The following is a 220,068-nucleotide window of genomic DNA, read 5'->3' on the forward strand; positions in this document are numbered from 1 at the left end:
CTTCAGAGTCGCCGGGGTACTGATAAAAATTCGTCGACTTTTGACACACTGTTGAGTTCTCAAGGATCAGACGCACACCCCGAGTCCATGCCATTCCTGGCACCAACCCGAGGGGCTATCCAAGGTACATCGCCGTTTTCACCGGATCAACCGGGTCGGTCACGATGCTGCGCTACGTTTTCCCGCGGCCAGTTTCCGGACCCCCGTGGGGCTCCTGGCGTTAACCGCTTCGGTCTGCGCTTCGCTGCTCCGCTGTGCGGTGCAACAAGAAGAACATTACACACCCGTCTTCCGAGAATGCAAATCGGGGTCGGGGCGTTCTGGGTCACATCTGGAAACACGGTCGAAACGCGCCCTGGGCCCCCGCGACGGCGCCTGGAGGGGCTGCGAGCGGCCCGTTCCCCGTGGCCCTGGCCGGGGGGTCGTCACGCGGGTGCGTGGCCGCCTCCGGGACGAGCTCGTACGCGCAAGCGTGGCCGGCGTCACCGCTCAGCTGGCGCGTGCACTCCCTGCCGACGACGCGACGGCGACCCGGACATACGAGAAGAGCGGGCCCCCTCGGGGACCCGCTCTTCTGTCATTCGGTGGAGCATAGGAGATTCGAACTCCTGACCTCTTCCATGCCATGGAAGCGCGCTACCAACTGCGCCAATGCCCCGCTAACAACCTCACCAATAGTACAAGGTGCCCCTCGAGGCACCAAACCGGGGGTCCCCCTACTCGGCCTCGTCGTCCGACATGACCGGCTCCGGCAGCGATCCGGAGTTCCATTCGGCCAGTCGCCACTGGGACCAGTCCTCGTAGCGCGACTCCTCCAGCACGGACCAGTGGCAGTTGGACAGGCCGCCGAACTGGCGCCACGACTCCTCGGCGATCCCGAGGAAGGACAGGATCCCCGTGCGGAGGACGGCACCGTGGGCGACCAGCACGAGGGTCTCCCCCAGCGGCAGCGACTCGAGGTGCTCGCGCAGGGCTTCGGCAAGACGCGCGCCGGCCTGGGCGTGGGTCTCGGCTCCCTCGATCTGCGTCTCGTCGCCGTCGGCCCACGCCTGCATCTCGGCCGGGAACCGCTCCCACGACTCGCGCCACGTGAGTCCCTCGCGGGCACCGAACGCCAGCTCGCGCAGGCGGACGTCGATCTCGACCTCGAGGCCCGTCACGGCGCCCAGGGCGCTGGCGGTGTCGAACGCCCGCGACAGGTCGGAGCTGACGATGCGGCTGGGCATCAGCGCGGCCAGCCGCGCCGCGGCGTCGACGGCCTGCTGGCGGCCCACCGCGTCGAGGGGGATGTCCGTCTGGCCCTGCACGCGGCCGGCCAGGTTCCACTCGGTGCGCCCGTGCCGCCACAGGATGACGCGACGGCCGGCGACGGCGCCGGGCTTCACGAGAGCTTCAGGTCGATGGACGGGCAGTCGCTCCAGAGGCGCTCGAGCGCGTAGAAGGCGCGCTCCTCGCTGTGCTGGATGTGCACGACGACGTCGCCGTAGTCCATGAGGATCCAGCGCGCCTCGCGCTCGCCCTCACGGCGCAGCGTCTTGGCGCCGAGCTCGAGCAGGCGCTCCTCGACGGCGTCCTTGACGGCGTTCATCTGCGGCTGGCTGTCGGCCGAGCACAGCACGAACACGTCCGTGATCGCCAGCTGCTCGGAGACGTCGAAGGCGATGATCTCGGCCGCCTTCTTGTCGGCGGCGGCCTGCGCGGCGGCGCGAGCCAGCTCGATCGCGCGGTCGGTCGCGGTCATGAGGCGTCCTCCTTCGGGGATGACTGGGGGTGGTAGAGGCCGTGCTTGCCGATGTACTGCACGACGCCGTCCGGCACGAGGTACCAGACGGGCTCGCCGCTCCTGACGCGCGCGCGGCAGTCGGTGGAGCTGATGGCCAGGGCGGGGATCTCGACGAGCGTCACGCGCTCCTTTGGCAGGCCCTCGAGCGTGGACTCGTCCATCTCGTGCCCGGGCCGGGTACAGCCCACGAAGTGCGCCAGCTCGAAGAGCTCGGCGTGGTCGCGCCACGTGAGGATCGCGGCCATCGCGTCGGCACCGGTGATGAAGTACAGGTCGTCGCCCGGGTACGTGCGCGCGAGCTCGCGCAGGGTGTCGATCGTGAAGGTCAGGCCCTCCCGGTCGATGTCGACCCGGCTCACGCGGAAGCGCGGGTTGGCGGCCGTCGCGATGACGGTCATGAGGTACCGGTCCTCGGCCGGCGAGACGTCCCGGTCGGCCTTCTGCCAGGGCTGGCCCGTGGGGACGAAGACGACCTCGTCGAGGTCGAACCACGACTGCACCTCGCTGGCAGCAACGAGGTGTCCGTGGTGGATGGGATCGAACGTGCCGCCCATCACGCCGATGCGACGGCGACGCTCCGACATGCTCAGGAGTGCTCGCGGCCCAATCCGAACAGGAACGTGACGAGCAGCAGCGCCAGCAGGATGCCGAGCGCGATACCGCCGACGACCCAGGGGTTGATGGCCGGCTCCGCGTGGTGGGCCGCCTCTTCGGCGGCGAGCATCAGATCGAGCATGGCGACAATCTATCAGCGGGTTTTCACCGGGGTGACGCCGATCCGCCCTGCTCGTGTCAGCGCGTCTGGCCCGTGCCCGTGACGACGTAGGTGGTCGTGGTCATCTCGGTCAGCCCCATGGGCCCACGGGCGTGCAGCTTCTGCGTGGAGATGCCGATCTCGGCCCCGAAGCCGAACTCGCCGCCGTCGGTGAACCGCGTGGAGGCGTTGACCATCACGGCGGCCGAGTCGACGCCCATCGTGAAGCGCCGCGCGGCGTCGAGCGATCCCGTGACGATCGCCTCGGTGTGGCCCGAGCTGAAGCGGCGGACGTGGTCGACGGCCTCGTCGAGCGAGTCGACGACCCGGGCCGCGATCTCGGAGGCGAGGTACTCGGTGGCGTAGTCGTCGTCCGTGGCGGCGTCGACGCCGTCGTGGGCCTGGAAGTCCTCGTCGCCGTGGATGCGCACGTCGCGCTCCTGCAGCGCGGCGACGACGCGCGGCAGGAACTTCTCCGCCACGGCACGGTGCACCAGCAGCGACTCGGCGGCGTTGCAGACGCTCGTGCGGTGGGTCTTGGAGTTCACGACGATGTCGAGGGCCATGTCGAGGTCGGCGTCGGCGTCGACGTACACGTGCACGTTGCCCGTGCCGGTCTCGATGACGGGGACGGTCGACTGCTCCACGACGGTGCGGATGAGGCCCGCTCCCCCGCGCGGGATGACCAGGTCGACGAGGCCGCGCGCCGTCATCAGGTCCGTGGAGGTGCTGCGGTCCTCGGCGCTGATCGCCTGGATCGCGTCGGCGGGAAGGCCGGCGGAGGCGACGGCGTCGCGCATGATCTCGACGATCACCGCGTTCGAGCGGCGCGCCGAGCGGGATCCGCGCAGCAGCGAGGCGCTGCCGGCCTTGAGGCAGATCGCGGCCGCGTCGGCGGTCACGTTGGGACGGCCCTCGTAGATCATCCCGATGACGCCCATGGGGACGCGGATCTGCTGCAGCTGCAGGCCGTTGGGCAGCGTGGAGCCGCGGACGACCTCGCCCACGGGGTCGGGCAGCGCCGCGATGTCGCGCACGCCCTGCGCGAACGCGGCCACGCGGCCGGCGTCGAGGGCGAGGCGGTCGATGACGTTCTCGGGCGTGCCCTCGGCCCGTGCCTCGGCGACGTCCTCGGCGTTGGCCGCGACGATGCGGTCGGTGCCCGCGACGAGCGCGTCGGCCATCGCCGTCAGCGCCGCGTCCTTGTCCTTGCGCGTCGCGAGCGCCAGCACGCGCGCGGCCTCGCGGGCACGCAGTGCCGCCTCACGAACCTCGGTTCCCATGCGGGCGAGTCTAGTTCGACGTCCTACGCTCGAGGGGTGCCCTCCGACTCCTCGCCCCTGCGCCGCGGCTGGGAGTCCCTGACCACGTTCGCGCCGCACGGCGACGCCCACTGGGTCGCGCTGCGCGCCGGCGTCTGCATGGGCGTGCCGCTGCTCCTGCTCTGGGCGATCGACCGCCTGGACCTCGCCCTGCCGGCCACGTTCGGCGCCTTCACCGCGCTGTACGGCCGGTCCCACGCGCACCGCTCCCGCGCCGTCATGCAGGCGAGCGCCGCCGTCGTCCTCGTCGGCGCGGTCACGGCGGGCACGCTCCTGGGCGCCGCGGGGGCCGGTTCGGCGGTGGTGGCGGCGGCCCTCGCCCTGACCGCGGCCGTCGCCGTCGTGGTCTCGATCGCGTGGGCCTGGCATCCGCCGGGAGCCCTGTTCCCCGTCTTCGCGCTGGGCGCGACCTCGAGCGCGGCGGTCCCGCCGGGCGACGTCGCGCCGCACGTCGCGGTCGCGGTCGGCACGGCGCTCTTCGCCCTCGTCGTGGGCGCGATCGGAGCGCTCACCCCGGCCCGTCACCGACCGCGGCAGCACTGGGACGCGCCGCTGCACGCCGCGCTGCGCTCGCCGAGGACGCTCGAGGAGGTGCTGCGCGTGGCCGTCGCCGTCGGGCTCGCCGCCGCCGTCGCGTCCGGTGCCGGCCTCGGGCACGCCTACTGGGCATCGGTCGGCGCGGCCGCCGCGACGTCGGGCGCGAGCACGCGCCACCGCGTGGTCCGCGGCGTGCACCGCGCCGTCGGCACGGTCGCGGGCGTGCTCGTGGCCGGCGGGCTGCTGGCGCTCGACCTGGACCCCCTCGCGACGATCGTGCTCGTCATCGCGCTGCAGGTGGCCGCCGAGCTGCTCGTCGGCCGCAACTACGCGGTGGCCCTCGTGACGATCACGCCGCTCGCGCTGCTCATGGTGCACCTCGGCTCCCCCGAGCCGGTGTCGACGCTGCTGGTGGACCGCGTCGCCGACACCGTGCTCGGAGTCCTCGTGGGCCTGGCCGTCGTGCTGGTGGTGGACCGGATCAGCGCACGGCGGCGAGGATCTCGCTGACGTACGCCGCGGAGCGGTCCGAGCCGATGATCCCGGGCGCCATCTTGTTCATGACGTAGGAGATCGTCAGCGCCTGGTCGGGGAACATGGCCGTGAGCGAGCCGCCCCAGCCGCCCCAGAAGCAGATCCGCTCGTCGGGCAGGTACGGCAGCGTCGCCGGCTCGGGCAGCGCGAAGCCGATGCCGAACCGCAGCGGCAGCCCCAGCACGAGGTCGACGTTCCGCGACTGCTCGCGGAAGATCTGGTCGATCGTCCCCTTCGACAGCAGCCGCACTCCGTCGACCTCTCCCCCGCGCGAGACGACCGAGAAGGTGCGCGCCAGCGCACGGGCGTTCGTGTGGGCGTTGAGCGCGCCCAGCTCGGCACGGCGCCACGCGATCGTGTTGGCCGCGTTGGCGTCGGCCGCCGGCCCGGTGAACGTCTTGACCATCGGCGACTCGAAGTCGACCTGCGCGAGGTCGATGTCCAGCGGCGGCGGCGGGACGATCTCGGCCACGCGGTCGTCGTCCTCCTCCCGGGCGCCGATCTGCAGGTCCACGCCGAGCGGACCGGCGATCTCCTCGGCCACGAACTGCGTCAGCGTCCGGCCGCTGACCCGCCGCACGATCTCGCCGAGCAGGTGGCCCTGGTTCTGCGCGTGGTAGCCCGAGGCCGTCCCCGGCTCCCACCACGGCGCCTGCCGCGCGAGCCGCTCGGTCGAGGCCTCGCGGTCGTAGATGTCCTCCAGCACGATCGGCTGGTCCCAGCCCGAGACGCCCGAGGTGTGCGACATGACGTGCCGGACCAGCACGCCCTCCTTGCCGTTCTGGGCGAACTCGGGCCAGTACGTGGCGACCGGCTCGTCCACGTCCACGAGCCCGCGCTCCACGAGGGTCAGGACGGCGAGCGCCGAGACCTCCTTCGTCGTCGACCAGACGTTCACGATCGTGTCGCGCTCCCAAGGGCGGGTGCGGGCCACGTCGGCGTGGCCGCCCCACAGGTCGACGACGGTCTCGCCGTCGAGGTCCACCGCGATGGCGGCGCCGAGCTCCTCCCCGGACTCGAGGTTCGCGTCGAGGACGCCGCGCAGTCGGTCGAAGCGCGGGTCGGCGTGTCCGTGGCTGGTCATGGTCTCTCCTTCGGTTCGGTCACCCGAGCAGGGCGACGAAGACCTCGTACGCCGCGTCGGCGTCGGGGGTGCCGCCCGTGATCAGGTCGGCGTAGATGAACGACTCGGCGACCCGCACGACGACGAACGCCAGCGAGTCGGAGGGCAGGGCGACGGGTCCGGGCGGCTCGGACTCGACGAGGTCGCGGACCAGGGCCACCATGCGTCCCTGGATCGGCGACTCGGTGCTCGTGAGGATCCTCAGGGCACGCGCCGGGTCGCGGTGCAGGAAGTCCCGGAACCACGCCTCGTCGATGAGCATGCGGACATAGGACCGCAGGACCAGCGCCGCCCGGTGCGGCGTGCCCGGTGCGTGCTCGCGCAGGCACGCGGGCCATGCGAGGGTCTCGGTGGTCTCCCACAGCGCCTCGGCGACGAGCCGGTCCCGTCGGCCGACCCGCCGGAAGACGGTGCTGCGGTCGACCCCGGCCTCGGCCGCGACCTTGCCCACGTCCACGGGCTCGCCCGCGATCAGCGCGTGGCGCGCTGCTCGGACGATCGGCGACATGTGACCCACGTCACGAGGATGCACCAGCCGGTGTCATCTGTGCAACGTTTTCCGAATTTGTTGCATCACAGCGGCGGCAGCGCGTCCGCCCGCGCGGGCCCCACCGGCGAGCGGTGCACGGTCTCCCCCGTCCACTCGGCGATCGCCTCGCGGTACTCGGGAGTGTGCTGGTAGCCGCCGTGCGTCATGACGAGGGAGCCCGGATCGCCCGACCCGTCCGGGCGCACCTCGAGCGTCGGCCGGTCGAGCACGGGGTCGTCCCTGTCGGCATGGACGCGGTAGCCCAACGGATCGGACCGGCGGAAGAGGTTGACCCAGTGGTGTGGGGACGCCAGGGCGTACCGCAGGCCGGCCTGCCGGGGCGGCTCGGACTCGTGGTCCTCGTCCGGGACGTCGGGCCATGCGTCGTGCATGAGCGCCGGACCGCGCGTCGGGACGTAGCCCAGGGCGTCCGGTCCGGCCGCCCCCGGGAAGACGCGTCCGTAGAGCGCGCGGATCTGGCTGCCGTACGTGAGCAGTCGCAGCTGGTGCGCCATCCCGTTGAGGCGCGAGGCGACCGCCACGCAGATGAGCGAGCCCTGGCTGTGCCCCGACAGCACGACGACCCGGTCCTTGTCCTGGCCGAGGGCCCAGCGGACGCGCGCGGTGATCTCGGGAACGACGCGCTCGGCGTAGCAGGGCGGCGCGAAGGGATGGGCCGCCCTGGGCCAGAAGGTCGTGATGTCCCACAGCACGCCCACGTTCCGGCGGGCGCTGGGCGAGCGCCGGATGCGCGCTCCGAGCATCATCATCGCCAGGCTCAGCGCGAGCGCCACGTACAGCGAGAGCGTCGCGAACGGCCGCAGCCACTCCGCGATCTCCCACGGCGGGTCGCCCCCGGACGACAGGGCCAGCGTCGTGACGGTGAGCAGCGCCGTGAGGGGCCCGATGCCGTCCAGGATGCGCTCGGCCCGGTGCGCGAGCGCGGCCGTCACCCGCGCCTCCTTGACCGCCGCCCGGTCCTGGACGGGGACGGTGGGCGTGTCGTGGTCGACGAGGTCGCGGATCCGGCCGGCGGCCGTCCGGTGGAACCGCCACACGAGCAGCCCCACGAGCGCCGCCCCCAGCACGAGCAGGGTCGACTGCACCAGTGGGGTCCACACGAGGATCTGCGGCACCACGAGCGGGGTCTGCGGCGGGTCGGCGACCTCGAGCTCGACCCGGCCGTGGGCCGCGTCGACGGTGAGGCAGCGCACTCGCTCGCCGCCGACCGGGCACGTGGCCCGGACGTCGAGCGCGCCGGCGGTCCGGAACCCCCGCGACTCGCCCGTGCAGATCTCGTCCCGGTCCGTCAGCCGCGTGCTGAAGCACGACGAGACGAGGCGCACGGACCTCGTCCCCCGCGGCAGGACCAGCGTCGCCTCGCGCACCATCGACGTGGCGAGCGAATAGGAGGAGTCGCGCTCGTTCGGCGCCTTGCTGCGTCGCGTCAGCGCCTCGGTGCGCACCGTCCCGTCCGTGACGAGCACGCCGCGGTCGTGACGCACGACGCGCGCCCCCTCGAGCACGACGTCCCCGGCCAGGGTCAGCGGGTCCGCCTCCCACTGCGCCGAGAGCGGCGACCGCTCGTTGCGGACCGTGATGAGGTCAGCGACGGACTGCGAGCTGCCGTTGAGGTAGTTCGCGGCACCCACGGACGCGGCGGACGTGAAGAGCAGGGCGACCATCGTGGCGCCGCCGAGCAGCACGGACGCCCCCGCCCCACCCCACGCGAACGCGCGGTACTCCTCCTGCCGGGACCGCCGCCAGTGGAAGACCCCGAGCGCCGCGACGGCCGCCGCGGCCAGCATCGCGAGCACCCACGTCGGCACGACCCAGCGCAGGGCGACGATCACCAGCATCCCCGCGACCACCGCCAGCGTCCCGAGCAGGCGGACCCGCCCGCCGACGAAGACGATGACGTGCACGATCGTGAGGGCCACGAAGAGGCTGATGAACCAGACGTTCTCGCCGTACCAGGACATCTCGTCCGCGGCGACCTGCGCCGACGTCGCCGGCGCCGGCAGCCGGACACCCCACAGGAACGCCAGGTGCAGGGCCACGATGCCGGCGCAGACCCATGCGAGTTCCTTGAGACGGAGCCGCCGCAGCGCCTCGCCCGGGCGGGCGAGCAGGTGCGGCTCGTCGCGCCCGACCTCGCGCACGTCCGTGCCGACGTGCAGGCGCCACACGTCGCGGAACTCCAGGTCCTCGGGATCGACCGTGAGCGTCCGGCCGACGACCGCGACCATCACGACGGCCGCCGCCAGCGTCGTCACCCACAGGATCCCGGTCGCGTCCCTCGCCAGCAGGTGGACGCCGCTGACGAGGACGATCGTGCACAGGGCCGCCGCGACGTGCAGGTACAGCAGGTGGCGGGTGCGCTGCTCGCCCTGCCACATCCGGGGGTGCTCGAGGACGTTGCTCGCGCACCGGTCCCGGTTGGCGTCGCGCAGCACCTGCTCCGGCGCGTCCGGCGTGGCCTCGTACCGGGCCAGGCTCTGGCGGGTGAGCGCCACGAGCAGCGCCACCAGCGCGAGCGGCACGAGCGAGAGCAGGGCGATCCGCTGGCCGGCCCGCAGCGATGCGACGACGTCGAGCCAGTCGGGCAGGACGGGGCACGCGATCGCGTTCGCGCGGTAGCACTGCCACGCGACGAGGTCGATCGACACGAAGCACATCGTCAGCACGGCGATCACCGTCAGCAGCAGTCCGCTGAGCCGGACCGCTCGCAGCCCCCAGCGTGCCTGGCCCGAGTTCTCACCGACCTGGGTCCGCGCCCAGAACGCGAGGTTGACCAGCGCGAACGGCAGCAGCGCGAGCCACAGCACGCGGGTGATCCAGCCCCACAGGCCCCGCACGCCCGAGGTCAGCTCGCCCCACGAGTACGCCTCGAGCGCCATGCCGGGCGGCAGCGTCCGCAGCGGCGGGTCGGCCCCGTCCGCGATCCGGTAGAAGCCGGTCAGCCGGTCCCCGGCGACCTGGTCCACGCGGTCGGGGTCGACGCCGAGCATGGAGGCGGTCGGCGTGCCGCGGACCCCGTGGACCCGCAGCTCCAGGACGACCTGGCCGGTCTCCGGTGCGGACATCGGCCCCACCTCCCGTGACTCGACCGTGTCACTGGCGACGAGCCGCGGCAGGAGCCGCCTGATTCAGGACAGCAGGATCAGGTCGTCGCGGTGGATGACCTCGCGCTCGTGATCCGGACCGAGCGCCTCGACGATCTCGGCCGTGGAGCGGCCCAGCATGGCGGGCAGCTCGGCGCTGTCGAAGTTCACGAGTCCGCGCGCGATGACGTCGCGGTCGGGGCCGAGGACGTCGACCGGGTCCCCGGCCGAGAAGTCGCCCTCGACGGACACGACACCCGCGGCGAGCAGCGAGGCGCCACGCTCGACGACGGCCCGCCGCGCGCCCGCGTCGAGGACCAGCCGGCCCTGCGTGTCGCTGGCGTGCGCGAGCCACATGAGGCGCGCGGCCCGGCGCTTGCCGGTGGCCAGGAACAGCGTGCCGACGGACTCCCCCGCGACGGCCGCGAGGGCGCGCTCGGTCGAGGTGAGGCGGACGGGGATGCCCGCCGCGGTGGCGATGCGTGCCGCATCGATCTTGGTCACCATGCCGCCCGTGCCGACCGCCGACCCGACGCGCGCCACGTCGACGCCGGTGAGGTCGGCGTCCGAGCGCACCGTCCGGATCAGCTGCGAGCCGGGCATGTCCGGGTGACCCGTGTAGAGGCCGTCGACGTCGGAGAGCAGGAAGAGCTGGTCGGCGTGCACGAGATGCGCGACGAGCGCGGCCAGCCGGTCGTTGTCGCCGAACCGGATCTCGGAGGTCGCCACCGTGTCGTTCTCGTTGACGACCGGCACGGCACCGAGCTCGAGCAGCTTCGCGAAGGTCTGCTGCGCGTTGCGGTAGTGGCTGCGCCGGCTGACGTCGTCGACCGTGAGCAGCACCTGCCCGACGACCAGGCCGGCGTCGGCGAACGCCTCGGAGTAGTGCGCGATGAGCGCGCGCTGGCCCACGGCGGCGGCCGCCTGCTGCGTGGGCAGGTCACGCGGGCGGCGGGCCAGGCCCAGCGGGCCGATGCCCGCGGCGATCGCGCCGGAGCTGACCAGGACCGCCTCGTCGCCGCGCGCTCGCACGGACACGACCGCGTCGACGACCGTGCCGATCCGGTCGGGGTCGAGGTGGCCGTCGGGCGTGGTCAGCGAGGACGAGCCGACCTTGATGACGACCCTCATCGCTCGTCCTCGGGCACCTCGTCCGCCACCTCGTCGTCGCCGGGGTACTCCTCGTCGAGGTCCCACACGAACGGCTCGGGCTCGCGGCCCTCGGCGCGCGCGGCGGCGGCCTCCAGCTCCCACGCCCGGCGGGCGGCGAGCAGCGCGCGGCGCTCCTTGTTGGTGCGGCGATCGCTCTGGTCGAGGCGCAGGTCCTCGCCGCGGCGGCCGAGCACCTCGGCACCGGCGGTGATGGTCGGGTCGAAGTCGAACAGGACCGCGTCGCTCTCGGCGCCGATGACGACGTCGTCGCCGGCCTCCGCGCCCAGCTTGAGCAGCTCGTCCTCGACGCCCAGGCGGTTGAGCCGGTCGGCGAGGAAGCCCACGGCCTCGTCGTTGCTGAAGTCGGTCTGGCGGACCCAGCGGGCGACCTTCTCGCCCGTGACGTGCCAGCGGCCCTCGATGTGCTGGACCTCGAACTCGCGGCCGACGCCCGAGGGAGCCGGCGGGCGCAGCACGATGCGCGTCGCCTCCTGCTTGGGCGCCGCGGCGCGCTGGGCGGCGACGATCTCGGCCATCGCGAAGGACAGCTCGCGCAGGCCCGCGTGGCTGGCCGCGGAGACCTCGAAGACGCGCAGGCCGCGCTCGCGCAGCTCGCCGATGACGAACTCGGCGATCTGGGCGGCGTCGGGCACGTCGGTCTTGTTGAGGGCGACGAGGCGGGGCCGGTCGGACAGGTCGACGCCGGCGTACTCGCCGTAGCGGGCCAGCTCGGCCTCGATGATGTCGAGGTCGGTCAGCGGGTCGCGGCCGGGCTCGACCGTGGCGCAGTCGATCACGTGCACCAGCGCGGCGCAGCGCTCGACGTGGCGCAGGAAGTCGTGGCCGAGGCCACGGCCCTCGCTGGCGCCCTCGATGAGGCCCGGCACGTCGGCCACCGTGAACGTGGTGGAGCCGGCCGTGACGACGCCGAGGTTCGGCACGAGCGTCGTGAACGGGTAGTCCGCGATCTTGGGACGGGCGCGCGACAGCGCCGCGATGAGGCTGGACTTGCCCGCCGAGGGGAAGCCGATGAGGCCGATGTCGGCGACGACCTTGAGCTCGAGCGTGACCGTGCGCTCCTCGCCGGGCTCTCCCTTGAGCGCGAAGCCGGGGGCCTTGCGCTTGGACGAGGCCAGCGCCGCGTTGCCCAGCCCGCCGCGGCCGCCGGCCGCGATGACCAGCTCGGTGCCGGCGCCCACGAGGTCGGCGAGGACCTCGCCGCTCTGGTCGCGAACCACCGTGCCGTCGGGCACGCGCAGCACGAGGTCCTGGCCGTTGGCACCGTTGCGGTTCGAGCCGGCGCCGGGCGCGCCGTTGGTGGCCTTGCGGTGCGGCTCGTGGTGGTAGTCGATCAGGGTGGTGACGTCGGTGTCGACGACGAGGATGACGTCGCCGCCGTGACCGCCGTTGCCGCCGTCGGGGCCGCCGAGGGGCTTGAACTTCTCGCGGTGGACCGAGGCCACGCCGTGACCGCCGTTGCCGCCCGAGACGTGCAGGGTCACCTGGTCAACGAAGGAGGGGATCGCCATGGTGTCTCCTGACTACCGGGTGGGGGAATGAGAAAAGGGCAGTCCGCATCAAGCGGACCGCCCCTTTCAGGAAGATCTGCGCGTCACTGCTCCGGAACGATGTTCACGACGCGGCGGCCACGCTTGGTGCCGAACTCGACGGCGCCGGCCGACAGCGCGAACAGCGTGTCGTCGCCGCCGCGGCCCACGTTGGAGCCGGGGTGGAAGTGGGTGCCACGCTGGCGGACGATGATCTCGCCGGCGTTGACCAGCTGGCCGCCGAAACGCTTGACGCCGAGGCGCTGGGCGTTGGAGTCGCGACCGTTCTTGGTGGAGGCTGCGCCCTTCTTGTGTGCCATGTCGTCAGTCCCTTACTTGGAGATTCCGGTGATCTTGACCTGGGTGTACTTCTGGCGGTGACCCTGGCGCTTCTTGTAACCGGTCTTGTTCTTGTACTTCTGGATGATGATCTTGGGGCCCTTGGCGGCTCCCACGACCTCGGCGTCGACCTTGACGTTGGTCGCGTCGGCGCCCGACGTGACCTGGTCGCCGTCGACGAGCATCACGGCGGGGAGCTGGACGGTGTCGCCCTCGGCCGCCTGCAGCTGGTCGATGGAGATGACGTCGCCGACCGCGACCTTGGCCTGGCCGCCGCCATTGCGCACGATTGCGTACACCACGGGATTCCTCACTTCGAACTGAAAAAAGTCATAGCGGCGCGCAGTGCGCACCGACTCTCCATGTTACTCGGGCGCACCATCGTCGGTCAAAACGGGTGCCTGGTCGTCCTGCTTCGCCGGTGCCGGCTCGGCCTGCGGGGCGTCCTGCTCCTTCGGCTGCTCGGCCTGGGACGGCTCGCCCTTCGGCTCCTCGGACCGGCCCTCGTCGGCCTTGCCCTGGCGCTGCTGGCGGTTGCCGTTCGAGCCGCCGTTGCCGTTCGAGCCGCCGTTGCCGCCCTTGTTGCCACGGCCGCCGCGGCGACCGCGACGCTGGCCCTCGTCCTTCTTGGGCTCGACCGGCGCGTCCTCGATGATGACGCCGCGGCCGTGGCACTCGGCGCACTCGTGGCTGAACGACTCCAGCAGGCCCGTGCCGATGCGCTTGCGCGTCATCTGGACCAGGCCGAGCGAGGTGACCTCGGCGACCTGGTGGCGCGTGCGGTCGCGGCCCAGGCACTCGACGAGGCGGCGCAGCACGAGGTCGCGGTTGCTCTCGAGGACCATGTCGATGAAGTCGATGACGATGATGCCGCCGAGGTCGCGCAGCCGCAGCTGGCGCACGATCTCCTCGGCCGCCTCGAGGTTGTTCTTGGTGACGGTCTCCTCGAGGTTGCCGCCCGAGCCGGTGAAGCGGCCCGTGTTGACGTCGACGACGACCATGGCCTCGGTGCGGTCGATGACCAGCGAGCCGCCGGACGGCAGGTGCACCTTGCGGTCGAGCGCCTTGTGGATCTGCTCGTCGAGGCGGCGCTCGGCGAAGATGTCGTTCTCGCCCTCCCAGCGGTGGACGCGCTCCTCGAGGTCCGGCGCCACGTGCGAGATGTAGGCCGAGACCATGTCCCAGACCTCGTCGCCCTGGACCGTCATCTTGGTGAAGTCCTCGTTGAACAGGTCGCGGATGACCTTGATCATGAGGTCGGGCTCGGAGTACAGCAGCTGCGGGGCCTTGCCCGAGGCGACCTTGCGCTCGATGTCCTCCCAGCGGGCGGACAGGGCGGCGATGTCGCGCTGCAGCTGCTCCTCGGTGGCGCCCTCGGCGGCCGTGCGGACGATCACGCCGGCGCTCTCGGGCAGCGCCTCCTTCAGCAGCCCCTTGAGGCGGGCGCGCTCGTTCTCGGGGAGCTTGCGGCTGATGCCGTTGCTGCCGCCGCCGGGGACGTAGACCAGGAAGCGGCCGGGCAGGCTGATCTGGCTGGTCAGGCGCGCGCCCTTCTGGCCGATCGGGTCCTTCGAGACCTGCACGAGCACGGTCTGGCCGGGCTGGAGCGCATCCTCGATCTTGCGCTGCTTGCCGTTCTGGACGTTGGACCAGTCGACCTCGCCGGCGTAGATGACCGCGTTGCGGCCCGCGCCGATGTCGACGAACGCGGCCTCCATGCTCGGCAGCACGTTCTGGACCTTGCCCAGGTAGACGTTGCCGATGAGCGAGGTCTGCGACTCGCGGGCGACGTAGTGCTCGACCAGGACGTTGTCCTCGAGCACGGCGATCTGCGTGTAGTCGTCCTGCTGGCGCACGACCATCTCGCGCTCGACGGCCTCGCGGCGGGCCAGGAACTCGGCCTCGCTGACGATGGGGGCGCGGCGGCGGCCGGCCTCGCGGCCCTCGCGGCGGCGCTGCTTCTTGGCCTCGAGGCGCGTGGAGCCGGTGACGCCGGTGATCTCGTCCTCGGCGGTACGGCCCTCGCGGACCTTGACGACGGTGTTCTCGGGGTCGTCGGGCGAGCCCTCGGCGCCCTCCCCTGCGCGGGCGCGGCGGCGACGGCGGCGGGTGGAGCCGGACGTGGGCTGGTCGTCGTCGCCGGACTCGGCGGACTCGTCCTTGCCCTCGTCGTCGGAGCCGGACTCGTCGTCCTCGGCGGCGGCGTCCTGGTCGCTCTTGCGGCGGCGACGGCCACCGCGGCGGCGGCGACGGCGGCCGCCCTCGTTGCCCTCGTCCTCGGACGAGTCGTCGTCGGTGTCGTCCGCGTCGGCGTCGTCCTCGACGCGCTGGGGGCGGGGCGGCGCCAGCTCGGCGGGCGGTGCCTGGAACATTGCGCCCAGCGAGAACGCGGCCGGGGCGGCCTTGCGCGCCTCTGGCTCGGGCTGGACGTCCTCCTCCTCGTCCTCCTCGGACTCCTCGACCGGCGGTGCGAAGACCGCGGCCGGCGGACCGGCGGGACGTCCCGCGGCGCGGCGGCGCGTGCGGGTGGTGGTGACGGTGGTGGTGGCCTCGGGGGCGGGAGTCTCGGAGGTCGCGTCGGGCGACTCCTCGGCATCCGGCGTCTCGGGCGCGTCGGGCGTGTCGTGCGGATCGAGCATGTGCTCTCCTTCGCCCGGCGACGGCACAGCCATCAACCGGGCTGGTCAACGGTCCCGCAGGACCTCAAGTCTGTCTGCAGGACGCCGCTTCGGCCTGTCACGTGGCGAGCCGCCCGACCCGCCGCGGTCAGCACCCGTCAGGGTGCGTCGCGGTCGGAGGCGAGTGGATCGCCGACCACACCGGTCCGCTCATCCAGCGGCCCTTGGTCCGAGCGGGTCGCCAGGGGCGCCTTCTCGATCGGCAGGCCGCACAGGGTGCGCAGTCCGGAGATCACGTCGTCCGGTCGTACCGACGGGGTGTCATGGCGTACGACCAGGTCCAGTATCGCACACCCGTCCGATCCGGCCTGCTCGTCGACGTCGAGCCGCACCACGGCGGCGCGGCAGTCGAAGGTGCGCAGGCCGCGCTTCGTCATGCGCTCGACCAGCACCTCCTCGCGGGCCAGGAACGTCTCGACCGAGGCCTGCGCGGCCTCACGGGAGACCTCGGGCAGCTCGATCAGCCAGCGGCTCGCCTGCAGCAGGTCGGCCAGCGCGCCGCCGGGCGACACGACCACGTCGACGACGTCGAGGCCGGGCGGGAGCGCCACGTCCAGCGCGGCGCGGACGTCGGCCGGCTCCATCGGGCGGGTCAGGCCGATCTCGAGGAACTCCGCCTCGCTCGCGGCCCCCGTGGGCGAGGCGCCGGCGTACGAGATCTTGGGGTGCGGCGTGTAGCCCGAGGAGTAGCCGATCGGCAGGGCGGCGCGGCGGATCGCCCGCTCGAACGCGCGGCCGAAGTCCCGGTGACTCGTGAACCGCATGCGGCCGCGCTTGGCGTAGCGGATGCGCAGCTTCTGCACGATGGGCAACTGGGGGTTGGGCGCCTCGGGGTTCGGGGTGCCCTCGAGCGTCGTGCTGCCGTCTGTCGTCACCGGTCCAGCCTACGTCGACGCCTGCGAGGCCGCGGTGACCCCTGTTACCGTTGTGATCTGAGTGAAAGGGGGTCTTTCATGACTCACACTCGATCCACCACACTCCGCCCGATGCGCGCCCTGTTCGTCCTGCTCACGGCCGCCGCGGTCGCGGTCGGCTCCGCGCCGGCGCAGGCCGCCTCGAAGACCTCGACCCAGGCCCGGGGATGGAGCACCACCACGCAGAACGCGACCGCCGGGAGCACCGTCCGGTTCGTCGTCAAGGTCACCAGCGGCGGCCGCGCCAGCGCGAAGCGCACCGTCGTGCTGCAGCGCTACGCCGGCGGCCGCTGGATCAACGCCACGCAGGTCCGCTCGTCGAAGTACGGCAACGCCGTCCTGCGCCTGAGCGCGGGCTCCGCCGGCACGACGCACCGGGTGCGCGTCCACGTCAAGGCCACCGGCACGCGCAAGGGCGCGGTCACCAAGGTCAAGCGCGTCGCGGTGAGCGCGCCCGCGACCACGTCGGCCACCGCGAACGAGATCCTCGCCCTGGTGAACCGGGCGCGCTCGACCTCGCGCACCTGCGGCTCGAGCACGTACCGCGCCGTGAGGCCCCTGACCCTGGACTCGCGCCTCAACGCCGCCGCCCAGGGCCACGCCACCGACATGGCCGCCGCCGACTACTTCAGCCACACCGGCCGGGACGACTCCTCCGTCGCCGACCGCGTCACCCGTCAGGGCTACGCGTGGAGCGCCGTGGGCGAGAACATCGCCGCCGGCCAGCGCACGGCCGCCGAGGTCATGGACGGATGGCTCGCCAGCCCCGGGCACTGCCGCAACATCATGAACGGGACCTACACCGAGCTGGGTGTCGGCAAGGCGACCAACACGGCCTCGACCTACCAGGTCTACTGGGTCCAGAACTTCGCGACGCCGCGCTGACCTGCCGACCCCCGGAGGGACGCGCGTGACCGATGTGAGTGGATGGAGCGTGCCCTCCGAGACCGACGCCACCGTCCCCTCGCCGCGCGGGCGGTGGCTCGTCGGCGCCGCGATCGTCCTGCTCGCACTCAACCTGCGCGTCATCGTCGCGAGCCTGGGCGCCGTGCTGCCGGCCGTGCGCAGCGAGCTCGACATGTCGTCCACGACGGCCGGCGTGCTGACCACGCTGCCCGTGCTGTGCTTCGCCGTCGTCGGCTTCGGCTCGGGCGGCATCGTGCGCCGGCTCGGCCTGCACCTCACGACCGTGGCCCTGCTCGGCGTGCTGACGTTCGGGCTGGTCCTGCGCACCTTCGCGCACGGCACGGGCCTGTTCCTCGTGGCCACGGCGATCGGCCTGGCCGGCGCGGCGGTCGGCAACGTCATCCTGCCGCCGCTGGCCAAGCTGCACTTCCCCGACCGCGTGCCGCTGATCAGCGCGCTCTACGGCGCGGCCCTGATGGCCGGCGCCACCCTCTCGTCGGCCACCACGGTGCCGCTCGGCGACGCCCTCGGCGGCTGGCGGCCGGGGCTGGCGGCCTGGGCCGCGCTCGCCGTCGTCACGGCCCTGCCCTGGCTCACGCTGCTGGGGCACGACGTCCACACCGACCCGTCGGGAGGCGACCGCCTCCCGCTCGCGCAGGTCGTCCGGTCGCGGCTGACGTGGGCCATGGTCCTGTGCTTCGGCGCGCAGTCCGCCGCCGCGTACGTGCAGTTCGGCTGGTACACCGAGATCCTCGTCGACGGCGGCGTGAGCCAGGAGCAGGCCGGCGTCCTGCTCGGCCTCGTGGCCGGCGTCGGCATCCCCCTCACGCTCGCCCTGCCGTGGCTCATGACGCGCACGGGCGACCGGCCGATCCTGCCCATCGCCTTCGGCCTCGTGAGCTCGGCCGGCTGGCTGGGACTGCTGCTCGCCCCCGCGGGACAGCCCGTCCTGTGGTCGGTGCTGCTGGGCATCGGCGGCGCCGCGTTCACGTGGACCCTCGCGATGATCGGCCGCCGCACGCGGACGCCCGCCGCGACGACCGCGCTCTCGCTCGTGACACAGGGCGCCGGCTACCTGCTGGCCGGGCTCGGGCCGTTCGGCGTCGGGGCGCTGCACGACGCGACGGGGTCGTGGACCCCGGCCCTCATCGCGCTCATCTGCTCCTCGGCGGTCATCGCGATCGCCGGCGCGGTGATCAGCCGGCCGGCCACGCTCGAGGACACGCTGCGCCGCTAGGCGCCGCGCCGCTCCGCCGCGTCGGCGAGCCAGGACAGGGCCGCCCCGGCGACGCCGAGGACGAGCCGCGGGTGACGGACGCCGCGGCGCACGAGCAGGCGCTCGCCCGACCGGTCGAGGGCGATGCCCGCGACCGTCGCCGCCGCCATCAGGCCGCCCGCCGCGACGGCGACCGCGGCCGCAGGCCGGACGGGCACGGGATCGTGCGAGCCGCCGAAGGCCTCGGGCACGCGGGCGCCCACGAACGTCGCGGCGCCCGCCGCGATCCCGGCGCCGGCGACGACCGCCGCCCGGACCGCGCGGGGCGCGCGCCACAGCGGGACGACCGAGGCCGCGCCGGTCGCGAGCGCGAGGGCGGTGGACCGCTCGATGCGCGCCACGTCAGACCACCGACAGGGGCAGGAGCTTCTTGCCCGTGGGGCCGATCTGGATGTCGAGGTCCATCTGCGGGCACACGCCGCAGTCGAAGCACGGGGTCCAGCGGCAGTCCTCGACCTCGACGGCGCCCTCGGGATCGACGGCGTCCTGCCAGTCCTCCCACAGCCACTCGCGGTCCAGGCCGGAGTCCATGTGGTCCCACGGCAGGACCTCGTCGTGGTCGCGCTCGCGCGTGGTGAACCAGTCGAGGTCGACGCCCTGCGGCTCGAGCACCTCGGCCGACTTCTGCGCCCAGCGGTCGTAGCTGAAGTGCTCGCTCCAGCCGTCGAAGCGGCCGCCGTCGCGCCACACGGCCTCGATGACGCCGCCGACGCGACGGTCGCCTCGCGACAGCAGTCCCTCGACGATGCCGGGCTTGCCGTCGTGGTAGCGGAAGCCGATGGCGCGGCCGTAGCGCTTGTCGGACTGGACCGAGGCGCGCAGCTTGCGCAGGCGCTCGTCGGTGGTCTCGTGGTCGAGCTGCGAGGCCCACTGGAACGGCGTGTGCGGCTTGGGCACGAAGCCGCCGATCGAGACGGTGCAGCGGATGTCACGGCGGCCCGAGACCTCGCGGCCCGTGTCGATGACGCGCTTGGCCAGCTCGCCGATCTGCAGGACGTCCTCGTCGGTCTCGGTGGGCAGGCCGCACATGAAGTAGAGCTTCACCTGGCGCCAGCCGTGCGAGAACGCGGCGGCGACGGTGCGGATGAGGTCGTCCTCGCTGACCATCTTGTTGATGACCTTGCGCATGCGGTCGCTGCCGCCCTCGGGGGCGAACGTCAGGCCCGAGCGGCGGCCGTTGCGGCTGAACTCGTTGGCCAGGGTGATGTTGAAGGCGTCGACGCGCGTCGAGGGCAGCGACAGCGAGGTGTTGGTGCCCTCGTACCGGTCGCCGAGCTGCTTGGCGACCTCGCCGATCTCGGAGTGGTCGGCGCTGGACAGGCTCAGCAGGCCGACCTCCTCGAAGCCGGACTGCTTGAGGCCGTTGTCGACCATCTGGCCGATCGTCTGGATCGAGCGCTCGCGGACGGGGCGCGTGATCATCCCCGCCTGGCAGAAGCGGCAGCCGCGCGTGCAGCCGCGGAAGATCTCGACGCTGAAGCGCTCGTGGACGGTCTCGGCCAGCGGCACGAGCGGCTTCTTCGGGTACGGCCAGCTGTCGAGGTCCATGAGCGTGTGCTTCGCGACGCGCTGCGGGACGCCGGGTCGGTTCGGCGTGACGGCCGCGATCTGGCCGTCGGGGCGGTACGTCACGTCGTAGAACTTGGGGACGTAGACGCCGCCGGACGCGGCCAGCCGCGCGAGCACCTCGTCGCGTCCGCCGGGACGGCCCTCGGCCTTCCACTCGCGCACGACCTCGCTGATCGCGAGCACGACCTCCTCGCCGTCGCCCATCACGGCGGCGTCGACGAAGTCGGCGATCGGCTCGGGGTTGAACGCGCTGTGGCCGCCGGCGAGGACGATCGGGTGCGTGTCGTCGCGGTCGACGGCGTGCAGCGGGATGCCCGCCAGGTCGAGCGCGGTGAGCATGTTCGTGTAGCCGAGCTCGGTCGAGAAGCTCAGGCCGAACAGGTCGAAGGCGCCGACGGGACGGTGCGCGTCGACCGTGAACTGCGGGATGCCGTGCTCACGCAGGACGGCCTCCATGTCGGGCATGACCGCGTACGTGCGCTCGGCGAGGATGCCGTCGCGCTCGTTGAGGACCTCGTAGAGGATCTGGACGCCCTGGTTGGGCAGGCCGACCTCGTACGCGTCGGGGTACATGAGGGCCCACCGGACGTCGGCCTCGTCCCAGTCCTTGACGGTCGAGTTGAGCTCGCCGCCGATGTACTGGATCGGCTTCGAGACGCCCGCCAGCAGGGGCTCGAGGCGGGGATACACGGAGTCCACAGGCATGCCCCCCAGCCTACGTGTCTCGCCGCGTGCCCCGAACCGCCTAGGAGGTGACCTTCAGCGCGCGCACGACGCTGGCGGACGGCTCCAGCACGCCCGCGCCGCCGAACGACGCCGTCAGCTGGTGCGTCCCGGCGGCCAGGCGGGGCAGCTCGATGACGACCTTGCCGTTGTCCGCGGCCGTCAGGGCGCGCGTCGCGACGACCTTCGAGCCGTCGAGGATGCGCACCGATCCGGTCGTGACGGGTGCCTTGCGGCTCGTGAGGACCGAGACGGTGATGCGCGCCCGCGCACTGGACTTCACGGAGGCGGGAACCGCGAGTCCGGTGACCGTCCCCTCCGTGACCGTGACGGTCTGCTCGGGGCCGGTGGACGGCTTCTGCGCCGCGGTGCCGGCGTAGGCGACCGCGATCCGGCGCGTGCCGGGCTCCAGGCCCGTCAGCGGGATCGTCACGGTGCCGCGGTTGGCGGCGGTCAGCGTCGCCGAGGCGGCCTTGACCCCGTCGACCAGCACGTCCACGCGGCCGGCCGTCGGGGCGACGCCACGAGGCGTGCTCACCGTCGCCCTGACGCTGGCCTCCGTCATGCGGACGGTGGGCGCCGGCACGGTCGCGGTGACGCTCGTGGGCTCCACGACGGTGAACCGGGCGGTCTTCGACAGCGAGCGCTTGACGGGCTTGCTGCCCCAGTACGTCGCGCGGATCGTGTGGCTGCCCGGCAGCAGGGCCGGCAGGCGCACGCTCACGCGTCCCTTGTTCCGGGCCGTGACCTTCGGCGCGGCGACGAGCTTCCCGTCGACGTAGACCGAGACCTTGTTCGTCATGGAGCGGCCGTCGGCCGACTTCACGACGACGGGGACGGTGGGGCGCTGGCCGTGGTCGAGCGTGGCCGGCGGCGACACGGTGGTCGTGGACGACACGACCTTGGGTGGCTTGGTGACGGTGACCTTGATCGTGGGGCTCGTCCCGGCGAGGACGGTCGAGCTGCCCTCGAACACGGCCGAGATCCACTGCTTCCCCAGCTTCATCCGCGGGATGGCCACGGTCGCGGTGCCGCGCTTCGCGGCGGTCAGGTACACGGACTTGACGGTCACCCCGCCGCGGCGGATGCGCAGCTGGCCGGACGGCACGGCGCCGTCGGAGGTGGCGACCTTGACCGTCACGGTCGGCGCGATGCGCGTGCTGACCTTCGCGGGGCCGGTCACGGTGACGGTGGCTCGCGCCTTGGCCGGCTGTGCGGGCGGCGGGGTCGGCGCGGCGTCCGGCGACGCGACGTCCTTGAAGTGGATGAAGCGCTCGGGGTACCAGGAGGCGCCCGTGTTGACCTTGTACCGGCGGTACGTCTTGGAGGTGTAGCTGTCCTCGGACAGGACGAGGTAGCCGCTGCCGACCTCCTCGACGTACGCGACGTGACTGGCGGCCTTCGACCACTGCGCGATCGCGCCGACGGCGGGCCGGGAGTCGACGGCGTAGCCGAGCTTCTTGGCGTTCGTGTGCCAGTCGCGGGCGTTGCCCATGAGGATGCGCGGCTCGGGGACTCCGGCCCTCTGCATCCGGTAGGCGGCGTAGTTCGTGCAGTTGTGCCCGCCGTACATGCGCCAGTGCATCTTGTCCATCACGGCGGCGTAGCCGGAGGTGTCGCACTTCGCGACCTGGGTCTTGGTCTTGCCGGTGCAGATCACCGAGAACGCCTGCGCCGGAGCACCCACGGCGGTGAGACCGGCGAGGGTGATCAGGCAGACGAATCCCACCAGTCCCAAACGACGCATGGGTCGCATCGTACGCGAGCGACACGCCGATGTGAACTTAAACCCGAACTTGAAGGTTGGTCTGTGCTAATGACACCGCTGTCGTTTTGCCCTCTCCCCCGTGAGTTGCGACCCCTTTGCGGGGTGGACCATGATCGAGCGGGTGAGGGCCGCACCACGGTCGCCGATCTGCAGAGGAAAGAACATGGCACAGAAACAGTCCATCCTCGGACGCATCGCCCAGCTGACGAAGGCGAACGTCAACGCGCTGCTCGACAAGGCCGAGGACCCGCAGAAGATGCTCGACCAGATGGTGCGCGACTACACGAACTCGATCGCCGAGGCCGAGCAGGCCGTCGCCCAGACGATCGGCAACCTGCGCCTGGCCGAGGCCGACCACGCCGAGGACGTCGCCGCCGCGAAGGAGTGGGGCGCCAAGGCGCTCGCGGCCTCCAGCAGGGCCGACCAGCTGCGCGCCGCGGGCCAGCCCGGCGAGGCCGACCGCTACGACCAGCTCGCCAAGGTCGCCCTCGGCAAGCAGATCCAGGCCGAGAACGAGGCCAAGGCCGCCGCCCCGATGATCGCCCAGCAGAGCGAGGTCGTCGAGAAGCTCAAGACCGGCCTGGTCGGCATGCGCGGCAAGCTCACCGAGCTGCAGTCCAAGCGCGACGAGCTGGTGGCCCGCCACCGCACCGCCGAGGCGCAGTCGCAGGTCAACGACGCGATCAAGTCGATCGACATCCTCGATCCCACGAGCGAGCTCAGCCGCTACGAGGACCGCGTCCGCCGCCTCGAGGCGAACGTCGTGGGTCAGCAGGAGCTCGCCTCCTCCAGCCTCGACGCGCAGTTCGCCGAGCTCGAGGCAGACTCGGGCCAGCTCGAGATCGAGGCCCGGCTCGCCGAGCTCAAGGGCCTCGGCTCGGCCGCCAGCACCCCCACCGAGGAGGAGAACGCGTGAAGCTCTCCGAGCGGTACGAGTACCCCGCCTCCCCCGACCAGGTCTTCGCGCTCGTGAGCGACCCGACGTTCCGCGAGGAGTCGTGCCGCCACCAGGGCGCGCGCGACTACGACGTCTCGGTCACCACCGAGGGCGACACGACCGTCGTGACGATCGAGCGGACCATGGAGTCCGACATGCCCGACTTCATCAAGAAGCTCACCGGCGACGCGGTCACCGTGACGCAGGTCGAGAGGTGGGGCCCGGCGGACGCTTCCGGAGCCCGCACCGCCGACGTGACGGTGGACGTGCACGGACAGCCGGCGCGCATGAAGGGCACCTCGACGATCTCCGCCTCCGGGGCCTCGACCGTCATGACGCTCGACGGCGACGTGAAGGTCTCGCTGCCGCTCATCGGCAAGCGCATCGAGCCCGAGGTGGCCAAGGCGATCTCGGCCTCCCTGCGCGAAGAGGTGCAGTTCGGCACGACGCGCCTCTGACGCCCGGACCACGTGAGGACCGCCCCTCGGGGCGGTCCTCGCTGCGTCTACGCTCCACGGCGTCACGGACGCGGTGGAGCGCGATCCGCGTGTCGCCGGCTGGATCGCCGAGCGCGCCCACACCCCCACGGTCGCCTCGGTCGGCGCTCGCCGAGCGGTTCCCGCGCCTCGACGTCGCGGACGGACCACGACTGGCGGGGCTGACTCAGCCGCGCGCCTCGAGCAGCGCGATGACCTGGTCGAGCTCCTGCGGTGCGTACCAGGCCAGGTCCCCGCTGCCGTCCGCGTCCACGTGGAACGAGCGCACGTCCTGCGGCCGGATCGGCGCGGCCTCGGCGTCGACCTCGGCCGTGACGACGACGGCTCCCTGCTCGGCCGCCGTGAGCAGGGCGTCGTACTCGTCCTCCTCGTCCTCGGACGCCGCGGTGACGACCTCGAGCTCGAGCGGGCGGTCGTCCGCCAGCAAGCGCAGGTGCTCGGCTCCGGCCGGCGCGTAGACCCGGATCATGGACGCTTCCTTCCGCGTGGGGCCCGCGTGCGCCGGGGCCCGATGGTCTCGGTGAGCTCCTCCAACGCCTCCCGGATGCACTGGGCGAGGACGTCGGCGTCGGGCACGGCCTCGCGGTCCGCGACGACGCCGAAGTACACGTGCCCGTCGTAGGACGTGACGCCGATCGAGAGCGCGCGGTGCCCCGTGAGCGGGATCGCCGGGAAGATCTCCTTGAGCTGCTGGCCCGCCATGTAGACGGGGTCCTGCGGGCCGGGGACGTTGGTGATCACCAGGTGGTACGGCCGGCCGGCCTCGTCGGCGGCGACGCGCGCGCCGACGGCGTGGAACGTGGACGTCGCGAAGCCGGGCAGGCTGCTGAGCTTGTTGGCCGCGACGGCCGAGCCCATCTCGCGGTGCCCCTTGAGCGCGTACGAGACCTGGTGCAGCCGCACGACCGCGTTGGCCTCCCCCACCGGCAGCGTCAGCATGAGGCCGCGCACGAGCGGGCCGAGCGAGGTGGGCAGGCCGCTCGCCTCGGACGCGTCACGCGCGATCGACATCGGCACGAGCGCCCGGAAGCTGGTCTTGGCCGTGACGGGCTCGGCGCGGGTCAGCATCCAGCCGCGCAGGCCGCCGGCGATGACGGCGAGGATGACGTCGTTGATCGTGCCGCCGTGCTCGTCGCGCACGCGCCGGAACGCGTCGAGCGGAGCACTGACCGTGGTGAACCGGCGGTGCCGGGACAGCGTGGTGGTGAGCGGACCGTGCGAGGTCGGGTCGGGGCCGAGGGCGGGCAGCTTGGACGCGACCCTGTTCCACTGGTACTCGGCGTTCCACAGCAGCTCGGCCGGGCGGCCCAGCTGGGAGCGCACGGACTCGGACACCAGGTCGACGGCTCCGGGCCTGGCGCGCGGCGTCCACTCCTCGTGCGGGATCTCGCGGTCGCGCTGGGTCTCCTCGAGCAGCACCTGGGCGAGGTCGACCGTGTGCGAGCCGTCGACGAGCGCCTGGTGGGACTTGAACAGCAGCGCGAGCTCGCCGCCCTCGAGGCCCTCGATGAGGTACAGCTCCCACAGCGGCCGCGCGTGGTCGAGCCGTCGCGCGATCAGCCGGCCCACGAGGTCGTGCAACGCGTCGCGGCCACCCGGTCGCGGCAGCGCCGAGCGCCGCACGTGCAGGGACAGGTCGAAGTGGTCGTCGTCGACCCAGACCGGCATGCCGATGCCGCCGGGGATCCGGCGGGGCACCTGGCGGTAGCGGGGCACGAGGTCGATGCGCTCGTTGATGACCTGGATGAGGCGGTCGTAGTCGAGGGGCCGCTCGCCGGACTCGAGGATCGCCAGTGACGCGACCTGCCGCGGCGTCTCGGGATGGTCCTGGTGGAGGAACATCGCGTCGAGGGGGCTCAGTCGTTGCATGCCTCGCCTTGCTGTCGTCGCTGCGGTCCGGTTACGACCGTAGCCCAGAAACGTATCAGCCGACGTCATCGCCGGCTCTCGGTTCGCGCGCGCCAGTCCTCGACGGGCGGGCCTGAGTCATGCCATCCTTCCCCGAACGAGCTGGAGGCCCCCCGATGACCGTTCGTCCCCCCGTCACGCAGCGGAGAGCCGGCTGGCTGCCCGCCGTCCTGCCGGCGGCGCGCCGCCTGGCCGTCGCGTCCTGCGTGGGTGCCGTGCTGGGCCTGTTGGTCGGCGGCGTGGGCGGACGACTCTTCATGGGACTGCTGGCGGACCTCAACCGCGAGGACCACGGCGTCATCACGAGCGACGGCTTCCCGATGGGCGAGGTCACGCTGTCGGGCACGCTGAACCTGTTCCTCATCGGCACGGTGCTGGGCGTGCTGGGCGCCGGCATCCATGTAGGCCTGCGCGGGCTGACCCTGGGACCGCCGTGGTTCCGGTGGCTGAGCACCGTCGTGGGCGGCACCGTCATGGTCGGCGCCACGATGGTCCACGAGGACGGTCCCGACTTCACCCTGCTCGAGCCCACGTGGGCGGCCATCGGGCTCTCGCTCGCGGTCCCGTGCCTGTTCCTCATGGTGATGGCACCGCTGGTCGACGGCGCGACCCGGGAGGGCTCGTGGCTCATGTGCAGCCCGGCCGCCTGGGTGGGGCTGGCGCCCTGGGTGTTCCCGCTGTTCTTCCTCGTTCCGGTGTTCGCGCTGGGCTGGTGGCTGACCCGGCGTGCCGCCGCGCATCCGGACGCGCGGCGCGTCGGCGCGTGGGCGGCGCGCGGAGCCCTGGTGGCGGTCTTCATCGGCGGGGCGATCGAGCTCGGCACGGAGATCGCCGCGATCTACGAGACCATCGGCCGGGGCCGCTACCTGCTGGACTGACCAGCGGCTCATCCGGCCGGCACCAGGTCGGCGGCGAGCCGCTCGACCCGCGACACGTAGCCGGAGGTGGGAGCGACCTCGCGCAGCGGACGCCCCGACATGAGCGCCAGGTCGTGCCCCGCCGCGTCGTGCGGGAGGAACGCCCACGGCGTGTGCCCGGTGAGGTCGCGCACCGTGGCGGCGACCTCGCGCTCGGTCCACCCCAGCGAGGCGCGGAAGCCGTTCAGGACAAGGCGCGGCGGGCGAGGCCAGGGCTCGGCGTCGCTGACCGCCCGCACGAACCGCGCCAGCCCGACCGGGTCGACGCGGCCGACCGCGAGGACCTCGTCGGCGACGTCCAGCAGCCGCCGGGTCACCTGGTCGCGCGACGGCCCGCTGCCGGGACCCGCGTCCACGCCGAAGCCGCAGTCGACCACCACGAGGTCGTGGTCGCGGCGCAGGGTCCGCAGCACGGTCTCGAGCGCGTCGGGCCGCAGGTGGTGCCACATGTCGGCACGCGGGACGCCCGTCAGCACGTGCCAGGCCGGGCCGATCGAGAGCAGGTGCCCGGCGATCCCGTCGGGATGGCCGCGGTTGACGTCGCGGCACGCGGCCATCACTCCGCTGACCTCGTCGAGAACGCCGAGCAGCTGGCTGATCGAGCCGCCGTAGGCGTCGGCGTCCACGAGCGCCGTCCGGTGCCCGCGCGCCGCGGCGGCCGCCGCCACGGACACCGCGAGGCTGCTGCGCCCCGGTGCCCCCGTGGGACCCCACACCGCCACGAGCCGGCCGGGCTCGCCGCCACGCTCGCGCGCGGGAACGGGCGTCGTGCCGACGTCGGACAGTCGCCCGAGGTGCGCGACGTGCTCGATGCCGAGGTGCCGCCCGTCGGCCTCGACCGCACAGGGACGCACCCCGAGGTCGATCAGCCGCTCCACGACGCCCCCGTCGAGGCCGGGTGCGCCGACCGCGAGGAGGGCGGCGTCGAGCCGGTGCGTGGCGGCGGTGGCCAGCAGGTCGGCCACGTCGACGCAGCGGCGCACGAGCCTCAGTCCCGGGTCGCGCTCGATCTCGGCCAGCGCCGCGGCCTCCCAATAGGCTCCGCACGCCGCGACCGCGACGCGCACGACCTCGCTCACGGGACGCGCACCAAGGTCAGCTGGCCGCGCGAGGCGGCCACGACGTCGCCGGGAGGCCCGACGCGGCCGGTGTCCACCACGACCGTGCGCAGCCCCGTGCCGTCGGGACGCGACACCGAGAGCACGTCGACCGACGTCAGCACCCGTCGCGCGGACAGCCCGGCGACGGCCCCGTCGTCCCCGGGCCCGGCCCACACGTCCACCCGCTCGCCGGGCGACAGGTCCGGCGGCGAGGAGCCGGCCTCGACGGGCAGCGGCAGCTCGCGTCCGCGGTCGATCCGGGTCGTCACGGCGTCCCGGGAGGGCAGCATCCCGGCCGCCAGGTCACGCGCCCAGACGCCGTCGGGGCGTCCCTCGGCCACCGCGATGAGGGCGTCCGAGCCGGCGCCGTCCAGGCGTCCCTCGACGACCGACAGGTCCGTGGCCTGCACGGGATCACCGGCGCGGACGTCGGCGCGCACGAGCCAGTAGTCCGTCGTGCCGCGCGCCGTGGCCAGCAGCCAGCCGCCGAGCACGGCGGAGCCGAGCACCAGCGCGACGCCGAGGACGAGTCGAGGATTGCGCCATCTGGACGTCGAGATCCGCCGGGCAGGCGCAGGCGCCGGCGCGTCACCCCCCGTGACATGCATGGGGACAGTCATACGGCCTGCCGCCGACAGCCCACCACCGTTCGTCCACAGTCCGGGCGTGACCTGCGACTCCTCGTCGGCGGCGCGTGTGAGAATGGGCGTCATGGCCGCCGAGCACCAGTTCCTCACCGCGACCGACGTCGCCGAGACGCTCAAGGTGGACGTCCGCGTCGTGTGGGGCCTGCTCAAGTCCGGCGAGCTGCGCGGCTTCCAGGTGGGCGGCCGCAAGATGTGGCGCATCGAGGCCAGCGCCCTGGACGACTACATCCAGCGCCAGTACGAACGCGCCGAGCAGTCACTGGCGCAGGAGTCGGTCAACGCTCGACCAGAGCGGCGATCGACTCCCACGGCAGACTGACCCGCCGCTGCCCCACGGCCACCTGGACGAAGTCGGCCCCGACCGCCACGACCCTCCCGTCGACCGCCGTGCCGTCCGTCCGCACGACGCGCACGGGGCCCGCCTCGTCGCGCAGCGCCCGCGCCAGCTGACGACGCGTGCGTGACAGCGCCGGCACGCTCGCGGCGCGGCCGTCGGAGCCGCTCACCGCGAGCACGGCCTCCGGCAGCACGACGACCCGGCGGCCCGCGTCCTCCACCACGATGACGTCGCCGGCCCCGACGACGCGGCCGCCGACCTCTCCGAGGCCCGCCACGTCGAGGCGCACGTGGGGATCGCCCAGCAGGTCCCGCCACGACAGGGACGCCCACTGCTCGTCGCGCAGGTCCTCCGCGAGTGCGTCGCGCTCGTCGGCGAGCTCGTCGAGCGTGGCGGACTCGAGCTCGGCGAACAGTCGGTCCCAGCGCATGCCCACACGGTAGGCGGTCGGCCGCGTCGTGCACAGGGTCGTGGTCGTGGGGTTGACGGCCCAGCGCTTTGTGCAGTTCGCTGAGCGTCATCGAACGTCAGGTGACGTCAAATGACTACATCGGGCGTCACGCCATGCGATCGGGGGATCTCGTGCTCGACCTGTCCGACCTGACCCTGGACGCCGCGCTGCGCCTGTCCCTGCTGGGCATCCTGGGCACGTGGGCGGCCTGGTGGGCGCTCGGCCTGCTGGTGGCGCTCGTCGATCCGCGCACCGCGGCCCGGCTCGGTCCTCCGCTGCTGCGCGCCGTGCTGGTCGGCGGCGTGGTGGCCGCGACGGTCGCCCCCGCCCATGCGCGATCGCCGGCGCCCGTGGGCGCCCTCGACGGGCTGCCACTGCCCGAGCTGCCGGTCACCACGACCGCCCCGGCGCTCCCGGCCACGACCACCCAGGCGTCCCCGCCACGGGCGCACGTCGTCGCCCCCGGCGAGAGCCTCTGGTCGATCGTGCGGGACCGCTCCCCCGGCGCCTCCGACGCCGACCTCGCCACCGCGGTGGTCCGGTGGCACGCCGCGAACCGCGACGTCATCGGCCCCGACCCCGACCTCATCCAGCCCGGCCAGCGCCTCGTCCCGCCAGGAGCATCATGATCACCGCCACCGCCCTCGCCACCGACCCGTTCGCTCCGCGCCAGGCGCCGCTGCCCTTCCCACCGTCACCGCCGCTGCTGCCGGTCCCCGTCGAGCGCGGCGACGCCGGCCAGCTGCGCCACCGCTGCGCGCGGTTCACCCAGGCGCTCGCCGAGGTCATCACGGGCGCGCGCCCCGTGCGCCAGCTCGGACCGTGGCTCAGCCGCAGCGTCTACGAGCAGCTCCAGGAGCACGTCACGGCCCGGTTCGCCGGTCCGCGGCGCAGCCCCCGCGTGGTGTCGCTGCACATCGCGATGGTGGGCGAGGCGGGCGCCGAGATCGCGGCCCGAATGGTGCACCAGGGCCGCTCGCACGCGATCGCGGTGCGCCTGCAGCGCGGCCGGGACCCGCAGGGCCGCCCGACGTGGCAGTGCACGGCCGCCGAGTGGGCCTAGGACGCGCACAGGGCCCGCCGGGACGTCCCGGCGGGCCCTGCGTGCGTGTCCTGCGTCAGCGGTTCTTCTTGCGCGAGGCCTTCGCGGCCTTCGCCTTGCGGCGAGCGGCCTCCTTGGCCTTGTTCTGGCGCGCGACCTCGTTGGCGTCGGGCTGGTCCTCGTCCTCCTCGACGAGGGTGTCGCCCACCGCCATCGCGGAGCCGTCCTCCGACGGGGCGGAGTAGGCCAGCTGCTTCGGCGTCGTGTCCGGCTCGAGGCCCTTGGCCATGATCTGCGGCGCCTCGTCGGCGTCGTCGGACTCGACCTCGACCTCGACGCTGAGGTTGAACAGGAAGCCGACGGTCTCCTCGGAGATGCCCTCCATCATCGCGTTGAACAGGTCGTAGCCCTCGCGCTGGTACTCGACCAGCGGGTCGCGCTGGCTGTAGGCACGCAGGCCGATGCCCTCGCGCAGGTAGTCCATCTCGTAGAGGTGCTCGCGCCACTTGCGGTCGAGCACGCTCAGCAGCACGCGGCGCTCGAGCTCACGGGCGACCTCCTCGCCCAGCTCGGCCTCGCGCTTGTCGTACGCCGCCAGGGCGTCCTCGACGACGAGGCGGCGCAGCGTGGCCTGGTCGATGCGCTCGAGACCGCCGGCCTCCTCGACGACCTGCTCGTGGTCGAGCGAGATCGGGTAGAGCGTGCCGAGCGCGGTCCAGAGCTTGTCCAGCTCCCACGACGTCGGGTAGCCCTCGGTGGCCGCGGTGACGTAGGCGCCCGTGACGTCCTCGATCATCTGGCGGATCCGCGGCTCGAGGTCCTCGCCCTCGAGCACGCGGCGGCGCTGCGCGTAGACGACCTCGCGCTGGGCGCTCATGACGTCGTCGTACTTGAGGATGTTCTTGCGGGTCTCGAAGTTCTGCGCCTCGACCAGGCCCTGCGCCGACGCGATCGACTTCGTGACGCGCTTGTTCTCGATCGGCACGTCGTCGGGGATCTTCATCGTCTGCAGGATCCAGTTGACCCACTCGCCCTTGAACAGGCGCATCAGGTCGTCCTCGAGCGAGAGGTAGAAGCGCGTGGAGCCCGGGTCGCCCTGACGGCCGGAGCGGCCGCGCAGCTGGTTGTCGATGCGGCGCGACTCGTGGCGCTCGGTGCCGATCACGGCGAGGCCGCCGGCGGCGATGACCTCCTCCTTCTCGGCGGCCACCTGCTTCTCGATGCGCTCGACCGTCTCGGGCCAGGCGGCGTCGTACTCCTCGGGCGTCTCGACGGGATCGAGGCCCTTGCTGCGCAGCTCGGCGTCGGCCAGGAAGTCGACGCTGCCGCCGAGCATGATGTCGGTGCCGCGGCCGGCCATGTTGGTGGCGACCGTGACGGCGCCGCGGTGACCGGCGCGGGCGACGATCGCGGCCTCGCGCTCGTGCTGCTTGGCGTTGAGCACCTCGTGCGCGATGCCGCGCTTCTTGAGCTGCTTGGCCAGCCGCTCGCTCTTGGCGACGCTCGTGGTGCCGACCAGGACCGGCTGGCCCTTCTCGTGGCGCTCCGCGATGTCGTCGACGACGGCGTTGAACTTGGCGTCCTCAGTGCGGTAGACGAGGTCGGGCAGGTCGACGCGCTGCACCGGCTTGTTGGTGCGGATCGGGACGACGCCCAGCTTGTAGGTCTTGTCGAACTCGGCCGCCTCGGTCATGGCCGTGCCGGTCATGCCCGAGAGCTTGTCGTAGAGGCGGAAGTAGTTCTGCAGCGTGATCGTGGCGAGGGTCTGGTACTCCTCGCGGATGCGCACGCCCTCCTTGGCCTCGATCGCCTGGTGCAGGCCCTCGTTGTAGCGGCGGCCCTCGAGCAGGCGGCCGGTGTGCTCGTCGACGATCAGCACCTCGCCGTCGAGGACGACGTAGTCCTTGTCGCGCTTGAACAGCTCCTTGGCCTTGACGGCGTTGTTCAGGAAGCCGATGAGCGGCGTGTTGACCGCGTCGTAGAGGTTCGCGATGCCGAGCTGGTCCTCGACGACGTCGATCGCCTTCTCGGTGACGGCGACGGTGCGCTTCTTCTCGTCGACCTCGTAGTGCTCGTCGATGCGCATCGCGTCGACCATGCGGGCGAACTCGGCGTACCACTTGACCTCGTCCTCGGTGGGGCCCGAGATGATCAGCGGGGTGCGCGCCTCGTCGATGAGGATCGAGTCGACCTCGTCCACGATCGCGAAGTTGTGGCCGCGCTGGACGCACTCGTCGAGCGAGTCGGCCATGTTGTCGCGCAGGTAGTCGAAGCCGAACTCGTTGTTGGTGCCGTACGTGATGTCCGCGGCGTAGGCCTCGCGGCGCTGCGCGGGCGTCTGGCCCGCGACCACGACGCCGACCGTGAGGCCGAGGAAGTGGTGGACGCGGCCCATCATCTCGGACTGGTACTTGGCCAGGTAGTCGTTGACCGTGACGACGTGGACGCCCTTGCCCGACAGCGCGTTGAGGTACGACGGCAGGGTCGCGACGAGGGTCTTGCCCTCACCGGTCTTCATCTCGGCGATGTTGCCCAGGTGCAGCGCGGCGCCACCGAGGATCTGCACGTCGAAGTGCCGCTGGCCCAGGACGCGCGTCGCGGCCTCGCGGACCGTGGCGAACGCCTCGGGCAGCAGGTCGTCGAGGGTCTCGCCGCCGTCGAGCCGCTCACGGAACTCGTCGGTCATGGCGCGCAGCTGCTCGTCGGTCAGGGCCGCGAACTCATCGCTGAGGGCGTTGACCTGGTCGGCGATGCGGTCGAGACGCTTGAGGATCTTGCCCTCGCCAGCGCTCAGGATCTTGTCGATGATCTTCGGCACCCGATCATCCTAGGCCCCCTGGCGTGAACACCGGGTGACGAGCCTGCGCCGCCCGCATCGCGGGACCGCGGCTCAGAATCGGGCGCGCAGGGCGGGCGCGAGGTCGCCGCGGTCGCCGACCTCCACCTCGTCGAGGCCGAGCCAGCCGGCCAGGCGGCGCAGCTCGGCGGCGAGCTCGTCCGCCGTGGCGTCCGGGGCGCCGTCCTCGGCGAACGCCGCGAGCACCTGCAGCCGCCGACCCGGCCGGTCGGCCTTGAGGTCGACGCGCGCCACGAGGGCGTCGCCGAGCAGGAACGGCAGCACGTAGTAGCCGTGCACCCGCTGGGCCTCGGGGACGTAGATCTCGATGCGATAGCGGAAGCCGAAGAGCCGCTCGGTGCGGGTGCGCTCGAAGACGAGGGGGTCGAACGGGCTCAGCAGCGTGCGGGCCTCGACCCGGCGCGGCCGGACCGCCTCGGCGTGCAGGTAGGCGGGGCGGTCCCAGTCGCCGATCCGCACGGGCTCGAGGACGCCGTCGGCGACGAGCCCGTCGATCGCGGCCTGCGTCTCGGCCGGCGCCATGCGGAAGTAGTCGCGCAGGCAGGCGGCGGTGCCCACGCCGAGGGCGCGCGCGGCGTGCTCGACCAGGATGAGGTGCGCCTCGGCGTCGCCGGGCTCCTCGCGCGCCAGGACGGCGGGCGGGATGACGCGCTCGGGCAGGTCGTACTCGCGCTCGAACGCGGCGTTGCGCCGGGCGGACGTCACCTCGCCCACACGGAACAGGTACTCCAGCGCCTGCTTGGTCCGCGACCAGTTCCAGCCCCAGTTGTCCCGCTCGCGCTCGGGGCCGCCCAGGTGCGCGTCGAGGGCGCGGGCCGTGACCGGACCGAGCAGCGCGACCTCCCGGCGGACCCGCTCGACGAACTCGGGGTGCTCCTCGGCGACCCGCGCGGGGCCGCCCCACATGCCGCGTCGCGAGCGCATTCGGTGGCCCATCGCCGGCCACAGGTCGACGTCCACCAGGGCCGCCTCGTGCGCCCAGTACTCGAACAGCAGGCGCGGGGCGCGGCCGGCCGCGCGGTGCAGCAGGTCGGTGTCGTACGGGCCCAGCCGCGAGTACAGCGGCATGTAGTGGGCGCGCTGCAGGACGTTGACCGAGTCGATCTGGAAGAAGCCGAGCCGCCGGGCGACGCGCGCGACGTGCTCGCGGCGGACCTGACCCGGCTGCGCGCGCGTGAAGCCCTGCGCGGCGAGCGCGATCCGCCGGGCCTGTCGCGCCGTGAGGCGCGCGGTCACAACACGTCGTCGATGAGCTTGCTGCGGACGGCGTACATCGCCGCCTCCATCCGCGACTTCATCTGGAGCTTCTCCAGGATGTTGCGGATGTGGTTCTTGACCGTGTTCTCGCTGATGAACAGCTCGCCGGCGATGTCGCGGTTGCTCTTGCCGTGCGCGACGAGGCGCAGCACCTGCAGCTCGCGCGCCGTCAGGGTGGTGGCCGGCGCCGGCCCCTTGGACATGTGCACGAACTCGTCGAGCAGCTTCGTGGCCATGCTGGGGCTGATGAGCGACTGGCCGGCGGCCACCAGCTTGACCGCCTCGGCGACCTGGTCGTACGTGGACCCGTCCTTGAGCAGGTAGCCCGCCGCGCCGGCCTTGATCGACTCGTAGAGGTCGGCCTCGTCGTCGCTCGCGGTGAGCATGATGATGCCGGTGGTCGGCGACGTCTCCTTGATCGCGGCGCACACCTCGACGCCGCTGCGGCCGGGCATCCGGACGTCGAGCAGGACGACGTCGAACGGCTCCTCCGCGATGCGGTGCAGCGCGGAGTCGCCGTCGTCGACGTCCTCGATCTCGAAGCCGCCATCGGCCCCGAGGACCATCGTCACGCCGCGTCGGAAGAGCTCCTGGTCGTCGACCAGGAGCACCCGGATGGCGTCGCCGTTCACAGTCACGGCACGATCATGCCACGTGATCCGGCCTCTACTGCTCCACCGTGAGTCGAATGACGCCGTAGTCGTAGCCCCGGCGACGGTAGACGACGCTGGGCTTCATCGAGTCCTTCTCCACGAACAGATAGAAGTCGTGACCGACCAGCTCCATCTCGTAGAGCGCCTGGTCGAGCGTCATCGCCGCGGAGGTGTGCTCCTTCTCGCGGACGACGAGCGGGCCGTCGCCCTGGACCTCGAGCGGGCCGACCTTGCGCACGCCGTCGGCGCTGGGCTCCTCGTCGCGCTGCTCGAAGTCGGCGACCGGCAGGTCCGCGGTCGCGGCCTCGATCGAGTCGGGCCCGTGCTTGTCGCGGTGGCTGCGCTTGCGCTCGACGACCTTGCGCAGGCGGTTCTCGAGCTTGTCGACCGCCGCGTCGAGCGCGGAGTGCTGGTCGGTCGAGGAGGCCTCGACGCGGACGGCCGGACCTCGCGAGCGCAGCGTCATCTCGACGCGCGCGGCGGTCTCGGGCTGGCGCGGGTTCTTCTCGTGGTTCACCTCGACCTCGACCCGGGTGATGCGCTGCCGACCGTCGAATTTCTCGATCCGCTGGAGCTTCTCGGCGACATGGGTGCGGAACCTCTCCGAGATCTCACTGTTGCGACCGGTGACCACGATTTCCATGTCCGTCTCCTTCTGTGGCGAGCGTCCCGAACCATCTCGGCTACCTCGACCGTATGCCCTCAGTGGGGTGACTCGCCACCGCGAGAGCCGCCCCTCCGAGGACCTCAGCGGGACCCCAGCGAGAAACGGCTCGCGCGGCCTCGAGCAGGGTCGCGCCGGTGGTGACGACGTCGTCGACGAGGACGAGCGGGACCCCTCTAGGGGGCTCCGAGGAGCGCATGCTGCCGGCCAGGTTGCGCCGCCGCGAGGACCGGTCGAGGGCGTGCTGGTCGCGGGTCTGGCGGGTCAGTCGCAGCAGTCGCTCGACCCGCGCGCCGACCCCGACCTCGGCCAGCACGGTCGCCGTGCGGGCGGCCAGGTCCGCCACGAGGTCACGGCCTCGCTCGCGCCGCGACCGCCGCGTCGTGGGGACCGGGACGAGGCCGACCGACGGCCCGTCCTCGAGCAGGACCAGGACCGCAGCGGCCATCTGGTGGGCCATGAGCGCGTCGAGCGCCACCTCTCCCCCGACCTTCCAGGCCAGCAGCGCGTCGCGCCGAGCGTCGGTGTGCGTGCCGGCGGCGACCACCTCGAACGCGCCGAGGGTGAAGGGCGACGGCTCGGGCGCGAGTGCCGTGGCGCAGCGTCGGCACGCTCCGGCGCCGGGCTCGCCGCACAGCGGGCAGCACGCGCCGAGCACGAGGTCGAGCGCCGCGCGCCACAGCTCACCCATCGGGCCAGTGTCGCCACCAAACAGTCCGCGGAGCAGTCCCGCCGCGCGACCTGTGGAGGGCCGTCAGGCGATGCCGCGTGCCTGGGGAACGTCGACCGGGACCCACCGGGTGCGGTCGAGCACCCAGACCTCGCCCTCGGCGTCGATCAGGTACAGGTCCGAGCGGGCCGCCGTGGTGGCGACCAGCCCGACGGGCTCGATGTCGGGCAGCAGCTGCCCGCCGCCGGGCCAGGCGTCGACGGGGTCCGTGCCGTCGATGCGGACCGAGCGGACCTGCGTGCCCGCCGGCCCGAGGTGCGCGACGCGCGACCCGTCGACCCACACGACCTGGCGCGCGGGGTCCTGCGTGCGCAGGACGCGCGGCCGCGCCAGCGACACGATGCGGCCCTCGCGCCGCTCGATCCCGCCGACGAGCAGGCGCCCACCGCTCGTCGCGGCGTACCGGGCCCCGTCCGGCGAGACGGCGAACGAGCTGAGCCCGTCGAGCCCGGTGGCGGGCACGAGCACGATCGACGCGCCGTCGTGGACGCGGATCCGCGTGCGATCGCCGGGTCGGTCGACGAGCCACGTCTTCTGGTCGATGTCGATGACCGGACGCAGGAAGCCGTCGCCGCTGATGTCGACGGGATTCGAGCCCGTCGCCGACGAGACGCGCGCGCGGTCGGCCCACACCGCCGCCGCGCGATCCTCGCTGGCGGTGACCATGGCGGCGTCCTGGTCGTCGTCGCCCCACGTCCCGGGCATGGGGCGGCGGCTGCGCAGCCCCACCTGGTGCACGCGCCCGCCGGCCGTGACGAAGACCCAGCGGCGGGACTTGTCGGGCCCGAACGACGCCCACCCGGACGCGTCCTGCACGGCGTCGCCCGAGGGAGCGATGACGGTCCCACTGCCCGAGATCCGCACGTCCGTGACGACCGGCACCTGCCGCAGCGTCCACGCGACCTGCGCCGAGAGTCTCCGCTGGGCGGCCACCGACATCTCGCCGACGGGTGCCGAGAAGTCGACCTCGGCGACGCCGTCGACCACGGGGACGGAGGCGCGCAGGGTCGAGGCGTCGGGCACCGCGGTGGTCAGTCCCGGCGAGCCGCGGCCCGGCCCGAGCGCGAGGCTCGCCATCAACGACGTGGCCAGCTGGTCGCCGACGACCTCGTGGACGGGCACGGGGACGAGATGGCTGCCGCTCTCGTCGAGGAAGAACAGGTCGAACGAGCGGACGTAGTCCTCGAACCAGCCCGTGTTGACGAGCACGCCGTCGGGCGGCGTGCTGATGCGCCACTGCCCGTCGATGCGCTCGAGCTCGATGTCGATGCGCTGCGAGCCGCCGCTGCCGCGCAGGCGCCCCTGGGCGTCGAGGCGCGACTCGGTGGCGAGGTCGATCCAGCCCGAGCCGACCGACACGGAGAACACCTCGGCGCGCGTGTAGACCGTGGTCGCGTCGCCGGGGCGCCACTCCTGCGCGGCCTCGGGCGTCAGGTACTCGGCGGCGACGCGGTGGGTGACGGGGTACGCCAGCATCGCGTCGAGGAAGCCGTTGATGATCTGCGTCTCGGTGGCGTCGCGGGTCGGGCCCGCCGGCATGTAGCGGACGGTGCTCTCGCCCAGGCCGGCCTCGTCCTCGACGCGCTCGACGGGGCCGGAGGTCGGGATCGCGGCGCAGCCGGCCAGGACCACTGCGACGAGCGCGAGGACCAGGGCGGCCGTCGCGCGGGCGTGCGAGGGCCGGCTCATGTGAACACCGACTTCACGACCGGCGACCACACGCGCCCACCGGGCTCGCGCGGGAGCGTGAGGATGAACTCGGTCCCGCGCCGGGGCTGCGACCACACCTCGATGGTGCCACCGTGCAGAGCCGCGTCCTCGCGGGCGATGGCCAGGCCCAGCCCCGTGCCGCCCTGCGTGCGGGCCGGGTCGCCGCGCCAGAAGCGGTCGAACACGCGCCGCACCTGCTCGGCGTCCATGCCGACGCCGTAGTCGCGGACGGCCAGCGAGACCCGGTCGGGCGCCTGCGTGACGATGACGTCGACCTTGCTGGAGCGGCTGTAGCGCGCGGCGTTGACGATGAGGTTGCGCACCATGCGGTCGACGCGGCGGATGTCGGCCTGCACCATCGCCGGCTGGTCGACGCCCCGGGCCCGGCCCTCGATGCCGGCGCGGGCGAGCGCCGGGTGCGCCGCCGCGGCGCGAGCGATGGCGGCCAGGTCGACCGGGTCCAGCTCGAGGGTCGCGGCGCCCGCGTCGAACCGGCTGAGGTCGAGCAGGTCCGACAGCAGGGCCTCGAACCGGCCGATCTCGGTGTGCAGGAGCTCGGCCGCGCGGGCGGTCTGCGGGTCGAAGCCCTGGCGCGCCTCGAACAGCACCTGCCCGGCCATCTGCACCGTGGTGAGCGGGGTGCGCAGCTCGTGGGAGACGTCCGAGACGAACCGCTGCTGCAGGCGCGAGAGGTTCTCGAGCCGGCGGATCTGGCTCTGCAGGCTCTCGGCCATCTGGTTGAACGAGGTGCTCAGGCGGGCGATGTCGTCCTCGCCCCTGACGTGCATGCGCTGCTCGAGATTGCCCGCGGCGAACCGCTCGGCGATGCGGCGGGCCAGGCGGACCGGCTCGACGACCTGGCGCGCGACCAGTCCGGCCACCAGCGAGACCATGATGAGCAGGACGACGGCACCGGCGAGCAGGGCGTTGCGGACGAGGTCGAGCGTCTCCTGCTGGTCGGCCATCGAGAAGACGAAGTAGAGGGCGTAGCGGTCGTTCGAGCTGGGCGCCGTGACGCGGCCGCCCACGGTGACGACGGGGATCTCGTCGCTCGTGCCCAGCGGCGACAGCTCGGAGAAGGTCCAGTACGTGCCCTGGTCGTCCGAGGCGACCCGGCGAACGAGGTCGGCGGGGATGTCGCCGATGCTGATCGAGCCCGACGACCGCACCGGCACGCCTCCGCTGCCGGTGAGCGGGCCCTGCAGCACGAGCTCGTAGGCGCGGTTCTCGCCGCGGGTGGCCGCGAGCGAGTCCACGAGCTGGGTCAGGGCGGGCGACTGCGGGGCGGGCTCGCTGTCGACCGCTGCGTCGAGCTGGGACTGCGCCTGCTGCAGGCCCGCGCGCGCCTCGGCGATGGCGGCGTCGCGCCGGTTGTCGGCCAGGCCGCCGGCGACGTCGCGCAGCAGTGCCCACCCCACGACGAGGATGACGGCGGTGCTCAGCACGACGGTGTTGATGACGACCCGCGTGCGCAGCGAGCGCCGCCACAGGCCGAGCAACCGGCGCATCAGGCCGTCGCCGGGTCGATCGCCTGGTAGCCGACGCCGCGCACGGTGCGGATGACGCGGGGGTTCTCCGCGTCGTCCTCGATCTTCTGGCGCAGCCGGGTCATGTGGACGTTGACGAGCTTGGTGTCGCCGGGGTGGTGGTAGCCCCACACCTTCTGCAGCAGCACCTCGCGGCTGAAGACCTGCTCGGGCGCCGAGATCAGGCACGCGAGCAGGTCGAACTCGAGCGGGGTCAGCGACACCGGCCGGCCGTCGCGGGTGACGGTGTGCGCCTGCGGGTCCAGCACGATGCTGCCGAACTCGATGCGCGCGCCGAGCGGGTCGCTGCGGCGCAGCCGGGCCTTGATCCGCGCGATCAGCTCGCTGTTGCGGAACGGCTTGGTGATGTAGTCGTCGGCGCCCACCTCGAGGCCGTCGACGATGTCGCGGGTCTCGCCCTTGGCGGTCAGCATGATGATCGGCACGCCGGAGACCTCGCGGATCTGCCGGCACACCGCCATCCCGTCCAAGCCGGGCAGCATCCGGTCGAGCAGGACGACGTCGGGCTTGAACTCCAGGAACGCCGCCATGACGGCGTCGCCCGTGCGGCAGACCTGGGTGCGGAAGCCCTCGCCCTCAAGCACGATCGCGAGCATCTCGGCCAACGAGGCGTCGTCGTCGACGACGAGCACGCGATCGTGCTTGGGGCGGCGCTGCGACATCAGTAGCGGTAGTGGTCCGACTTGTACGGGCCGGCCACGTCCACGCCGAGGTACTCGGCCTGCGCCTTGGACAGCTCGGTCAGCTCGACGCCGAGGGCGTCCAGGTGCAGGCGGGCGACCTCCTCGTCGAGGTGCTTGGGCAGGACGTGCACGCCCAGCTCGTACTGGTCGGCCTTCGTGAACAGCTCGATCTGCGCGAGGACCTGGTTCGTGAAGGAGTTCGACATGACGAACGACGGGTGGCCCGTGGCGTTGCCGAGGTTGAGCAGGCGGCCCTCGGACAGCACGATGATCTTCTTGCCGTCGGGGAAGATCCACTGGTGGACCTGCGGCTTGATCTCGTCCTTGACGATGCCGGGGATCTTGGCCAGGCCGGCCATGTCGATCTCGTTGTCGAAGTGGCCGATGTTGCCCACGATGGCCTGGTGCTTCATCTTCTCGAAGTGCTCGACGCGGATGATGTCGAAGTTGCCCGTCGTGGTGACGAAGATGTCGGCGATCTCGACGACCGACTCGAGGCGCTTGACCTCGTAGCCGTCCATCGCGGCCTGCAGTGCGCAGATCGGGTCGATCTCGGTGACGATGACGCGGGCGCCCTGGCCGCGCAGCGACTCGGCCGAGCCCTTGCCCACGTCGCCGTAGCCGCACACGACCGCGACCTTGCCGCCGATCATGACGTCGGTGGCGCGGTTGATGCCGTCGATGAGCGAGTGGCGGCAGCCGTACTTGTTGTCGAACTTGCTCTTGGTGACCGAGTCGTTGACGTTGATCGCCGGGAAGAGCAGCGTGCCCTCCTTGAAGCGCTCGTAGAGGCGGAGCACGCCGGTGGTGGTCTCCTCCGAGACGCCCTTGATGCCCTCGGCGATCTTGGTCCAGTGCTGCGGCTTGGTCTCCAGCGAGCGGGCCAGGACGCGCAGCACCTCCTTGAACTCCTCGTTGTCGGTGCTGTCCTGCGGCGGGACGGCGCCGGCCTTCTCGTACTCGACGCCCAGGTGCAGCAGCATCGTGATGTCGCCGCCGTCGTCGAGCAGCACGTTGGGGCCGCCCTCGGGGAAGTCGAAGACCTTCTCGGCCTCGTCCCAGTACTCGGCGAGGGTCTCGCCCTTCCACGCGAAGACCGGCGTGCCCTGCGGGTTCTCGGGCGTGCCGTCCTTGCCGACGACGACCGCGGCGGCCGCGTGGTCCTGCGTGGAGAAGATGTTGCAGGTCGCCCAGCGGACGTCGGCGCCCAGCGCCGTCAGCGTCTCGATGAGGACCGCGGTCTGGATCGTCATGTGCAGCGAGCCGGCGATCCGGGCGCCCGCCAGCGGCTGGCTGTCCCCGTAGCGCTCGCGCATGGCCATCAGGCCCGGCATCTCATGCTCGGCGAGTTCGATCTCCTTGCGGCCGTACTCGGCGAGGGACAGGTCCTTGACGCGATAATCCATGCCTACCAGCGTACCGGCGGGTACCCCACGCGTCCGAATCCGGAGACCGTGTTCAGCGCACGCCCGGCGGCAGGGCCGGTGGGAAGCGCAGGTACGGGCGCAGCTGCCACATCCGGTCGAGGACCGCGAAGGTGCGATCGGGGCCCTGCGGGCCGCCGTGACCGAGCATGACGGCGTCGTGCAGGAAGGCCGCCTCGGTGGCCAGGCGCTGGTACCGCTCGACCGCCTCGAGCGCCTGTGGCCCGTGGACCTTGGCGAACCGGCGGGCCTCGCGGCGGCGGCTGAACCGCACGAGCCACGGGATCTCGGCCGGGTGGATCCAGCCACGCTGCGCGATGTCGGTGAGCGAGCGGTGCAGCACCGTGGTCTGGCGCAGCCGCAGCACGATGGCCGTGATCAGCAGCCCGAGCAGCAGCAGCGCCAGGACGAGGTACGCGAGCAGGAAGCCCACGCCGCCGCCGACGACGATCGAGCCGTTCCACAGCGCGTGCAGGCCGACGCTGACCACGTAGCCGAGCGCGATGAGCGCCCAGCGCGCGAGCCGCGAGGAGCGGCGGGCGGCCAGTCCCATCGCGATGCCGATCGCGGACGTGAACAGCGGGTGCGCGAACGGGCTGAACAGCCCCCGCACGATGAAGGTGGCCGTGGCCATCTCGGGGCCCGTGTAGAGCATCGTGTCGTCGAGGCCGAGGTAGCTGGCGGCGTAGTAGCCCACGTTCTCCATCGCGGCGAAGCCGATCGCGACCAGGCCCGAGACGACGAGGCCGTCGAGCACGCCGTCGATGATCCGGCGCAGCCGCAGCAGCGTGAGGACGAGGAACAGGCCCTTGGCGAACTCCTCGGCGACCGGCGCGCCGATCGCGATGAGCCAGTCCTCGCTCATGCCCAGGCGGGACATGCCGATCTCGAGCGGCAGCGCGATCGCGACCGCGATGACCGCGCCCCACACGAACGCGGCGGCCGTGTAGCGGAACGGCTCGGGCTCGACCCGGTCGAGCCACCAGTAGCCCCACAGGACGAACGGCAGCGGGATCAGCGCGTAGACGATCGCGAGCGACGCGCCGGCGACCGAGCCGGACGTCGACGCGAAGAACACCGCGCCCGCCGCGCCCAGCACGCCGGCGATCCACACGAGCACGACGAGGACCGTGCGGCCCCGCTGGCGCAGCGGATCCACGTCGGGCGGCAGCGCGAGCGTCTGGGTGGTCGTCACGCCGACAGCCTAGGGCGCGGCCCCGACACCGCAGTCCGAGCGGCTCGAGCCCCGATAGGCTGACCCGCGAGGCGCCCGTAGCTCAGCTGGATAGAGCAAGAGCCTTCTAATCTCTGGGTCGCAGGTTCGAATCCTGCCGGGCGCGCGCACCGACTCACGAAGGAGAAGGACATGGACCTGTTCGAGACCGAGAAGTCGCAGCGGCTGCGCCGCGAGGAGGCCGCCGCCCGGCTGCACGCGCTGGCCGACGCCCTCGAGCGCCACAACTCCGTCGAGCTCGAGAAGAACGGCCACCGCATCACGGTCGACGTCCCGGACGAGGTCGAGCTCACGGTCGAGGTCGAGATCGGCGACGAGAGCGAGCTGGAGATCGAGCTGAAGTGGTGAGCTGACTCCCCCGTAACGAGAGAACCGCCCGGCACGCCATGCGTGCCGGGCGGTTCCGTGTCCAGTGGGTCAGGACTTGGCCGCGTCCGCGAACGCCTTCGCGAGCTCGTCGGGCGTGCGGGCCTCGGACTCCTTGCCGTTGATGTGGACCGTCGGGGTGCCCGAGATCTTGCGCTCGTCGGCGAGCGTGTCCTTGGACTCGTCGATCCACGGCACGAACTTCTCGGTGCGGACGCACTCGTCGATGCCGGTCACGCCGGCCTCCTCGGCGAGGTCGATCAGCTCGGCGTTCTCCGGGCCGGCGCCACCCTCGGAGGGCTGGTTGGCATAGAGCAGGGCGTGCAGCTTCCAGAAGGCCTCGGGGCCGTCGGCGTCGACCGCGCACATGGCGACGTTCGTGGCGCGGCGCGAGTAGTCGTTCGTGCTCTGGTTGTGCAGGAAGCTGAACGGCATGAAGCGCAGGTTGATCGCGCCCGCCGCGGCCTGCTGCTTGAGGAACGCGCCGCTGACCTGCTCGAACTGGCCGCACGCCGGGCACAGGAAGTCCTCGAAGATCTCCACGAGCGGCGCCTTGGAGTTGTCGGTGCCGTCCGCGACCGGGTAGGGCACGCCGCCGTCGACCAGGTTCGCCGGCTCGACGACCTCGGTGGCCTTGGCGTTGTCGTCCGAGAGCGACTTGACGCCCCAGCCCGCGGCGGCGATCAGCAGCACGACGACCACGACGATCGCCACGGTGATGAGGTTGCGCTGTCGCCTGTCGGCCTTCTCGCGCTCCTTGCGCATCTGCTCGGCGCGCGCGGCGCGGGCCTGGCGGTCGTTGGTCACGTGGGCTCCTCGGACGGGGGTCGCGGTACGGCCGGAAGCCTACCGGGTGGAAACCAGCGGTTGCCGGATCGCACTAGGGTGGCGACGTGAACGACAAGCTGGTGTGGGTCGACTGCGAGATGACGGGCCTCTCCCTCGAGAGCGACGCCCTGATCGAGATCGCGGCCCTCGTGACGGACTACGACCTCAACATCCTCGGCGAGGGCGTGGACCTCATCATCAAGCCGCCGCAGGAGGCGCTCGACCAGATGAACGAGGTCGTCACGCAGATGCACACGACGTCGGGCCTGCTGGAGGAGCTCGACGCCGGCATCACGGTGCGCGAGGCCGAGGAGCAGGTGCTCGAGTACGTGCGTCAGTACTCCCCCGAGCCGCGCAAGACCCCGCTCGCGGGCAACTCGATCGGCACGGACCGCGCCTTCCTGGCCCGCGACATGGTCGAGCTGGAGTCGTGGCTGCACTACCGCGTCGTCGACGTCTCCTCCATCAAGGAGCTGGCCCGCCACTGGTTCCCGCGGGCGTACTTCGCCGCGCCGGAGAAGGGCGGCGCCCACCGCGCGCTCGCCGACATCCGCGAGAGCATCGACGAGCTGCGCTACTACCGCCGCACCGTCTTCACCCCCGACCCGGGCATCGACAGCGAGTCCGCGCGCGCCATCGCCGCCGAGATCGCGGCCGGCACCCCCTCGGAGTAGGACCTGCGCGACGCGTCCGGTAGACTCGTCGCGCTGCGCCGCACGGCGCACATGGTGGGTGTAGCTCAGTTGGTAGAGCACCGGCTTGTGGTGCCGGTGGCCGCGGGTTCAAGTCCCGTCATCCACCCCGATCGCACGAGGCCCGGACCGTCAGGTCCGGGCCTCGTCGTCTGTCAGGCCTGCCGATCGGCCTTCCTGCGCTCGGCCCGGCGGGCGACGTAGCGCTCGATCTTCTCGGCCCGCCCGCAGTCGTTCATGTCGCACCAGCGTCGGCTCGCGTTCTTCGAGCGGTCCACGAAGAGCCACGGGCAGCGGCCGCACCGCTTGACCCGTCCGAGCTTCAGCAGGCCGCCGAAGCATGCCGCGTAGGCCGTCAGGACGAGCGTGCCCTGTGGCCCTCCGCGGCCCGCCGTTCGCCACGGATCCGCTGGGGGGCGTTCGGGTCGTTCGCGAACACCGCCACGACGAGCTCGTCCGTCACGGTCGCCACGCTGCACCTGCAGGGCGAGCTCGGGCTCTCCCCCGTGAGGACGGCCGGCACGCTCGTGAGCTTCAGCCTGCTCGTGATCGCCGGCTCCGCCGCGGCGGCCCGCCTCGTGGAGCCGCTCGGCTGGCGTCGTACCCTCGCGGCGGGTCTGGCCGTCGTGGCCGTCGGCACCGCCGTCGTCCTGCTGGTCGCGACGACGACGAGCGACCGTGGGGCGTGGACCGTCATCGCCGTCGCCGCGGCCGTCGCCGCGATCGCGGCCGGACGCCGGGACGACGACTCGGTGGCCTGAGGCTCAGCCGAGCTCGTCGCGCAGCCAGTCCCCCAGCACGCGCGCGCACGCGTCGACGACCGCGGGCCAGTCCATCGCGGAGTCGTCGGCGGTGTCGCTGACGACCTTGACCAGACGGCACGGGACGTGCGCCAGCTGGCACGCGCGCGCCACCGCGAAGCCCTCCATGTCGACCAGGTGCGCTCGCTCGGCGATCAGGTCGCGGGTGGCCGGGTCGGTGACGAACAGGTCCCCGGTGGCCAGGGCGGTGCCGTCGCCGCCCGCGATCTCGATCTCGTCGACGGGATCGTGGCCCAGGGCCCGGATCGCCGCGGCCGAGAGGTCGTGGTTGACCACGAGCGAGGGCAGGAACAGGCCCGCGACGCCCGGGCGCAGGGCGCCGGCCGTGCCGACGTTGAGGACGAGCTCGGGACGGTGCTGGGCGATGGCGGCGGCCGTGACCGAGGCCGCCTCGACCTTGCCGATGCTCGTCAGGACGAGGCGGAGGTGATCGGGGACGTAGGCGGCCTCGGACTTCGTCGCCGCGACGACCAGGACGCGCGAGGGATCGACGCTCATCCGCGCGCCACCGGGACCACGTCGGGTGCGCCCTTGCGGGCGGCGTCGGCGGTCTCGTCGTCGGGCATCGTCTGGCTCTCGAGCTCGGCCTCGACGCGCTTGAGGTAGTGGTCGACCTCGCGCTCGCGTTGCTCGGCGGACCAGCCGAGCGCCTCCGCCATGAGCGTCGCGGCCTCCTCGGCCGACTCGGTGCCCCGGTGGAAGGTCTCGATCGAGATGCGGGTGCGGCGCGCGAGGATGTCGTCGAGGTGGCGGGCGCCCTCGTGCGTGACGCCGTAGACGACCTCGGCGCGCAGGTAGTCCTCGGTGCCCGCGAGCGGCTCGGCCAGCTCGGGACGCCCGGCGATCAGGTCGAGCACCTCGGTGACGAGCGAGCCGTAGCGGTTCAGCAGGTGCTCGAGGCGGCCCACGCCGATGCCGTGCTCCTGCGCGAGCGTGTGCCGCTGGTTCCACAGCGCGGCGTACCCGTCGGCGCCCAGCAGCGGGATCTCGTCCGTGACGCACGCGGGGACACGACGGTCGAGCAGCGTGCCCATCTGCTGCACCGCCGCGTCGATCGCGTCCTTCGCCATGACGCGGTACGTCGTGTACTTGCCGCCCGCGATGACGACGAGGCCCTTGACCGAGGTCGACACGGCGTGCTCGCGCGAGAGCTTGCTGGTGGCCTCGTCCTCGCCCGCGAGCAGCGGCCGCAGTCCGGCGAAGACGCCCTCGACGTCCTCGGGGACGAGCGGCTCGACGAGCACCTCGTTGACGTGGTCGAGCAGGTACTGGATGTCCTTGGCGCTGGCCGCCGGGTGGTCCTTGCTGAGCGACCAGTCCGTGTCGGTGGTGCCGATGATCCAGTGGCGGCCCCACGGGATGACGAACAGGACGGACTTCTCAGTGCGCAGGATGAGGCCGGACTCGCCGCGGATGCGGTCGCGCGGCACGACGAGGTGGATGCCCTTGCTGGCGCGGACCTTGAACTGGCCCCGCTCCCCCGCGAACGACTGCGTCTCGTCGGTCCAGACGCCCGTCGCGTTGACGACCTGCCTGGCGCGCACGTCGAACTCGCGGCCGGACTCGAGGTCCTTGACGCGCGCGCCGACGACACGGTCGCCCTCGCGCAGCAGGCCCACGACGCGCGTGCGGCTGGCGACGTGGGCGCCGTAGGCGGCCGCCGTGCGGGACAGGAACATCGTGTGACGCGCGTCGTCGACCTGGCCGTCGTAGTAGTGCAGCGCGCCGACGAGCGCGTCCTTGCGCAGCGCCGGGACGAGACGGCGGGCGCCGGTGCGCGTCAGGTGGCGGTGGTGCGGCACGCCGCGCGAGCGGCCCGACAGCAGCGCCATCGAGTCGTACAGCGCGACGCCGGCGCCGGCGTAGAAGCGCTCCCACACGCGGTGGGTCAGCGGGTAGAGGAACGGCACCGGCTTGACCAGGTGCGGCGCGAGGGTCTCGAGCATGAGGCTGCGCTCGCCGAGCGCCTCGGCGACGAGCCGGAAGTCGAGCATCTCGAGGTAGCGCAGGCCGCCGTGGACCAGCTTGCTGGAGCGGCTGGAGGTGCCCGAGGAGAAGTCGCGCGCCTCGACCAGCCCGACCGACAGTCCGCGCGTCGCGGCGTCCAGGGCCGCGCCGCCGCCGACGACGCCACCGCCGATCACCAGGATGTCGAGGGACTGGGAGGCCAGCGCGTCGAGCGCCTCCTCGCGGTGCTCAGGGGAAAGGGCTACGGGGCGCATGCGTCCCAGTCAACCAGCCTCAGCCGACGGCCGCTTCGATCGCACGGGCGATGCGGGTGGTCGCCTCCCGAGCGGCCGGGCTGACGCCCGTGACGTTGATGAAGGCGTGGATGAGCGATCCCTCGCGCGCCAGCGTCGTGGGGACCCCGGCCTCCTCGAGGCGGCGCGCGTACGCGATCCCCTCGTCGCGCAGCGGGTCGAACCCCGCGACGGCCACGAACGCGGGCGGCAGTCCCGTCAGGTCCGGCTCCAGCAGCGGCGAGGCCCGTGGGTCGAGCGCGTCCGACGGGTCGGCGAGGTAGCGCTCGCGGTACCAGTCCATGTGCTTCTCGGTGAGGAAGAACCCGTCGTGGAACTCGCGGTACGAGGGGTGCTTGGTCGACAGGTCGGTGACCGGGAACAGCAGCACCTGCAGGACCGGGACGACGTCACGGCCGCGCAGCTGCCGGGCGAGCACGGCGCTGATGTTGCCGCCGGCGCTGTCGCCGGCGACGACGATGCGGTGCGGGTCCAGGCCCCAGCCGGGCGCGCGCTCCACCGCGAAGTCCCACGCCGCGAGCGCGTCCTCGATCGCCGCGGGGAACGGGTGCTCCGGCGCGAGGCGGTAGTCGACCGAGAGCACGTCCACCCCGGCCTCGCGGGCGATGAAGCGGACGGCCGAGTCCGTGCTGAGCCGGCTGCCCAGGACCCACCCGCCGCCGTGGAAGTAGACGACGAGGCCCTTCGAGTCGGTGCCGGCGCGGTAGCGCGTGGCGGGGATCGGACCGGCGGGCCCCGGGATCACGAGGTCCTCCTCGACGGCGAACGGCGGGTGCACGTCGGCGAACACGACCGCCTCGTCCGTCAGCATCGCGCGGGCGCGCTCGACCGAGTGGTCCGAGAAGTCGCCGCCGGGGATCCTGTTCAGGACCGAGAGCGCGACGGCGATCTCGGGCGAGAGCCGCTCGCCGTCACTGTTGACCGGCGCGTTGCGCCCCAGGCGCGCGATGAGCGGCTCGGGCAGCCGGGCGAACGCGCGGATGACGGCCCGCTCCACCCGCAGCGGCAGGGCCAGCCGGTGCGTCGTCGCGGCGCTCACTCGACCCACCCCAGCGTGCGCTCGACGGCCTTCTTCCAGTCCTTGTACCCGGCGGCGCGCTGCTCGTCGTCCCACTCGGGCGTCCAGCGCTTCGACTCCGACCAGTGTTGGGTGAGCTCGTCGGTGCCCGACCAGAACCCGACCGCGAGCCCGGCCGCGTAGGCGGCGCCCAGGCACGTCGTCTCGGCGATGACCGGGCGGCTGACCTCGATGTCGAGGATGTCGGCCTGGATCTGCATGCACAGGTCGTTCGCGGTGATCCCGCCGTCGACCCGCAGCACCTCCAGCTCGATGCCGGAGTCGGCCACCATGACGTCGACGACGTCCTTGCTCTGGTAGCAGATCGCCTCGAGGGCGGCCCGCGCCACGTGCGCCACCGTGTTGTAGCGCGAGAGGCCGACGATGACGCCACGCGCGTCGGGGCGCCAGTACGGCGCGAACAGGCCGCTGAACGCGGGCACGAAGTAGACGCCGCCGTTGTCGTCGACGGTCTCGGCGAGCGCCTCGGAGTCGGCCGCCTCGGCGAAGACCTTGAGCTGGTCGCGCAGCCACTGGATGGCCGATCCGGTGACGGCGATCGAGCCCTCCAGCGCGTAGACCGGGTCCGCGTCCCCGAACCGGTAGGCGACCGTCGTGAGCAGGCCGCGCTCGGACCGGACGATCTCCGTGCCGGTGTTGAGGACGAGGAAGTTGCCGGTGCCGTAGGTGTTCTTGAGCATGCCGGGCTCGAAGCAGGCCTGGCCGACGAGCGCCGCGTGCTGGTCGCCGAGATTGCCCGCCAGGACGACCTCCGCGCCGAAGGGCCCGTCGGCGGTGGTGCGGCCGAACTCCTCCGACGAGGACGTGATCGTGGGCAGCATCGACCGGGGCACGTCGAAGATCTCGAGCAGCTCGTCGTCCCAGTCGAGGGTCTCGAGGTCCATCAGCATCGTGCGGCTGGCGTTCGTGACGTCGGTGACGTGGACGCCGCCGTCCGGCCCGCCGGTGAGGTTCCAGATGAGCCAGCTGTCGATCGTGCCGAACAGGGCGTGGCCGTCCTCGGCGTCCCGGCGCACCCCCTCGACGTTCTCGAGGATCCAGTGCAGCTTGCCGCCGGCGAAGTACGCGGCGGGCGGCAGGCCGGCCTTGGCGTGGATGACCGCGCCCCGCCCGGACTCCTCGAGCCGCTTCGCGAGGTCGGCGGTGCGGGTGTCCTGCCAGACGATCGCGTTGGCGTAGGGCTCGCCCGTGCGCCGGTCCCACACGACGGTCGTCTCGCGCTGGTTGGTGATGCCGACCGCGGCGAGGTCCTCGGCCGTGATGCCCGCGTCCTTCAGCCCCTCGGCGACCACCGTCTGCGTGTTGCGCCAGATCTCGGCGGCGTCGTGCTCCACCCACCCGGCCCTCGGCATGACCTGCTCGTGCTCGACCTGGTGGCGCCCCTTCTCGGACCCCTTCTGGTCGAACACCATGAAGCGCGTGCTGGTCGTGCCCTGGTCGATCGCTCCCACGAACTGCTGCGGCATGGGCCTCACCCTAGCCACGGCCCGGCCTCGTCGTCGGGTCATACGAAACGCGCGCTCCGGCGACCACCTCGCATGACACAACGTGCCATGTGGATGGCGGGATCGACGTGGGCGGCGCGCGAGGCCACGCTCGCGGGATGGATCCGGGACTGGCCGCCCTCGCCGATGCGCAGGAGCACGTACTCAGTCGCCGCCAGCTCCTCGCCGCCGGCATCACACGCTCGGCCTTGCGCGCGCACCTGCAGGCAGGCCGGTGGCGGGCGTGGGGACGGCACGCCGTCGCCCTGCACTCGGGACCACTGCCGCCTCGCGCGACCTGGTGGCGCGCCGTGATCGAGGCCGGTCCACGCGCCGCTCTCGACGGCGTCTCCGCGTTGCAGGCTGCCGGCTTGACGGGGATCGACGCAGCTCCCGTGCGCGTCTCGGTCCCGCGCGGCGCGCGGACGCCGCGGGTGCCCGGAGCCATCGTGAGGCAGACGCGCCGCCTGTCGAGACCCGACCTCGCAGGTGCCGGCCTGCCGCGCGTGCGGCCCGACATCGCCGCCGTGCGAGCCGCGCTCTGGGCCCGCTCGGACCGGCAGGCGACCTTCTACCTGACGGCAACCGTCCAGCAGCGGCTGTGTCGGGCGGAGGATGTCGCCCGAGCGGCCCTCGACGTCCGACGGCATGCGCGCCGTCGGCTCCTCCTCGACGTCAGTGCGGAGCTCGTCGACGGCGCCCGCGCACTCGGCGAGCTGGACTTCGCACGTCTGTGCCGCCAGCACGGACTGCCCGAGCCCGTGCGTCAGTCCGTGCGCCGCACGTCTCGCGGCACGGCGTATCTCGATGCCGAATGGCCGCAGTTCGGCGTCGTCGTCGAGATCGACGGCGTGCACCACCTGAGCGCTCCCGTCGCTGTCGCCGATGCGCTGCGCCAGAACCACCTCGTGCTGGAGTCCGCACGCGTGCTGCGCGTGCCCAACCTCGGCCTGCGTGTCGCGCCGGCGGACTTCATGGCGCAGGTGCGCCGGGCGCTGGTGGACGGCGGATGGCGGCCCGCTCCGGACGTCATACGGGGTGGTCGCCCCGGCAACCGTCTCGTATGACGTCCCGGACCGGACCACGCGCGGATTAGGGTGAGGCATGGCCGAGCGCGTCGTGATCGTCGGAGCAGGACACAACGGGCTGGTGGCGGCGACGCTGCTGGCCCGCGCGGGCGTGGAGGTGCTCGTGCTGGAGCGGCTCGACCGCGTCGGGGGCGCCGCCGTGAGCGCGCCCGCGTTCGACGGGTACGACGCGCGGCTGTCGCGCTTCTCGTACCTCGTCAGCCTGTTCCCGCAGGCCCTCATCGACGAGCTCGGCCTGGACCTCGAGCTGCGCTCCCGCGACACCGCCTCGTTCACGCCCTGGCGCCGCGGCGACCGCGCCGGCGGACTGCTGGTCGAGACCGAGCCCGGCGCCGCGACCCGCGCGAGCTTCGCCGACCTCACCGGAGGCGACGACGAGTTCGCTGCGTGGGAGCGCTTCTACGCCGAGATCGGGACGCTCGCCGGCGCCATCGCGCCGACGCTGCTCGACCCGCTCCCCCACATCGGCGACGTGCGCGACCGCGTCGACATGGCGATCTGGACCGACGTGGTCGAGCAGCCCATCGGCACCGCGATCCGCCGCCGCTTCGGCGACGACGTCGTCCGCGGCGTCGTGGCGACCGACGCCCTCATCGGCACGTTCGCCTCGCTCGACGACCTGTCGCTCGTGCAGAACCGCTGCTTCCTCTACCACCTGATCGGCAACGGCACGGGCGAGTGGCGCGTCCCCGTCGGCGGCATGGGCGCGGTGACCGCCGAGCTGGCGCGTGTCGCGACCGAGGCCGGCGCCACGATCCGGCTCAACTCCGAGGTCGACGGCATCGACGTGAGCGACGTCGACGTGACGGTGTGCGGCGACGGCTTCGTCGAGAAGGCCGATCACGTGCTGTCGGGTGCCGCCCCCTACGTGCTGGAGCGGCTGCTCGGCCACTCGCCCCGGACCAAGCCCGCCGGCGCCCAGCTCAAGCTCAACATCCTGCTGTCGCGGCTGCCGGCGCTCGCCTCGGGCGACGACCCCGAGGTCGCCTTCGCGGGCACCTTCCACCTCGACGAGTCGTTCGACCAGCTGGAGCAGGCGTGGCGCGTCGCGGCCGGCGGCGACGTGCCCCCGGCGACGGGCGAGTTCTACTGCCACACGCTCACCGACCGGTCGATCCTGGGCCCTGAGCTGCGCGACTCGGACGCCCAGACCCTGACGTACTTCGGCCTGCACACGCCCCCGGGCGTGCTGGACCGGCCCGGCGCCAAGGACGAGGCCGTCGCGCGCGTGCTCGCGGCGCTGGACGCCCACCTCGCCGAGCCGATCGAGCCGCTCATCCTGGGCCTGGAGGCGAAGACGCCGACCGAGGTCGAGCACGAGCTGGCGATGCCCGGCGGCCACATCTTCCACGGCGACCTGGCGTGGCCGTGGCTCGAGGAGGGCGAGCGACCGCACGGCCCCGCCGAGCGGTGGGGCGTCGCGACCGCCCACCCGCGCGTGCTGCTGTGCGGCAGCGGCGCCCGCCGCGGCGGCGCGGTCAGCGGCATCGGAGGCCAGAACGCCGCTCGGGCCCTGCTGGAGATGCTCGGCTGACCCGATCGTGTGGGGCCCGATTTCGTCCTCCGCCGGGGTGTGCGCTAATGTTGGTGATCGCGCCAGCGCGAGCACCCCTAGCTCAATTGGCAGAGCAGCTGACTCTTAATCAGCGGGTTCAGGGTTCGAGTCCCTGGGGGTGTACCACCACCACGAGAGCCCCGGTCGATGACCGGGGCTCTCGTCGTTCGTGGGCTCAGCGAGCGGACGCGTGCTGCTTGATCGCGCGGCTGATGCTGGTGTGCGAGACGCCGACCTCGTCGGCGATCTCCTGGTAGGACATGCCCGCCTCGATCGCGACCGCGAGCGCCTCGGCCCAGGCCTTGCGGGCCTTTTCCATCGCCTGCTCGTACTCGGCTGCCGCCGCGTCGTAGGAAGCGCGTGCCTCGCGCAACGCGCGGGGCACCGACTCGTCGTACTCACTTCGGTGCCGGAATGCCATGTCTCCAACTTACGTCGTGCCTGTGGGATTTGGTAAGTGCCCTAACGATGAGTACGCTCAGGATGTGCCCCCCGAACGCAATCCCCTCTCGCTCGACGAGCAGGTCTGCTTCGCCCTGTCGGTCGCCTCGCGAGCGGTCATCAGCTGCTATCGCGACGTTCTCACGCCTTTGGGCCTCACGCATCCGCAGTACCTCGTGATGCTGGCGCTGTGGGAGAACGACGGCCTGACGCTGCGCGCGCTGAGCGACGTCCTGCGCCTCGAGTCCGCCACCGTGTCCCCTCTCGTCAAGCGCCTGGAGGCCGCCGGCCTGATCCGCCGCGATCGCCGCGAGGGCGACGACCGGGCCTTCTCCCTCACCGTGACCGAGGCCGGTCGCGAGCTGCGCCAGCGCGCGCTCGCCGTGCCGCCCACGATGCTCGAGCGCTTCGAGATGGACGAGCACGAGCTCGCGCAGGTCAACCGGTGGCTGCACCAGCTGATCGACCGGGCCGACCGCGCCCAGGAGAGGACGCTCGCATGAGCCAACGACTGCCCGACGCCTCGGAGGAGTCGCTCAACATCGTCCGCCGGCGGATCCTCGCGATCACGTGGGTCGTCACCGCGATCCACGGCCTGTTCGGCGCGATCGGCGCGGCGTACGCGCTGGGCCCCGACCGCCGCGGCGACCAGATCATCCTGCTGACGGTCTCGGTGCCGCTCGCGATCATCATCTACGGCGTCACGGTCGTGATCCTCGACAAGCCGGTCCTCGGCAGGTGGACGACCCCGTGGCTCGTGCTGCTGCTGGCCATCTGCGCGGCCGGCTTCGTCTGGGTGCTCTGAGCCCTCAGCGCTGGAACGCGTCGGGCACCCCGTCGCCGTCGTCGTCGCGCGTCTCCTGCTCGGCGATCTCGCGGTAGTGCCGGTTGCGCGCCCGCAGCACGACCGAGGCCACCAGGGCCGACAGCACCGAGCCGGCGAGCACGCCGATCTTGACGTCCTCGGCGAGGTCGATCCGGTCGTACGCCAGGTCGCCGATCAGCAGCGAGACGGTGAAGCCGACGCCGGCCAGCATCGAGACGCCGAGCACGTCGATCCAGCGGATGCTCGGGTCGAGCTGGGCACGCGTCGTGGACGAGAGCAGCAGCGAGCTGCCCACGATGCCGATCGGCTTGCCCAGCACCAGGCCCAGGACGATGCCCCACGTGACGGGCGACGAGAACGCCTGGTCGAGCGTGTCGCCCGAGACCGCGACGCCCGCGGCGAAGAACGCGAACACCGGGACGGCGAAGCCGGTCGAGATCGGCCGCACGACGTGCTCCATGCGCTCGGCGATGCTGTGGCGGCCGTGCGCCGGCACCGTGAAGCCGAGCAGGACGCCCGCGACGGTCGCGTGGACGCCGGACTCGTGCATGAGCACCCAGGCCACGACCGCGAGCGGGACCAGCAGCCACCACGCGCGCGGCGCCAGGCGCGCCACCACGGCGAAGAGCACGAGCGGCACGAGGAAGCCGGCGAGCATCACGAGGTCGACCGACGCCGTGTAGAAGATCGCGATGACGGTGATGCCGAGGAGGTCGTCGACGACCGCGAGGGTCAGCAGGAACGTGCGCAGCGCGGCGGGCAGGTGCGCGCCGACGACCGCCAGGACCGCCACGGCGAACGCGATGTCCGTCGCGCTCGGGATCGCCCATCCCTCGCCGGTCCCGTTGGCGGCGTTCAGGGCGACGAAGATCAGCGCGGGCACGACCATGCCGCCGACGGCCGCCACGATCGGCAGCATCGCGCGGCGCGGGTCGCGCAGGTCGCCGGCGACGAACTCGCGCTTGAGCTCGAGGCCCACGACGAAGAAGAAGATCGCGAGCAGCCCGTCCGCGGCCCAGTGCGCGACCGTGAGGTCCAGGTGCAGCGAGGCCGGGCCCAGGCGCGTGGCGGCGAGGTCGAAGTAGGCGTCCGACCAGGGCGAGTTGGCCCAGACGAGCGCGGCGACGGCGGCGACCAGCAGCACGATGCCGCCGACGGTCTCGCGTCGCAGGACGTCGGCGATGCGGGCGGTCTCGGGCCAGCTGCCGCGGGTGAACAGTCCGGGAGTGGTCATGGTGATCCTCTAAGGGGTCGACGACAGGACGCCGACCAGACTTCCCGGCACACCTCGGTCCAGCCTACCGACCGGCGCCGCACCCGCCTCAGGAGTAGATGAGGCAGGTGGTGGTGCCGTGGGCGACGAGCCGTCCGTCGGGGTCGACCACCTTGCCCTCGGCGGTGGCGGTGCTGCGTCCCACGTGGATGATCGAGCCGGTCCCCACGAGGCGGCGCCCGTCCACCGGGACGGTGCGGATGTAGTTGACCTTGAGCTCGAGCGTGCCGTAGCCGACGCCGGGGCCGAGCGTCGTGTGCACGGCGCAGCCCATGACCGAGTCGAGCAGGGTCGCGCACGCGCCGCCGTGGAGGCTGCCGAGCGGGTTCGCCGCCGCCGGCCGCGACTCGATCGAGAACGAGGCGTGCCCCTCCTCGAGCGAGACCAGGTCCATGCCGAAGAGGTCGCCGATGACGGGCGGGCGCTGGTCGCTGGGCAGGGCGAAGGCGAAGCGCAGGAACTCCAGTCCGGTCATCTGGGACACGGCGGCGAGCTGCTCGTCCGTGAGCGGGAGGTTCGTCATGCTGGCCACCGTAGACCGATCGGTCTATGGTGACCAGCATGGGGACCCGAGGACCGCGCGAGCGCCTGCTCGACGCCACCATCACGTCGCTGCGCCGGCACGGCGTCCACGGCACCGGGATCGCCGAGGTGCTCGGCGCGAGCGGCGCCGCCCGGCAGTCGATCTACCAGCACTTCCCCGGCGGCAAGGCCGACCTCGTGGCCGAGGCCGCCCGGCGCGCCGGCGCGCGCCTCACGCGGGACGCTCCCGCCGATCCGCACGCCTACGTCGACGACCGGCTCGACTGGTGGGTCGACCAGCTGCGCCGCCACGACTTCGCCCTCGGCTGCCCGGTCGCCGCGGCCGCCCTCGCCGGTGCCGACTCCCCCGGCGTCGTCGCGGCGGCGGCCGAGGTGTTCGCCGACTGGACCGAGCACCTCGCGACCGTGCTGACGGACGCCGGGGCCGAGCCGGAGGCCGCGCGCCGGCTCGGCCGGTTCCACGTCAGCGCCGTCGAGGGGGCCGGGCTGATGGCCCAGGCGCTGCGCTCGGTCGAGCCGGTCGAGGACCTGCGCGCGATCCTCCACGGCCTCATCGACGACGTGCTGCCACACTGATCACGTGTGGGTGGGATGGATCGAGTTCGACGTCCGGCTCGGTGACGTGCACTCCCTGAAGGAGAAGCGCAGCATCGTCCGCCCGATCGTCAACGAGCTGCGCAAGCGCTTCTCGGTGTCCGCGGCCGAGACCGACTCCGTCGACCTCTACCGCCGCGCCGGCATCGGCGGCTCCCTCGTCTCGATCGACCGTGCCCACGTCGTGGAGGTGCTCGACCAGGTCGAGCGCTGGATGGCCGCCCGGCCCGAGGTCGAGATCCTGCAGGCGCACCGGCACATCGGCTCGAGCAGCGACGACGAGGGCGAGCAGGACGAGCTCCCGTTCGCCTGACCTCGTCGGGCTGCTTACCCTGATGTGATCCAGGACACCGGCGCCCGGGGGAACGCGATGAGCACGGCCGAAGACCGACCGACCACCTACCGCACGTTCGACGAGGTCCAGGAGACCCTGAGCCCGGCGGAGCAGCGCTTCGAGCGGATCCGCCGCACGACCGGCCTGGTCGTCGGGCCGATCGCGGGCCTCGTGGCCTATCTCGCGTGCAGCGGGCTCGACGAGCCCGCGCAGCGCCTCGCCGGCGTGCTCGTGTGGGTCGCCGTCTACTGGATCTGCGAGGCCATCCCGATCCCCGTGACCGCGATGCTCGCGATGGCGCTCGTCATCGCGCTGGGGGTCGCGACCGCCGACGACGTCTTCGGCTCGTTCGGCAACAGCACGATCTTCGTCTTCATCGGCGGCTTCATCCTGGCCCAGTCGATGAGCAAGCACGGGCTGGACCGGCGGTTCGCGTTCGGGATCCTCAGTCTGCCCGGCGTGGCCGCCACGACCACCCGCGTCATCATCGCGTTCGGCGCGATCACGGCGCTGCTGAGCGGCTTCGTGTCCAACACCGCGACGGCCGCCATGATGATGCCGATCGGCGCGGGCATCGTCGGCTTCATGGCCGCCGCGATGCAGCGCAGCTCGGGCGGCTCGGACGAGATCCACCCCGAGCGGCTGCAGTTCGCCACCGCCCTCATGCTGATGGTCGCGTACGGCGCCAGCGTGGGCGGCCTGCTCACCCCGGTCGGCAGCCCGCCCAACCTCATCGGCCGCGCCTACCTGGAGCAGGAGCTGGACATCACGGTCCCGTTCTTCCAGTGGATGGTGCTGGCGTTCCCGCTCGTGCTGCTGATGTTCGCCGTCCTGTGCGTCCTGCTGGTGCGGCTCAACCGGCCCGAGCTCAAGCGGGTCCCGGGCGTGGAGGAGTACATCGCCGAGGAGCGCGGCAAGCTCGGCCGCATGGGGCCCGGCGGGCGCAACACCCTCATCGCGTTCGGCGTCGCCGTCACCCTATGGGTCCTGCCCGGCGCGGTGGGCCTGGTGACCGGCGGCGAGTCGGCGACGTACGACTGGCTGCTCGAGCACCTCGACGAGGGCGCGGTCGCGATCTTCGCGGCCTCGCTGCTGTTCCTGCTGCCGCTGGACTGGGGCCGGCGCCAGTTCACCCTCAGCTGGAACGACGCGGTGCAGATCGACTGGGGCACGATCATCCTGTTCGGCAGCGGCATCGCCCTGGGCGGCCTGCTGTCCGAGACCGGGCTGGCCGAGACGATGGGCACGTCGCTGTCGGACCTGCTCGGCACCGACACGCTGGTCGGCATCACGATCCTGGCCACCGTCATCGCGGTCATCATCAGCGAGACGACGAGCAACACCGCGAGCGTCGTCGTGGTGGCGCCCATCGCGGCGCAGCTCGCCCTCGCGGCCGACGTCAACCCGGCGATCCCCGTGCTCGCGGCCGTCTTCGGCGCCTCGTTCGGCTTCATGCTGCCGGTCTCGACGCCGCCCAACGCGATCGTCTACGGCACGGGCATGGTGCCCATCACCCGCATGCTGCGCTCGGGCATCGTGTTCGACGTCATCGGCATCGTCATCATCGTCACGGGCGTGACCGTGATGGCGAACCTGCTCGGCATCGGCTGACGCCTAGGCGGCCGTCCGGCGGCGCGTCCTGATGCCCCACTGCGAGTACGCGAACGCGCCGATCGCGACGACGATCAGCAGCGCCAGGCCGATCGTGTAGCTGTGGTCCTGCTCGTCGTAGGTCGCGCCCATGACGAGCGGCGGGAAGAAGCCGCCCAGGCCGCCCGCCGCGCCGACGATGCCCGTGACGCTGCCGACCCGCTCGGCCGGGGCGAGGAGGGCGACCCAGGCGAACACCGCGCCCGTGCCCAGCCCCAGGAACAGCGCCAGCAGGATGAACGTGGCCCCCGCCGGGATCTCGGGCTCGGGCTGGGCGATGACGACCGCCGCCATGACCGCCGTGCCCAGGAACGAGACGCCGGCGACGAGCTTCGGCCCGAACCGGTCGGACAGCACTCCGCCCAGCGGCCGGGCGGCGACGGCGGCCAGGGCGAAGCCCGCGGTGCGCGTGCCGGCGGCCGCGAGGTCGAAGTCGTACACGTCCTTGAGGTAGGTCGGCAGGTACGTCGAGAAGGCGACGAAGCCGCCGAACGCGATCGCGTAGAGGAAGGACAGCTGCCACGTGATCGGCAGCCGCATCGCGCCGACGAGCTTCGGCACCACGGGGTCGTGGTTGGGCGACCACAGCGGCGAGTCCCGCATGAGCAGCCAGGACAGCACCGCCACGGCGACCAGCGCGACCGCGACGAGGACGTGGGTGAGGCCGTAGCCGAACCACTCGACCATGCGCGGCGTGAAGAACGCCGACAGGGCCGTGCCGCCCATGCCGGCACCGAACACGCCCGTCGCGAAGCCGCGGCGCGGCTTGTCGAACCAGGCGTTCACGAAGGGGATGCCGACGGCGAAGGTGGTGCCGGCGATGCCGAGGAAGAAGCCGAACACGAGCAGCATCGCGTACGAGCCACGGTCACCGGCGAAGGCCACCAGCAGGACGAACGGAGCCGAGGCCAGCATGAGCACGGGGAACATGACGCGCCCGCCGAACCGGTCGGTCAGCGCACCGGCCAGGATGCGACCGAGCGAGCCGACCAGCACGGGCGTCGCGACCAGCAGTGACTTCTCCCCCGCCGAGAGGTCGAGCTGCTCGGCGTACCGGACGCCGAGGGGCGCGATGACGTTCCACGCCCAGAAGCTGACGGCGAACGCGAGGGTCGCCAGCGCGAGGTTGCGGCCCCGCCCGGCCTCGAGGATCTCCTGGTCGCTCATCGAGACCTCCTTCCGCCCGCGTTGTCGCGGGTGCCGACGGGGTCCCAACCGGGCCGCGGCGCGCGCGTCCCCGTCCCGCGGGCCGCGTCACGGCTGCGGTACACGATGTAGGGACGGAACAGGTAGTGCAGCGGCGCCGTGAACGCGTGGACGAGCCGGGTGAACGGCCAGATCGTGAACAGCAGCATGCCGACGAGGACGTGGACGTGGAACTGGATCGGCGCCGCGGCCATCGCGTCCACGTCCGGCTGGAGACGGAAGACCGAGCGGAACCACGGCGAGACGGTCTCGCGGTAGTCGTGCGCGTCGTGACCCGCACCGATGGCCACGAGGGTGGTCCACAGGCCCAGGACGATCGCCGCCACGAGCACGACGTACATCGTCTTGTCGTTCGTGGTGGTCGCCATGAACACCGGCCCCGTCGTGCGCCGGCGGTAGATCAGCAGCGCGATCCCGGCGAGCGTGCCGACCCCCGCCAGCGTGCCGAAGAACAGCGCGTTGAAGTGGTACAGCCCCTCGGAGACGCCGAGCGCCTCGGTCCAGCTCTTCGGGATGAGCAGGCCGACCGCGTGGCCGATCACCACCATGAGGATGCCGAAGTGGAACAGCGGCGAGCCGATCCGCAGCAGCCGCGACTCGTAGAGCTGCGACGAGCGCGTCGTCCAGCCGAACTTGTCGTAGCGGTAGCGCCAGATCGTGCCGCCGACCAGCACGGCGAGCATGACGTAGGGCAGCACGCCCCACAGCACGACGTCCATCAGCGCGCTCCTTCCGCGAGCGGCAGGAGCCGCGGGTCGTAGGGCTCGAGACCGACGGTCTCGACCGGCTGGACCGGCCCGGCGAGTGCCATGGCCTCGGTCCTCGTGCGCGGGGACGCGCCGGGCAGGGTGGCGCAGACGGCGCGGACGGCACCCGCCCACACGGACTCGTCGTCCTCGAGCTCGATGCGCAGCAGCTCGAGGCTCGCGCGGTACCGCTGGAGCATCTCGGTCCCGCGCTCGGGATCGACCACGGCGGCGAACTCCAGCACGACCGGCAGGTGGTCGGGCAGCTCCCCGTCCAGCCGGACGACCCGGCCGCTGTCGCGGTAGACCTGCTTGAACGCGGCCAGCACCTCGCCGCGGCGGCGGGTGTCGCCCTCGGTCCAGTACGACAGGTGCAGCGCGTGCCGCCGGGTGAGGTCGAACGTGTCGACGTAGTCGTGGCGCAGCTGCTCGACCGGGGTGTCCCGCAGCCGCTCGACGACCTCGAGCAGCTCGCGCACGGGAGCGGCCGGCCGCTGCTCGCGCAGGGCCGCCTCGAGGTCGGGCAGCGCCGCGACGACCTCGTCGTCCGGGTAGGACAGCAGCCAGGACGCCACCTGGTGGACGAGCCGCGCGCTCATGCCCGCTCCTCGTTCCGGCGGTCCGGGAAGAGCCCCTTCGGCACGCCGTTGCCGTCCCAATTGAGCAGGTTGACCCGCTCGCGCAGGTGCTCGCCGCCGGCCGGGGTGTCCGTGGTCTGGCGGTCCTTGAGCGCCTGGTAGGTCTCGACCGCGACGGGGACCGGCGTGCCGCTCGCCTCGCCGAACGGTCCCGAGCCGCCCATCCCGGGGCCCTCGTCGAAGTCGAGCGAGCAGCCGATCTCCTCGAGCCGGTGGGCGTCCTCCGCGTGCGCCGTGGGGATGACGTAGCGCTCGTCGTACTTGGCGATCGCCATGAGCCGGTACATCTCGTACATCGACTCCTCGGTCATGCCGACCGCCTCCGGGATCGAGGCGTCGGTCTCGCGGCCGAGCGTCACGTCGCGCATGTAGGAGCGCATCGCCGCGAGCTTCGCCAGCACGCCGGCGACCACGGTGGTGTCCCCCGCCGTGAACAGCTCCGCCAGGTACTCGACCGGGATGCGCAGGGAGTCGATCGCGCCGAAGAGCACCTCGGGCGCCTCCGCGTCGTGACCCTGCTCGCGCAGCAGGTCGACGATCGGCGAGAGCGGCGGGACGTACCAGACCATCGGCATCGTGCGGTACTCCGGATGCAGCGGCAGGGCGACCCGGTACGTCTTCGCCAGCGCGTACACGGGCGAGCGTCGGGCCGCGTCGAGCCAGTCCTGCGGGATGCCCTGCTCGCGCGCGGCCCGGATCACCTCGGGGTCCTCCGGGTCGAGCATGAGGTCCAGCTGCGCCTCGTAGAGGTCCTGCGGGTCGGGAGTCGAGGCGGCGGCGGTCACCGCGTCCGCGTCGTAGAGGAACAGCCCGAGGTACCGCAGCCGGCCGACGCACGTCTCGGCGCACACGGTGGGCAGGCCGACCTCGATCCGCGGGTAGCAGAAGGTGCACTTCTCGGCCTTGCCGGACTTGTGGTTGAAGTAGATCTTCTTGTACGGGCAGCCGGTGATGCACTGGCGCCAGCCGCGGCAGCGGTCTTGGTCGACCAGCACGATGCCGTCCTCGGCGCGCTTGTAGATCGCCCCGGACGGGCACGAGGCCATGCACGACGGGTTGAGGCAGTGCTCGCAGATCCGCGGCAGGTAGAACATGAAGGTCTGCTCGAACTCGAACCTGATCTTGTCCTCGCTCTCGCGGCGGACCTTCTCCACGATCGGGTCGAGGTGGCCCAGCTGGCTCGTGCCGCCCAGGTTGTCGTCCCAGTTCGCCGACCAGGAGACCTTCGTGTCCTCTCCGGTGATGAGCGACTTGGGCCGCGCCACCGGGAAGTCGTCGCCCAACGGTGCCTCGATGAGCGTGGAGTAGTCGTACGTCCACGGCTCGTAGTAGTCGGCCAGCTCGGGCTGGACCGGGCTCGCGAAGATGCCGAACAGCTTCTTCAGCCGGCCGCCCGCTCGTAGCTTGAGGTTGTCGCGGCGGCCGAGCTCCCAGCCGCCCTTCCAGCGCTCCTGGTCCTCGTACCGGCGCGGGTAGCCCTGCCCCGGACGGGTCTCGACGTTGTTGAACCAGACGTACTCGGTGCCCGCCCGGTTGGTCCACGCCTGCTTGCACGTGACGGAGCACGTGTGGCACCCGATGCACTTGTCGAGGTTCATCACCATGCCCATCTGGGCCATGACCCTCATCAGTACGTCACCTCCTGCGAGCGGCGACGGATCGTCGCGATGATGTCGCGCTGGTTGCCGGTCGGCCCCAGGTAGTTGAACGCGTAGGACAGCTGCGCGTAGCCGCCGATGAGGTGGGTCGGCTTGACCAGCACCCGGGTGACGCTGTTGTGGATGCCGCCGCGCCGGCCCGACCGCTCGGCCTTGGGGGTGTCGATCGTGCGCTCCTGCACGTGGTGGACGTACGTGACTCCGGGCGGCAGCCGGTGCGTCACGATGGCGCGGCACACGAACACCCCGTTGGCGTTGGTGCACTCGATCCAGTCGTTGTCCTCGACACCGATCGCGGCCGCGTCCTCCTGGCTGAGCCACGCCGTGGGCCCGCCGCGGGAGAGCGACAGCATCAGCAGGTTGTCCTGGTACTCGGAGTGGATCGACCACTTGTTGTGCGGCGTGAGGTAGCGCAGCGTGATCTCGTGCTCGCCGTTGTCGCCCAGCCGCGGGCCGCCGAAGAGCCGGCTCATGTCCAGGGGCGGCCGGTAGATCGGCATCGCCTCGCCGAGGTCGCGCATCCAGTCGTGGTCGAGGAAGAAGTGCATGCGGCCGGTCAGCGTGTGCCACGGCTTGAGCCGCTCGACGTTGAGCGTGAACGGCGCGTAGCGGCGGCCCCCGGTCTCGGAGCCCGACCACTCCGGCGAGGTGATGACCGGCACGGGCGCGGCCTGCGTCTGCGCGAACGTGATGCGCTTCTCCTCCGAGCCCTCGGCGAGGTCGGCGAGCCGCCTGCCCACGCGGCGCTCGAGCGTGTGGAAGCCCTGCGTGGCCAGGGCGCCGTTCGTCGTGCCCGAGAGGGTCAGGATCGCCTCGGCGAGCTTCGCGTCGGTGTCGATCGCGGGACGCCCGGCGGCGGCGCCCGAGTCGAACACCCCGCCGGAGCGGGCGAGCGTCCCGAGCGCCTCGGTGAGGTCGAACGTGACGTTCTTGACGCCGAACCCGAGGCGGTCGGCGAGCGGCCCGATCGCCTTGAGCTTGTCCGCCACGGCCGTGTAGTCGCGCTCGATGACGTGCAGCGCGGGCATCGTCCGGCCCGGCACCGGCTCGACGTCGCCGCGCTTCCAGTCCAGGACGACGCCGCCGGGCTGCGCCGTCTCGCCCGGGGTGTCGTGCTGCATCGGCACCGCGACGATGTCCTTGCGGACGCCCAGGTGCGTCCGGGCGAGCTCGGAGACCTTCCGCGCCACGTGGTGGAACATCGCGAAGTCCGTCTGGGCCTCCCACGGCGGGTCGATCGCCGGGGTGAACGCGTGCACGAACGGGTGCATGTCCGTCGAGGACAGGTCGTGCTTCTCGTACCAGGTCGCGGCCGGGAACACGATGTCCGACAGCAGCGTCGTGGACGTCATGCGGAAGTCCGCCGAGACGAGCAGGTCGAGCTTGCCCTCGGGAGCGCTCTCACGCCACTGCACGTCGCGCGGTCGGACGGCGGGCTCGCCGTCCGCGGCCGTGACGGCGTTGTGCGTGCCCAGCAGGTGCTTGAGGAAGTACTCGTTGCCCTTGGACGACGATCCCAGCAGGTTCGACCGCCACAGCGTGAGCGTCCGGGGCCAGTTCTCGGGCGCGTCGACGTCCTCGATCGCGAACCGCAGGGACCCGTCCTTGAGCCGCTGGACGACGTAGTCGTTCACGTCGGTCGCGGTCCCGGCCTCGACCGCGGCGGTCGCCTCGTCGGCCAGGTCGAGCGGGTTGCGGTCGAACTGCGGGTAGAACGGCATCCAGCCCATCCGGGCGGACTGGGCGATCGTGTCGGCGGTGTGCATCCCCGCGAGGTGGCCCTCGGCCAGCGGCGACGCCAGCGCGTCCGCGCGGTAGCCGTCCGAGCGCCACTGGTCGGTGTGCATGTACCAGTAGGAGGTGCCGGTCATCGTGCGCGGCGGCCGGCTCCAGTCGAGATTGTTCGCCAGCGAGATCCAGCCCGTGATCGGCCGGCACTTCTCCTGGCCGACGTAGTGCGCCCAGCCGCCGCCGTTGCGCCCCATGCACCCGGTCAGCATCAGCATCGACAGGATCGCGCGGTACGTGGCGTCCGCGTGGAACCACTGGCACACGCCGGCGCCCAGGATGATCATCGAGCGCCCGCCCGACTCCTCGGCGTTGCGGGCGAACTCGCGCGCGACGCGGACGCAGGCCTCCGGCGGCACGCTCGTGACCTCGGCCTGCCACGCGGGCGTGTACGGCGTCGTGGCGTCCTCGTACCCCGCCGGCCACTGCCCGGGCAGGTCCGGACGGCCCACCCCGTGCTGCGCGAGCATGAGATCGAACACGGTGGTGACGAGCCGGTCGCCGACCCGGGTGACGGGCACGCCGCGGCGCAGCACCTCGCCGTCACCGGTCACGCCGGCGAACGACGGGAGCAGGACCTCGGCGGACTCGGCCGGCAGCTTCGCGTCGCGCAGGGACAGCGCGGGGACGACGCCCTCGAGGTCGAGGTTCCAGCGGCCCTCCCCCGACTCGGCGTACCGGTGGCCGAGCGACCCGTTCGGCACGACCGTCGCGCCGGTCGCCGCGTCGATCAGCACGGTCTTCCACGCGCCCTCGGGCGTGACGTCGCCGAGGTCGCGGGCCGTGAGGAACTTGCCCGGCACGAGACCGCCGTGCTCGGCGTTCTCGGTCAGGGTCACCAGGAACGGCAGGTCGGTGTACTGGCGCACGTAGTCGACGAAGAACGGCACGCGCCGGTCCACGAAGAACTCCTTGAGGATCACGTGCGTCATCGCCATCGCGAGGGCGCCGTCGGTGCCCGCCTGGGCGGGCAGCCACTCGTCGGCGAACTTCGTGTTGTCGGCGAAGTCGGGGCTGATCGTCACGACCTTCGTGCCGCGGTACCGGACCTCGGCCATCCAGTGCGCGTCCGGCGTCCGCGTCACGGGGACGTTCGAGCCCCACATCATCAGGTACGTCGCGTCCCACCAGTCGCCGGACTCGGGGACGTCGGTCTGGTCGCCGAAGACCTGCGGACTCGCGACGGGCAGGTCGGCGTACCAGTCGTAGAACGAGGTCATCGCCCCGCCGAGCAGGTGCGTGAACCGGGCGCCGACCGCGTGGGACACCATCGACATCGCCGGGATCGGGCTGAACGTCGCGATGCGGTCGGGCCCGTGCGTCTTGATCGTGTGGACCTGGGCCGCCGCGGTGATCTCGACGGCCTCCTGCCAGTTCGTGCGCACGAAGCCGCCCTTGCCGCGGGCCTGCTGGTAGCGGCGCCGCCGCTCGGGGTCGGCCATGACGTCGGCCCAGGCCAGCACGGGATCGCCGAGGCGCTCCTTGGCCTCGCGGTACATCTCCAGCAGGACGCCGCGCGCGTACGGGTACCGGACACGCGTGGGCGAGTAGGTGTACCAGGAGAAGGCAGCGCCCCGAGGACAGCCGCGCGGCTCGTACTCGGGGCGATCGGGTCCGACGGAGGGATAGTCGGTCTGCTGGGCCTCCCACGTGATGATCCCGTCCTTGACGTAGACCTTCCACGAGCACGACCCGGTGCAGTTCACGCCGTGGGTGGACCGGACGACCTTGTCGTGGCTCCACCGGTCCCGGTAGAAGACGTCGCCGCTGCGCCCTCCCTCCCGGAAGACGGCCCGGCCGTCGTCCGTCTCGTCCCAGCGGGTGAAGAAGCGACCGGCGCGCAGCAGTGCCGCGGTGGCGGGGCCGTCAGGAGGTGTGGCCATGCCGTCCACGAAAGCGCGTGAGGTGGTTCACATGCAACCCCCGCGTACCAACAGTGCCACGATGGAGGCATGCCGGGCCTCCACGCGATCGTGCTCGCCGGCGGGCGCGCGCGCCGGCTCGGCGGCGCCGACAAGCTGCTGCTGCGCGTCGGCGGCCGCACCCTGCTCGAGCGCGTCGTGGCCGCCCTGGCCGAGGCCGACCGCGTGGTCGTGGTCGGCCCGCGCCGGGACGTGCCGCTGCCGCGCGAGGTCGCCTGGGTCCGTGAGGAGCCGGCGTTCGGCGGCCCGGCGGCGGCCGTCGCGGCGGGTGTGCGGGCCCTCGATCCCGCGCCCGACGACGACGTGCTCGTGCTCGCCGGCGACCTCGTCCGGCCCGATCTCGTCGTGGACGCGCTACGGTCCGGAGAGGGCAACCGCGTCGGCGTCGACCCGTCGGGCCACCGCCAGTGGGCGTGCAGTCGCGTCCGCGCCGGAGACCTGGCCGCGGCGGTGGCGAGCACCGACCTCGCGGACGGCCCGTTGAGGGCGCTCATCGGGACGCTCGATCCGGTGGACGTCCCGCTGGACGCCGAGGCCTGCGCAGACCTGGACACACCCGACGACGTGGAGGAGTACGCCGATGACGAGCACTGACGAGGTCCTGCGGCGCTGGTGGGACGCGCTCGCCGCCGAGCTGGGCATCGAGCCCGACGCCGATCCCGAGGCGCTCCTCGACCTGGCCGGCACCGCCGCGCACTCCGTGGTGCGGCCCGCGGCCCCGTTGACGACCTTCCTCGTGGGCTTCGCCGCCGGGCGCGCCGGTGCCGGCGGTGCCGAGCTGGCCGCCCTCGTCGAGCGCGCCGAGCGCGCGGCGGAGGACTTCGGGTGAGCGACCTGCCGTGGGGCGAGGCGCGCGAGCATGCGCGTGCCGCCGCGCCCGCGGCACCCGTGCTGACCACCGCACTGGCCGAGGCCCTGGGCTGCACCGCGGCGAGCGACCTCGTGGCACTCGGGCCGGTCCCCCACGCGGCCACCTCGGCCATGGACGGCTGGGCCGTCGCGGGCGAGGGCCCGTGGGTGCTCGATGACGGCTCGGGCCCCTTGGCGCCCGGCCGCGCGCGACTGATCGTCACCGGTGGCGTGCCGCCCGAGGGGGCCGACGCCGTCCTGCCGGTGGAGGCGGGCGAGCTGGCCGAGGACCGGCTGAGCGGCACCACTCCCCCGCCGGGCCGGCACATCCGTCCCGCCGGCGAGGAGGCCTCGCGGGGCGACGTCATCGTGGCCGCCGGCAGCGTGCTGACCCCGGCGCGCCTCGCGGTCCTGGCGGCGACGGGTCACGACGAGCTGCCGGTACGCCGGCCGCCGCGGGTCCGCCTGCTCGTCACGGGCGACGAGCTCGTCACCGCAGGCGTGCCCGCGGCGGGACGGGTCCGCGACGTCATGACGCCGATGCTGCCGCCGATGCTCGCGGCCCTGGGCGTGGACGTGGCGTCCGTTCAGCGCGTACCGGACGACGCTCGCGCGGTCGCCGAGGCCTCGCTCGCCGACGTCGACCTGGTCCTCAGTGCCGGGGGCACCGGCCGGTCGGCGGTCGACCCGATCGAGGGCGCCTGGCAGAGCCTCGGGGCCGAGGTCGTGTTCCGGGGTGTCGACATGCGACCCGGCCACCCGGCCTCGCTCGCGGTCCTGCCGGACGGCCGGCCATGGCTCGCGCTGCCGGGCAACCCCCTGGCCGCCGTGGTGACCGCCCTGTCCTTCGTGCCGGCGCTCGCCGCCGGCCACCTGGGCACGGACCTCGCCGCGCCCGTGTCCGAGCTCGCGGCCGAGGACTTCCGTGGTCGCGCGGGAACCACGCTCGTGCCGGCGGTCCGGACCGCGACGGGTCTCGTCCCCGCGGCGACGAGCCGGCCCCACATGCTGCGCGGCCTGGCCGACGCGGACGCGGTCGCGATCGTGCCGCGCGACGGCGTGGAGGCCGGCCGGCCCGTCGCCGTGCTGCCGCGCGTGTGGTGAGTAGCGTCGGCCGCATGGACGCGACGATCTACCACAACCCCCGCTGCTCGACCTCGCGCAAGACGTTGGACCGGCTGCGTGAGGCGGGCGTCGAGCCGACGGTCGTGAAGTACGTGGACGAGGGCTGGACGGCCGACCAGCTGCGTGAGCTGTTCGCCGCCGCCGGGCTCACGCCCGCCCAGGCCGTGCGCAAGCGCGAGAAGCTGTACGCCGAGCTCGGCCTCGCCGACGCGACCGATGATCAGCTCCTGGCGGCCATGGTGGAGCACCCGATCCTGGTCGAGCGCCCGTTCGTCGTGACCGACAAGGGCGCGCGCCTGGCCCGTCCCGTCGAATCGGTCGACGAGATCCTCTGAGCCGTCACGCGGCCCGCGGAGCAGGACGGCCTCTCGAGGTCACGCTAGGCGCGGTGGTTTCGATACGCGGCTCGTTCCTCGCCAGCTACTCAACCACCGGGTTCGCCCCCGGTGATCGAGTGCCGGGCGGGGCGGGGTCCGGTGATCGAGTGCCGGCGAGCGCAGCGAGACGGTGTATCGAGATCACGCCGAGATGGGCAGGGGTCGGTACCGAGTGTTCTGCTGCCACTCGCTGCGGATCTTGAACTCGGGCATGCCCTCGGTGAACCGGATGGGTATGCCGACGTTGTGCACGTAACGGTGATGATGAGCGCAGAGCAGCACGCCCGTTTCGGTGTTGGTCGCTCCGCCTTCTGACCACGGGATCGCGTGGTGGGATTCGCACCATCCGGGCGGCCGGTCGCATCCGGGATACGCGCACCCTTGGTCGCGTTGGGCGAGTGCCAAGCGTTGGGCTTCGGTGTGGAGGCGCTGTGCTCGACCGATGTCGAGTGGCTGGGACTTGCCGTTCATCACCGTGGGCAGGATCGCCGCGTTGCAAGCGAGTTTCCGCAGTTCGCCTGCGCTGACCGGGGTGCCGAACTCGGTCACGCCCGCCCGGTCACACTCACCGCGCAGGGTCTTCTCGTCGACCGTCACGACCAGGGTCGCGGCGACGCCACCGTGGTTCCCGTAGGAGTCACGCGGCAGGTGACGGACGATGTCGGCGAACGCCTCGCCCGCCTTCTCGACGGGGGTGAGCGAGGCGTGCGCCTCGGCCTGCTTGCGCGGTGCGGTCTTGGATTCGATCACCGCGCGCAGCACGTCCGCCGTGAGCTGGTCGGTCTTGCCGCCGAACGGCACCAGTCCGGTCTCGTCGTCGGGACGTCCGATCCAGAACTCGCTCAATCGACGCTGGGCGTTCTCGTCACGGGTCAGGCGGTCGTTCTCGATCCGGTCCGCCCGGTCGACATCGACCGCTTCCATCGCCCGACGGCACTTGCGGCGAAGCTGCTCGGCACTCATCACCTGAGCCGCCTCGGTCAGGTCCGCCTCCACGCGGTCGCGCTGCTCGCGCCTCAGATCCGCCGGCAGGTCTGCCAGCGCACCCGTCACGATCGCTGCCTTCACCGTGCTCATGCCAGGCTTGGCGAGCGCGTCCTTCACTCGCGGCGCGGCCTCGATCCGCTCGGCGAGCCGGACCTGCTGCGCCGCCTCGCGACGAGTGACGCCCGCCTCGCGGGCGACGAACCCGGTCATGTCGACCGCATCCGTCGTCTTGTGCGCCTGCTGACGGTTCGCCTCAGCCAACAGCGCCATCTGCAGAGCGTCCGCCTCGCGGCGCAGCGCCTGCACGGCGGCCGCCTCCGAAGCGAGGTCGGCGGGAGACAAACTCGCGAGGTCACGAGCGCGCGCGTCAGCCAGGAACCGCTGTCCCGACTGGAGCCCACCGATGACCTTCACGAATCCCCCGATCCACCGAACTGATGTTCTGAGTCTATCGCATTGGGCCCAATGAGACAAGCACTTTCGTGATCTCGATACACCGTCTCGCTGCGCTCGCCGGCACTCGATCACCGGGGACGGCGGTCCGCCTGACGACGCCCGGTGAGCCACCGCGGACCGGTCGCGCCATACTGGCCCCGACCCTGAACCCCACGGAAGAGAGTTCCCGTGCGCAATCCTCGTGCTTTCCTGCGACCGCTGGCCGTCGGGGCCCCGAAGCCCAGCGCCGACGTCCCGTTCCGCCCGAGTCGGATGATCCACTTCTTCGACCCGAGCAACGAGAAGATGGCCGCGAAGGTCCCGGACATCGCCAAGAAGGTCGACATCATCCTGGGCAACCTCGAGGACGCGGTGAAGACCGAGAAGAAGGAAGCCGCACGCCAGGGCCTCGTCGACATCGCGAAGGCGACCGACTTCGGCGACACGCAACTGTGGACGCGCGTCAACAGCCTCGACTCGCCGTGGGTCCTCGACGACCTCATCACGCTCGTCACCGAGATCGGCGACAAGCTCGACGTCATCATGGTGCCGAAGGTCGAGGGCGCCCAGGACATCCACTACGTCGACCGCCTGCTGGCGCAGCTGGAGGCCCGCGCCGGCCTCGACCGCCAGATCCTCGTGCACGCGATCCTCGAGACCGCCGAGGGCGTCGCCAACGTCGAGGAGATCGCCGCGGCCAGCCCACGCATGCAGGGCATCAGCCTCGGCCCGGCCGACCTCGCCGCCAGCCGCCGCATGAAGACCACGCGCGTCGGCGGCGGCCACCCCGGCTACCTCGTGCGCCAGGACCCCACGGGCGAGGACCTCACGCAGGGCCGCACCACCTACCAGCAGGACCTGTGGCACTACACGATCGCGCGCATGGTCGACGCCTGCGCGATGAACGACATCCTCCCCTTCTACGGCCCGTTCGGTGACATCAAGGACGTCGTCGCGTGCGAGGACCAGTTCCGCAACGCGTTCCTGCTGGGCTGCGTCGGCGCCTGGAGCCTGCACCCCGTGCAGATCGACATCGCCAAGAAGGTCTTCTCCCCCAGCCCCGAGGACGTGGCGCACGCCAAGCGCGTCGTCGAGGCGATGGGTGACGGCTCCGGCGCCGTCATGATCGACGGCAAGATGGAGGACGACGCGTCCTGCAAGCAGTGCCTCGTCATGCTCGACCTGGCCAAGTCCCTCGCCGAGCGCGACCCCGAGCTGGCCGCGGCCTACGACCTCTGAGGAGCCTGAGATGACGCAGATCCGCCCCCGCCGCTCGGTCCTCTACATGCCCGGCGCCAACGAGCGCGCGCTGGAGAAGGCCAAGGGCATCGACGCCGACGCGCTGATCCTCGACCTCGAGGACTCCGTCTCGCCTGACGCGAAGGAGACCGGTCGCGCCAACGTGTGCGCCGCCGTCGAGTCCGGCGAGTACGGCCACCGCGAGCTGGCCATCCGGGTCAACTCGATCGGCACGCAGTGGCACGACGACGACATCGCCGCCGCCGCGAAGGCCGGTCCCGACGCGATCCTCGTGCCGAAGGTCGAGTCCGCCGAGCAGGTGCGCGACCTCGTCGCCGCGATCGAGGCCGCCGGCGCCCCGGAGTCCACGCAGCTGTGGGCCATGATCGAGACGCCCAGAGCGCTGCTGCACGCCGAGGAGATCGCCGCCGCGCACGAGCGCCTGACGGTCATCGTCATGGGCACCAACGACATCGTCAACGAGACGTACGGCCTGCACGTGCCGGGTCGCAACCCGCTCGTGCTGACCGCCCTGTCGTGGACCCTGCTGGCCGTCCGCGCCGCCGGCAAGGTCGTCATCGACGGCGTCTACAACGACGTCAAGGACGCCGAGGGCTTCGTGGCCGAGGCGCGCCAGGGCCGCGAGATGGGCTTCGACGGCAAGACGCTGATCCACCCGTCGCAGGTCGACCCGGCCAACGAGGCGTTCGCGCCGAGCGAGGCCGACGTCGAGCGCGCCCAGGGCATGATCGCCGCCTTCGAGGAGGCCGCCGCCGAGAAGAAGGGCGTCGCCACCTACAACGGCAAGATGATCGAGGAGCTGCACATCCGCGACGCGAAGCGGATCCTCGCGTACGCCGAGGCGCTGCAGAGCCGCTGAGACGAGGGAACGGGCCCGGTGATCCGAGGATCACCGGGCCCGTTCGCATCTCACCGGTTGGCGCGCACGCCCCACAGCTGGGTGTGGACGCTGCGCAGGTGGCGCTCGGCCCGGCGCCGGTGCTTCAGACGCTCCAGGACCACGAGACGATCGAGGTCGGCGCGCACCTGCGGCCGGGTTCCGAAATCGAACAACGACATGGGGGTCACCTCCTCTCCCGTGGCCGCTCCCGTCGATGCCGTCCGGAGGTCCGGGACGGGTGTCGGGAGTGTGGTGTTCGCGGGCATGAGGTGGGGGAATGTCGTGGTCATGACGCGCCTCCTTTCTGATGTCGTCGTGCGTGGATGGGTGAGTGGCAAACAAAAAGCCGCTACGGACGAGCGTCCGGAGCGGCTGGTGATACAGGCGAGGGTGAGCCGGTTACATCAACGACACTGCGGAGGCGGATCCGAGGGCGAATGCGAACGTCGTGTGCTTCATCTCGGGTCACCTCCTGTGGTCGTCTGGATCGCTCGGTCGTGAGCGACCCGTCGACACTAGCGCCATGGAGGCGCCCGTGTCGAGGGTCACGTTCCGGCGTGTCGCGACTCAGTCGATGTCGAGCAGGTCGTCGAGGGCGCTGCGCGGCACTCCCCCGGCCATCAGCAGGTCCGCCGCGAGCGAGCGCACCTGCGCGGCGATCGAGGCCGTGTTGACGGTCAGCCGGTCGGCCATCGCGTGCATCGCGAGGTCCGAGGCCTCGATCAGGCGCACGTTCGCGCGCTCGAGGTCGACGGCCGAGGCGAACTCGTCGGCATAGATCCGCACGGCCTCCTCCAGGGTCTCGACCGACGCGGTCAAGCCCTCGGGGGGCAGCTCGTGGTGGCGCAGCATCGACGCCACGCGGCGGGCCAGCACGCGCGCGTCGCGCATCGCGTTGTCGAGGTCGTTGACGCTGCCGGCGTACCGCTCGACGTCGGACCGCTGGCTCCAGCGCATCGGCGCGAGCCGGACGATCTCGCTGACGTTGAGGGCGGTGGCCTGCAGCGACTCGATCGTCTCCTGCGCGTCCCGCGCCTCCTGCAGCGCAGTGTCGGCGACGTCCGCGTCCGCCGTCCGCATGGCCCGGCCGATGTTCGCCAGCACGGAGGTGAGCCGGTTGAGCAGGTCCTGCAGGCTCTCGTCGATGTCGCGCTTCGTGTTGCGCGGCAGGATCAGCATCATCAGGAAGCCGCACAGGCCGCCGATCAGCGCGTCCGTGAACCGCGTCAGCGCCGGGTTGGAGACGCCCGGCAGCGGCACGACCGCGGCCAGCAGCACGCCCGAGTTGATGGCCTGCGTGAGCGCCATCCCCTTGAGGTTGAACAGCATCGCCGTGACCGCCGTGAGGCCCGCGACGAGCGCCATCTGCCACGCGCCGCGGCCGATCGCCACGATCAGCAGCTCACCGACGAGGACGCCGAACGCGACGCCCAGGACGAGCTCGAAGATCACCCGCTGGCGCCGCCCGGCACCGGCCATCATCGTGATGACGGCGGCGATCGGCGCGAAGAACGCCTGCGTGTGGCCGAGCAGCTGCGTGGCGAGGGCGAACGAGACGCTCGTGGCCACGACGAGCCGCAGCAGCAGCCGCCAGCTGCGCCGGATGCGGAGCAGCCGGTCGCGCAGCGTGACCTCGGGCCGGGGCAGCCGCAACCGGCGGAACGGGAGCCGGTCGCCGCTGCTCACAGGTAGAGGCCGGTCTGGCCCTCGTCGATGCGCTCGGAGGCCACCGCGTGCAGGTCGCGCTCGCGCAGCAGGATGAAGCTCTCGCCGCGCACCTCGACCTCGGCGCGGTCCTCGGGGTCGAACAGGACGCGGTCGCCCACCTCGACGGCGCGCACCTGCGAGCCCACGGCCTCGACGCGCGCCCACGCCAGGCGGCGGCCCATCGCGGCGGTCGCGGGGATGACGATGCCGCCGGAGGAGCGGCGGTCGCCGGCCTCCTTGTCGAGCGAGACCAGGAGCCGGTCGTGCAGCATCCTGATCGGGAGCTTGGCGTCCATCACTTCAGCAGGCGGCGCAGCACCACGAGCCCGGCGATCGTCGCCAGCGTGCCGGTGACGACCGGCACGATGTGCTCGAAGCGCGGGCCCGTCTCCTCGTCGACGAAGTAGGCCTTGACGCCGGCGATCTGGCGCTTGGCGACGTTGGCGGGCTTGACCCGGTCGACCAGCTCGTCGACGTTCCGGCTGAGCCGGTCGAGCAGCACCTCGAGCTCGTCGACGATCTGGTCCGGGGACGCCTGGGCGGGGTCCGACTGCGCTCGTGCCACGGGAGTCCTCTCGATGGTTCGCGGGATGCCTTGTCAGGATAGTGCCCATGACGACCCGACTGCAGCCCGGCGACGCGGCCCCCGACTTCACGCTCCCCACCGACGACGGCGGGCAGGTGACGCTGTCGGACCTGCGGGGACGGCGCGTGATCGTCTACTTCTACCCCGCCGCGATGACGCCGGGCTGCACGAAGCAGGCGTGCGACTTCAGCGACTCGATCGACCGGCTCAAGGCCGAGGGCTTCGAGGTGCTGGGCATCAGCCCCGACGCTCCCGAGAAGCTCGCGCGGTTCCGCGAGCGCGACGGACTCACGATCACGCTGCTGTCCGACCCCGAGAAGGAGGTCCTGACGGCCTACGGCGCGTTCGGCGAGAAGAAGCTGTACGGCAAGGTCGTCGAGGGCGTCATCCGCTCCACGTTCGTGATCGACCCCGAGGGGAAGGTCGAGCTGGCGCAGTACAACGTCAAGGCGACGGGTCACGTGGCGAAACTGCGCCGCGACCTGAAGCTCGACGCCGCCTGAGTCAGCGCGCGGCGCCGACCGAGCGCCAGTAGTCGTTGATCGCCCCGTTCGTGCGGACGAACCACACGATGAGGCCGACCAGGAAGAACCAGCCGAGCAGCAGCGCCCACAGCCCGGTCGCGGCCGAGACGGGCTCGCGCCGCCCCACGCGGCGGTGGAGGGCGCCGGCCTCGTACGAGGTGAGGAACGTCATCACGATGCCGGCGAAGATCGCCAGCAGCAGCGCGACCAGGCCGCCGATGCCGGTGCCGGTGTGGCGCCGCATCTCGTCGTGGACCGCGTAGAACCAGTAGAACGCGTACAGCCCGAAAGTCACGATGGTCAGCAGGATGCACACGCCGGTGCCGCGGACCCGGCCGGCGGGTCCGTGGACGGGCGCGTACGCGGGCGGTGGCAGGGACACGAGGCTCCTCGGCTCGGGGCGGACGGGTCGACCCTAGACTCGATCGCGTTGCCGGTGTGGCGGAATGGGAGACGCGCCAGGTTTAGGTCCTGGTGTCCTCACGGGCGTGCAGGTTCGAGTCCTGTCACCGGCACCCCCGCGCGAGCCTGCACGGAGGGCCGGCGGGGCCGGTCGCCGTTCAGTCGATCGGCTCCAGCACGAACACGGGGATCTGCCGGTCGGTCTTCTTCTGGTACTCGGCGTAGTCGGGCCAGACGGCGACGGACCGGTCCCACCACTGCGCGTACTCGTCGCCCTCGAGCCGGCGGGCGCGGTAGTCCCGGCGGACGTCGCCGTCCTGCAGCTCGACGTGCGGGTTCTTCACCAGGTTGTGGTACCAGGCGGGGTGCTCGGGAGCGCCGCCCTTGGAGGCGACGACGGCGTACTTGCCCTCGTGCTCAACGCGCATGAGCGCGGTCTTGCGCAGCTTGCCCGACTTCGCGCCCACGCTGGTCAGGACGATGATCGGCACGCCCTTGAGCAGGTTGGCCTCGCGGCCGCCCGTGGCCTCGTAGGTCTCGGCCTGCGTGCGGGCCCACTCGGACGTGCTCGGCTCGTACTCTCCGGTCAGTGGCATGAGGTCTCCTCGGGTCGACTCCGACCAGCAAACCACTCGTCCCCGACAGGCGCGAGGGGCGCCGGAGGGATGACCGGGATCACGCTCCGACTTTTCTTGATCCATTCAAGAAAACGATGCTACGGTGACGGCATGTCCCCCACCGACGTCGAGCAGTCACTGCGCGATGCGGGGCTTCGTGTCACCCGCCAGCGCAGTGCCGTCCTCACGGCCGTCACGGCGCATCCGCACGCCGACACGACGACGATCATCGATTCCGCCCGCGAGACGATTCCCGAGCTGTCGCACCAGGCCGTCTACGACGCGCTGAAGGCACTGACGGAGTCCGGCCTCGTCCGCTGCATCGAGCCCGCCGGCTCGGTCGCGCGGTACGAGACCCGCACCGGCGACAACCACCACCACCTGGTCTGCCGCGACTGCGGGCGGATCGTCGACATCGACTGCGCGATCGGCGCCTCACCGTGCCTGACGCCGTCCCACGACCACGGGTTCGTCATCGACGAGGCCGAGGTCGTCTTCTGGGGCCTGTGCCCCTCGTGTGCCCCCACCCACTCCTGAGGCCCTGCCTCAGCCGTTCCGCCCCCCGAAAGGACACGCATGTCTGACCAGAACCACCCCGACGCGATCCTCGCCGAGGTCAACGACCCCGACGAGGCGAAGGGGAAGTGCCCGGTCGTCCACAACCAGCTGCCCAAGCCCACGGCCGGTGACGCCAACCGCAAGTGGTGGCCCGAGCGCCTGAACCTGGGGATGCTGGCCAAGAACGCCCCCGCCCGCAACCCGATGGACGAGGACTTCGACTACCGCGCCGAGTTCTCGACGCTCGACCTGGCGCAGGTCAAGGCCGACATCAACGCGGTCCTGACGGACTCCAAGGACTGGTGGCCCGCCGACTTCGGCAACTACGGCCCGCTCATGATCCGCATGGCGTGGCACAGCGCCGGCACCTACCGCGTGACGGACGGCCGCGGCGGCGCGGGCGCGGGCCAGCAGCGCTTCGCTCCCCTGAACTCCTGGCCGGACAACGTCAACCTCGACAAGGCCCGCCGCCTGCTGTGGCCGGTCAAGCAGAAGTACGGCAAGAAGATCAGCTGGGCCGACCTGATGATCCTCGCGGGCAACGTCTCGCTGGAGACCATGGGCTTCCCGACCTACGGCTTCGCCGGCGGCCGCGAGGACGTGTGGGAGGCCGACGCCGACGTCTACTGGGGCGCGGAGACCACGTGGCTGGGCGACGAGCACCGCTACTCCGGTGACCGCGAGCTGGAGAACCCGCTCGCCGCGGTCCAGATGGGCCTCATCTACGTCAACCCCGAGGGCCCCGCCGGTCACCCCGACCCGCTGGCCTCCGCGCGCGACATCCGCGAGACGTTCGGCCGCATGGCCATGAACGACGAGGAGACCGTCGCGCTCATCGCCGGCGGCCACACGTTCGGCAAGACCCACGGTGCGGCCGAGGCCGACAACCTCGAGGCCGAGCCCGAGGGCGCGCCCATCGAGCAGATGGGCCTGGGCTGGAAGAACAACCACGGCACCGGCCACGGCGCCGACACCATCACCTCGGGCCTGGAGGTCACCTGGACCTACCACCCGACGCGCTGGGACAACGAGTTCTTCCACATCCTGTTCGCCTACGACTGGGAGCTGTTCACCTCGCCCGCCGGCGCGCACCAGTGGCGCCCGGTCAACGGCATGGGCTCGGACATGGTCCCCGAGGCGCACGGCTCCGGTGCCCGCGAGCCGCGCATGCTGACCTCGGACATCGCCCTGCGCGAGGACCCGGCGTACCGCGAGATCTCGCTGCGGTTCAAGAACGACCCGCAGGCGTTCACGGAGGCGTTCGCGCGCGCCTGGTTCAAGCTGACGCACCGCGACATGGGCCCGAAGGTGCGCTACCTCGGTCCCGAGGTTCCGCAGGAGGACCTGCTGTGGCAGGACCCGCTGCCGGCGTGGGAGGGCGAGGTCATCGGCGACGCCGACGTCGCCGCCCTCAAGGCGAAGGTCCTCGAGACCGGCCTGACCGTCTCGGAGCTCGTCGCGACCACGTGGGCGGCCGCGTCGTCCTTCCGCGGCAGCGACAAGCGCGGCGGCCTCAACGGCGCCCGCATCCGCCTCGCGCCGCAGAACGGCTGGGACGTCAACAACCCGGCGCAGCTGGCCAAGGTGCTCGACGTGCTGCAGCGCGTGGCCGACGGCTACGAGAAGAAGGTCTCGCTGGCCGACGTCATCGCGATCGCCGGTGCGGCCGCGATCGAGAAGGCCGCCCGTGACGGTGGCGTCGAGGTCACGGTGCCGGTGACCGTGGGCCGCGTCGACGCGACCCTCGAGCAGACCGACGTCGAGTCGTTCTCGCACCTCGAGCCGCGTCACGACGGGTTCCGCAACTACGAGGGCAAGGCCGGCATGCCCGCCGAGTACGAGCTCATCGACCGCGCAAACCTGCTGACCCTGACGGCTCCGGAGATGACGGTGCTCGTCGGCGGCCTGCGCGTCCTGGGCGCCAACTACGACAACTCGTCGCTGGGCGTCCTGACCGACCGCGTCGGCGTGCTGACGAACGACTTCTTCGTCAACCTGCTCGACATCGACACGCAGTGGACCGCCACGGACCCGTCCAGCACGCGCTTCGCCACGAAGGACGGCCGCTGGACCGGCACCCGCGCCGACCTGGTGTTCGGCTCGAACTCCGAGCTGCGCGCCCTGGCCGAGGTCTACGGCAGCGACGACGCGAAGGAGAAGTTCGTGAAGGACTTCGTCGCCGCGTGGACGAAGGTCGTCGACCTGGATCGCTTCGACCTGGTCTGATCCGCCTGCCGCACGACGCCCCCGGGACCCGTGTCCCGGGGGCGTCGTCGCGTCCGGGGCCGCCGCGCCGCGTAGGGTCGGGGCGTGAGCGGATCCCTGACCTACCTGCTGGTCGACGGCGAGAACATCGACGCGACCCTCGGCATGTCGATCCTGGGCCGGCGGCCCCAGCCCCAGGAGCGCCCCCGGTGGGACCGGCTGCTGCGGTTCGCCGAGGACGTGTGGGACCAGCCCGTGCAGGGCCTGTTCTTCCTCGCGGTCGACACCGACCTGCCGATGCCGTTCGTGCAGGCGCTCACGTCGATCGGCTACCGGCCGATCCCGCTCACCGGCACGCCCGACCAGAAGGTCGTGGACATCGCCATCCAGCGCACGCTGGAGGAGATCGAGCGGCGCGAGAACGACGTCATGCTGGCCAGCAACGACGGCGACTTCGTCCCGCAGGTCGAGGCCCTCGTCAGCGGCCGGCGCCGCGTGGCGGTGCTCGGCTTCGAGGAGTTCCGGAACTCGCGCTTCAACGCGCTGGTCTCCCGCGGGCTGGAGTGCTTCGACCTCGAGCACGACGTCGACGCGTTCACCGTGCCGCTGCCGCGCATCAAGGTCATCCCGATCGACGAGTTCGACCCGCGCGACATCCTCTGAGCCGGCGCGGCGGCCTACCGTGGGCGACATGATCCTCATCTCCGCGGACGAGCTCGCCGCCGAGCTGGCGTCCGACCACCCACCGGTGGTCCTCGACGTCCGATGGACGCTCGGCGGCCCTCCCGGCGACGCCGCGCACCGCGCGGGGCACGTCCCGGGCGCCGTGTTCGTGCCGCTGGACGCCGAGCTGGCCGCGCACGGCGAGCCGACCGACGGGCGTCACCGGCTGCCCGCGCCGGAGGACCTGCAGCGCGCGGCGCGGCGCTGGGGCGTGGACGACGACTCCCGCGTCGTCGTGTACGACGACAACGGGAACCTCGCCGCCGCCCGCGCGTGGTGGCTCCTGCGCTGGGCCGGCCTCGACGACGTGCGCCTGCTCGACGGCGCCCTGGCGGCCTGGGTCGCCGGCGGGCACGAGCTCGAGACCGGCGACGTCGTCCCCGCACCGGGCGACGTCACGCTGACGTCCGGGGCGCTCCCCGTGCTCGAGCTCGAGGACGTCGCCGCGTTCGCCGCGACGGGCGTGCTGCTGGACGCCCGCGCGGGCGAGCGCTACCGCGGCGAGGTGGAGCCGATCGACCCGAAGGCCGGCCACATCCCCGGCGCCCGCAGCGCCCCCACGACCGACAACCTCGCCGAGGACGGCCGCTTCCGCTCGCCCGAGGAGCTTCGCGCGCGGTTCGCCGCGCTCGGCGCCGACGACTCCCGGCCCGTGGCCGCGTACTGCGGATCGGGCGTGACGGCGGCCCACGAGGTCGCCGCTCTCGCGATCGCGGGGGTGGACGCCGCGCTCTACCCCGGCTCGTGGTCGCAGTGGAGCAACCTCGACCTGCCCGTCGCCACGGGCGCCGACTGAGCGCCGGCCCGGCTCACGCGGCCGGCGAGACCTCGCGCTCGGCCTCGTCCGGGACGGCCGCCGCGACGAGCTCGTCCCCGGTCGCCTGCTCCCAGCCCGGACGGCTGAACAGGTCGATCTCGACCGGCCAGGCGTCCCGCACCTCGCGGTCGGCGGGCAGCAGCGCGACCGAGCCGAGCATCGCGTCGTCGGCGGCGTCCTCGGTGACGATCCACTGCGCGCGCTCGGGATGCGTGAGCACGGCGTCGTACAGGCCCAGGCGCACCCACGGCGCCGGCAGGCCGGTGCCGGCGTCGACCAGCTCGGCGCGACGGCTCGGGCCCACGGGCTGGGAGATGGCACACACGGCGAACACGGGACCGCCCTCGTCGAGGCGGATCAGGTCGCCCGCCCGCAGCTGCGAGACCGGGCGACGCATCATGTCCGTCATCAGTGCTCTCCTCCGTGCGCTCTCGTGATGTCCGGCATCCAGTGAGCCACAGGCGGAGGGACCTCGCCACTTGGCAATGGCCCGTACCAACATGTGAGACGTCAGCGACGCAGCACCCTCCGCGCCAGCGTGTTGCCGGCCCACTGGCCCACCTGCACGAACGCCACGATGATCAGCACGACCGTCCACGTGACGACGGTGTCGAACTGGCGATAGCCGTACTGCTGCGCGAACGCGCCCAGGCCACCCGCGCCGATCGCGCCCGCGATCGCGCTCATGTCGACGATCGCGACGAACGCGAACGTGTAGCCCAGGATCAGCGGCCCGAGGGCCTCCGGGACGACCACGGTCGTCAGGATCCGCAGGCGGCTGGCGCCCATCGACCGGGCCGCCTCGATCACGCCGGGCTCGACCGTGACAAGGTTCTGCTCGACGATGCGCGCGATGCCGAACATCGCCGCGAGCGTCATCGCGAAGATGATCGCCCGGTTGCCGATGCCGATGCCCACGACGGCGCGCGCCAAGGGCTGCACCGCCGCGATGAAGATGACGAACGGGATGGGCCGGAAGAAGTTCACGACCACGTTCAGCACGGCGAACAGCGCGCGGTTGGCGTACAGCCCGCCTGCCCGCGTCGCGTAGAGCGCCAGGCCCAGGCCGAGGCCCAGGACGCCGCCGATCGCCACCGTGATGGCGACCATGTAGACGGTCTCCCACGTGGCCTCGCCGACGAGCGGCCACAGCTCGGGCAGGTTCGTGTCCGTGGCGATCATGCGAGCACCTCGACTCCCTCGAGGCGGCCGACCTCGGCCACCGCGGCATCGGCAGCGTCGCCGGCGACCGCCAGCGTCACGTGCCCGAACACGGCCGAGCCGACGCGGTTCACGCCGCCCTGCACGACCTCGACCGAGACGCCGTGCCGCGCCAGCAGCGCGAACACGTCGGCCTGGCTCGTGTGGCCCTCGACGTCGACCGTCAGGAGGCGGCCGGGGAACTGGCGCCGCAGCGCGGCGAGGTCGTCTCCGCTGGGCACCTCGTCCACGAGCGTCGCCACGAAGCGGCGGGTCACGTCCTCGCGCGGGCGCGCGAAGATCTCGGCGACGGGACCGCTCTCGACGACGCGGCCGCTCTCCATGACACTGACCCGGTGGGCCAGCGTGCGCACGACGTCCATCTCGTGCGTGATGACGATGATCGTGATGCCGAGCTGCTCGTTGACCCGGCGCAGCAGCGAGAGCACCTCGCGCGTCGTGTCCGGGTCCAGGGCGCTCGTCGACTCGTCGGCCAGCAGGATCGAGGGGTTCGTCGCGAGCGCGCGGGCGATGCCGACACGCTGCTTCTGCCCGCCCGAGAGCTGCTCGGGGTAGGCGTGCGCCTTGTCTGCGAGGCCGACGAAGTGCAGCAGCTCGGAGATCCGCCGCTGGCGCTCCGCCTGGCCGACGCCGGCGAGCTTGAGCGGGAACTCCAGGTTCCCCCAGACGGTGCGCGACCGCATGAGGTTGAACTGCTGGAAGATCATGCCGATGCCCTGCCGGACCCGGCGCAGGTCACGGTCGCCGAGCGCGTCGAGACGCGTCCCGTCGACCGTGACCGTGCCGGAGGTCGGCTGCTCGAGCGCGTTGACGAGCCGCACCAGCGTGGACTTGCCCGCGCCGGAGTACCCGACGATGGCGTGGATCTCGCCGCTCTCGACGTCGAGATCCACGCCGCGGATCGCCTCCACGGGAGCGCCACCGCGCTTCGTCGGCGCGAACGTCTTGTGAACGTCCCGCAGTTCGACCAGGGCCATCGTCAGCGCTGCGCCTGGATCTGGGACTGCACCTTGGCCAGCGACTCCTGCAGCTCGGCGGCGGGCGTCTTCAGCAGCTGCGCCGTGTTGCCCGAGACCTCCTGGACGCCCTCCTGGACCTTCTTGCTGTTCTGGTAGATCTCGATCAGCTTGGCGTAGGTCTTGTTGTCCTGGTCCTCGGCGCGAACGGCGAAGACGTTGATGTACGGCACGGCGTTCGGGTCGGACGGGTCGTCCTGCGCGATCGCGTCCTCGAACTTCAGGCCCGCCTTCTCCACGAAGTCGTTGTTGACGATCGCGGCGGCCACGTCAGGCAGCGAGGTGGGCGTCAGGTCGGCCTTGATCGCCTTGACCTTCACCTTGGAGGCGTCCTCGTCGACGTCGGCGAGCGTCGAGAAGATCGAGCCGCCGTCCTTGAGCTCGATGAGGCCGGCGGACTGCAGGATCAGCAGGCCGCGCGCCTGGTTGGTGTCATCGTCGGGCACGACGACGGTGTCGCCGTCCTTGATGTCCTCGACCGAGTCGACCTTCTGCGAGTACAGGCCCAGCGGGTAGATCGCCGTGGCGCCGACCGGCACCAGGTCCTGCTTGTTGGCGACGTTGTAGTCGGCCAGGTAGACGATGTGCTGGAACTGGTTGATGTCGATCTCGCCCTCGGTCAGCGCCGGGTTGGGCTGGGCGTAGTCGGCGAAGTCGACGACCTCGAGGTCGATGCCCTCGTCCTTCGCCTCGTCGGTGAGGGTCTTCCAGTACGGGTCGCTCGCGCCGACCGTGCCCAGGCGGACCTTGGTCAGGTCGTCGCCGGCACCGCCGCCGCGGGTGAACGCGAAGATGAGCAGGCCCGCGATGACGGCCAGCACGACGACCGCGATCGCGATCGCGCGGCCGCGGCTCTTGGGGGCCTCGATGAGCGGGGAGTTCGTGTCGGACACGGTGGTTCCTTTCCGGGGGGAAGCGGCCCTCCTCGTGAGAGGGACGTCCACGACCGTAGGCAGGTCGGCGACCCCGTCCCGGCGCCGTCTCACGTGCCAAGAACGGCCGATTTCCCCCGGATTCCCGTGATAACGAGGCGTCGTGGGACTGCAGGTGGCCGCCATCGTGACCAACGACACGCCGTGCATGGAGTCCGCGTCCGCGGGAACGTCCCCCGCGTGAGCCCCGCACGCACGTCCTCGCCCACCGCCTCCTTCGGCGTCGACCGCTCGGTCGCGCTGCTGCGCCACGGCTACCGCTTCTGGGACGCGGAGCGCCGCCGCCAGACGGCGGAGGTCCCGCAGACCCGCCTGCTCCACGAGCGCGCCACGACCGTCCGCGGTCCCGCCGGCGCGGAGTTCTTCTACGAGGAGTCGGGCACCGAGCGCGCGAGCGCCCTGCCGACGGCCCTCGTCGGCCCGCTCTTCGGCCGGGGGCCGGTCCACATGCTCGACCGCGGCCCCCACGCGCACCGCAAGTCGCTCTTCACCGACGTGTTGGACGCGCAGGCGTCCGTCGACGTCACCGAGCGCCTCGCCCGGCTCTGGGAGGAGCGCGTGCCCACGTGGACCACGGTCGACCTGTTCGACGAGGTCGGCGCGATGCTGTTCGAGGCCGGGTGCGACTGGATCGGCATCCCGTACGAGGATCACGAGGTCCGCCGCCGCACGCGCGACATGCTCGCGATGGTGGACGGCTTCGGCGCCCCGAACGCGCGCAACGTCCGCGCCCGGATCGCGCGCCACCGGACCGATGCGTGGATGAGCGACCTGGTCGAGCGCTCGCGCGCCTCCCTGTACGGCGACACCCCGCTGGACCGTGTCGCGCGATTCCGCGACCAGGACGGCGAGCTGCTGCCCGTCCACACCGCCGCCGTCGAGGCGATCAATCTGATCCGGCCGCTCGTGGCCGTCACCTGGCTGGTCTCGGGCCTGTTCCGCGCGTACGCGGACCATCCGCAGATCGGTGCCGACGTGCTGGCCGGCCGGATCTCGCCGCTGCACGTCGCCGACGAGGTGCGCCGGACCCAGCCGTTCGTGCCGTTCCTCGCGACGCGCGCGACCCGCGACCTCGAGTGGGACGGCAAGACGATCCCCGAGGGCACGCTGATCGTCCTGGACGTGTGGGGCACGAACCACGACCCCGTCACGTGGGAGCGCCCGGACGAGTTCGACCCGCGCCGGTTCGAGCGCACCGAGGTCACGCCGTACAACCTCGTCCCGCAGGGCGGTGGACTGCGGGCCACGGGCCACCGCTGCCCCGGCGAGGACCTCACCCTCGCGGTGCTGATGACGCTGGCACCGCGCGTCGCGGCGTTCTCGTGGCGGCTCGAGGACCCGCGCCCGGGGTTGCGCCGGATGCCTCCCGCGCCGCGCCAGCGGATCACGCGCCTAGAGTGACCTGCGTGTTCCGGATCCTGTTCTTCGAGCCCCGCATCGCCGGCAACACCGGCAACGCGATCCGGCTCGCGGCGGCCACGGGCAGTCACCTGCACCTGGTCGACCCGCTGTTCGACTTCGAGGACAGCAAGCTGCGCCGGGCCGGCCTGGACTACCACGACCTCGCCGTCGTGACGGTCCACGCCACGATCGAGGACGCCTACGACGCCCTGCTGCCGGCGCGCGTGTTCGCCTTCACGACCGGCGCCACCACCCGGTACACCGACATCGCGTACGAGCCCGGCGACGTGCTGCTCTTCGGGCCCGAGCCGACCGGCCTGCCGCCCGAGGTGCTCGCCGACGAGCGGGTCACCGAGGCGCTGCGACTGCCGATGCAGCCGGCCCGCCGCTCGATGAACCTCGCGAACTGCGCGTCGATCGCGGTGTACGAGGCCTGGCGACAGCACGGGTTCGCCGGCGGGGTGTGAGCCCTCGATAGCCTTGGGGGCATGAGCGACTCCCCCCGATCGGCCCACGCCTGGGGCCTGGCCACCGTCACGCCCGATGGCACCGTCCTGGACGTCTGGTACCCCGAGCCCGTGCTCGGCCCGGCACCCGAGACGACGATCGAGCCGCCCGAGCTGGTCGCCGCGGCGCGCCACGACGCGGTCCGCGACGTCGAGACCGTCGTGATCCACACCGAGATCGCCGACCTCGACGCCGCCCCGAAGGACGCGCTCGACGTCTACCTGCGCCTGCACCTGCTCTCCCACCGCCTCGTGCAGCCCCACGGGCTCAACCTGGACGGTCAGTTCGGCCTGCTGGCCAACGTCGTGTGGACCACGATCGGCCCGTGCGCGGTCGCGGGCTTCGAGACCGTGCGCGCCCGCGCCCGCGCCGCCGGACTGACCGTCTCGGTCACGAGCGTCGACAAGTTCCCCCGCATGACCGACTACGTCGTCCCCTCGGGCGTGCGCATCGGCGACGCCGACCGCGTCCGCCTCGGCGCGCACCTGGCCGAGGGCACCACCGTCATGCACGAGGGCTTCGTGAACTTCAATGCCGGCACGCTCGGCCACGCGATGGTCGAGGGCCGCATCTCGGCGGGCGTCGTCGTGGGCGACGGCTCCGACGTCGGTGGCGGTGCCTCGATCATGGGCACGCTGTCCGGTGGCGGCAAGGAGGTCATCAGCGTCGGCGAGGGCTGCCTGATCGGCGCCAACGCCGGCATCGGCATCTCGCTGGGCAACGACTGCGTGGTGGCGGCGGGCACCTACGTCACCGCCGGCTCCAAGGTCACGATGCCCGACGGCAAGGTCGTCAAGGCGTCCGAGCTGTCCGGCAGCGACGGCATCCTGTTCCTCACCAACACCGAGACGGGCACGCTCGAGGCCCGCCCCCGCGCCGGCCGCACGGGCGTCGAGCTGAACGCCGCGCTGCACGCCAACTGATGCGCTGGATCGTCGCCACCGTCGTCTCGACGGTGGTGCTCGTCCTCGTCGTGTTCAAGCTCTTCGAGGACGGCATGACGTCGTCGGGCTACTGCGTCGCGCAGGTCGGCGACCGGACGGTGGAGGTGGACGCCGAGCAGGCCAAGTGGGCCTCGCTCATGGCGGCGAAGGCGTTCGAGCGCGACCTGTCGCCGCGCGCCGTGACGATCGCGATCGCCACGGCGTACCAGGAGTCGAAGCTGCGCAACATCGACTACGGCGACCGCGACTCCGTCGGCCTGTTCCAGCAGCGGCCGTCGCAGGGGTGGGGCACGGTCGAGCAGATCATGGACCCGCGCTATTCCATCGGGAAGTTCTACGACGCGCTCGTCAAGGTCGACGGCTACGAGTCGATGGAGATCACCGACGCCGCGCAGGCCGTGCAGCGCTCGGGCTTCCCCGAGGCGTACGCCGACCACGAGGCCGACGCGCGGGTGCTGGCGTCGGCGCTGCGCGGCTACTCCCCCGCCGCTCTCGCGTGCGCCACGGACCCGGAGGCGGGCACCACGACCGACCTCGAGTCCTATCTCGACGAGGCCTGGGGCCGGGTCCGGGTGGACTCCGACCCGTCGTCGGGCCAGAGCTCGATCGTCCTGTCCGGCGAGGACATCGGCGTCCGCGGCTGGGCCCTGTCGCAGTTCCTCGTGGCCAACTCGACGGAGTTCGGCATCAGCGAGGTCGCGTTCGACGACATGCGCTGGGAGGCCGGCCAGGAGGATCCCGGCTGGGAGCCCACCGAGGACGCCAGCCGCACCCGCATCACCTTCAGGCGGGGCTGACCCCCGGACGCACGGAAGCCGTCCCACCCGCGACGAGCAGGTGGGACGGCTTCCGGGTGCGCGGCGGGCGTCAGCCCACGTCGCGGCGCAGCGTGACGAGTCGCCCGAGCAGGACGAACACGGCCACGTACGCCAGCAGCACGGCGGCGCCGGCACCGCGCGACAGCAGGTCGGTCGAGGCGTCGGTGGCGAAGAAGCTCGCGCCCATGACGGCGTCGGCCGCCGCACCGGGCATGAACTTGGCCACCTCGGACGTCGCGTCCCACGCCGCGAGGGCGACGCGGGCGATCGGCTCGACGAACTGGGTGAACGCCACGATGACGATGATCGCCGCGACCTGGTTGGTCAGGACGCTGCCGATCGCGGTGCCGAGCACGGCCCAGATCGTCATGACGACGACCGACATGCCCAGCAGCGTGAGCACGTCGGACGAGCCCAGGTACGTGCCGTCACCGCGCCACGCCAGGATCGGCGCGGCGGCGAGCACGGTCGCGATCGTGCCGATGACGCCGTAGACGATGCCCACGACGACGCCGGCGACGAGCTTGGCCGCCATGAGCACCGTGCGGTTCGGCTGGGTGAGCAGCGTGGCCGTGATCGTCTGGTGCCGGTACTCGCCCGTGAACAGCAGGCTGCCGATGATGAGCGGGAACACGTAGCCGATCGGGCTGGTCAGCGAGTAGATCTGCTTCGCGAGCTCCTCGCCCTCGGCGACTGCCTCGCCGCCACCCATCGACTCGGGGTCGACGGTGAACGCGAACGCCATGAACCCGGCGATGAACACCAGGTATGCCACCAGCACGAGGGCCAGGATCCACCACAGGCGGGTGGTGAACAGCTTGCGGATCTCCGCCGTGATCGCGGCGCTCATGCGGCGACACCGCCTCGCGACGCCGGGGCGTCGGGACTGGAGGTCAGGCGCAGGAACACGTCCTCGAGCCCCACGCCCACGTCCGCGAGCTGGTGCAGCTCGATGCCCGCGGCGAACGCGGCCGAGCCGATCGTGGCGGCGCTGACGTTGAGGATGTCGACGCCGCCGGCGACCGCCTCGGACCGCCAGCCCTGCTCGGTCACGAGGCGCTCGATGGCCTCGGGCTTCGGGCCCGTGACGCGGGTGCGGGACTCGACGAGCGCGTGCAGCTCGCGCAGCGGGGAGGCGTGCACGAGACGGCCCTGCGCGATGATCACGACGTCGTCCACGGTGTGCTGGACCTCGCTGAGCACGTGGCTGGACACCAGGACCGTGCGGCCCTCGGCGGCGAACGCGCGCAGCAGGTGGCGCAGCCAGACGATGCCCTGCGGGTCGAGGCCGTTGGCCGGCTCGTCGAGCAGGATCACGTCGGGGTCGCCCAGCAGCGCGTAGGCCAGGCCGAGGCGCTGGCGCATGCCCATCGAGTAGCCGCCGACGCGCCGCTTGGCCGCGTCGGTCATGCCGACCAGCTCCAGCAGCTCGTGGCACCGGGCGTCGCTGGCGCCCACCTGCGGCGCGTAGACGCGCAGGTGGTCCAGGCCCGTGCGGCCGGGGTGGAAGCTCGAGGCCTCGAGCGCGGCGCCGACGGTGGCGCCCGGCTTCTCGAGGTCCGTGTAACGGCGTCCGCCGATCAGCGCCGAGCCCGCGGTCGGCCGGACGAGGCCGAGCAGCATGCGCAGGGTCGTGGTCTTGCCGGCGCCGTTGGGCCCGAGGAAGCCGGTGACGGCACCGGGCCGCACCGTGAAGCTCAGGTCGTCCACTGCCTTGACGGAGCCGAACTGTTTGGTCAGGTGATCGACGACGATGTCGGTCTCAGTTCGCATGCCTCGACCCTAATGGGCCGGTGGCCCGGCGCCGAAACCATGGACCGCGAGTGGTGCAAGCATCCGTCGCGACCGGCGCAGAAACGCCCGCCACTCGACGAGTGGCGGGCGGAACTGCGCCACTCGCGGAACCGGGGGGCGAGGGCGTCCGGGGGGATCAGCCGCTGCCGCTGCTCTTGCGCGCCTGCCGCGACAGCGAGTCGATCGTGACGGCGAGCAGCAGGACGGCGCCGGTCACCATGTAGCGCACGTACGCGTCGACGCCGACCAGGTTCAGTCCGCTCGTGATCGACTGCAGCACGAGCATGCCGAACAGCGCCGAGTAGACCGAGCCGCGTCCGCCGAAGAGGCTCGTGCCGCCGATGACGGCTGCCGCGATGGCCATGAGGTTGGTGTCGGTGCCGCCGCTGGTCTGGCTCACCGCCTGCAGGCGGCCCGCCGCGAGCACGCCGCCCAGCGCGGCGAACATCGACGTCAGCGCGAAGACCGAGACGTAGATCCGGTCGACCGGGATGCCGGCGCGACGCGACGCCTCCTCGTTGCCGCCGACAGCGAAGACGTGGCGGCCCCACGTGGTGCGGCGCAGCAGGAAGTCCATGCCGACGATGACGCCGACCCACAGCAGCGGCATGGCGCCGATGCCGCGGTCGATGTTGAGGTACCAGGCGACGGCGGCGACGGCGGCCGTGATGAGCACGGCTCGCACGACGACGCCCTGGACGCTCGGCGTCCACAGGTTGGCGGCCGCCCGGCGACGGATCGTGAGCAGGCGCGCCAGGAAGTACGCGGCGCCGATCACGACCGCCAGCACGTAGGAGGCCCACGCCGGCAGGAACGTGAAGTTCGCGAAGTCGATGAGCGCCGAGTCGCCCGGCAGGTTCACGGTGCCGTTCGCGCCGAGCACGTTCAGCTGCGCGCCCAGGAACGCCAGCAGGCCCGCGAGCGTGATGACGAAGCTCGGCACGCCGAAGCGCGTGTACAGCAGGCCGTACGCGACGCCGATCAGCAGGCCCGCGCACAGCGCCGCGAGGATCGAGCCGAGCAGCGGCCAGTCGTGGTAGACCAGCAGGACCGCGAGGATCGCGCCCGACAGGCCCGAGACCGAGCCGACGGACAGGTCAATCTCGCCGAGCAGCAGCACCAGCACGATGCCGACCGAGATCATGCCGATCGTCGCAGAGTCCAGGCTGAGCTCGACGAGGTTGCGCGAGGACAGGAAGCGCGGGTTGAGCGCGTAGAAGACGATCCAGATCACGACCAGGCCGACGACGACCGGGATCATGCCCAGGTCGCCCGAGCGCAGCCGGCGCCTGAGGTTGTCCAGCATCGCGCGGGGCGAGGTGTCCTGGACGAGGCGCTCGTCCGCCCGGTCCGCGGGCGCGGGCGCGGTGCGTTGGCTCATCGGGGCTCCTCCGTCGGCAGGTGGTCGGTCGGGTTGGGGGCGACGGCGGCGCCACGGTCGCGCGCCCGGCGGGCCGCGACCACGTTGTCCGAGGCGCCGGTGATGGCGGCCACGAGCTGGTCGGTGGTGACGTCGTCGATCGAGAACTCGGCGGCGTTGCGGCCCAGCCGCAGGACGTAGATGCGGTCGGCCACGGCCTGGACGTCGGCCATGTTGTGCGAGATCACCACGACGCCGAGGCCGGACTCGCGCAGCCGCTCGATGAGGTTCAGCACCTCGGCGGTCTGCGCGACGCCCAGGGCCGCGGTGGGCTCGTCGAGCATGACGATCTTCGGCTCGCCGACGAGGCTGCGGGCGATCGCGACGGTCTGGCGCTGGCCGCCCGACAGCGCCGCGATCGGGATGCGGACGGACGGGATCTTCGCCGAGAGCTGGCGCAGCAGCTCCCAGCTGCGCGACTCCATCTGCTCCTCGCTCAGGACGCCGCCACGGGTGGACTCCTGGCCGAGGAACAGGTTGGCGACGACGTCGAGGTTGTCGGCGAGCGCGAGGTCCTGGAAGACCGTCGCGATGCCGAGCGCCTGGGCCGACTTGGGGCCGTGGATCTGGACCTGCCGGCCCTCGATCTCGACGGTTCCGGAGTCGGCGCCGTACACGCCGGCGATGATCTTGACGAGGGTGGACTTGCCGGCGCCGTTGTCGCCGACGAGGGCGACGACCTCACCGGGACGGACGTCGAAGTCGACGTCCGTGAGGGCCTGGACGGCGCCGAATCGCTTGTTGATGCCGCGCAAGGACAGCACGGGTGCAGTCATGGGGTCTTCCTGGTTCGTGGAACGACGAGACGCGCCGGGGCCGGCGGCGGCCGGCCCCGACGCGGGTCTCAGGACAGGCCGGCGCTCTGGCAGGCGTCGGCGTACTGGTCGGTGCAGATCTCGTCGGTCGTGTAGAACTCGTCCTTCACGACGGTGTCCGCCACGTTGTCCTTCGTGACCGAGATCGGGTCGAGGATGAACGAGGGCACGCCCTGGAAGTCCTCGGTCCCGTCGACCTTCTCGTCGTTGACCAGCTTGACGGCCAGCTCGGCGGCCTTCTCGGCCTCGGCCTTGATCGGCTTGTAGACCGTCATGAACTGCTGACCGGCCACGATGCGCTGGATCGCGGCGAGCTCGGCGTCCTGGCCGGTGATCGGAGGGACGTCGGTGACGCCGGCGGCCTTGAACGCGGCGAAGACGCCGCCGGCCTGGCCGTCGTTGGCGGCGTAGACGCCCGCCAGGTCGCCCGGGTCGACCTTGTTGAACTGCGAGCTGGTGAACTTCTGCGCGTTGTCGGGGCTCCAGTCCGGGTTGTCGTACTCGGCCACGATCTTCAGGCCGCTCTCGTCGAGCACCGAGTGGGCGCCCTTCTTGAACTGCGCGGCGTTCGGGTCGGTCGGCGAGCCGTTGAGCATGAGGACGTCGCCCTTGTCGCCCGTCGCCTCGACGAGGGCCTCGCCCTGCATCTGGCCGACGCGCTCGTTGTCGAACGAGATGTAGTAGTCGGCGCCCTCGATGAAGCGGTCGTAGGCGACGACCGGCACGTCGGAGCTCTGCGCCGACTTCACGATCGTCGTGGCGGCCTTGCCGTCCACCGGGTCGAGCACGAGGACGGACGCGCCGTTGGTGATGGCCGACTGCGCCTGCTGCTGCTGCTTCGAGGCGTCCTGGTCGGCGTTGAGGTAGTCGACCTTGCAGTCGTCGCAGAGCTCCTTGACCTTGGCCTCGAAGAGCGGCTTGTCGAAGCTCTCGTAGCGCGTGGTCTTGGTCTCGGGCAGCAGCAGGGCGATCGTCTTGCCGTCGCCCGAGTCGCTTCCGCCGTCGTCGTTGGAGCCGCATGCGGCCAGGCCGCCCAGTCCGATCGTCAGGGTCGCCGTGAGGACGGCGACGCGAGAGATGCTGTTCACAATTCCTCCAGAGAATGTCGGCTCCACGTCGGCGTGGAGCACGTTTAGTGAACTACGCCACACCTTTGGCGTCAAGACATGAACGCAAAACAGAACTGAACGCGCGTTCACCGAATTTTGTATTCGACTCTTGACGGCAACATGCCACTGGGACACAGTGGACCGCATGGTCACCACCCCCGGCACGACCGCGGCCCTGCGCGCGTCCAACCAGAGCCGCGTCGTCAAGGCGGTCCGCGAGGCCGGTGGGCTGAGCCAGGCGCAGATCGCGCGGCGCACGCAGCTCGCCCCGGCCACGGTGTCCGGCATCATCCGCGAGCTCGTCGACGCGGGCTTCCTGCGGTCCGAGGGCGGCGCGGGCCGCCGCGGCGCGACGGTCACCGTCTCCCCCGGCGCCGGCGTCGTCGCCGGCGTCGACTTCGGCCACTCGCACCTGCAGGTGGCGCTGGCGGACCTGGCCGGCCGGATGCGCGACTCGCGCCTCGTCCCGGTCGCCTCGGACGTGCCCAGCGACGAGGCGCTGCGCCTCGCCCGCGGGCTGCTGGACGAGCTGCTGGAGGCGGACGACCTGACGCTGGACGACCTGCGCGCCGTCGGGATGGCCGTCCCGGCCCCGATCGGGCGCGACGGGGTCATCGACTCCGGCTCGATCCTGCCCGGCTGGGTGGGCGTCGAGGCGCGCTCGGCCGCCGAGGCGGCCTTCGGCCGCACCACCGTCGTCGACAACGACGCCAACCTCAGCGCGCTGGCCGAGTGGATGCTCGGCGCCGGGCGCGGCCACGACGACCTCGTCTACATCAAGATCGCCTCGGGCGTCGGCTGCGGCCTCGTGCTCGGCGGCCGCGTGCACCACGGCGGCCTCGGCACCGCGGGCGAGCTCGGCCACCTGACGATCGACGAGTCCGGGCCGCTGTGCCGCTGCGGCAGCCGTGGCTGCCTCGAGGCGTACGTCGGCGGCGCGGCGCTGATCGCGCAGTACGCGCCGACCGGCGGCGAGCTCGACGTGCCGGGCTTCGTCGCGAAGGCGCTGCACGGCGACCAGGGCGCCCGTCGTCTCATCGAGGACGCCGGCCGCCACCTCGGCGAGGCGGTCGCGGCCGTCGCGAACCTGCTCGGCCCCGAGGTGGTCGTCATCGGCGGCGACCTGGCCGAGGCCGGCGACCTGCTGCTGGACGAGGTGCGCGCGTCGATGCGCCGTCACGCGCTGACGCCGGTCGCCCGCGAGGTGCAGGTGACCGGGTCGGCGCTGGAGGTCCGCGCCTCGTGCGTCGGCAGCGTGCTGATGGCCCTGGAGGCCGTCGAGCTGCCGGGCTGACTCAGGCCAGCCGCTCGACCGCGGCGGCGATCCGCTCGTCGGTCGCGGTGAACGCGACCCGCACGTGGTGGCTGCCGGTCGCGCCGTAGAAGTCGCCCGGCGCCGCGAGGATGCCCCGGTCGGCCAGCCACTCGATCGTCTCGCGGCACGGCTCGCCCCGGGTGGCCCACAGGTACAGCGAGCCCTCGGAGTGGTCGATGCGGAACCCCGCGCCCTCGAGCGCGTCGCGCAGGACCCGGCGGCGGCGGGCGTAGCGCTCGCGCTGCTCGTCGACGTGCGCGTCGTCCGCCAGCGCGGCCTGCATCGCCGCGGCGACGGGCGTGGGCAGCATGAAGCCCAGGTGCTTGCGCACGGCGAGCAGCTCGGCGACCACCGACCGGTCGCCCACGACGAACGCGTCGCGGTACCCCGCCATGTTGGAGCGCTTGGACAGCGAGTGCAGGGCGAGGATCCCGTCCAGCGAGCCGCCGTTGACCTCGGGGTCGAGCACCGACGCGGGCTCGCCCTCCCAGACGAACTCGAGGTAGCACTCGTCGCTGACCAGCAGGGCGCCGGTCTCGCGGCAGAAGTCGACCCACGCCCTGAGGTGCTCGCGGCCGACGACGCGGCCGTGCGGGTTGGCCGGGAAGTTGATGAAGACCAGCTTGGGCCGCTGCGGGCCGAAGGCGACGCGCGAGTCCGTCGCGATCGCCGTGGCGCCCGCGTAGGCCGCGCTGACGGCGTACGTGGGGTAGGCGGTTTCGGGGATGCCCACGACGTCGCCGGGACCGAGGCCGAGCTGGACGCACAGGTTGGCGATCAGCTCCTTGCTGCCGATCGTGGCGAGCACGTTGTCCGTGCCGACGCCCGTGATCGCGAAGCGGCGCTCGAGCCAGTCGACGACCGCCCGGCGCAGCGGCTCGGGCCCGAGCACCGTCGGGTAGCCCGGCGAGTCCGCCGCGGCGACGAGGGCGTCACGGGCGACCTGCGGGGTCGGGTCGACGGGCGTGCCGATCGACAGGTCGACGAGGCCCCCGGGATGCTCGGCGGCGCGCTGCTTCGCGGCCGCGATCGTGTCCCACGGGAAGTCGGGGAAGAGGTCCGACACCCGCCGGCCCTGCGCCACGCTCATTCCTGGTTCTGCGGAGGGAGCGCCTTGATGAACGCGTGGTCGTCGTCGATGACGCCCATCTTCGCGGCACCGCCGGGCGAGCCCAGCTTGTCGAAGAAGTGCACGTTCGCGTCGTAGTACTCCTTCCACTCGTCCGGCGTGTCGTCCTCGTAGAAGATCGCCTCGACCGGGCAGACCGGCTCGCAGGCGCCGCAGTCGACGCACTCGTCCGGGTGGATGTAGAGCATGCGGTTGCCCTCGTAGATGCAGTCGACCGGACACTCGTCCACACAGGCACGGTCCTTGATGTCGACACACGGCTGGGCGATCACATACGTCACGAGCTAACTCCTTCGGGGTCTGCTCAAGTATCGCCCCTGGACCTTCCTGTCCGCAGGTGGGGCTCGCCTCATGAGATCGTGTCGGGGTGGATCTGGTCGGCAAGCGCGTCTCGGTGCGCCATCGCGAGGCCGACCGCGTCCGTGACGTCGTGGGCCGCGTGCTCGTCGCCGACGCCTCCGGACTGCACCTCGAGCGGCGTGACGGGCAGCGCGCCTTCGTCCCGGCGGGAACGGTCCTGGCGATGCGCGTCGTGCCCGACCGGCCGCTGCGCCCCCGCCGCGCCGCGGCGATCGCCACCGAGGACCTCGTCCGGGTGACGTCGCGCGGCTGGCCGGCGGTCGAGTCGGTCGCCCTCGGCGAGTGGGAGCTGCGGGCGTCGGGCGGGTTCACCGGGCGGGCGAACTCGGTCGCCGTGCACGGCGCGCCCGGCGTCGACGACCCGTTCGCTGCCGTCGTCGGGTTCTACGAGCGCCGCGGCCTGCGGCCGCTGGCGCAGCTCGTGGTCGGGTCGGCCTGGGACCGCAGGTTCGAGGACGCGGGGTGGGTCCCGGTCGTGGACCAGCCGCCCGGCGCGATCGTCCAGGTGGCCGACCTGGGCACGCCTCCCCCGGCCGACCCGGAGGCGATCGTGGCACCGCATGCGTCGGACGCGTGGCTCGCGCACTACGGACGCGTGGCGGACCCGGCGCTCGCGCGCGCCGTCATGGAGGCTCCCGCGACCGTCGGCTTCGTCTCGATCGGCGACGCCGCGATCGGCCGCGTCGTGGTGACCGGCGAGTGGGCCGGCATCGCCGCGGTCGAGGTCGCGCCCGCGCACCGCCGGCAGGGCCTCGCGCGGCGCATCGTGCGGACCGCGCTGGCCTGGGCCGTCGAGCACGGCGCCGACAAGGCGTACCTGCAGACCATGCGCGACAACCACGCCGCGATCGCGCTGTACGCGCCCTTCGGCTTCGCGACGCACCACGAGTACCGCTACCTGACCGCGCCCTGACCGCCGCCGCCGGCCCCTCGCCAGCTCAGCGCCAGCGCCCGCCCGTCCGACTTTCGGAACGGATTCCACGCGTTACGCGCGCGACCACGTGGAATCCGTTCCAAAAGTCGGGCGGGGAGTCGGCGGCGAGGCCGAGACCGTCAGTCGTCGGCCTTGGGCTTCTTGCCGCAGATGACGTGGTCGGCGGCCTGGTAGTGGGCCGTGTCCTTCTCGGTCTTGACCCGCTTCCCGCCGCGGTAGAAGTCGCGGTGGATGTCGATGTCGAAGCCGGTGACGGGCGCCTGCGCGACGCACATGGGCGTGTCGTCGTACTGCGTGCCGGGCTCGCGGAAGTTGTACCGCTCGCTGGAGCGCGACTTCACGTCGTAGACCTTGGTCCCGTACATCTCGACGTGCATCTTCCCCGACCGACCCGGGGCGCTCTTGTCCACCCAGGCCCGGATGACGACGCCGGTCTTGTACGGGTTGCGGAAGCGCAGGTCGAGGTTGCCGTAGTAGATCGTCGCCTCGCGACCCACGGGGTAGCGGTCGATGTAGAACGCGTGCGGGTGGTGCTCGACGTCGTCGAGGCCGGCGAAGAACGCCGCGTTGTACGCGGTCGTGGCGACCTGCGAGACACCGCCCCCGAGCTCCTCGCGGAACACGCCGCCGTTGATGACGAAGCCGGCGACGAAGCCGTTGGCCTCGGTGCGCTCTCCCACCGTGTCGTTGAAGCTGAACGTCTCGCCGGGCTTCAGGATCGTGCCGTTGATGCGGCGCGCGGCCTCGGCCTGGTTGGTGTTGCGGTAATCGGCGTGCGGGTACTCGGTCGTGTAGGAGCCGATGAGCTCCTTGATCCCGAGGGCCTCGGCGTCCTTCGTGGTGAACTCGGGCTGGACCGGCGTCGCCTTCACCGTGATCGAGCGCGCCGCGCCGGTCTTCGTGATGACGGGGACCAGCTGCTTCGCCATGGTGTCGGGGTCCAGGCCGACGCCGGCCTTGCTCGGCACGACCACGGGCCGGCCGCCCTCGAAGCGGAACGAGGCGTCGACCGCGCGCGAGCCGATGCCGGTCGTCGAGCTCGTGAGCGGCCCGGCGAGGTCCTTCGCGTCGATCGTCGGGACCATGGCGCCGTCCTTCACGACGACGGCGAGCGCCGGCGCGTACGCCGTGACCGGGAGGTCGACGCGGTCGTCCCCGACCTTGAGAGTGACGGGACCCGAGACGGCCGGGCGGGCGATCTCGCGCATCGCGGCCTGGAGGCCTGCCGCGTCGACCGCGGGCGCGACCTGCTCGAGCGGGACCTCGATCGGCCGGTCGGTCGTGAGCCAGGAGTCCTGCAGCTGCTGCGCGAACTCGTCCTGCGGGACCTCGTTGCCGGCGCGCGGCTGGCGGGCCTTGGGCGTGGCCTTCGGGAAGGTGATCTGCGCCTCGACGACCGGCTCGTCCACGGTCTCGGCGATCTTGGCGACCGCCGCGGTCAGCTTGGCCTCGTCGACGTCCAGCTCGGGATCGTGGTCGCGGCCGCCGACCAGCAGCGCGATCATGTCGCGGGGGTCCCACGAGCGGCCGCCGGCGGCGCGGATGCTGGCCGGCACGTCGACCGCGAGTCCGGCCTGCGCGGGCTCGAGCTCCAGGTCGCCCTCGGGCGTGCTGAGCTCGATCGGGTCGTCGATGCGGTCCTCGAGTCCCTGCTGGAGCGCGCGCTCGGCCTCGTCGGGGCTCTTGCCGCCCACCGCGACGCCCGCGACGGTCGTGTCGGCGGCGAGCCGCTGCCCCGTCATGACGTAGCCGGCGACGTAGGCCGCGGCGAGCACCACCACGACCGCCCCGAGGCCGATCAGGACGCGACGCCGGGTCACCGGCCGCCCCGGTACGCGGTCTTCTCCGACTCGTCCTGGCGCACGATGCTGCCGTAGTGCGAGCGGTAGTACAGCAGCGGATCGTCCGTCTCGGACTGGTAGTCCGCCCACACGACGCGTCCCACGAGGATCAGGTGGTCGCCGCCGTCGTGCTCGGCCTCGGTCTCGCACTCGAGCCACGCGAGCGCGTCGTCGAGCAGGGCGACGCCGCCGGGGCTGCGGTGGTGGGCGATGTCGGCGAACTGCGTGTCCAGCGGACGGCCGCGGTGCGCGAACCACGCGGACGCCTCACGGCCGTGCTCGTTGAGGATCGAGACGCCCCAGCGGCGCGACTGCAGCACCGCGTCGTGGAACCGGCTGCCCTTGTTGGAGCACACCAGCACGAGCGGCGGGATGAGCGAGACCGACGTGAAGGCGCTCGCCGTCATCGCGTGGTCGACCCCGTCCTGGACGGTCGAGACGACGGTGACGCCACTGGCGAATCGCGACAGTGCACCCCGGAATGCGGCCTGGTCGACGGACTTCTCCACCCGTCCAGCCTACGTGCCGCGGACGAACGCGCCGCTCACCCCAGTCCCGCGAAGAGATCCTCCTCGAAGCCCGACTCGCCGCGCGGGCCCGGCGTGCCCTTCGCGAGGCGGTAGTACTCGGTGCCCCACGTGATGGCCGCGAGGTCCATGCCCATGGCGAAGAACTGGCCGTCCGGGGTGATCTGCGAGGCGTGCGCGCGCATCGCGTCGAGCTTCGCCGTGACGTGCTCGGGCGTGGACGAGATCGCCGTGGTGAGGTCCTCGTCCTCGGCGAACATCGGCGGCAGGTTCTCGAGGTCGAGCTCGAACGGCATCTCGACGCCGTTCTCCGCGGCCAGGCGGGCGCCCTCGCGCAGCCGCGACGCGGACTCGCTGATCCAGTAGATCTTCGGGACGTCCCACGCCTCGCCGAGGTCGCGCCGGTACGACTCGACCGCCGCCAGAGAGGCGGCGTAGTGCGCCACGCGGTGCGCCTGGATGTGGTCGGGGTGGCCGTAGTTGCCGAACTCGTCGTACGTGACCAGCACCTGCGGGCGCAGCTCGCGGATGACGGGGACGAGGTGGTTGGCGGCCTCGAGCAGGTCCGCGCGCCAGAACGCGCGCGGGTCGATCTCGTCCATGGCGGCGGCGTTGCCGTTCTCGTCCCAGATCATCCCGGAGTCGCGGTACGTGAAGTCGCCGCCGAGGCGCCGGAAGTCCGTGACCCCCAGGTGCGCCATCGCGTCGGCGAGCTCGGTGAGCCGGTGCGGCGCGAGCCGGTCCTCGCGGTCGGACGCGAGGTGAGCCAGCTCGGGCACGAGCACCTCCCCCTCCTCGCCGAGCGTGCAGGTGACGAGCGTGACGTGCGCTCCCTCGGCGACATACCGCGCCATGGCCAGGCCGGTGCCGATGGACTCGTCGTCGGGGTGGGCGTGGACCAGCAGGAGGCGGCGATCGGGCATGCGACCAATCTAGAGGGCCCTGTCAGGATGGGCCCATGACCGACTCCTACCCCCGGCTGGCGGCACGCACGCTGCGCTTCACCCTCGGCATCCCGCGGAACCTGACCGTCTCCCCTGACGGCGCGACCGTGAGGTTCATCCGCACGCCCGACGGCGTCACGCGGACGGGACAGCTGTGGGAGCTGGACGTGGAGTCCGGTGAGGAGTCCCTGCTGGTCGACCCGGTCGACGTGCTGGGTGGCGCGGACGAGGACCTCTCCCCCGAGGAGCGCGCGCGGCGCGAGCGCAGCCGCGAGGGCGCCGGGGGCCTGGTCTCCTACGACGTCGACGCGACCGGCCGCTGGGCCGCGTTCACGCTGTCCGGCCGTCTCTTCGCCGTGCACCTGGGCGCGAGGGCCGTCCGCGAGCTGCCGAGCACCGGCACCGTGATCGACCCGCGCCTCGACCCGACGGGCCGCCGCGTCGCCTACGCGACGGCCGAGGGCGAGCTCCGTGTCGTGGGCGTCGACGGCGAGGAGGACCGCGCGCTCGTGTCCCCCGCGTCGCCGACGCAGGCGTGGGGTCGCGCCGAGTTCATCGCCGCCGAGGAGATGGACCGGTTCCGCGGATTCTGGTGGTCGCCCGACGGCGCCTCGCTGCTCGTCGAGCGCTACGACGAGGCGCCCGTGCAGACCTGGCACATCGCCGACCCGGCCAACCCCGACCGCCCCGCCGCCGAGCAGCGCTACCCGGCCGCCGGCACGGCGAACAGTGTCGTGACGCTGTGGCACGTCACGCTCGACGGCACCGAGCCGGTCGAGGTCGCGTGGGACCACGAGGCATTCGAGTACCTCGCCCGCGTCGACTGGTCCGAGGGCTCCGACCCCGTCCTTCAGGTGCTGAGCCGCGACCAGCGCACCAGCCTCGTGCTGGAGGCCGACCCCGCGAGCGGCGCCACCCGCACGCTGCGCGAGATCACCGACGAGGCCTGGGTCGAGCTCTCCGCGGCGCCGCGGCGCGACGCGAAGGGCCGGCTCATCACCCTGGAGGACGTCGCCGACCGCCGGCGCGTGTGCATCGACGGCGCGCCCCTGAGCACCGACGAGTGGCAGGTCCGCTCGATCGTCGACGTCGACGAGGACGGCGTCCTGGTCACCGCCTCGTCCGAGCCGAGCGAGGTCCACCTCGTCCGGTTCGGCTTCGACGGCGTGGTCGAGCCGCTGACCGAGGGCGTGGCCGTGCACGGCGCCGTGTCCGGCGGCGGCACCCTCGTCGTCGTCCGCAGCGACCTCGAGTCGAGCGGCACCACCGTGACCGTGCGCCGGGCCGGCCGCGAGCCGCGCCCGATCCGCGTGCTCGCCGAGGCGCCGCCCCTGCAGCCCCAGGTCGAGCTCGTCCGGCTCGGCGACCGCGAGCTCCGTGCCGCGGTGCTGTTCCCGCGGGACCACGTCCCCGGCTCGCGTCGCCTGCCGCTGCTCATGGACCCGTACGGCGGTCCGGGCGCCCAGCGCGTCCTGGCGTCCAGCCGGATGTTCCTCGAGGCCCAGTGGATGGCCGACGAGGGCTTCTGCGTCGTCGTGGCCGACGGTCGCGGCACGCCGGGCCGGGGCAGCGCCTGGGACCGCGAGATCCACCACCGCTTCGCCGAAGTCACGCTGGCCGACCAGGTCGACGCCGTCGCCGCGATCGCGCAGCGGTACCCCGACGACGTCGATCCCGGCCGCGTCGGCATCACGGGCTGGTCGTACGGCGGCTACCTCGCCGCGCTGGCGGTGCTGGCGCGCCCGGACGTGTTCCATGCGGCCGTCGCCGGTGCGCCCGTGACGGAGTGGCGCCTCTACGACACGTGCTACACAGAGCGCTACCTCGGGCACCCGGACACCCAGCCCGAGGTCTACGACGCGAACTCGCTGCTGCCGCTCGCGCCGCGGCTGGAGCGCCCGCTCATGCTGATCCATGGCCTCGCGGACGACAACGTCGTGGCCGCGCACACGCTGCGGCTGTCGTCGGCGCTGCTGGCCGCCGGCTGCTCACACACCGTGCTGCCGCTGTCGGGCGTCACTCACATGACGCCCCAGGAGGAGGTCGCGGAGAACCTCAAGCTCATACAGATGGAGTTCCTGCGGCAGCAGCTGGCTTGACCAGCCGCAGTCGGCGGCCGCCCTGCGCGGCGACGGGCCGGTTGATCGGCACGACGTCCGCGTGGCGGCGCGGCTTCTCGACGAGGGACGCCATGGCGGTGCCGAACTCCTCGACGGCCACGTCGGCCTCGTCGAGGCGGCCGACCTGCAGGTGGAACGACTGCCACATGTCCGGGTACTCGCGCGCGATCACGCGCGGGGCGTCGGCCATCTGCGTCAGCTTCTCCAGGAACGCCTCGGCGTCGGTCCGCAGCGGGTCGTGCCCGCTGTAGTGGATCACGATGGGCGGCAGCGAGTCGAAGTCGCCGTGCAGCGGCGAGACGCTGGGGTGGCGGGGATCGGCGCCACCCAGGCACGTGCGCGTCCAGCGCGTGGCCAGCGCGGGCGTGAACCACGGGTCGGAGGCCGAGGGACGGGCGCGGTCGATGTCGACGGCGCGGTCGAGCCAGGGGCTGATCATGCCGACCGCGGCGGGCATCGGCAGGCCCTGGTCGCGGATCTCGAGGGCCATCGCGAGCGCCAGGCCGGCACCGGCGTCGTCGCCGGCCAGGACGACCGTGCGCGGATCGACGCCGTAGGCGGGCAGCTCGCGGTACAGCGCGAGGAGCGAGTCGAGCGCGACCGGGTACGGGTTCTCGGGCGCGAGCGGGTACTCGGGCAGGATCAGGTCCATGCCGGAGTGCAGCGCGATGTGGGCGGCGAAGGCGCGGTAGGCCTTCGCGCTGCCGACGACGAGGCCGCCGCCGTGCAGGTAGATCATGGTGGCGCGCGCCGTGGCGGGGCCGCAGCCCTCGACCGTCACGTACTGGACGGGCAGTCCGGCGATCACGTCGAAGTCGTAGATCGCGCCCTCGGGGGCACGAGCGGCACTGGCGATGGAGTCGGCCATGGTGCGCTTCGCGCCCAGGCTGACCCGGGTGGAGTGCATGACGGGCCGCACCATCCTGAGGCGGGTACGCACGAGCGGCTTCGGAACGCTCATCTCGGTCTCCTTCGCGAAGAGCGGGGCAGCAGGTCCGCTCTAAGTAAGTAGGTATTGACTTCAACGAAGTGACGTCAGACTAGGAGACTCATGACGCGGGTTTCAATTGGAATCTGCAAATTCAGCGTTTCAGTGATTTTCTTGCGTCAATCACGTCACATTAGTCACATGCATCACTTCCGTTGCGCCGATTTTCCCTCGGGTTCCGGCCTGTGGCCTACGGTGGACTGCCGTGACCGTTGATCCTGCTCCGAAGCGGCGGATGTCCGCCGAGCTCCGGCGCGCCCAGATCATCGAGTCGGCCCGCACGGTCTTCGCCCGCCAGGGGTACGCCGCGAGCCGCACTCGCGAGATCGCCGCCGAGGCCGGCGTCAACGAGGCGATGCTGTACCGGCACTTCCCGTCCAAGGAGGAGCTGTTCGAGGCGTCGGTCCTGGAGTCGATCGACGCGGCGATGGTGCGCGCCACCCAGAACGCCAAGGGCATCAGCCGCGACCTGGCCGGCTCGGCCTCCGAGATCGACGACGGCATCCGCAAGTTCTTCCGCGACCTGGCCGACATCGCCGTCGAGCTCGGCCCGCTCATCGGCGCCACCGCGTTCGGCCCCGAGTCGCCCGTCCGCACGAAGCTCGTCGAGCGGCTCGACGCGCTGTTCGACGTCTCCACCGCCATCACCGTGCACGGCATCCCGGACCTCATGAAGGACGAGGTCGACGTCCGCCTCGGGCTGGAGAAGGTCTTCGGCGCGCTGTGGTTCGCCGCCGAGATGGCACGGTGGACCGGCCGCGAGTTCGACCGCGAGGCGGTCCTCGACCAGATGATGCTGACGATCTACGAGGGCCTCATCGACATGCCGGACGAGGCCAAGAAGCTCGCCTGACCCCCGCTCATCGCGCCGGCGGGCGCTTCAGGCGCCGGGGCGCCTGCGGCAGCGGCGGCGGCGGCGCGACGGCCGGACCGCCGGGCGACTCCGCGAGCCAGCCGCCCGCCCGCTCGGCCCACTCCCCCAGGCCGGGCACGTCGCCGTCCACCTCGACGATCCACGCCGCGTCCTCGAAGTCGTCCTCGCCGGCGAACTCGTCGCGGTGCAGGCGGTGCGGCACGCCGGCGGCGGCCAGCTCGGCGACGAACGCGTCGGCGTCGTCCCGCTCGTCGAAGTGGATCGCGGAGGCCTCACGCATGCTGCGACGGTAGCGCGGCGGCGCGCGGCAGGATCCAGCGCGTCAGCGCGACGCCCCACAGCGCGGCCACGAGGAACATCACGAGTCCGTAGACCGCCGCCGGCACCGAGAGCTCGACGCTGTCGAGCACCTCGACCGCCACGTAGATCGCGAGCGTCGCGTTGTGCACGCCGATCTCGAACGAGCACGCGACGGCCTGACGGTCGCTCACGCCGGCCCACCGCGGCACGACGTACCCGACGACGAGGCTGGCGAGGCAGAACAGCGTCACGACGAGCCCGACCGAAGCCGCGTACTCGCCGACGTTCTCGCGCTGGTCCGCGACGATCCCGGCGATGATGACGAACAGCAGGAACGCCGAGCCGGCCCGGACGGGACGGTCCATCCGGTCGGCGAAGCCGGGACGCCGCGCCCGCACGACCATGCCCAGCACGACGGGCACCAGCACGACCGCGAAGACCTCGAGCACCTTGCGGTACTGCAGGGACGCCTCGTCACCCAGGTCGAAGTACGCCATCGCGAGGTTCGTCACGAGCGGCAGCGACACGATCGCCACGACCGAGTTGATCGCGGTGAGCGTGATGTTGAGCGCCACGTCGCCGCGGAACAGGTGGCTGAACAGGTTCGCGGTGCTGCCGCCGGGCGAGGCCGCCAGCAGCATCATGCCCACCGCCAGCACGGGGCTCAGGTCGAGCGCGAGCACCAGCCCGAAGCACACCAGCGGCAGCAGCACCAGCTGGCACAGCAGCGCGACCGCGACCGCGCGCGGCGACCTGCGCACGCGGGTGAAGTCGGCGACGGTCAGCGACAGGCCGAGTCCGAACATGATGACGCCCAGCGCGACCGGCAGCCCCACGGTCGACAGAGTCGAGTCCATGCCGCGTCATCCTACGTGACGTGGATCACACTTCGTGGTCAGAGCGCGGCGCGGATGGCGGGGAGTCGCGCCTCGAACGCGGCCAGGCGGTCGCGCGTGCGCTGCGGCTCGCCCTTCGTGGCGAGGTTGAGCATGCCCGGGTCGCCGCGCTCGATCCCGGCGGCGATCCGCTCGGTCGCGGTGGTCATCCGTGCGACGACGGCGTCGAGCAGGGTCATCGGGCCCCACTCCGCGTACGCGTCGACGACGAGCTCCAGCCGGCGCACGACGTCCTCGAGCGGGATCTCGCGGTACAGCGGGATGCCCGTCCAGCACAGGAACGCCAAGTCGTCGATCCGCTCCCCCGGGCCGGCGAGGTCCCAGTCGATCATCGCGACGAAGTGCCCGCTCTGGATGATCCAGTTGTAGGCGCCGGTGTCGTTGTGGCAGATGATCTGGTCGCCGGTCAGCTCGACGGGCTCGCCACCGGTCTGGCGCCAGATCCGTGGGCCGTCGGGCCGGTACCCGTCGACGATGTCGTGGAAGTCACGGAGCCACGCGACGGCCTCGACCAGCACCTCGTCGAGCACGACCTCGTCGTCCACGGGCACGCCCCGGCCCTCGATGTACGAGACGATCTCGCGGCCGTCCTCGTCGAGGCCCGAGACGTGAGGGATGCCGCCGAGGCCCTGGTCGGCGAGCCAGCCGAGCAGCTCGTGGACCGCGGGCGTCCAGGGACCGGTGGGACGTCGGACGGTTCGACCGACGCGCCAGACGCCGCCGGACCCTCCGGGCAGGTGTTCGGGGATCACTTCTGACACGCTGGCATCGTGACACACCACCACGTGATCCAGCCTCCCGAAGGTCCGCCGCGCCCCGTCTGGCCTGGTCCCTGGCCGCCGTCGTGACCGTCATCGGGCTGATCGCGCTCGGCGCGATGGTGGCGCTGTGGCCCGATGAGAACGACGTGCCCCAGGGCGCCGACCCGTACGGCAACGTGAAGATCCTCGACGCGACGGTGAAGAAGGCCACGCCGTTCGACTGCAACAGCAGCGGCACGGGCCCGGACAACACGCCGATGGTGGAGGGCTCGTGCGCCCAGGTCACGGCCGAGACCGAGAACGGCGCCACGGCGGTGTTCACCCTCGACCCCACGCGCTACGTCGGCGCCGGCATGGAGGCGGGCGACCGGATCCGCGTCATCGAGATCGCCCCCGACGGCCAGGAGGCGACGTACGAGTTCTACGACCACCAGCGCGGCGTGCCGCTGGCCGTCCTCGCCGTCGTGTTCGCGCTGCTCGTCGCCCTGGTCGGGCGCTGGCGCGGCGTCTTCGCGCTCATCGGCATCGGCATCACGCTGCTCGTGCTGCTGCGGTTCGTGATGCCGGCGCTGCTGGCCGGGGAGCCGTCGATCGCCGTGGCGGTGGCGGGCTCGACCGTGATCATGCTCGCGGTGCTGTACCTCGCGCACGGCGTCTCGATCCGGACGACGTCGGCGCTGCTGGGGACGCTGTTCGGCATCGGGTTCACCGCGATCGTCGGCGCCGCCTCGACGGACTGGGCGCACCTGACCGGCATCGGCTCCGAGGACGACCACCTGCTCCTCGCCACCGCCCCGCAGATCAGCCTCGCGGGCGTGGTCGCGGCGTCGATGGTGATCGCTGGCCTGGGCGTCCTCAACGACGTGACCGTCACCCAGGCGAGCGCCGTGTGGGAGATGCGCGCACTCAAGCCCACCGCCGGCTGCCGCGAGCTGTTCGGCTCGGCCATGCGGATCGGCCGCGACCACATCGCCTCGAGCGTCTACACCCTGGTCTTCGCCTACGCGGGCACCGCGATGACGACCCTGCTGCTCATCGCGGCCTACCAGCGCGCGCTGCTGGAGGTCGCCGTGACCGAGGGCATCGCCCAGGAGGTCGTGCGGACCCTCGTCGGTGCGATCGGCCTCGTGCTGGCGGTGCCGATCACGACCGCGATCGCGGTGTGGCTGGCTCCGCCGCGGGCCCATGTCGAGGAGCACGGCGTGGGGCACCGCGCCCGCTGAGCCGGCTCAAGCGCCGACGCGAGCGCGCACGGCCGCCGCGAGGCGCTCGGCCGCGCCCGGCACGAGGTCGAGGTAGAGGCACGGCTCGACCGCCTCGAGCTCCATGACGACCGGTCCCGACGGCCCGGGCACCATGTCGACGCGCACGTACAGCGGCGTGCCGAAGCGGCCGCTCAGCTCCGCGACGGCCGCGTGCGCGAGGTCGAGGAACTCGGGGGTCGCCTCGGCCGCCGTGACCAGGTCGTCGTCGTGCATGATCGCGGCCTCGGACGACGGGTCGTCGGGGTCGAGCAGCGGCTGGGTGCCCTGCGTGCGCAGGACGGGCTTCTTGTGCAGCACGTGCGAGAGCTCGCCGTCGAGGAAGACCACGGCCGTCTCGCCGCGCGCGTCGACGCCCTCGACGTACGGCTGGACCATCGCGACGCGGCCCTCGCCGGTGATGCGGGCGATCAGCTCGCGCGCCTCGTCGTGGTGGTCGGGGTCGAAGCGCCCGGTGTCGCGGCCGCCGGCCGAGACCGTGGGCTTCACGACGACCTCGCCGCGCAGGGGCGGCGCGTCCGCGCCGGGGACGACGTAGGTGGTGGGCACGGTGGGGACGCCCAGAGCGCCCAGGTAGGCCTTGTCGGAGTTGAACGCGATGAGGTCCGGCTGGTTGGACACCCGGTCGCCGAGCGACCGCACCCAGGCGACGAACTCGTCGCGCTGGATCGTGTAGTCCCACGCGGAGCGGATCACGACGTGGTCGTACTGCGACCAGTCGACCGCGGGGTCGTTCCAGACGACGAAGTCCGCGCCGAGCAGGCGGGCGGCCTCGTGGTCGTCCTGGAAGCCGTCGGCGAGCTTGGCGCACGTGGCGAACGCGATGCGCGCCATCACAGGCCCTTGCGCTGTCGGAAGACGGCCACGACCGCGTTGGCGTGCCCGTGGCCCAGGCCCTGCTCCTTGAGGAACGCGACCTGCTCCATGTGCTTGGCGCCGGCGACCGACTCCAGCTGCTGCATCCAGTGCTCGATCGGCTGGCCGTACTTCGCCTCGATGGAGGGGAAGTACGACGCGGGGCCCTTGACGTCGCTCATGGGCCCGAGCCTAGGACCGCGGGCGGACGAACGTCAGCCCGGCTCGCCCCAGACGAGGCCGCGCTCCACGATCGCCTCCTCGAGCAGCCGGATCGCCTTCGGGCCGACGCCGTGCAGCGCGGCGATCTCGGACCGCGGCCGCTGCACCACGAGGGCGAGCGACGTGAGCCCGGCGTTCGTCAGCGCGCGGGTCGCGGGCCGGCCGATCGAGGCGGGCAGGTCGCCCGGGTCGGGTGCCTGGGTCTGGGTCATCGCACGTCTCCGTCCACGTAGTACCAGCGTCCGTCCTCGCGGACGAACCTCGATCGCTCCTGCAGGATGCCGAGCTCGCCGTCCGCGATGTACGAGGCGCGGAACTCGACCACGCCCTCGGTGTCGTCCGGGCCGCCCGCCTCGGTCTCGAGGATCTGCAGTCCCCGCCACCGGGGGTTGTCCGCGAGGTCGAGCCCGGCCGGCCGCGTCGACGGGTGCCACGTCGCGAGCAGCCAGTCGGGGTCCGCTCGCTTGAACGCGTCGAAGCGCGAGCGCATGAGCTCCTCGGCCGTCCGGGGCGGGTTCGTCACTCCCCCAGCCTCGCACGACACAATCGATCCATGGACGTCCTGCGCTCGATCGTGCTCTTCGCCGTCGCCGCCGTCGCCGAGATCGGCGGGGCGTGGCTGGTCTGGCAGGGGGTGCGCGAGCACCGTGGCGTCCTGTGGATGGGCCTGGGCGTGATCGCGCTCGGCCTCTACGGGTTCGTTGCGACGCTGCAGCCCGACGCGAACTTCGGCCGGATCCTGGCCGCGTACGGCGGCGTCTTCGTCGCCGGCTCGCTCGCCTGGGGCATGCTCGTCGACGGCTTCCGCCCCGACCGCTGGGACCTGATCGGCGCCGCCGTCTGCCTCGCGGGCGTCGCCCTGATCATGTACGCCCCGCGCCCGTCCTGACCGCCTGCGGAGGACGCACGATGATGCATCCGGCCCCGCTCGGGTACCCGGATGCATCATCGTGCGTCGGCTTCGCGGGTCACCGAGAGGCGGACTCCCGCGCACTGTCCTGCCGGGTCCGGGCGAGGCTCGCCACCGTCACCACGATCAGCACGATCGCGATGACGCCCAGGCTCAGCGGTGGCGGGATCTCGGGCACGGCGGCCGAGACGTCCACGTGCGCCCAGTGCAGGATCAGCTTCACCCCGATGAACGCCAGGATCAGCGCGAGCCCCGCGGACAGGTAGACGAGCCGGTCGAGCAGTCCGCGCACGAGGAAGAACAGCGCCCGCAGGCCGAGCAGCGCGAACGCGTTCGCGACGAAGACGATGTACGGCTCCTGCGTCACCCCGAAGACCGCCGGGATGGAGTCCAGCGCGAACAGCAGGTCCACGCTGCCGATCGCCAAGAGCACGATCAGCATCGGAGTGACCACCAGCCGCCCGTCGAGCCTCGTGACGATCTTCCCGTCGACGAAGGTGTCCGTGACGGGCAGCAGCCGCCGTGCCGCTCGCACGACCGCGTTGTTCTCCACGTCGGGCTCCGCGTCGCGGTGACGATGCATCTGCACCGCCGTGTAGATCAGCAGCAGTCCGAACAGCAGGAACATGAACGAGAACAGCGAGATCAAGGCCGCCCCGAGCGCGATGAAGATCGCCCGCATGACGAGCGCCAGCACGATCCCGAAGGTGAGGACCTTGTGCTGGTGGTGGTCCGGCACCGCGAACGTCGCCATGATGACGACGAACACGAACAGGTTGTCCACCGACAGGCTCTTCTCGACGAGGTAGCCGGCGAAGTACTCCGTGCCCCTCTCGGCACCGTGTGCCCACGTGAACCAGGCACCGAACGCGAGTGCGAGCACCACGTAGAAGACGGACCAGGCGGCGGCCTCACGGAAGCCGACGTGGTGCGGTCTCACCCATCCGTAGACGAGGTCGACCGCCAAGAGCGCGACGATGAGGGCCACGGTCACGGTCCACGTGGCCAGGCCGATCTCACTCATGGTGACCGTGCCGGAATCGGTGGGCGGCGCGCCGGAACGGATGCGCGTGGTGGTGGCTGTGGTGGGCGCGGAACCTCATCACGTCGCCGACGGCCATCCAGGCCATCGCTCCCACCCACACGAGGACGCCGAGCACAGCGAGGGCCTCGAGCAGGAGCAGCCCCTCGTCGGGCGTCACGGTCTGCAGGGAAGGTGCTTTCGGGATCGTCGAACTCATCGCTCGCCTCCATCGGATCGTTCACGATGAAGGTCTTCCCCAGCCCCGAGGGCTCCGCGCGCCGGGCGTGAGCCGGAATGACGACGGCGCGGTGAGAGGGGTACTCCCCTTCCTTGACGCCACGATACCCGCCGCGATCCAGCAGCCGCACCTCGTGAGCGACGAACGATGATGCCTCGCGCCCCGCTCAGGTACCCGGATGCATCATCGTTCGTCGGCTTCGCGCGCCGCGCGTCCACCGACCACGGCACCGTAGGCGACGAGCGCGACCATCGCCGCCGCGCCGGTCAGCACGACGGCGATCAGGGCGACCTCCGGCATGGGGATCAGAGCGATGATCGCGGCCACGATGGAGACGACTCCGGCCAGCTGTGTCGGGCGCTCGGCCCGTCGGTGCGCCGCCAGCCACGCCGCGTCGCTCGCCATCGTGCTGGGAGTCCGGATGCCGGCGAGCGCGTTGCGCGTGAGTCGCCCGCTGGCGGCCGCCCTGGCCATCCACACGAGCACGCCTCCAGCAGCCCCCATCGCCAGGAACAGCACCACCCGGGCGATCCACTCCTCGCTCATGCGTCCACGGTAGGGCGGCGAACGATGAGGCATTCGGGTACCCCAGCGGGGCGCAATGCATCATCGTTCGTCCCCCTGCGGTGGGCGAGCGGCCGCCGTAGGGTGTCCGGGTGACTGACGACGCCTTCGACACGCTGATGGCCTCGGTCGACCCGCCGCTCGTGGTCGTGACGACGGCCGCCGACGACGAGCGCGCCGGCTGCCTCGTGGGATTCCACGCGCAGTCCAGCATCGACTCCGAGCACTACAGCGTGTGGCTGTCCAAGGCGAACCACACCTACCGTGCGGGCCTGCGAGCCCAGCACTTCGCCGTGCACTTCCTCACGGACGAGGACCTCGCCCTGGCGGAGGCGTTCGGCACGCGGTGCGGCGCCGAGGTCGACAAGTTCGCCGACCTCGCCGTCGACACGGACGAGCACGGCGTGCCGCTGCTCCGCGCGCTGCCCAATCGGCTCGTCCTCGAGCGCATCGCGGTCCTCGACGACGGCGGCGACCACGTGTGCGTCACCGCGCGCATCCTGTCCGCGCACGCCGGTGAGCGGTTCACGCCGCTGCGCGTCTCGGACGCCTCGGGCCTCGAGCCGGGCCACCCCGCCGAGGACCGCGCGGTCGCTCCCTGACAAAGCGCCACACGCTGGCGATCCTTGCGCCTACGCTGCCGCCATGCAGCCGGTCGCCGAACTATCGCTGCTCCTGGGCGGCTTCCTGGCCTTCGGACTGGCACCTGCCGCGGCCGTGCTGGCTCGTGCTGCCGCGCCGGACCCGCGGGCCTGGCGCCTCACGATCGTCGTGGCGGCGCTGGCGTGGGGTGCGTGGCTCGCTCAGTTCATCGTGTGGACGTTCGCCTTCGACGAGCCGCTACCCGGGGAGACGGTCCCCAACTCGCTCATGCCCGTCGCCGACGCGCTCGCGCACGTGAGCTCGGCCGGCTGCCTCGTCCTGTTCGGGCTCGCCACGACCTTCCACTGGCGCGCCCTCGCACGTCGCATCTCGCGACCGGTCCCCCCGAGCGCCAAGCGCTGAGCCTCAGTCCTCGGTGAGCTCGGCGAGGAACGCGCGGCCGCGCTCGCTCGTCGGGTTCTCCAGGACCTGCTCGGGCGTGCCCTCCTCGGCGATGCCCCGGTCGGCCATCAGCACGACGCGGTCCGCGGCCTTGCGGGCGAAGCGCATCTCGTGCGTGACGACGACCATCGTCATGCCGTCGTCGGCCAACGTACGCATGACCTGCAGGACCTCGCCGACCAGCTCGGGGTCGAGGGCCGAGGTCGGCTCGTCGAAGAGCATGACCTCGGGGTCCATCGCCAGCGCACGGGCGATCGCGACGCGCTGCTGCTGACCGCCGGAGAGGTTGTCCGGATAGGCGTCGGCCTTGTCCGCGAGCCCCACCCGCTCGAGCAGCTCGAGCCCTCGCCGGCGCGCCTCGTCCTTCGACCGTCCCAGCACGTCGGTCTGCGCCATCGTCAGGTTGTCGATGACCTTCATGTGCGGGAACAGGTTGAACGACTGGAACACCATGCCGATGCGGCTGCGCACGCGATTGAGGGTCTTCTCGTCGTACGTCAGCTCGTCCCCGCCCACGCGGATCGTGCCGCCCTGGATGCGCTCGAGGCCGTTGATGCACCGCAGCAGCGTGCTCTTGCCGGCGCCCGAGGGACCGATCAGCACCACGACCTCGCCCGGCTGGACCGAGAGGTCCACCCCGTCGAGGACGGTGGTCTCGCCGTACTTCTTGACGATGCCGCGCATCTCGACGAGCGGCTCGGTGGTGCCCCGGCCCGTGGCCGGAGTCTCGTACGTCGTCATGGCGTCACCTCCGGTGCGCGTTGAGTCGGTGCTCGAGGCGGTTCACCAGGAAGGTGAGCACGAGCACGATCGCGAGGTAGTAGATCGAGACGATGAGGTACATCGTCAGCGGCTCGTACGTGGACGCCGCGAGGTTGCGCGAGGCCTGGAAGAGCTCGGTCATGCCGATGAACGCCACGAGCGAGGAGTCCTTCACCGCGATGATGAACTGGCTGCCCAGCACCGGCAGGATCGCCCGCAGCGCGAGCGGCGCCCGCACCCGTCGCAGCGTCTTCATCCGTGACATGCCGAGCGACCGCGAGGCCTCGTTCAGCCCGACCGGAACGGACTGGAAGCCCGAGCGGATGATCTCGGCGATGTAGGCGGAGTTGTGGATCGCGAGCGCGATCGCACCCGCCCAGAACGCCGGCAGCAGGATGACCTCGGTGATCCCGAAGTAGAGCACGAAGATCTGTGCGATCAGCGGCGTGCCGCGGATGATCCCGATGTAGCCGGCCGCGAGCCAGCGCAGCACCGCGATCCGGCTCATCGTCAACGCGGCGACGAGCGCACCGAGCACCATGGCGAACGCCAGCGCGGTGGCGGTGAGCCGCAGCGTCACCCACGTCGCGTCGGCGAAGATCGGCGCGGTGTCGACGAGGTAGTCGAGGAAGCCCATGGATCAGGAGATGTCCTGGCCGAACCACTTCTTGCTGATCTCGGCGTAGGTCCCGTCGGACTTGATGGCCGCGAGCGCCTCGTTCAGCTGGTCGAGCAGCTCGGTGTTGCCCTTGTCGACGGCGAAGGCCGGCTCCTCGGTGTAGAGCGGGTCGCCGCAGACGCGCAGGTCCCGATCGGCCTGGTCGATCTGGTAGAGCCCGACGAGCAGGTCGGTCACGGCGCCGTCGAGGCGGCCCTTCTCGACGTCCTCGAGCGCGGTGACGTCGGCGGTGAAGTTGCGGACGTCGCCGACCCAGTCCTTGTCCTTGAGGAAGTCGCCGTACGTCGTGCCGGTGGCGACGCCGACGGACGCGTCCTTCAGCTGCTCGGGGTCCTGGCAGTCGCTGTCCTTCTTCACGAACAGCGCGGCGCCGGACGAGTAGTACGGATCGCTGAAGTCGACGGCCTTCTTGCGCTCGTCGGTCGGCGACATCGACGCGATCAGCACGTCGTAGCGCTTGCTCTTGACGCCCTGGATGAGGGTGTCGAAGGCGCCGGACTCGGGCTGGGGCTCCAGGCCCATCTCCTCGGCGATGGCGACGGCGATGTCGTGGTCGAAGCCGGTGAGCTTGTCGCCCTCAAAGTAGCTCAGGGGGCGGAACTCGCCACTCATGGCGGCGATCAGTCGGCCGTCCTTGACCAGGTCGGGCCCGTCGGAGCTCGCGTCGTCACCCCCGCACGCCGTGAGGGCCAGGGCGGCCGTGGCGAGCGTGGCCGCAAGCGCGGTCCGGCGTCGCCGGGAGGACAGGGTGGTGGGGAAGCCGATCATCGTTCCGTCTCCGTCTGGCGGGCACGCCGGAGCGCCCCCGCAGTCTCGTTCGAACAAACATCGAGGCTAACCCGGTCCGGCCTCCCCCGCCTCCCGAGCGACGGCCGGCGCCGCGCTCCCGGCCCCTACTCGAGCAGCGTCTGCAGGGTCCGGAGGTCCGCCTCGATGGCGGCGCAGTCGGCCTCGAACTCCTCGGGCGTCATGTCCAGGCTGCGGACCGTGAACAGCACCTCGGCGCCCTCGGGATGGGCAAGGACGCGCATCGGGTTGTTCACCGTCGCACCGGATGGAAGCGTGACGTCGTGGTCCAGGACGCCGAGGTCGTTGCGCGGCACGAACCGCACCGTCACCTCCCCCATCGGGGACTGCGCGACGAGCTCGTCCCCGCGGACCTCGACCTCCGACCGGGCGAGGCCGGCGGCCCATTGCGGCAGGTTCGCCGGATCGGCGATGAACTCGTACACGGACTGCGGCGAGGCCGCGATGACGCAGCTGACGTGACGGGACTCCATACCGTGCAGGATCGCATCGATGGCGCTGGAATGGACAGCATGATCATGCGCCGCTGGCGAGGCGCGGTCCGGGCCACCGACGCGGACGCGTACCTCGCCCACCAGAGCGCGACGGGCGTGCGCGACTATCGCTCGACGCCCGGGAACCGCGGCGTGTTCGTGCTGACGCGGGCGTTCGACGACCTCGTCGAGGTGGTCACGCTGTCGCTGTGGGACTCGATGGAGGACGTGCGGCGGTTCGCCGGCGAGCACCCCGAGGTGGCCGTCTTCTACCCCGGCGACGACGACCTGCTCGTCGAGAAGGACGTCCACGTCGACCACTTCGAGGTCCCCGAGCACGCCCTGGATCCCTCGCTGCTGGCGTGAAAGCGGGGACGGTCTCCCGGCCCGCTCACACGACGGTGAGCTTGCTCCCGTCGGGCGCGTGATCGGCCATCGCGACGCCCTGGATCGCCGGGTCGTCGTAGGTGTTCCAGTAGTACGTCCCCGTCCGCGCCGAGAACAGGCCCGTGTAGATCGTCTTCTCGAACTCGCCGGACCCCATGGCCGCGCAGCCGTCCACCATGGCGACCTGCTGCAGCGTGTGGAAGGCGCGGCTGACGTTCTCCTCCTCGGTCGTCTTCTGCGGGTAGTGCGCGTTGACGTAGGCGGCACGCACGAACCGCGACGGCGAGTAGTAGTCCCCGGGGATTCCTCGCATGTGCGAGCCGGATCCAAAAGGGGCCAGGTGCGCACGCCCGACGACGGTGTCATCGGGGAACTCCGGACCCACGTTGAGGTAGTTGCGCAGGTTCTCGTGGTGCCACGCGAAGCCCGGCTGGTTGGCCAGCACGTCGACGTCGTCGTCGAAGACCTGCACGCCCCGGTCGGTGGCCTCCACCACGATGGCGCGCGTCGCGTCGCCGACGATCCAGTGCAGCAGCGAGCTCGGGTACTTGTCGCTGATGGGCCGGTCGACGATGGCGACGTCGCCGAGCGCCGCCTTGACCTCGTCGACGCTGGCGAACTGCGAGGCGACCCACAGCGGGAACTCGAACGCGGCGACGTTCGTCCTGCCGTCGACGGGCTCCGGCGCGTAGTGCGCGTAGCCCGGGAAGTTGAGGCCAGCGACGGCGAGACCCGCATCGTTGCCGCAGTCGAAGTACAGCGGCGTGTCCTCCTCCACGATCCCCATGCCGATGACGGCGTGCCGGATGCCGGGCACCGCGCCGAAGGGGGAAGGGGGGTCGTACCCCGTGGGCGTCACGACCACCCGCTCGCCGTACCCACTCGTCCAGTCGAGGTTGCGCGCCAGGTAGAGGTGGCCGCTTCCGTCGGAGAACCTGATGCTCGTGCACATGTCGTCGCCCTGCCTGTCGGGCGAGGTCGCCGCGTCCACGTCATGCGGCCGCCGCCGCCCCCGCTCACGGTGCGCCTCGGTCCGGATGGGCCCGGCGGGTGGTCCCTTGCACCGTAACCCCGGAAGCGCACGAGCGACAGCGTCCGAGCCCTGGGCCACGGCACGCTGCCCGCCATCGCGAGGTCAGGCTCAGACGTTGAAGCGGAACTCCACGACGTCGCCGTCGGCCATGACGTAGTCCTTGCCCTCCATGCGGACCTTGCCCGCGGCCTTCGCGTCGGCCATCGAGCCCGCGGCCACGAGGTCGTCGTACGAGACGATCTCGGCCTTGATGAAGCCCTTCTGGAAGTCCGTGTGGATGACGCCGGCGGCCTCGGGGGCGGTCGCGCCCTTCTTGATCGTCCAGGCACGGGCCTCCTTCGGCCCGGCGGTCAGGTACGTCTGCAGGCCGAGGGTGTCGAAGCCGACGCGGGCCAGCTGGTCGAGCCCGGGCTCTTCGATGCCGAGGTCGGCGAGCATCTCAGCGCGCATCTGCTCGGCCTCCTCGTCGTCGCCCAGCTCGACCAGCTCGGCCTCGCTCTTGGCGTCGAGGAAGACGGCCTCGGCGGGCGCGACCAGCTCGCGCATCTTCGCCTTGAGATCCTCGTCGTTGAGCTCGTCGGCGTCGCAGTTGAAGACGTACAGGAAGCGCTTGGCGGTCAGCAGGTGCAGGTCGCGCAGCAGGGCGAGGTCGAGGCCCGCGTTGAGGACGCCCGTGCCGGCCTCGAGCGCCTCCTTGGCCTTCTTGGCCTCCTCGAACTGCGCGACGAGCGACTTGTCCTTGCGCGACTCCTTCTCCAGGCGCGGGATCGCCTTGTCGACGGTCTGCAGGTCGGCCAGCACGAGCTCGATCGAGATCGTCTCGATGTCGCTGCCGGGGTTGACCTCGCCGTCGACGTGCGTGACGTCCTCGTCGCGGAACACGCGCGTGACCTGGCAGATGGCGTCGGAGTCGCGGATGTGGGACAGGAACTTGTTGCCCATGCCCTCGCCCTCGGAGGCGCCGCGCACGATGCCGGCGATGTCGACGAACTCGACCGTGGCGGGCAGGATGCGCTCGGAGCCGAAGATCTCGGCCAGCTTCTCCAGGCGCGAGTCGGGCACGCCGACCACGCCGACGTTCGGCTCGATCGTCGCGAACGGGTAGTTCGCCGCGAGGACGTCGTTCTTGGTCAGGGCGTTGAACAGGGTCGACTTGCCGGCGTTGGGAAGACCGACGATTCCGATGGTGAGGGCCACGAGGAACCAGCCTACTGGGCCTGTCTCAGCGGTCATTTCTGCCCGTGTACCGCAGGTGTAACTCCGTGATACACTCGCGTGACACAGCTCACATTTCTCGCCTTTCGGGAGACTCCGTGCACCGCATCACCAGACTCGTCACCACCGCCGCGGCGGGCGCGCTGACCATCGCGCTCACCGCCGCTCCGCAGGCCAGCGCCGCCACGTTCTACGACCCGCCGGCCGACCTCCCCGCCGGCCAGGGCACCCTCGTGCGCACCGAGCCGATGAAGCTCGCGCTGACCCTCAAGGGCCTCTACCTCCCCGGCAAGGCCACCCGCATCCTCTACACGTCCACCGACGAGGCCGGCGAGCCCGCCGCCGTCAGCGGCGCGTACATCGAGCCGACCAAGCGGTGGACCGGAACCGGCCCGCGCCCGCTCGTCGCCATCGCGGCCGGCACGCAGGGCCAGGGCGACGCGTGCGCCCCGTCGAAGTCGCTCGAGACGTTCCTCAACGTCGAGGGCGACGAGATCGGCATCGGCTACGAGATCCCGAGCATCCACGACTTCCTCAACCGCGGCATCGCCGTCGTCCTGACCGACTACATCGGCCTGGGCACCACCGACCGCGTCCACACGTACACCAACCGCCAGGACATGGGCCACGCCCTGCTCGACGCCGCGCGCGCCGCACTGAAGCTGCCCGACACGTCGATCTCGGAGTCGTCGCCCGTCGGCCTGTACGGCTACTCGCAGGGCGGCGGCGCGGCCGGGTCCGCGGCCGAGCTCGCGCCCACCTACGCCCCCGAGCTCAACCTCAAGGGCGCCTACGCCGGCGCTCCCCCGGCCAACCTCGTCGAGGTCCTCAAGTCCGCCGACGGCACCGACCTCACCGGCGTCATCGCCTACGCCATCAACGGCATCACGCCCTACCACCCGCAGCTGCGGTCGAAGCTCGACGAGCTCGCCAAGCCCGAGGGCAAGGAGGCGCTGGAGAAGGTCAAGACGCAGTGCATCGGCAGCACGCTGTTCTCGTTCGGCTTCCAGAAGACGAAGCAGTGGACCGTGAACGGCAAGTCGCTCTACGACATCACCAACGCGGACCCGGAGATCAAGGCCGCCGTCGACGCCCAGCGCATCGGCAAGCTCAAGCCGGCCGTCCCGGTCCAGGTGCTGACCGGCACGCTCGACGACATCGTCGACCACCGCCAGGCCAAGCAGCTCGCCGCCGACTGGTGCGCGCAGGGCGTGAACGTGACCTACACGCCCGTCGTCCAGCTGCTCCCCACGGGCGGCACGGCGCTCAACCACCTCACCCCGGCCATCACGCGCCTGGGCCAGTCCCACGACTGGCTCGTCGATCGCCTGCAGGGCAAGGCGGTGAGGTCGAACTGCAGTTCGCTGCGACTGCTGCCCTGACGGGTGACAGCGTGACGACGGCGGGCGATGATCGGGTCGTGGACAGCGACCCGATCGTCGCCCGCCTGCGTGCTGCCGGATGCGTCTTCGCCGAGGACGAGGCGGCATTCATCCGGCGTCACCTGGACGACCCGCACGACATCGAGCGGGCCGTGACCTCCCGCGCCTCCGGCCTGCCGCTCGAGCACGCCGTCGGCGCGGCCGAGTTCGCCGGCGCGATCCTGGCCGTCGCCGACGGCGTCTTCGTGCCCCGCCGGCGCGCCGAGACCCTCGCGCACACCGCAGCGGCGCAGCACCCCACCGCGCGCGTCGTGGTCGACCTCGGCTGCGGATGCGGGGCGCTCGCCGCCTCCATGACCACGCGACTGCCGAGCGCGCGCGTGCACGCGGTCGACATCGACCCGACGTCCGTCGTCGTCGCCCGGCTCAACGGCCGCCGCTACGGGTTCGCCGCCCACCACGGGTCCTGGTGGGACGGGCTGCCGTCCGACCTGCGCGGCCGCGTCGACCTCGCCGTCGGCTACCTGCCCCACGTGCCCACCCACGAGGTCCGCCACATCCACGCCGACTTCCGCGCCCACGAGCCGCTCGGCGCAGTCGACGGCGGCAGCGACGGCCTCGACCACCTGCGCACCGTCCTCGCGGGACTGCCCGACTGGCTCGCCCCCGGAGGCCGCTTCGTCACCCTGCTGTCCGCCGAGCAGGCCCGCCGCATCGACGGCGAGGTCCTCGCCCGCGTCGACGGCGACGCCGTGGTGGCCTTCGGCTGAGGCCTGCGCCGCCACCACGCCGGCAACCTCGAGCAGTGGCCGTGGCGCGAGCCGCCGCACCGCCTGCGTGACGGTCTCGTCTAGCGTCGTCACCACAGCACGACGAGAGGAAGCACCATGGGTTCCGTCATCAAGATCAACGCCATCACCGTGCCCAAGTCCGCCGGCGACGAGCTCGCGCACCGGTTCGCCCGTCGCGCCGGCGCGGTCGACGGCCAGGACGGCTTCGAGGGCTTCGAGCTGCTCAAGCCCACCGATGATCGTGAGCAGTGGCTCGTCGTCACGCGCTGGCGCGACGAGGAGTCGTTCCAGGCCTGGATCAGCTCCCCCGCCTTCGGCCACGGCCACCGCTCGGAGTCCGAGCGCGCCGGCGGCGAGGCGCCCAAGCCCGTCTCGACGCACAGCGAGGTCTGGAGCTACGAGGTCGCGGACCTCACGCAGGATTGAGGCGTCAGGCCCCGCGCAGGGCGTCGAGCACCTTCTGCACGCGGCGCTCGCGCGTGGCCTCCTGCTTCGCCTCGGCGACGGAGCGGGCGTGCTCCTTGCGGTGCGAGTAGGCCAGCGCGTCGAACGCCTCGCGCAGGCCGGACTCGTGTAGCGCCCGGGCGAGCTCCTCGGGGACCTCGATCTCGCGCGGGGCGGCGTCCAGCTCGATCCGGACCTCGACCTGCTGGCCGATCTCGACCCCGAGCGCCTCGCGCTTGGCCTTGCTCAACCCGACGAGGTTCTCCCCGCCCATCCGGCTCAGGCGCGCCGGCTCGGTGACCTGACCGATCGTGACCCGCACGGGGAACGACCTCCCGGCGCCGAACGACTCGACCTGGTCGTCGGTGAGCACGACGGCGGCGGCCGGACCTCGCGGCTCGAGTGTCGTGATGAGCGTCAGCGCCAGCTTCGCCATGGGGGTCTCCTCGTCGTCGGCCGCTCCCCCGATGCTGACGGGCGGCAGGTCCGCTGTCCACCACCTCGGGAACTGTCGGACCCCGTCGCCACCATGGCCGCATGGCCACCTTCCCCAGCCTGATCGCCCTGCTCCTGGTCGCCGCGCTCGCCGGCGTCCTCGGCTTCCTGCTCGGCTCGCGCCGCCGCCAGGTCTCGGTGCACGAGATCGACGCCGCCGCGTCCGCGACGTCGCGCGCGGTGCAGCCCGTGCGCGAGAGCCTCGACCGCTTCGACTCACGCCTGCGCGAGCTCGAGTCCAGCCGCATCGAGTGGCACGCGCAGCTGCGCGAGCAGGTCGAGTCCGTCCGCGTCACGGGCGAGGCCCTGCGCCGCGAGACGGCGTCCTTGGCCACGGCCCTGCGCCGTCCCGAGGTGCGCGGGCGCTGGGGCGAGATGCACCTGCGCCGCACCGCCGAGCTCGCCGGGATGCTCGAGCACTGCGACTTCGACCTGCAGGTCGCGACCGACGGAGGGCGGCTTCGCCCCGACATGGTCGTGCGGCTCGTGGGCGACCGGCACGTCGTCGTGGACTCCAAGGTGCCGCTCGACGCCTTCCTCGACGCCACCGCCACCGACGACCCCGAGCCGCGCGACGCCCACCTGGCCCGCCACGCGCGCCAGCTGCGGTCGCACGTCGACCAGCTCGCCGCCAAGTCGTACTGGCGCCAGTTCGAGTCGGCGCCCCAGTTCGTCGTCCTCTTCGTCCCCGGCGAGGCGTTCCTGTCCGCCGCGCTCGAGGCCGATCCGTCCCTGCTCGAGCACGCGGCCGAGCGCCAGGTCGTGCTCGCCTCCCCCACCACGCTCGTCGCGTTGCTGCGCACGGTGGCCCTGGCGTGGACACAGGAGTCCCTCGCCGAGAACGCCCGCGAGATCCACCGGGTGGCCAACGAGCTCTACGAGCGGCTCGGCACCGTCGCCGGCCACGTGGACCGGCTCGGCTCGTCCCTCGACCGGGCGGTCCGCTCGTACAACGAGGCCGTCGCGTCGGTCGAGTCGCGCCTGCTCGTCAGCGCCCGGCGCCTGCACGAGCTCAAGGTCGACGACACGCCGCCGTTCCACCCGCGTGTGATCGAGGCGACACCCCGTCTCATGACGGCTCCCGAGCTGCTGGATGAACTAAGTTCATGACCATGAGCTCGCCGGCAGCCGGCGCCGTCATGGCCCTGGCCAGGACTCCGGCCGTGGCCGCCAGGTACGACCTGACGCCGCGCGCCGTCGTGGTGTGCGCCGCGGCCAGCCTCGCGGCCGTCACCGCCCTCGACCTGATCGACGGCCGCCTCGGGATCGCGTTCTCGGTCGGCTTCGTCCTCGTCGTGCTCTCGGCCGCCGCCGCCGTGCAGGAGCGCGGCCTGTTCACCACCGGGATCCTGCCGCCCGTGCTGCTCGCCGTCACACTGCTCGTCGTCGCCGCGACAGCCCCCGACGCGATCGTCATCGCCGGCCTGCCGGCCGACACCGGCGTCCTCGGCCGCACGCTGTCCAGCTTCATCGACCACGGCGTCACGCTGTTCATCGGGCACGGGCTCGCCATGGTCATGATCGTCGGGCGCATCGTCACCGCTCGCCGCTGACCCGAGCGCCGCGCGAGCGGGACGGTTGCCAGTGTCGGACCCCCGTCCTACCGTGGCAGGACGACGACTTCCGGGGGGAATCATGCTCGTCCGCCGTTCGTTGGCCGCCGTGTCGGCCCTGTCCCTGGCCGCCACGATGGTGGCCCTGCAGTCTCCCGCCGAGGCGCGCGGAGGCGGCCACCACCGTCCCACCGCCGCCGGCCCCACGGCCTACGGCACCGGCGGCGCGGTGAGCTCGGTCGACGCGAACGCCAGCCGCGTCGGGCTCCAGGTGCTCAGGTCCGGCGGCAACGCGGCGGATGCCGCCGTCGCCACGGCCGCCGCCTTGGGCGTCACCGAGCCGTACAGCGCGGGCGTCGGAGGCGGCGGCTACTTCGTCTTCCGCGACGGTCGCACCGGCAAGGTCACCACGATCGACGGGCGCGAGACCGCGCCCGCCGGCGTCACGCCGCAGACGTTCTACGACCCCGCCACCGGACAGCCCCGCCCGTTCGCCCATCTCGTCTCCTCGGGCGTCTCGGTCGGCGTGCCCGGCACGGTGGCCACGTGGGACAAGGCCACGCGGCTGTTCGGCAAGCGCTCCCTCGCGCGGAACCTCGCGCCCGCCACGGCCCTGGCCGCCCGCGGCTTCACCGTGGACCAGACGTTCCGCAGCCAGACGCTCGACAACGCCACGCGGTTCGCCGCGTTCCCCGAGACCGCGCGGCTCTTCCTGCCCGGTGGCGACGCCCCGCAGGTCGGCACCCGATTCCGCAACCCGGACCTCGCCCGGACCTATGCGCTCATCGCGCGGCGTGGGCCGCGGGCGTTCTACACCGGGCCGCTGGCCGCCGAGATCGCCCGGACGGTCCAGGCACCCCCGAAGTCCCCCGACACGACGCTGCCGGTGCCGCCCGGGTCGATGACCACGCGCGACCTCGCCGGCTATTCGGTACGCCTGCAGAAGCCGACGAAGGTCTCGTACCGCGGCTACGACGTGTACGGCATGGCGCCGTCCTCGTCGGGCGGCATCACCGTCGGCGAGGCGCTCAACATCCTCGAGAACCACCGCCTCGGCGCGGGCGCGCGCACGGCGCAGAGCCTGCACCTGTTCCTCGAGGCCTCGGCCCGCGCCTTCGCCGACCGCAACGCCTACATCGGGGACCCGGCGTTCGTCGACGTGCCCACCCGCACGCTGCTGAGCCAGCGGTTCGCCGACTCGCGCGACTGCACGATCGATCCGCAGCAGGCCTCGCAGCGTCCCGTCGCGCCGGGCGCGCTCGACGGCACGGCATGTGCCACCGCCCGGCACCAGGAGGAGCGCGACACCGAGAACATCTCCACCACCCACCTGTCCGTCGCGGACAGGTGGGGCAACGCGGTGGCGTACACGCTCACGATCGAGCAGACGGGCGGCTCGGGCATCACGGTGCCGGGGCGCGGCTTCCTGCTCAACAACGAGCTGACGGACTTCTCCACGACGTACAGCGCCACCGACCCGAACCGGATCGAGCCGGGCAAGCGGCCGCGCTCGTCGATGTCGCCGACGATCGTCACGAGGAACGGCAAGGTCCGCTTCGTCGTGGGCTCGCCCGGTGGCGCCACGATCATCACCACGGTCCTGCAGATCCTGATCAACCGGATCGACCTGGGCATGACGCTGCCTCAGGCGGTGGCCGCGCCGCGCGCCTCCCAGCGCAACGCCGCCACGACGCCCGCCGAGCCGGAGTTCATCGCCCGCTACGAGGACGCGCTGCGGCCCTTCGGGCAGGTGCTCGTGCCGTCCGGCGACCAGTTCACGTCGGCCGCCGAGATCGGCGCCGCCGCCACGATCGAGGTCGACCGTCGCGGGCGGATGATCGCCGCGGCCGAGCCGGTGCGCCGCGGTGGCGGCACGGGACTGGTGGTCAGGCCGTTCCGGCGGTAGCCGCGCCGGCCAGTGATCGAGCCGGGATCAGCGGGTCTTGGTGGGGGCGCCCGCGGCCTTGAGGTCGCGGCGCAGCTCGGGCGGGAGCGCGAACATGAGCGACTCCTCGGCCGTGCGGATCGCCTTGGCGTCGCCGATGCCGCGCTCGGCGAGATAGGCCAGGACGTCCTGCACGAGGTCGTCCGGCACCGAGGCGCCCGACGTGACGCCGACCGTGCTGACGCCGTCGAGCCAGGACTCGTCGATCTCGCTGATGTCGTCGATCCGGTAGGACGCCTTCGCGCCGGCCTCGAGCGCGACCTCGACGAGGCGCACGGAGTTCGACGAGTTCGCCGAGCCCACCACGATCACGAGGTCGGCGTCCTTGGCGATCTCCTTGACGGCGACCTGCCGGTTCTGCGTGGCGTAGCAGATGTCGTCGCTCGGCGGGTCCTCCAGCTGGGGGAACTTCGCGCGCAGGCGGCGGACGGTCTCCATCGTCTCGTCGACGCTCAGGGTGGTCTGGCTGAGCCACGACAGGCGCGTGCCCTCGGGGAACTCGAGGTGCTCGACGTCGTCGGGGTGCTCGACGAGCGTGATGTGCTCGGGAGCCTCGCCCGCGGTGCCCTCGACCTCCTCGTGACCGGCGTGGCCGATCAGCAGGATGCGGTAGTTCTCCTGCGCGAAGCGACGCGCCTCGTGGTGGACCTTGGTCACCAGCGGGCACGTGGCGTCGATCGTCTTGAGCCCACGCTCCTCGGCCTGCGCGTGCACCGCCGGCGAGACGCCGTGGGCGCTGAACACGACCGTGGAGCCCGGCGGCACCTCGTCGAGCTCCTCGACGAAGATCGCGCCGCGATCGGCGAGGTTGTTGACGACGTGCTTGTTGTGCACGATCTGCTTGCGCACGTAGACCGGCGCACCGTACAGGTCAAGCGCCTTCTCCACGGTGATGACCGCGCGGTCGACGCCGGCGCAGTATCCGCGCGGGTCGGCCAGCAGAACCTGGCCCGCGCTGGTGGGCATGCCGAGATCGACCTGGGTGGACATGTGCCCAGCCTACCGACAGGGCGATGGCGGTCCACACGGTCGCGGCCGCCTCATAGGGTGGGCGCATGGCCCTCGAGACGAGCGCGGAGTCCCCCGCCCCGCTGCGCACCATCTCGCTGGCCCTCCAGGGCTGGATCGGCAAGCTCGGGGCCGTGTGGGTCGAGGCCGAGGTGGTCCAGCCGCGGCTGAGCGGCAACACCTACTACCTGACGCTGCGCGACCTGTCGGCCAACCTCAGCCTGCACGCCATCGCCCCACGTCTCGTCATCGAGTCCGGCGCCGCCCCCGTCACCGACGGCACCCGTGTCGTGGTCCACGCCCGGCCCGAGTTCTACGCACCGAACGGCCGGCTGTCGCTGCGCCTGCTCGAGATCCGTCCCACGGGCGAGGGCCAGCTGCTCGCCCAGCTCGAGCGGCGCAAGCAGCTGCTCGCCGCCGAGGGCCTGTTCGAGGCCCGCTGGAAGCGCCCGCTGCCGCTGCTGCCGATCGCGATCGGCCTCGTCACGGCCAAGGACTCCGCCGCCGAGCGCGACGTCGTCCAGAACGTCCGCGACCGCTGGCCGGAGGCCCGCATCGAGGTGCGGCACGCGCTCATGCAGGGCTCGCAGTCGGCCACGGCCGTCATCGCCGCCGTGCGCGAGCTCGACGCCCACGAGCACGTGGACGTCATCGTCGTGGCCCGTGGCGGCGGCTCGCTGCAGGACCTGCTCCCGTTCTCGGACGAGGCGCTCATCCGCGCCGTCCACGCCGCCCGCACGCCCGTCGTCAGCGCCATCGGCCACGAGCCCGACGTGCCGCTGCTCGACCTCGTCGCGGACCTGCGCGCCTCCACTCCCACCGACGCCGCCAAGCGCGTCGTCCCGCACGTCGGGGACGAGCTCGCCGGGCTGCGCGCGGCCCGCGAGCGGGCCCGGCAGGCGGTGCTGGGCCACATCGAGCGGGAGCGGGCCGGCCTGGCCGCCCTGCGCAGCCGGCCCGTGCTCGCCTCGCCCGCCGCGTTCGTCGACGCGCAGCAGGACCTCGTGACCACCCAGCGCGAGCGGTCCCGCATGGCGATCCGCGCCCGGCTCGACCGTGCCCACGACGAGATCGGCCACCACCTGGCACGCGTCCGGGCCCTGTCCCCGCTCGCCACGATGCACCGCGGCTACGCCGTGGCCCTCGACCGCGACGGGCGCGCGGTCACGTCGATCGACGGCCTCGCCGCCGGCGACGACCTCGTCCTCCACCTGACCGACGGGCAGGCCACCGTCCGCGTCACCGACCTGCAGGAGCATCCGCATGAGTGAGTCCACCGCGCCCGATCCGGCCGACCTGTCCTACGAGCAGGCCCGCGACGAGCTCGTCGCGATCGTGCAGCGCCTCGAGACGGGCGGCACCACGCTGGAGGAGTCGCTCGCGCTGTGGGAGCGCGGCGAGGCGCTGGCCGAGGCGTGCCAGAGGTGGCTCGACGGCGCACGCGCCCGGGTCGAGCCTCAGGACGAGTAGGGCTCCAGCGAGGCGATGTAGTCCTGCATGACCGCACGCGGGGCCGTCCCGGTGACCACCACGGCCTGGCGCCCCACGACGCGGGCGAACGTCGTCTCGTCCCCCGCCGTCAGCAGCTGCCACTCGTCGCCGCCGATGGGCACCGTGCCGTCGGGCTTGCCGTCGGGTGCGCGGTCGGCGATGAGCGTGCGCAGCGACTTGGCGTCGCCCGGCACCTGCGACAGGCCGACGAACTCGTCGTCCTGCGTCACGAGGTTCAGCTGCCAGCGGGTGTCGATGAGCTCCGCCCGCGTGGCGCGCCAGCCCTCGGGCAGCTCGTCGGGGACGAGCGGGGCGAAGCCGGCCCGGCCCTCGACACCGCTCGCGGCGGTCCGCCAGTCGGCGTCCGACGTCGGCTTGTCCGGGGTCTGCGTCAGGAGCTGCCCGAAGAGCCACAGGCCCAGCACGACGGCACCCAGGACCAGCACCGAGCGCAGCACGTCGCCCATCGCCGGATTGCCGCGCGAGTACCCGCCCATCGTGCTCCTGTTCGTGACTCGGTGACCGGCTGGTCGCCGCGACCAGCCTAGCCTTCGTTGCCGCTACGATGACCGCGTGGACCGACTGAAGCCCGCCGAGGCAGCCCCCGACCGCAACCTCGCCCTCGACCTGGTGCGGGTCACCGAGGCCGGAGCCATGGCCGCCGGCCGCTGGGTCGGCCGGGGCGACAAGAACGGCGCCGACGGCGTCGCGGTCAACGCGATGCGCTCGATGATCAACACGGTCGCGATGGACGGCGTCGTGGTCATCGGCGAGGGCGAGAAGGACGACGCCCCCATGCTCTACAACGGCGAGCGCGTCGGCGACGGCACCGGCCCGGAGTGCGACGTCGCCGTCGACCCGATCGACGGCACCACGCTGACGGCCAAGAGCCTGCCCAACGCCATCTCGGTCATGGCCGTCGCGCCGCGCGGCTCGATGTACGACCCCTCGGCCGTGTTCTACATGGAGAAGCTCATCGCCGGCCCCGAGGCCGCCGACAAGGTCGACATCCGGCTGCCCGCCGCCGAGAACATCTCGATCGTCGCCAAGGCCAAGGGCCTCGACGTCGAGGACGTCACGGTCTGCGTGCTCGACCGCCCCCGCCACGACGCGCTCGTGCAGGAGATCCGCCAGACGGGCGCGCGCATCAAGCTCATCACCGACGGCGACATCGCCGGCGGCATCACCGCGGCCCGCCCCGGGTCGGGCGTCGACCTGCTGCTCGGCATCGGCGGCACGCCCGAGGGCATCATCGCCGCGGTCGCCATGAAGTGCCTCGGCGGCGTCATCCAGGGCCGCCTCACGCCGAAGGACGACGAGGAGCGCCAGCGCGCGATCGACGCCGGGCACGACCTCGACCGCGTCCTGACCACCGACGACCTCGTCACCGCCGACGACTGCTTCTTCGTCGCCACGGGCATCACGACCGGCAACCTGCTGCGCGGCGTCCGCTACGGCGCGGGCAGCGCCACCACCGAGTCGATCGTCATGCGCTCGCGCTCGGGCACGATCCGCACGATCCGCAGCGAGCACCGCCTCGAGAAGCTGCGCGCCTACTCCGCCATCGACTACGAGCACTGAGCCGATGACCGAGCAGGTGCCGGGCGCGGCCGTCGAGGTCTCCGACGAGCAGTTCGCGCACCTGCCCAGCGGCATCGACCTGTGCCACCAGACGTTCGGTGACCCGTCCGACGAGGCCGTCCTGCTCGTGATGGGTCTGGGCGGCCCGATGACCTGGTGGTCGAGCGCGCTGTGCACGCTGCTGGCCCAGCGCGGGTTCTTCGTGATCCGCTACGACAACCGCGACACCGGCCGGTCCACGAAGCTGCGCCACCATCGCGTCTCGCGGTCGGACATCGTGCGGGCGTTCCTCGGCCGCGGGTCCGCGCCGTACGGCCTCGAGGACCTCGCCGACGACGCGGTGGGCCTGCTCGGCCATCTCGGCCTCGACGCCGCGCACGTCGTGGGTGTCTCGATGGGTGGCATGATCGCCCAGACGATGGCGATCGAGCACCCGGCGCGGGTCCGCTCGCTCACCTCGATCATGTCCACGACGGGCGGGCGCCGGGTGGGCCGCATCGACCCGCGCGTCATCCCGATGATGCTCGCTCCCGCCGGCCGCACACGCCCCGAGTTCGCCGAGCGCTCCGTCCGCAACGGCCGGCTGACGGCCTCGCCGGCCTTCCCCACCGACGACGACGTCGCGTACGCGCGCGCCCTGGAGACGTACGACCGCGGCTGGATCGCCAGCGGCGTGTCCCGGCACATGATGGCCGTGCTGACCCAGCGCGACCGGACGGAGCGACTCGGCGCCGTCAGGGTCCCGGTCACGGTCGTCCACGGCTCGAACGACCTCATGGTCCACCGGTCGGGCGGTCGCGCCACGGCGAAGGTGATCCCCGGGGCCGAGCTGATCGAGATCGCCGGGCTGGGCCACGACCTGCCCGAGCAGCTCCACCCGACGTTCGTCGACGCGATCGTCGCCACCGCGCGCCGGGCCCGCTGAGACGTCGGGCGAAACCCGCCCGCGCCCGGCTCCCCGTGCGGCATCATCGGCGTATGAGTCTCAAGCGGCTCGCCCGCCGCGCGGTCCTGGCCTTCAGCATCCGCAGCCGCCGGCGCAAGGCGCGCCTCATCGCCGCCTTCCTCGAGCGCCACGGCCTGCGCACGTCGATCTTCGTCGGCTGCAGCCCGGGCACCAACGAGAACGAGGGCATCGTCGAGCGCGCCGTCGCCGAGCGCACCACGGTCCTGGCCGCGTGCGACGTGCTCATGGCGACGCCGGAGTGGCCGTTCGTGCTGGCCGACGCCCGCCGCATGCCGTTCAAGGACCAGGCGGCGGACGTCCTCCTGGCGAACGCGGTGATCGAGCACGTCGGCGACGAGCAGGACCAGCGACGCTTCGTCGACGAGCACCTGCGCGTGGGCCGCAGCTGGGTCATGACGACGCCCAACCGCTGGTTCCCCGTCGAGTCGCACACCGCCACCGTCCTGAGGCACTGGTCGCCGCGCTGGCGCGAGGCGCGCCCGGAGTTCACGCGACTGCTCTCGCTGCGCGAGTTCAAGGCGATGCTGCCGCCCGGCACCGAGGTCGTCGGTCGTCCCTGGTCGGCCACCTTCACGGCGCTGCACGCGCCCGCCACGCCCCCGCGCGGCTGATCGGTCTCACTGCCCCGACCTCGCCTCCCCTGTGTTCCCAGTGCCGACTAGGGTTCGGACCATGACTGACGACAACAACCAGTGGCGCATCGAGCACGACACCATGGGCGAGGTCAAGGTCCCCGCCGACGCCCTGTGGCGAGCCCAGACGCAGCGCGCCGTCGAGAACTTCCCGATCTCCGGCACGCCCATCGAGTCCGCCCAGATCCGCGCCCTCGCGCAGATCAAGGCCGCCTGCGCGACGGCGAACGCCGAGCTCGGCATCCTCGACCAGGCGATGGCCGACGCGATCGTCGCCGCCGCCGACGAGGTCGCCTCCGGCGCGCACGACGCCCACTTCCCGATCGACGTCTTCCAGACCGGCTCGGGCACGTCGAGCAACATGAACACGAACGAGGTCATCGGGACCCTCGCCACGAAGAACTCGGGCATCGAGGTCCACCCGAACGACCACGTCAACGCGTCGCAGTCCAGCAACGACGTCTTCCCGACCTCGATCCACGTCGCCGCCACCGAGTCGGCGCTGACGGTCCTGATCCCCGCGCTGGACCACCTCGCGAAGAGCCTCGAGGCCAAGGCCACCGAGTTCGCGGAGGTCGTCAAGTCCGGCCGCACGCACCTCATGGACGCCACGCCCGTCACGCTCGGCCAGGAGTTCGCCGGCTACGCCGCGCAGATCCGCCGCGGCATCGAGCGCGTCGAGGCCTCACTCCCCCGCACCGCCGAGGTGCCGCTGGGCGGCACGGCCGTCGGCACCGGCATCAACACCCCGAAGGGCTTCCCGCAGCGCGTCATCGAGATCCTCGCCGAGCGCACGGGCCTGCCGCTGACCGAGGCGCGCGACCACTTCGAGGCGCAGGGCGCCCGCGACGGCCTGGTCGAGATGTCCGGCCAGCTGCGCACGATCGCGGTGAGCCTGGTCAAGATCAACAACGACCTGCGCTGGATGGGCTCGGGCCCGCGCACCGGCCTGGGCGAGATCCACCTGCCCGACCTGCAGCCCGGCTCGAGCATCATGCCCGGCAAGGTGAACCCGGTCCTGCCCGAGGCCACGCTGATGGTGTGCGCCCAGGTCATCGGCAACGACGCGGCGATCGCCTTCGCGGGCGCCTCGGGCTCGTTCGAGCTCAACGTCATGCTGCCGGTGATCGGCCGCAACATCCTCGAGTCGATGCGCCTGCTGGCCAACGCCTCGACGACCTTGGCCGACCGCTGCATCGACGGCATCACCGCCGACGTCGACCGCTGCCGCGAGCTGGCCGAGTCCAGCCCGTCGGTCGTCACGCCGCTCAACCGCCACATCGGCTACGAGAACGCCGCCGCGATCGCGAAGAAGTCGGTCAAGGAGCGCAAGACGATCCGCCAGGTCGTGATCGAGGAGGGCTACGTCGAGCGCGGCGACATCAGCGAGGCCGACCTCGACCAGGCTCTCGACGTCATGAGCATGACCCACCCGTAAGGCCCGGTCGCGCGAACGCCGCCCACTCCCCCTCGGGAGTCGGCGGCGTTCGTCGTTCCGGCTCAGCCCACCTTCCTCGCCACGACGTAGCCGTCGCGGTCGAAGACCACCTCGTAGCGCGCGCCGTGCTCGGCACCGTGCTCGACGGGGTCCTGCGGCGTGACACCGCGGTCGAAGATCAGGTAGTCCGGCACGACGTCGCCGATCGTCCCGATCCAGTACACGTCGTCGTGGCTGCCGGTGATGTACTTCAGCACGCCGATGTCCGTCTCGACGACCGCGTCCTCGGGCACGGCATCGATGGCCGCCTGCAGCGCGGGACGCCGCGGCGACTCCTGCCAGGTCTCCGGCTCGAGCAGCTTGACCACCGGACCGCCCGCCAGCATGTAGCCCGTCACCGCCGCGCCCAGCACGATCGCGGGGAACTCCAGCCTGGGCCGCCGCTCGAGCGCGTCGATCATCGCCACGAAGACGATCGGCATCAGCACCATCGAGTAGTGCCACTCGGTGCCCCAGTAGTAATCGACGTCGCCGAGGAAGCGCCACAGGAGCGTCGGCGCCGCCACGACCGCCCACGGCGACCACAGCGCCGCGAAGCCCGTGATGCCGAAGGTCAGCAGCAGCGTGATGAGCTTGCGATCGGCCTCGGTCGTGAGGGTCTCCCACACGCCGGCGTCGCCGCCGAGGTTGCCCGTGTAGTCGTACCCGCCGCCGGTGTTGAACGCGGGGATGAGCACCCACACCACCAGCACGAGGGCGACCATGCCGCCGCCGGCCAGCAGCAGCCCGCGGCGCCGCTGGCCGGCGAGCCACAGGGCGACGCCGACGGCCGCCACCGTGACGCCCATGTCCTCCTTCACGAGCAGCAGCGGCAGGGACCACCACACGACCGCGGAGTACCGCTGCTCGACGAACGCGACGCCCGCCATCGCCAGGATCGGCACGCCCCACGCGTACTCGTGGAAGTCCACGACGACGGCACTGCCGAAGCCGAAGGCGAGGCCGTACATGAGCGCGATGGTCCAGCCCAGGCGGTTCCCCAGCCGCTCGACCGCCAGCCGCGTGATCGGCACGACGGACACCGCGATGAGCAGTGCCTGGAAGACCAGCAGCGTCTGCCCGTACGGGAACAGCCAGTAGGCCGGCGCGATGAGCGCGTCGATGGGTGACCAGTGGTCGCCCAAGATGTTGTAGCCCGGCCCCTTGATCGGCACGATCGGCGCCTCGAGCCGCGAGTACGCCTTGACGGCCTGCTCGAAGATCCCGTTGTCCCACGAGTTGACCGTCAGCCTGCGCCACGACAGCAGGGTGACCAGGGAGTACAGCAGCCCGACGATCGCGGCCCAGGCCCACGGCATCCATCGCTTCACCCGGTCACGGTACCGGTCGGTAACTGTGGCGTGAATCACGATTTCGCGTTCGTGGACGGGCCGTGCCCCTCGTCCCCCACGGGGGCACGGCCCGGCGGCTCCTCGTCACCCCAACGACGAGGAGCGCCTCCACCCATGACGACGCACGACCGACGCGGTCGATGACGCGCGCTCCGGAAGAATCTCGGCTTCTATCCTCCCTGTGCGAAAGTTGGGCCCCGACCGTCATGAAGCCGCCGCTGCGACGTCCTTGAGGTGTGAGGATCTTCCGGCGTGCGCACCCGCAGTACGGCCCGGCGGACGACGGCACGCTGCTCGGCCGCGCCCGCGAGGGCGACCAGGCCGCCTTCGCGGAGCTCTACGAGCGGCACGAGCCGATGGCCCGCCGGGCAGCGGCCCAGCTCGCGCCCGCGAGCGACGTGGACGACGTCGTCGCCGAGGCCTTCGCCCGCACCCTGTCCGCCCTGCACCGTGGCGGTGGTCCCACCGCGAACTTCCCGGGCTACGTCTACACCGCCGTGCGCCGCACCCACATCGACCGGGTGCGACGCAACGCTCGCCAGGTGCCCGTCGATCCAGGCGACCTCGTCGGCACGCTCGTCGAGGACGACGGAACCGAGGCGCGGCTCAAGGGCACGACCCTGCAGGCCGCGTTCGCGAGCCTGAAGCCACGCTGGCGCCAGGTGCTGTGGCTGTGCGAGGTGGAGCAGCTCTCCCACGCCGAGGCCGGCGAGCGACTCGGCATGCGGCCGAACGCGGTCGCGGCGCTCGCCTACCGGGCGCGGCGGGCGCTGCAGGACGCGTACCTGCGTGAGCACGTCACCGCGGCGCGCGACCCCGCCTGCGCCGCGATCCGCGCGCTCCTCCCCTCGCACGTGAACGGGCGCACGTCGGCGGCGGAGGCGGGCCGGGTCGAGGCGCACGTCGATCGCTGCGCCGCGTGCCGGACTTGCCTGGAGGACCTGCGCGAGGCGCGGGCGAACCTCGGCGTGCTCCTGCTCCCGGTCGCCGTGACGGCCGGCGGAGCGGCGCTCGTCCCCACCGTCGGCGCGGCGGGAGCCACGCTGGCGGCCCCCGCCGGCGGGTCGGCCGCGCCGGGCGGCCTCGGAGGCCTCGGTGCCGTCGCGTCGGTGCCGTCGCTCGCGGTCGCGGCTGCTGGCGTCGCGGTGGTCGCCAGCGCCGCCGTGCTGCTCGGTCCCGGCGCCACCCGCACGGCGGATCACGTGCTGGCCGATCCTCCGGCCGCCACGGCGTCGCCCGAGGCGCCGAGTGTCCCGCGCCCCACGGCCCGCGCGACCCGACGACCCACGCCGGCACCGGCGCCCGTCGTGACCTCGCCTCCGGTGACGCTCGAGACTCCCACGCCCCCGGCACCCGATCCCCGTCCGGAGCCAGACACGGTCGACGTCCCCGCCGTCGTCCCGCCGCGCGAGCCCGTCGAGATGATCCCGCCTGCGCCGGAGCTCGAGCCCGCACCCAGCCCGGAGCCCTCGCCCGAGCCCAGCCCCGAGCCGACCATCGGGACGGAGGAGGTCCGCAACCCCCGGATCAGCCTCGTGGAGGACACCGAGTCGCCACGCGGTGCCGCGTGGCGGCGGATCGTCGTGACGCTCGACGACGCCCTGGCCGGCGACAGCCTGCGCCTGCGGACGAGCGGCGCCTCCGGGTACTGCCTGCGGACGTGTGGGTCCCTGAGCCCCGCGAGCACCTTGACCGTGTGGTGGTCGCTCGGGACGGACGGCCGCTCGTCGCTGTCGGTCGACGTGCTGCCCGAGCGGCGCATGGTCCTGGACATCGCCCTGTCCACTTCGTCAGCCGACGACGACCCCCTGGACAACACCGCGACGCACGCGATCGAGCGACCCGTCGCCCGATGAGGGTGGCCGGGCGTCCGTCCCTTCCCCGGACGGTCACCCGGCCACCGCTGCACGCCGTCTCAGGGCGTGACGTCCTCCAGCATCTCGGTGACGAGCGCGGCCACGGGCGAGCGCTCCGAGCGGGTCAGCGTGACGTGGGCGAACAGCGGGTGCCCCTTCAGCTTCTCCACCACGGCGACGATGCCGTCGTAGCGGCCGACCCGCAGGTTGTCGCGCTGCGCGACGTCGTGCGTCAGGACGACCTTGGAGTTCGCCCCGATGCGCGACAGCACCGTCAGCAGGACGTTGCGCTCGAGCGACTGGGCCTCGTCGACGATGACGAACGCGTCGTGCAGGGAGCGACCGCGGATGTGCGTGAGCGGCAGCACCTCGAGCATCTGGCGGTCGACGATCTCCTCGACCACGTGCGGCGAGGCGACCGCGCCGAGCGTGTCGAACACGGCCTGGCCCCACGGGCCCATCTTCTCCTCGGAGCTGCCGGGCAGGTAGCCCAGCTCCTGCCCACCCACCGCGTAGAGCGGGCGGAACACGATGACCTTCTTGTGCTGGCGGCGCTCCATGACGGCCTCGAGGCCCGCACAGATCGCGAGCGCCGACTTGCCCGTGCCGGCGCGGCCACCGAGCGAGACGATGCCGACCTCGGGATCGAGCAGCAGGTCCAGCGCGACGCGCTGCTCGGCGGAGCGGCCGTGGATGCCGAACGCCTCACGGTCGCCGCGCACGAGCTGCACGTGCTTGTCGGCCGTGACGCGACCGAGTGCGCTGCCCTTGTCCGACAGCAGCACGAGTCCCGTGTGGCACGGCAGCCCGCGTGCGGCCTCGAGGTCCACCTGGCCGTGCTCGTACAGGTCGTCGAGGTCGGCGGAGTCGACCTCGACCTCGTCCATCCCGGTCCAGCCGGTCTCCAGCGCCCACTCGGCGCGGTACTCCTCGGCCGTCAGGCCCACCGCCGACGCCTTGACGCGCATCGGCAGGTCCTTGGAGACCAGCACGACGTCGTGGCCCTCGTCGGCGAGGTTCTTCGCGACGGACAGGATCCGCGTGTCGTTGTCGCCCAGCCGGAAGCCGGACGGCAGCGACGAGGAGTCCGTGTGGTTGAGCTCGACCCGCAGGCTGCCGCCCTCGTCGCCGACCAGGACCGGGACGTCGAGGGTGCCGTGCGTGACCCGCAGGTCGTCGAGGAACCGCAGCGCGTTGCGGGCGAAGTACCCGAGCTCGGGATGGTGGCGCTTGGCCTCCAGCTCGGTGATGACCACGACCGGGATCACGACCTCGTGCTCGCCGAAGCGGGCCATGGAGGCCGGATCGGCCAGCAGGACGCTCGTGTCGAGCACGTAGGTGCGGTGGTCGGGCCGGGACGGAGTCGCGCTCTTGGATGCAGCCACGGTGATCTCCTCGAGAGCCACGCGCGCGCCCAGCGCCCAGCCCTCACTAGTGGGTGTGGGCCTGGGCCTTCCGGTGACCGAAAGGCTCCTGGTGGAGCATGGGCACACCCCGAAGGTACGACCGCGTCGTGTCCGTCCGGGGACGCCACGCTGAACGGATTCCGGCGTGTCGCGGACCGGGCTCGTCAGCCGCCGAAGCGGCGCTCGCGGGCGGCGTAGGAGCGCATCGCCCGCAGGAAGTCGACGCGGCGCAGCGCGGGCCACAGCGCGTCGCAGAAGTAGAACTCCGAGTGCACGCTCTGCCACAGCAGGAACCCACTGAGCCGCTGCTCGCCGGACGTCCGGATGACGAGGTCGGGGTCCGGCTGCCCCTTCGTGTAGAGGTGCTCGGCGATGTGGTCCACCTCGAGCGTCGAGGCGACGTCCTCCAGCGACCGGCCCTTGCCGGCCTCCTCCAGCAGCAGCGAGCGCATCGCGTCGGTGAGCTCCTGGCGACCGCCGTAGCCGACGCACACGTTGACGGCCAGGCCCGTCTCGATCGAGGCGGTCAGGTCGGCGGCGCGCTTGAGCCGGGCGGCCGACTCGGCGGGCAGCATGTCGAGGTTGCCGATGAGGCGCAGCCGGTATCCCGTGGTGGCGAGGTCCTCGACGAGGCGCTCGATGACGAGCAGCAGCGCGGCGAGCTCGTCGGCGGAGCGGCGCAGGTTGTCCGTCGACAGCAGCCACAGCGTGACGATCTCGACGCCGAGCTCGTCGCACCAGCCCAGGAACTCGCTGATCTTGTCCGCGCCGGCCTGGTAGCCGTGGTCGACGCCGGTCCCCGCGCCGCGGGCCCAGCGCCGGTTGCCGTCCACGATCGCGCCGACGTGGCGCGGGAGTCGCTCGGGGTCGAGCCCCCTGGCGAGGCGGCGTTCGTACGCGCCGTAGAGGAGATCGGTGACCGGCATGGCGCCAGAGTACGCCGCGGCCGCGGCGGTGGGACGACCATCACGCGATCGGCCGACGGGCGGGTGCGGCCCCGACGACTATTCTTGGCCTCATGCCGTCCTCCCAGTCCGAGACCCTTGTCGACGAGGTCGGTGGGCGCCTGCGCGGAACCGTCCAGGAGATCAAGCCGAAGCTGCGCGGCTGGCTGCACGCCGCCACCGCGCCGCTCGCGCTGATCTCGTTCCTGGTCATGCTGGTGCTGGCCGAGAGTCGCGAGGCGCGCGCCGGCATCGCGGTCTTCATGTTCAGTGCCCTGCTGCTGTTCGGCGTCAGCGCGGTCTACCACACCGTGCCGTGGCGCGAACGAGCCGCGCAGATCCTGCGCCGCCTCGACCACTCCAACATCTTCGTGATGATCGCCGGCTCGTACACGCCGTTCTCGCTGCTGCTGCTGGAGCCGCGGCAGACCGCCGTGCTGCTGACCCTCGTGTGGGGCGGCGCCCTGCTGGGCGTGCTGTTCAAGGTCTTCTGGCTGTCGGCGCCGCGCTGGGTCTACGTGCCGCTGTACCTGGCGCTCGGCTGGGCCGCGCTGATCTACCTGCCCGACTTCATGGCGCAGGCGTCCACGGCGGTCTTCTCGATGCTGGTCATCGGCGGCGCGCTGTACACGCTCGGCGCCGTCGTCTACGGCTTCAAGTGGCCCGACCCGAACCCGCGCTGGTTCGGCTACCACGAGGTCTTCCACGCGCTGACCATCGCGGCCTTCATCGTGCACTACATCGGCGTCAGCCTCTTGGTGTACGGCCAGTCGGGCTGACGCCCGCCAGCGCGGCCGGGTCGGTGACCGGCAGGGCGCACACGAAGTCGCGGCACACGTAGGCCGTGGGCCGTCCGTCGATCGCCTCGCGGTCGGCCAGCAGGGGCACCTGCGAGCCGGGCTGCCCCGCCACCACGACGGCGCCCGGTGTGGTGAGCGCGAGGGCCGCGCGGTGCATCTCTCCCCCGACCTCGCCGACCACGGCGACCTCGGCCGGGCCCGCGTGCAGCGCCTCGGCCGCCGCCAGCGTCCAGCCGGCGAATCGCGGGGCGCCCGTGGCAACGAGGGCGGCCGACTCGACGGACGCGTGCGCGGCCTCGCGCATGCCGTGGTCGCCGGTGACGGCCGCCAGCGCGAGCAGCCCGTGCGCCACCGAGGACGACCCGGAGGGGTGCGCGTTGTCCGAGACGTCACGAGGCCGCACCAGCAGGGCCTCGGTGTCGTCGGCGGTGTCGTACCAGCCGCCGTCCTCGGCGCGGAAGTGCTCGAGGACCCGGATGGCGATGCGGTGCGCGCGGTCGAGCCAGCGCTCGTCGCCCGTGGCGCCGAGCACCGTGACGAACGCCTCGAGGACGGCGCCGTGGTCCTCCAGGACGGCCGCGTGCTCGGAGCGGACGCCGGCGAGCGAGGTGCGGACGAACCCGGGCTCGACGTGCAGGTCCCACAGCAGCTCGGCTGCGGCGACGGCGGCGTCGACGAGCTCGGGGCGGTCGAGCAGCAGCCCCGTCTCGGCGAGCGCGGTGACGGCGTACCCGTTCCAGGCCGCCACCACCTTGTCGTCACGAGCGGGTCGCGTGCGCTCGGCCCGGACCTCGAGCAGCCGGGCGCGGACACGCTGCCAGCGCTCGGCGTCGTCCGGGTCCTCCAGCAGCTGCAGCGTGGAGAAGCCGCGCTCGAACGTGCCGGGTCCGGTGACCGACAGCAGCTTCACGGCCCACACGGCGTCCTGCGTGCCGAGCGCCTTCATGAGCTGGTGCGGGTTCCACACGTAGTACGTGCCCTCGTGACCGTCGCTGTCGGCGTCGAGCGCGGAGGCGAAGCCGCCCTCGTCCGTGCGCAGCTCGGCGAGTATGAAGTCGGCCGTCTCGTGGCAGATGCGCTCGGCGAGTGCCGCCTGGGGTCCCGTGTCGTCGCCCTGTGCGCGCAGCGCCCGCAGCCAGTGCAGGTAGGCGCGCAGCAGCATCGCGTTGTCGTAGAGCATCTTCTCGAAGTGGGGCACGCGCCAGAAGCGGTCGACGCTGTAGCGGGCGAAGCCGCCGCCGAGCTGGTCGTACATGCCGCCGCGGGCCATCGCCTCGAACGTGCGGCAGACCGCCTCCCAGCCCCGGGGGTCGCCCGTCCGGTCGTGCTGCCGCAGCAGGAACTCGAGCACCATCGACGGCGGGAACTTCGGCGCGGCGCCGAAGCCGCCGGCCTCGGCGTCGAACTGCTCCAGCAGGGTCCCCGCAGCCCCGTCGAGGTCGCTCACCGTGAGCGGGTCGCCCCCGACCTCGTCAGCCGTCGTCAGGAACTGCCGGACCCCGGCGGCGGACTCGTCGACCTCGTCGCGGCGGTTCTGCCACGCGTCCGCGAGCGCCTGCAGGATCTGCGAGAACGCCGGATGGCCGGACGTCGGCTCGGGCGGGAAGTACGTGCCGGCGAAGAACGGCTCCCCGGCGGGCGTGAGCACGCACGTCATGGGCCAGCCGCCCTGCCCGGTCATGGCCTGCGTGGCCCGCATGTAGATCGCGTCGATGTCGGGCCGCTCCTCGCGGTCGACCTTGATGTTGACGAAGTGCTCGTTCATGTACGCGGCGACGCCCTCGTCCTCGAAGGACTCGTGCGCCATGACGTGGCACCAGTGGCAGGCGGCGTATCCGACCGACAGGAGAATTGGTGTATCACGGCGCTTCGCCTCGGCCAGTGCTTCCGGTCCCCACTCCCACCAATCCACTGGATTTCCAGCATGTTGTCGCAGGTAGGGAGACTGAGATTGGGCGAGGCGATTGGCCATTTCCATGACTCCTGACGAGTGGCAGATGTATCACTTTTGTCGGAGTGATACACGAGAGTGATACACGAAGCGACGTTCTGCAGGCGCGAGCTGCACACCTGACTTCCAGCCTAGGGAGGAGACGCACATGGCACCTCGCAAGAAGCCGACGCTGTTGGCTCAGGGCAAGCCACGCACGCTCGGCGGGAGCACGCGGCCGTGGCGCGTGCGGCTATATGCACCGGCGCCCGGCGGCACCAAGTACCAGGTGATGTTCCGCGCCCCGGCTGGTGAGGATGAACCGTGGAAGCGCGTGCTGCGCCGTGCCAGTTCCGAAGCCGAGGCTCGCCAGATCTTCGCCCAGGCCGAAGCCGCGCTGGACACCGAACAGGCGCTCCCGGTCGGCGCCGACGTGCGTACCTCGCGCACCATCCGCATGCTCGGCGAGGAGTACCTGCGCGACAGCATCGCTCGCGGCAAGCACCCGCGGACGATGGAGCAGCGCGCGTCGCGCCTCAACGCGCACATCGTGCCGACCATCGGCGACGTGCCGGTGACGAAGTGGCGCGTCGAGCACAGTCGCAAGGTGATGGAGAAGGGCGGCAAGACGGTCTTCTCCACCCGCGGACGCGAGGACCTGCGTGGCCAACTCGCCGCGATGCGCAAGCTCGCTTGGCGGCTCGGTTGGCTCGACCGCAGCATCGACCCGCTCGACGGGCTCGAGATCGCGCGAGCGAACGTGCTCCACGGCGCGACGATGCACTACGTGGACCCGCGCCTGCGACCCGAGACCCGTCAGGTGCGCGCGATGGCCGCCGCGGCGGATTACCTCTGCGGGCCAGAGGGCACCGACCCGCAAATGACCCGGCTCCCGCTGTTCGGCACCAAGATCCGTGTCGCCGGTTTCGGCGGACTGCGCCTCGGCGAGCAGAACGCGCTGCGCGCGATCGACGTCTTCTTCGACCGGGGATACGTCCACGTCAACGGCTCGTGGACCACGCCGCGCGGACAGGACCCCTTCCGCGGCCCAGTGAAGAACCACACCGTGCACGAGGTGCCGCTGCCTCGGTCGCTCATGGAGGGCGAGCTCCTCCCCCGCGTGAAGGAACTTCTCAGCCTGCCCGCCACGGCGTCACTCCAGCAGGTCACCAACGCACAGGAGTTCGAGCGCCAGCGCCGCGCCAACTTGGCTGCACGTCAACCGGACAAGAACCTCACCTGGTGGAACTTCCCGGTCCCGCCCGAGGACGAGCAGTGGTTGTTCGTCGACACCTTCACCGGCGTACCGGTGAAGCCGGAGTGGCACAACGACCGCTGGCACCGCGTCCGCGAGTGGGTCGACGAGAACGATCCCGAGAACGCCTGGCCCCGCACGATCGTCTACCGCAACCTCCGCCACCACGCCGCCACAAAGTGGTTCCACGACGAGCTCGGCGAGCCGTGGGAGGTCGTCGCACAGTACCTCGGCGACATGCTCACGACGGTCCTCAACCACTACGTCCGCGCCGGCGAGGACGCCCTCCGCGACTCCATCAGTAAATTGGCATACCTATAGCTAGATCGATTTGCGCCAGCGGGTCAGTCCCGCATAGCTGGCATGCCGCGGCGTACCGAACCTTCATGCGGCGGTCACCCAGCGTCCCCGCCTGTACTAGGCTCCTCCGACCCCCGATCAGCGGGTTGAGTGATGATGCCCAGCGCCGCTGGGAGGTTCTCCTCCTCTTCGGCGGTTTCCATGTCCCCCCGGTGGACGGTGAGGACGGGGCCCTCTTGGTCGTCCCGGGATCCGTCGCACGACATGACCATCCCGTACCAGAAATCAGACGAAGCCAACCCATCGAACTCGTCTCCCGGATTGTCCAGGCGCGGCAGAGCATGGCGCTCCCCGAGAACGCCGACGACGAGGTCGAAACCAGTGGCAGCGAGTCGGTCGCGTAACCAGCTTGGGTCGGCGACCAACACGGACTGATAGTCCTCGCCGTCATGGACCTCGATTGAACGCGCGACGGTCATGTCTGCGGATTGCCACTCGGCTCGGTCGCCGCTCCACGTCGCATCACCCAACAACCGGTCCGTGGGGACGTAGAAATCGACGCTGGCGTCGAGTGAGCAATCGAGTGCGCTGCCCTCCCACAGGTACTGCTCGACCGCCGGCAGGGGGAAGATCCCGGCCTCTCGTACCCGATGGTCAAAGTGCGGCTCTTCGAGGATCGGAGCTTTGGCGATCGGCGCCCACCCGAGCTCACCGACATATCGCCCTCGAATCAGGTTGCTGTCATCCATCCACCGGCCACGAAGGGTGTGCTTCCGGAAGAGGTCAAGAAGCTTGCCCCCGTCGCCTCCCGGGACGAGCCACGAGAAGTGAAGGTGAAAAACGTCCCGTTCGCGCTTGTACATCCCGGATCGAGCGGCATTGCTTCGGTCCCAGCTTGCATAGCGTTGCAGTGCGACCCACTGCCGACCGCCGTCATCGATCGGGCGGAACACCTGGTCCGCGCGACACAAGTCAGCGTCCTGTTCGACCCACCGATCGGGTTCGACCGCGCTTTGAAGGTCAGGAGCCTCCAATGCCGCCCACTTAGCGACCTTGTCCCCCGTCAACGCAAGGTGCTGCGGGACCCCTACACCAGGCAGCGGAAGGCACGGGTCAAGATCTCTCCCGTACCACGTCCAGGGCCCTTGGTACTTGCTGCCGTAGGTTCGAGCAACGTCCGAGGCGAGATGAAAGTTGTCTGCCAATCTCGCAAGGAGCTCGTGGAGCGCAATCCACTGGTATTTCTTCCCGAACCGCTCCGCCTTGTGGCTCTCCCGCCCCCGATCACGCGCGTACTCGTGCTCGAAGTCCTCGAAGCGCTCAGGTGTCCAACCCATGCCAATGGCTCTGTGCGCGATCCAGCGCCCAGCCCATTCTTCGTCGGTGCGGGCGAGTGGGTGTGCGTACCCGCCGGAGGGCTCCGGCCCAGATAATGGAAATCGACTGAACGACTGCACATCACTCTTCATCACGTACTTGTGGAAATCGCCCATCCAGGTCAAGCACGACGACAAGATGGCGTAAGCGCGCCACGGCCCGTAAGTGCCCCCGGACTTCACGACTCCGTAATCTGCTTCGAGCTCTTCGGCGGTCGGCGGGTCCACAGGCACCGACGAGGTAAAAGGCGGTTCACAATGAGCCCGCTGGTCGAGGTTGTAATGCCCCCTGGACTCTGCCCAGTGGGCGATGCCTCGTGCCGAGTCGCGCGCAAGGACATGAACCGGCATTTCGTCGCGCGGCCAGTCTGCGAGCGCGGCGCAGATCGCCTGCGCACCGCTCGGATCTCTGTCGCCGGCAATCATTAGCGCGCCGTAGCAGGCGAGAAGCACTCGCTCGTGAACGTACGGGTCGTCAACAGACCTCGCCTTTGCGAGCACCATGCCGCCCACGTTGAGACGCCGCGAGAGCAAGTCGGTGAGGCTCCGCGTCACGGTGTCTCGCAAGTACCGGTTCGGCGAGGTGAGCAGCCACATGAACGTGGTTGCGGCGAGTGCGATCTCCTCATCCGGACTCGCTGGAGTCGTATTTGCAGCCCAGCTTCTGAGACGTCGAAGCGATCCAGAGCCCTCATCGGCGGTGTAGGAGGCGACAGACCAGAGGGCGTCGCGCTCGGCCATCGGCATATCGATCAGCCACCCATGTAACCAGTCAGCGTTTGCCGGATGCCCGAGTCTGGGCCCGAGTCCGATCAGGATGTCTGCCGCTTCGAACTTCTGGTCCCCAGCACCAGCGAAGAGTTGCTGGATAGTCGAGATAGCGCGATCGGAGAACGCTCCGTGATGCCTCTCAACGAGGCTGTCCCGCATTGCGTCGAGCACACGGGCGCCGTCGGCTGAGCCGTTCACGACGTCGACCAACTCGACAGCTCGCTGTTCCGGGAGCAGGACAGCGAGTGCACGCCAAAGCCAAGGAACCTCCGATACTGCCGGCCCCAACTCGTCGTCGTCAGTGATGTTGGCAACGAGCCGTCGGGCGATGAGGTGCTCGCCAAACGCCTGGAATGGAAAGGCGACACGTTCCACGCCAGATCCCCAGGGGTAAAGATCGAACAGGCCTTCGCTGTGCATGACGGAGAAGAGCGTGTTTGGCCACTCTCGGTTCGGAAGCAGCGCGTCAACGGCTGGCTCAAGTTCCGTCCGAAGGACAGGCTGGCCGCCGCTCTCCAGGTAACTATCGAGAACGATGTCGAGGGCCTCGCGGACGACCGTTGAGGTCGGAGCAAGGCGCAGCTGCCTTCTGACACGCTCCATGCGTCCGGCTGCGAATTGATCGAAGACCGTGGAACGACTGGGATCGGTAGCCGGACCTCGGTCTCTGACAACTTCGCACCACATCCGCAGAAACAACGGGTTGGCGAATCCTGGGTCGAAGACCGTGGTCGAGGGCATCGCGATCTTGTACGTCCGGCAGTATGCAGCGACTGCGTCGAGCCACTCACCTCGAAACCCGAAGTGTCGCGTAGTGGCGAGCGTCTTCGGCGGTTCAATCAGCGTCCTGTAGTCGTTCCGGAATGAAACCACGACCGCCACATGAGGATGTTGCTTCGTCTGCGTCAGCAACGACACCAGCTCCGATGACCATCGACGCGGATCCTTGGACTCGTTCAGCGCATCGATCAGGATGACTGCCCGGTGTCCGCGCGCTTCTCCCAACGAGTCGAGCGCTTGAAGGAAATCCGCCGCCCGGTGGTCACCGATATCCAGCATGGCGCGAAGGCTGGTCCACCAGTCACCGTCTGCGAACCGTTGACCGTGGAGCACAACGACGGGGCTTCCCTCTGCGTGCAGGCGCTCCGCGACCCGAAGAATCGTGTGCGTCTTTCCGCTTCCCGCCGGCCCACTAACGGCAAGAGCTCGGTCTGAATACGCGGTGGCCTGTTCCGATGCAAGCAGGTCGGACAGTTCGTACAGGGCGTCTTGCGCGGCTCGGAGCGGCGAAGCTGAGTACTCGGGCAGTTCGCTAGCGCCAGTCAGGGTGCACGCCAGAAGAGTGTCGACGGCCTTGCGAGCTCTATCAATATCGAAGTCGACCAGCGCGACCGATCCGTCACCGTCGCGTTCGCCGAAACGTTCCTTCTTTACCGTGTCCAGCCGCTCCATCCAAGTGACGGCGTCGGCTGTGACTGATCCCCAGATTCCGGTATTCCTGCGGCAGGCGGCAAGCGCCGTTTCGAGCTGCGCCTTGAGAGCTCCGAGGAAGCGATCGCCAGCGGCACACGCTTCAACGACCAAGTTGACGGCGACATCCGTGTCAGCTTCTGGGGTGTATCGCTCGCCGGCCACCTCCTTTGCTTCCTTCAACTTCTCAGCGAACCAATCGTCCGAAAGTTCCAGGGCGCCGAACCAGAACGCACGGCGGCCGGAGTGCTGAGCTCGAGCAAGTTCGCTCAGGACGTCCCCTGCGAGCAGCGTCCGAAACTCGACGTGTTCGGCACCAGGGATGGAATCATGCCAACCCTTGACCGCGTCAGCCCACCGGTCTTGATCGGACTTGCGCTTTCCCTCGCCCGTGTCTGTGAAGTCGTACGGGAGCACGAAGGTCAAGCGGGTCAGCGTCGGGCGTTTGGCGCAGGCTGAGGTGACGGACTCACGCATTCCACCGAGAGCGTCAGCGAGAGAACCATGGAACTTGGCTTGGAACCCCTCGACATGGCCGTCGGCGTATACCTCGTACCACTCGACTCCGGCGTCCGGCGCTCTTGTCTTGCGGGTCTCCACATGGCCGCTCCCGACAGGCGGTCGGAGCTGATATGCCAATTCCTCCCACGCATTCTGTTGCGAGCCACCGTGCTGGCGAATCTCCTGAAGGTTGACGTTCATGCTCGACGGTCAGCTCGCCTCGAAGCCCGACTGGTCAAACTGGAGAATCTTCGCGTTCTCATCGAAGACTGCACCGTGCTTCTCCCGGGCCTGGGGGTATTTCGCCATGGCGGGAACGTACCTCACACGCTCGCGACCATGGGGACGATCTGAACCAACGAACCGTCTACTTGGGCATGTGGCTGGCGAAGGGGATCCCTGGCTCGTCCGAGAATCGAAGACGCTCCGGTCCGACACCACTCGTTGACGGTCATGAACGTCTCAGACATTACCCCTCCGCGGCGGCTTCCTGGCCCTCCCCAACACCCGGCACGCATGCTACGAAAGTTCGTAGAGGCAATCGCGATTCGCACTGATATTCCAGTGGATTGACGGTTGCTGACGATTGTCGACGGGGGCGATTCGGTGCACGGTGGCGCGAAGATCTACCGCGGTTCGCCGGCCGCTGCTCGGCACTACGTCGAGGCGGACCGGTCGCGTGCTGACGACTACTACCTGGCCGAGGGCAGCGGCCTCGCCATGCGCTTTGTCGCCGGCGAGGAAGGTCTCGAGCGACGGCCTGACATGGACGGCCCCACCTACGAGCGCTGGGTTGCTGGACTCGATGTCGAGACCGGGAGGCCGAAGGGTCGCCTGCGGCACGACGACCGAGCGGTGCGGTTCGTCGAGGTCACGGTCAACGGGCCGAAGACGTGGTCGCTCGCGGCTGCTCTGCATCCGGAGGTTGCTGCCGCCTACGACGCAGCCCAGCTGGCCGCGGCGCAGGAGATCGTGGGCTGGCTTGCCTCCCACGCGACGACGCGCGTGGGACCGCGCGGCCGTCAGGTGCAGGTGCCGGTGGAGCAGATCGAGGCGGCGGTGATCCGCCACTACACCTCGCGCGCAGGGGACCCACACCGCCACCTGCATCTCCAAATCAATGCACGGGTGTTTGCGGAAGGGACGTGGCGTGGCCTGCACACCGTCGGCGTGCGCGACAGCCTGGACGCGATCAACGGCATCGGCCACGCCGCCATGATGACCAATCCCGCGTTCCGGGAGACGTTGGCCGCGCACGGACTCACGCTCGACCCGCAGACCGGTGAAGTCCGCGAACTCGCCGACTACGTCGGCTCGTTCAGCGCACGAGCCCGACAGATCGAATCCCACATCGACACCTACGAAGCCGCATGGCGCGTCGACCATCCCGGTGAGGAACCAGGACCTGCCCTGCGACAGGTGTGGGATCGCCGCGCCTGGGCGGACGCCCGTCCCGACAAGGTCGTGCCGGCCTCCGGTGAGGCGCTGCGCGAGCGCTGGGTCGACGAGCTCCAGGAGCTCGGCTACGCGGGACGCCGCGATTCGGTTCGCGCCCCAATTCCCCTCATGCCCGGGACTGTGGATCGCGACGCCCTGGTTGATTTGGCGCTGGTCCGTTTGGGCTCACGACGGTCCGCGTGGAACGCCGCCGATGCTCGCGGCGAGGTCGAGCGTCTGATCGCCGAGTCAGGCCGTCTCGTCGAAGCGCCCGTGCGGCGTGAACTCGCCGAGGATCTCACCGAGCGAGTCATTGCGGCCTCGCGACCGTTGCTGGATCGCGCCGACGTCGCCGAGCATGTGCGAGCCCTGACGTCACCCGAGGTGCTGGCGGTCGAGCACGAGATCGTCGGCCGGATCGTGCGGCGGGCGCAGGACCGCGCCATCGCCGTCGTCGAGGGCGCCGCGGGCGCTGGCAAGACCTCGCGGCTGGCCGCGACACGACGCGCCGCCGAGGCGCGAGGCCACCGGATGCTGCTGGTCAGCCCGACCCGCAAGGCGGCCCAGGTCGCAGCGGGCGAGGTCGGCACGACCGCCCACTCCGTCGCCTGGCTGCTGCACCAACACGGCTACCGCTGGGACGAGGACGGACGCTGGACCAGGCAGCCGCCTGACCCGCAGCCCTCGGCTCGACTGCACCCCGACGACCTGCTGGTCGTCGACGAAGCCGGAATGCTCGACCAGGACACTGCACGAGCACTGCTGCGGCTTGCTGACGAGTCGCGCGTCTCCGTGTTGTTGGTGGGTGACCGGCATCAGCTGCCCGCCGTCGGCCGGGGCGGAGTCCTCGACCTCGCCATCCGGTACGCACCGGACCGGGTCAGCGAACTCGTCGGCGTCCGCCGCTTCACCGATCCGGAGTACGCCTCCCTGTCGCTGCGGATGCGCAGCGGCGAGAAGCCCGAGCAAGTCTTCGACGACCTGTTGCGTCGCGGTGAGATCGTGGTGCACGCCAGCGACGTCGAACGGCAAGCCGCGATGACTGCTCGAGCAACCTTCGGCGACCTGGTGGTCGCCGACACCCGCGAGCAGGTCTCGAGGATCAATGCCCTCGCCCACCAAGTCAGGCGGGACCTCGGCGAGGTCACCGACGCGGTCGTCACGTCCGCGGGTGAGCGGATCGGCATCGGCGACACAGTTGCGACTCGTCGCAACAACCGCGACGCCGATGTCGCCAACCGCGAGACGTGGACCGTGGTCGGCTGCGAGCGCGGGAGCCTCATGGTCAGGGGCGCGGCCGGCAAGCGCGTGCTGTCGGCGGAGTACGTGCACCGGCACGTCGAGCTCGCCTACGCCACCACCGCCTACGGGGCGCAGGGTTCGACCGTGCCGGTCTCGCACGTCCTCATCGGTGAGCACACCGGAGCAGCGTCGGCCTACGTCGGCATGACCCGAGGCCGCGAACACAACATCGCTCATCTCGTCGCCGAGTCCGTCGAGGACGCCCGCGAGCAGTGGGTCGGCGTGTTCGGTCGCGACCGCGCCGACCTCGGTCCCGCTCACGCCCGCGACGCAGCGGCCGAGTCCGTCGACCGCTACGGACCGCAGAAGCCAGCGCCGTACCTAGGACGGCGACGTTCCGCTCGGCCACATCGGCCCGAACCCGCGGCCCCACCGCGGGGCCCGATCTCGGCGCCAAGACTCGATCTCTGATGAGGAGGCACCTCAATGTCCGCCTATGTCGTCGGCTGTCCCGAGTGCTTGATTTTCCTGCCATTGCAGGGTTGACAGGCGGCCCAGAGCCGGCGCACCGTCGAGAGGTGAGCAACGGCCAGACGGTTCCCCGCGCCCGGGTGCGACCTCGACCCGTGGGGCTCCGGCGCCAATCCGGCGTCGATCACGTTTTTCGCTGCAATGCGAGGTGGTGCCGAATCGGCGGCACCGTGAACAACGTTTCCGCAGGTCGCCCCGGTGCCGGCGAATCGCCGGCACCGTAAACAGCGTTTCCGCAGGTCGCACGGTTGGGGCGAATCGTCCGCACCGTGCCCCTGCTCGCCCTCGAGTCGGCAGGAGCGACCGCGACCGCCTGACCGAAGAATCTGACGCACACCTACCTGGCGAGAGGCCACCAGCACTCGTTGCGACGTGTTCCCTCATCCGTCCAATCGTCGGCAATCGCCGACCGACGCCAGGAGGCACCCATGACCAGGCACCACCCCTCCGCCGCCGCGCCCTTCCCCGAACGGCACGACGACGACCTGTTGACCCTCGACGAGGTCGCAGAGATCCTGCACACGCCCGAGAACACCCTTCGCTGGTGGCGCCAGACCGGCACCGGCCCGGAGTTCTTCAAGATCGGCCGCCGGCTCTTCACCACCGTCGGCGACGTGCGCCGCTGGATTCGTCACCAGCGGCTCACGTCTGTGCCCGTCGCCCGCATCCGGAAGGTGGACTGATCGCCATGACCTCGACCGACGAGGACCCGCGCCACGTTTTCCTTTCCGCCGGCGACGTCCTGCGCCGGTACGGCTGGGGCAAGACCCAGGGCTACCAGAACCTCAAGGACCGCCAGATGGTCCCGCCGCCCGTCGTCCGGCACCCGGACCGGTGGCGGCTCGATCAATTGATGGCCTGGGAGGAACGGCAGATGAGGCTCGCCGAAGCTGCGTTGAACACGCGCGAGCCTGGTGGAATCCGGTCAAACATCACCGATCTACTTCCGAAGCCGAAGCTTCAGCGGCAGGCGTGACCTGTGCCAGCCCTTCCGATCCCCTGCAGGAACCAATACTACGATTGGGAGGGCCAGCTCCTTCAGGCGGAAATAGCATTGAGATAACCGGGTCGCAGAGCCGGCGCAGTGTTGAGGAGCCAGCGAGTCAGGAGCAGACGGCGTACGCGCTTGCTTCAACACTGATGGAATTGTCCATGTTGTTGATCTGGATGACCCAGCCAGACCGATCACTATTCGGTGCGCTTGCCGACGGGATGGCAATGCTGGAGATGAATCCGCCACCCGTTACCTTGCGTGCTCCGGGGCACCACACCGTGACGGTGCTGAAGTCGTAGGCCCCCACGTAGATGCTGTTCATCTCAACCCGGACGGCATCGGCCGGCCGAGGCCCCAACAGCCGCTTCTGGTCTGCTCGTGTGAAGTCGCTCAACGTGAGTGTCCCGTTCTTCACCGTCGCTCCCGTGACGGCGTTGGGCGCGATCTTGGCGCCTGTGACCGCTTTGGGCGCGATTTTCGCAGAGGTCACGGCATTTTTCTTAATGTTCTTCGTCGTGATCGTGACAGCTGCGTAGGCCGTGCCTGACGTCAGCGCGACAAGAAGTGCCACCACGGCGATAAGGAACCCTGCGGTCCCGAGTGCTTCGCTACGAATCTTCACTTTTCCTCTTCCGAAGGTGCCCACGAGCGATCGACCCGAAGGTCGCGAAGCCATGAGGCTAGCCTGAACTGCCTTTATCCAACTCGGTTTCATGTGTTTCCACACTCATGGCGCAAGGACTCTTACGCGGGCGGAAGCGTTCCGCGGGAGGTCTTTCTGGATGGCGGTCGCCGGGGGTTCCGAACTCTTACGAGCCCGGTGAGCTTCGGTCCAGCGTCAAGAACCTGCTCATCACCCGACGCCATCGGCCGGGCTCAACTGAAGGGGAAGTTGAGCGAATTGCCAGTGTCCTTCCCGCGTGCCGGCCCGCGCTGCCCGTGGCGACCGTCCAATTCTCCGTCGTGGTGCGCATTGCGTGTGCGAAGGTGCCCTTGTGGACGATCGGTACGAGTTCTATCGCAGGGTGGAGGCGACGGCCGTGTGGTTGCCGATGCCTGCGCCCGCGCACGGTTAAGCCCATGACCCTGAACCTCGCCCAGATCCTGGGAAGCGCCGACATCGACCCGGCCGAGACGCTGGTAATCAGACACGCGTACGTGCGCGAACACGCCGACGGTGAACCCGGCATCCACGCCGACTCCACCGACAGGGAGATCCTCAACTACACCAGCAGGCAGTCGGCGAACAGTCGGATCTTCCCTGCCACGCCGCCGCGAACGTGGGTGGTCTTCCTTCCCGAGGGAGGCGACCGAGCGCGCCTTTGGTCGGTCGTCACGAAGGTTGGCGAGTCGTCGAATGACGGAGCGGTAAGGACCTTCAACCTCGCACGATCCGATCAACTCACGGACTTGAACAACCGCCTGGTGATCGGCTGGCGGTCACCACGCACCTGGCGGCTCAGTGGTACCACCGCCGCGACATACCCGGTCGTCGAGATCGCCGACTCGAGACCCATCCCATTTCCCGGCTTCGACTCGCTTGTCCTCGACTACCCCCGCCTGCAGGCCGTGATACGCGAGCACCGATATGCCAGCTGGCGCACCGCTCTAGCCTCGGTCATCGGCATCTACCTCATCACCGACACGAGCGACGGACGGCACTACGTCGGCAAGGCCGACGGAGCCGAGAACATCCGCCAACGCTGGCAGGCCTACGCCGCCGACGGCCACGGCGGAAACGTCGACCTCCGGAAACGGGACCCCCGCTCCTTCCGGTTCTCACTTCTGCGCGTATTCGATCCAGCCACACCCACCTCGCGCATCAACGCCGCCGAGTCTCACTTCAAGATCGCGCTCGACTCCGTTCGGCACGGCATGAACGGCGGGTGACCACCCGAGACCTGTCGATGCGGCAAGATGCCCACCATGAGCGAACCGGGAGGATCAGCATGAGTGGGGACGGCCTCTTCCACATCGACGCCGACGGACAGCTCGTGTCGATGACGCCTGCTCCGTACGCAGCCGAGGACATCCTCCAGGCCCTCCTAGAAACGCATCCCGACCTCCTCGCCGGTGGCCAGATGACACCCGAGGCTCCGCGCCGCTGGGCGCTGGTCAAGCGCGAACAGGGCATCCCAGACAGCGACGGCTCAGGAGCGCGGTGGAGTGTCGACCACCTGTTCGTCGATCAAGACGCCGTCCCCACACTCGTCGAGGTCAAGCGATCAACAGACACGCGAATCCGACGGGAAGTAGTCGGGCAGATGCTCGACTACGCCGCCAACGGCGTTCGCTACTGGCCGATCGAGAACTTGAGCCTCGCCTTCGACGCGACCCAGTCTGAGCTCGGCAACGACCCGCACGAGAGTCTGATCGCGTTGTGCGAGGACCGCGACGTGACGATCCCTGAGTTCTTCGCCCGAGTCGGCGACAACCTCCGCGCTGGCCGCATCCGGATGGTGTTCGTTGCCGACGTGATCCCAGATGAGCTCATGCGGATCGTCGAGTTTCTCAACGAACAGATGAACCCTGCTGAGGTCTTCGCCGTGGAGGTCAAGCAATACCGCGCAGAGGGACATGATGGAACCGTCATCGTCCCCGCCGTTTACGGTCGAACCGCAGCGGCGAGCACGAAGACCTCGTCGCGACGATTAGTTGACCGCGAGTCGGCGCTCGCAGCCTCCAAACCCGCCACACTCACGGCGATCCAGCTTCTTGGCGAGCTCGCCACCGACTTGGGGCTGCTGGTCGACGACACCCCCAGCAGCGCAATCCTGAAGACGCCCAGCCGTCGATCCATAGCCGCCGTCTACCTTGCGGATTGGGACAGTCTTGACGTCTCGCTCGAGGCCCTGCGAGTTCGCGGTTGGACTTCCGAGGCCGACGCGGCACACACCGCCTTGAGCAGGTTGACCTCAAAGGTGCTCACCAAGAAGAACCCCACGATGCCCACCGAGGACGCGGTCGCGCATTGGCATGAGTTGAGACCGATCTTGGCCAGCATCGCAGACCTGTATGCCGCATCCGCGTAGAAGATGACTCCGGCGTCGAGGCGTCGTTACCGTCGAAATGGCGCCAGACCCATCTGGCGACAGCGAAGTCGCGCTCGAATGAGCGGTTCATATCGAGGGACTCGGCGAGACGCGATATGTCGAGTTCGTGTGCCGAGTGCCGCAACGTCCTTCACTCAGGACGAGTCAGCACGTCCAAGAACTCGTGATTGACGAACAGCAGCTCCCTGCCAACTTTGACGTCACTCAGCAGACCCGCACCGACAAGAGCGTGCAGCCACGACGACGCCGTCTGTCGAGAAACGTCGCAACGCTCGGACACGGCGGTGATCCGGCAATAGGGCTGCTCGAAGAGAACTGCCAGGAATTGGGCGTCTCGCCCACCGGGCGTTGCCGCACGGGCCCGCTCCGCGATGTCGTCCTGACACGTGCGGATGGCCCCGATCTTTCGGGTCGTTGACGTTGCAGACTCGCGAACGACGTCAAGCATGTAGAGAATCCAGTCGATCCACGCGCCTTCCGCCGTAACCGCGCGCAAGAGCCGGTAATAGTCGTTCTTCCTGGCGATGATCGCGCGCGAGAGATAGAGAATGGGATCCTGCAGCAACCCTGCCTCGATCAGCATCAAGATGTTGATGACTCGACCCGTGCGTCCGTTCCCGTCATGGAACGGGTGGATGGCCTCGAACTGGTAGTGGGCCACGGCCATACGAACGAGCGGGTCAAGTTCATCCTCGGCATGAACGAACTGCTCCCACGCTGCGAGCTTTCCCCGGATGAGGTCGGCTCCCTCCGGAGGGGCATACACGATCTCCCGTGTTGCCGGATTGGCAATCCGCGTGCCCGATACGGCGCGCACTGCCATGTCCCGCCCTTGAAGTTCTGAGCAGATTCGAGCAGCGGTGGCTCCCGTGAGCGGCCGGCTCCTGATCGATTCCACTCCAGCAAACAACGCCGTCCGATAACGCAACGCCTCCTTGGTTGCGTGGTCCCCGCCACCTGAATCGACATGCTTGAAAAGCTCGTCGGCTGTAGTGACGATGTTCTCGATCTCAGAACTTGCCTGCGCTTCGAGCAGCGGGACTGCATGGATCAGGACGTTGGGGTTCGGCAGCATCTGTCCTGCTTGGGCAAGCGTTGCCAACGCGGATCGCGCCTCGATGGTGGCTTTGAGCACCGCCTTGGGCTCGAGATCCAAGCCTGCTGGCGGCAGCGGCGGAAGATCGTTGAAGGGAATCTCAGGGCTCCAGGACACGTGTCAACTCTTTCAACTCATCCGCATGACGTGTTAAGACTTTCGGAAAAACATAACACGTCGCTGGAACGTGTCAGGTTAGTGGAAACGTCCTTCGAGAGCGGACGATGGCTGGATCTGTCGCTCGGGTGCATCGAACTCGCCGCACGGAACGCGACACAAGGCCGAAACGCGGACCCGAGGTTCATCCAGCCGTTCGTAGCGAATCGTTACAAATAGCAGCTCGCGTCGGAGGCAGTGCCCCGCCATCGCGAATCGTCAGCACGCGCAACGCTCGCCGAATCGCACGGACTTCAGACGGCGAAGCTAGCCAGTGCACGCCTGATGACTTTCGAGCGCGACAGGTTCTCTCGCTCGGAGATCGCGTCCAGATCCGCGATCTCCTCGACCGTGAGGCGCACGGCGACGACCTGCATCGGCTCAGCCCGACGTCCAGGGCGACCGCGCCCACGGTGCTTCAACGCCTCGACGTCATAGCCAACCTCAACTTCGTCAGGCCACTCATCGATCCGCTCGTCAGCAACCACGTGCAAATCGTATGACGAAGACCGAATGACACACGTGTCCCGGCTGACCTCCTCGCCGAAGAAGACGTGGATCTGGCTGACGGTGTCGCCGAGAGCACCAGCGCTCAGCTTCCGCATCCGAGTCAGGCGCACGATCACGGGGAGCCGCGTGATCTCTGAAGGCGCAGTTCAAACACCTCGCCCCTGGAAAACGGGTAGCGACTCCGGGGTCGCCCAGTGATACACGAGAGTGATACACGAAGCTCCGAAAAGGGCGGAAAACGACGAAATCGGTCGAAACGGACCGACTTCACTTATCCTTGGAATAACAAGGTTTTTGACGACTTTCCGCGCGATCTGAAAGGGCCGGTCCTTTCGTGGCACCAGTGGCAGGCCGCGTACCCGACGCTCAGCAGGATCGGCAGGTCGCGGCGCTCGGCCTCGGCCAGCGCCTCGGGCCCCCACTCCCACCAGTCCACGGGGTTGTCCGCGTGCTGGCGCAGGTAGGGCGACTGGGACTGAGCGAGTCGATTGGCCACATGTTCACGCTAGTCGCCGCGCCTGACATCGACACCATCTCGGCGCAGCCGCGATCCGTCCGGGGGCCGCGCTACGGAATCGCGAGGACCTCCTCCTCGAGATTGACCAGGAGCAGGCCCGCTGCCTCCTCGGGGCCGCCGACCGCAAGATCCCGGACGTCGTAGTCGAAATCGGAGACCCGCTGGGGACGCCCCGGTGCGCGCTCATCCAGGTACAGGATGCGCCCCGCGATCACCTCGTCCGACTGGGAGACGAGAACCACACCCTGGACGGTGAGGATCGGGCCGTTGTCGTCCGATCGTCGCACGCCAGCCAACCGCTCCTGCAGCCGTCCGAACTCGGACGAGAGGTCTCGGTCTCCCATCACGGCTTCTTCTCCTTGGACAGCGACGACTCCCGGTCCGGACGACGACCCGTCAGGACCGGGCGAGCCGATACAGCACGTGTCGGCGCAGTGGGCCGTCCTCGAGGGTGGGATGGTCGAAGTCGTCGGCCGGGTCGTGCGTCATGCCGAGCCGCTGCATGACGGCGCGGGAGCGCAGGTTCCCGGTGGCGGTGAAGGAGACGACCTCGGGCAGTGCGAGCACCTCGAACGCGTGCGTGACGGCGGCCCGGGCGGCCTCGGTGGCGTAGCCGTGACCCCACGCCCAGCGGGCGAGCCGCCAGCCGACCTCGGTGGCCGGAGCACCGCGGGTGAGCTCGCGGATGGCCGGCGGCACGGGGTTGAGGCCCGTGAAGCCGGCGAAGCGGCCCTCGGCCTCGACGGCCCACAGTCCCCAGCCCTCACGGTCGAGGCGGTCGCCGATGCGGTCGGCCAGCGCGTCGCTCGTGGGCCGGTCGAGCGTCGAGGGGAAGTACTCCATCACGACCGGGTCGGCGTTGAGGTCCGCGAAGGGATCGCGGTCCGCGTCGGTCCAGTGCCGCAGCAGCAGCCGCTCGGTGCGCAGCTCCATCAGTCGGCGACCTCGGGCGGCCAGACGACGCGGAAGCGCTCGAACACCGTGGGCATGGCGTCGACGTCGGCCTCGTCGGGGTGGCGGCGACGGAAGAAGCCCCGGTGGGCGTCGAGCCACCAGTCGCGCGTGCGGTCGCCCTCACCCTCGTCCCACGCGAAGGACGCGTCGACGCTGTCGAGCCGGCCGAGGCGGATCTCGGTGGTCTCCACGACCGCGACGGCCTCGCCGCGACCGTCGAGCAGCACCCAGTGGGCGTCGCTCGGAGGCACTCCCTCGACGACGGGACTGGCCGTGGCGCGCTTCGTCCCGTCCAGCACGAGCCGGGCCAGCTCGTCGGCCATCTCGCGGCTGTCGCCGAACGGCTCCACCTCGGGCTGCTCGGCGGCGCACTCGGGGTGTGCCGCGACGAACTCGTGCCAGAGGCGGGGCAGCTCGGTCACGGCTTCGGCGGCTCGTCCTCGTTCGGGGCGTCCGTGCCCTCGTCCTCCCAGGGCTGACGCGCGCGCTTGGCCATCTTGGTGAACGACCACAGCAGCAGGCCCACGATGATGCACAGTCCGAGCACGTAGAGGCCGGGGAGCCAGCCGATGGACTGATTGCCCTCGGGGTCGATCTCCTGCGTGGCGAGCGCCGCCAAGTCGAGCATGGTCACGAAGGAAGCCTAGTCCTGCGTGTGACCGCACCACTGGTCGGCCGGGACCATCGCGCGGGCCTGCTCGATGTGCTCACCGCAGCCCTGCCACGTCGTCTTGCCACACTTCTTGCACGGAGCCGGAGAGCACATGTGCACGTTCCTCACTGCTGGGATTGCCGAAAACGATGTCGGGACGAGCGTAGGCGATGAGCGGAAACAACCTGTGGACAGCCGGTTCGGCAGGCCTGTGCGGCGCGAGGCTGTTCGGCATGCGACGCCTCCTGGCCCTCCTGCCCATCGTGATCGTCCTCGCCGGATGCGGCCGGAGTCCCGAGCCCGAGAAGCCCGCCGGCCGCCCCGCGTCGGTTCCCCTCCTCGAGCTCGCGAGGTCGCCCGAGATCGAACTGGACGCCACCGATGCGCCGAAGACACCCCGCGGGTGGAATCACGTGGACGTCCTCACCCTCGCGAACGCGTTGGTGGACGCCGTCGAGCGCACCGGCACCGCCGACCCCGACCGCGTCCCGACGGTCCTGGACGCCACCGACCACACGTTCGCCGGCCTCGACATGCGGTCGCGGCGCGGGATCGCCGACAGTCTCGAGCAGGCCTCACAGGACTATCGGGACATGCCGGTGGACTGGGTCGTGGCCGACCGCTTCGAACGCGGACACCGACCCGTGTCGACCCGGATCATCAAGGCCTCCTGGCGCACGGAGTCCGATCACGGCCATCTCGGCGTGACCCTGGAGACGGTCCAGGCGTACGTCGACGCCCACGGCCACCCGATGTTCCTCAACCGCATCTTCGGGCTGTGGAACAGCGACCCGTCTCGGACCCCCGCCACGCAGACCCACCTCGACCTCTCGGCAGGCGTGACCGGCGTCGACCGGTGCCATCTCGTCCGCACGGGGGTGCTGCGTCCCGACACCGACGTCGAACGGCTGCGCGAGGGTGCCGAGCACCTGCGCGAGGAGGTCGCCACCGACCGCGTCACGGTCGGCACCGACAGCGACTTCCGCGCCGGCTGCGACTGAGTCAGCGCAGGCCGGCGAAGAGGTCGTCCTCGGGCACCGGCGCGTCGACGACCGACTTCACGAGCTCGTAGTCCTCGGTGGGCCAGGCCTCGGCCTGGACCTCGCGGGGGACGGCGAACCAGAAGCCGTTCGGGTCGATCTGGGTGGCGTGCGCGATGAGCGCACGGTCGCGGACGTCGAAGTAGTCCGAGCAGGGCACGCGCGTGGTGAGGCGCTTCTCATGCTCGGGATCGATGTCGCGCTTCTCGAGCCAGTCCTTGTACGGCGACTCCAGGCCGTGGCGCTCCATCGCGGCGTTGATCGCCTCGATTCGCGCGCGCGACCAGCCGTGGTGGTAGTAGAGCTTCTTGACCTGCCAGGGCTCGCCCAGCTCGGGGTAGCGCTCGGGATCGGCGGCCGCCTCGAAGGCGTACACGCTGACCTCGTGGCACTTGATGTGGTCGGGGTGCGGGTAGCCGCCGTTCTCGTCGTACGTGGTCAGCACGTGCGGCCGGAACGAGCGGATGAGCTTCACGAGGGGCGCGGCGGCCTCCTCGATCGGCACGAGCGCGAAGCAGCCCTCGGGCAGCGGCGGCTTCGGATCGCCCTCGGGCCAGCCGGAGTCGACGAAGCCGAGCCAGTCCTGCGTGACGCCGAGGATCTCGCGGGCCTTGTCCATCTCCTCGCGGCGGATCTCGGCGATGAGCTCGGGGTTCTCGAGGATGCCCGGGTGCTCGAAGGCGGGATTGAGGATCGACCCGCGCTCGCCGCCCGTGCAGGTCACGACGTGCACGTCGACCCCCTCGGCGACGTACTTGGCCGTGGTGGCCGCACCCTTGCTCGACTCGTCGTCGGGGTGGGCGTGCACGTGCATGAGGCGCAGCTTGGTGTCTTCGGCGTTCTCGACCACGTCCCACAGTGTTCCACGCCCCTGAGACAATGGAATGCGTGACCGACCTCGACGCCCGCTACGGCCGCCACCGCCGCTCGACTCCGCGCTGGCTGTGGCCCGCCGTCGCCGCCGTCGGCGTGACGCTCGGCGTCGCGTGGGCCGCGTGGGCGTCCTGGACCGACGTGGCGGCGCACCAGGCGCGCGTGCACTCGTACCAGGTGGTCGACGACGACACCACGAAGGTCGACCTCGAGATCTTCCGCGACGAGCCCGTCGCGCTCACCTGCCGGGTCTTCGCCCAGTCGGAGGACAAGGCCGTCGTCGGCGAGAAGACGGTCGACGTCCCGGCGTCCGACGCCGAGCGCGTCCGCGTGGTCGTCGAGATCCGCACCGAACGTCGTGCCGTGACGGGTGTCCTCGACGCCTGTGAGGAGCGATGATTGCTGGTAGACTCGGAGTTTCACCCCGGGAGGTCCCGGGGTTTCGTACGTAGTGAGGAGTACAGCCATGTCGACCGAGACCGAGACCATCTGGGTCACCCAGGAGGCCTACGACCGACTCGTCGCCGAGCTCGCCCGCCTCAAGAACGAGGTCATGCCCGAGATCACGCAGAAGATCGCGACCGCCCGCGACGAGGGCGACCTGCGCGAGAACGGCGGCTACCACGCCGCGCGTGAGGAGCAGGGCAAGACCGACGCCCAGATCCGCCAGCTCGAGGACCGGCTCCGCCGCGCCGAGGTCGGCGAGGCGCCGGCCGACGACGGCCTGGTCGAGGCCGGCATGAAGGTCACGATCCGCTTCCAGGGCGACACCGACACCGAGACGTTCCTGCTCGGCTCGCGCGAGCTGCTGAGCATGGACTCGTCGGTCGACCTGGACGTCTACTCGCCGACCTCGCCGCTCGGCACGGCGATCATGGGCAAGTCCGCCGGCGACACCGTGAGCTACGAGGCGCCCAACGGCAAGCAGCTCACCGTCGAGATCGTCGAGGCCAAGCCCTTCTGATCCCGCGCCGCCGTCGCAGCGCACGGACGCCCGCCACCGGATCGGTGGCGGGCGTTCTCGCGTTCAGACCGGGTCGTAGCCGAGCTCCTCGAGCCGGCGCCACACCTCGGCGCGGTGCTCGGGACCGCGCGTGGCCACCTGCAGCGCCACCTCGACCTCGCGCACGCCGAGCGCCTCGGAGCCGCGGTCGTGGTGCACGTTGAGGATGTTGACGTCCATCCCGGCCAGCTCGGTCAGCAGCCGCATGAGCTCGCCGGGGCGGTCCGAGATGCGCACGCGGAACATCAGGAAGCGGCCGCCGGACGCGAGTCCGTGGCGGATGACCTCGAGCAGCAGCAGCGCGTCGATGTTGCCGCCGGACAGGATCGGGACGATCGGGCCCTGGAACCGGTGCGGCTCCTCCAGCAGGGCGGCGACGCCCACGGCGCCCGCGGGCTCGACGAGCATCTTGGCGCGCTCCAGCAGGCCGATGAGCGCCTGGCTCATGGCCTCCTCCGACACAGTGACGACCTCGTCGACGTGGTCCCGGACGAGGCCGAACGGGACCTCGCCGGGTCGCGCCACGGCGATGCCGTCGGCCATCGTCGAGCCCATCGCGGCCTGGACGGGCATGCCCTCGGCGAGCGAGTCGGGATACGCGGCGGCCGCCTCCGCCTGCACGCCGACGACCCGCACGTCGGGGTGCTCGGTCTTGAGCAGGGCGACGCCGGCCGCGAGCCCTCCCCCGCCGAGCGGGACCAGGATCGTGGCCACGTCCGGCAGCTGTTCGAGGACCTCCAGGCCCACGGTCCCCTGCCCGGCCACGATGTCGCGATGGTCGAACGGGTGGATCAGCGTGGCGCCCGTGCGCTCGGCGAACTCCTGCGCGGCCTCGAGCGACTCGGTGACGCCGCTGCCGTGGAACTCGACCGACGCCCCGTAGCCCTTCGTGGCCTGGACCTTCGGCAGTGCGGCGCCGTGCGGCATGAAGATCGTCGCGTCGGCGCCCAGCATCGCCGCGGCCAGCGCGACGCCCTGGGCGTGGTTGCCGGCGCTCGCGGCCACGACGCCGCGCGAGCGCTCCTCGGCGGAGAGGCGGGCGATGCGGGTGTAGGCGCCGCGGATCTTGAACGAGCCGGTGCGCTGCAGGTTCTCGCACTTGAAGTGCACGGCCTGACCGGTCAGCTCGTGCAGCCAGCGCGAGTGCGCCAGCGGGGTAACCTCGCTGACTCCGCTCAGGAGCTTCCGTGCCGCGCGCGCGTCGTCGAGGTCCACGGGACCAGCCTAGGCCTGCGCCGGCGGTGGCTCGCCGAGGTCGCGTGACTCGTCGCCGAGCACGCCGTCGGTCTGGACGGTCTGTCCCTCCGCGAGGTGCCGGACGATGCTGTTGACGCAGGCCGCCGCCGGCACGGCGAGCAGCGCGCCGACGATGCCGGCCGCCACGACGCCCGCCGCGATCGCGAACAGGATCGCGAGCGGGTGCAGCGCGACGATGTGGCCCATGAGGAACGGCTGGAGCACGTGCGACTCCAGCTGCTGCACCGCGACCACGCCGGCCAGCATGAGCAGCGCCGTCACCGGCCCGTGGGCCACGAGCGCCACCAGGACGGCCACCATGCCCGAGAGCAGGGCGCCGATGATCGGGATGAACGCGCCGAGGAACACCAGGACGCCGATCGCCGCGGCGAGCGGGACCTGCAGCACGAGCGCCACCGCCGCGATGCCGATCGCGTCCACGAGCGCGACCATCACCGTGGCCCGGACGAACGCGGTCAGCGACCCCCACGCCGCTCGCCCGGACGAGTGCACGCGGTCGCGCGAGCGACGCGGGAACAGCGAGACGACCCAGCTCCAGATGCGGTCGCCCTCGTAGAGCAGGAAGAAGAGCGTGAACAGCGCCAGGAAGAACCCGGCGACGAAGTGGCCGATCTGGGTGCCGACGGCCGTGGCCTGCGACACGACCTCGCCGTCGCTCGCCGAGCCGGCGTCGCGCGCCCGCTGGATCCACTCGGTGACCTGCTGGTCCGACAGGTGCAACGGCCCGTTTCGCGCCCAGTCGCGCAGCTGGTTGACGCCCTCGACGACGCTCTCGCGCAGGTCGTCGAACTGGGTGGACAGCTGCTGGCCGACGAGGCCGAACAGCCCGAACACCGCGATCAGCAGTCCGATGACGACGATGAACGTCGCCAGGATGCGCGGCACGCGACGCTTCGCGAGCCAGTCGACCGCGCCGATCAGCAGGGCCGTCAGCAGGATGCCGACCGCGATCGGCACCGTCACCTCGGAGAAGAACGCCAGGAACCGCAGCACCAGGTACGCCGCGCCGCCGATGAGGACGATGCGCCAGGCCCATGCGGCGGCGATCTCGACTCCGATGGGAACTTCGTAGCGTCTCGTCCCGCGCGCCTCGTTGCTCACGATCCGAGGCTACGGGAACACGGCGGGACCGCTCGGCGTTGTGGAAGCACTACAGGAGGTCACATGCGATTCGGATTCGACAAGACGACGCTGCCCACGCCGGACTCGGCGCTGCCGGGCCGCGACACCCGCCCCTTCAGCGTGGGCGACAAGCACCTCGTGACGGGCAACCCCATCGAGACCGACGGACCCGAGGGGTTCGGCATCGCCGTCTTCGGCCTCGGCTGCTTCTGGGGCGAGGAGAAGACGTTCTGGGAGCAGCCCGGCGTCTGGTCCACGTCCGTGGGCTACGCCGGCGGTCACACGCCCAACCCGACGTACGAGGAGGTCTGCACCGGCCGCACGGGTCACGCCGAGGTCGTGCGCGTGGTCTTCGACCCCTCGGTCACCAGCTACGCGGACCTGCTCAAGGTCTTTTGGGAGAACCACGACCCGACGCAGGGCATGCGCCAGGGCAACGACCGCGGCTCCAACTACCGGTCGATCATCCTCACCACGACGCCCGAGCAGCAGGCCGAGGCCGAGGCGTCCCGTGAGGCGTACCAGAAGCAGATGACCGCCCACGGGTACGGCCAGATCACGACGCAGATCCGTCCGCTCGAGGACTACTGGTACGCCGAGGAGGCCCACCAGCAGTACCTCGTGAAGAACCCGTACGGCTACTGCCCGCTGCACGCGACCGGCGTCTCGTACGCCTGATCGCATGAGCTGGAGCCGCGCCGAGCTGGAGTCCTTCGCCGGACGCACGATCCCGGACCTGCTGCCCGACGAGCTGGGCCTGCTGTTCGTCGGGATCAACCCCGGCCTGGTGAGTGCGGCGACCGGCCTGCACTTCGCCCGGCGCGGCAACCGCTTCTACCCCGCGCTGCTCGAGGCGGGGTTGGTCGACACGATCGACCCGGCCCTCGCCCCCGTGCAGTTGCGCGAGCGCGGGGTCGGCATCACCAACATCGTCGCGCGCGCCTCGGCCCGCGCCGACGAGCTGCATCGCGACGAGCTGGTAACCGGTCGCGAGCGCCTGGAGGAGCTCGTGCTGGAGCGCCGGCCCCGCGTGGTCGCGATCGCCGGGATCACCTCGTACCGCACCGCCTTCGGGCGACGCAAGGCCGTGCCGGGACCGCAACCGGACACGATCGGCGACTCGCGACTGTGGGTCGTGCCGAACCCGAGCGGCCTCAACGCCCACGAGAGCGTCGCCTCGCTCGCTCGCGCCTACCGCGAGGCCGCCGTGGCGGCCGGCGTCCTCACCTCCTGACCCGGGTCACTCCAGCGAGGGGTAGTAGCCCTCGGTGCAGATGCCGTAGCGCAGCCCGTTCGGCGTCACCGGACGCAGGTCGGGGACGTTGAAGTACGTGCGGCCGTCGCCGCCAAACGTCGTGCCGTAGAGGCTGTAGAGCGCCGTGTTCTGCTGGAGCGACAGCGCCCGGCCGTCGGCCGGCATCCCCATCGCCCCGACGGAGAGCGTGATCGTGCCGAGCGCGCAGTCGATGGGCGACCGGAACTGGCGCATCGAGCCCTGGTACTGGTTGAACTGTCCCGAGAGCAGCGAGTTGCCGGCCGGACCCTGCGGGCCCATCGGTCCCTGCGGGCCGGCCGGGCCCTCCGGTCCGGCGGGGCCGGTCGCGCCGGTCGCGCCGGTCGCGCCTGTCAGGCCCGTGGCGCCCGTCGCTCCCGCTGCGCCGTCGTCGCCCTTGTCCCCCTTCTCGCCCTTCTCACCCTGGACGCCCGCCGCGGCGACGAGGATCCAGTCGGCCGGGGAGGCGACGGGGTCGGCCGCCACGGAGGACCGGGCGGCCACGTAGGTGCTGCCGCCGCGGGTCACGACGGACGCCGGCGGGCCCGCGCTGTAGGTGACCGAGGCGCTCCACGCGGACACCGCGCTCCAGGGGACGAGACCGTCGTCGCCCTGTTCGCCCTTCTCGCCCTTCGCGCCGGTCGCGCCGGTCGCGCCGGTGTCACCCTTCTCGCCCTGGTCGCCCTTCGCTCCGGTGGCGCCGGCGTCACCCTTCTCGCCCTGGTCGCCCTTCGCTCCGGTGGCGCCGGCGTCACCCTTCTCGCCCTGGTCACCCTTCGCTCCGGCGGCGCCCGCGTCACCCTTCTCGCCTTGGTCGCCCTTCGCGCCGGCGGCGCCCGTGTCACCCTTGGCACCTGCGGGGCCCGCCGCACCGTCGCGACCGTCGACGCCGTCCGCCCCGTCGGCTCCATCGACGCCCGGAGCTCCGTCCGCGCCGTCGTCCCCGGCCGCTCCGCGTTCGCCCCGGGCTCCCGTCGCGCCGGCCTGCCCGTCGGCTCCGGAGTCTCCGTCCTCGCCGTCCCGGCCGTCCTGGCCGTCGGCTCCCGCGCTTCCGTCGGCACCCTGCCACGTCACGGGGACCCGGCCGGCCTCGCAATCGCTCGAGGCGTCGGAGAGGTGGAGGGAGCCGCGCGCGACGTCCATGCAGCCGTACACGGGTGAGCTCACCCGGACCGCGTCATCGCCGCCGCTCGCCGACACCAACGCCGCCGTGCCGCCACCGATCACGGCCGAGACCGCACCGCACGCCACCATCGTTCGCCAGGCGCTCATCGCGCTCTCCCATCTGCTCGAGGGCGCGACTGGGTGCCGCCGGGGACGGGCGCGCCGCCCGTAGGCTACTGAACATCTTCGTTACGTGTAGCAAGATGCGGGAGTTGCGCGTGTGACACGGGCCTCAGCAGCCCGTGACCTTGTCGGTGCTCGGCCCTAGCGTGGCGGCATGGAGCAACGACTGAGCCTCATCACCCTCGGCGTCACGGATCTCGCCCCTGCCCGGGCCTTCTACGAGGACGGCCTCGGGTTCGCGAAGGACAACGACGAGGACGACATCGCGTTCTACCAGCTTCCGGGGATGGTCCTCGCGCTGTGGAGCCGGGCCGGCCTCGCGGAGGACATGGGCGTGCCGGACTCGGGCGCCACCTTCAGCGGCATCGCCCTCGCCCAGAACGTCGGCTCGCCGGACGAGGTCGACGCCGTGATCGCCCGGGCCGCCGAGGCCGGCGCCACCGTGCTCAAGCCCGCCACCCGGACCGACTGGGGCGGCTACTCGGGCTACATCGCCGATCCCGACGGCCACCCGTGGGAGATCGCGCACAATCCGTACTGGACCGTGCACGAGGACGGCAGCACGACCCTGCGCTGAGTCAGTGCGCCACGGGGCAGCCCGAGGGCGCCTCCGCGGGGCCCTCGTCGACGACGGGCGCGTCGGCCTCGCGGGCCCCCGGCGTGCGACGCCTCAGCTGGAGCTGGAACCCGCGCGGCACGATCGTGAGCCGCTCCTCGATCTTGAGCTCGTAGTCCGGGTCGGCGCTGACGTCGTACCGGTGCAGCAGCCGCGCGAGCACCAGCACGGCCTCGTGCAGGGCGAACTGCCGGCCGATGCAGGCGCGCTCGCCCGTGCCGAACGGCTTGTAGACGTTCTTCATGCGGCCGCGCGAGTTCTCGGGCAGGAAGCGGTCCGGGTCGAACTGCTCGGCCGTCGGGCCCCAGGCCTTGGGGTCGCGGTGCGTCATGGGCAGCACGATGATCGCCCAGTCGTCCGGGGTCATGACGACCTCGTGGTCCGTGCCGGCGGCGATCGCGGTCGTCTCGCGCGGCGAGCGCGTGAAGGCCGGCGCGGTCGGCCACAGCCGCAGCGCCTCGTCCAGGCAGCGGCGCAGGTACCGGAACCGCGGGACCATCTCGAAGGTCGGCTCCGCGTCCGGGTCGTCGCCCAGCAGCGCGTCGGCCTCGGCGTGTGCCCGCGCCAGCACCTCGGGATCGCGCGACAGGTAGTACAGGACGAAGCTGAGCGCGCCGGACGTCGTCTCGTGACCCGCCACGAGGAACGTGAGGATCTGCTCGCGGATGTTCTGGTCGTCCAGCATGACGCCCGTCTCGGGATGCGGCTGGTAGAGCATCCGGTCGAGCAGGTCGTCGTGCCGCTCCCCCGTCTCCCGCCGCTCCCGCACCATGTCGTCGACGAGGGTGTCGACGTAGGCACGGTGCTCGGCGTTGGCCTCGTCGATGCGCCGCGCGATGCGCTTGCCGCCGGGGATCGAGTCCAGCGACCCCTTCTGCATGCCCGTCATGAGCGCGGACACCATCGCGTCGACGAACGGGTGCCGCTCGCGCGACGTGAAGGAGCCGAAGTCGCGGCTGAACGCGCAGCGGCTGATGGTCTCCAGCGTCAGCTTGGTCATGTCGGCCGTGACGTCGATCGGTCCCTCGACGCCGTCCCAGACCGCGAACATCTCGCGCACGGTCTCGAGCATCGTGGCGTGGTACTCGCGCATCGCCGACTTCGCGAACGCCGGCATCAGGACGCCGTGCGCCGTGTGCCAGTTCGGCTCCTCGTCGAAGGCCGTGAAGAGCGCGTCGCCCACGAACTCGCGCAGCGCGACGAGGGCCGGCGGGAGGTTCTTGTGGAAGCGGGTCTCGTCGCACATCTCGGCGGCCAGCTCGGCGTCGGCCACGAAGACGAACTTCTGCGAGAAGACCCGCACCTCGAAGATGGGTCCGAGGTCCTGGCCGAAGTCCATGACGTTGGACAGCGGCGTGCCCGAGCGCATCTGCATCGCGTCGTACACGAACGGCCGGCGCCCCGGCGGATGCGGGAACGTGTGGTTGCTCCAGCCGTTCTTGAGCTCCAGCAGCTTCACAGTCCCGACCTCCCGGCGAACTTCGTGACGAGGCGTTGGTAGCGCGGTCCCGCCACCCGGGCCAGCAGGTCGATCACGCGGGCGTCCGCGCCGATGAGGACCCGCACCTTCCCCTTGGCGACGCCGTCGAGGATGACCTCGGCCGCCCGCCGCGGGCTGGTGCGCGCGACCTTGTCGAACGACGTCGCGAGCGCCTCGTGGTCGAGTCCGTCCACCTGACCGGCGCTGCGCGCGACGTTGGTGCGGATGCCGCCGGGGTGCACGCACGTGACCTTGACCGGCCGCCCGCGTGCCGCCATCTCCATCGCGAGCGCCTCGGTGAACCCGCGCACGGCGAACTTGGCCGCGTTGTAGGCGCCCTGGGTGGGGACGCTGATGATCCCGAAGACGCTCGAGATGTTGACCACGTGGCCGTCGCCGGACGCGATCAGGTGGGGCAGGAACGCCTTCGTGCCGTTGACGACGCCCCAGTAGTCGACGTCCATCACGCGCTCGAGGTGCTTGTGGTCCATCGCCTCGATGTCGCCGGTGAAGGCGATGCCGGCGTTGTTGTAGACCTGGTGCACCACGCCGAAGTCCTCGGCGACCTCGTGCGCCCACGCCTCCATGCGCTCACGCTCGGCCACGTCGACGTGGTCGATGCGGAATCGCGCGCCGCGCGCGGCCAGCAGCCGCTCGGTCTCGGCGAGGCCCGCCGCGTCGACGTCGCTCGCGGCCACCGTGGCGCCGCGCGCGGCCAGCTCCAGCGCGAGGGCGCGCCCGATGCCCGAGCCCGCTCCCGTGACGACGGCGACCTTGCCTGTGAAGTACGTCATACCCACCTCCGGATACCGACAGTATCCGAGTTGGTGGCGTCGTGGCGCAAGACGCCCCGGTGGACATGCACGATGATGGGTTCGGGCACCCCGGCGGGGCGCGATGCATCATCGTCCGTCCCCAGCGGGGCCGGGTGTCAGCGCAGCAGGGTGGCGCGCAGGCGATCGACGATGTCGGCGCTTCCGCCGGCCTGACGGAACCAGCCGAAGGCGCCGCCCGGGTGCTCGTCCCACGTGTCCAGGACGCCGGTGATCGCCTCCGCCGGCGTCGCGAAGTACTGCGTGGGCAGCTCGGCCCGGCGAGCGCCGAACAGCCGCCGGAACCGCGCCTCGATGGCGTCCTCGTGCTGCGCGGTGACGAGGTAGTCGTCCACGATGTCCTCGCGCTTGGCCCCGAGCAGGGCCAGCACCATCGCGATCGAGACACCCGTGCGGTCCTTGCCGGCCGCGCAGTGCACGAGCGTCGTGCCCGAGGCCGACGCGACCGTGCCGATGACGTCGACCAGGTGGTCCGCCGTGGTGCGCAGCATGAGCTGGTAGAGCTCGGCGAGGCTCTCGGGCGGCGCGACGCCGGGACGCAGGGCGCTCAGCAGCGGGAAGTTGTGCACCGTGACGCCCGGCCCATCGAGCGGATGGCGCTCCTCGGTCTCGGCGGCGGAGCGCAGGTCGATGACCACCGAGGGAGGCCAGACGATGTGCGGCGGGGCGACGTCGTCCCCCAGCGGAAGCGCGCTGCGCAGCAGTCGGCCGGGCGCGATGGACCCGCCCTCGACGTCGATGCCGCCGAGGTCGCGGAGGTTGGGGACGGTCTCAGTCACTCCCCCATCCTAGGAACCCCGCCGCAGCCAATGGGCCCCTTCCTACACTGGAGGCGTGCCGAGCCCCGTCCGAACCACTGCGAGAGCCGCCGCGGGCACCGCGGGGGTCAGCTTCGGCACCTACGTCGTCCTCATCGCGCAGGCCCTGCTCGCGCGCCGGCGCATCGGCACCACCACCGACCGCCCGCCGTCGGGCAACGGCCTCTACGGCCACGAGTTGGCCGGCGAGCCGATCCACTGCCTGCTGCTGGGCGACTCGACGATGGTGGGCTACGGCATGAGGACGCTGGACCAGACGCCGTCGGCCCTCATCGGCATCGGACTGTCGCACGTGCTCGGCCTGCCCGTCCAGATCCGCAACGAGTCGGTCGTCGGCGCACGGTCGAGCGACCTGCAGTCGCAGATCGACGCCGCGGTCGACGAGGGCCACAAGCCGCAGATCGCGATCATCCTCGTGGGCGCCAACGACATCACCCACCAGGTGCCCGCGAAGCGGTCAGCCCGGCGGTTGGCCGGCGCCGTGCGCCGGCTGCGGGCGATGGGCACCGAGGTCGTCGTCGGCTCGGTCCCCGACTTCGGCACGATCAAGCCGCTGCCGGTGCCCCTGCGCACCGTGTGCCGCTACTGGAGCCGCCACCTGGCCAAGCGCCAGACCGTCGCCGCCGTCGAGGCCGGTGCCCGCGTCGTGTCGCTGGCCGACGTCCTCGAGCCGCTGTTCCTGGTCAAGGGCGACGCCCTCTTCGGCGACGACCGCTTCCACCCCAGCGCCGACGGCTACGCCACGATGGCGGGGTTCCTCGTCGATGCGGCCGTCGCGCAGTGGCGTCACGGCTCGCGCCTGGTGGAGGGTGAGGAGCCGACCGAGCAGATGCCGCTCGCCGAGGCCGCCGAGTGGGCCGCCGAGCACGGCGGCACCCAGGTCGCGCCGGCTCCCCGCGGCCGACGGTTCGCGGCCGTCCTGCGCTGGCGGCGCTGACACCCCCGGACACGACGAAGGCCCGCCACCGAGGAGGTGGCGGGCCTTCGTGCGGTCGGATCAGTCGTTGCCGCGCAGGATCGCGAGGACGCGCAGGATCTCGAGGTAGAGCCACACGAGGGTGACGGTCAGGCCGAAGGCCGCACGCCACGACTCGCGCTCGGGCAGGCCGGCGGCGACGCCGCGCTCGACCGAGTCGAAGTCGAGGATCAGGCACAGCACCGCGAGGCCGATCGCCACGAGCGACACGACGAGGCCGAGGAAGCCGAAGCCACGCAGGCCGCCCTGGTCGAGGACGCCGAAGATGCTCAGCAGGAAGTTGACCAGCATGACGCCGACGAAGGCGAACAGCGAGATCGTGACGATCCTGCGGAACTTGTCGGTGACGCGGATGTTGAAGAACTTGTAGGCAAACAGCGTCGCGCCGGCGGCGATGAACGTGGCGAGGACGGCCTGGAAGACGATGGTCGCGTCCTGGACCCACGTCGCGACGACCTTGGAGAAGGCGCCGACGAACACGCCCTCGGCCGCGGCGTACGCCAGGACCAGCGCGGGGCTGATGATCTTCTTGAACGAGTTCACCATCGCCAGGACGAAGCCGACGATCGCGCCGCCCATGGCGAACATCCAGGCCTTCTGGACCGCGGACTCGTTGACGGTGCCGAGCTGCTCGTTGAACATGCCGCCGATCGCGAACCACGCGACCGCGGCGAACAGCACGACCGTGCCGAGCGTGATCGCGGTCTTCTCGACGACGGTGTCGAGCGTCATCCGACCCGGGGACGTGGGGGCCTGCAGGCCTGCGCCGCGCTCGCCCTGGCCGCCGTTGCCGCCGGACAGGTCGATCTTCCACTGCGAGGGGTCGGCGTACTGAGTGGTCGCGCGACCGTTGAACTCCGCGTTGTTGGCGAAGACGGGGTTGCTGCTCCTCATGATTCCTCCGGATCTGGCCCCGCGCGCCGGTGGTGGCGGGGTCGGTGAATACACCTTATCCAACGCCCCCACCGGGCGTTCTGTTCCACTCAGCGGGACTTCGCCGCGGCCTTCGCGTCGGCCTTGGTGTCGGCCTGGACAGCGGAGAACAGGGCGGGCACCTTGAGGAACGGCGCGGGACGGTCCTGGGCGACGGCGCCCTCGACCGGCTTCGTCGGGTCCTCGAAGCTGGACTCGGCCATCTTCATCGGGAACACGTTCCACGCCTGGGCGCCCGTCTCGAGCAGGTCGGGCATCCACGCGCCCGGCGTGAGACACTCCTGCGTCTCGGCGTCCTTCTCCAGGCAGCCGTTGCCGCCGGGCACCGACGTGGTCAGCGGACGGCCGTCCTGGTCGAACAGCTGGACGCCGTGGAGCGCCTGGCCGCGGGCGTTGTACGCGAAGATGTTCGTCACCTCGTCGCCGTCCAGGTAGACGCCGGTGCCGTCGCTCTCGGCGTAGCCGTAGCCGTAGCCGTCGTCGTACGGACCCGACGAGTCCGTCCACGCCTGGGCGAGGTCGTCGTGCGTCGGCACCTGCGTCAGCGCTGCGAGCGTCGCGACCACGGCGATCACGTTGCCCGCCGCGATGAGGCCGCGGACCCAGACCGGCCAGGCCCGCAGGCCGAGGAACACGCTGCCGGCGACCAGCACGATCAGCAGCACCGCCTGGACGAGGTCCCGCGGCAGCAGGTCGCCCTCGAACCCGAAGACCGCGCCGAAGCACTGGTACGCCGCCCACGCGCGCACGATCCACCACGCAGGACGGAGCGTCACGAGGAAGTCCAGGAGCGCCGCCGAGGCCGGGTTGGCGCGCAGGCTGCGCCGGACGTCGGCTCCGAGATCGGCGACCTGGGCCGCGATCGCGCCGTGGCGGCCACGCTGCGGGGCCGGCGTCGGCAGGCCCGCCGCGCCGCGCAGCTCGGCCGCGTAGGAGACGGGGTCGGGCAGCTCGCGAGCAAGGTCCTCCGCGTACGCCTCGGCGAGGTCGGCCTCGAGGCCGTCGGTGAGCTCCTCGACCTCGTCCGCGGGCAGGTCGCCCAGGGCGGCGCGGACGGCTGCCGCGAAGGCGGTGATCTGCGCGGGCAGGGCGGTGGTGGCGTTCATGCGGCGACTCCTTCGAGCAGGCGGTCCATCGTGCGGGCGAACTCCGCCCAGGTCTTGCGCTGGGCGGCGAGCATGGTCCGCCCCTGCGGCGTGATGCCGTAGTACTTGCGGTGGGGCCCCTCCTCGCTGGGCACCACGTACGAGGTGAGCGCGCCGGCCGAGTAGAGACGGCGCAGCGTCCCGTACACGGAGGCGTCACCCACCTCCTCGAGCCCGGCGGCGCGCAGCCGGCGCACGACGTCGTAGCCGTAGCCGTCCTCACCCTCGACGACCGCCAGCACGGCGACGTCGAGCACTCCCTTGAGCAGCTGGGTCGCATCCATGGACGGGACAGTACCACGCAATCCGCATTAGTGTGGACGACACAACACTCGCCGGCGTGTCGTCCTTCGGGTCAGGCGTGACCGAGGCGGGCGCCCGGACGCAGGTCGTCCGGCAGGGAGCCGCCAGCGGCGACGTCGGCGAGGACCCGGCCGAGCTCGGGCGCCTGCTTGAACAGGTTGTGCCCCGCGACGAGCGAGACGCCCTCGTGCTCCCAGACCGCGACGCCGTCGTCGCCCCACGGCAGCGTCGTGACCCAGCAGTGCACGTGCCCCACGGGCGTCGGGTCGAGGCCGGGCAGCGCCCGCCGGACGTACGCGATCGTGCGCTCGGCCAAAGCGTCGAGGGCGTCGGGGTCGACCGAGCGCCCGTCGCCGTTCACCTGGACCTCCTCGGCGATCCCCACGCCGTAGCGGCTGTGGTCGGGGCTCGCCGCGGCGTAGACCCCGGCCTCGCCGAACGCACCGCTGCTGTCCTGCAGCGTCGCGAAGCTCGACGGCGCCTTCCCGGCCACGTCGAACGAGACCCGGACGTGCGCGGCGTTGCGCACCGGGAGCGAGAGCCCCAGACCGTGCGCCAGGGCGGCCGTGCCGCGACCCGCCGCCACGACGACCCGGCCGTGCTCGGCGCGGCGCGTGCCGGTGCGGACCTCGACGGCCCCGCCGGCGGTCGGCCGGACGGTCAGGACGTGGTCGCGCACGATCGCGTCGCCGAGGAAGGCCGAGAGGCGCTCGACGGCGATGGCCGCGTGGATGGAGCCGCCGTGCACGTCGAGCATCGCGGGGCCGTCGTACGCGGCGAGCAGCGGCAGCCGCTCGGCCAGCTCGCCGGCGTCGATCCGTCGCACCTCCACGTCCTCCACGTCGTCGAGGACGTCGACCTTCTCGTCGATGCCGGGGCCGAGCGCGACGGCGCCGTCGGTCGAGACGAGCTCGGCACCGAGCTGGTCGCCCCACTCACGCCACAGCGCCCGCGACCGCGCCGCGAACCGGGCGAGCCGCACGTCGGCGTGGGCGTGACGGAAGATACGCGAGTCGCCGGCGGACTGGCCGCCGCCGGGCTGACCGGCCTCGTAGACGGTGACCGGCACGCCGGCCCGTCTCAGCGAGTACGCCGTCGCGAGCCCCACGATCCCGCCACCGATGACCGCCACGTCCGTTCCCGTCGCCATGCGGCCAGCCTAGGCGCGGCGGATCACGCGCGAACGTCGTGCAGGTGGTGCAGCAGGTCGTGCATCCCGTAGCGCGTCAGCGTGTCGGCCGTGAAGGCCGAGCCGTTCGAGCGGAGACCGGGGCGCGACCAGTCCCGCACGGCCGCGATCTCGGCGGCGAAGGCATCGGCGGCCGGCCCGAGCTCGGCGGCGACGGCGCGCGGGTCCTGCGACGCGTACCCGGTCTGCGCGGCCGTGGCGTCCTGGTCCCAGTTCGGGAACTCGGGCGCGTCGTGCTCGCGGATCAGCCGCAGCCGCTCGGCGAACAGCAGCAGGACGTCGCGCACGTGGCACGCGTACTCCAGCACCGACCAGGTCGAGTCGTCCGGCCGCTCCCCCGCGTCGGGCCGGGCCAGCGCCTCGGTCCAGCGCGGGACCATCGCGCGCGCCTCGTCGCCGGCGCGACGCGCTTCGATGCCGGCGGCGTCGAAGCCGCACTCCTCGCAGGGCTCCTGCAGGACCCAGGTCCAGTCCTTGGTGTCGGGGGTGATCGCCATGCGGACCACGATGGCAGCCTCGATAGGTTCGGACCATGCCCGAGACCGCCGAAGACCGCCGAGATCCCGCCGACGAGCCGTTCCGGCGCGAGGTCGTCTCGTTCACGCGGCGCGGCGGCCGGCTCACCGAGCGCCAGCAGGACGCGTGGGACGACGTCGCCGACCGGTTCGTCATCGACGTCCCGCGAGGCCGAACGAGCACCTCGATCGCCGACGACTTCACGTTCGACCGGGCCGAGGCGTTCGGCCGCACCGCTCCCCTCGTCCTCGAGATCGGCAGCGGCCGCGGAGAGTCGCTCGTCCACGCGGCCCGCGAGAACCCGGACACCGACTTCCTCGGCCTCGAGGTCTACGTGCCGGGCGTGGCGCAGACGCTCGTCGGGATGCGGCACGCCGGCGTCGACAACATCCGGCTCGCCGTCGTGGACGCGGTCCCCGCCCTCACCCGGATGCTCCCCGCCGAGAGCCTCGACGAGGTCCGGGTGTGGTTCCCCGACCCGTGGCACAAGAAGCGTCACCAGAAGCGCCGGCTCGTGACCGACGAGTTCGTCCCGCTCGTGCGCCGGGTGCTGCGGCCGGGCGGCGTGTGGCGCCTCGCAACGGACTGGCAGGACTACGCGGACCAGATGCTCGAGGTCGTCTCGCGGGCCGAGGGCTTCACCAGCTCGGGCACGTGGGACGAGCGCTTCGCGGGCCGCCCGATCACCAAGTTCGAGGCGAAGGGGCTGGCGAAGGGGCGCACGATCCGGGACATCCGTGCCACTAGGATGCCCGCATGACCACCGAGCCCACGAACGCCGAGCTGCTCGGCATCCAGCCCCACTCGCTGGTCTGGATCGTCGGCGACTCGGTCGAGGAGACCGCGCTGCTGGACCCGTTCCCGGAGGGCGTCGAGACGTACTCCGACGAGGAGCCCGAGCAGCCCGAGAGCTGGCTCGACGACACGTGGACCGGCGCCGAGAACCGCCCCGAGCCGACCGACCCGGTCAAGCCGTCGGGCATCGACACGGCCGTCATCGCGGTGTCGAACAGCCAGGAGTTCCACATGCGGCTCGATGACGTGCTGCCGCGCATGGGCTCGGTCGGGCGCGTGTGGGTCGTCTACCCGGTCGAGGCGCTGCCGCTGCCGATCCTGCGCACGGGCGTGGACGAGTACGGCTGGACGGCCGAGACGCCCGTCGAGCTCGACGAGACCTGGGCCGCGGTCGAGCTCACCCTGTCCTGAGGTGCTCCCGACGGGACCTTGGCGGGTCGCCGTCAGGCGAACTCGCGTCCGCGCACGTGCGCCAGGAACTTCTCCATGGCCTCGACGATGGCCGCAGCGTCGCCGACGCACCTGCGTGCATCGCTCTCGTCGTAGGCCGTCGGCCGGTTGTAGTACTCCGCCTCGCGCCGCTCGTTGCGCATCCGCTGGAAGGGTCTGATCACGGACCCCGCCTGCCCCAACTGGACCGAGACGACCTCGCCCGTCACCTTGTGGCTGTCATCCCCGGAGGGATTCAGTCCCTGGGCGATCAACACCGCCCACAGAGACTTCCGAGCAGCGCTGTACGCCATGGAGACGGCGCCGTAGGGGTCGTCGGCGGCGATCAACTCTGCGGAGCGGAGGTGCCGCTTCGCATGCTCCACCGCTTGGTGCGCACTGTCCGGATCTGCGTCGACGACGCTGACGAAGCCTCGCGCGATGTAGGCCTCGACCTCGGATCGCCCCGTGGGCCACGGTTCGCCCGGCTCGTTGCTCTCGGACGTCACACATCCCCCTTGATGACGACGGTCGGGCCGTTCCTCACCGTGGTGAGGAAGCCTCGCGGAGTCGGGGACTGGTCCCATTCGGTCGTCTTCACCCGGTGGGTGTTGATGATGACTCCCATGTCCCGCCCCAGCTGCTCGACCTGCTCCATGAACTGGTCGTACGCATCGTAGTCATCGGTGACGACAAGGACGTCGATGTCGTTGGGGACACGTCCCGGTTCGCCCTGGTAGCGCCGGGCGTACGAGCCGAACACCAGCACCTCGCGGATGGACGCGTAGGCCTCCACGACTCGACGCAGCGCTGGAATGGGTCCATACGTGACGGCGATCAAGCGGCGCAGCGCGTGGGTGACCTCGTTCTCGATCGCCCGCACCAGGCGCAGGTTGCCGCGACGCTCCGTCGTCACGATCCCGCCCGCCTCGAGGCGCTTCACCTCGCGCTGGACGCTCGGCAGGTCCGAGCCGGCGTCGGCCGCGATCTCACTGAGCGTCTTCACCTGGTCGCTGAGCAGGATCGCAGCGAGGATCCGGCCCTGCCTGTCGCTCCTGAGCATCGGGAGGAGCGGAGGAGACGGAACTTTCATGAAAGACACATTAGCGTGCATTTCACACAAGTTCGCGTCCCGAGTTCGAACTCACGCTGCGCAGCGTGCTCCCGACGGGATTCGAACCCGCACCACGACGGGTTTAAGCCGTCTGCCTCTGCCGTTGGGCCACGGGAGCGCGCCCAGCCTACGAGGCGCGGTGGTCGACGACCACGTCCGCCGGCTCCTCGCCGGCGACGAGTCGCTCCACCTGGCCGCGCACGACGGCCTGGATTCGAGGCGCCATCGCGGAGGTCATGCCGCCGACGTGCGGCGTGACGATGACGCCGGGCGCGGACCACAGCGCGTGGTCCTCGGGCAGCGGCTCGGGGTCGAAGACGTCCGAGGCGTAGCGAAGGCGCCCGGCCTCGGCGAGGACCGCATCGGTGTCGGCGGTCCTGCCGCGCGCCACGTTGACGACGATCGCGCCGTCGCGCAGGCGCGACAGGAAGCCGGCGTCCACGAGGCCCTCCGTGTCGGGAGTGAGGGGCACCCCCACGATCACCGCGTCGACGGTGGGCAGCAGCTCGTCGAGCTCGTCGGTGCCGTGCACGTGACCGCGCTCGTCGTCGCGGGCCGTGGTGCCGACGCGGACGAGCTCGCAGCCGAACCCGTCCAGCCGGTCGGCGACGCGACGGCCGATCCCACCCACGCCCAGCAGCATGACGCGCGCGTCGTTGAGGCTGAAGGTCCAGGACTTGCGCCAGCGGCCCTCGGCCTGCTGGGCGGCGAACACGTCGAGCTTGCGGGTCGCCGCCAGCAGCAGTGCGATCGCCAGCTCGGCGGTGGAGTCCTCGTGGACGCCGACCGCGTTGGCGTACCGGCCTCCTTCGCCGAGCAGCTCGTCCACGCCGTCGTACCCGAGCGCCTGCCCCTGGATGAGCCCGATGCGCGACGCGTCGACCTCGGCCAGCGCGGTCGGGTTCACGGTGTACGGCCACACGACGAGATCGAGGAAGCCCTCGGGCTGCGGCTCGCCGCCGTCCCAGCGGACGACCTCGACGGGCAGGTCGTCGAGGACGCCGTCCCACGTGGCGTCGGGGACCGCGACCCGGATCATGCGACGCTCCGGGCGGCGTCCCAGGCGATGCCGTCGAGGATGTCCTGCTCGCTCACGACCAGCTCCTCCGTCTCGCGCGGCAGGTGCTCCAGGACGCGGTCGAGGATGAGCGCCCCGCCCGCGATGACGTCGGCGCGGCCCGGGTGCATGTAGGGCAGGGCCCGGCGATCGACGACCGGCATCTGCATGAGCGACATGCACGCCGCCCGGAGGTCGTCCACGTGGATGCGCGCGAGGTGGATCAGCTCGCTGTCGTAGGAGGGCAGCGCCAGCGAGTGCGCCGCGATCGTCGTGATGGTGCCGGCGACGCCGACGATCTCGGCGCTCGGCGGGAGGTCGCGCAGGACCGGCGCGATGACCGCGTCCAGGTGCGTCATGCAGGCGGTCACCTCGGCCACGGACGGCGGGTCCGTCTGCAGGAACCGCTCGGTCATCCGGACCGAGCCGAGGTCGAACGAGTGCGAGAACGACGGCTCGCCCCGGCCCTGCACGACCTCGGTGGAGCCGCCACCGAGGTCGATCACGGTGGTGAGGACGTCGGCGACCTCGCCGGTGGCGCCCTCGAACGAGGCGCGGGCCTCCTGCTCCCCCGTCAGCACGCGCGGCCGGACGCCGAGGACGGACTCGACCGCGTCGGCGAACTCGTCGGCGTTGGCGGCGTCGCGCACGGCCGACGTCGCGGCGAACGAGACGACGTCGACGCCCATCGCGTCGATGGCCTGCTTGTACTCACGGCACGCCTCGAGCGTCCGCTCGATCGCCTCGGGCGCGAGCCGGCCGCTGCCGTCGACGCCCTGTCCCAGCCGCACCACGCGCATCTCGCGCAGGTGGTCGGTCTTGGTCTGGCCCTCCACGTCCGCGATCAGCAGACGGATGGAATTGGTCCCACAGTCGATCGCCGCGACGCTGGTCCGAGACATGCCAGCAGGCTATCGGGACGCGATCAGGCCGGCGTGTCGGTGGGGTCGGCCTGCGGGGCGCAGCTGGAGTGGCCCCAGTAGTCGCCGAGCAGGCGGATGGCCTCGTCGCCCAGCGGGTTCACGCCCGGGCCCTTGGCCAGCGAGTGGCCGACCAGCACGTGCAGGCACTTGACGCGATCGGGCATCCCGCCGGCGCTGATCCCGTCGATCTCGGGGACGTGGCCGATGGCCTCGCGCTCGGCGAGGTAGGACTCGTGGGCGGCGCGGTAGGCCGCGGCCAGCTCCTCGTCGTGCGTGAGCCGCTCGGTCCACTCGGCCATGAGGCCCGACGCCTCGAGCGTGCCGATCGCGCCGGTCAGGCGCGGGCACGTCAGGTAGTAGAGCGTGGGGAACGGCGTGCCGTCGGGCAGGCGCGGCTCGGTCTTGACGCCGTTCGGGTGCCCGGAGGGGCAGCGGGACGAGACCTCGATCATCCCGCGGGGCGGGCGGCCGAGCTGCTCGGTGATCGCGGCGATGTCCTCGGGGTCGATCATTCGTCGGACTCCAGTGCGGGGGTCTTGGTGGGGGTGGGCGCGGCGGGCTCGTCGCTCGCGGTGCCGGCCTGCTCGACCGAGCCCCACAGCCGCTCGAGCCACGGGGTGCGCGGGGCGACCTCGGGCTCCTCGAGCGTGGAGGCCTGGCCCTGCAGCTCGCCGTCGACGCCGATCACGCGGTAGCCGACCTCGCCGGGCATGACCCAGCCGAACCGCTCGCGCGCCTGCTGGCGGACGAACGCGGGGTCGCTCCAGCGGCGCTGCTGGTCCTCGAGCTCGGCGATCTCACGCTCGGACTGGCGGTTCTGCGCCTCGAGCGCGGCGATCTCGGACCGCTGCTGCCACCACGCGTGCACCGAGGCGGTGTACGAGGCGATCAGCGTCAGCGCGACGCCGAGCAGGATCAGCGCGCGGGTGGTGAACTTCGTGCCCGAGCCGCCCGTCGTGGCGGCCGGGGTGGCCGGCGCGGGCCGGCCGGGCGTGCGCGGGGTCGACCGCCCGTCGCGCCGACCCGGAGTGGGTCGGCGCGACGACGGGGACGATCCGCGCGCGGCCATGGCTCAGGCGAACCGCGGGAAGGCCTGGGCGCCGGCGTACTTGGCGGCGGGGCCGAGGAGCTCCTCGATCCGCAGCAGCTGGTTGTACTTGGCGACGCGGTCCGAGCGGGCCGGGGCGCCGGTCTTGATCTGGCCGCAGTTCGTGGCGACGGCGAGGTCGGCGATCGTGACGTCCTCGGTCTCGCCCGAGCGGTGGCTCATCATGTTGTGGAAGCCGGCGCGGTGCGCCAGGTCGACGGCGTCGAGGGTCTCGGACAGCGAGCCGATCTGGTTGACCTTGACCAGCATCGCGTTGCCCGCCTTCTCGGCGATGCCGCGGCCGAGGCGCTCGACGTTGGTGACGAACAGGTCGTCGCCCACGAGCTGGACCTTGTCGCCGAGGGCCGCGGTCATCGCGGTCCAGCCGGCCCAGTCCTCCTCGTCGAGCGGGTCCTCGATCGAGACGATCGGGTACGAGGAGACCAGCTCGGTGTAGTAGCTGATCATCTCGTCGGACGACTTGGCGACGCCCTCGAAGGTGTAGCCGTCCTCGGCGTGGAACTCGCTGGAGGCGACGTCCATGGCCAGCGCGACGTCCGAGCCGAGCTTCAGCCCGGCCTTCTCGATCGCGACGGCGATGAGGTCGAGCGCGGCGCGGTTGCTCTCGAGGTTGGGCGCGAAGCCGCCCTCGTCGCCCAGGCCGGTGGACAGGCCGCGCTCCTTCAGGACCGACTTGAGCGCGTGGTAGACCTCGGTGCCCCAGCGCAGCGACTCGGCGAACGTCTCGGCGCCGATCGGCGCGATCATGAACTCCTGCACGTCGACGTTGGAGTCGGCGTGCGCGCCGCCGTTGAGGATGTTCATCATCGGCACGGGCAGGACGTGCGCGTTGGGGCCGCCGACGTAGCGGAACAGGGGCAGGCCGGCCGACTCGGCGGCGGCGTGCGCCGTGGCGAGCGAGACGCCCAGGATGGCGTTGGCGCCGAACTTGCCCTTGTTGTCGGTGCCGTCGAGGTCGATCATCGCCTCGTCGATGGCGCGCTGGTCGTCGGCGTCGAAGCCGACGAGCAGCTCCGAGAGCGGGCCGTTCACGGCCTCGACGGCCTTGAGCACGCCCTTGCCGAGGTAGCGGTCGCCGCCGTCACGCAGCTCGACCGCCTCGAACTGGCCGGTGGAGGCGCCGGACGGGACCGCGGCGCGGCCGAGCGTGCCGTCGTCGAGGACGACCTCGACCTCGACGGTCGGGTTGCCCCGGGAGTCCAGGATTTCGCGGGCGGCGACGTCGTCGATGATGGCCACAACAGGCTCCTCGGTGTGAGTTCTGGGGGTCGGGGATCGAGCAGGGCCAGCCTAGCGCCGCGAGCCCTCGCCTTGAGGTGGCCCCGCGCGCGGCGGACGACGATGATGCATCCGGGTGCCCCAGCGGGGACGGCTGCCTCATCGTTCGTCCCCCGCGTGGGACAGTGTGCCCACGGATCGGCAGGAGGACGGACATGACGCTTCACAGCGAGAGCACCGGCAGCGGGCTCGACGCGGTGCGCCGCGCGGGCATCGAGACCACGGGCATCGAGATCATCGACGAGCGGGAGCGCATTGCGCGGCCCTCGGACCTGTTCTGGCCGTGGTTCGCGGCCAATGTCTCGGTGTTCGGCATCTCCTACGGCAGCTACGTCCTCGGCTTCGGCCTCTCCCTGTGGCAGGCGACGCTCGTGTCGGTGCTCGGCATCGTCGTGTCCTTCGCCGCGTGCGGACTGGTCGCGATCGCGGGCAAGCGCGGCTCGGCTCCGACCATGATCCTGTCCCGTGCGCCGTTCGGCGTCCTCGGGCAGAAGGTGCCGGGCGTGTTCAGCTGGCTCATCTCGATCGGCTGGGAGACGTTCCTGGCGATCATGGCGACGCTCGCCACCGCCACGGTGTTCCGCGAGCTCGGCTGGGCCAGCGGCGACGGCGTCAAGGTCATCGCGATGGTCGTCGTGGCCGCGCTCATCGTGGCCGCTTCCGTCGCGGGCTACCACGTCATCATGGCGATGCAGTCGGTCCTGACGTGGCTGACCGGCGCCGCCACGCTCGGCTACATCGGGCTGACGATCGACGAGATCGACTTCGACACCGTCACCGCGATGCCGAACGGCTCCGGCCAGGCCGTGATCGGCGCGTTCGTCATGGTCATGACGGGCTTCGGGTTCGGCTGGATCAACATCGCCGCCGACTGGTCGCGCTACCAGCGCCGCTCGACGCCGGGCGGCCGGATCGTCCTGTGGAACACGCTCGCCGGCTCGCTCGCCCCGGTCGTCCTCGTGCTCTACGGCATCCTGCTGGCGGGCTCGTCCGAGGACCTCGCCGCCGGCATCGTGGTGGACCCGATCGGCACGCTCGCCACGGTCCTGCCCCCGTGGTACCTCGTGCCGTTCCTGATCGCGGCGATCCTGGCTCTCGTCAGCGGTGCGGTGCTCGGCATCTACTCCTCGGGCCTGACCCTGCTGAGCCTCGGCGTGCGGATCCGGCGTCCCGCGGCGGCGTTCATCGACGGCGTCATCCTGACGCTCGGCACGATCTACGTGGTCTTCTTCGCCGAGAGCTTCCTCGGCCCCTTCCAGAGCTTCCTCATCACGCTGGGCGTCCCGATCGCCGCGTGGGCCGGCATCTTCATCGCCGACCTCGCACTGCGGCACCGCGACTACGACGAGGAGGCGCTGTTCGAGTCCGGCGGCCGCTACGGCGCGTTCAACTGGGCCGCCCTCGCCACGATGGCCGTCGCCACGATCGTCGGCTGGGGGCTGGTGGTGAACGGGTTCGCCGAGGACGCCTCGTGGAACAACTGGCAGGGCTACCTGCTCGAGCCGCTCGGCCTCGGCACGTGGGTCGAGGACGGCAGCTACTGGACCGGCAACTGGGCCTACGCGAACCTCGGCGTGCTGCTGGCGTTCGTGCTCGGCTTCCTGGCGACCCTGCTGCTGCAGCGCGGCCGCGTCCGCCGGCAGGAGTCGGTGTGAGCGAGCCCTGGCTCGTCGTCATCGACCCGCAGCGGGTCTTCGCGGCGACGGACTCGCCGTGGGGCTCGCCGATGTTCGGCGCGATCGTCGAGCCGGTGCGCGACCTCGCGGCGCGGCACCGCACGATCGTGACGCGCTGGGTGCCCGAGGCGGCCGACCGGCGCACGGGCTCGTGGCGGGCCTACTTCGAGACGTGGCCCTTCGCGGACCAGCCGGCCGACGACCCGCTGTTCGACCTCGTGCCCGAGGTGGCGGACCTGGCCGCGGACGGCACGGTCGACGCGACGACATTCGGCAAGTGGCCCGCGCTCGAGCGGGTCACCGGCCCCGCGCCGGAGCTGGTGCTGGCGGGCGTGTCGACGGACTGCTGCGTGATCTCGACGGCGCTGGCTGCCGCGGACGCCGGCGCCACCGTCACGGTGGTCGCCGCGGCCTGCGCGGGGTCCACTCCGGAGAACCACGCGAAGGCACTCGACGTGATGGCGCTCTACGCGCCGCAGGTCACGGTGGTCTAGGTCAGGGACGTGCCTCGGCGACGTCCGGTCCGACGGGGTACCGGTCGCCCTCGGCGACCTGACCGATGACGGTCATCGTGGAGAAGAAGCCCACGCACGCGACGACGAGGGCCGCTCGGCGGGCCCGGCGCCAGGTGGATCCGTTCATGTGGCCAGTCCAGCGCCACGAGGTGAACTCGCGCTGACGTCCGCTCGACGGGCCCGCGACGATCGTCCGACGACTGCGCCACGAGTCGCGGCATGATGGTCGCCATGGATGCACCCACCCCGATCACTCCCGCCGGCTGGTACGACGACGGTCACGGACGGCTGCGGTGGTGGGACGGGAAGCGCTGGACCGAGTACACCGCTCCCCTGGCTCCGCAGGCGGCGGCGCGCCCCGTCGCGCCGCAGCGCCCGCAGCAGCCGACCGAGCTCAAGGAGGTCAAGCGCTCCAAGCTCGTGTGGATCATCCCGGTCGTGCTCGTGGTGGCGGCGCTCGTCGGCGGCCTGCTCGGCGCGGCGGCCTCGTCCAGCCTCAGCGACATCGATCCGTTGAAGCGCACCTACGCCGATTTCCAGGCGGCGGAGCGCACGGGTGACTGCGTCGCGCTGGAGCAGGTCACGACGCGCGACTTCCGCGAGGACCTGACGGACGACATCACCGACCAGTTCACGTGCGCGGCCTGGCGCGCCCGGCTCGCGGCGCGCGAGGGCGACCCGCGCTGGGGCATGCGCTTCGGCCCGGTCGCCGTCCTCGTCGTCGAGGAGCGAGCCCGGGACGCGGCCGGACTGACCTCGACCCAGTCGGTGACGTACACGCTGGTCCGCGAGAACGGCCGCTGGAAGCTCGACGAGCGGGACGACGCGGACTCCGCCTGAGTTGTCGTTCCGCCGGACTCGGGTGACTCTGGGGATGTGAGCACGGTCACCCGGGCACTGGATGTCGGCGTCGTCGCCGTCACACTGCTGGTTGCCGCCGTACTGGTGGCGTTCTCGGAACGCGAGGCGACCCGGGTGCGACCGGTCCACCAGGTCTCGGCGAGCTCGCTCACGCTGACCGCCGCGTCGGCGACGCCTCGCTGCTACGGCGCCGCGTCGATGACGCGGAAGCGGTGCCACAACCCGGCCCTGGTGGGCCGGCTGACGCCGTCGACGAGCCAGGCGCAGCGCGACCAGACCCGCACGCCGGGCAAGCAGTGCTACCGGCGCGGGACGTCGCAGACGACGATGAACCGCGGCTGCTCGTTCGGCACGCGGGCCAAGGGCCGGCCGCACGTGATCCTGGTCGGCGACTCGCACGCGCGGGTCCTGCTGACCTCGTTCATCACGCTGGCCGGGCAGGGACGGATCTCGTTGGAGGCCCAGGTCCGGGCGGGCTGCTCGTGGGTGCGCTCGGGGCTGACGCACCGCGACAAGTCCCGCATCAAGTCGTGCCGCGAGTACCGCCGGAACCTGCACCGGTGGCTGTTGAGCCGGGCCTCGACGACGGACGTCATCGTCACGACGGGCTACGCGCGGCAGGTGGCCGGCAGCCGGTCGAAGCAGATCGAGCGGATGCGCGACACGTGGCGGCCGCTGATCAAGCGGGGCGTGCGGATCGTGGGCGTCTCGGACAACCCGCGCCTGAGCCGCGACCCGCAGCGGTGCCTGAAGAAGTACGGCGCGCGCAAGGGCGCGAGGAAGTGCGGCGTCTCGTTCAAGGAGGGGACGGTCCGCGACCCGTTCATCGAGGGCGCGAAGGCCGTGAAGGGCGCGACCGCGCTGGACCTGCGCCTCTACTTCTGCCGCAAGGGGTTCTGCCCGGCCGTGATCGGCGGAGTGAACGTCTACCGCGACATCACCCACGTCACCCGCACCTACGCGACCACGCTGACCCCGTTCATCGCCGCGCGCCTGAAGGGCGCCGGGGTCCTCTGACCGGGACGCTCACGCACTGAGCACGCGCCGCCGCACCGCCACGACGTCACTCTCGAGGCGATCGAGTGCGGCCTTGAGGTCGTCGGCGGGCGCGATCGCCTGCAGCACCAGCATCCGAACCACGGTCGAGACCGGCAGGCCACGCTCGTCGGCGTAGGCGGCCAGGTCGGCGAACTCGTCCTCTCGGAACCGCACCTGCAGGTTCCTCGCGCGCGGGCTGCCGCGTCGAACGGCGACGTGTCCGGGAAGCGGAACGTCCGCATCATTCGAGCGCTCGGCACGCTCGGCCGCATCGGCCTCGTCGGCGAGCAGCCGTTCCAGGTCCTTGTCACTCATCCCCCAACGCCCCTCTGTAGATCCGCCGGTCTCGGTCGTTCGATCGCCATCCGTTCACACCGTGCACGGTCCCCTGGTGCTCCAGGACGATCACCGTGACGAGATCGTCGAGCGTGCGCGAGGCACCGATGATCCTCACCGTCCGGCCACTGATGCTGTTGCAGTCCGGCGCTATCGTCACGCGGTCCGGGTCCGACATCGCCTCCGCAGCGACCGCCGTCGAGATGCCGTGCCGGAGCTCCTGTACCGGCCTCGATGCCGCCAATCGACCGCATCGCGACCACCGTAATGCAATTCATTACCTTCCGGCAGGGGCGCTCACTGCTCGAGGCGGAGCTCGCCCGTCGCCTCGGCGCGGATCGTCGCGGAGCTCGGGAAGCCGGGCGGCACGAGCGGCAGCCGGACGGTCCTCGTGAGGTCGACCTCGACTCGGTCCTGCGTGGTGCGGAGCCGCATCGCGACGCCGCGCGGGACGATCCCGCGGACCAGTGCCTGCGCCTCCGTCGCGTCGAGCACCGCCTCTCCGCCGATGCCCCCGGCGTACACACGGTCCCGGTCGAGGCCGTCGGCTGCGTGCAGGGCGACCCGGTCGGCGAGATTCATGAGCTCGCGGCGCTCGAGGAACGCCGCGGACGCGTTCACCACGACCACGACGAGCATGCCGAGCACCGCGAGGAATCCGATCGTCAGCACGGTGACGTTGCCCCGCTCCCCCGCCCTCACGGCGCCGCCCGGTAGCGGCCGAAGGGCTCGGTGTGCGTCGAGTCGACGTCGAACGCGGCGACGGGGTCGCCGAACAGGTCGGGGGCCAGCGGCAGGCGACGCGACGCGCGGACCACCACGACCACCGTGGAGCCAGGCTCGAAGCACGCCGGCTCGCACCGAGTGTCGACGGAGGCGCCCTCGACACCGTGATCCTCGAGCACGAGGTCTGCGGCGACCTGCGCCCGCGACCGCGCGGCGTCGACGCTCCCCGCCTGAATGAACGCGCGCGCCGCGGCCTCGCTCGCCGCCGACACCCCGTACGCCGCGCGCTGCGTCTCGAAGACGGCGATCACGATGTAGACGAGCGGCACGAGCAGCAGCAGCGTCAGCCACGTGAACTCGACGGTCGCGCTGCCGCGCTCGCGATTCACGGCTCCTCCTGCCGGACGGCGTGACCCACGGCCTCGACGGACACGCCCGGGCCCCAGAGTCCGAGTGCCGGCACGTCCCCGCGGATCGTCACCTCGACCACGTCCACTCCGTCCCGGACGGACTGCCGGGCGACGACGGAGTCGGCGTACCGGTCGGCGAGCGTCGTGCGGACGACCTCGCGTGCCCGCTGCCGCGCGGCGTCCGGGCTCGCACCCAGCATGGCCGCCGACCTCGCTCCGTCGGACGCGGCGGCGACCATCGTGTTCCGCACGTGCAGGACGAGAGCGACCTGGGCGATTCCGAGGACGAGTGGCACCAGCACGACGACGACCAGCACGAACTCGGGCACGGCCGCCCCGCGCTCGTTCCGGCGCCGGCATCGCATCTCAGCCGCCGACGGAGGACAGGGCCTGGTTGAGCATCGTCGAGAGGCGCGGCCCGGCGATGGCGGTCAGGCCCGCGACGACTCCCGCCGTCATGAGGGTGATCATCACCCAGCCCGGCACGTCCCCTCGCTCCTCGTACCGACGCCGGTACATCCAGGTGATCAGTGAGTACATCGGTTCTCCTTCATTCAGCCACCCGACGAGAGGTGGAGTCCGACCAGACCGGGAAAGAACGCGAAGGCGATCGTGATGGGCAGGATGAGGAAGACGACCGGGATCATCATGGCGATCTCGCGGCGACCGCCCGTCTCGATCAGGTCGCGCCGGGCCATCTCGCGCACGTCCGCCGCCTGTGCGTGGAGGACGTCGATCAGTGGGGTACCGCGCTCGATCGCGACGGCCATCGCCTCCGCGAACCGGGCGATCGAGGTGACCCCCGTACGGGCGGCGAACTCGTCGAGGGCGGCGACGACCGTGTCGCCGGCGCGGACCTGCGCGAGCACGCGGCCGAGCTCGAGTGACAGGGCGCCATGGCTGACGCGGGTGACCCGCTCGATCGAGGCGACCGGACTCTCGCCCGCGGCGACGGACAGCGCCAGCAGGTCGGCCACCGTGGGGAACTCGGCGCGCAGCCGGGCCTCGTGGGAGCGGACCCGTGCCGAGAGCCATTGGTCGCACGCCAGGCAGCCGCCGACGAGTCCGGCCGCGCACCACAGCAGCAGGGCGACGGCCGGCGGGTGGCTCACGGACCAGGCGACGATCGAGACCGCCACGGTCCCGGCCAGGCCCATCGCGCCCCACGTCGCCTGCGTGAGCCGAAAGGCCTCGACGTCGCCGTCGAGCCCACACGCCCGCAGGCGTCGGGCGATCGCGGCGTTGCTGCCGAGGGACTCGCCGATCGCCGAGGTGAGCCGGCGCCACGACGGGCCGAAGACCTCGCCGAGGAGGTGCCCGGCAGGGCGGCTGGGCGCCGGGTGGACATCCCGCACGTAGGGCAGGACGCGGTCGGCGAGGCTGGGCCGCCGAGCACGGCGCCAGCCCTCGACCGTGAGGAGCACGCCGGTCGCGAGCAGACCGGCGACCACCGCGCCGATCATGCGAGGATCCGCTGCTCGACCGGAAGACGGGCCAGCCGCAGCATGAGCCGGTACGCGACGGCGCAGACGACCGCGCCGCCGACGAGAAGCGTGACCCCGGCCGGGGTCGCGAACCGGGAGATGACGTCCCGCTGGAGGCTCATCGTCGCCAGCACCAGCCACGGCGCCGCGACGGCCAGTCGCGCCGCGCCGACCGTCCAGGACTGCCGGGACTCGATCTCGCCGCGGGTGCGCAGGTCGTCGCGCAGGAACGCCGACAGCGACCGCAGCAGTCGCCCGAGATCGCCTCCGCCGACCTCGCGCGCGATCCGCAGCGCCTCGACCACGCGGTCGCCGACGGGATCCGCCAGCCGGGTCTTGAGCTGGTCGAGGCTCTCGGCGAAGCGGCCGGTCGAGCCGTAGTCCCGCCCGAACTGCACGAACGGTGCGCGCAGCTCCTCCGGGCCGCGTTCGCCGAGCTGGATCAGCGCCTCGGGCAGGGAGAGACCGGCCCGAACGGCGGAGGCGAGGTGATCGACCGCGTCCGGCCAGGCCTGCGCGTGCTCGCGCTGGCGACGCGCCGCGCGACCGCGGAGGAGCGCGAAGGGCGTCCACGCCCCCGCAGCGGCGGCGACCAGTCCGATCGCCGGCAGTCCCGTCACGCCGAGCGCCACCAGCGCGGCCACGATGCCGATGCCCGCCGACGCTCCCAGCACCGAACGCGTGCTGACACCCGGCATCCCGGCCCGCTCGGCGAGACGTCGAACCGGACCGGGTCCGGACGGCGCCAGCCGGCGCGGGGGCCGGGGCGTCCAGTTGTCGAGGACGAGCAGCAGTCCGACGCCGAAGAGGAGCCCGATCAGTGTTCCCACAGCGCACCCGGATCGATCCCGGCGGCCTCGAAGGCCTCCCGTCGCTGGGGCGTGCCCGGGCCGCGCTCGAGCCGTCCGTCGCGGCGGACGAACACCGGCTCAGCCTCGATGACGCCGTTCTCTGACCGCCCGGTGGTGGCCACGATCTCGCGCACCGCGCGGTGGCCGTTCGCGTCGATGCCCGTGTGCACCACCAGGTCGACGGCCGTCGCCACGGTGGGCACGACGAAACTGGCCGACACGTTCTCGCCGGCCAGCAGCGGCAGCGTGCACAGCTTCACCAGCGCCTGCTTCGCCGAGTTCGCGTGGATCGAGGCCATCCCCGGAAGGCCGGAGTTCAGGGCGAGCAGCAGGTCGAGCGCCTCCTCCGCGCGGACCTCGCCGACGATGATGCGGTTCGGCCGCATGCGCAGCGCCTCCTTGAACAGCATCCGCAGCGTGATCTCGCCGGTGCCCTCGAGGCCGGCCTGCCGGGTCTGCATCGCGACCCAGTCCGGATGCCGCGTCTTCAGCTCGAAGACCTCCTCGACCGACACGAGCCGCTGCGTCCCGGGGATCGCTGCAGCGAGACAGTTCAACAAGGTGGTCTTGCCGGCCTGGGTGCCACCGCTGACCACGATGTTGAGGCCCGCCTGGACGCACGTCCGCAGGAAGCCCGCAGCCCGCTCGTCGAGCGTGCCCAGAGTGACGAGGTCGTCGAGACCGGACGCCCTGGCCACGAACTTGCGGATGTTGACGGCGGTGAACCCGCGCGAGATCCCGTCGAGCACGACGTGGAGCCGGTGGCCGCCCGGCAGCATCGCGTCGACGAACGGATGGCTGAGGTCGAGGCGCCGACCGCTCGACGACAGCATCCGCTCGACGAGCTCGCGCACCTGCGCCGCGGTGAGCATGACCGAGGTGAGCTCGTGGCGACCCCCGCGCGCCACGAACACCCGCTCGGGCTCGTTCACCCAGAGCTCCTCGACCTCGGGATCGTCGAGGAACCGCTGCAGCGGCCCGAACCCGACGAGGTCCGACACCAGCTCGCCGACCACCCGGTCGGGCTCGTCGAGCGCGCGTACCGCGCCGGTCAGGCTGCGCTGTTCGTGCTCGGCGACGGCATCGGCCGCCGCGCGGCGCACCGCCTCGACGTCCGTGCGCGGATCGATCCGCCGCTCGCGCACGAGCGCGCGCACGCGGTCCCCCAAGACCTCCATCGCTTCCCCCCGAAAGCCGTTCCCACCCGAACGTTCGCCCGATCCTGCCGGGCACGCCGCGACCGGGGCAAGGCCCTTTCGGCGCCTGTGGACGAACGTGCCGCGTCCGTCCACAGCGGCTGTGACGGACGGTCGCCCAGGGACGCAAGTGACGCCACAAGTGCCGCAGGTCACACCTCAGGGCACCCATTCGGAGACCACGCTTGTTCCGCGCGCAGATGTGCATCCGTGACGGATGTGATGCACGCTTTCGTCATGACTCGCGTCGCACGCCGGTGGGGCCTCGCTGTGTCTCTGGCCCTCATCCCGTCCCTGATGACCGTCCCCAGCCACGCCTCCGAGCCGACCGCCGAGCCGTCGCCGACCACCTCGGTCGAGACCGAGCCCGTCGAGGCGACCCCGACCACCGAGCCGACTCCGGAGCCCACCGCGGCACCGACCACCGCAGCACCCGCGCCGGTCCAGCGCCAGGCAGCGAAGGGCGCCGCGGCCTCGACGCGGAAGGCCGTCGGCGCGCCCACCCGCAAGTACTGGGTGAGCCTGCGCCTCAACAGCGGCAACGAGCCGCGCGTCTTCACGCGCGAGAACTTCTGGCTGCGCGGGCGCGTCTTCACCACGAAGGGCAAGCCTCAGGCGAACGTCGCGGTGCGCATCTACCGCGACACGAAGAAGGGCCGCACCAAGGTCGCCACCGTCCGCACCGCGAAGGACGGCTCCTACATCTGGTCGCCCACCAACCGCCGCGCCGGCACCTACCGCGCCGTCGCCACCAAGGTCCGCTACTCGCCCAAGGTCACGGTCAAGGTCCAGACCGGCCGCCGCACGCTCGCCTCGCGTGAGAAGTCGCTGTCCTTCCTGCTGGGCGGCAAGAAGGGCACGCTCAAGCGCTCCGGCAAGGTCACCTGGCAGGAGTACGCCAAGGCGATCCTGATCCAGTACGGCACGCGCACGTGGGTCGTCCGCGGCGCCGCCGTCGGACGCGTCCGCGCGCACGGCGGCCCGGCCGGCTCGCTCGGCGCGCCCACCGGCGACATCCGCTGCGGCCTGCCCGAGCGCGGCTGTCTGCAGCAGTTCCGCACCGGCGCCGTCTACGTCAACAGCAAGGCCAAGCACAAGGTCACCTCGGCCGTCGCGCCCAAGCTCGGTGCCGCCGACCTCGTCGCCGTCGCGAAGTCGCAGGTCGGCTACCGCGAGAGCGCGCCGCGCAAGAGCAAGTACAACAAGTGGATCGGCCGCACCGGCCCGTACGACCCGTGGTGCGGCTTCTTCACCTCGTGGCTCGCGTACGCGGCAGGCAAGCCCGGCTCGGTCATCAAGGCCAAGTCCTACCCGGCCCTGCTGAAGGCGGAGCGCAAGCGCGGCCGCACCACCAACACGGCTCGTGTCGGCCGTCTCGCCTACATCGGCTACTTCCGCAAGGGCAGCCCCACGCACGTCGGCATCGTCCAGAAGGTCTCCGGCAGCCACGTGTGGGTCATCGAGGGCAACGTCTCGGCCGGCGGCGGCACGAAGCATCCGCGCGGCGTGCACCTGGTCAAGCGGCCCAAGTCGGACGTCGTCTTCTACGCCGACCCGAAGTACTGACGGCTAGGCCAGCTCCTCGGCCAGCTCGCGCGCGGCGCGCACGAGGCTCGCATTGTCGGGCGCGTGCGCGCCGTCCGGCAGCAGCAGCGTGTCCTCGAAACCGATCCGCGTCTGCAGCCCCAGCCGCAGCGCGTGCCGCAGCGCCGGCCACACCGACGTGCCCTCGCCGTGCAGCAGGATCGGCACGTGCGGGCTGACGGCCCGCACTCCGCCGATCATCCGCTGCGCCAGCTCGACCGTCTTGTCCTCGTCGATGCCGTCGGGCAGCTCCAGCAGGACCCGGCGCATCTCGTCGCGCACGGGCGAGGCAGCCCAGACCTCGACGTCCTCGAGCGTCCACAGCCCCGCCTCGATGCCGATGTCGCGCTCCATGAGCGCCTCGACCACGGCGAGCGCCCCGACCTCGTGCCAGTTGACCGAGGCCACGTCGGGCAGCACCGACCAGGCGTGGATCGCCTCGACGCGCGCGGCCGGGTCGGGCAGCGCCCAGGCACCCGTCGTGATGCTGATCGGCAGGCCCGGCGCGACCACCTTGCACGCGGTGATCACGGCGTCGACCGTGTCCGGGTCGAACGTGTCCAGCCCGTCGTCGCCCTTCGCGTGCAGGTGGACGGCGTCGGCGCCGGCCAGCACCACCGCGTGGACGTCGTCGGAGATCTGCGCGGGCGTCACCGGCAGGGCCGGATGGACCGCCGGCGGGCGCGCGCCGTTGACGCAGGCCTGGATCAGGATCGGCCTGCGCACGGGGTCACAACCCCGGGAACCAGAGGGAGATCTCGCGCGCCGCCGACTCCTCGGAGTCGGACGCGTGCACGAGGTTCTCGCGGTTGGAGAGCGAGAAGTCGCCGCGGATCGTCCCCGGCGCGGCCTTGCGGCCGTCCGTGGCGCCGTTCAGGGCGCGCACCACGTCGATCGCCTCGTCACCCTCGAGCACCATCGCGACGAGCGGCCCGGAGGTCGCGAACGCCCGCAGCGGCGGGTACCAGGGCTGCTCGACGTGCTCGGCGTAGTGGGCGTCGGCCATCTCGGCATCGATCGACCGGTGCTCCATCGCGACGATGCGCAGGCCCTTGGTCTCGTACCGCGAGAGCACGGCCCCCACCAGGCCGCGTGCGACCGCATCGGGTTTGATGAGAACAAGCGTGCGCTGCGTCATGAGCACAACCTATCCCGCGCGCTGTTCGAGGAGCTCCCATGGTCGACAGCACCCCCGCCCGCAACGACGCGTGGTGGCGCGACGCCGTGATCTACCAGGTCTACCCGCGCTCGTGGGCGGACAGCGACGGCGACGGCATCGGTGACCTGCCCGGCATCACGTCCCACCTGGACCACCTCGCCACGCTCGGCGTCGACGCGGTCTGGCTCTCGCCCTTCTACACGAGCCCGCAGAACGACGCCGGCTACGACGTGGCCGACTACCGCGACGTCGACCCGCTCTTCGGCACCCTCGAGGACTTCGACGCCCTCACAACCCGCGCCCACGAGCTGGGCATGCGCGTCATCGTCGACCTCGTCCCCAACCACTCCTCCAGCGAGCACGAGTGGTTCCGGGCCGCGCTCGCCGCCGAGCCCGGCAGCCCCGAGCGCGCCCGCTACATCTTCCGCGACGGCCGCGGCGACGGCGGCGAGTTCCCGCCCAACAACTGGCAGAGCACGTTCGGCGGCCCCGCGTGGACGCGCACGACCAACCCCGACGGCACGCCGGGCCAGTGGTACCTGCACCTGTTCGACCCGACGCAGCCCGACTTCGACTGGAACAACCCCGAGGTCCAGGAGGAGTTCCGCTCGATCCTGCGCTTCTGGCTCGACCGCGGCGTCGACGGCTTCCGCATCGACGTCGCCCACGGCCTGCACAAAGAGGAGGGCCTGCCCGACGCGCCCGCCGACTACGACATCGCCACCGACCCCACCTCGGTCCAGCCCATGTGGGACAAGCCCGAGGTCCACGACGTCTACCGCGACTGGCGCCGCGTCGTCGACGAGTACCGCGTCGAGGGCGAGGACGCCGACCGCATCCTCGTGGCCGAGGCGTGGGTCGTGCCGAGCGAGTCGCTCGCCAAGTACGTCCGCGCCGACGAGCTGCACCAGTCGTTCAACTTCGGCTACCTCATGACGCCGTGGCGCGCGAAGGACCAGCGCGAGTCGATCTCGGCGGCCCTCGCCGCGACGGCCGCCGTCGGCGCGCCTCAGACGTGGGTGCTGTCCAACCACGACGTCCCCCGTCACGCCTCGCGACTGTCCTACGACATCGACAAGCCCACTCGCGTGCTGGGCATCGGCCCCGACCACCCGCAGCCCGACGCGGAACTGGGCCTGCGCCGCGCCCGCGCCGCCACCTCGGTCATGCTCGCGCTGCCGGGATCGGCCTACCTGTACCAGGGCGAGGAGCTGGGCCTGCCCGAGGCGACCACCCTGCCGCCCGAGGTCCGCCAGGACCCCACGTTCGCGCGCACGAACGGCGAGGACGTCGGCCGCGACGGCTGCCGCGTGCCCGTCCCGTGGCACGCCGACCAGCCCGCCTACGGCTTCAACTCGACCGGCAAGACGTGGCTGCCGCAGCCCGAGGTCTACGGCGACCTCGCCCCCAACCGCCAGGACGGCGTCGCCGGCAGCACGCTGGAGATGTACCGCCGGCTGCTGTCGATGCGGCGCAAGTACGCCCTGGGCCGCGGCGAGCTGCACTGGCAGGACCTCGGCGAGGACGTGCTGGCCTTCACGAACGTGACCCCCAGCGGCCGCCGCATGCAGGTCATCACGAACTTCGGCCAGGAGCCCATCGACCTGCCGCACGGTGAGCTGCTCTCGGTGAGCGGACCGCTCGCCGGACACCGCCTGCCGACCGACACGACGGCCTGGATCGTCCCGGGCTGACGAAACCCTCACGTTGGGCTTGCGGGTTTCACCCGGCCGCCGTACGTTCGTGTGAGCGGCGTCACATTTCTCCAGGTCGCACGCCGCCGGCTCTCGGGGGAAGGTCGGGTGGTGCACGTGACATGGCGAACCGGAAAGGCCCGTCGAGGACTCGGCCTCGCGGCCGCAGCGACGCTCATCGCGTCGTTGGCGGCGTGCGGCAGCGGTGACGACGGCGGGGTCCCCACGATCAACCTGTTCGGCGGCGCGTCCGCGACCGGCTTCGACAAGCTGATCGAGGACTGCAACCAGCAGGCCGACGGCGAGTACAAGATCGTCGGCAACCTCGTCCCCAGCGACGCGGACGGCCAGCGCGAGCAGCTGGTCCGCCGCCTCGCCGCCGGCGACGAGGGCATGGACCTGCTGGGCATGGACGTCGTCTGGACCGCCGAGTTCGCCGAGGCCGGCTGGATCCTGCCGCTGACCGATGCGCAGCGCGAGGAGGCGTCCAAGGACACCCTCGAGGTGCCGCTCGAGACGGCCACGTGGAAGGACAAGCTGTACGGCATCCCGAAGCACACCAACGCCCAGCTCATGTGGTACCGCAAGTCCCTCGTCGAGAAGGTCGGCAACGGCGAGCCGCCGAAGACCTGGGACGAGATGTTCGACATGGCCGAGAAGCTCAAGGCCGAGGGCGATCCGTACGAGATCGGCTTCACCGGCGCCCGCTACGAGGGCCTCGTCGTCGGCTTCAACACGATCCTGTCGTCGTTCGGCGGCACGATCGTCAACGAGGACAGCACCGAGACCACGATCGACGACAAGACGACCGACGCGCTCGGCCTGCTGCAGCGCCTCGCCACGTCGGGGCTGGCCAGCCGGTCCCTGTCGAACTCGCAGGAGCCCGAGGTCTTCGCCCAGCTGCAGAACGGCTCGTCCGCGTTCAGCCTCAACTGGCCCTACGTCGGCAGCGCGATGAAGGAGGCCAGCCCCGAGATCGCCGAGGACCTGGGCTTCGCCAAGTTCCCCGCGGCCGTCGAGGGCCAGCCCTCCAAGGTCACGGTCGGCGGCATGAACTTCGGCATCAGCAAGTTCAGCCAGCACCCGGAGGAGGCGTTCGACGCGGCGATGTGCCTGCGCTCGCCGGAGCACCAGCTGGCGCACGCGCTGACCGCCGGTGAGCCGCCCGTCAACGAGAAGGTCTTCGACGAGCCGGAGTTCAAGGAGGCGTACCCGCAGGGCCCGATCCTGCTGGAGTCCCTCGAGACCGCCAGCTCGCGACCGATCTCGCCGGTCTACCAGAACATCTCGACCATCATCTCGTCCACGCTGTCGCCGCCGTCGAGCATCAAGCCCGAGGACACGGCGAAGAAGCTCGACAGCTCCATCACGGACGCGATCGCGGGGAAGGGGATCCTGCCATGAGCGTCATCGAGAAGACCCTCCAGGAGGACGACGAGGGCACGCGGATCGCGCAGCAGCGCCACAGTGAGGGCAAGCGAGCCGAGCGGCGCCTCGGCCTGATGCTCGTGGCGCCGGCCGTGATCCTCATGCTCGCGGTCACGGCCTACCCGATCCTCTACGCCATCTACCTGTCGCTGTTCCGCGCCGACCTGCGGACCCCGGACGAGAACGAGTTCGTCGGCCTCGACAACTACGTCACCGTCCTGACCAGCGACATCTGGTGGCAGGCCTTCGGCTTCACGCTCCTGCTGACCGTGGTCAGCGTGGCGTTCGAGCTGGCGCTCGGCATGGGCCTGGCGATCGTCATGCACCGCACGATCGTGGGCCGCGGACTCGTCCGCACGTCCGCCCTCGTGCCGTACGCGATCGTCACCGTCGTCGCCGCGTTCAGCTGGCGCTTCGCCTGGAGCCAGGACATCGGCTGGCTCGCCGGCGACAACGCACCGCTGACCGGCCAGTGGAGCTCGTTCTGGATCATCGTCCTGGCCGAGGTCTGGAAGACCATCCCGTTCATGGCGCTGCTGCTCATGGCGGGCCTGGCGCTCGTGCCCGACGACCTCATGAAGGCCGCCTCCATGGACGGCGCGTCGGCCTGGCAGCGGTTCTGGAAGGTCACGGTCCCGCTCATCAAGCCGTCGATCCTCGTGGCCGTCCTGTTCCGCACGCTGGACGCGTTCCGCGTCTTCGACAACATCTACGTCCTGACCAGCGGCGCCAACGAGACGTCCAGCGTCTCGATCGTCGCCTACAACAACCTGATCCGAGGCCTCAACCTCGGCATCGGCTCGACGATGTCGGTGCTGATCTTCATCACGATCGCGATCATCGCGGTCATCTTCGTCAAGCTGTTCGGCGCCGCCGCTCCCGGCTCCGACGAGGGGAGGCGCTGATGAGCACCACGACCGAGACCACCAAGAGCCGGGCGATCTGGTGGGGCGTGAACGCACTGGTCCTGATCTACGCGTTCATCCCCGTCGTGTGGATCGTCTCGCTGTCCCTGAAGCCGGACTCCATCCTCAACGACGGCTCCTTCCTGCCGAGCCAGATCACCGGCGAGCACTACCAGGCGATCTTCAAGAACGACGACTTCACGCGCGCGCTGATCAACTCGATCGGCATCTGCCTGATCTCGACGTTCATCGCGATCGTCGTCGGCACGATGGCCGCCTACGCGGTGGCCCGCCTGGACTTCCCGGGCAAGAAGTTCGTGGTCGGCGCCTCGCTCATGATCGCGATGTTCCCGCAGATCGCCCTGGTCACGCCGCTGTTCAAGATCCTGACCGGGATCGGGCTGTTCGACACGTGGCTCGGCCTGATCATCCCCTACATCACGTTCGCCCTGCCGCTGGCGATCTACACGCTGAGCGCGTTCTTCCGCGAGATCCCCTGGGAGCTCGAGAAGGCCGCCAAGATGGACGGCGCCACGCCGTACCAGGCGTTCCGCAAGGTGATCGCGCCGCTGGCCATGCCGGGCGTGTTCACCACCGCCATCCTCGTGTTCATCTCGTGCTGGAACGACTTCCTGTTCGCGATCTCGCTGACCTCCAGTGAGCGCTCGCGCACCGTTCCAGCGGCCCTGAGCTACTTCACGGGTGCCACGACCTTCGAGAAGCCCACCCAGTCGATCGCGGCGGCCGCGGTGGTCATCACGATCCCGATCGTCATCTTCGTCCTCTTCTTCCAGCGCCGGATCGTTGCCGGCCTCACCAGCGGCGCCGTCAAGGGCTGAAAGGAATCATCATGGCTGAAATCGTCCTGGACCACGTCGTCAAGCGGTACCCCGACGGGGCGCTCGCCGTCGAGGACTTCAACCTCCAGATCGCCGACGGCGAGTTCATCATCCTGGTGGGCCCGTCCGGCTGCGGTAAGTCCACGACCCTGAACATGATCGCGGGCCTCGAGGACATCACCACCGGCGAGCTGAAGATCGACGGCACGGTCGTCAACGACAAGGCGCCCAAGGACCGCGACATCGCGATGGTGTTCCAGTCCTACGCCCTGTACCCCCACATGACGGTCTACGAGAACATGGCGTTCCCGCTGACCCTGGCCGGCGTGGACAAGTCCACGATCCAGCAGAAGGTGCAGGAGGCGGCGCGCATGCTCGAGCTCGAGCAGCACCTCGAGCGCAAGCCGTCCAACCTCTCCGGTGGCCAGCGCCAGCGCGTCGCGATGGGCCGCGCGATCGTCCGCAGCCCCAAGGCGTTCCTCATGGACGAGCCGCTGTCGAACCTCGACGCCAAGCTGCGCGTCCAGATGCGCACGCAGGTCGCGCGGATCCAGAAGAACCTCGGCACCACCACGGTCTACGTCACCCACGACCAGACCGAGGCCATGACGCTGGGCGACCGCGTCGTCGTCATGCGCGCCGGCAAGATCCAGCAGGTCGGCTCGCCGACCGAGCTGTACGACCGCCCGAACAACCTGTTCGTCGCGGGGTTCATCGGCAGCCCGTCGATGAACTTCCTCAGCGCGACGATCGACGGCGACACGCTGCGCACGGCGCTGGGCGACCTGCCGGTGCCGGACTCGGCCCGCGCCTCGCTGCAGTCGGGCAGCGCGAGCCGCGACGTCATCGTGGGCATCCGCCCCGAGCACTTCGAGGACGCCTCGCTCGTCGCCCCGGACGCTCCCGGGGCCCGGGTCGGCGCGACGATCGACCTCGTCGAGCAGATGGGCTCGGACGTCTACGCGTACTTCACGGTCGAGGGCGGCGCCGACAACGCCGACCTGGCGGACCTGGCGAAGGACGCGGGCCAGGACATGACCGGCGAGGGCACGCAGATCAACGCGCGCCTCAGCGCCGAGTCGAAGGTGTCGGCCGGCGAGCGCGCCGAGCTGTACGTCGACACGTCGAAGATCGCGGTCTTCGACGCGGCCAGCGGCGAGAGCATCACCGCCTGACGGGCGGCGCACCCGACGAGAGGGCCCGGTCCACGCGGACCGGGCCCTCTCGCGTCCGGGACTAGCTGCGCCGCTTGGCGCGCTTGCGGGCCTGGCCCTTGATCTGGTTCATGATCTCGCGGTCCCACAGGTGCTCGCGGATGAGCCGGTACCGCTCCCCCGCGACGCGCATGTAGGCGTCGGCCTCGGTCTCGTCCTCGCCCCTGAGACCCGCGTCCGAGATGAGCTCGAGTACCGGGACGTACTCCTCCTCGAGCCAGCGCCGCGCCATCTCCTGCTTGTCCATGAGCGCGGCCTCGGCCTGCATCCGGCGGGCGGCCCAGGCCTCGACCATCTCGGCGAGCACGCCGTAGGCGTACGGCTCAGAGACCGTGACCTTGCCGCGCCACGACTTCTCCAGCGGCACGCGCTGCAGGAAGAGCTTGCGCCACAGCTTCATCTCGAGGTCGGTGCGGCGGCCGAAGTCACGCGGCTCCAGCAGCGTCTGGACCTCGGTGACCTCGGCCTCGATGAGCTTGAGCCGCAGCGCGCGGGCCACGGAGACGCGGTGGTGGCCGTCGCGCACGAAGTAGTAGTCGCCCAGCTTGTAGACGTCGATCGGCGGGATCTCCTCGCCGACGCGGCTGGCCCGGGCGATGCGCTCCCACCGCGCACGGCTCTTGTCCGAGGTCGGCCGGAAGCGGCGGTCGAAGTCGCGGACCTTGTCGACCGAGCCGATGATCGCGTCGAGCGGGATCAGCTGCAACCCCACCCGGCGCTCGCCACGACGGCCGAGTGCCTCGACGACCTCGTCGAACGACAGTGCGCGCGAGGTGTCCTCGTGGTCCCCGCGCAGGCGGGCGGCGAGCGCCGACAGCGTCTGCAGCCGGCGGGCCCGCATGAAGTCGCTCTCGGCGTCGATCCGCGCCGATCCTGAGTCAGCCATGTCCCATCACCCGCTCGAGCTGCGGTTCGATCTCCATCAGCCGGTACGGCACGACGTTGCGGATCGTCGTGTCCCCGATCGTGCGGTCGGGCTGCTTCTGGCCGAACGGGTGGATGTGCCCGTGCAGGTGCCATGTCGGCCGGAGCTGCTCGATCACCTCGTGCAGGGCCGTGAAGCCCTGGTGCGGCAGGTCGTCGTCCTCGCCGTCGCCGAGCCCGCGCGGCGGCGAGTGCGTCAGCAGCACGTCGACGCCGCCCCCGCGCTTGCCCACGAGCTTCAGCAGCCGCCGGGCGCGCTTGGTGAACTCGTCGTCGGTGTACTGGTTGGGGCCGTCGTTGTAGCGGATGCTGCCGCCCAGTCCCGCGATCCGCAGGCCGGCCAGGTCGACGATCGCCTCGTCCACGTTCGTGCACCCGAGCGGGCGCGGGTCCTCGTGCGGCAGGCCGTTGCCGGTGAGCCAGCCCTTGAAGCCCGCCGCGGGCGACTCGACCTCGGGGTCGTGGTTGCCGGGGACGAAGCCGACCGGCACGTCGAGCATCGACGAGAGGAACTCGAGGTAGTCCCACGGGAGGTCACCGGCGCCGAGGACGAGGTCGGGGTGCATGGCGCGGACCCCGGCGTCATGGATCACCGGCGAGATCTCGTCGGCCACCACGAGCACGCGCACCATGACTCCAGCCTACGTGCGCTCCGTACGTCGTCGCGAGGGCTGCGGCTACTCCCCCGCGGCGGCCCAGCGAGCCTTGTCGGCCTCGATCCGGCGGCCCAGGAAGAACGCGCCGAGCCACAGCGCGAGGAACATCAGGCCGATGAAGAACATGATCGGGACGAGGAAGCCCGTGGCGATCGTGGCGACCTGGATGAGGTGGCCGACGACGTAGGCCCACGGCCTGCGCAGCATCCCGGCCACGAGGATGCACAGCACCGCGAGGCCGCCGCCGATCAGGGCGGCGACGGACGCCGGGACGTCCTCGACCGTGATCATGACGGGGATCGCCAGGCCGAGGATGATCGCCTGCAGCGCGAGCATCGTGGCGCACATGTGCCTCATGCGGGGTCGCTCCCCTTCAGCAGCGTGCGGGCCTCGCCCACCGTGACGACCGAGCCCGTGACGATGACGCCGCCGGAGCCGATCGCGTCGCGGAACTCCTCGCTCGAGGCGTCGGCGAAGGAGATGGCGCGCTCGAGGGCGTCGTCGAGGCGCGGGACCACGGTGACGCGCTCCTCGCCGAACAGGCCGGCGGCGATGTCGCCGAGCTCCTGCGCGGTCATCGACCGCTCGGTGCTGTTCTGGGTGCAGATCACGTGGGCGACGACCGGCTCGAGCTCGCGCAGGATCTCCTCGGCGTCCTTGTCGGCCATCACGCCGACCACGCCGATGAGCGGGTTGAACGTGAACTCGTCGCCGATCGACTCGACCATCGCCCGCACGCCGTGCGGGTTGTGGGCCGCGTCCAGGACGATCGTGGGGCTGCGCCGGACGATCTCGAGGCGGCCCGGCGACGTCACGGCGCCGAAGCCCGTGCGGATCAGCTCGGGGTCGAGCTCGGCGTCGCCGGTGAAGACCTCGACGGCGGCCAGGGCGAGCGCGGCATTGCGTGCCTGGAACTCGCCGTGCAGCGGCAGCAGGATGTCCTCGTAGCGGCCCTTGACGCCCTGGATGGTGAACATCTGGCCGCCGACGGCCGCGGTGCGCGACTCGACGCCGAAGTCGGCGCCCTCCAACACGACCGGTGCGCCCACCTCGGCGGCGCGGGTCAGCATGACCTCGAGGACCTCGCCCGGCTGCGACGCCATCACGAGGCGGCCGCCGGGCTTGATGATCCCCGCCTTCTCGACGGCGATCTCGGCCGGCGTGTCGCCGAGATACTTGGTGTGATCCAGGTCGATCGGCGTCACCACGGCGACGGACGCGTCAGCGACGCTGGTGGCGTCCCACGCGCCGCCCATGCCCACCTCGACGACGGCGACGTCGACGGGCGCGTCCGCGAACGCCGCGTAGCCCATCGCGACGAGCATCTCGAAGAAGCTGAGCGGGTGCTCCTGGTCGCGATCGACGAGGTCGGCGTAGACGGCCACGTCGGCGTAGGCATCGACGAAGAGCTCGTCGCTGAGCGGCTCGCCGTCGATGCAGATGCGCTCGTTGATGCGCTGCAGGTGCGGGCTGGTGAAGCGACCCGTGCGCAGGTCGAGGGCGCGCAGCAGCGCGTCGATCATCCGGCTCGTGGAGGTCTTGCCGTTCGTGCCCGTCAGCTGCACGACCGGCTGGGCGTTCTGGGGGTCGCCCATCAGCTCGCAGATGGCGCGGATCCGGTCGAGCGACGGCTCGAGCCGGGTCTCGGGCCAGCGCGACAGCAGGGCGAGCTCGACTTCGGGGTACGTGGGCCTCATCGGCTCCAGTATCCCAGTGCGTTCCGCACGGGTCACCTTGCCGCCGCCCGGCCGCCCGGGACGGTCCCGGCCGGGCCGCGGGAGGGGCCTGCGAGACGGCTGTGACCGGGGTGGAAACGGAGGTTCGAATCAGGGAAATCCCCCATGTTCACAGGGTTCCGGCCGGAGCAGACTGGACGGATGAATCGACAGGTCGCCGGGTGGATCACCCATCGCTGGGTCAAGTGGGGCGTCCTCGCCCTCATGCTCGTCTTCGTCGCCGGACTCGGGATGTACGGGGGCAAGCTGGCCGAGGTGCAGGACAACGACATCGCGTCATGGCTCCCCGACGAGGCGGAGTCGACGCAGGTCATCGAGAAGGCCGGCGAGTTCTACGACGAGGACATGGCGCCCGCCATCGTCCTGCTCACGTCCGACGGGCCGGTCACGCCGCAGGACCTCGCCGCGGCGCAGGCGGCCGCTCGGGACATCGGGGACCTCTCGGACGTCCCGCTGGGCGAGGTCGTCGGGCCGATCCCCAGCGAGGACGGCGAGGCGATCCAGCTGATCGTCCCGCTCGTCCTGGACGAGGAGGGCTGGGAGGACCTGCCCGACTGGATCGACGACATCCGGTCGGCGACGACGGACGCGGTCGCCAACACGGACCTGCGGGTCGACATCGGCGGACCCGCCGGGCTCGGCGCCGACCAGGCCGAGGCGTTCGCCGGCATCGACGGGATCCTGCTGCTCGCCGCGGTCGGCGTCGTCATCGTCATGCTGCTGCTGACGTACCGCAGCCCGATCCTGTGGCTCATCCCGCTGTTCTGCGGGCTCATGAGCGTCTTCGCCGCCCAAGGACTGGTGTACCTGCTGGCGAAGCAGGGCCTGACCGTGAACGGCCAGAGCGCCGGCATCCTCAGCGTCCTCGTCCTGGGCGCCGGCATCGACTACGCGCTGCTGCTCGTCGCCCGCTACCGCGAGGAGCTGCGGCGCTTCGAGGACCGCCATGAAGCGATGGCCCACGCGCTGCACCGCGCCGCCCCGGCGATCTTCGCCAGCGGCAGCACCGTCATCATCGGCCTGCTGTGCCTGACGTTCGCGCAGATGAACTCGACGGCCGGGCTCGGACCCGTCGGCGCCGCCGGCATCGCCGTCGCCCTGCTGCTCATGCTCGTCCTGCTGCCGGTCCTGCTGGTCATCTTCGGCCGCTGGGTGTTCTGGCCGTTCATCCCGCACTTCGGCGACCCGCAGCGGACGGACGACGGCCTGTGGGCCCGGGTCGGCCGGCGCATCGCGAAGGCGCCGCGGGCCGTCTGGGTCGTGACGACACTCGTGCTGCTGGCGCTGTCGTTCGGCGTCGTCAAGCTGGACGCGACCGGCCTGACGAACGCCGAGGCGTTCACCACGACGCAGCCCTCGGTCGTCGCCGAGGAGCGCATCGCCGAGCACTTCCCCGCCGGGGCGGGCGAGCCGGTCCAGGTCATCATCAACGCGGCGCAGGCGGGCGAGGTGCGCGAGGCGCTCGCCGGCGTCGAGGGCATCGCGGCCGGCTCGGTCACACAGCCGCGCGACAGTGGCGACCTGGCCTACCTCGAGGCGACGCTGTCGGTGCCCGCGGACTCCGCCGCCGCGCGGACGGCGATCGAGGACGCCCGCGACGCGGTTCACGCCATCGACGGCGCGGACGCCCTCGTGGGCGGCAACACCGCGCTCAACCTCGACGTCCAGGACGCCTCGGCGCAGGACAACCGGCTGATCATCCCGATCATCCTCGTGGTGGTCCTGCTCGTGCTCATGGTCCTGCTGAGGTCGATCGCCGCGCCGCTCATGCTCCTCGGCACGGTCGTGCTGTCGTTCGCCGCCGCCATGGGCATCAGCGCCCTGGTCTTCCACTACGTGTTCGACTTCGCCGGGGCGGACTCGTCGTTCCCGCTGTTCGCGTTCGTCTTCCTCGTCGCGCTGGGCATCGACTACAACATCTTCCTGATGACCCGCGTGCGCGAGGAGTCGATCGTGCACGGGACCCGGCGCGGCGCGCTCATCGGCCTCGCCGCGACGGGCGGCGTGATCACGTCGGCCGGCCTGGTGCTGGCGGGCACGTTCTCGGCCCTGGCGACCCTGCCGATCGTGTTCCTCGCCGAGCTGGGGTTCGCCGTCGCGATCGGCGTCCTGCTGGACACGATCATCGTCCGGTCGGTGCTGGTGACCGCGCTCAACCTCGACATCGGCCGGCACATCTGGTGGCCGAGCCGGCTGTGGCGGACCGAGGGTCAGCGCTCGGCGAAGTCCGACGACAGCAGCGCCCACACGCCGGTGTCGGTCCACTCGCCCTTGGACCAGAGGTCCTGACGGAAGCGCGCCTCCTCCCGCATGCCGAGTCGGCGGCACAGTGCCGCCGACTCGGTGTTGCGCGGATCGAGATCGGCCACGACCCGGTGGATGCCGAGCCGGCCGAACACCCATGACAGCAGCGCCGTGGCGCCCTCGGTGGCGTAGCCGTTCCCCTGGTGGTCGGGGTGCACCGTCCAGCCGATGCTCGCGGTGAGGTTGTCCAGCGAGGCGATCCGCAGGTACAGGTGCCCCAGGAGGGCACCGTCCTCGCGGCGCTCCACGCCCAGCTGGAGGTAGTCGCCCTCGGCACGCAGCCGGTCCGCGCGCGACCAGTGGGCGACGCGGTCGGCGACGTCCTCGCGGGTCCGCGGACCCCACGTCATGAAGCGGGCCACGTCCTCGCGCGACTGGTACGAGTGCACGACGTCGACGTCGTCGGGCGTCATGAGCCGCAGCCGCAGGCGCTCGGTCTCGAGGGGACGGTCGAACCGGGCGGGGCGGAAGCGCGAGCGCACCTCGGGCAGCTCGAGCATGCGGCGGGCCAGCGGCGCGAGCCGGTCGCCCAGGGCGGCCGCCTCCTCGCGGGTGAACCAGCGCGCCTCGGCGATCTCCGCCGCGGCCGACACGTCGGCCTCCAGGCGCAGCGCGAAGACGTCGGCCGTGAGGTGGTGGCCCGGCTCGTTCGCGGCGTCGGCCTCGAACCGGCCCCACACCGCGAGGTCGTCCGGGTCGACCTCCACGAGCAGCTCCTCGGCCAGCTCGCGCACGAGCGCCTCGACCGGCTCCTCCCCCGGCTCGGGCTTGCCGCCGGGCTGCATGAACACCTGCGATCCGTGCTTGCGGACCATGAGGATCCGGTCGTCGGGGTCGGTCGTGAACGCCGCCACGACGTGGATCGTCGGCCTGCCTGCCTCGGTCATCTGATCGCCTCCGCGGACCATCCTCCACGACCGCGGGCGCCGCGGGCCCGGGCACCCGCCGCGCCACGTAGAATCGACCCTCGTGACGACACAGAGCCGCGTTCCCGAGAAGCCCGTCCTCGAAGGCCTCGAGGAGAAGTGGGTCGGCGTATGGGCCGAGCAGGGCACCTACGCGTTCGATCGCAGCAAGACGCGCGACCAGGTCTACTCGATCGACACCCCGCCCCCGACGGTGTCGGGCTCGCTCCACGTGGGTCACGTCTTCAGCTACACGCACACCGACGTGGTGGCGCGCTACAAGCGCATGCGCGGCTTCGAGGTCTTCTACCCGATGGGCTGGGACGACAACGGCCTGCCCACCGAGCGCCGCGTCCAGAACTACTACGGCGTCCGCTGCGACCCGTCGCTGCCGTACGACCCCGACTTCACGCCGCCGGCCAAGCCGGACCCGAAGAAGCAGGTCCCGATCAGCCGCCGCAACTTCATCGAGCTGTGCAACGAGCTGGTCGTCCGTGACGAGCAGGTCTTCGAGAAGCTGTGGCGCACGCTCGGCCTCTCGGTCGACTGGTCGCAGACCTACACGACGATCGGCCACGACGCGCAGGCCACGAGCCAGCGCGCGTTCCTGCGCAACCTCTCGCGCGGCGAGGCCTACAGCCAGGACGCCCCCACGATGTGGGACGTCACGTACCAGACGGCGGTCGCCCAGGCCGAGCTCGAGGCGCGTGACTACCCGGGCCACTACTACCGCGTCTCGTACCACCTGGCCGACGGCCGGAAGGTGTGGATCGAGACCACCCGCCCCGAGCTGACGCCCGCCGCCGTCGCGCTCATCGCGCACCCCGACGACGAGCGGTACCAGCACCTGTTCGGCACGACCGCGCACTCGCCGCTGTTCGGCGTCGAGGTGCCCGTGCTCGCGCACACGCTCGCCGACCCCGAGAAGGGCTCGGGCATCGTCCACTGCTGCACCTTCGGCGACCTGACCGACGTCCAGTGGTGGCGCGAGTTCGACCTGCCCAACCGCACCGTGATCGGCCGCGACGGCCGCATCCTGCGCGAGGTCCCCGAGTGGATCGCCGGCGGGCCGGGCGAGGGCGTGTACGCCGAGCTCGCGGGCAAGACCACGTTCAGCGCGCGCGAGGCGATCGCGGCCGCGCTCCGGGAGTCCGGCGACCTCGACGGCGAGCCGCAGGCGACCGAGCGCAAGGCGAACTTCTACGAGCGCGGCGACAAGCCGCTCGAGATCGTCTCGACGCGCCAGTGGTACATCAAGAACGGCGGCCGCGACGCCGAGCTGCGCCAGCACCTGGTCGACCTCGGCAACGACATCGACTGGCACCCGGGCTACATGCAGTCGCGCTACACGAACTGGATCGAGGGTCTCAACGGCGACTGGCTGGTCAGCCGCCAGCGCTTTTTCGGCATCCCGTTCCCGGTCTGGTACCGCCTGGACGAGGACGGCGAGCCGGACTACGACTCGCCCATCCTCGCGCCCGAGTACGACCTGCCGGTCGACCCGGCCTCGCAGGCCCCGGCCGGCTACGAGGAGTCCCAGCGCGGCAAGCCGGGCGGCTTCATCGCCGATCCCGATGTGCTCGACACGTGGGCCACGTCCTCGCTGACGCCGCAGCTCGTGTGCGGGTGGGAGCGCGACCTCGACCTGTTCGAGCGCACGTTCCCGATGGACCTGCGGCCGCAGGGCCACGACATCATCCGCACGTGGCTGTTCTCCACGGTCGTGCGCTCCAACCAGGAGTTCGGCCAGGTGCCGTGGAAGCACACCGCGCTCTCGGGCTTCGTGGTCGACCCCGACCGCAAGAAGATGTCCAAGTCCAAGGGCAACGTCGTCGTCCCCGACGAGATCCTCGACAAGTTCGGCGCCGACGCCGTGCGCTGGCGTGCCGCCGGCGCCCGCCCGGGCGCGGACTCGCCGTTCGACGAGACACAGATGAAGGTCGGCCGCCGCCTCGCGATGAAGGTGCTCAACGCGAGCAAGTTCGTCGTGGCGCCCGTCGACCAGTACGGCCTCGGCGCCGACGCGTCGCTGCTGGACCCGGCGCTCGTGACCGAGCCGCTCGACCGTGCCCTGCTGACCGGCCTGCGCGACGTCGTCGAGGCCGCCACGGCGCACTTCGAGGCCTACGACTACACCTCGGCGCTCGAGGTCACCGAGAAGTTCTTCTGGGACTTCTGCGACGACTACCTCGAGCTGGTCAAGGAGCGCGCGCGTCGCGAGGACGAGGCCGGCACGTCGGCCAAGGCCACGTTCGTGCTCGCCCTGTCGGTGCAGCTGCGCCTGCTGGCGCCGTTCCTGCCGTACGTGACCGAGGAGGTCTGGTCGTGGTGGCAGGAGGGCTCGATCCACCGCGCCGCCTGGCCGGCCGTCGACGCCGACCTCGCCGTCGAGACGTTCGACGCGCGGCTGCTCGGCGTGGCCGGCGAGGCGCTGGCGGGCATCCGCGGCGCCAAGTCGACCGCCAAGGTCAGCCAGCGCACCGAGGTCACGCACGTCGCCGTCGCCGGTGACGCCGCCACGCTCGAGCTGCTGGAGTCGGCGCTGCCCGACGTGCGCGCCGCCGGCCGCATCGTCGGCGACGTCGAGACCAAGGCCGCCGAGGGCGCCCTCGTGGTCGAGGCCACGCTCGCCGACGCCTGATCGCGTTAGACTCCCACGGGAAGCCACACGGCACCACAGGGGGAGGTCACGTGTACGCAGCGGAACGACAGGTCCTGCTCGCGGAGCGGCTGACGCAGCACGGCCGCGTGTCGGTCCACGAGCTGGCCGCCGAGCTGTCCGTGTCCACCGAGACGATCCGGCGCGACCTGGCCGTCCTGGAGCGCGCGGGCACGGCTCGACGGGTCCACGGCGGCGCGGTCCTGTCGACTGCCTACTCGCGCCTCGAGGCCACCCTGGCCCAGCGCACCGGCGAGCGGCCCGAGCTGAAGGCCCGCATCGCGCGTGCCGCCTCGGCGTTCCTGCCCGAGGCCGGCGGCAGCGTCCTGCTCGACGGCGGCAGCACCGTGGCGCACCTGGCCGAGCTGCTTCCCGTGGACCGGCGGCTGACGGTGCTGACGCACAGCGTCGCCACCGCCCACCAGCTGCTGGGCCACGACGGCATCGCGCTGCACACGATCGGCGGGCGCATCCGCGAGGTCACCGGCGTCGCGGTCGGCCAGCCGACGGTCGAGGCACTGCGGGGGACGCGTGCGGACGTGGCGTTCATCGGCACCAACGGGATCTCGGCCGAGCACGGCTTCAGCACGCAGGACGCCGAGGAGGCGGCCGTGAAGCGCGCGCTGCTGACGTCGGCGCGCACCACCGTCGTCCTGGCCGACTCCACCAAGTTCGGTCCCGAGCAGGTGTTCTCGTTCGGCGCACTGGCCGACGCCACCGCGGTCGTCACCGACGACGGCATCGACGCCCAGGACAAGGCGATGCTCGAGGAGGCCGGCGTCGAGGTCGTCCTGGCCTAGGCGCCGTCCGGCTCCACGACCCGCGCCGAGAAGTCGATCCCGGCGTTCTGCAGGCGGTTGACCAGCGCCGAGCCCATCGCCACCGCCGTCGTGGTCTGGCCCGCGACCTCGGGCAGCTCGTCGAACGCCAGGCACATCGCCGACTCGGCCAGCATCTTCGAGGTCTCGGTGTAGCCGGGGTCGCCGCCGCGCACGGTCGAGACGACCTTCCTGCCGCCGCCCTCCCCCACCAGGGTGAGGGTGAACCACGACGCCGCACGCTGCTCCTCGCTGGGCCCGTCCCCCGACGCCTTGAGCCGCATCAGCAGGGCCTTGACCGGCGGGATCTGCGCGCCGACCGCCACCGCGCCCAGCACGGGCGCCGCGAGCGCCAGCATGCGACGCGTCCGGAAGTGCGCGTAGTGCTCGTACGTGAAGTCCGGCCCGTAGCGGTCCAGCGCCCGCGCGGACCGCAGGACGATCTGGGGGTCGAGGGTCGGCAGCGGGACGCCGAAGCCCTTCACGGGCGGCTCCGCGCGACCCGGGGAGCCGCCACCGCGGACGCGTCGCCCGGCGGGACGGCGCTCCTTCGCACGGCGGCGCTTCGCGGCGGCCTGCGAGCCGCGGAACTGCGAGATCTGGCCCAGGGCCGACTGGTACGTGCCGGCCGAGAACGACGCCTTGGCGCGGATGTAGCCCTTGATCGTGATCGGCACGCCCGTGGGCAGCTGGTCGATCGTGTACAGGACGCCGAGGTCGTACGGGATGGAGTCGAACCCGCACGCGTGCACCAGGCGGGCGCCCGTCCGGACCGCGGTCTCGTGGTGCTTGAGCCACATCTCGTCGACGAACTGCGGCTCGCCGGTGAGGTCGACGTAGTCGATCCCGGCCTCGGCGGCGGCCTTGACGGCCGGCTCGCCGTGCTGCAGGTACGGGCCGACGGTGCTGATCAGCACGCGCGTGTCCGCGGCCATCCGGGCCATGGACTCCTCGTCGGCCAGGTCCGCGACGACGATCTCCGGAGCGGTCCGGCCGGTCGCGGCGATGCGCGCCGCGACCTGCTCGAGCTTGGCGCGCGTGCGGCCCGCGATCGCCCACGTGGCCCCGTGGGGCAGGTGCACGGCGAGGTAGTCGGCGGTCAGCCCGCCGGTGAAGCCCGTGGCCCCGAAGAGCGTGATGTCGACCATGGGTCGACGCTACCGCGCGCCGCACGGCGGCGACATCGGCGGAGCGTCAGCTGGCGCGCTTGTTGGCCCCGTCGTGCGTGATCACGCGCGGGCCGGACTGGCCGCGGACGGTCTCGGCGGTCACGATCACCTTGGCCACGTCGTCGCGGCTGGGGATCTCGTACATGACGTCCTGCAGCGCGTCCTCGACGATCGAGCGCAGGCCACGGGCGCCGGTGTCGCGCTCGAGGGCCAGGTCGGCCATCGCCTCGCACGCCTCGTCCGTGAACTCCAGCTCGACGTCGTCGATCGCGAACAGCCGGATGTACTGCTTCGTGAGCGCGTTGCGCGGCTCGGTCAGGATCGACACGAGCGCCTTCTTGTCCAGCTTGTTGACCGCCGCGATGACCGGCAGACGGCCGATGAACTCGGGGATCAGGCCGAACTTGAGCAGGTCGGTCGGGACGACCTTCGACAGCTTCTGCGCCTCGTCGTCGGGCACGGTGGCGGTGATGTCGGAGTTGAAGCCGAGCGTCTTCTTGCCGCTGCGCTGCTCGATGATCTGGTCCAGGCCGGCGAACGCGCCGCCCACGATGAACAGGACGTTCGTCGTGTCGATCTGGATGAACTCCTGGTGCGGGTGCTTGCGGCCGCCCTGCGGGGGCACCGAGGCGGTGGTGCCCTCGAGGATCTTCAGCAGCGCCTGCTGCACGCCCTCGCCGGACACGTCGCGGGTGATCGACGGGTTCTCGCTCTTGCGGCTGATCTTGTCGATCTCGTCGATGTAGATGATGCCCGTCTCGGCCTTCTTGACGTCGTAGTCGGCGGCCTGGATGAGCTTGAGCAGGATGTTCTCGACGTCCTCGCCGACGTAGCCGGCCTCGGTCAGCGCGGTGGCGTCGGCGATCGCGAACGGGACGTTCAGCATGCGCGCCAGCGTCTGGGCGAGATAGGTCTTGCCGCAGCCCGTGGGTCCGACCATGAGGATGTTGGACTTGGCCAGCTCGACGTTCTCGTCCTTGTTGAGCCGGCCGGAGGCCTGCGCCTGCACGCGCTTGTAGTGGTTGTAGACGGCGACGGCGAGGGACTTCTTGGCGCCCTCCTGGCCGACGACGTAGGTGTTGAGGAACTCGTAGATCTCGGCCGGCTTGGGCAGCTCACCGAGGCTCACCTCGGCGCCCTCGGCGAGCTCCTCCTCGATGATCTCGTTGCACAGGTCGATGCACTCGTCGCAGATGTAGACGCCGGGGCCGGCGATGAGCTTCTTGACCTGCTTCTGGCTCTTGCCACAGAAGGAGCACTTCAGCAGGTCGGCGGTTTCACCAATGCGGGCCATGCGTGTTTCCTGTCGTTTCCGAACGGTCCCCCCACGATGCCACAAAGGGGCTTCGTGGGGGACCCGTCAACGAGTGTTGCGTCCGGACGTGTCGCTCAGACCGGGGTCTTGAGCGTCTCGAGGACCTGGTCGATGATCCCGTACTCGACGGCGGCGGGGGCCGTCAGGATCTTGTCGCGCTCGACGTCGCGGCTGACCTCCTCGGGCGTCTTGTTCGACGCCTCGGCGATCATCTTCTCGAGCAGCTCGCGCATGCGGATGATCTCGTTGGCCTGGATCTCCAGGTCGGAGATCTGGCCGCCCGTGCCCTCGGTGTAGGGCTGGTGGATGAGGATGCGGCTGTTCGGCAGCGCGAAGCGCTTGCCCGGCGTGCCGGCGGCCAGCAGCACCGCGGCGGCCGAGGCGGCCTGGCCGAGGCAGAACGTCTGCACGTCCGGCTTGACGTAGCGCATCGTGTCGTAGATCGCCGTGAGCGCGGTGAACGAGCCGCCCGGGCTGTTGATGTAGATGCTGATGTCGCGGTCGGGGTCCATCGACTGCAGGCACAGCAGCTGCGCCGTGACGGCGTTGGCCACGTCGTCGCTGATCGGCGTGCCGAGGAAGATGATGCGGTCCTCGAAGAGCTTCGCGTACGGGTCGATGCGGCGGAAGCCGTAGGAGGTGCGCTCCTCCCACTGCGGGATGTAGTAGCTCATCGGACCTCTCCTGCCGTGTTGACGATCTCGTCGATCAGTCCGTACTCCTTGGCCTGCGCCGGCGTGAACCAGCGGTCGCGGTCGGCGTCGGCCTCGATCTGCTCGACGCTCTGGCCGGTGTGCTTGGCCTGGAGCTCGTTGAGCTGCTTCTTGAGCAGGATGGACTGCTCGGCCTGGATCTTGACGTCCGAGGCGGAGCCGCCGATGCCGCCCGAGGGCTGGTGCATCATGATGCGCGTGTGCGGCAGCGCGAAGCGCTTGCCGGCCGTGCCCGCGGCGAGCAGGAACTGGCCCATGGAGGCGGCCAGGCCCATGCCGACGGTGACGACGTCGTTGGAGATGTACTGCATCGTGTCGTACATCGCCATGCCCGCGTCGACGGAGCCGCCGGGGCTGTTGATGTAGAAGTAGATGTCGGCCTCGGGGTCCTCGGCGTTGAGCAGCAGCAGCTGCGCGCAGATCGCGTTGGCGTTCTGGTCGCGGACCTCGGAGCCGAGGAAGACGATGCGTTCCTTCAGCAGGCGGTTGTAGATGTGCCCGTCGAGGTCGGACGGCCCCGCCTCGACGGCCATCTGGGGGCTCATGGGTGCGTTCACGTCATTGACCCTAGACCGCGAGGCGGACACAGACACGTGCCCCGGGCACTTGTTCGCCATCGGCGTACAGCGGGCCCCTGCCGCAGCTAGAGTCCGGACATGCTCCGCGTCCGGCCGGCGCTCACGGTCGCGGCCGTGGCGCTCACCCTGCTCGTTCCCACTCTGACCTCCCCCGCCGTGGCTGCCGAGCCGGCCGTGAGCGGGCGCGCGGTCGACGCCGCCGGACGCCCCCAGGCCGGACTCCTGGTCCAGCTGCTCGCGCTCGCGCCGGGCGCGAGGCACGCCGGCGAGGTCGCGCGCACGAGCACCGATCGCGAGGGCCGCTTCTCGCTGCCGACCGCCGACGTCCCGGGCGGCTACGTCCTGCGCCTGTGCCAGCGCGACGGCACGGCATGCCGGGCGGCCGCCCGGGCGGGCCTGCTGAAGTCCTACGTCGGCCCCGCCGGCACCACGTTCAGCCTCCTGCAGCAGCCCGACGGCTTCCCGGCCGACGGGACGGCACGCGATGTCGGTGACGTGACGCTGCGGCCGCCGGGCACCATCGCGGGCACGGCTCCCCTCGTGCGGAAGGTGCGGCTGTTCGACTCCGCCCCCGAACGGGCCGACGTCACGGCCCGTCCGCTCGCCACCGCCGCCGTCGCACGCGGCCGCTACCGGCTCACGGGGCTCGCGCCGGGCCTCTACCGGGTCGCGGCCGGCTGGTCCACGCGGACGGTCCGCGTGCGCGCCGGCGCCGTCACCGCGGTCGGTCACGCCCGGAGGGTCAGTGCCATCACGGGGACCGTCCGGGTCGACGGCGCCCCCGCGAGGCGGCGGCCGCTGCGCGTGAGCCGCGTCGGCGCCTCCGACCAGGATCTCCGCACCGTCCTCACCGACCTCGACGGTCGCTTCGCGATCACGCGCTTGGCCCCCGGCACGTACGACGTGACCTACGGCCGCTCTGCCGGCCGCGTCCACGACGATCCGCAGGTCACGCGGAGGGTCAGGATCGCCCGCGACACGTCGCGCGTCCGCCTCGACGTACGGGCCAGATCGCGCGGCACGGGCGTCGCGGGCTCCGTCGACGTGGCACGACGCACGGGCTGGTCCCCGCTCGTGAACCTCGAGCTGCACCGCGGCGAGACGTCACTCGGTCAGGTCCGACTCGACAAGTCGGGGCGCTACCGCCTGTCCGGCCTGGCGGCCGGCACGTACCGTCTCACGTCCGGGCGCCGCATGACCGCCGACTACGAGCGGCTCCGCACCGACAGCACGGTGGTCCGCGTGCGTCCCGGGCACGTGACGCGTGTCCGGCGCCTGGTCCCCCGCGAGGGCACCGCGTCGCTGACCGTGACGGCGCCCGCGGGCACGACGCTGTGGATGACGGACGCCTCGGGCCAGCGCCTTGAGTCGGCGTTCGTGCTGCCGGGGACGGACCGTGCGGTCTTCCGCCGGGTCGCTCCGGGCTCCTACCGGGTCGAGGCGACCTCGGACGACCGCGTGGCCGCGGTGACGACGGTCCGCATGGGGACGGCGTCCCGCACCGTGCCTGCGCGGCTCGGGCCGGTCGGCACTCGCGTGCATGCGCGCCCTGTCACGGCCGGCCGTGCTGCGGCGCCGTGGTGGAACGACCTCGCCCAGGGCCTCCGGTGCGTGGAGCAGCGCCGCTGCCTCGCTCGCCCGGGGCGCTTCGCACCCGGCGACTTCGGCCCCTCGCTGAGGGCACTGCCCGCCGGAACGTGGGACTTCCAGCCGCGCGACTGGTGGCGCGACGAGCTGACCCCGTACCACCCGGTCGTCCTGGACCGCGTGGTCGGGCGGCCGGGGACGACGACCGAGCAGGACCTGCGGGTCGTCATCCGGGGCGCCTGAGTCAGACCCGCGCGCCCTCGGCGGTGGCCTTGATGCGCTCGAGGGTCTGGCGGATGCCGTCCTCGAGCTCGGCCTCGAAGCTCTCGGTGCCGCCGAGCACGTTGCGCGTGAGGAAGTTCGAGAGGTCCGAGACGCCGTGCGGGGCGTGACGGCTCTCGGTCAGCCGGGTGCCCGTCGGGGTCGGCTCGAGGTCGAAGGACCAGACCGTGCCGTTCTCGGCGATGCGGAAGGCGAAGCGGCGGTGGGGCACGACCTCGACGATCTTGGAGCGCGTCGGCCAGAACAGCCGTCCGCGTCGGTTGATGTTGAGCGTGCGGGTCCCGACCCCGACCGGTCCCCCGCCGCGGATGATCGTCCGGCGGCACTGCGGGCTCCACTCGGGCATGCGGGTCGGGTCGCTGACGAGCGCCCAGACCTGCTCGGTGCTGGCGTCGATCTCGATGGATGCCGAGATCTCCTCGCGATTGGCCACCGGGTCCTCCTTGGTCGTGGTCGTTGCCCGGCAGCCTACCCACGTTGACACCGTGAGTGTCACATTCAGGGATCGAGCCGTCGCGCCTGTCGTGGCCGCGACCTCACCCACGTGACGAGCCAGTCCGCCACGCGCGGGTGATTGAGGAGGGCGAAGTGGTGCGAGGAGGGCACGTACTCCAGGCGCGCCCGCGGCACGACCGGACCTCGGCGACCGATCCCGGCGGCGGACGAGAAGTGGACCACGAGGTCGCCCAGCACGGCACTGACGGGGTGACGCGGCGTCGCCCCCACCGTCGTGGCGACGAAATGGTACTCGGCGTGCGCCAGCGGAGCGGCGGCGATGCGGTCCAGCCCCCAGCGCGCCGTCAGGTCCTGGCCCTCCCACTCGTCGGCCGTGATGTAGCCGTGGCGGAGGTCGACGATCCCGGCCGAGCGGGCGTCGAGGATCGAGCCGAACGGCGACGACTGCGGCCAGATCCGCATCATGCGGGCGCCCAGGTGCGCGGCCTTCTCGAGGTTCGCCCCGGCGTGCGGCGTGCCCAGGCACACGACGTCGCCGACCCGCTGGGTCCACTGGTGACCCGACACCGTCGCCCGGTTCGTGGCGGCGCGGACGACCAGGCCGCCCATCGAGTGCCCGACCAGCGTGATGCGGTGGATCGCGACGGGCCACGCGTCCAGCAGCTGCTCGAGCAGCTGGTCGAGGTGCTGGCCGTTCTCGGACACGTGCAGGCCCGTGTTGTAGCGCAGGACGATCGGCGTCGCCTCGGTCTCGGCGGCGAGCCGCTCGGCGTACGTCGGCCGGTCGCGCCGGCCGAGCAGCCACGACTCGTCGCTCTCGCACAGGCCGTGGACGAGGACCACCACGTGGCCGGTCGCGCCGGGGTAGGCGCGCCGCAGCTCCCACGGCGTCACGCCGACGTCGAGCCCGTCACGGCGCAGCGACATGGTGATGGCCTGCGGGTCGCCGTGCCGGCGCAGCTCGTCGCCGACGAGGCCGTTGACCGCGGCCCGGACCTGGCGGCCGAAGCGCGAGTCGTCGACGGGCGCGCCGATGCCGCGCGAGGCCAGCCCGCGGGCCGCGCTGCCCGACAGCCTCAGGGCACCGGACAGCCCGCCGTAGACCGTGCCGGTGATGGCGTCGTGGACGGACTCGGGGACCCGGCTGCCGAGCAGCCGGGTGGCGCGGAACGCGCGGCGCGCGACGGCGCCGTGCACGTCGCGGACGGTGCCCAGCACCAGCCGGTCGCCGTACTCGAGGGCGAGCGCCGCGATGTCCGTCGTGCGCGCCGTCGCCATGACTCCATCGTGCAGCACCGCCGGTCGCCCGGGGCGGCGTGTCTCGGACCGTGGGCCCCGGAACGCCGAGGGCCCCCGCCGCTGGCGGGGGCCCTCGATGCGTGGGTGGCGGGTGCTGGACCCGCCGCGACTCACTCGGAGTCGGACTCGGCCGCGTCCTGGCCGCCGATCGTGCCGTCGGCCTGCAGGTTGGCCAGGTCGACCACGTTGCCGGACTCGTCGGTCACCTTGGCGTTCTCGACGAGCGACGCGAGCGCCTTGCCGCGCAGGACCTCGGCGATCATCTCGGGCACGTGGTTGTGCTCCATGATGTGCTGGATGTACGAGTTCGGGTCCTCGCCGGACTGCTGGGCGCGGCGCATGATGTGCTGGCTCAGCTCGTCGTTGTCGAGGTCGTACTCGTTCTCCTCGACCATCTGGTCGAGCACGAACTGCGCCACGATCGAGTTGCGGACGTCGTTCTCGAGCTCGGACTCGAACTCCTCGACGGTCTTGCCGTCCTCCTGGTCGCGCAGGTAGTCCTCGAGCGTAAGGCCGGCCATCGCGAGCTGCTGGTCCATCTGCTGGCGGCGGTTCGCCAGCTCGCTCTCGGCCAGGCCCTCGGGCAGCGGCGCGTCGACCTTGTCGACGATCTGCTCCAGGACGAGGTCGCGGGCCTCGGCGGCCTGCTCGAGGCGACGGCCGCGCGTGAGGCGCTCCACGAGGTCGGCGCGGAACTCGTCGAACGTGTCGAAGTCCGAGGCCATCTGGGCGAACTCGTCGTCGAGCTCGGGCAGCTCGGTCTGGCGCACTTCCTGGACGGTGACGGTCACGTCGACCTCCTGGCCGGCGAGGTCGCCGCCCAGCAGCGTCGTGCCGAACGTCTTCGACTCGCCCTTCGACAGGCCGGTCACGGCCTCGTCGAGGCCGTCGAGCATCGTCGCCTTGCCCACGACGTAGGGCAGGCCCTCGGCCTGCGCGTCCTCGATGAGCGTGCCGTCCTTGTGGGCGGCCGACAGGTCGATCGTCAGCGAGTCGCCGTCGGCGGCCGGGCGGTCGACGTCGGTGAAGGTGGCGAAGCGCTCGCGCAGCTGGTCGAGCTGCTCGGTGACGTCCTCGTCGCTGATCTCGATGTCCTTGACCGTGACCTCGATGTCCGAGGCGTCGGGCAGCTCGAGCGTGGGACGGACGTCGACCTCGGCGGTGACCTCGATGGCCTCGCCGTCCTCGAACTTGGTCAGGTCGATCTCGGGCTGGCCGAGCGGGGTCGTCTTGGTCTCCTGCAGGGCGGCCGTGTACCAGCCCTGCAGGGCGGAGTTCAGCGCCTCGTCGAGCACCGCGCCGCGGCCGACACGCTGGTCGATGATCGCCGGCGGGACCTTGCCCTTGCGGAAGCCGGGGATCTGGATCTGCGCACCGATGGTCTTGTAGGCCTTGTCGAGGTTCGGCTTGAACTCCTCGAACGGCACCTCGATGGTCAGCTTGACCCGGGTCGGGCTCAGCGATTCGGTGCTGCTCTTCACGTGTTGACTCCTGCGTCGTTGGGCTCGTAACAGCCCGCGGAGTCCTCACGCAGGCCAGCGTTCAGTCTACGGGGCGCCCGTGGTGCCGGGTCAAACGGGCCGCCGCGGCCCCGCCGTACACTGATCGGTGCCTCACGGGATGTGGCGCAGCTTGGTAGCGCACCTGCTTTGGGAGCAGGGGGCCGCAGGTTCAAATCCTGTCATCCCGACCATCGCTCGCCCGGTGCGTCCACGCGTACCCGCCTAGGCTGGCGGCATGATCACCGAGGCGCCGTCCGGTCGAGTGGCCCACGCGAGCGTGACGGACGAGTCCCTCGACGTCGCGGAGCACCTCGACGCCGTGCGCGGTCGCGAGCACGGCGCGGTCGACGTCTTCGTCGGCACGATCCGCGACCACGACCCCGAGGCCAGCGGCACCGTCGTGCGGCTGGAGTACGAGGCGCATCCCGACGCGGAGGGCATGCTGCGAGCGCTCACCGCGCGGGTCGCACAGGCCACGGGCGCCACGATCGCGGTCTCGCACCGGCACGGCACGCTCGAGGTCGGCGACGTCGCCGTCGTGATCGCCAGCGCCGCCCCGCACCGGGCCGCCGCGCTGGAGTCGACGCGGGCGCTGATCGAGCTGGTCAAGACCGAGGTGCCGATCTGGAAGCGCCAGACCGACGACGCCGGACGCTCGGAGTGGGTGGGCCTGTGACGCTCGTCGACGGCTTCGGCCGCGTCCACCGCGACCTGCGGATCTCGCTCACCGACAAGTGCTCGCTGCGGTGCACCTACTGCATGCCCGCCGAGGGCGTGCCGTGGCTCGAGCGCGACAGCATCCTCACCACCGACGAGATCGAGCGGGTCGCCCGCGTCGCCGTCGGCCTCGGCGTGACCGAGATCCGGCTGACCGGCGGTGAGCCGCTCGTGCGCAAGGACGCCGTCGAGGTGGTCCGCCGGCTCGCGGCCCTCGGCCCCGAGGTCTCGATGACCACGAACGGACTCCGCCTGGCCGAGCTGGCCGTGCCGCTGCGCGAGGCCGGGCTGGCGCGCGTCAACGTCTCGCTCGACACCCTCGACCGCGCGAAGTTCCTCGAGCTGACCCGTCGCGACCGTCTCGACGACGTGCTCGCCGGGATCGAGGCGGCCCGCGCTGCCGGGTTCACGCCGCTCAAGATCAACGCCGTCGCCATGCGCGACGTCAACGAGGACGAGATCGTCGACCTCGTCCGTTATGCCGTCTCGCTCGGCGCGCAGCTGCGGTTCATCGAGCAGATGCCGCTCGACGCCGGCCACACCTGGGACCGGGGCCACATGGTGCCCGGCTCCGAGATCCTCGAGCGGCTCGGCGCCGCCTTCCGGCTCGAGCCCGTCGGCGACCGCGGCTCCTCCCCCGCCGACACGTGGACGCTCGACGGCGGACCGGCGACGGTCGGCGTCATCGCCTCGGTGACCGCGCCGTTCTGCGCGGCCTGCGACCGCATCCGGATCACCGCCGACGGCCACGTGCGCAACTGCCTCTTCGCCCGCGAGGAGTCCGACCTGGTGCCGGTCCTGCGCGGGGGCGGCACCGACGACGACCTCGTGCGGATCCTGACGTCGTCCATCGCCGCCAAGCGCGCCGGGCACGGCATCGACTCGCCCACGTTCGTCCAGCCGATCCGCCCCATGAGCGCGATCGGCGGCTGACTCAGCCCCCGGCGTAGGGCGGCAGCACGTCGACCGTGGCGCCCTCGGGGATCGGCACCTCGCGGTCGGTGGTGCGAGTCCCCTCCAGCAGGATCGAGCAGCGCGTCAGGACGGGCCCCAGGTCCTCGAACCGCTGCGAGAGGGCGTCGAGGACCTCGCCGATCGTGGCCGCCTCGACGGTCGTCTCGGAGGTGCCGGCCGCCTCGCGGGCGGCGGCGAACAGCCGTACGGTGACCGGTCCCATGGCCGTCAATCTATCGGCGCCGGGGGCTGGCAGCGAGCGCTGGAGCCGGTACCGTCGACCCAATGGACCACTCCCCCGCCGACCTGCTGGTGTCGCGGGTGCGCGAGCGCTCGCCGGTGTGCGGCGCGACCCGGGTCGTGGCCATCGACGGTCGCAGCGGCGCGGGCAAGACCGCCTTCGCGCTCGATCTCGCCGATCGCCTCGGGGCGCCGATCCTGCACCTCGAGCGGCTCTACCCGGGCTGGCACGGGCTCTCCCGGACGCCCGCGATGGTGCGTGCACTCCTCGCCGACCTCGCGATCGACGAGGTCGGCCGGGCACGCCAGTGGGACTGGGAGCACGACCGGCCCGGCCCGTGGCTCAGCGTCCGCCCCACCCCCGAGCTGATCATCGAGGGCGTCGGCGCGGGCGCGACCGTCCTGCGCCCGTTCCTCAGCCACCTCGTGTGGCTGGAGGCGCCGACCGAGGTGCGCCGCCGCAGGGCGCTCGAGCGCGACGGCGAGACCTACGAGCCGTGGTGGGACGTCTGGGCCGCGCAGGAGGAGGCGTACCTGGCGTCGGACCACCCGCGCGAGGCCGCCGACCTGGTGATCTCGACCGCTCCGTGACGCACGCCTTCCGCGTGGCCCTCCGGGCGTTCTAGGCTTCCCCCACGGCGCGCCCGCTCGGGACGGCAGCGCAGCACCCGTTCGGAGGGAGCCGTCCATGCCGTCCCGCACCCGTGAGGCCCTTCTGCTCTCGTGCGCCGCGCTGGCGGCCGTCGCCTTCGTCGCGATCGGCTCGTGGCACGTCTCGCTCTGGTACGACGAGGCCGCCACGCTCGCGGCGGCGGACCGAGGCCTCGGCGACCTGGTGTCGATGACGGGCACGGTCGACGCGGTGCACGGCGTCTACTACGCGCTCGTGCACGCGTGGACCGAGCTGGCCGGGACCACGCCGTTCGCGGTACGGCTGCCGAGCGCCCTCGCCGTCGGCGCAGCCGTCGTCGGGACGTACGCGCTGGGCCGGCGACTCGACGACCGGACGACGGCCGCGCTCGCCGCGCTCGTGCTCGTCCTGCTGCCGCGCGTGACGTGGGCGGGGATCGAGGCGCGGTCGACGGCGCTGACGATCGCGTTCGCGGCGTGGTCGACCGTGCTGCTCGTGCGGGCGCTGGACCGGCCCGGCGTGGGGCGCTGGGTCGCGTACGGGGTGCTCGTCGCGCTCGGCGGCTGGCTCAACATCTTCCTTCTCCTGCTGGTGCCGGCGCACGCGGTGACCGTGGCTCTGCTGGCCACGCGCCGGCAGTGGACCGGCTTCGCCGTGGCGGCGGGCGCCGCGGTCCTGGCCTGTGTGCCGCTCCTGCTGGAGGCCCACGCGCAGGCAGCGCAGCTCGGCGGCGTGCGACTGCCGCTCACGGCGATGGTCCGCAGCGTCGGCGTGAACCAGTGGTTCCTCGGCGCGACGCCCACCGAGGGTGCCGACGGCGGCGGTGCGAGCTCGGGCCTCGGGCTCTCGGACGTGCTGACCACCGCGTGGCTCGCGGCGGCCCTCGTCCTGGCGCTGGCCGGCTGGGCGCTCGTCGTGCTGGCGCTGCTGCCGCGCGGCGACCGTCCGTGGCGCCGGCCGGTCGTCGCCGTCTCGCTGCCGTGGCTCGTGCTGCCGAGTCTCCTCGCGATCGGCTGGAGCATCGTCGCCACG

The 220,068-nt window shown here is 71.4% G+C and carries 233 protein-coding genes, 7 tRNA genes and 1 pseudogene (1 of these 241 only partly in view); 95 read left to right on the forward strand and 146 right to left on the reverse strand.

The annotated features are described in order from the left end of the window. Positions 1–585: 585 nt before the first annotated feature. The 6 genes from AB3M81_RS12200 to AB3M81_RS12225 form a co-directional block, all read right to left on the reverse strand. Positions 586–658, reverse strand: a tRNA-Ala gene (locus tag AB3M81_RS12200). Between the two features lie 58 nt (positions 659–716). Then, positions 717–1,385 carry a histidine phosphatase family protein gene (locus AB3M81_RS12205; RefSeq protein ID WP_412904186.1) on the reverse strand — a complete coding sequence of 223 codons (669 nt, stop codon included), beginning with the start codon at positions 1,383–1,385 and terminating at the stop codon, positions 717–719. Further along, positions 1,382–1,741: a ribosome silencing factor gene (gene rsfS / locus AB3M81_RS12210; protein ID WP_412904187.1), complete on the reverse strand. Its 360-nt coding sequence runs from the start codon at positions 1,739–1,741 to the stop codon at positions 1,382–1,384. Before rsfS ends, AB3M81_RS12205 begins: the two co-directional genes overlap by 4 nt. Next, a complete protein-coding gene (gene nadD, locus AB3M81_RS12215; RefSeq protein WP_412904188.1) occupies positions 1,738–2,367 on the reverse strand; it encodes a nicotinate-nucleotide adenylyltransferase in 630 nt (209 codons plus the stop codon). The genes rsfS and nadD overlap by 4 nt, the downstream gene beginning before the upstream one ends. 2 nt (positions 2,368–2,369) lie before the next feature. Then, positions 2,370–2,519, reverse strand: a complete 150-nt coding sequence (locus tag AB3M81_RS12220) for a hypothetical protein (protein ID WP_412904189.1) — start codon at positions 2,517–2,519, stop codon at positions 2,370–2,372. Positions 2,520–2,575: 56 nt separating this feature from the next. Further along, positions 2,576–3,820, reverse strand: a complete 1,245-nt coding sequence (locus AB3M81_RS12225) for a glutamate-5-semialdehyde dehydrogenase (protein ID WP_412904190.1) — start codon at positions 3,818–3,820, stop codon at positions 2,576–2,578. 36 nt (positions 3,821–3,856) lie between these two features. Between AB3M81_RS12225 and AB3M81_RS12230 the strand changes: the two genes are divergently transcribed. After that, a complete protein-coding gene (locus AB3M81_RS12230) occupies positions 3,857–4,906 on the forward strand; it encodes an FUSC family protein (RefSeq protein WP_412904191.1) in 1,050 nt (349 codons plus the stop codon). On the opposite strand, the gene AB3M81_RS12235 is transcribed toward AB3M81_RS12230, so the two are convergent. The 9 genes from AB3M81_RS12235 to AB3M81_RS12275 form a co-directional block, all read right to left on the reverse strand. Then, the gene (locus AB3M81_RS12235) at positions 4,878–6,014 is read right to left on the reverse strand and encodes a serine hydrolase domain-containing protein (protein ID WP_412904192.1); all 1,137 of its coding nucleotides are present in this window, start codon (positions 6,012–6,014) and stop codon (positions 4,878–4,880) included. The genes AB3M81_RS12230 and AB3M81_RS12235 overlap by 29 nt on opposite strands. A 19-nt stretch (positions 6,015–6,033) precedes the next feature. Further along, positions 6,034–6,561, reverse strand: a complete 528-nt coding sequence (locus AB3M81_RS12240; RefSeq protein WP_412904193.1) for a QsdR family transcriptional regulator — start codon at positions 6,559–6,561, stop codon at positions 6,034–6,036. Positions 6,562–6,626: 65 nt separating this feature from the next. After that, positions 6,627–9,668 carry a hypothetical protein gene (locus AB3M81_RS12245; RefSeq protein WP_412904194.1) on the reverse strand — a complete coding sequence of 1,014 codons (3,042 nt, stop codon included), beginning with the start codon at positions 9,666–9,668 and terminating at the stop codon, positions 6,627–6,629. Between the two features lie 63 nt (positions 9,669–9,731). Further along, positions 9,732–10,817: a glutamate 5-kinase gene (gene proB, locus AB3M81_RS12250; RefSeq protein WP_412904195.1), complete on the reverse strand. Its 1,086-nt coding sequence runs from the start codon at positions 10,815–10,817 to the stop codon at positions 9,732–9,734. After that, positions 10,814–12,367 carry a GTPase ObgE gene (gene obgE, locus AB3M81_RS12255; protein ID WP_412904196.1) on the reverse strand — a complete coding sequence of 518 codons (1,554 nt, stop codon included), beginning with the start codon at positions 12,365–12,367 and terminating at the stop codon, positions 10,814–10,816. The genes proB and obgE overlap by 4 nt, the downstream gene beginning before the upstream one ends. An 83-nt stretch (positions 12,368–12,450) precedes the next feature. Then, the gene (gene rpmA, locus AB3M81_RS12260) at positions 12,451–12,705 is read right to left on the reverse strand and encodes a 50S ribosomal protein L27 (RefSeq protein WP_412904197.1); all 255 of its coding nucleotides are present in this window, start codon (positions 12,703–12,705) and stop codon (positions 12,451–12,453) included. A gap of 12 nt (positions 12,706–12,717) precedes the next feature. Further along, positions 12,718–13,023, reverse strand: coding sequence for a 50S ribosomal protein L21 (gene rplU / locus AB3M81_RS12265; protein ID WP_412904424.1), 306 nt, complete (start codon positions 13,021–13,023; stop codon positions 12,718–12,720). Positions 13,024–13,089: 66 nt separating this feature from the next. Then, positions 13,090–15,363, reverse strand: coding sequence for an Rne/Rng family ribonuclease (locus tag AB3M81_RS12270; RefSeq protein WP_412904198.1), 2,274 nt, complete (start codon positions 15,361–15,363; stop codon positions 13,090–13,092). Positions 15,364–15,500: 137 nt separating this feature from the next. Continuing rightward, entirely contained in the window at positions 15,501–16,277 is a 777-nt protein-coding gene (locus AB3M81_RS12275) for a TIGR03936 family radical SAM-associated protein (protein ID WP_412904199.1), read from the reverse strand. Between the two features lie 111 nt (positions 16,278–16,388). Between AB3M81_RS12275 and AB3M81_RS12280 the strand changes: the two genes are divergently transcribed. Next, a complete protein-coding gene (locus AB3M81_RS12280; RefSeq protein WP_412904200.1) occupies positions 16,389–17,201 on the forward strand; it encodes a CAP domain-containing protein in 813 nt (270 codons plus the stop codon). 49 nt (positions 17,202–17,250) lie between these two features. Continuing rightward, positions 17,251–18,459, forward strand: coding sequence for an MFS transporter (locus AB3M81_RS12285; RefSeq protein ID WP_412904201.1), 1,209 nt, complete (start codon positions 17,251–17,253; stop codon positions 18,457–18,459). Here AB3M81_RS12285 and AB3M81_RS12290 read toward each other — a convergent pair. From AB3M81_RS12290 to AB3M81_RS12300, 3 genes are read right to left on the reverse strand one after another with little or no spacing between them, the layout of a single operon-like run. Next, positions 18,456–18,839, reverse strand: a complete 384-nt coding sequence (locus AB3M81_RS12290) for a hypothetical protein (protein WP_412904202.1) — start codon at positions 18,837–18,839, stop codon at positions 18,456–18,458. The two genes, AB3M81_RS12285 and AB3M81_RS12290, sit on opposite strands and share 4 nt — an antisense overlap. A gap of 1 nt (position 18,840) precedes the next feature. After that, a complete protein-coding gene (locus tag AB3M81_RS12295; protein WP_412904203.1) occupies positions 18,841–20,772 on the reverse strand; it encodes a TIGR03960 family B12-binding radical SAM protein in 1,932 nt (643 codons plus the stop codon). 40 nt (positions 20,773–20,812) lie between these two features. Beyond that, entirely contained in the window at positions 20,813–22,537 is a 1,725-nt protein-coding gene (locus AB3M81_RS12300; RefSeq protein WP_412904204.1) for an Ig-like domain repeat protein, read from the reverse strand. 184 nt (positions 22,538–22,721) lie between these two features. Here AB3M81_RS12300 and AB3M81_RS12305 point away from each other — a divergent pair, with 184 nt between their 5' ends. Then, positions 22,722–23,474, forward strand: a complete 753-nt coding sequence (locus AB3M81_RS12305) for a PspA/IM30 family protein (protein ID WP_412904205.1) — start codon at positions 22,722–22,724, stop codon at positions 23,472–23,474. Continuing rightward, on the forward strand, positions 23,471–23,953 hold the full coding sequence (locus tag AB3M81_RS12310; RefSeq protein ID WP_412904206.1) for a DUF2505 domain-containing protein: 483 nt from the start codon (positions 23,471–23,473) through the stop codon (positions 23,951–23,953). The genes AB3M81_RS12305 and AB3M81_RS12310 overlap by 4 nt, the downstream gene beginning before the upstream one ends. Before the next feature lie 205 nt (positions 23,954–24,158). On the opposite strand, the gene AB3M81_RS12315 is transcribed toward AB3M81_RS12310, so the two are convergent. Further along, positions 24,159–24,461 (reverse strand): hypothetical protein, encoded by a 303-nt coding sequence (locus tag AB3M81_RS12315; protein WP_412904207.1) that lies wholly within the window; start codon positions 24,459–24,461, stop codon positions 24,159–24,161. After that, complete coding sequence (locus AB3M81_RS12320; protein ID WP_412904208.1) at positions 24,458–25,861, reverse strand: WS/DGAT/MGAT family O-acyltransferase; 1,404 nt, start codon at positions 25,859–25,861, stop codon at positions 24,458–24,460. The genes AB3M81_RS12315 and AB3M81_RS12320 overlap by 4 nt, the downstream gene beginning before the upstream one ends. A 155-nt stretch (positions 25,862–26,016) precedes the next feature. On the opposite strand from AB3M81_RS12320, the gene AB3M81_RS12325 reads away from it, so the two are divergent. Then, positions 26,017–26,778 (forward strand): hypothetical protein, encoded by a 762-nt coding sequence (locus tag AB3M81_RS12325; RefSeq protein ID WP_412904209.1) that lies wholly within the window; start codon positions 26,017–26,019, stop codon positions 26,776–26,778. An 8-nt stretch (positions 26,779–26,786) separates the two neighbouring features. On the opposite strand, the gene AB3M81_RS12330 is transcribed toward AB3M81_RS12325, so the two are convergent. After that, positions 26,787–27,896, reverse strand: coding sequence for a CpaE/TadZ family protein (locus AB3M81_RS12330; protein ID WP_412904210.1), 1,110 nt, complete (start codon positions 27,894–27,896; stop codon positions 26,787–26,789). Then, positions 27,893–28,525, reverse strand: a complete 633-nt coding sequence (locus AB3M81_RS12335) for a hypothetical protein (RefSeq protein WP_412904211.1) — start codon at positions 28,523–28,525, stop codon at positions 27,893–27,895. The genes AB3M81_RS12330 and AB3M81_RS12335 overlap by 4 nt, the downstream gene beginning before the upstream one ends. A 103-nt stretch (positions 28,526–28,628) precedes the next feature. Here AB3M81_RS12335 and AB3M81_RS12340 point away from each other — a divergent pair, with 103 nt between their 5' ends. Further along, positions 28,629–28,883 carry a helix-turn-helix domain-containing protein gene (locus AB3M81_RS12340; RefSeq protein WP_412904212.1) on the forward strand — a complete coding sequence of 85 codons (255 nt, stop codon included), beginning with the start codon at positions 28,629–28,631 and terminating at the stop codon, positions 28,881–28,883. Here the strand turns inward: AB3M81_RS12340 and AB3M81_RS12345 are convergent. Then, a complete protein-coding gene (locus AB3M81_RS12345; RefSeq protein ID WP_412904213.1) occupies positions 28,840–29,331 on the reverse strand; it encodes a cupin domain-containing protein in 492 nt (163 codons plus the stop codon). The genes AB3M81_RS12340 and AB3M81_RS12345 overlap by 44 nt on opposite strands. A 134-nt stretch (positions 29,332–29,465) precedes the next feature. Here AB3M81_RS12345 and AB3M81_RS12350 point away from each other — a divergent pair, with 134 nt between their 5' ends. After that, positions 29,466–29,981 carry a LysM peptidoglycan-binding domain-containing protein gene (locus AB3M81_RS12350; RefSeq protein WP_412904214.1) on the forward strand — a complete coding sequence of 172 codons (516 nt, stop codon included), beginning with the start codon at positions 29,466–29,468 and terminating at the stop codon, positions 29,979–29,981. Continuing rightward, complete coding sequence (locus AB3M81_RS12355; RefSeq protein WP_412904215.1) at positions 29,978–30,415, forward strand: Rv3235 family protein; 438 nt, start codon at positions 29,978–29,980, stop codon at positions 30,413–30,415. Before AB3M81_RS12350 ends, AB3M81_RS12355 begins: the two co-directional genes overlap by 4 nt. A gap of 55 nt (positions 30,416–30,470) precedes the next feature. Here AB3M81_RS12355 and secA read toward each other — a convergent pair whose 3' ends face one another. The 10 genes from secA to AB3M81_RS12405 form a co-directional block, all read right to left on the reverse strand. After that, positions 30,471–33,212, reverse strand: coding sequence for a preprotein translocase subunit SecA (gene secA, locus AB3M81_RS12360; RefSeq protein ID WP_489671975.1), 2,742 nt, complete (start codon positions 33,210–33,212; stop codon positions 30,471–30,473). A gap of 72 nt (positions 33,213–33,284) precedes the next feature. After that, entirely contained in the window at positions 33,285–34,487 is a 1,203-nt protein-coding gene (locus AB3M81_RS12365; RefSeq protein WP_412904216.1) for a winged helix-turn-helix domain-containing protein, read from the reverse strand. Then, entirely contained in the window at positions 34,484–35,146 is a 663-nt protein-coding gene (locus AB3M81_RS12370; RefSeq protein ID WP_412904217.1) for a response regulator, read from the reverse strand. Before AB3M81_RS12370 ends, AB3M81_RS12365 begins: the two co-directional genes overlap by 4 nt. Positions 35,147–35,174: 28 nt before the next feature. Next, the gene (hpf, locus tag AB3M81_RS12375) at positions 35,175–35,804 is read right to left on the reverse strand and encodes a ribosome hibernation-promoting factor, HPF/YfiA family (RefSeq protein WP_412904218.1); all 630 of its coding nucleotides are present in this window, start codon (positions 35,802–35,804) and stop codon (positions 35,175–35,177) included. 40 nt (positions 35,805–35,844) lie between these two features. Continuing rightward, complete coding sequence (locus AB3M81_RS12380) at positions 35,845–36,516, reverse strand: ComF family protein (protein WP_412904219.1); 672 nt, start codon at positions 36,514–36,516, stop codon at positions 35,845–35,847. Between the two features lie 63 nt (positions 36,517–36,579). After that, a complete protein-coding gene (locus tag AB3M81_RS12385) occupies positions 36,580–38,244 on the reverse strand; it encodes an LpqB family beta-propeller domain-containing protein (protein WP_412904220.1) in 1,665 nt (554 codons plus the stop codon). Then, complete coding sequence (gene mtrB, locus AB3M81_RS12390; protein ID WP_412904221.1) at positions 38,241–39,773, reverse strand: MtrAB system histidine kinase MtrB; 1,533 nt, start codon at positions 39,771–39,773, stop codon at positions 38,241–38,243. Before mtrB ends, AB3M81_RS12385 begins: the two co-directional genes overlap by 4 nt. After that, positions 39,773–40,474: an MtrAB system response regulator MtrA gene (gene mtrA, locus AB3M81_RS12395; RefSeq protein ID WP_412904222.1), complete on the reverse strand. Its 702-nt coding sequence runs from the start codon at positions 40,472–40,474 to the stop codon at positions 39,773–39,775. Before mtrA ends, mtrB begins: the two co-directional genes overlap by 1 nt. Then, positions 40,474–41,901 carry an adenosylhomocysteinase gene (gene ahcY, locus AB3M81_RS12400; protein ID WP_412904223.1) on the reverse strand — a complete coding sequence of 476 codons (1,428 nt, stop codon included), beginning with the start codon at positions 41,899–41,901 and terminating at the stop codon, positions 40,474–40,476. Before ahcY ends, mtrA begins: the two co-directional genes overlap by 1 nt. A 52-nt stretch (positions 41,902–41,953) precedes the next feature. Then, on the reverse strand, positions 41,954–43,114 hold the full coding sequence (locus tag AB3M81_RS12405) for a PrsW family intramembrane metalloprotease (protein WP_412904224.1): 1,161 nt from the start codon (positions 43,112–43,114) through the stop codon (positions 41,954–41,956). A gap of 71 nt (positions 43,115–43,185) precedes the next feature. Here AB3M81_RS12405 and AB3M81_RS12410 point away from each other — a divergent pair. Next, a tRNA-Arg gene (locus AB3M81_RS12410) sits at positions 43,186–43,259 on the forward strand. 26 nt (positions 43,260–43,285) lie between these two features. Next, on the forward strand, positions 43,286–43,501 hold the full coding sequence (locus AB3M81_RS12415; protein ID WP_412904225.1) for an amphi-Trp domain-containing protein: 216 nt from the start codon (positions 43,286–43,288) through the stop codon (positions 43,499–43,501). Positions 43,502–43,570: 69 nt separating this feature from the next. Here the strand turns inward: AB3M81_RS12415 and AB3M81_RS12420 are convergent, their stop codons facing one another. Next, positions 43,571–44,326, reverse strand: coding sequence for a DsbA family protein (locus AB3M81_RS12420; protein WP_412904226.1), 756 nt, complete (start codon positions 44,324–44,326; stop codon positions 43,571–43,573). An 86-nt stretch (positions 44,327–44,412) separates the two neighbouring features. Between AB3M81_RS12420 and orn the strand changes: the two genes are divergently transcribed. After that, the gene (orn, locus tag AB3M81_RS12425) at positions 44,413–45,021 is read left to right on the forward strand and encodes an oligoribonuclease (protein WP_412904227.1); all 609 of its coding nucleotides are present in this window, start codon (positions 44,413–44,415) and stop codon (positions 45,019–45,021) included. Between the two features lie 54 nt (positions 45,022–45,075). Continuing rightward, positions 45,076–45,148, forward strand: a tRNA-His gene (locus AB3M81_RS12430). 46 nt (positions 45,149–45,194) lie between these two features. Here the strand turns inward: AB3M81_RS12430 and AB3M81_RS12435 are convergent. After that, positions 45,195–45,398: a CGNR zinc finger domain-containing protein gene (locus AB3M81_RS12435; RefSeq protein ID WP_412904426.1), complete on the reverse strand. Its 204-nt coding sequence runs from the start codon at positions 45,396–45,398 to the stop codon at positions 45,195–45,197. Here AB3M81_RS12435 and AB3M81_RS12440 point away from each other — a divergent pair. Then, positions 45,372–45,800: pseudogene (locus AB3M81_RS12440) on the forward strand (MFS transporter); the annotation flags it as partial. The gene AB3M81_RS12435 and the pseudogene AB3M81_RS12440 sit on opposite strands and share 27 nt — an antisense overlap. Positions 45,801–45,803: 3 nt before the next feature. On the opposite strand, the gene AB3M81_RS12445 reads toward AB3M81_RS12440, so the two are convergent. Genes AB3M81_RS12445 through glpK form a run of 4 tightly spaced genes read right to left on the reverse strand, consistent with a single transcriptional unit; the run spans position 45,804 to position 50,665 of the window. Continuing rightward, complete coding sequence (locus AB3M81_RS12445; protein WP_412904228.1) at positions 45,804–46,358, reverse strand: nucleosidase; 555 nt, start codon at positions 46,356–46,358, stop codon at positions 45,804–45,806. After that, on the reverse strand, positions 46,355–48,082 hold the full coding sequence (locus AB3M81_RS12450; RefSeq protein WP_412904229.1) for a glycerol-3-phosphate dehydrogenase/oxidase: 1,728 nt from the start codon (positions 48,080–48,082) through the stop codon (positions 46,355–46,357). The genes AB3M81_RS12445 and AB3M81_RS12450 overlap by 4 nt, the downstream gene beginning before the upstream one ends. 19 nt (positions 48,083–48,101) lie before the next feature. Then, positions 48,102–49,160, reverse strand: a complete 1,059-nt coding sequence (locus tag AB3M81_RS12455) for an alpha/beta hydrolase (RefSeq protein ID WP_412904230.1) — start codon at positions 49,158–49,160, stop codon at positions 48,102–48,104. Continuing rightward, the gene (glpK, locus tag AB3M81_RS12460) at positions 49,157–50,665 is read right to left on the reverse strand and encodes a glycerol kinase GlpK (protein ID WP_412904231.1); all 1,509 of its coding nucleotides are present in this window, start codon (positions 50,663–50,665) and stop codon (positions 49,157–49,159) included. The genes AB3M81_RS12455 and glpK overlap by 4 nt, the downstream gene beginning before the upstream one ends. 137 nt (positions 50,666–50,802) lie before the next feature. Here glpK and AB3M81_RS12465 point away from each other — a divergent pair, with 137 nt between their 5' ends. From AB3M81_RS12465 to AB3M81_RS12475, 3 genes are all read left to right on the forward strand, one after another. Next, positions 50,803–51,750, forward strand: coding sequence for a hypothetical protein (locus tag AB3M81_RS12465; RefSeq protein ID WP_412904232.1), 948 nt, complete (start codon positions 50,803–50,805; stop codon positions 51,748–51,750). A 37-nt stretch (positions 51,751–51,787) separates the two neighbouring features. Further along, positions 51,788–53,305 carry a phytoene desaturase family protein gene (locus tag AB3M81_RS12470; protein ID WP_412904233.1) on the forward strand — a complete coding sequence of 506 codons (1,518 nt, stop codon included), beginning with the start codon at positions 51,788–51,790 and terminating at the stop codon, positions 53,303–53,305. A 71-nt stretch (positions 53,306–53,376) separates the two neighbouring features. Next, positions 53,377–53,452, forward strand: a tRNA-Lys gene (locus AB3M81_RS12475). A gap of 49 nt (positions 53,453–53,501) precedes the next feature. On the opposite strand, the gene AB3M81_RS12480 is transcribed toward AB3M81_RS12475, so the two are convergent. Continuing rightward, complete coding sequence (locus AB3M81_RS12480) at positions 53,502–53,747, reverse strand: helix-turn-helix domain-containing protein (protein WP_412904234.1); 246 nt, start codon at positions 53,745–53,747, stop codon at positions 53,502–53,504. A 64-nt stretch (positions 53,748–53,811) separates the two neighbouring features. Here AB3M81_RS12480 and AB3M81_RS12485 point away from each other — a divergent pair, with 64 nt between their 5' ends. Further along, positions 53,812–54,270 carry a MarR family winged helix-turn-helix transcriptional regulator gene (locus AB3M81_RS12485; protein ID WP_412904235.1) on the forward strand — a complete coding sequence of 153 codons (459 nt, stop codon included), beginning with the start codon at positions 53,812–53,814 and terminating at the stop codon, positions 54,268–54,270. Beyond that, positions 54,267–54,572 carry a hypothetical protein gene (locus AB3M81_RS12490; protein WP_412904236.1) on the forward strand — a complete coding sequence of 102 codons (306 nt, stop codon included), beginning with the start codon at positions 54,267–54,269 and terminating at the stop codon, positions 54,570–54,572. Before AB3M81_RS12485 ends, AB3M81_RS12490 begins: the two co-directional genes overlap by 4 nt. 4 nt (positions 54,573–54,576) lie before the next feature. Here the strand turns inward: AB3M81_RS12490 and nhaA are convergent, their stop codons facing one another. Continuing rightward, positions 54,577–55,827 (reverse strand): Na+/H+ antiporter NhaA, encoded by a 1,251-nt coding sequence (nhaA, locus tag AB3M81_RS12495; RefSeq protein WP_412904237.1) that lies wholly within the window; start codon positions 55,825–55,827, stop codon positions 54,577–54,579. 88 nt (positions 55,828–55,915) lie between these two features. Further along, complete coding sequence (locus AB3M81_RS12500) at positions 55,916–56,389, reverse strand: PaaI family thioesterase (RefSeq protein WP_412904238.1); 474 nt, start codon at positions 56,387–56,389, stop codon at positions 55,916–55,918. 38 nt (positions 56,390–56,427) lie between these two features. On the opposite strand from AB3M81_RS12500, the gene AB3M81_RS12505 reads away from it, so the two are divergent. Genes AB3M81_RS12505 through AB3M81_RS12515 form a run of 3 tightly spaced genes read left to right on the forward strand, consistent with a single transcriptional unit; the run spans position 56,428 to position 58,948 of the window. Further along, entirely contained in the window at positions 56,428–56,985 is a 558-nt protein-coding gene (locus AB3M81_RS12505; RefSeq protein ID WP_412904239.1) for a TetR/AcrR family transcriptional regulator, read from the forward strand. A 4-nt stretch (positions 56,986–56,989) separates the two neighbouring features. After that, entirely contained in the window at positions 56,990–57,316 is a 327-nt protein-coding gene (locus AB3M81_RS12510) for a DUF503 domain-containing protein (RefSeq protein WP_412904240.1), read from the forward strand. A gap of 57 nt (positions 57,317–57,373) precedes the next feature. Then, a complete protein-coding gene (locus AB3M81_RS12515) occupies positions 57,374–58,948 on the forward strand; it encodes an SLC13 family permease (RefSeq protein ID WP_412904241.1) in 1,575 nt (524 codons plus the stop codon). Between the two features lie 3 nt (positions 58,949–58,951). Here the strand turns inward: AB3M81_RS12515 and AB3M81_RS12520 are convergent, their stop codons facing one another. Genes AB3M81_RS12520 through AB3M81_RS12540 form a run of 5 tightly spaced genes read right to left on the reverse strand, consistent with a single transcriptional unit; the run spans position 58,952 to position 66,906 of the window. Beyond that, positions 58,952–60,154, reverse strand: coding sequence for an MFS transporter (locus AB3M81_RS12520; RefSeq protein ID WP_412904242.1), 1,203 nt, complete (start codon positions 60,152–60,154; stop codon positions 58,952–58,954). Beyond that, the gene (gene narI / locus AB3M81_RS12525; protein ID WP_412904243.1) at positions 60,151–60,912 is read right to left on the reverse strand and encodes a respiratory nitrate reductase subunit gamma; all 762 of its coding nucleotides are present in this window, start codon (positions 60,910–60,912) and stop codon (positions 60,151–60,153) included. Before narI ends, AB3M81_RS12520 begins: the two co-directional genes overlap by 4 nt. Next, positions 60,912–61,538: a nitrate reductase molybdenum cofactor assembly chaperone gene (gene narJ, locus AB3M81_RS12530; protein ID WP_412904244.1), complete on the reverse strand. Its 627-nt coding sequence runs from the start codon at positions 61,536–61,538 to the stop codon at positions 60,912–60,914. The genes narI and narJ overlap by 1 nt, the downstream gene beginning before the upstream one ends. Then, positions 61,535–63,205, reverse strand: coding sequence for a nitrate reductase subunit beta (gene narH / locus AB3M81_RS12535; RefSeq protein ID WP_412904245.1), 1,671 nt, complete (start codon positions 63,203–63,205; stop codon positions 61,535–61,537). The genes narJ and narH overlap by 4 nt, the downstream gene beginning before the upstream one ends. Beyond that, positions 63,205–66,906, reverse strand: a complete 3,702-nt coding sequence (locus AB3M81_RS12540) for a nitrate reductase subunit alpha (protein ID WP_412904246.1) — start codon at positions 66,904–66,906, stop codon at positions 63,205–63,207. Before AB3M81_RS12540 ends, narH begins: the two co-directional genes overlap by 1 nt. Positions 66,907–66,975: 69 nt before the next feature. Between AB3M81_RS12540 and mobA the strand changes: the two genes are divergently transcribed. The 4 genes from mobA to arsC are packed head-to-tail and all read left to right on the forward strand — an operon-like array spanning position 66,976 to position 69,254. Then, positions 66,976–67,539, forward strand: coding sequence for a molybdenum cofactor guanylyltransferase (mobA, locus tag AB3M81_RS12545; protein ID WP_412904247.1), 564 nt, complete (start codon positions 66,976–66,978; stop codon positions 67,537–67,539). Further along, positions 67,526–67,774, forward strand: coding sequence for a DUF6457 domain-containing protein (locus AB3M81_RS12550; protein ID WP_412904248.1), 249 nt, complete (start codon positions 67,526–67,528; stop codon positions 67,772–67,774). The genes mobA and AB3M81_RS12550 overlap by 14 nt, the downstream gene beginning before the upstream one ends. After that, positions 67,771–68,898 (forward strand): molybdopterin molybdotransferase MoeA, encoded by a 1,128-nt coding sequence (locus tag AB3M81_RS12555; protein ID WP_412904249.1) that lies wholly within the window; start codon positions 67,771–67,773, stop codon positions 68,896–68,898. Before AB3M81_RS12550 ends, AB3M81_RS12555 begins: the two co-directional genes overlap by 4 nt. A gap of 14 nt (positions 68,899–68,912) precedes the next feature. Then, positions 68,913–69,254, forward strand: a complete 342-nt coding sequence (gene arsC / locus AB3M81_RS12560) for an arsenate reductase (glutaredoxin) (protein WP_412904250.1) — start codon at positions 68,913–68,915, stop codon at positions 69,252–69,254. A 183-nt stretch (positions 69,255–69,437) separates the two neighbouring features. On the opposite strand, the gene AB3M81_RS12565 is transcribed toward arsC, so the two are convergent. Further along, positions 69,438–70,811, reverse strand: coding sequence for an HNH endonuclease signature motif containing protein (locus AB3M81_RS12565; RefSeq protein WP_412904251.1), 1,374 nt, complete (start codon positions 70,809–70,811; stop codon positions 69,438–69,440). Between the two features lie 96 nt (positions 70,812–70,907). Here AB3M81_RS12565 and AB3M81_RS12570 point away from each other — a divergent pair, with 96 nt between their 5' ends. Continuing rightward, positions 70,908–71,957, forward strand: coding sequence for an HpcH/HpaI aldolase/citrate lyase family protein (locus AB3M81_RS12570; RefSeq protein ID WP_412904252.1), 1,050 nt, complete (start codon positions 70,908–70,910; stop codon positions 71,955–71,957). A 10-nt stretch (positions 71,958–71,967) separates the two neighbouring features. Beyond that, entirely contained in the window at positions 71,968–72,837 is an 870-nt protein-coding gene (locus AB3M81_RS12575) for an HpcH/HpaI aldolase/citrate lyase family protein (RefSeq protein ID WP_412904253.1), read from the forward strand. Positions 72,838–72,887: 50 nt separating this feature from the next. Here the strand turns inward: AB3M81_RS12575 and AB3M81_RS12580 are convergent, their stop codons facing one another. The 4 genes from AB3M81_RS12580 to AB3M81_RS12595 all read right to left on the reverse strand — a co-directional run bounded on the left by AB3M81_RS12580 (position 72,888) and on the right by AB3M81_RS12595 (position 75,130). Continuing rightward, positions 72,888–73,037: a hypothetical protein gene (locus AB3M81_RS12580; protein ID WP_412904254.1), complete on the reverse strand. Its 150-nt coding sequence runs from the start codon at positions 73,035–73,037 to the stop codon at positions 72,888–72,890. 388 nt (positions 73,038–73,425) lie between these two features. Continuing rightward, the gene (locus AB3M81_RS12585; protein WP_412904255.1) at positions 73,426–74,544 is read right to left on the reverse strand and encodes an FUSC family protein; all 1,119 of its coding nucleotides are present in this window, start codon (positions 74,542–74,544) and stop codon (positions 73,426–73,428) included. After that, positions 74,541–74,861, reverse strand: a complete 321-nt coding sequence (locus tag AB3M81_RS12590) for a GroES family chaperonin (RefSeq protein ID WP_412904256.1) — start codon at positions 74,859–74,861, stop codon at positions 74,541–74,543. Before AB3M81_RS12590 ends, AB3M81_RS12585 begins: the two co-directional genes overlap by 4 nt. Further along, a complete protein-coding gene (locus AB3M81_RS12595; RefSeq protein ID WP_412904257.1) occupies positions 74,861–75,130 on the reverse strand; it encodes a DUF3618 domain-containing protein in 270 nt (89 codons plus the stop codon). Before AB3M81_RS12595 ends, AB3M81_RS12590 begins: the two co-directional genes overlap by 1 nt. 47 nt (positions 75,131–75,177) lie before the next feature. Here AB3M81_RS12595 and bcp point away from each other — a divergent pair, with 47 nt between their 5' ends. Next, the gene (gene bcp, locus AB3M81_RS12600) at positions 75,178–75,654 is read left to right on the forward strand and encodes a thioredoxin-dependent thiol peroxidase (protein ID WP_412904258.1); all 477 of its coding nucleotides are present in this window, start codon (positions 75,178–75,180) and stop codon (positions 75,652–75,654) included. Between the two features lies 1 nt (position 75,655). Here bcp and AB3M81_RS12605 read toward each other — a convergent pair whose 3' ends face one another. After that, on the reverse strand, positions 75,656–76,057 hold the full coding sequence (locus AB3M81_RS12605; protein WP_412904259.1) for a DUF4234 domain-containing protein: 402 nt from the start codon (positions 76,055–76,057) through the stop codon (positions 75,656–75,658). Positions 76,058–76,107: 50 nt separating this feature from the next. On the opposite strand from AB3M81_RS12605, the gene AB3M81_RS12610 reads away from it, so the two are divergent. After that, a tRNA-Leu gene (locus AB3M81_RS12610) sits at positions 76,108–76,190 on the forward strand. A 45-nt stretch (positions 76,191–76,235) separates the two neighbouring features. Here AB3M81_RS12610 and AB3M81_RS12615 read toward each other — a convergent pair. Then, positions 76,236–76,673, reverse strand: coding sequence for a nitroreductase family deazaflavin-dependent oxidoreductase (locus AB3M81_RS12615; RefSeq protein ID WP_412904260.1), 438 nt, complete (start codon positions 76,671–76,673; stop codon positions 76,236–76,238). 132 nt (positions 76,674–76,805) lie between these two features. Between AB3M81_RS12615 and AB3M81_RS12620 the strand changes: the two genes are divergently transcribed. From AB3M81_RS12620 to AB3M81_RS12635, 4 genes are all read left to right on the forward strand, one after another. After that, the gene (locus tag AB3M81_RS12620; protein ID WP_412904261.1) at positions 76,806–77,231 is read left to right on the forward strand and encodes a Fur family transcriptional regulator; all 426 of its coding nucleotides are present in this window, start codon (positions 76,806–76,808) and stop codon (positions 77,229–77,231) included. Between the two features lie 39 nt (positions 77,232–77,270). Then, positions 77,271–79,478, forward strand: a complete 2,208-nt coding sequence (gene katG / locus AB3M81_RS12625; RefSeq protein ID WP_412904262.1) for a catalase/peroxidase HPI — start codon at positions 77,271–77,273, stop codon at positions 79,476–79,478. A gap of 84 nt (positions 79,479–79,562) precedes the next feature. Beyond that, the gene (locus AB3M81_RS12630; RefSeq protein WP_412904263.1) at positions 79,563–80,120 is read left to right on the forward strand and encodes an NYN domain-containing protein; all 558 of its coding nucleotides are present in this window, start codon (positions 79,563–79,565) and stop codon (positions 80,118–80,120) included. A gap of 28 nt (positions 80,121–80,148) precedes the next feature. Further along, positions 80,149–80,976 carry a sulfurtransferase gene (locus AB3M81_RS12635; RefSeq protein WP_412904264.1) on the forward strand — a complete coding sequence of 276 codons (828 nt, stop codon included), beginning with the start codon at positions 80,149–80,151 and terminating at the stop codon, positions 80,974–80,976. Positions 80,977–80,989: 13 nt separating this feature from the next. On the opposite strand, the gene AB3M81_RS12640 is transcribed toward AB3M81_RS12635, so the two are convergent. From AB3M81_RS12640 to AB3M81_RS12655, 4 genes are all read right to left on the reverse strand, one after another. Continuing rightward, positions 80,990–81,406: a hypothetical protein gene (locus AB3M81_RS12640; protein ID WP_412904265.1), complete on the reverse strand. Its 417-nt coding sequence runs from the start codon at positions 81,404–81,406 to the stop codon at positions 80,990–80,992. A gap of 101 nt (positions 81,407–81,507) precedes the next feature. Then, positions 81,508–82,179 (reverse strand): methionine ABC transporter permease, encoded by a 672-nt coding sequence (locus tag AB3M81_RS12645; RefSeq protein WP_412904266.1) that lies wholly within the window; start codon positions 82,177–82,179, stop codon positions 81,508–81,510. Next, the gene (locus AB3M81_RS12650) at positions 82,176–83,195 is read right to left on the reverse strand and encodes a methionine ABC transporter ATP-binding protein (RefSeq protein WP_412904267.1); all 1,020 of its coding nucleotides are present in this window, start codon (positions 83,193–83,195) and stop codon (positions 82,176–82,178) included. The genes AB3M81_RS12645 and AB3M81_RS12650 overlap by 4 nt, the downstream gene beginning before the upstream one ends. A gap of 2 nt (positions 83,196–83,197) precedes the next feature. Continuing rightward, on the reverse strand, positions 83,198–84,127 hold the full coding sequence (locus AB3M81_RS12655; protein WP_412904268.1) for a MetQ/NlpA family ABC transporter substrate-binding protein: 930 nt from the start codon (positions 84,125–84,127) through the stop codon (positions 83,198–83,200). Positions 84,128–84,346: 219 nt separating this feature from the next. On the opposite strand from AB3M81_RS12655, the gene AB3M81_RS12660 reads away from it, so the two are divergent. From AB3M81_RS12660 to AB3M81_RS12675, 4 genes are read left to right on the forward strand one after another with little or no spacing between them, the layout of a single operon-like run. Then, complete coding sequence (locus AB3M81_RS12660) at positions 84,347–85,567, forward strand: cytochrome P450 (RefSeq protein ID WP_412904269.1); 1,221 nt, start codon at positions 84,347–84,349, stop codon at positions 85,565–85,567. A gap of 5 nt (positions 85,568–85,572) precedes the next feature. Beyond that, positions 85,573–86,034 carry a tRNA (cytidine(34)-2'-O)-methyltransferase gene (locus tag AB3M81_RS12665; protein ID WP_412904270.1) on the forward strand — a complete coding sequence of 154 codons (462 nt, stop codon included), beginning with the start codon at positions 85,573–85,575 and terminating at the stop codon, positions 86,032–86,034. 21 nt (positions 86,035–86,055) lie between these two features. Next, positions 86,056–86,997, forward strand: a complete 942-nt coding sequence (dapD, locus tag AB3M81_RS12670) for a 2,3,4,5-tetrahydropyridine-2,6-dicarboxylate N-succinyltransferase (RefSeq protein WP_412904271.1) — start codon at positions 86,056–86,058, stop codon at positions 86,995–86,997. Further along, entirely contained in the window at positions 86,997–87,815 is an 819-nt protein-coding gene (locus tag AB3M81_RS12675) for a hypothetical protein (RefSeq protein ID WP_412904272.1), read from the forward strand. Before dapD ends, AB3M81_RS12675 begins: the two co-directional genes overlap by 1 nt. Positions 87,816–87,885: 70 nt before the next feature. Here AB3M81_RS12675 and AB3M81_RS12680 read toward each other — a convergent pair whose 3' ends face one another. The 5 genes from AB3M81_RS12680 to AB3M81_RS12700 all read right to left on the reverse strand — a co-directional run bounded on the left by AB3M81_RS12680 (position 87,886) and on the right by AB3M81_RS12700 (position 92,953). Continuing rightward, positions 87,886–88,686, reverse strand: coding sequence for an ABC transporter permease subunit (locus AB3M81_RS12680; protein WP_412904273.1), 801 nt, complete (start codon positions 88,684–88,686; stop codon positions 87,886–87,888). Continuing rightward, entirely contained in the window at positions 88,683–89,609 is a 927-nt protein-coding gene (locus tag AB3M81_RS12685; RefSeq protein ID WP_412904274.1) for an ABC transporter ATP-binding protein, read from the reverse strand. The genes AB3M81_RS12680 and AB3M81_RS12685 overlap by 4 nt, the downstream gene beginning before the upstream one ends. 157 nt (positions 89,610–89,766) lie before the next feature. Continuing rightward, positions 89,767–91,011, reverse strand: a complete 1,245-nt coding sequence (locus AB3M81_RS12690) for a sugar ABC transporter permease (RefSeq protein WP_412904275.1) — start codon at positions 91,009–91,011, stop codon at positions 89,767–89,769. After that, positions 91,008–91,826 (reverse strand): ATP-binding cassette domain-containing protein, encoded by an 819-nt coding sequence (locus tag AB3M81_RS12695; RefSeq protein WP_412904276.1) that lies wholly within the window; start codon positions 91,824–91,826, stop codon positions 91,008–91,010. The genes AB3M81_RS12690 and AB3M81_RS12695 overlap by 4 nt, the downstream gene beginning before the upstream one ends. Before the next feature lie 68 nt (positions 91,827–91,894). Then, complete coding sequence (locus tag AB3M81_RS12700) at positions 91,895–92,953, reverse strand: substrate-binding domain-containing protein (protein WP_412904277.1); 1,059 nt, start codon at positions 92,951–92,953, stop codon at positions 91,895–91,897. A gap of 166 nt (positions 92,954–93,119) precedes the next feature. Between AB3M81_RS12700 and AB3M81_RS12705 the strand changes: the two genes are divergently transcribed. Continuing rightward, positions 93,120–94,268 (forward strand): ROK family transcriptional regulator, encoded by a 1,149-nt coding sequence (locus AB3M81_RS12705; RefSeq protein ID WP_412904278.1) that lies wholly within the window; start codon positions 93,120–93,122, stop codon positions 94,266–94,268. Between the two features lies 1 nt (position 94,269). Here AB3M81_RS12705 and dapC read toward each other — a convergent pair whose 3' ends face one another. Beyond that, positions 94,270–95,379: a succinyldiaminopimelate transaminase gene (gene dapC, locus AB3M81_RS12710; protein ID WP_412904279.1), complete on the reverse strand. Its 1,110-nt coding sequence runs from the start codon at positions 95,377–95,379 to the stop codon at positions 94,270–94,272. After that, on the reverse strand, positions 95,376–95,699 hold the full coding sequence (fdxA, locus tag AB3M81_RS12715; RefSeq protein ID WP_412904280.1) for a ferredoxin: 324 nt from the start codon (positions 95,697–95,699) through the stop codon (positions 95,376–95,378). Before fdxA ends, dapC begins: the two co-directional genes overlap by 4 nt. Before the next feature lie 86 nt (positions 95,700–95,785). Between fdxA and AB3M81_RS12720 the strand changes: the two genes are divergently transcribed. After that, entirely contained in the window at positions 95,786–96,691 is a 906-nt protein-coding gene (locus AB3M81_RS12720; protein WP_412904281.1) for a GNAT family N-acetyltransferase, read from the forward strand. A gap of 140 nt (positions 96,692–96,831) precedes the next feature. On the opposite strand, the gene AB3M81_RS12725 is transcribed toward AB3M81_RS12720, so the two are convergent. Genes AB3M81_RS12725 through mshB form a run of 3 tightly spaced genes read right to left on the reverse strand, consistent with a single transcriptional unit; the run spans position 96,832 to position 100,003 of the window. Beyond that, a complete protein-coding gene (locus AB3M81_RS12725; RefSeq protein ID WP_412904282.1) occupies positions 96,832–98,532 on the reverse strand; it encodes a VanW family protein in 1,701 nt (566 codons plus the stop codon). After that, complete coding sequence (locus AB3M81_RS12730) at positions 98,529–99,062, reverse strand: flavin reductase family protein (protein ID WP_412904283.1); 534 nt, start codon at positions 99,060–99,062, stop codon at positions 98,529–98,531. The genes AB3M81_RS12725 and AB3M81_RS12730 overlap by 4 nt, the downstream gene beginning before the upstream one ends. Before the next feature lie 35 nt (positions 99,063–99,097). Then, the gene (gene mshB, locus AB3M81_RS12735; RefSeq protein ID WP_412904284.1) at positions 99,098–100,003 is read right to left on the reverse strand and encodes an N-acetyl-1-D-myo-inositol-2-amino-2-deoxy-alpha-D-glucopyranoside deacetylase; all 906 of its coding nucleotides are present in this window, start codon (positions 100,001–100,003) and stop codon (positions 99,098–99,100) included. A 35-nt stretch (positions 100,004–100,038) separates the two neighbouring features. On the opposite strand from mshB, the gene AB3M81_RS12740 reads away from it, so the two are divergent. Further along, the gene (locus tag AB3M81_RS12740) at positions 100,039–102,123 is read left to right on the forward strand and encodes a S9 family peptidase (RefSeq protein ID WP_412904285.1); all 2,085 of its coding nucleotides are present in this window, start codon (positions 100,039–100,041) and stop codon (positions 102,121–102,123) included. Here AB3M81_RS12740 and AB3M81_RS12745 read toward each other — a convergent pair. Then, positions 102,086–103,105, reverse strand: a complete 1,020-nt coding sequence (locus AB3M81_RS12745; protein WP_412904286.1) for an alpha/beta hydrolase fold domain-containing protein — start codon at positions 103,103–103,105, stop codon at positions 102,086–102,088. The genes AB3M81_RS12740 and AB3M81_RS12745 overlap by 38 nt on opposite strands. Positions 103,106–103,367: 262 nt before the next feature. Here AB3M81_RS12745 and AB3M81_RS12750 point away from each other — a divergent pair, with 262 nt between their 5' ends. Then, the gene (locus tag AB3M81_RS12750) at positions 103,368–103,985 is read left to right on the forward strand and encodes a TetR/AcrR family transcriptional regulator (RefSeq protein WP_412904287.1); all 618 of its coding nucleotides are present in this window, start codon (positions 103,368–103,370) and stop codon (positions 103,983–103,985) included. Positions 103,986–103,992: 7 nt separating this feature from the next. On the opposite strand, the gene AB3M81_RS12755 is transcribed toward AB3M81_RS12750, so the two are convergent. The 3 genes from AB3M81_RS12755 to AB3M81_RS12765 are packed head-to-tail and all read right to left on the reverse strand — an operon-like array spanning position 103,993 to position 105,963. Next, on the reverse strand, positions 103,993–104,286 hold the full coding sequence (locus tag AB3M81_RS12755) for a hypothetical protein (RefSeq protein WP_412904288.1): 294 nt from the start codon (positions 104,284–104,286) through the stop codon (positions 103,993–103,995). Next, positions 104,279–105,163, reverse strand: coding sequence for a bile acid:sodium symporter family protein (locus tag AB3M81_RS12760; RefSeq protein ID WP_412904289.1), 885 nt, complete (start codon positions 105,161–105,163; stop codon positions 104,279–104,281). The genes AB3M81_RS12755 and AB3M81_RS12760 overlap by 8 nt, the downstream gene beginning before the upstream one ends. A 38-nt stretch (positions 105,164–105,201) precedes the next feature. Continuing rightward, positions 105,202–105,963 carry a phosphotransferase gene (locus tag AB3M81_RS12765; RefSeq protein ID WP_412904290.1) on the reverse strand — a complete coding sequence of 254 codons (762 nt, stop codon included), beginning with the start codon at positions 105,961–105,963 and terminating at the stop codon, positions 105,202–105,204. Between the two features lie 83 nt (positions 105,964–106,046). On the opposite strand from AB3M81_RS12765, the gene AB3M81_RS12770 reads away from it, so the two are divergent. Then, on the forward strand, positions 106,047–107,186 hold the full coding sequence (locus AB3M81_RS12770) for a YibE/F family protein (RefSeq protein WP_412904291.1): 1,140 nt from the start codon (positions 106,047–106,049) through the stop codon (positions 107,184–107,186). Positions 107,187–107,192: 6 nt separating this feature from the next. Here AB3M81_RS12770 and AB3M81_RS12775 read toward each other — a convergent pair whose 3' ends face one another. From AB3M81_RS12775 to AB3M81_RS12790, 4 genes are read right to left on the reverse strand one after another with little or no spacing between them, the layout of a single operon-like run. Then, entirely contained in the window at positions 107,193–108,059 is an 867-nt protein-coding gene (locus AB3M81_RS12775; RefSeq protein ID WP_412904292.1) for an ATP-grasp domain-containing protein, read from the reverse strand. Next, positions 108,059–108,262, reverse strand: a complete 204-nt coding sequence (locus AB3M81_RS12780) for a DUF4287 domain-containing protein (protein ID WP_412904293.1) — start codon at positions 108,260–108,262, stop codon at positions 108,059–108,061. The genes AB3M81_RS12775 and AB3M81_RS12780 overlap by 1 nt, the downstream gene beginning before the upstream one ends. Positions 108,263–108,295: 33 nt before the next feature. Further along, positions 108,296–108,514, reverse strand: coding sequence for a helix-hairpin-helix domain-containing protein (locus AB3M81_RS12785; protein WP_412904294.1), 219 nt, complete (start codon positions 108,512–108,514; stop codon positions 108,296–108,298). Further along, complete coding sequence (locus AB3M81_RS12790; protein WP_412904295.1) at positions 108,511–108,825, reverse strand: YchJ family protein; 315 nt, start codon at positions 108,823–108,825, stop codon at positions 108,511–108,513. The genes AB3M81_RS12785 and AB3M81_RS12790 overlap by 4 nt, the downstream gene beginning before the upstream one ends. 30 nt (positions 108,826–108,855) lie before the next feature. On the opposite strand from AB3M81_RS12790, the gene AB3M81_RS12795 reads away from it, so the two are divergent. Beyond that, the gene (locus tag AB3M81_RS12795) at positions 108,856–109,191 is read left to right on the forward strand and encodes a YnfA family protein (protein ID WP_412904296.1); all 336 of its coding nucleotides are present in this window, start codon (positions 108,856–108,858) and stop codon (positions 109,189–109,191) included. A gap of 79 nt (positions 109,192–109,270) precedes the next feature. Here the strand turns inward: AB3M81_RS12795 and AB3M81_RS12800 are convergent, their stop codons facing one another. From AB3M81_RS12800 to AB3M81_RS12810, 3 genes are all read right to left on the reverse strand, one after another. Continuing rightward, positions 109,271–110,236: a TerC family protein gene (locus AB3M81_RS12800; protein WP_412904297.1), complete on the reverse strand. Its 966-nt coding sequence runs from the start codon at positions 110,234–110,236 to the stop codon at positions 109,271–109,273. Then, positions 110,229–110,453, reverse strand: a complete 225-nt coding sequence (locus tag AB3M81_RS12805) for a hypothetical protein (protein ID WP_412904298.1) — start codon at positions 110,451–110,453, stop codon at positions 110,229–110,231. Before AB3M81_RS12805 ends, AB3M81_RS12800 begins: the two co-directional genes overlap by 8 nt. 204 nt (positions 110,454–110,657) lie before the next feature. Further along, positions 110,658–111,020 (reverse strand): SdpI family protein, encoded by a 363-nt coding sequence (locus tag AB3M81_RS12810; RefSeq protein WP_412904299.1) that lies wholly within the window; start codon positions 111,018–111,020, stop codon positions 110,658–110,660. A 110-nt stretch (positions 111,021–111,130) separates the two neighbouring features. Here AB3M81_RS12810 and AB3M81_RS12815 point away from each other — a divergent pair, with 110 nt between their 5' ends. Both AB3M81_RS12815 and AB3M81_RS12820 read left to right on the forward strand, forming a co-directional pair. Next, positions 111,131–111,640, forward strand: a complete 510-nt coding sequence (locus AB3M81_RS12815) for a flavin reductase family protein (RefSeq protein ID WP_412904300.1) — start codon at positions 111,131–111,133, stop codon at positions 111,638–111,640. Positions 111,641–111,683: 43 nt separating this feature from the next. Continuing rightward, entirely contained in the window at positions 111,684–112,043 is a 360-nt protein-coding gene (locus AB3M81_RS12820; protein WP_412904301.1) for a hypothetical protein, read from the forward strand. A 3-nt stretch (positions 112,044–112,046) separates the two neighbouring features. Here AB3M81_RS12820 and AB3M81_RS12825 read toward each other — a convergent pair whose 3' ends face one another. From AB3M81_RS12825 to AB3M81_RS12840, 4 genes are all read right to left on the reverse strand, one after another. Next, positions 112,047–112,823 carry an amino acid ABC transporter ATP-binding protein gene (locus tag AB3M81_RS12825; protein ID WP_412904302.1) on the reverse strand — a complete coding sequence of 259 codons (777 nt, stop codon included), beginning with the start codon at positions 112,821–112,823 and terminating at the stop codon, positions 112,047–112,049. Between the two features lie 4 nt (positions 112,824–112,827). After that, complete coding sequence (locus AB3M81_RS12830; RefSeq protein ID WP_412904303.1) at positions 112,828–113,481, reverse strand: amino acid ABC transporter permease; 654 nt, start codon at positions 113,479–113,481, stop codon at positions 112,828–112,830. Positions 113,482–113,484: 3 nt separating this feature from the next. Then, the gene (locus tag AB3M81_RS12835) at positions 113,485–114,291 is read right to left on the reverse strand and encodes a transporter substrate-binding domain-containing protein (protein ID WP_412904304.1); all 807 of its coding nucleotides are present in this window, start codon (positions 114,289–114,291) and stop codon (positions 113,485–113,487) included. Positions 114,292–114,416: 125 nt separating this feature from the next. Next, positions 114,417–114,803, reverse strand: coding sequence for an SRPBCC family protein (locus AB3M81_RS12840; protein WP_412904305.1), 387 nt, complete (start codon positions 114,801–114,803; stop codon positions 114,417–114,419). Positions 114,804–114,833: 30 nt separating this feature from the next. On the opposite strand from AB3M81_RS12840, the gene AB3M81_RS12845 reads away from it, so the two are divergent. Next, positions 114,834–115,169: a hypothetical protein gene (locus AB3M81_RS12845; RefSeq protein ID WP_412904306.1), complete on the forward strand. Its 336-nt coding sequence runs from the start codon at positions 114,834–114,836 to the stop codon at positions 115,167–115,169. Positions 115,170–115,194: 25 nt separating this feature from the next. On the opposite strand, the gene bsh is transcribed toward AB3M81_RS12845, so the two are convergent. Together bsh and ychF are read right to left on the reverse strand one after the other, a co-directional pair. Then, positions 115,195–116,142: a choloylglycine hydrolase gene (gene bsh, locus AB3M81_RS12850; protein WP_412904307.1), complete on the reverse strand. Its 948-nt coding sequence runs from the start codon at positions 116,140–116,142 to the stop codon at positions 115,195–115,197. Positions 116,143–116,331: 189 nt separating this feature from the next. Further along, positions 116,332–117,420 (reverse strand): redox-regulated ATPase YchF, encoded by a 1,089-nt coding sequence (gene ychF / locus AB3M81_RS12855; RefSeq protein ID WP_412904427.1) that lies wholly within the window; start codon positions 117,418–117,420, stop codon positions 116,332–116,334. Positions 117,421–117,536: 116 nt separating this feature from the next. Here ychF and AB3M81_RS12860 point away from each other — a divergent pair, with 116 nt between their 5' ends. The 3 genes from AB3M81_RS12860 to AB3M81_RS12870 all read left to right on the forward strand — a co-directional run bounded on the left by AB3M81_RS12860 (position 117,537) and on the right by AB3M81_RS12870 (position 120,037). After that, on the forward strand, positions 117,537–118,820 hold the full coding sequence (locus AB3M81_RS12860) for a lipase family protein (protein ID WP_412904308.1): 1,284 nt from the start codon (positions 117,537–117,539) through the stop codon (positions 118,818–118,820). Between the two features lie 38 nt (positions 118,821–118,858). Beyond that, complete coding sequence (locus AB3M81_RS12865; RefSeq protein WP_412904309.1) at positions 118,859–119,590, forward strand: methyltransferase; 732 nt, start codon at positions 118,859–118,861, stop codon at positions 119,588–119,590. 117 nt (positions 119,591–119,707) lie between these two features. Beyond that, positions 119,708–120,037 (forward strand): antibiotic biosynthesis monooxygenase family protein, encoded by a 330-nt coding sequence (locus tag AB3M81_RS12870; protein ID WP_412904310.1) that lies wholly within the window; start codon positions 119,708–119,710, stop codon positions 120,035–120,037. A 4-nt stretch (positions 120,038–120,041) separates the two neighbouring features. Here AB3M81_RS12870 and AB3M81_RS12875 read toward each other — a convergent pair whose 3' ends face one another. Further along, on the reverse strand, positions 120,042–120,491 hold the full coding sequence (locus AB3M81_RS12875) for a YdeI/OmpD-associated family protein (RefSeq protein WP_412904311.1): 450 nt from the start codon (positions 120,489–120,491) through the stop codon (positions 120,042–120,044). Positions 120,492–120,592: 101 nt separating this feature from the next. Here AB3M81_RS12875 and AB3M81_RS12880 point away from each other — a divergent pair, with 101 nt between their 5' ends. The 3 genes from AB3M81_RS12880 to ggt all read left to right on the forward strand — a co-directional run bounded on the left by AB3M81_RS12880 (position 120,593) and on the right by ggt (position 124,009). Next, positions 120,593–121,660, forward strand: a complete 1,068-nt coding sequence (locus tag AB3M81_RS12880; protein ID WP_412904312.1) for a DNA recombination protein RmuC — start codon at positions 120,593–120,595, stop codon at positions 121,658–121,660. 2 nt (positions 121,661–121,662) lie between these two features. Further along, entirely contained in the window at positions 121,663–122,103 is a 441-nt protein-coding gene (locus AB3M81_RS12885; RefSeq protein WP_412904313.1) for a DUF6542 domain-containing protein, read from the forward strand. An 82-nt stretch (positions 122,104–122,185) separates the two neighbouring features. Further along, a complete protein-coding gene (gene ggt, locus AB3M81_RS12890; protein WP_412904314.1) occupies positions 122,186–124,009 on the forward strand; it encodes a gamma-glutamyltransferase in 1,824 nt (607 codons plus the stop codon). 27 nt (positions 124,010–124,036) lie between these two features. Here the strand turns inward: ggt and AB3M81_RS12895 are convergent, their stop codons facing one another. After that, on the reverse strand, positions 124,037–125,038 hold the full coding sequence (locus AB3M81_RS12895) for a 4-hydroxy-3-methylbut-2-enyl diphosphate reductase (protein ID WP_412904315.1): 1,002 nt from the start codon (positions 125,036–125,038) through the stop codon (positions 124,037–124,039). 65 nt (positions 125,039–125,103) lie between these two features. Between AB3M81_RS12895 and xseA the strand changes: the two genes are divergently transcribed. Together xseA and AB3M81_RS12905 are read left to right on the forward strand one after the other, a co-directional pair. Further along, positions 125,104–126,327 (forward strand): exodeoxyribonuclease VII large subunit, encoded by a 1,224-nt coding sequence (gene xseA / locus AB3M81_RS12900; protein WP_412904316.1) that lies wholly within the window; start codon positions 125,104–125,106, stop codon positions 126,325–126,327. Beyond that, positions 126,320–126,526, forward strand: coding sequence for an exodeoxyribonuclease VII small subunit (locus tag AB3M81_RS12905; protein WP_412904317.1), 207 nt, complete (start codon positions 126,320–126,322; stop codon positions 126,524–126,526). The genes xseA and AB3M81_RS12905 overlap by 8 nt, the downstream gene beginning before the upstream one ends. Here AB3M81_RS12905 and AB3M81_RS12910 read toward each other — a convergent pair. Beyond that, positions 126,514–127,044 carry a DUF4245 domain-containing protein gene (locus AB3M81_RS12910; RefSeq protein WP_412904318.1) on the reverse strand — a complete coding sequence of 177 codons (531 nt, stop codon included), beginning with the start codon at positions 127,042–127,044 and terminating at the stop codon, positions 126,514–126,516. The two genes, AB3M81_RS12905 and AB3M81_RS12910, sit on opposite strands and share 13 nt — an antisense overlap. 76 nt (positions 127,045–127,120) lie before the next feature. Between AB3M81_RS12910 and glpX the strand changes: the two genes are divergently transcribed. The 4 genes from glpX (at position 127,121) to AB3M81_RS12930 (ending at position 131,165) form a co-directional block, all read left to right on the forward strand. Beyond that, positions 127,121–128,128 (forward strand): class II fructose-bisphosphatase, encoded by a 1,008-nt coding sequence (glpX, locus tag AB3M81_RS12915; RefSeq protein WP_412904319.1) that lies wholly within the window; start codon positions 127,121–127,123, stop codon positions 128,126–128,128. Positions 128,129–128,132: 4 nt separating this feature from the next. Next, positions 128,133–129,053: an alpha/beta fold hydrolase gene (locus AB3M81_RS12920; protein ID WP_412904320.1), complete on the forward strand. Its 921-nt coding sequence runs from the start codon at positions 128,133–128,135 to the stop codon at positions 129,051–129,053. A 53-nt stretch (positions 129,054–129,106) separates the two neighbouring features. After that, on the forward strand, positions 129,107–129,706 hold the full coding sequence (locus AB3M81_RS12925) for a methyltransferase domain-containing protein (RefSeq protein ID WP_412904321.1): 600 nt from the start codon (positions 129,107–129,109) through the stop codon (positions 129,704–129,706). A 61-nt stretch (positions 129,707–129,767) separates the two neighbouring features. Next, on the forward strand, positions 129,768–131,165 hold the full coding sequence (locus tag AB3M81_RS12930; RefSeq protein ID WP_412904322.1) for a class II fumarate hydratase: 1,398 nt from the start codon (positions 129,768–129,770) through the stop codon (positions 131,163–131,165). 62 nt (positions 131,166–131,227) lie between these two features. Here the strand turns inward: AB3M81_RS12930 and AB3M81_RS12935 are convergent, their stop codons facing one another. Next, a complete protein-coding gene (locus AB3M81_RS12935; RefSeq protein ID WP_412904323.1) occupies positions 131,228–132,535 on the reverse strand; it encodes a DUF2079 domain-containing protein in 1,308 nt (435 codons plus the stop codon). Between the two features lie 257 nt (positions 132,536–132,792). Here AB3M81_RS12935 and AB3M81_RS12940 point away from each other — a divergent pair, with 257 nt between their 5' ends. Continuing rightward, positions 132,793–134,412 carry a sigma-70 family RNA polymerase sigma factor gene (locus AB3M81_RS12940; RefSeq protein ID WP_412904324.1) on the forward strand — a complete coding sequence of 540 codons (1,620 nt, stop codon included), beginning with the start codon at positions 132,793–132,795 and terminating at the stop codon, positions 134,410–134,412. Positions 134,413–134,471: 59 nt separating this feature from the next. Here the strand turns inward: AB3M81_RS12940 and phoH2 are convergent, their stop codons facing one another. Beyond that, positions 134,472–135,797 (reverse strand): RNA 5'-3' helicase PhoH2, encoded by a 1,326-nt coding sequence (gene phoH2 / locus AB3M81_RS12945; protein WP_412904325.1) that lies wholly within the window; start codon positions 135,795–135,797, stop codon positions 134,472–134,474. A gap of 185 nt (positions 135,798–135,982) precedes the next feature. Then, a complete protein-coding gene (locus AB3M81_RS12950) occupies positions 135,983–136,744 on the reverse strand; it encodes an isoprenyl transferase (protein ID WP_412904326.1) in 762 nt (253 codons plus the stop codon). Positions 136,745–136,836: 92 nt separating this feature from the next. Between AB3M81_RS12950 and trhA the strand changes: the two genes are divergently transcribed. Continuing rightward, positions 136,837–137,541 carry a PAQR family membrane homeostasis protein TrhA gene (gene trhA / locus AB3M81_RS12955; RefSeq protein WP_412904327.1) on the forward strand — a complete coding sequence of 235 codons (705 nt, stop codon included), beginning with the start codon at positions 136,837–136,839 and terminating at the stop codon, positions 137,539–137,541. On the opposite strand, the gene AB3M81_RS12960 is transcribed toward trhA, so the two are convergent. Beyond that, positions 137,510–139,540 carry a thioredoxin domain-containing protein gene (locus tag AB3M81_RS12960; RefSeq protein WP_412904328.1) on the reverse strand — a complete coding sequence of 677 codons (2,031 nt, stop codon included), beginning with the start codon at positions 139,538–139,540 and terminating at the stop codon, positions 137,510–137,512. The two genes, trhA and AB3M81_RS12960, sit on opposite strands and share 32 nt — an antisense overlap. A gap of 121 nt (positions 139,541–139,661) precedes the next feature. Between AB3M81_RS12960 and AB3M81_RS12965 the strand changes: the two genes are divergently transcribed. Further along, positions 139,662–141,068, forward strand: coding sequence for a hypothetical protein (locus AB3M81_RS12965; protein ID WP_412904329.1), 1,407 nt, complete (start codon positions 139,662–139,664; stop codon positions 141,066–141,068). A gap of 74 nt (positions 141,069–141,142) precedes the next feature. Here AB3M81_RS12965 and AB3M81_RS12970 read toward each other — a convergent pair whose 3' ends face one another. Continuing rightward, the gene (locus AB3M81_RS12970) at positions 141,143–145,366 is read right to left on the reverse strand and encodes an NACHT domain-containing protein (protein ID WP_412904330.1); all 4,224 of its coding nucleotides are present in this window, start codon (positions 145,364–145,366) and stop codon (positions 141,143–141,145) included. Positions 145,367–145,741: 375 nt separating this feature from the next. Here AB3M81_RS12970 and mobF point away from each other — a divergent pair, with 375 nt between their 5' ends. The 3 genes from mobF to AB3M81_RS12985 all read left to right on the forward strand — a co-directional run bounded on the left by mobF (position 145,742) and on the right by AB3M81_RS12985 (position 149,351). Further along, a complete protein-coding gene (mobF, locus tag AB3M81_RS12975; RefSeq protein ID WP_412904331.1) occupies positions 145,742–148,315 on the forward strand; it encodes a MobF family relaxase in 2,574 nt (857 codons plus the stop codon). A gap of 488 nt (positions 148,316–148,803) precedes the next feature. Continuing rightward, positions 148,804–149,058: a helix-turn-helix domain-containing protein gene (locus AB3M81_RS12980; protein ID WP_412904332.1), complete on the forward strand. Its 255-nt coding sequence runs from the start codon at positions 148,804–148,806 to the stop codon at positions 149,056–149,058. Between the two features lie 5 nt (positions 149,059–149,063). Continuing rightward, positions 149,064–149,351: a hypothetical protein gene (locus AB3M81_RS12985; protein WP_412904333.1), complete on the forward strand. Its 288-nt coding sequence runs from the start codon at positions 149,064–149,066 to the stop codon at positions 149,349–149,351. 127 nt (positions 149,352–149,478) lie between these two features. On the opposite strand, the gene AB3M81_RS12990 is transcribed toward AB3M81_RS12985, so the two are convergent. Then, positions 149,479–149,991, reverse strand: a complete 513-nt coding sequence (locus tag AB3M81_RS12990; protein WP_412904334.1) for a hypothetical protein — start codon at positions 149,989–149,991, stop codon at positions 149,479–149,481. Positions 149,992–150,449: 458 nt separating this feature from the next. Here AB3M81_RS12990 and AB3M81_RS12995 point away from each other — a divergent pair, with 458 nt between their 5' ends. Next, positions 150,450–151,259 (forward strand): GIY-YIG nuclease family protein, encoded by an 810-nt coding sequence (locus AB3M81_RS12995; RefSeq protein WP_412904335.1) that lies wholly within the window; start codon positions 150,450–150,452, stop codon positions 151,257–151,259. Continuing rightward, positions 151,256–152,401 (forward strand): hypothetical protein, encoded by a 1,146-nt coding sequence (locus AB3M81_RS13000; RefSeq protein ID WP_412904336.1) that lies wholly within the window; start codon positions 151,256–151,258, stop codon positions 152,399–152,401. The genes AB3M81_RS12995 and AB3M81_RS13000 overlap by 4 nt, the downstream gene beginning before the upstream one ends. Before the next feature lie 151 nt (positions 152,402–152,552). Here AB3M81_RS13000 and AB3M81_RS13005 read toward each other — a convergent pair whose 3' ends face one another. The 8 genes from AB3M81_RS13005 to AB3M81_RS13040 form a co-directional block, all read right to left on the reverse strand. Then, positions 152,553–153,635: a Fic family protein gene (locus AB3M81_RS13005; RefSeq protein WP_412904337.1), complete on the reverse strand. Its 1,083-nt coding sequence runs from the start codon at positions 153,633–153,635 to the stop codon at positions 152,553–152,555. Between the two features lie 293 nt (positions 153,636–153,928). Next, positions 153,929–154,300, reverse strand: a complete 372-nt coding sequence (locus AB3M81_RS13010; RefSeq protein ID WP_412904338.1) for a ribbon-helix-helix protein, CopG family — start codon at positions 154,298–154,300, stop codon at positions 153,929–153,931. Between the two features lie 155 nt (positions 154,301–154,455). Next, the gene (locus tag AB3M81_RS13015; RefSeq protein ID WP_489671976.1) at positions 154,456–154,680 is read right to left on the reverse strand and encodes a DUF255 domain-containing protein; all 225 of its coding nucleotides are present in this window, start codon (positions 154,678–154,680) and stop codon (positions 154,456–154,458) included. A 71-nt stretch (positions 154,681–154,751) separates the two neighbouring features. Continuing rightward, complete coding sequence (locus tag AB3M81_RS13020) at positions 154,752–155,045, reverse strand: hypothetical protein (RefSeq protein ID WP_412904339.1); 294 nt, start codon at positions 155,043–155,045, stop codon at positions 154,752–154,754. A 52-nt stretch (positions 155,046–155,097) separates the two neighbouring features. Next, entirely contained in the window at positions 155,098–155,634 is a 537-nt protein-coding gene (locus AB3M81_RS13025) for a GNAT family N-acetyltransferase (RefSeq protein WP_412904340.1), read from the reverse strand. Then, positions 155,634–156,077 (reverse strand): ASCH domain-containing protein, encoded by a 444-nt coding sequence (locus tag AB3M81_RS13030; protein WP_412904341.1) that lies wholly within the window; start codon positions 156,075–156,077, stop codon positions 155,634–155,636. Before AB3M81_RS13030 ends, AB3M81_RS13025 begins: the two co-directional genes overlap by 1 nt. Then, complete coding sequence (locus AB3M81_RS13035; RefSeq protein ID WP_412904342.1) at positions 156,074–156,289, reverse strand: hypothetical protein; 216 nt, start codon at positions 156,287–156,289, stop codon at positions 156,074–156,076. The genes AB3M81_RS13030 and AB3M81_RS13035 overlap by 4 nt, the downstream gene beginning before the upstream one ends. Positions 156,290–156,298: 9 nt before the next feature. Further along, positions 156,299–156,421 (reverse strand): DUF8730 family Cys-rich protein, encoded by a 123-nt coding sequence (locus tag AB3M81_RS13040; RefSeq protein WP_412904343.1) that lies wholly within the window; start codon positions 156,419–156,421, stop codon positions 156,299–156,301. Positions 156,422–156,540: 119 nt separating this feature from the next. Here AB3M81_RS13040 and AB3M81_RS13045 point away from each other — a divergent pair, with 119 nt between their 5' ends. Continuing rightward, positions 156,541–157,308: a hypothetical protein gene (locus AB3M81_RS13045; protein WP_412904344.1), complete on the forward strand. Its 768-nt coding sequence runs from the start codon at positions 156,541–156,543 to the stop codon at positions 157,306–157,308. Position 157,309: 1 nt separating this feature from the next. Here the strand turns inward: AB3M81_RS13045 and mca are convergent, their stop codons facing one another. Continuing rightward, entirely contained in the window at positions 157,310–158,161 is an 852-nt protein-coding gene (gene mca, locus AB3M81_RS13050; protein WP_412904428.1) for a mycothiol conjugate amidase Mca, read from the reverse strand. 74 nt (positions 158,162–158,235) lie between these two features. Here mca and AB3M81_RS13055 point away from each other — a divergent pair, with 74 nt between their 5' ends. Together AB3M81_RS13055 and greA are read left to right on the forward strand one after the other, a co-directional pair. Continuing rightward, positions 158,236–158,619: a DUF4307 domain-containing protein gene (locus tag AB3M81_RS13055; RefSeq protein ID WP_412904345.1), complete on the forward strand. Its 384-nt coding sequence runs from the start codon at positions 158,236–158,238 to the stop codon at positions 158,617–158,619. A gap of 67 nt (positions 158,620–158,686) precedes the next feature. Next, on the forward strand, positions 158,687–159,184 hold the full coding sequence (greA, locus tag AB3M81_RS13060) for a transcription elongation factor GreA (protein WP_412904346.1): 498 nt from the start codon (positions 158,687–158,689) through the stop codon (positions 159,182–159,184). 63 nt (positions 159,185–159,247) lie between these two features. Here the strand turns inward: greA and ilvA are convergent, their stop codons facing one another. Both ilvA and AB3M81_RS13070 read right to left on the reverse strand, forming a co-directional pair. Continuing rightward, entirely contained in the window at positions 159,248–160,438 is a 1,191-nt protein-coding gene (gene ilvA, locus AB3M81_RS13065; RefSeq protein WP_412904347.1) for a threonine ammonia-lyase, read from the reverse strand. Between the two features lie 9 nt (positions 160,439–160,447). Beyond that, entirely contained in the window at positions 160,448–161,581 is a 1,134-nt protein-coding gene (locus tag AB3M81_RS13070; RefSeq protein ID WP_412904348.1) for an AI-2E family transporter, read from the reverse strand. A gap of 63 nt (positions 161,582–161,644) precedes the next feature. Here AB3M81_RS13070 and msrA point away from each other — a divergent pair, with 63 nt between their 5' ends. Next, on the forward strand, positions 161,645–162,280 hold the full coding sequence (gene msrA / locus AB3M81_RS13075; RefSeq protein WP_412904349.1) for a peptide-methionine (S)-S-oxide reductase MsrA: 636 nt from the start codon (positions 161,645–161,647) through the stop codon (positions 162,278–162,280). 4 nt (positions 162,281–162,284) lie between these two features. Next, on the forward strand, positions 162,285–162,836 hold the full coding sequence (locus AB3M81_RS13080) for a mismatch-specific DNA-glycosylase (RefSeq protein ID WP_412904350.1): 552 nt from the start codon (positions 162,285–162,287) through the stop codon (positions 162,834–162,836). Positions 162,837–162,842: 6 nt separating this feature from the next. Here the strand turns inward: AB3M81_RS13080 and AB3M81_RS13085 are convergent, their stop codons facing one another. Continuing rightward, positions 162,843–164,147, reverse strand: coding sequence for a tail fiber protein (locus AB3M81_RS13085; protein ID WP_412904351.1), 1,305 nt, complete (start codon positions 164,145–164,147; stop codon positions 162,843–162,845). Positions 164,148–164,316: 169 nt separating this feature from the next. Here AB3M81_RS13085 and AB3M81_RS13090 point away from each other — a divergent pair, with 169 nt between their 5' ends. Next, entirely contained in the window at positions 164,317–164,739 is a 423-nt protein-coding gene (locus tag AB3M81_RS13090; RefSeq protein ID WP_412904352.1) for a VOC family protein, read from the forward strand. Between the two features lies 1 nt (position 164,740). On the opposite strand, the gene AB3M81_RS13095 is transcribed toward AB3M81_RS13090, so the two are convergent. The 3 genes from AB3M81_RS13095 to AB3M81_RS13105 form a co-directional block, all read right to left on the reverse strand. Then, the gene (locus tag AB3M81_RS13095; RefSeq protein WP_412904353.1) at positions 164,741–166,237 is read right to left on the reverse strand and encodes a cytochrome P450; all 1,497 of its coding nucleotides are present in this window, start codon (positions 166,235–166,237) and stop codon (positions 164,741–164,743) included. Beyond that, on the reverse strand, positions 166,234–167,052 hold the full coding sequence (locus AB3M81_RS13100; protein ID WP_412904354.1) for an SDR family NAD(P)-dependent oxidoreductase: 819 nt from the start codon (positions 167,050–167,052) through the stop codon (positions 166,234–166,236). The genes AB3M81_RS13095 and AB3M81_RS13100 overlap by 4 nt, the downstream gene beginning before the upstream one ends. Positions 167,053–167,189: 137 nt before the next feature. Further along, positions 167,190–167,870, reverse strand: coding sequence for a tyrosine-protein phosphatase (locus tag AB3M81_RS13105; RefSeq protein WP_412904355.1), 681 nt, complete (start codon positions 167,868–167,870; stop codon positions 167,190–167,192). Between the two features lie 55 nt (positions 167,871–167,925). Here AB3M81_RS13105 and AB3M81_RS13110 point away from each other — a divergent pair, with 55 nt between their 5' ends. After that, complete coding sequence (locus tag AB3M81_RS13110) at positions 167,926–168,846, forward strand: SGNH/GDSL hydrolase family protein (RefSeq protein ID WP_412904356.1); 921 nt, start codon at positions 167,926–167,928, stop codon at positions 168,844–168,846. A 60-nt stretch (positions 168,847–168,906) separates the two neighbouring features. On the opposite strand, the gene AB3M81_RS13115 is transcribed toward AB3M81_RS13110, so the two are convergent. The 5 genes from AB3M81_RS13115 to AB3M81_RS13135 all read right to left on the reverse strand — a co-directional run bounded on the left by AB3M81_RS13115 (position 168,907) and on the right by AB3M81_RS13135 (position 172,952). Continuing rightward, on the reverse strand, positions 168,907–169,779 hold the full coding sequence (locus tag AB3M81_RS13115; protein ID WP_412904357.1) for a Bax inhibitor-1/YccA family protein: 873 nt from the start codon (positions 169,777–169,779) through the stop codon (positions 168,907–168,909). 89 nt (positions 169,780–169,868) lie between these two features. Next, positions 169,869–170,924 carry a hypothetical protein gene (locus AB3M81_RS13120; RefSeq protein WP_412904358.1) on the reverse strand — a complete coding sequence of 352 codons (1,056 nt, stop codon included), beginning with the start codon at positions 170,922–170,924 and terminating at the stop codon, positions 169,869–169,871. Beyond that, entirely contained in the window at positions 170,921–171,247 is a 327-nt protein-coding gene (locus AB3M81_RS13125) for a PadR family transcriptional regulator (RefSeq protein ID WP_412904359.1), read from the reverse strand. The genes AB3M81_RS13120 and AB3M81_RS13125 overlap by 4 nt, the downstream gene beginning before the upstream one ends. A 71-nt stretch (positions 171,248–171,318) precedes the next feature. After that, on the reverse strand, positions 171,319–172,416 hold the full coding sequence (locus tag AB3M81_RS13130; RefSeq protein ID WP_412904360.1) for an NAD(P)/FAD-dependent oxidoreductase: 1,098 nt from the start codon (positions 172,414–172,416) through the stop codon (positions 171,319–171,321). Positions 172,417–172,439: 23 nt separating this feature from the next. Next, on the reverse strand, positions 172,440–172,952 hold the full coding sequence (locus AB3M81_RS13135) for a DinB family protein (protein ID WP_412904361.1): 513 nt from the start codon (positions 172,950–172,952) through the stop codon (positions 172,440–172,442). Between the two features lie 35 nt (positions 172,953–172,987). On the opposite strand from AB3M81_RS13135, the gene trmB reads away from it, so the two are divergent. Together trmB and AB3M81_RS13145 are read left to right on the forward strand one after the other, a co-directional pair. Beyond that, entirely contained in the window at positions 172,988–173,731 is a 744-nt protein-coding gene (gene trmB / locus AB3M81_RS13140; protein WP_412904362.1) for a tRNA (guanosine(46)-N7)-methyltransferase TrmB, read from the forward strand. Further along, on the forward strand, positions 173,728–174,177 hold the full coding sequence (locus AB3M81_RS13145) for a hypothetical protein (RefSeq protein WP_412904363.1): 450 nt from the start codon (positions 173,728–173,730) through the stop codon (positions 174,175–174,177). The genes trmB and AB3M81_RS13145 overlap by 4 nt, the downstream gene beginning before the upstream one ends. A gap of 32 nt (positions 174,178–174,209) precedes the next feature. On the opposite strand, the gene AB3M81_RS13150 is transcribed toward AB3M81_RS13145, so the two are convergent. The 8 genes from AB3M81_RS13150 to eno all read right to left on the reverse strand — a co-directional run bounded on the left by AB3M81_RS13150 (position 174,210) and on the right by eno (position 179,636). Then, positions 174,210–174,704: a HEPN domain-containing protein gene (locus AB3M81_RS13150; protein WP_412904364.1), complete on the reverse strand. Its 495-nt coding sequence runs from the start codon at positions 174,702–174,704 to the stop codon at positions 174,210–174,212. Further along, the gene (locus AB3M81_RS13155; protein ID WP_412904365.1) at positions 174,701–175,258 is read right to left on the reverse strand and encodes a nucleotidyltransferase domain-containing protein; all 558 of its coding nucleotides are present in this window, start codon (positions 175,256–175,258) and stop codon (positions 174,701–174,703) included. The genes AB3M81_RS13150 and AB3M81_RS13155 overlap by 4 nt, the downstream gene beginning before the upstream one ends. Before the next feature lie 96 nt (positions 175,259–175,354). Beyond that, positions 175,355–175,427, reverse strand: a tRNA-Leu gene (locus AB3M81_RS13160). A gap of 9 nt (positions 175,428–175,436) precedes the next feature. Further along, entirely contained in the window at positions 175,437–176,348 is a 912-nt protein-coding gene (locus AB3M81_RS13165) for an NAD(P)-dependent oxidoreductase (protein ID WP_412904366.1), read from the reverse strand. Next, entirely contained in the window at positions 176,345–177,268 is a 924-nt protein-coding gene (locus AB3M81_RS13170) for a Ppx/GppA phosphatase family protein (RefSeq protein ID WP_412904367.1), read from the reverse strand. Before AB3M81_RS13170 ends, AB3M81_RS13165 begins: the two co-directional genes overlap by 4 nt. Before the next feature lie 23 nt (positions 177,269–177,291). Continuing rightward, on the reverse strand, positions 177,292–177,801 hold the full coding sequence (locus tag AB3M81_RS13175) for a DUF501 domain-containing protein (RefSeq protein WP_412904368.1): 510 nt from the start codon (positions 177,799–177,801) through the stop codon (positions 177,292–177,294). Next, positions 177,798–178,358, reverse strand: coding sequence for an FtsB family cell division protein (locus AB3M81_RS13180; RefSeq protein WP_412904369.1), 561 nt, complete (start codon positions 178,356–178,358; stop codon positions 177,798–177,800). Before AB3M81_RS13180 ends, AB3M81_RS13175 begins: the two co-directional genes overlap by 4 nt. A gap of 3 nt (positions 178,359–178,361) precedes the next feature. Next, the gene (gene eno / locus AB3M81_RS13185) at positions 178,362–179,636 is read right to left on the reverse strand and encodes a phosphopyruvate hydratase (protein ID WP_412904370.1); all 1,275 of its coding nucleotides are present in this window, start codon (positions 179,634–179,636) and stop codon (positions 178,362–178,364) included. Positions 179,637–179,830: 194 nt separating this feature from the next. On the opposite strand from eno, the gene AB3M81_RS13190 reads away from it, so the two are divergent. After that, the gene (locus AB3M81_RS13190; RefSeq protein ID WP_412904371.1) at positions 179,831–181,330 is read left to right on the forward strand and encodes a purine-cytosine permease family protein; all 1,500 of its coding nucleotides are present in this window, start codon (positions 179,831–179,833) and stop codon (positions 181,328–181,330) included. After that, a complete protein-coding gene (locus AB3M81_RS13195; protein WP_412904372.1) occupies positions 181,327–181,845 on the forward strand; it encodes a cysteine hydrolase family protein in 519 nt (172 codons plus the stop codon). The genes AB3M81_RS13190 and AB3M81_RS13195 overlap by 4 nt, the downstream gene beginning before the upstream one ends. A gap of 1 nt (position 181,846) precedes the next feature. On the opposite strand, the gene AB3M81_RS13200 is transcribed toward AB3M81_RS13195, so the two are convergent. Beyond that, positions 181,847–181,993, reverse strand: a complete 147-nt coding sequence (locus AB3M81_RS13200; RefSeq protein ID WP_412904373.1) for a hypothetical protein — start codon at positions 181,991–181,993, stop codon at positions 181,847–181,849. 104 nt (positions 181,994–182,097) lie between these two features. Between AB3M81_RS13200 and AB3M81_RS13205 the strand changes: the two genes are divergently transcribed. Both AB3M81_RS13205 and AB3M81_RS13210 read left to right on the forward strand, forming a co-directional pair. After that, complete coding sequence (locus AB3M81_RS13205; protein ID WP_412904374.1) at positions 182,098–182,706, forward strand: DUF2510 domain-containing protein; 609 nt, start codon at positions 182,098–182,100, stop codon at positions 182,704–182,706. Positions 182,707–182,742: 36 nt separating this feature from the next. Then, a complete protein-coding gene (locus tag AB3M81_RS13210; RefSeq protein ID WP_412904375.1) occupies positions 182,743–183,744 on the forward strand; it encodes an SGNH hydrolase domain-containing protein in 1,002 nt (333 codons plus the stop codon). Positions 183,745–183,753: 9 nt separating this feature from the next. Here AB3M81_RS13210 and AB3M81_RS13215 read toward each other — a convergent pair whose 3' ends face one another. The 8 genes from AB3M81_RS13215 to AB3M81_RS13250 form a co-directional block, all read right to left on the reverse strand. Continuing rightward, a complete protein-coding gene (locus AB3M81_RS13215) occupies positions 183,754–184,080 on the reverse strand; it encodes a hypothetical protein (protein ID WP_412904376.1) in 327 nt (108 codons plus the stop codon). A 318-nt stretch (positions 184,081–184,398) separates the two neighbouring features. Continuing rightward, entirely contained in the window at positions 184,399–184,803 is a 405-nt protein-coding gene (locus AB3M81_RS13220; protein WP_412904377.1) for a pilus assembly protein TadG-related protein, read from the reverse strand. After that, on the reverse strand, positions 184,800–185,216 hold the full coding sequence (locus AB3M81_RS13225) for a hypothetical protein (protein WP_412904378.1): 417 nt from the start codon (positions 185,214–185,216) through the stop codon (positions 184,800–184,802). The genes AB3M81_RS13220 and AB3M81_RS13225 overlap by 4 nt, the downstream gene beginning before the upstream one ends. Further along, positions 185,213–185,566 (reverse strand): TadE/TadG family type IV pilus assembly protein, encoded by a 354-nt coding sequence (locus tag AB3M81_RS13230; RefSeq protein ID WP_412904379.1) that lies wholly within the window; start codon positions 185,564–185,566, stop codon positions 185,213–185,215. Before AB3M81_RS13230 ends, AB3M81_RS13225 begins: the two co-directional genes overlap by 4 nt. 37 nt (positions 185,567–185,603) lie before the next feature. Next, complete coding sequence (locus AB3M81_RS13235; RefSeq protein WP_412904380.1) at positions 185,604–185,777, reverse strand: hypothetical protein; 174 nt, start codon at positions 185,775–185,777, stop codon at positions 185,604–185,606. A gap of 14 nt (positions 185,778–185,791) precedes the next feature. After that, on the reverse strand, positions 185,792–186,700 hold the full coding sequence (locus AB3M81_RS13240) for a type II secretion system F family protein (RefSeq protein WP_412904381.1): 909 nt from the start codon (positions 186,698–186,700) through the stop codon (positions 185,792–185,794). Next, positions 186,697–187,551: a type II secretion system F family protein gene (locus AB3M81_RS13245; protein WP_412904382.1), complete on the reverse strand. Its 855-nt coding sequence runs from the start codon at positions 187,549–187,551 to the stop codon at positions 186,697–186,699. Before AB3M81_RS13245 ends, AB3M81_RS13240 begins: the two co-directional genes overlap by 4 nt. Continuing rightward, complete coding sequence (locus tag AB3M81_RS13250) at positions 187,539–188,750, reverse strand: TadA family conjugal transfer-associated ATPase (RefSeq protein ID WP_412904383.1); 1,212 nt, start codon at positions 188,748–188,750, stop codon at positions 187,539–187,541. The genes AB3M81_RS13245 and AB3M81_RS13250 overlap by 13 nt, the downstream gene beginning before the upstream one ends. Before the next feature lie 255 nt (positions 188,751–189,005). Between AB3M81_RS13250 and AB3M81_RS13255 the strand changes: the two genes are divergently transcribed. Next, a complete protein-coding gene (locus tag AB3M81_RS13255) occupies positions 189,006–190,334 on the forward strand; it encodes a CHAP domain-containing protein (RefSeq protein ID WP_412904384.1) in 1,329 nt (442 codons plus the stop codon). A gap of 3 nt (positions 190,335–190,337) precedes the next feature. Here AB3M81_RS13255 and AB3M81_RS13260 read toward each other — a convergent pair whose 3' ends face one another. Both AB3M81_RS13260 and ndk read right to left on the reverse strand, forming a co-directional pair. Then, positions 190,338–191,078: a 3-keto-5-aminohexanoate cleavage protein gene (locus tag AB3M81_RS13260; RefSeq protein ID WP_412904385.1), complete on the reverse strand. Its 741-nt coding sequence runs from the start codon at positions 191,076–191,078 to the stop codon at positions 190,338–190,340. 4 nt (positions 191,079–191,082) lie between these two features. Continuing rightward, positions 191,083–191,490 carry a nucleoside-diphosphate kinase gene (ndk, locus tag AB3M81_RS13265; RefSeq protein WP_412904386.1) on the reverse strand — a complete coding sequence of 136 codons (408 nt, stop codon included), beginning with the start codon at positions 191,488–191,490 and terminating at the stop codon, positions 191,083–191,085. Positions 191,491–191,528: 38 nt separating this feature from the next. On the opposite strand from ndk, the gene AB3M81_RS13270 reads away from it, so the two are divergent. The 5 genes from AB3M81_RS13270 (at position 191,529) to AB3M81_RS13290 (ending at position 197,552) form a co-directional block, all read left to right on the forward strand. Next, the gene (locus AB3M81_RS13270; protein ID WP_412904387.1) at positions 191,529–193,205 is read left to right on the forward strand and encodes a glycoside hydrolase family 13 protein; all 1,677 of its coding nucleotides are present in this window, start codon (positions 191,529–191,531) and stop codon (positions 193,203–193,205) included. Positions 193,206–193,322: 117 nt separating this feature from the next. Continuing rightward, entirely contained in the window at positions 193,323–194,609 is a 1,287-nt protein-coding gene (locus AB3M81_RS13275) for an ABC transporter substrate-binding protein (protein ID WP_412904388.1), read from the forward strand. After that, the gene (locus tag AB3M81_RS13280) at positions 194,606–195,538 is read left to right on the forward strand and encodes a carbohydrate ABC transporter permease (RefSeq protein ID WP_412904389.1); all 933 of its coding nucleotides are present in this window, start codon (positions 194,606–194,608) and stop codon (positions 195,536–195,538) included. Before AB3M81_RS13275 ends, AB3M81_RS13280 begins: the two co-directional genes overlap by 4 nt. Continuing rightward, positions 195,538–196,377 carry a carbohydrate ABC transporter permease gene (locus tag AB3M81_RS13285; RefSeq protein ID WP_412904390.1) on the forward strand — a complete coding sequence of 280 codons (840 nt, stop codon included), beginning with the start codon at positions 195,538–195,540 and terminating at the stop codon, positions 196,375–196,377. Before AB3M81_RS13280 ends, AB3M81_RS13285 begins: the two co-directional genes overlap by 1 nt. A gap of 11 nt (positions 196,378–196,388) precedes the next feature. Next, positions 196,389–197,552: an ABC transporter ATP-binding protein gene (locus AB3M81_RS13290; RefSeq protein ID WP_412904391.1), complete on the forward strand. Its 1,164-nt coding sequence runs from the start codon at positions 196,389–196,391 to the stop codon at positions 197,550–197,552. A gap of 61 nt (positions 197,553–197,613) precedes the next feature. On the opposite strand, the gene AB3M81_RS13295 is transcribed toward AB3M81_RS13290, so the two are convergent. From AB3M81_RS13295 to AB3M81_RS13310, 4 genes are read right to left on the reverse strand one after another with little or no spacing between them, the layout of a single operon-like run. After that, positions 197,614–198,477, reverse strand: coding sequence for a chromosome partitioning protein ParB (locus AB3M81_RS13295; protein ID WP_412904392.1), 864 nt, complete (start codon positions 198,475–198,477; stop codon positions 197,614–197,616). Further along, a complete protein-coding gene (locus tag AB3M81_RS13300; RefSeq protein ID WP_412904393.1) occupies positions 198,470–199,147 on the reverse strand; it encodes a metallophosphoesterase family protein in 678 nt (225 codons plus the stop codon). The genes AB3M81_RS13295 and AB3M81_RS13300 overlap by 8 nt, the downstream gene beginning before the upstream one ends. A gap of 45 nt (positions 199,148–199,192) precedes the next feature. After that, positions 199,193–199,528 (reverse strand): DUF4233 domain-containing protein, encoded by a 336-nt coding sequence (locus AB3M81_RS13305; protein WP_412904394.1) that lies wholly within the window; start codon positions 199,526–199,528, stop codon positions 199,193–199,195. Next, positions 199,525–200,868 carry a bifunctional folylpolyglutamate synthase/dihydrofolate synthase gene (locus AB3M81_RS13310; RefSeq protein ID WP_412904395.1) on the reverse strand — a complete coding sequence of 448 codons (1,344 nt, stop codon included), beginning with the start codon at positions 200,866–200,868 and terminating at the stop codon, positions 199,525–199,527. Before AB3M81_RS13310 ends, AB3M81_RS13305 begins: the two co-directional genes overlap by 4 nt. A 180-nt stretch (positions 200,869–201,048) precedes the next feature. Between AB3M81_RS13310 and AB3M81_RS13315 the strand changes: the two genes are divergently transcribed. Further along, entirely contained in the window at positions 201,049–203,196 is a 2,148-nt protein-coding gene (locus AB3M81_RS13315) for an MMPL family transporter (RefSeq protein ID WP_412904396.1), read from the forward strand. Here AB3M81_RS13315 and AB3M81_RS13320 read toward each other — a convergent pair. Then, on the reverse strand, positions 203,118–204,098 hold the full coding sequence (locus tag AB3M81_RS13320; protein ID WP_412904397.1) for a GNAT family N-acetyltransferase: 981 nt from the start codon (positions 204,096–204,098) through the stop codon (positions 203,118–203,120). The genes AB3M81_RS13315 and AB3M81_RS13320 overlap by 79 nt on opposite strands. Before the next feature lie 82 nt (positions 204,099–204,180). Between AB3M81_RS13320 and valS the strand changes: the two genes are divergently transcribed. Together valS and AB3M81_RS13330 are read left to right on the forward strand one after the other, a co-directional pair. Continuing rightward, positions 204,181–206,757, forward strand: a complete 2,577-nt coding sequence (valS, locus tag AB3M81_RS13325; protein WP_412904398.1) for a valine--tRNA ligase — start codon at positions 204,181–204,183, stop codon at positions 206,755–206,757. A gap of 50 nt (positions 206,758–206,807) precedes the next feature. After that, the gene (locus AB3M81_RS13330) at positions 206,808–207,575 is read left to right on the forward strand and encodes a DeoR/GlpR family DNA-binding transcription regulator (RefSeq protein WP_412904399.1); all 768 of its coding nucleotides are present in this window, start codon (positions 206,808–206,810) and stop codon (positions 207,573–207,575) included. Here the strand turns inward: AB3M81_RS13330 and AB3M81_RS13335 are convergent. The 4 genes from AB3M81_RS13335 to AB3M81_RS13350 all read right to left on the reverse strand — a co-directional run bounded on the left by AB3M81_RS13335 (position 207,572) and on the right by AB3M81_RS13350 (position 211,323). Next, on the reverse strand, positions 207,572–208,741 hold the full coding sequence (locus tag AB3M81_RS13335; protein WP_412904400.1) for a saccharopine dehydrogenase family protein: 1,170 nt from the start codon (positions 208,739–208,741) through the stop codon (positions 207,572–207,574). The two genes, AB3M81_RS13330 and AB3M81_RS13335, sit on opposite strands and share 4 nt — an antisense overlap. A 46-nt stretch (positions 208,742–208,787) precedes the next feature. After that, the gene (gene clpX, locus AB3M81_RS13340) at positions 208,788–210,056 is read right to left on the reverse strand and encodes an ATP-dependent Clp protease ATP-binding subunit ClpX (RefSeq protein ID WP_412904401.1); all 1,269 of its coding nucleotides are present in this window, start codon (positions 210,054–210,056) and stop codon (positions 208,788–208,790) included. Positions 210,057–210,151: 95 nt separating this feature from the next. Beyond that, on the reverse strand, positions 210,152–210,751 hold the full coding sequence (locus tag AB3M81_RS13345; protein ID WP_179423237.1) for an ATP-dependent Clp protease proteolytic subunit: 600 nt from the start codon (positions 210,749–210,751) through the stop codon (positions 210,152–210,154). Beyond that, positions 210,748–211,323 (reverse strand): ATP-dependent Clp protease proteolytic subunit, encoded by a 576-nt coding sequence (locus AB3M81_RS13350; protein ID WP_412904429.1) that lies wholly within the window; start codon positions 211,321–211,323, stop codon positions 210,748–210,750. Before AB3M81_RS13350 ends, AB3M81_RS13345 begins: the two co-directional genes overlap by 4 nt. Positions 211,324–211,446: 123 nt before the next feature. On the opposite strand from AB3M81_RS13350, the gene AB3M81_RS13355 reads away from it, so the two are divergent. Continuing rightward, the gene (locus tag AB3M81_RS13355; protein ID WP_412904402.1) at positions 211,447–213,198 is read left to right on the forward strand and encodes an MSCRAMM family protein; all 1,752 of its coding nucleotides are present in this window, start codon (positions 211,447–211,449) and stop codon (positions 213,196–213,198) included. Between the two features lies 1 nt (position 213,199). On the opposite strand, the gene AB3M81_RS13360 is transcribed toward AB3M81_RS13355, so the two are convergent. From AB3M81_RS13360 to tig, 3 genes are all read right to left on the reverse strand, one after another. Beyond that, positions 213,200–213,670, reverse strand: coding sequence for an SRPBCC family protein (locus AB3M81_RS13360; RefSeq protein WP_412904403.1), 471 nt, complete (start codon positions 213,668–213,670; stop codon positions 213,200–213,202). 65 nt (positions 213,671–213,735) lie between these two features. Beyond that, the gene (locus AB3M81_RS13365) at positions 213,736–214,971 is read right to left on the reverse strand and encodes a lipase family alpha/beta hydrolase (protein WP_412904404.1); all 1,236 of its coding nucleotides are present in this window, start codon (positions 214,969–214,971) and stop codon (positions 213,736–213,738) included. 131 nt (positions 214,972–215,102) lie between these two features. Next, positions 215,103–216,473 carry a trigger factor gene (tig, locus tag AB3M81_RS13370; protein WP_412904405.1) on the reverse strand — a complete coding sequence of 457 codons (1,371 nt, stop codon included), beginning with the start codon at positions 216,471–216,473 and terminating at the stop codon, positions 215,103–215,105. Positions 216,474–216,608: 135 nt separating this feature from the next. On the opposite strand from tig, the gene AB3M81_RS13375 reads away from it, so the two are divergent. The 3 genes from AB3M81_RS13375 (at position 216,609) to moaA (ending at position 218,144) form a co-directional block, all read left to right on the forward strand. Continuing rightward, positions 216,609–216,685: transfer RNA gene (locus AB3M81_RS13375), tRNA-Pro, on the forward strand. A 44-nt stretch (positions 216,686–216,729) separates the two neighbouring features. Beyond that, positions 216,730–217,170, forward strand: coding sequence for a molybdenum cofactor biosynthesis protein MoaE (locus tag AB3M81_RS13380; RefSeq protein WP_412904406.1), 441 nt, complete (start codon positions 216,730–216,732; stop codon positions 217,168–217,170). After that, positions 217,167–218,144 (forward strand): GTP 3',8-cyclase MoaA, encoded by a 978-nt coding sequence (moaA, locus tag AB3M81_RS13385; RefSeq protein ID WP_412904407.1) that lies wholly within the window; start codon positions 217,167–217,169, stop codon positions 218,142–218,144. Before AB3M81_RS13380 ends, moaA begins: the two co-directional genes overlap by 4 nt. 1 nt (position 218,145) lies before the next feature. Here moaA and AB3M81_RS13390 read toward each other — a convergent pair whose 3' ends face one another. Then, positions 218,146–218,388 carry a MoaD/ThiS family protein gene (locus AB3M81_RS13390; RefSeq protein ID WP_412904408.1) on the reverse strand — a complete coding sequence of 81 codons (243 nt, stop codon included), beginning with the start codon at positions 218,386–218,388 and terminating at the stop codon, positions 218,146–218,148. Between the two features lie 62 nt (positions 218,389–218,450). On the opposite strand from AB3M81_RS13390, the gene AB3M81_RS13395 reads away from it, so the two are divergent. Both AB3M81_RS13395 and AB3M81_RS13400 read left to right on the forward strand, forming a co-directional pair. Beyond that, positions 218,451–218,996: a nucleoside/nucleotide kinase family protein gene (locus AB3M81_RS13395; protein WP_412904409.1), complete on the forward strand. Its 546-nt coding sequence runs from the start codon at positions 218,451–218,453 to the stop codon at positions 218,994–218,996. A gap of 97 nt (positions 218,997–219,093) precedes the next feature. Further along, on the forward strand, positions 219,094–220,068 hold the 5' portion of the coding sequence (locus tag AB3M81_RS13400) for a glycosyltransferase family 39 protein (protein WP_412904410.1). The gene runs 567 nt beyond the window's last position; the window shows 975 of its 1,542 coding nt (coding positions 1–975); its start codon is at positions 219,094–219,096; the stop codon falls past the right edge of the window.

This window comes from Aeromicrobium jepli, from assembly GCF_047246605.1.
In the GTDB taxonomy this organism is placed as follows: Bacteria; Actinomycetota; Actinomycetes; order Propionibacteriales; family Nocardioidaceae; genus Aeromicrobium.

Excerpts from the sequence above, each read along its gene's own strand:
- rsfS (WP_412904187.1), bottom strand. The coding sequence starts at position 1,741 with ATGACCGCGACCGACCGCGCGATCGAGCTGGCTCGCGCCGCCGCGCAG.
- nadD (WP_412904188.1), bottom strand. The coding sequence starts at position 2,367 with ATGTCGGAGCGTCGCCGTCGCATCGGCGTGATGGGCGGCACGTTCGAT.
- AB3M81_RS12220 (WP_412904189.1), bottom strand. The coding sequence starts at position 2,519 with ATGCTCGATCTGATGCTCGCCGCCGAAGAGGCGGCCCACCACGCGGAG.
- AB3M81_RS12225 (WP_412904190.1), bottom strand. The coding sequence starts at position 3,820 with ATGGGAACCGAGGTTCGTGAGGCGGCACTGCGTGCCCGCGAGGCCGCG.
- AB3M81_RS12235 (WP_412904192.1), bottom strand. The coding sequence starts at position 6,014 with ATGACCAGCCACGGACACGCCGACCCGCGCTTCGACCGACTGCGCGGC.
- AB3M81_RS12240 (WP_412904193.1), bottom strand. The coding sequence starts at position 6,561 with ATGTCGCCGATCGTCCGAGCAGCGCGCCACGCGCTGATCGCGGGCGAG.
- AB3M81_RS12245 (WP_412904194.1), bottom strand. The coding sequence starts at position 9,668 with ATGTCCGCACCGGAGACCGGCCAGGTCGTCCTGGAGCTGCGGGTCCAC.
- proB (WP_412904195.1), bottom strand. The coding sequence starts at position 10,817 with ATGAGGGTCGTCATCAAGGTCGGCTCGTCCTCGCTGACCACGCCCGAC.
- obgE (WP_412904196.1), bottom strand. The coding sequence starts at position 12,367 with ATGGCGATCCCCTCCTTCGTTGACCAGGTGACCCTGCACGTCTCGGGC.
- rpmA (WP_412904197.1), bottom strand. The coding sequence starts at position 12,705 with ATGGCACACAAGAAGGGCGCAGCCTCCACCAAGAACGGTCGCGACTCC.
- AB3M81_RS12270 (WP_412904198.1), bottom strand. The coding sequence starts at position 15,363 with ATGCTCGATCCGCACGACACGCCCGACGCGCCCGAGACGCCGGATGCC.
- AB3M81_RS12280 (WP_412904200.1), top strand. The coding sequence starts at position 16,389 with ATGCGCGCCCTGTTCGTCCTGCTCACGGCCGCCGCGGTCGCGGTCGGC.
- AB3M81_RS12295 (WP_412904203.1), bottom strand. The coding sequence starts at position 20,772 with ATGCCTGTGGACTCCGTGTATCCCCGCCTCGAGCCCCTGCTGGCGGGC.
- AB3M81_RS12300 (WP_412904204.1), bottom strand. The coding sequence starts at position 22,537 with ATGCGTCGTTTGGGACTGGTGGGATTCGTCTGCCTGATCACCCTCGCC.
- AB3M81_RS12305 (WP_412904205.1), top strand. The coding sequence starts at position 22,722 with ATGGCACAGAAACAGTCCATCCTCGGACGCATCGCCCAGCTGACGAAG.
- AB3M81_RS12315 (WP_412904207.1), bottom strand. The coding sequence starts at position 24,461 with ATGATCCGGGTCTACGCGCCGGCCGGAGCCGAGCACCTGCGCTTGCTG.
- AB3M81_RS12320 (WP_412904208.1), bottom strand. The coding sequence starts at position 25,861 with ATGCAACGACTGAGCCCCCTCGACGCGATGTTCCTCCACCAGGACCAT.
- AB3M81_RS12325 (WP_412904209.1), top strand. The coding sequence starts at position 26,017 with ATGACCGTTCGTCCCCCCGTCACGCAGCGGAGAGCCGGCTGGCTGCCC.
- AB3M81_RS12335 (WP_412904211.1), bottom strand. The coding sequence starts at position 28,525 with ATGCATGTCACGGGGGGTGACGCGCCGGCGCCTGCGCCTGCCCGGCGG.
- AB3M81_RS12340 (WP_412904212.1), top strand. The coding sequence starts at position 28,629 with ATGGCCGCCGAGCACCAGTTCCTCACCGCGACCGACGTCGCCGAGACG.
- AB3M81_RS12345 (WP_412904213.1), bottom strand. The coding sequence starts at position 29,331 with ATGCGCTGGGACCGACTGTTCGCCGAGCTCGAGTCCGCCACGCTCGAC.
- AB3M81_RS12350 (WP_412904214.1), top strand. The coding sequence starts at position 29,466 with ATGCGATCGGGGGATCTCGTGCTCGACCTGTCCGACCTGACCCTGGAC.
- AB3M81_RS12355 (WP_412904215.1), top strand. The coding sequence starts at position 29,978 with ATGATCACCGCCACCGCCCTCGCCACCGACCCGTTCGCTCCGCGCCAG.
- hpf (WP_412904218.1), bottom strand. The coding sequence starts at position 35,804 with ATGGAAATCGTGGTCACCGGTCGCAACAGTGAGATCTCGGAGAGGTTC.
- AB3M81_RS12380 (WP_412904219.1), bottom strand. The coding sequence starts at position 36,516 with ATGGGTGAGCTGTGGCGCGCGGCGCTCGACCTCGTGCTCGGCGCGTGC.
- AB3M81_RS12385 (WP_412904220.1), bottom strand. The coding sequence starts at position 38,244 with ATGAGCCGGCCCTCGCACGCCCGCGCGACGGCCGCCCTGGTCCTCGCG.
- mtrB (WP_412904221.1), bottom strand. The coding sequence starts at position 39,773 with ATGCGCCGGTTGCTCGGCCTGTGGCGGCGCTCGCTGCGCACGCGGGTC.
- mtrA (WP_412904222.1), bottom strand. The coding sequence starts at position 40,474 with ATGTCGCAGCGCCGCCCCAAGCACGATCGCGTGCTCGTCGTCGACGAC.
- ahcY (WP_412904223.1), bottom strand. The coding sequence starts at position 41,901 with ATGGATTATCGCGTCAAGGACCTGTCCCTCGCCGAGTACGGCCGCAAG.
- AB3M81_RS12415 (WP_412904225.1), top strand. The coding sequence starts at position 43,286 with ATGGACCTGTTCGAGACCGAGAAGTCGCAGCGGCTGCGCCGCGAGGAG.
- AB3M81_RS12445 (WP_412904228.1), bottom strand. The coding sequence starts at position 46,358 with ATGAGCGTCGATCCCTCGCGCGTCCTGGTCGTCGCGGCGACGAAGTCC.
- AB3M81_RS12450 (WP_412904229.1), bottom strand. The coding sequence starts at position 48,082 with ATGCGCCCCGTAGCCCTTTCCCCTGAGCACCGCGAGGAGGCGCTCGAC.
- glpK (WP_412904231.1), bottom strand. The coding sequence starts at position 50,665 with ATGCCGCAGCAGTTCGTGGGAGCGATCGACCAGGGCACGACCAGCACG.
- AB3M81_RS12465 (WP_412904232.1), top strand. The coding sequence starts at position 50,803 with ATGGATCCGGGACTGGCCGCCCTCGCCGATGCGCAGGAGCACGTACTC.
- AB3M81_RS12470 (WP_412904233.1), top strand. The coding sequence starts at position 51,788 with ATGGCCGAGCGCGTCGTGATCGTCGGAGCAGGACACAACGGGCTGGTG.
- AB3M81_RS12480 (WP_412904234.1), bottom strand. The coding sequence starts at position 53,747 with ATGGCATTCCGGCACCGAAGTGAGTACGACGAGTCGGTGCCCCGCGCG.
- AB3M81_RS12490 (WP_412904236.1), top strand. The coding sequence starts at position 54,267 with ATGAGCCAACGACTGCCCGACGCCTCGGAGGAGTCGCTCAACATCGTC.
- nhaA (WP_412904237.1), bottom strand. The coding sequence starts at position 55,827 with ATGACCACTCCCGGACTGTTCACCCGCGGCAGCTGGCCCGAGACCGCC.
- AB3M81_RS12500 (WP_412904238.1), bottom strand. The coding sequence starts at position 56,389 with ATGACGAACCTCCCGCTCACGGACGAGCAGCTCGCCGCCGTGTCCCAG.
- AB3M81_RS12505 (WP_412904239.1), top strand. The coding sequence starts at position 56,428 with ATGGGGACCCGAGGACCGCGCGAGCGCCTGCTCGACGCCACCATCACG.
- AB3M81_RS12515 (WP_412904241.1), top strand. The coding sequence starts at position 57,374 with ATGAGCACGGCCGAAGACCGACCGACCACCTACCGCACGTTCGACGAG.
- AB3M81_RS12520 (WP_412904242.1), bottom strand. The coding sequence starts at position 60,154 with ATGAGCGACCAGGAGATCCTCGAGGCCGGGCGGGGCCGCAACCTCGCG.
- narI (WP_412904243.1), bottom strand. The coding sequence starts at position 60,912 with ATGGACGTCGTGCTGTGGGGCGTGCTGCCCTACGTCATGCTCGCCGTG.
- narJ (WP_412904244.1), bottom strand. The coding sequence starts at position 61,538 with ATGAGCGCGCGGCTCGTCCACCAGGTGGCGTCCTGGCTGCTGTCCTAC.
- narH (WP_412904245.1), bottom strand. The coding sequence starts at position 63,205 with ATGAGGGTCATGGCCCAGATGGGCATGGTGATGAACCTCGACAAGTGC.
- AB3M81_RS12540 (WP_412904246.1), bottom strand. The coding sequence starts at position 66,906 with ATGGCCACACCTCCTGACGGCCCCGCCACCGCGGCACTGCTGCGCGCC.
- mobA (WP_412904247.1), top strand. The coding sequence starts at position 66,976 with ATGCCGGGCCTCCACGCGATCGTGCTCGCCGGCGGGCGCGCGCGCCGG.
- AB3M81_RS12550 (WP_412904248.1), top strand. The coding sequence starts at position 67,526 with ATGACGAGCACTGACGAGGTCCTGCGGCGCTGGTGGGACGCGCTCGCC.
- arsC (WP_412904250.1), top strand. The coding sequence starts at position 68,913 with ATGGACGCGACGATCTACCACAACCCCCGCTGCTCGACCTCGCGCAAG.
- AB3M81_RS12575 (WP_412904253.1), top strand. The coding sequence starts at position 71,968 with ATGACGCAGATCCGCCCCCGCCGCTCGGTCCTCTACATGCCCGGCGCC.
- AB3M81_RS12580 (WP_412904254.1), bottom strand. The coding sequence starts at position 73,037 with ATGTCGTTGTTCGATTTCGGAACCCGGCCGCAGGTGCGCGCCGACCTC.
- AB3M81_RS12590 (WP_412904256.1), bottom strand. The coding sequence starts at position 74,861 with ATGGACGCCAAGCTCCCGATCAGGATGCTGCACGACCGGCTCCTGGTC.
- bcp (WP_412904258.1), top strand. The coding sequence starts at position 75,178 with ATGACGACCCGACTGCAGCCCGGCGACGCGGCCCCCGACTTCACGCTC.
- AB3M81_RS12615 (WP_412904260.1), bottom strand. The coding sequence starts at position 76,673 with ATGCCACTGACCGGAGAGTACGAGCCGAGCACGTCCGAGTGGGCCCGC.
- AB3M81_RS12620 (WP_412904261.1), top strand. The coding sequence starts at position 76,806 with ATGTCCCCCACCGACGTCGAGCAGTCACTGCGCGATGCGGGGCTTCGT.
- katG (WP_412904262.1), top strand. The coding sequence starts at position 77,271 with ATGTCTGACCAGAACCACCCCGACGCGATCCTCGCCGAGGTCAACGAC.
- AB3M81_RS12635 (WP_412904264.1), top strand. The coding sequence starts at position 80,149 with ATGATCCTCATCTCCGCGGACGAGCTCGCCGCCGAGCTGGCGTCCGAC.
- AB3M81_RS12640 (WP_412904265.1), bottom strand. The coding sequence starts at position 81,406 with ATGACGGACATGATGCGTCGCCCGGTCTCGCAGCTGCGGGCGGGCGAC.
- AB3M81_RS12645 (WP_412904266.1), bottom strand. The coding sequence starts at position 82,179 with ATGATCGCCACGGACACGAACCTGCCCGAGCTGTGGCCGCTCGTCGGC.
- AB3M81_RS12650 (WP_412904267.1), bottom strand. The coding sequence starts at position 83,195 with ATGGCCCTGGTCGAACTGCGGGACGTTCACAAGACGTTCGCGCCGACG.
- dapD (WP_412904271.1), top strand. The coding sequence starts at position 86,056 with ATGAGCGACTCCCCCCGATCGGCCCACGCCTGGGGCCTGGCCACCGTC.
- AB3M81_RS12675 (WP_412904272.1), top strand. The coding sequence starts at position 86,997 with ATGCGCTGGATCGTCGCCACCGTCGTCTCGACGGTGGTGCTCGTCCTC.
- AB3M81_RS12680 (WP_412904273.1), bottom strand. The coding sequence starts at position 88,686 with ATGAGCGCCGCGATCACGGCGGAGATCCGCAAGCTGTTCACCACCCGC.
- AB3M81_RS12685 (WP_412904274.1), bottom strand. The coding sequence starts at position 89,609 with ATGCGAACTGAGACCGACATCGTCGTCGATCACCTGACCAAACAGTTC.
- AB3M81_RS12690 (WP_412904275.1), bottom strand. The coding sequence starts at position 91,011 with ATGAGCCAACGCACCGCGCCCGCGCCCGCGGACCGGGCGGACGAGCGC.
- AB3M81_RS12695 (WP_412904276.1), bottom strand. The coding sequence starts at position 91,826 with ATGACTGCACCCGTGCTGTCCTTGCGCGGCATCAACAAGCGATTCGGC.
- AB3M81_RS12705 (WP_412904278.1), top strand. The coding sequence starts at position 93,120 with ATGGTCACCACCCCCGGCACGACCGCGGCCCTGCGCGCGTCCAACCAG.
- dapC (WP_412904279.1), bottom strand. The coding sequence starts at position 95,379 with ATGAGCGTGGCGCAGGGCCGGCGGGTGTCGGACCTCTTCCCCGACTTC.
- mshB (WP_412904284.1), bottom strand. The coding sequence starts at position 100,003 with ATGCCCGATCGCCGCCTCCTGCTGGTCCACGCCCACCCCGACGACGAG.
- AB3M81_RS12740 (WP_412904285.1), top strand. The coding sequence starts at position 100,039 with ATGACCGACTCCTACCCCCGGCTGGCGGCACGCACGCTGCGCTTCACC.
- AB3M81_RS12745 (WP_412904286.1), bottom strand. The coding sequence starts at position 103,105 with ATGAGCGTTCCGAAGCCGCTCGTGCGTACCCGCCTCAGGATGGTGCGG.
- AB3M81_RS12750 (WP_412904287.1), top strand. The coding sequence starts at position 103,368 with ATGTCCGCCGAGCTCCGGCGCGCCCAGATCATCGAGTCGGCCCGCACG.
- AB3M81_RS12755 (WP_412904288.1), bottom strand. The coding sequence starts at position 104,286 with ATGCGTGAGGCCTCCGCGATCCACTTCGACGAGCGGGACGACGCCGAC.
- AB3M81_RS12760 (WP_412904289.1), bottom strand. The coding sequence starts at position 105,163 with ATGGACTCGACTCTGTCGACCGTGGGGCTGCCGGTCGCGCTGGGCGTC.
- AB3M81_RS12775 (WP_412904292.1), bottom strand. The coding sequence starts at position 108,059 with ATGGCGCGCATCGCGTTCGCCACGTGCGCCAAGCTCGCCGACGGCTTC.
- AB3M81_RS12780 (WP_412904293.1), bottom strand. The coding sequence starts at position 108,262 with ATGAGCGACGTCAAGGGCCCCGCGTCGTACTTCCCCTCCATCGAGGCG.
- AB3M81_RS12785 (WP_412904294.1), bottom strand. The coding sequence starts at position 108,514 with ATGACCCAGACCCAGGCACCCGACCCGGGCGACCTGCCCGCCTCGATC.
- AB3M81_RS12795 (WP_412904296.1), top strand. The coding sequence starts at position 108,856 with ATGGACGTCCTGCGCTCGATCGTGCTCTTCGCCGTCGCCGCCGTCGCC.
- AB3M81_RS12800 (WP_412904297.1), bottom strand. The coding sequence starts at position 110,236 with ATGAGTGAGATCGGCCTGGCCACGTGGACCGTGACCGTGGCCCTCATC.
- AB3M81_RS12805 (WP_412904298.1), bottom strand. The coding sequence starts at position 110,453 with ATGAGTTCGACGATCCCGAAAGCACCTTCCCTGCAGACCGTGACGCCC.
- AB3M81_RS12810 (WP_412904299.1), bottom strand. The coding sequence starts at position 111,020 with ATGAGCGAGGAGTGGATCGCCCGGGTGGTGCTGTTCCTGGCGATGGGG.
- AB3M81_RS12820 (WP_412904301.1), top strand. The coding sequence starts at position 111,684 with ATGCAGCCGGTCGCCGAACTATCGCTGCTCCTGGGCGGCTTCCTGGCC.
- AB3M81_RS12825 (WP_412904302.1), bottom strand. The coding sequence starts at position 112,823 with ATGACGACGTACGAGACTCCGGCCACGGGCCGGGGCACCACCGAGCCG.
- AB3M81_RS12830 (WP_412904303.1), bottom strand. The coding sequence starts at position 113,481 with ATGGGCTTCCTCGACTACCTCGTCGACACCGCGCCGATCTTCGCCGAC.
- AB3M81_RS12835 (WP_412904304.1), bottom strand. The coding sequence starts at position 114,291 with ATGATCGGCTTCCCCACCACCCTGTCCTCCCGGCGACGCCGGACCGCG.
- AB3M81_RS12840 (WP_412904305.1), bottom strand. The coding sequence starts at position 114,803 with ATGGAGTCCCGTCACGTCAGCTGCGTCATCGCGGCCTCGCCGCAGTCC.
- AB3M81_RS12845 (WP_412904306.1), top strand. The coding sequence starts at position 114,834 with ATGGACAGCATGATCATGCGCCGCTGGCGAGGCGCGGTCCGGGCCACC.
- bsh (WP_412904307.1), bottom strand. The coding sequence starts at position 116,142 with ATGTGCACGAGCATCAGGTTCTCCGACGGAAGCGGCCACCTCTACCTG.
- AB3M81_RS12870 (WP_412904310.1), top strand. The coding sequence starts at position 119,708 with ATGGGTTCCGTCATCAAGATCAACGCCATCACCGTGCCCAAGTCCGCC.
- AB3M81_RS12875 (WP_412904311.1), bottom strand. The coding sequence starts at position 120,491 with ATGGCGAAGCTGGCGCTGACGCTCATCACGACACTCGAGCCGCGAGGT.
- AB3M81_RS12880 (WP_412904312.1), top strand. The coding sequence starts at position 120,593 with ATGGCCACCTTCCCCAGCCTGATCGCCCTGCTCCTGGTCGCCGCGCTC.
- AB3M81_RS12885 (WP_412904313.1), top strand. The coding sequence starts at position 121,663 with ATGAGCTCGCCGGCAGCCGGCGCCGTCATGGCCCTGGCCAGGACTCCG.
- ggt (WP_412904314.1), top strand. The coding sequence starts at position 122,186 with ATGCTCGTCCGCCGTTCGTTGGCCGCCGTGTCGGCCCTGTCCCTGGCC.
- AB3M81_RS12895 (WP_412904315.1), bottom strand. The coding sequence starts at position 125,038 with ATGTCCACCCAGGTCGATCTCGGCATGCCCACCAGCGCGGGCCAGGTT.
- xseA (WP_412904316.1), top strand. The coding sequence starts at position 125,104 with ATGGCCCTCGAGACGAGCGCGGAGTCCCCCGCCCCGCTGCGCACCATC.
- AB3M81_RS12905 (WP_412904317.1), top strand. The coding sequence starts at position 126,320 with ATGAGTGAGTCCACCGCGCCCGATCCGGCCGACCTGTCCTACGAGCAG.
- AB3M81_RS12910 (WP_412904318.1), bottom strand. The coding sequence starts at position 127,044 with ATGGGCGGGTACTCGCGCGGCAATCCGGCGATGGGCGACGTGCTGCGC.
- AB3M81_RS12920 (WP_412904320.1), top strand. The coding sequence starts at position 128,133 with ATGACCGAGCAGGTGCCGGGCGCGGCCGTCGAGGTCTCCGACGAGCAG.
- AB3M81_RS12925 (WP_412904321.1), top strand. The coding sequence starts at position 129,107 with ATGAGTCTCAAGCGGCTCGCCCGCCGCGCGGTCCTGGCCTTCAGCATC.
- AB3M81_RS12930 (WP_412904322.1), top strand. The coding sequence starts at position 129,768 with ATGACTGACGACAACAACCAGTGGCGCATCGAGCACGACACCATGGGC.
- AB3M81_RS12950 (WP_412904326.1), bottom strand. The coding sequence starts at position 136,744 with ATGCCGGTCACCGATCTCCTCTACGGCGCGTACGAACGCCGCCTCGCC.
- trhA (WP_412904327.1), top strand. The coding sequence starts at position 136,837 with ATGCCGTCCTCCCAGTCCGAGACCCTTGTCGACGAGGTCGGTGGGCGC.
- AB3M81_RS12960 (WP_412904328.1), bottom strand. The coding sequence starts at position 139,540 with ATGGAAATGGCCAATCGCCTCGCCCAATCTCAGTCTCCCTACCTGCGA.
- AB3M81_RS12965 (WP_412904329.1), top strand. The coding sequence starts at position 139,662 with ATGGCACCTCGCAAGAAGCCGACGCTGTTGGCTCAGGGCAAGCCACGC.
- AB3M81_RS12970 (WP_412904330.1), bottom strand. The coding sequence starts at position 145,366 with ATGAACGTCAACCTTCAGGAGATTCGCCAGCACGGTGGCTCGCAACAG.
- AB3M81_RS12980 (WP_412904332.1), top strand. The coding sequence starts at position 148,804 with ATGACCAGGCACCACCCCTCCGCCGCCGCGCCCTTCCCCGAACGGCAC.
- AB3M81_RS12985 (WP_412904333.1), top strand. The coding sequence starts at position 149,064 with ATGACCTCGACCGACGAGGACCCGCGCCACGTTTTCCTTTCCGCCGGC.
- AB3M81_RS12995 (WP_412904335.1), top strand. The coding sequence starts at position 150,450 with ATGACCCTGAACCTCGCCCAGATCCTGGGAAGCGCCGACATCGACCCG.
- AB3M81_RS13020 (WP_412904339.1), bottom strand. The coding sequence starts at position 155,045 with ATGGGAGACCGAGACCTCTCGTCCGAGTTCGGACGGCTGCAGGAGCGG.
- AB3M81_RS13025 (WP_412904340.1), bottom strand. The coding sequence starts at position 155,634 with ATGGAGCTGCGCACCGAGCGGCTGCTGCTGCGGCACTGGACCGACGCG.
- AB3M81_RS13040 (WP_412904343.1), bottom strand. The coding sequence starts at position 156,421 with ATGTGCTCTCCGGCTCCGTGCAAGAAGTGTGGCAAGACGACGTGGCAG.
- AB3M81_RS13045 (WP_412904344.1), top strand. The coding sequence starts at position 156,541 with ATGCGACGCCTCCTGGCCCTCCTGCCCATCGTGATCGTCCTCGCCGGA.
- mca (WP_412904428.1), bottom strand. The coding sequence starts at position 158,161 with ATGCACGTGCACGCCCACCCCGACGACGAGTCGAGCAAGGGTGCGGCC.
- greA (WP_412904346.1), top strand. The coding sequence starts at position 158,687 with ATGTCGACCGAGACCGAGACCATCTGGGTCACCCAGGAGGCCTACGAC.
- msrA (WP_412904349.1), top strand. The coding sequence starts at position 161,645 with ATGCGATTCGGATTCGACAAGACGACGCTGCCCACGCCGGACTCGGCG.
- AB3M81_RS13080 (WP_412904350.1), top strand. The coding sequence starts at position 162,285 with ATGAGCTGGAGCCGCGCCGAGCTGGAGTCCTTCGCCGGACGCACGATC.
- AB3M81_RS13085 (WP_412904351.1), bottom strand. The coding sequence starts at position 164,147 with ATGAGCGCCTGGCGAACGATGGTGGCGTGCGGTGCGGTCTCGGCCGTG.
- AB3M81_RS13090 (WP_412904352.1), top strand. The coding sequence starts at position 164,317 with ATGGAGCAACGACTGAGCCTCATCACCCTCGGCGTCACGGATCTCGCC.
- AB3M81_RS13100 (WP_412904354.1), bottom strand. The coding sequence starts at position 167,052 with ATGACGTACTTCACAGGCAAGGTCGCCGTCGTCACGGGAGCGGGCTCG.
- AB3M81_RS13115 (WP_412904357.1), bottom strand. The coding sequence starts at position 169,779 with ATGAGGAGCAGCAACCCCGTCTTCGCCAACAACGCGGAGTTCAACGGT.
- AB3M81_RS13120 (WP_412904358.1), bottom strand. The coding sequence starts at position 170,924 with ATGAACGCCACCACCGCCCTGCCCGCGCAGATCACCGCCTTCGCGGCA.
- AB3M81_RS13125 (WP_412904359.1), bottom strand. The coding sequence starts at position 171,247 with ATGGATGCGACCCAGCTGCTCAAGGGAGTGCTCGACGTCGCCGTGCTG.
- AB3M81_RS13130 (WP_412904360.1), bottom strand. The coding sequence starts at position 172,416 with ATGGCGACGGGAACGGACGTGGCGGTCATCGGTGGCGGGATCGTGGGG.
- AB3M81_RS13135 (WP_412904361.1), bottom strand. The coding sequence starts at position 172,952 with ATGGCGATCACCCCCGACACCAAGGACTGGACCTGGGTCCTGCAGGAG.
- trmB (WP_412904362.1), top strand. The coding sequence starts at position 172,988 with ATGCCCGAGACCGCCGAAGACCGCCGAGATCCCGCCGACGAGCCGTTC.
- AB3M81_RS13145 (WP_412904363.1), top strand. The coding sequence starts at position 173,728 with ATGACCACCGAGCCCACGAACGCCGAGCTGCTCGGCATCCAGCCCCAC.
- AB3M81_RS13155 (WP_412904365.1), bottom strand. The coding sequence starts at position 175,258 with ATGCTCAGGAGCGACAGGCAGGGCCGGATCCTCGCTGCGATCCTGCTC.
- AB3M81_RS13165 (WP_412904366.1), bottom strand. The coding sequence starts at position 176,348 with ATGATCCGGGTCGCGGTCCCCGACGCCACGTGGGACGGCGTCCTCGAC.
- AB3M81_RS13170 (WP_412904367.1), bottom strand. The coding sequence starts at position 177,268 with ATGTCTCGGACCAGCGTCGCGGCGATCGACTGTGGGACCAATTCCATC.
- AB3M81_RS13175 (WP_412904368.1), bottom strand. The coding sequence starts at position 177,801 with ATGATCGACCCCGAGGACATCGCCGCGATCACCGAGCAGCTCGGCCGC.
- AB3M81_RS13180 (WP_412904369.1), bottom strand. The coding sequence starts at position 178,358 with ATGGCCGCGCGCGGATCGTCCCCGTCGTCGCGCCGACCCACTCCGGGT.
- AB3M81_RS13190 (WP_412904371.1), top strand. The coding sequence starts at position 179,831 with ATGACGCTTCACAGCGAGAGCACCGGCAGCGGGCTCGACGCGGTGCGC.
- AB3M81_RS13200 (WP_412904373.1), bottom strand. The coding sequence starts at position 181,993 with ATGAACGGATCCACCTGGCGCCGGGCCCGCCGAGCGGCCCTCGTCGTC.
- AB3M81_RS13205 (WP_412904374.1), top strand. The coding sequence starts at position 182,098 with ATGGATGCACCCACCCCGATCACTCCCGCCGGCTGGTACGACGACGGT.
- AB3M81_RS13215 (WP_412904376.1), bottom strand. The coding sequence starts at position 184,080 with ATGAGTGACAAGGACCTGGAACGGCTGCTCGCCGACGAGGCCGATGCG.
- AB3M81_RS13235 (WP_412904380.1), bottom strand. The coding sequence starts at position 185,777 with ATGTACTCACTGATCACCTGGATGTACCGGCGTCGGTACGAGGAGCGA.
- AB3M81_RS13240 (WP_412904381.1), bottom strand. The coding sequence starts at position 186,700 with ATGATCGGCGCGGTGGTCGCCGGTCTGCTCGCGACCGGCGTGCTCCTC.
- AB3M81_RS13250 (WP_412904383.1), bottom strand. The coding sequence starts at position 188,750 with ATGGAGGTCTTGGGGGACCGCGTGCGCGCGCTCGTGCGCGAGCGGCGG.
- AB3M81_RS13255 (WP_412904384.1), top strand. The coding sequence starts at position 189,006 with ATGACTCGCGTCGCACGCCGGTGGGGCCTCGCTGTGTCTCTGGCCCTC.
- ndk (WP_412904386.1), bottom strand. The coding sequence starts at position 191,490 with ATGACGCAGCGCACGCTTGTTCTCATCAAACCCGATGCGGTCGCACGC.
- AB3M81_RS13270 (WP_412904387.1), top strand. The coding sequence starts at position 191,529 with ATGGTCGACAGCACCCCCGCCCGCAACGACGCGTGGTGGCGCGACGCC.
- AB3M81_RS13280 (WP_412904389.1), top strand. The coding sequence starts at position 194,606 with ATGAGCGTCATCGAGAAGACCCTCCAGGAGGACGACGAGGGCACGCGG.
- AB3M81_RS13285 (WP_412904390.1), top strand. The coding sequence starts at position 195,538 with ATGAGCACCACGACCGAGACCACCAAGAGCCGGGCGATCTGGTGGGGC.
- AB3M81_RS13290 (WP_412904391.1), top strand. The coding sequence starts at position 196,389 with ATGGCTGAAATCGTCCTGGACCACGTCGTCAAGCGGTACCCCGACGGG.
- AB3M81_RS13295 (WP_412904392.1), bottom strand. The coding sequence starts at position 198,477 with ATGGCTGACTCAGGATCGGCGCGGATCGACGCCGAGAGCGACTTCATG.
- AB3M81_RS13300 (WP_412904393.1), bottom strand. The coding sequence starts at position 199,147 with ATGGTGCGCGTGCTCGTGGTGGCCGACGAGATCTCGCCGGTGATCCAT.
- AB3M81_RS13305 (WP_412904394.1), bottom strand. The coding sequence starts at position 199,528 with ATGAGGCACATGTGCGCCACGATGCTCGCGCTGCAGGCGATCATCCTC.
- AB3M81_RS13310 (WP_412904395.1), bottom strand. The coding sequence starts at position 200,868 with ATGAGGCCCACGTACCCCGAAGTCGAGCTCGCCCTGCTGTCGCGCTGG.
- AB3M81_RS13315 (WP_412904396.1), top strand. The coding sequence starts at position 201,049 with ATGAATCGACAGGTCGCCGGGTGGATCACCCATCGCTGGGTCAAGTGG.
- AB3M81_RS13320 (WP_412904397.1), bottom strand. The coding sequence starts at position 204,098 with ATGACCGAGGCAGGCAGGCCGACGATCCACGTCGTGGCGGCGTTCACG.
- AB3M81_RS13335 (WP_412904400.1), bottom strand. The coding sequence starts at position 208,741 with ATGGTCGACATCACGCTCTTCGGGGCCACGGGCTTCACCGGCGGGCTG.
- clpX (WP_412904401.1), bottom strand. The coding sequence starts at position 210,056 with ATGGCCCGCATTGGTGAAACCGCCGACCTGCTGAAGTGCTCCTTCTGT.
- AB3M81_RS13345 (WP_179423237.1), bottom strand. The coding sequence starts at position 210,751 with ATGAGCTACTACATCCCGCAGTGGGAGGAGCGCACCTCCTACGGCTTC.
- AB3M81_RS13350 (WP_412904429.1), bottom strand. The coding sequence starts at position 211,323 with ATGGCCGTCGAGGCGGGGCCGTCCGACCTCGACGGGCACATCTACAAC.
- AB3M81_RS13355 (WP_412904402.1), top strand. The coding sequence starts at position 211,447 with ATGCTCCGCGTCCGGCCGGCGCTCACGGTCGCGGCCGTGGCGCTCACC.
- AB3M81_RS13365 (WP_412904404.1), bottom strand. The coding sequence starts at position 214,971 with ATGGCGACGGCGCGCACGACGGACATCGCGGCGCTCGCCCTCGAGTAC.
- AB3M81_RS13380 (WP_412904406.1), top strand. The coding sequence starts at position 216,730 with ATGATCACCGAGGCGCCGTCCGGTCGAGTGGCCCACGCGAGCGTGACG.
- AB3M81_RS13390 (WP_412904408.1), bottom strand. The coding sequence starts at position 218,388 with ATGGGACCGGTCACCGTACGGCTGTTCGCCGCCGCCCGCGAGGCGGCC.
- AB3M81_RS13395 (WP_412904409.1), top strand. The coding sequence starts at position 218,451 with ATGGACCACTCCCCCGCCGACCTGCTGGTGTCGCGGGTGCGCGAGCGC.